149 protein-coding genes, 5 tRNA genes and 1 pseudogene (2 of these 155 only partly in view) are annotated in these 230,686 nt (G+C 31.1%); 106 read left to right on the forward strand and 49 right to left on the reverse strand.

From position 1 onward, the window contains the following. From L2Z92_RS08705 to L2Z92_RS08715, 3 genes and pseudogenes are all read left to right on the forward strand, one after another. A protein-coding gene (locus L2Z92_RS08705; RefSeq protein WP_236458437.1) for a hypothetical protein crosses the window boundary here: on the forward strand, positions 1–1,177 show its 3' portion. 287 nt of this gene lie to the left of the window's left edge; the window shows 1,177 of its 1,464 coding nt (coding positions 288–1,464); the start codon falls outside the window, past its left edge; it ends in the stop codon at positions 1,175–1,177. Between the two features lie 123 nt (positions 1,178–1,300). Further along, entirely contained in the window at positions 1,301–2,530 is a 1,230-nt protein-coding gene (locus tag L2Z92_RS08710; protein ID WP_236458836.1) for a metallophosphoesterase, read from the forward strand. A gap of 21 nt (positions 2,531–2,551) precedes the next feature. Next, positions 2,552–2,899, forward strand: a pseudogene (locus L2Z92_RS08715) (thioredoxin family protein); the annotation flags it as partial. Here the strand turns inward: L2Z92_RS08715 and L2Z92_RS08720 are convergent. Together L2Z92_RS08720 and L2Z92_RS08725 are read right to left on the reverse strand one after the other, a co-directional pair. Beyond that, positions 2,896–3,537, reverse strand: a complete 642-nt coding sequence (locus L2Z92_RS08720) for a polysaccharide deacetylase family protein (protein WP_236458438.1) — start codon at positions 3,535–3,537, stop codon at positions 2,896–2,898. The pseudogene L2Z92_RS08715 and the gene L2Z92_RS08720 sit on opposite strands and share 4 nt — an antisense overlap. 74 nt (positions 3,538–3,611) lie before the next feature. Beyond that, positions 3,612–6,821 (reverse strand): glycosyltransferase family 117 protein, encoded by a 3,210-nt coding sequence (locus L2Z92_RS08725; RefSeq protein WP_236458439.1) that lies wholly within the window; start codon positions 6,819–6,821, stop codon positions 3,612–3,614. A 148-nt stretch (positions 6,822–6,969) separates the two neighbouring features. Here L2Z92_RS08725 and L2Z92_RS08730 point away from each other — a divergent pair. Both L2Z92_RS08730 and L2Z92_RS08735 read left to right on the forward strand, forming a co-directional pair. Then, positions 6,970–7,040, forward strand: a tRNA-Gln gene (locus L2Z92_RS08730). Positions 7,041–7,214: 174 nt separating this feature from the next. After that, positions 7,215–7,285: transfer RNA gene (locus tag L2Z92_RS08735), tRNA-Gln, on the forward strand. Between the two features lie 56 nt (positions 7,286–7,341). On the opposite strand, the gene L2Z92_RS08740 is transcribed toward L2Z92_RS08735, so the two are convergent. Then, a complete protein-coding gene (locus tag L2Z92_RS08740; RefSeq protein WP_236458440.1) occupies positions 7,342–8,166 on the reverse strand; it encodes a universal stress protein in 825 nt (274 codons plus the stop codon). 163 nt (positions 8,167–8,329) lie between these two features. Here L2Z92_RS08740 and rimP point away from each other — a divergent pair, with 163 nt between their 5' ends. From rimP to infB, 3 genes are read left to right on the forward strand one after another with little or no spacing between them, the layout of a single operon-like run. After that, positions 8,330–8,797 carry a ribosome assembly cofactor RimP gene (gene rimP / locus L2Z92_RS08745; RefSeq protein WP_236458838.1) on the forward strand — a complete coding sequence of 156 codons (468 nt, stop codon included), beginning with the start codon at positions 8,330–8,332 and terminating at the stop codon, positions 8,795–8,797. A 13-nt stretch (positions 8,798–8,810) separates the two neighbouring features. Continuing rightward, positions 8,811–10,049, forward strand: a complete 1,239-nt coding sequence (nusA, locus tag L2Z92_RS08750) for a transcription termination factor NusA (protein WP_236458441.1) — start codon at positions 8,811–8,813, stop codon at positions 10,047–10,049. Positions 10,050–10,099: 50 nt separating this feature from the next. After that, positions 10,100–13,012, forward strand: coding sequence for a translation initiation factor IF-2 (gene infB / locus L2Z92_RS08755; protein WP_236458442.1), 2,913 nt, complete (start codon positions 10,100–10,102; stop codon positions 13,010–13,012). A 48-nt stretch (positions 13,013–13,060) separates the two neighbouring features. On the opposite strand, the gene L2Z92_RS08760 is transcribed toward infB, so the two are convergent. From L2Z92_RS08760 to L2Z92_RS08770, 3 genes are all read right to left on the reverse strand, one after another. Continuing rightward, positions 13,061–14,292 (reverse strand): IS3 family transposase gene (locus L2Z92_RS08760; protein ID WP_236454916.1). Its coding sequence is split into 2 segments (ribosomal slippage): positions 13,061–13,932 and positions 13,932–14,292, totalling 1,233 coding nucleotides; the frame shifts between segments, so codons are not numbered across the junction. A 96-nt stretch (positions 14,293–14,388) separates the two neighbouring features. After that, complete coding sequence (locus tag L2Z92_RS08765) at positions 14,389–16,590, reverse strand: TonB-dependent receptor plug domain-containing protein (RefSeq protein WP_236458443.1); 2,202 nt, start codon at positions 16,588–16,590, stop codon at positions 14,389–14,391. A gap of 234 nt (positions 16,591–16,824) precedes the next feature. Then, complete coding sequence (locus tag L2Z92_RS08770) at positions 16,825–17,211, reverse strand: SPOR domain-containing protein (protein WP_236458444.1); 387 nt, start codon at positions 17,209–17,211, stop codon at positions 16,825–16,827. Between the two features lie 218 nt (positions 17,212–17,429). On the opposite strand from L2Z92_RS08770, the gene L2Z92_RS08775 reads away from it, so the two are divergent. The 11 genes from L2Z92_RS08775 to L2Z92_RS08825 all read left to right on the forward strand — a co-directional run bounded on the left by L2Z92_RS08775 (position 17,430) and on the right by L2Z92_RS08825 (position 34,311). Further along, positions 17,430–18,734, forward strand: a complete 1,305-nt coding sequence (locus L2Z92_RS08775) for a c-type cytochrome (RefSeq protein ID WP_236458445.1) — start codon at positions 17,430–17,432, stop codon at positions 18,732–18,734. Positions 18,735–18,770: 36 nt separating this feature from the next. After that, positions 18,771–21,824: a TAT-variant-translocated molybdopterin oxidoreductase gene (locus L2Z92_RS08780; RefSeq protein WP_236458446.1), complete on the forward strand. Its 3,054-nt coding sequence runs from the start codon at positions 18,771–18,773 to the stop codon at positions 21,822–21,824. Positions 21,825–21,854: 30 nt separating this feature from the next. After that, entirely contained in the window at positions 21,855–23,264 is a 1,410-nt protein-coding gene (gene nrfD, locus L2Z92_RS08785) for an NrfD/PsrC family molybdoenzyme membrane anchor subunit (protein WP_236458447.1), read from the forward strand. Between the two features lie 4 nt (positions 23,265–23,268). Continuing rightward, on the forward strand, positions 23,269–23,793 hold the full coding sequence (locus L2Z92_RS08790; protein WP_236458448.1) for a DUF3341 domain-containing protein: 525 nt from the start codon (positions 23,269–23,271) through the stop codon (positions 23,791–23,793). A gap of 8 nt (positions 23,794–23,801) precedes the next feature. Beyond that, positions 23,802–24,347, forward strand: coding sequence for a cytochrome c (locus tag L2Z92_RS08795; protein WP_236458449.1), 546 nt, complete (start codon positions 23,802–23,804; stop codon positions 24,345–24,347). A gap of 30 nt (positions 24,348–24,377) precedes the next feature. After that, positions 24,378–25,733 carry a quinol:cytochrome C oxidoreductase gene (locus L2Z92_RS08800; protein WP_236458450.1) on the forward strand — a complete coding sequence of 452 codons (1,356 nt, stop codon included), beginning with the start codon at positions 24,378–24,380 and terminating at the stop codon, positions 25,731–25,733. Between the two features lie 19 nt (positions 25,734–25,752). Next, complete coding sequence (locus tag L2Z92_RS08805; protein ID WP_236458451.1) at positions 25,753–26,907, forward strand: cytochrome c oxidase subunit II; 1,155 nt, start codon at positions 25,753–25,755, stop codon at positions 26,905–26,907. 30 nt (positions 26,908–26,937) lie between these two features. Beyond that, on the forward strand, positions 26,938–28,707 hold the full coding sequence (locus L2Z92_RS08810) for a cytochrome c oxidase subunit I (RefSeq protein ID WP_236458452.1): 1,770 nt from the start codon (positions 26,938–26,940) through the stop codon (positions 28,705–28,707). Positions 28,708–28,785: 78 nt separating this feature from the next. Beyond that, the gene (gene ruvB, locus L2Z92_RS08815) at positions 28,786–29,808 is read left to right on the forward strand and encodes a Holliday junction branch migration DNA helicase RuvB (protein ID WP_236458453.1); all 1,023 of its coding nucleotides are present in this window, start codon (positions 28,786–28,788) and stop codon (positions 29,806–29,808) included. An 11-nt stretch (positions 29,809–29,819) separates the two neighbouring features. Continuing rightward, entirely contained in the window at positions 29,820–31,154 is a 1,335-nt protein-coding gene (locus tag L2Z92_RS08820; protein ID WP_236458454.1) for a cytochrome P450, read from the forward strand. Between the two features lie 160 nt (positions 31,155–31,314). Next, positions 31,315–34,311 (forward strand): T9SS type B sorting domain-containing protein, encoded by a 2,997-nt coding sequence (locus tag L2Z92_RS08825; protein ID WP_236458455.1) that lies wholly within the window; start codon positions 31,315–31,317, stop codon positions 34,309–34,311. A 113-nt stretch (positions 34,312–34,424) separates the two neighbouring features. On the opposite strand, the gene L2Z92_RS08830 is transcribed toward L2Z92_RS08825, so the two are convergent. From L2Z92_RS08830 to L2Z92_RS08855, 6 genes are all read right to left on the reverse strand, one after another. After that, entirely contained in the window at positions 34,425–34,820 is a 396-nt protein-coding gene (locus L2Z92_RS08830) for a hypothetical protein (protein WP_236458456.1), read from the reverse strand. A gap of 10 nt (positions 34,821–34,830) precedes the next feature. Continuing rightward, positions 34,831–35,229: a GreA/GreB family elongation factor gene (locus tag L2Z92_RS08835; protein WP_236458457.1), complete on the reverse strand. Its 399-nt coding sequence runs from the start codon at positions 35,227–35,229 to the stop codon at positions 34,831–34,833. Positions 35,230–35,265: 36 nt separating this feature from the next. Then, positions 35,266–36,555: a Glu/Leu/Phe/Val family dehydrogenase gene (locus L2Z92_RS08840; RefSeq protein WP_236458458.1), complete on the reverse strand. Its 1,290-nt coding sequence runs from the start codon at positions 36,553–36,555 to the stop codon at positions 35,266–35,268. After that, the gene (locus tag L2Z92_RS08845) at positions 36,548–36,697 is read right to left on the reverse strand and encodes a hypothetical protein (protein ID WP_236458459.1); all 150 of its coding nucleotides are present in this window, start codon (positions 36,695–36,697) and stop codon (positions 36,548–36,550) included. Before L2Z92_RS08845 ends, L2Z92_RS08840 begins: the two co-directional genes overlap by 8 nt. Before the next feature lie 211 nt (positions 36,698–36,908). Then, positions 36,909–38,234 (reverse strand): sigma-54-dependent transcriptional regulator, encoded by a 1,326-nt coding sequence (locus L2Z92_RS08850; protein ID WP_236458460.1) that lies wholly within the window; start codon positions 38,232–38,234, stop codon positions 36,909–36,911. Continuing rightward, on the reverse strand, positions 38,235–39,332 hold the full coding sequence (locus L2Z92_RS08855; protein WP_236458461.1) for a sensor histidine kinase: 1,098 nt from the start codon (positions 39,330–39,332) through the stop codon (positions 38,235–38,237). Positions 39,333–39,535: 203 nt separating this feature from the next. On the opposite strand from L2Z92_RS08855, the gene L2Z92_RS08860 reads away from it, so the two are divergent. From L2Z92_RS08860 to L2Z92_RS08940, 17 genes are all read left to right on the forward strand, one after another. After that, positions 39,536–41,830 (forward strand): NADP-dependent malic enzyme, encoded by a 2,295-nt coding sequence (locus L2Z92_RS08860; protein WP_236458462.1) that lies wholly within the window; start codon positions 39,536–39,538, stop codon positions 41,828–41,830. A 39-nt stretch (positions 41,831–41,869) separates the two neighbouring features. Further along, positions 41,870–42,451, forward strand: a complete 582-nt coding sequence (gene ruvA, locus L2Z92_RS08865; RefSeq protein ID WP_236458463.1) for a Holliday junction branch migration protein RuvA — start codon at positions 41,870–41,872, stop codon at positions 42,449–42,451. A 51-nt stretch (positions 42,452–42,502) separates the two neighbouring features. After that, positions 42,503–49,663 carry a T9SS outer membrane translocon Sov/SprA gene (sov, locus tag L2Z92_RS08870; RefSeq protein ID WP_446685077.1) on the forward strand — a complete coding sequence of 2,387 codons (7,161 nt, stop codon included), beginning with the start codon at positions 42,503–42,505 and terminating at the stop codon, positions 49,661–49,663. Positions 49,664–49,788: 125 nt separating this feature from the next. After that, positions 49,789–50,169 carry a glycine cleavage system protein GcvH gene (gene gcvH / locus L2Z92_RS08875; protein WP_236458464.1) on the forward strand — a complete coding sequence of 127 codons (381 nt, stop codon included), beginning with the start codon at positions 49,789–49,791 and terminating at the stop codon, positions 50,167–50,169. A 79-nt stretch (positions 50,170–50,248) separates the two neighbouring features. Next, positions 50,249–50,515, forward strand: a complete 267-nt coding sequence (locus tag L2Z92_RS08880) for a VanZ family protein (RefSeq protein WP_236458465.1) — start codon at positions 50,249–50,251, stop codon at positions 50,513–50,515. 57 nt (positions 50,516–50,572) lie between these two features. Next, complete coding sequence (locus L2Z92_RS08885) at positions 50,573–51,319, forward strand: energy transducer TonB (protein ID WP_236458466.1); 747 nt, start codon at positions 50,573–50,575, stop codon at positions 51,317–51,319. 117 nt (positions 51,320–51,436) lie between these two features. Next, positions 51,437–52,192 carry an energy transducer TonB gene (locus L2Z92_RS08890; RefSeq protein ID WP_236458467.1) on the forward strand — a complete coding sequence of 252 codons (756 nt, stop codon included), beginning with the start codon at positions 51,437–51,439 and terminating at the stop codon, positions 52,190–52,192. Positions 52,193–52,271: 79 nt separating this feature from the next. Then, positions 52,272–53,009: a deoxyribose-phosphate aldolase gene (gene deoC / locus L2Z92_RS08895; RefSeq protein ID WP_236458468.1), complete on the forward strand. Its 738-nt coding sequence runs from the start codon at positions 52,272–52,274 to the stop codon at positions 53,007–53,009. Between the two features lie 34 nt (positions 53,010–53,043). Then, a complete protein-coding gene (locus L2Z92_RS08900; RefSeq protein WP_236458469.1) occupies positions 53,044–55,158 on the forward strand; it encodes a gliding motility protein RemB in 2,115 nt (704 codons plus the stop codon). 106 nt (positions 55,159–55,264) lie between these two features. Next, complete coding sequence (gene cyoE, locus L2Z92_RS08905; RefSeq protein WP_236458470.1) at positions 55,265–56,167, forward strand: heme o synthase; 903 nt, start codon at positions 55,265–55,267, stop codon at positions 56,165–56,167. 1 nt (position 56,168) lies between these two features. Next, positions 56,169–56,756, forward strand: a complete 588-nt coding sequence (locus tag L2Z92_RS08910) for a cytochrome c oxidase subunit 3 (protein WP_236458471.1) — start codon at positions 56,169–56,171, stop codon at positions 56,754–56,756. A 43-nt stretch (positions 56,757–56,799) separates the two neighbouring features. After that, a complete protein-coding gene (locus L2Z92_RS08915) occupies positions 56,800–57,768 on the forward strand; it encodes a cytochrome c oxidase subunit 3 (protein ID WP_236458472.1) in 969 nt (322 codons plus the stop codon). A 21-nt stretch (positions 57,769–57,789) separates the two neighbouring features. Continuing rightward, on the forward strand, positions 57,790–58,140 hold the full coding sequence (locus L2Z92_RS08920) for a cytochrome C oxidase subunit IV family protein (RefSeq protein ID WP_236458473.1): 351 nt from the start codon (positions 57,790–57,792) through the stop codon (positions 58,138–58,140). A gap of 87 nt (positions 58,141–58,227) precedes the next feature. After that, positions 58,228–58,932, forward strand: coding sequence for a hypothetical protein (locus L2Z92_RS08925; RefSeq protein ID WP_236458474.1), 705 nt, complete (start codon positions 58,228–58,230; stop codon positions 58,930–58,932). Between the two features lie 12 nt (positions 58,933–58,944). After that, entirely contained in the window at positions 58,945–59,571 is a 627-nt protein-coding gene (locus L2Z92_RS08930; protein WP_236458475.1) for an SCO family protein, read from the forward strand. A 1-nt stretch (position 59,572) separates the two neighbouring features. Beyond that, on the forward strand, positions 59,573–60,106 hold the full coding sequence (locus L2Z92_RS08935; RefSeq protein ID WP_236458476.1) for a DUF420 domain-containing protein: 534 nt from the start codon (positions 59,573–59,575) through the stop codon (positions 60,104–60,106). Beyond that, on the forward strand, positions 60,096–60,395 hold the full coding sequence (locus L2Z92_RS08940) for a hypothetical protein (protein WP_236458477.1): 300 nt from the start codon (positions 60,096–60,098) through the stop codon (positions 60,393–60,395). The genes L2Z92_RS08935 and L2Z92_RS08940 overlap by 11 nt, the downstream gene beginning before the upstream one ends. Positions 60,396–60,471: 76 nt before the next feature. On the opposite strand, the gene L2Z92_RS08945 is transcribed toward L2Z92_RS08940, so the two are convergent. Beyond that, complete coding sequence (locus L2Z92_RS08945; RefSeq protein ID WP_236458478.1) at positions 60,472–61,863, reverse strand: DUF4403 family protein; 1,392 nt, start codon at positions 61,861–61,863, stop codon at positions 60,472–60,474. Between the two features lie 102 nt (positions 61,864–61,965). On the opposite strand from L2Z92_RS08945, the gene L2Z92_RS08950 reads away from it, so the two are divergent. From L2Z92_RS08950 to tsaB, 3 genes are all read left to right on the forward strand, one after another. Next, positions 61,966–63,333, forward strand: a complete 1,368-nt coding sequence (locus L2Z92_RS08950; RefSeq protein WP_236458479.1) for a TolC family protein — start codon at positions 61,966–61,968, stop codon at positions 63,331–63,333. Positions 63,334–63,336: 3 nt separating this feature from the next. Further along, complete coding sequence (locus tag L2Z92_RS08955) at positions 63,337–64,650, forward strand: efflux RND transporter periplasmic adaptor subunit (RefSeq protein ID WP_236458480.1); 1,314 nt, start codon at positions 63,337–63,339, stop codon at positions 64,648–64,650. Positions 64,651–64,762: 112 nt separating this feature from the next. After that, positions 64,763–65,422: a tRNA (adenosine(37)-N6)-threonylcarbamoyltransferase complex dimerization subunit type 1 TsaB gene (tsaB, locus tag L2Z92_RS08960; RefSeq protein WP_236458481.1), complete on the forward strand. Its 660-nt coding sequence runs from the start codon at positions 64,763–64,765 to the stop codon at positions 65,420–65,422. 79 nt (positions 65,423–65,501) lie between these two features. Here the strand turns inward: tsaB and L2Z92_RS08965 are convergent, their stop codons facing one another. Then, the gene (locus L2Z92_RS08965; RefSeq protein ID WP_236458482.1) at positions 65,502–66,320 is read right to left on the reverse strand and encodes a mechanosensitive ion channel family protein; all 819 of its coding nucleotides are present in this window, start codon (positions 66,318–66,320) and stop codon (positions 65,502–65,504) included. Between the two features lie 145 nt (positions 66,321–66,465). After that, positions 66,466–66,666 carry a dodecin family protein gene (locus L2Z92_RS08970; RefSeq protein WP_236458483.1) on the reverse strand — a complete coding sequence of 67 codons (201 nt, stop codon included), beginning with the start codon at positions 66,664–66,666 and terminating at the stop codon, positions 66,466–66,468. Positions 66,667–67,001: 335 nt separating this feature from the next. On the opposite strand from L2Z92_RS08970, the gene L2Z92_RS08975 reads away from it, so the two are divergent. From L2Z92_RS08975 to L2Z92_RS08985, 3 genes are all read left to right on the forward strand, one after another. Then, positions 67,002–68,210 carry a porin gene (locus tag L2Z92_RS08975; RefSeq protein ID WP_236458484.1) on the forward strand — a complete coding sequence of 403 codons (1,209 nt, stop codon included), beginning with the start codon at positions 67,002–67,004 and terminating at the stop codon, positions 68,208–68,210. 80 nt (positions 68,211–68,290) lie between these two features. Continuing rightward, positions 68,291–70,531: an inorganic phosphate transporter gene (locus L2Z92_RS08980; RefSeq protein ID WP_236458485.1), complete on the forward strand. Its 2,241-nt coding sequence runs from the start codon at positions 68,291–68,293 to the stop codon at positions 70,529–70,531. Positions 70,532–70,695: 164 nt separating this feature from the next. Then, positions 70,696–72,951: an inorganic phosphate transporter gene (locus L2Z92_RS08985; RefSeq protein ID WP_236458486.1), complete on the forward strand. Its 2,256-nt coding sequence runs from the start codon at positions 70,696–70,698 to the stop codon at positions 72,949–72,951. 58 nt (positions 72,952–73,009) lie between these two features. Here the strand turns inward: L2Z92_RS08985 and L2Z92_RS08990 are convergent, their stop codons facing one another. Then, entirely contained in the window at positions 73,010–73,909 is a 900-nt protein-coding gene (locus L2Z92_RS08990; RefSeq protein ID WP_236458487.1) for a NifU family protein, read from the reverse strand. A 101-nt stretch (positions 73,910–74,010) separates the two neighbouring features. Here L2Z92_RS08990 and L2Z92_RS08995 point away from each other — a divergent pair, with 101 nt between their 5' ends. The 3 genes from L2Z92_RS08995 to L2Z92_RS09005 all read left to right on the forward strand — a co-directional run bounded on the left by L2Z92_RS08995 (position 74,011) and on the right by L2Z92_RS09005 (position 82,379). Continuing rightward, entirely contained in the window at positions 74,011–80,787 is a 6,777-nt protein-coding gene (locus L2Z92_RS08995) for a choice-of-anchor L domain-containing protein (protein ID WP_236458488.1), read from the forward strand. A gap of 6 nt (positions 80,788–80,793) precedes the next feature. Next, a complete protein-coding gene (locus L2Z92_RS09000) occupies positions 80,794–81,798 on the forward strand; it encodes a PorP/SprF family type IX secretion system membrane protein (RefSeq protein WP_236458489.1) in 1,005 nt (334 codons plus the stop codon). 65 nt (positions 81,799–81,863) lie between these two features. Next, entirely contained in the window at positions 81,864–82,379 is a 516-nt protein-coding gene (locus L2Z92_RS09005; RefSeq protein WP_236458490.1) for a gamma carbonic anhydrase family protein, read from the forward strand. Between the two features lie 130 nt (positions 82,380–82,509). Here the strand turns inward: L2Z92_RS09005 and murI are convergent, their stop codons facing one another. From murI to L2Z92_RS09045, 8 genes are all read right to left on the reverse strand, one after another. After that, the gene (murI, locus tag L2Z92_RS09010; protein ID WP_236458491.1) at positions 82,510–83,289 is read right to left on the reverse strand and encodes a glutamate racemase; all 780 of its coding nucleotides are present in this window, start codon (positions 83,287–83,289) and stop codon (positions 82,510–82,512) included. 78 nt (positions 83,290–83,367) lie between these two features. Then, entirely contained in the window at positions 83,368–83,871 is a 504-nt protein-coding gene (locus L2Z92_RS09015; RefSeq protein WP_236458492.1) for an OmpH family outer membrane protein, read from the reverse strand. Positions 83,872–83,902: 31 nt separating this feature from the next. Next, complete coding sequence (locus L2Z92_RS09020; RefSeq protein ID WP_236458493.1) at positions 83,903–84,853, reverse strand: OmpH family outer membrane protein; 951 nt, start codon at positions 84,851–84,853, stop codon at positions 83,903–83,905. A gap of 121 nt (positions 84,854–84,974) precedes the next feature. Next, entirely contained in the window at positions 84,975–87,629 is a 2,655-nt protein-coding gene (gene bamA, locus L2Z92_RS09025) for an outer membrane protein assembly factor BamA (protein ID WP_236458494.1), read from the reverse strand. 7 nt (positions 87,630–87,636) lie between these two features. Continuing rightward, positions 87,637–88,383, reverse strand: a complete 747-nt coding sequence (locus tag L2Z92_RS09030) for an isoprenyl transferase (RefSeq protein WP_236458495.1) — start codon at positions 88,381–88,383, stop codon at positions 87,637–87,639. A gap of 3 nt (positions 88,384–88,386) precedes the next feature. Further along, positions 88,387–89,070, reverse strand: a complete 684-nt coding sequence (porG, locus tag L2Z92_RS09035; RefSeq protein ID WP_236458496.1) for a type IX secretion system protein PorG — start codon at positions 89,068–89,070, stop codon at positions 88,387–88,389. A 124-nt stretch (positions 89,071–89,194) separates the two neighbouring features. Then, positions 89,195–90,073 carry an NAD kinase gene (locus L2Z92_RS09040; RefSeq protein WP_236458497.1) on the reverse strand — a complete coding sequence of 293 codons (879 nt, stop codon included), beginning with the start codon at positions 90,071–90,073 and terminating at the stop codon, positions 89,195–89,197. A 32-nt stretch (positions 90,074–90,105) separates the two neighbouring features. Then, positions 90,106–90,765: a CBS domain-containing protein gene (locus tag L2Z92_RS09045; protein ID WP_236458498.1), complete on the reverse strand. Its 660-nt coding sequence runs from the start codon at positions 90,763–90,765 to the stop codon at positions 90,106–90,108. Positions 90,766–90,860: 95 nt separating this feature from the next. On the opposite strand from L2Z92_RS09045, the gene L2Z92_RS09050 reads away from it, so the two are divergent. The 8 genes from L2Z92_RS09050 (at position 90,861) to clpX (ending at position 99,218) form a co-directional block, all read left to right on the forward strand. Further along, on the forward strand, positions 90,861–91,574 hold the full coding sequence (locus L2Z92_RS09050) for a pyridoxine 5'-phosphate synthase (protein ID WP_236458499.1): 714 nt from the start codon (positions 90,861–90,863) through the stop codon (positions 91,572–91,574). Further along, positions 91,574–92,335: an alpha/beta fold hydrolase gene (locus tag L2Z92_RS09055; RefSeq protein ID WP_236458500.1), complete on the forward strand. Its 762-nt coding sequence runs from the start codon at positions 91,574–91,576 to the stop codon at positions 92,333–92,335. The genes L2Z92_RS09050 and L2Z92_RS09055 overlap by 1 nt, the downstream gene beginning before the upstream one ends. Before the next feature lie 117 nt (positions 92,336–92,452). Then, entirely contained in the window at positions 92,453–93,685 is a 1,233-nt protein-coding gene (locus L2Z92_RS09060) for an OmpP1/FadL family transporter (protein ID WP_236458501.1), read from the forward strand. Positions 93,686–93,702: 17 nt separating this feature from the next. Further along, positions 93,703–95,253 (forward strand): SGNH/GDSL hydrolase family protein, encoded by a 1,551-nt coding sequence (locus tag L2Z92_RS09065; protein WP_236458502.1) that lies wholly within the window; start codon positions 93,703–93,705, stop codon positions 95,251–95,253. A gap of 75 nt (positions 95,254–95,328) precedes the next feature. After that, positions 95,329–95,679 carry a phage holin family protein gene (locus tag L2Z92_RS09070; RefSeq protein ID WP_236458503.1) on the forward strand — a complete coding sequence of 117 codons (351 nt, stop codon included), beginning with the start codon at positions 95,329–95,331 and terminating at the stop codon, positions 95,677–95,679. A gap of 93 nt (positions 95,680–95,772) precedes the next feature. Then, a complete protein-coding gene (tig, locus tag L2Z92_RS09075; RefSeq protein WP_236458504.1) occupies positions 95,773–97,098 on the forward strand; it encodes a trigger factor in 1,326 nt (441 codons plus the stop codon). A 168-nt stretch (positions 97,099–97,266) separates the two neighbouring features. After that, positions 97,267–97,926 carry an ATP-dependent Clp endopeptidase proteolytic subunit ClpP gene (clpP, locus tag L2Z92_RS09080; protein ID WP_236458505.1) on the forward strand — a complete coding sequence of 220 codons (660 nt, stop codon included), beginning with the start codon at positions 97,267–97,269 and terminating at the stop codon, positions 97,924–97,926. Between the two features lie 59 nt (positions 97,927–97,985). Continuing rightward, on the forward strand, positions 97,986–99,218 hold the full coding sequence (gene clpX, locus L2Z92_RS09085; protein ID WP_236458506.1) for an ATP-dependent Clp protease ATP-binding subunit ClpX: 1,233 nt from the start codon (positions 97,986–97,988) through the stop codon (positions 99,216–99,218). Between the two features lie 108 nt (positions 99,219–99,326). Here clpX and L2Z92_RS09090 read toward each other — a convergent pair whose 3' ends face one another. From L2Z92_RS09090 to L2Z92_RS09100, 3 genes are all read right to left on the reverse strand, one after another. Then, positions 99,327–100,892, reverse strand: coding sequence for an OmpA family protein (locus tag L2Z92_RS09090; protein ID WP_236458507.1), 1,566 nt, complete (start codon positions 100,890–100,892; stop codon positions 99,327–99,329). A 184-nt stretch (positions 100,893–101,076) separates the two neighbouring features. Beyond that, complete coding sequence (locus tag L2Z92_RS09095) at positions 101,077–101,229, reverse strand: hypothetical protein (RefSeq protein ID WP_236458508.1); 153 nt, start codon at positions 101,227–101,229, stop codon at positions 101,077–101,079. 5 nt (positions 101,230–101,234) lie between these two features. Beyond that, a complete protein-coding gene (locus tag L2Z92_RS09100) occupies positions 101,235–102,755 on the reverse strand; it encodes a GH3 auxin-responsive promoter family protein (RefSeq protein ID WP_236458509.1) in 1,521 nt (506 codons plus the stop codon). Positions 102,756–102,855: 100 nt separating this feature from the next. Between L2Z92_RS09100 and L2Z92_RS09105 the strand changes: the two genes are divergently transcribed. The 3 genes from L2Z92_RS09105 to L2Z92_RS09115 all read left to right on the forward strand — a co-directional run bounded on the left by L2Z92_RS09105 (position 102,856) and on the right by L2Z92_RS09115 (position 104,726). Further along, on the forward strand, positions 102,856–103,653 hold the full coding sequence (locus L2Z92_RS09105; protein ID WP_236458510.1) for a DUF2797 domain-containing protein: 798 nt from the start codon (positions 102,856–102,858) through the stop codon (positions 103,651–103,653). A gap of 83 nt (positions 103,654–103,736) precedes the next feature. Then, a complete protein-coding gene (locus L2Z92_RS09110; RefSeq protein WP_236458511.1) occupies positions 103,737–104,093 on the forward strand; it encodes a hypothetical protein in 357 nt (118 codons plus the stop codon). Positions 104,094–104,198: 105 nt separating this feature from the next. Further along, positions 104,199–104,726 carry a ferritin gene (locus L2Z92_RS09115; protein ID WP_236458512.1) on the forward strand — a complete coding sequence of 176 codons (528 nt, stop codon included), beginning with the start codon at positions 104,199–104,201 and terminating at the stop codon, positions 104,724–104,726. Between the two features lie 41 nt (positions 104,727–104,767). Here L2Z92_RS09115 and L2Z92_RS09120 read toward each other — a convergent pair whose 3' ends face one another. The 5 genes from L2Z92_RS09120 to sppA all read right to left on the reverse strand — a co-directional run bounded on the left by L2Z92_RS09120 (position 104,768) and on the right by sppA (position 111,430). Continuing rightward, positions 104,768–105,037, reverse strand: a complete 270-nt coding sequence (locus L2Z92_RS09120; protein ID WP_236458513.1) for a (2Fe-2S) ferredoxin domain-containing protein — start codon at positions 105,035–105,037, stop codon at positions 104,768–104,770. Between the two features lie 111 nt (positions 105,038–105,148). Continuing rightward, complete coding sequence (locus tag L2Z92_RS09125) at positions 105,149–106,060, reverse strand: T9SS type A sorting domain-containing protein (RefSeq protein ID WP_236458514.1); 912 nt, start codon at positions 106,058–106,060, stop codon at positions 105,149–105,151. An 80-nt stretch (positions 106,061–106,140) separates the two neighbouring features. Then, entirely contained in the window at positions 106,141–108,759 is a 2,619-nt protein-coding gene (locus tag L2Z92_RS09130; protein WP_236458515.1) for an AsmA-like C-terminal region-containing protein, read from the reverse strand. 104 nt (positions 108,760–108,863) lie between these two features. Then, entirely contained in the window at positions 108,864–109,571 is a 708-nt protein-coding gene (locus L2Z92_RS09135) for a queuosine precursor transporter (protein WP_236458516.1), read from the reverse strand. A 92-nt stretch (positions 109,572–109,663) separates the two neighbouring features. Next, positions 109,664–111,430, reverse strand: coding sequence for a signal peptide peptidase SppA (gene sppA, locus L2Z92_RS09140; protein ID WP_236458517.1), 1,767 nt, complete (start codon positions 111,428–111,430; stop codon positions 109,664–109,666). 118 nt (positions 111,431–111,548) lie between these two features. Here sppA and folK point away from each other — a divergent pair, with 118 nt between their 5' ends. From folK to L2Z92_RS09155, 3 genes are all read left to right on the forward strand, one after another. Beyond that, positions 111,549–112,691: a 2-amino-4-hydroxy-6-hydroxymethyldihydropteridine diphosphokinase gene (gene folK, locus L2Z92_RS09145; protein WP_236458518.1), complete on the forward strand. Its 1,143-nt coding sequence runs from the start codon at positions 111,549–111,551 to the stop codon at positions 112,689–112,691. 75 nt (positions 112,692–112,766) lie between these two features. Then, positions 112,767–113,339, forward strand: a complete 573-nt coding sequence (locus L2Z92_RS09150) for a Crp/Fnr family transcriptional regulator (RefSeq protein WP_236458519.1) — start codon at positions 112,767–112,769, stop codon at positions 113,337–113,339. Between the two features lie 99 nt (positions 113,340–113,438). Beyond that, positions 113,439–114,191, forward strand: coding sequence for a DJ-1/PfpI family protein (locus L2Z92_RS09155; RefSeq protein ID WP_236458520.1), 753 nt, complete (start codon positions 113,439–113,441; stop codon positions 114,189–114,191). 84 nt (positions 114,192–114,275) lie between these two features. On the opposite strand, the gene L2Z92_RS09160 is transcribed toward L2Z92_RS09155, so the two are convergent. Continuing rightward, positions 114,276–114,806 carry a hypothetical protein gene (locus L2Z92_RS09160; protein WP_236458521.1) on the reverse strand — a complete coding sequence of 177 codons (531 nt, stop codon included), beginning with the start codon at positions 114,804–114,806 and terminating at the stop codon, positions 114,276–114,278. 304 nt (positions 114,807–115,110) lie between these two features. Here L2Z92_RS09160 and L2Z92_RS09165 point away from each other — a divergent pair, with 304 nt between their 5' ends. The 5 genes from L2Z92_RS09165 (at position 115,111) to L2Z92_RS09185 (ending at position 118,193) form a co-directional block, all read left to right on the forward strand. Next, the gene (locus L2Z92_RS09165; protein ID WP_236458522.1) at positions 115,111–116,208 is read left to right on the forward strand and encodes a WD40/YVTN/BNR-like repeat-containing protein; all 1,098 of its coding nucleotides are present in this window, start codon (positions 115,111–115,113) and stop codon (positions 116,206–116,208) included. Between the two features lie 130 nt (positions 116,209–116,338). Further along, entirely contained in the window at positions 116,339–116,752 is a 414-nt protein-coding gene (locus L2Z92_RS09170; RefSeq protein WP_236458523.1) for a hypothetical protein, read from the forward strand. A 35-nt stretch (positions 116,753–116,787) separates the two neighbouring features. Beyond that, positions 116,788–116,937, forward strand: a complete 150-nt coding sequence (locus L2Z92_RS09175; protein WP_236458524.1) for a hypothetical protein — start codon at positions 116,788–116,790, stop codon at positions 116,935–116,937. Positions 116,938–117,061: 124 nt separating this feature from the next. Further along, the gene (locus tag L2Z92_RS09180) at positions 117,062–117,622 is read left to right on the forward strand and encodes a hypothetical protein (protein WP_236458525.1); all 561 of its coding nucleotides are present in this window, start codon (positions 117,062–117,064) and stop codon (positions 117,620–117,622) included. 85 nt (positions 117,623–117,707) lie between these two features. Further along, entirely contained in the window at positions 117,708–118,193 is a 486-nt protein-coding gene (locus L2Z92_RS09185; RefSeq protein ID WP_262913012.1) for a GNAT family N-acetyltransferase, read from the forward strand. A gap of 192 nt (positions 118,194–118,385) precedes the next feature. On the opposite strand, the gene L2Z92_RS09190 is transcribed toward L2Z92_RS09185, so the two are convergent. Further along, positions 118,386–118,919, reverse strand: a complete 534-nt coding sequence (locus tag L2Z92_RS09190) for an RNA methyltransferase (protein ID WP_236458527.1) — start codon at positions 118,917–118,919, stop codon at positions 118,386–118,388. A gap of 111 nt (positions 118,920–119,030) precedes the next feature. Here L2Z92_RS09190 and L2Z92_RS09195 point away from each other — a divergent pair, with 111 nt between their 5' ends. The 16 genes from L2Z92_RS09195 (at position 119,031) to L2Z92_RS09270 (ending at position 140,071) form a co-directional block, all read left to right on the forward strand. Further along, positions 119,031–119,837 (forward strand): tetratricopeptide repeat protein, encoded by an 807-nt coding sequence (locus tag L2Z92_RS09195; RefSeq protein WP_236458528.1) that lies wholly within the window; start codon positions 119,031–119,033, stop codon positions 119,835–119,837. Positions 119,838–119,875: 38 nt separating this feature from the next. Next, positions 119,876–121,171 (forward strand): amidohydrolase family protein, encoded by a 1,296-nt coding sequence (locus L2Z92_RS09200; RefSeq protein ID WP_236458529.1) that lies wholly within the window; start codon positions 119,876–119,878, stop codon positions 121,169–121,171. Positions 121,172–121,297: 126 nt separating this feature from the next. Next, positions 121,298–123,868, forward strand: coding sequence for a DNA mismatch repair protein MutS (gene mutS / locus L2Z92_RS09205; RefSeq protein ID WP_236458840.1), 2,571 nt, complete (start codon positions 121,298–121,300; stop codon positions 123,866–123,868). Positions 123,869–124,013: 145 nt separating this feature from the next. Continuing rightward, positions 124,014–124,086, forward strand: a tRNA-Gly gene (locus L2Z92_RS09210). Between the two features lie 19 nt (positions 124,087–124,105). Continuing rightward, a tRNA-Leu gene (locus L2Z92_RS09215) sits at positions 124,106–124,191 on the forward strand. A gap of 135 nt (positions 124,192–124,326) precedes the next feature. Beyond that, the gene (gene trhO, locus L2Z92_RS09220; protein ID WP_236458530.1) at positions 124,327–125,685 is read left to right on the forward strand and encodes an oxygen-dependent tRNA uridine(34) hydroxylase TrhO; all 1,359 of its coding nucleotides are present in this window, start codon (positions 124,327–124,329) and stop codon (positions 125,683–125,685) included. Further along, positions 125,685–126,926: a peptidase U32 family protein gene (locus L2Z92_RS09225; RefSeq protein WP_236458531.1), complete on the forward strand. Its 1,242-nt coding sequence runs from the start codon at positions 125,685–125,687 to the stop codon at positions 126,924–126,926. The genes trhO and L2Z92_RS09225 overlap by 1 nt, the downstream gene beginning before the upstream one ends. After that, positions 126,926–127,156 carry a ferredoxin gene (locus L2Z92_RS09230; RefSeq protein ID WP_045969841.1) on the forward strand — a complete coding sequence of 77 codons (231 nt, stop codon included), beginning with the start codon at positions 126,926–126,928 and terminating at the stop codon, positions 127,154–127,156. Before L2Z92_RS09225 ends, L2Z92_RS09230 begins: the two co-directional genes overlap by 1 nt. Positions 127,157–127,331: 175 nt before the next feature. Beyond that, positions 127,332–128,663: a PSP1 domain-containing protein gene (locus L2Z92_RS09235; protein ID WP_236458532.1), complete on the forward strand. Its 1,332-nt coding sequence runs from the start codon at positions 127,332–127,334 to the stop codon at positions 128,661–128,663. Continuing rightward, positions 128,644–129,135 carry a gliding motility lipoprotein GldH gene (locus L2Z92_RS09240; protein ID WP_236458533.1) on the forward strand — a complete coding sequence of 164 codons (492 nt, stop codon included), beginning with the start codon at positions 128,644–128,646 and terminating at the stop codon, positions 129,133–129,135. The genes L2Z92_RS09235 and L2Z92_RS09240 overlap by 20 nt, the downstream gene beginning before the upstream one ends. Before the next feature lies 1 nt (position 129,136). Continuing rightward, positions 129,137–131,425 carry a penicillin-binding protein 1A gene (locus L2Z92_RS09245; RefSeq protein ID WP_236458534.1) on the forward strand — a complete coding sequence of 763 codons (2,289 nt, stop codon included), beginning with the start codon at positions 129,137–129,139 and terminating at the stop codon, positions 131,423–131,425. A 95-nt stretch (positions 131,426–131,520) separates the two neighbouring features. Continuing rightward, positions 131,521–132,222, forward strand: coding sequence for a CoA transferase subunit A (locus tag L2Z92_RS09250; RefSeq protein ID WP_236458535.1), 702 nt, complete (start codon positions 131,521–131,523; stop codon positions 132,220–132,222). 2 nt (positions 132,223–132,224) lie between these two features. After that, positions 132,225–132,881, forward strand: a complete 657-nt coding sequence (locus L2Z92_RS09255; protein WP_236458536.1) for a CoA transferase subunit B — start codon at positions 132,225–132,227, stop codon at positions 132,879–132,881. A 229-nt stretch (positions 132,882–133,110) separates the two neighbouring features. Continuing rightward, complete coding sequence (locus tag L2Z92_RS09260) at positions 133,111–135,762, forward strand: S8 family serine peptidase (protein ID WP_236458538.1); 2,652 nt, start codon at positions 133,111–133,113, stop codon at positions 135,760–135,762. Positions 135,763–135,848: 86 nt separating this feature from the next. After that, on the forward strand, positions 135,849–137,015 hold the full coding sequence (locus tag L2Z92_RS09265) for a class I SAM-dependent rRNA methyltransferase (protein ID WP_236458540.1): 1,167 nt from the start codon (positions 135,849–135,851) through the stop codon (positions 137,013–137,015). A gap of 143 nt (positions 137,016–137,158) precedes the next feature. Further along, complete coding sequence (locus L2Z92_RS09270; protein ID WP_236458541.1) at positions 137,159–140,071, forward strand: M4 family metallopeptidase; 2,913 nt, start codon at positions 137,159–137,161, stop codon at positions 140,069–140,071. Between the two features lie 89 nt (positions 140,072–140,160). On the opposite strand, the gene L2Z92_RS09275 is transcribed toward L2Z92_RS09270, so the two are convergent. Next, entirely contained in the window at positions 140,161–141,762 is a 1,602-nt protein-coding gene (locus L2Z92_RS09275; RefSeq protein WP_236458542.1) for a fumarate hydratase, read from the reverse strand. 112 nt (positions 141,763–141,874) lie between these two features. Beyond that, positions 141,875–142,087, reverse strand: a complete 213-nt coding sequence (locus tag L2Z92_RS09280) for a hypothetical protein (RefSeq protein WP_236458544.1) — start codon at positions 142,085–142,087, stop codon at positions 141,875–141,877. Positions 142,088–142,239: 152 nt separating this feature from the next. On the opposite strand from L2Z92_RS09280, the gene L2Z92_RS09285 reads away from it, so the two are divergent. The 8 genes from L2Z92_RS09285 (at position 142,240) to L2Z92_RS09320 (ending at position 153,280) form a co-directional block, all read left to right on the forward strand. Beyond that, positions 142,240–142,872, forward strand: a complete 633-nt coding sequence (locus L2Z92_RS09285; RefSeq protein ID WP_236458545.1) for a response regulator transcription factor — start codon at positions 142,240–142,242, stop codon at positions 142,870–142,872. Between the two features lie 139 nt (positions 142,873–143,011). Continuing rightward, positions 143,012–144,547 (forward strand): pyridoxal phosphate-dependent decarboxylase family protein, encoded by a 1,536-nt coding sequence (locus L2Z92_RS09290; RefSeq protein WP_236458546.1) that lies wholly within the window; start codon positions 143,012–143,014, stop codon positions 144,545–144,547. A 4-nt stretch (positions 144,548–144,551) separates the two neighbouring features. Beyond that, positions 144,552–145,883, forward strand: coding sequence for a lysine N(6)-hydroxylase/L-ornithine N(5)-oxygenase family protein (locus L2Z92_RS09295; RefSeq protein ID WP_236458548.1), 1,332 nt, complete (start codon positions 144,552–144,554; stop codon positions 145,881–145,883). 10 nt (positions 145,884–145,893) lie between these two features. After that, a complete protein-coding gene (locus L2Z92_RS09300) occupies positions 145,894–147,009 on the forward strand; it encodes a heparan-alpha-glucosaminide N-acetyltransferase domain-containing protein (protein ID WP_236458550.1) in 1,116 nt (371 codons plus the stop codon). A 1-nt stretch (position 147,010) separates the two neighbouring features. After that, positions 147,011–149,431 (forward strand): GNAT family N-acetyltransferase, encoded by a 2,421-nt coding sequence (locus L2Z92_RS09305; RefSeq protein ID WP_236458551.1) that lies wholly within the window; start codon positions 147,011–147,013, stop codon positions 149,429–149,431. Between the two features lie 10 nt (positions 149,432–149,441). Continuing rightward, positions 149,442–150,062 carry a GNAT family N-acetyltransferase gene (locus tag L2Z92_RS09310; protein ID WP_236458552.1) on the forward strand — a complete coding sequence of 207 codons (621 nt, stop codon included), beginning with the start codon at positions 149,442–149,444 and terminating at the stop codon, positions 150,060–150,062. 2 nt (positions 150,063–150,064) lie between these two features. Next, complete coding sequence (locus tag L2Z92_RS09315; RefSeq protein ID WP_236458553.1) at positions 150,065–151,852, forward strand: IucA/IucC family protein; 1,788 nt, start codon at positions 150,065–150,067, stop codon at positions 151,850–151,852. A gap of 30 nt (positions 151,853–151,882) precedes the next feature. Then, complete coding sequence (locus tag L2Z92_RS09320) at positions 151,883–153,280, forward strand: MATE family efflux transporter (protein ID WP_236458555.1); 1,398 nt, start codon at positions 151,883–151,885, stop codon at positions 153,278–153,280. Here L2Z92_RS09320 and L2Z92_RS09325 read toward each other — a convergent pair. The 3 genes from L2Z92_RS09325 to L2Z92_RS09335 are packed head-to-tail and all read right to left on the reverse strand — an operon-like array spanning position 153,264 to position 155,851. Beyond that, on the reverse strand, positions 153,264–154,124 hold the full coding sequence (locus L2Z92_RS09325; RefSeq protein ID WP_319800405.1) for a DUF6438 domain-containing protein: 861 nt from the start codon (positions 154,122–154,124) through the stop codon (positions 153,264–153,266). The genes L2Z92_RS09320 and L2Z92_RS09325 overlap by 17 nt on opposite strands. Next, positions 154,121–154,405, reverse strand: a complete 285-nt coding sequence (locus L2Z92_RS09330; RefSeq protein ID WP_236458556.1) for a hypothetical protein — start codon at positions 154,403–154,405, stop codon at positions 154,121–154,123. The genes L2Z92_RS09325 and L2Z92_RS09330 overlap by 4 nt, the downstream gene beginning before the upstream one ends. Before the next feature lie 6 nt (positions 154,406–154,411). Continuing rightward, entirely contained in the window at positions 154,412–155,851 is a 1,440-nt protein-coding gene (locus L2Z92_RS09335) for a nucleoside recognition domain-containing protein (RefSeq protein WP_236458558.1), read from the reverse strand. A 147-nt stretch (positions 155,852–155,998) separates the two neighbouring features. Between L2Z92_RS09335 and L2Z92_RS09340 the strand changes: the two genes are divergently transcribed. Beyond that, positions 155,999–158,947: a S8 family serine peptidase gene (locus tag L2Z92_RS09340; RefSeq protein WP_236458559.1), complete on the forward strand. Its 2,949-nt coding sequence runs from the start codon at positions 155,999–156,001 to the stop codon at positions 158,945–158,947. 105 nt (positions 158,948–159,052) lie between these two features. Here the strand turns inward: L2Z92_RS09340 and L2Z92_RS09345 are convergent, their stop codons facing one another. From L2Z92_RS09345 to L2Z92_RS09365, 5 genes are all read right to left on the reverse strand, one after another. Further along, a complete protein-coding gene (locus L2Z92_RS09345) occupies positions 159,053–159,766 on the reverse strand; it encodes a 3'-5' exonuclease (RefSeq protein WP_236458561.1) in 714 nt (237 codons plus the stop codon). A gap of 24 nt (positions 159,767–159,790) precedes the next feature. Further along, on the reverse strand, positions 159,791–160,072 hold the full coding sequence (locus L2Z92_RS09350; RefSeq protein WP_236458562.1) for a hypothetical protein: 282 nt from the start codon (positions 160,070–160,072) through the stop codon (positions 159,791–159,793). 9 nt (positions 160,073–160,081) lie between these two features. Continuing rightward, positions 160,082–161,239 carry a serine hydrolase domain-containing protein gene (locus L2Z92_RS09355; protein ID WP_236458564.1) on the reverse strand — a complete coding sequence of 386 codons (1,158 nt, stop codon included), beginning with the start codon at positions 161,237–161,239 and terminating at the stop codon, positions 160,082–160,084. 59 nt (positions 161,240–161,298) lie between these two features. Continuing rightward, positions 161,299–161,769 (reverse strand): methylated-DNA--[protein]-cysteine S-methyltransferase, encoded by a 471-nt coding sequence (locus tag L2Z92_RS09360; RefSeq protein WP_236458566.1) that lies wholly within the window; start codon positions 161,767–161,769, stop codon positions 161,299–161,301. Between the two features lie 76 nt (positions 161,770–161,845). After that, positions 161,846–162,286 (reverse strand): DUF1573 domain-containing protein, encoded by a 441-nt coding sequence (locus tag L2Z92_RS09365; protein WP_236458568.1) that lies wholly within the window; start codon positions 162,284–162,286, stop codon positions 161,846–161,848. Between the two features lie 176 nt (positions 162,287–162,462). Between L2Z92_RS09365 and L2Z92_RS09370 the strand changes: the two genes are divergently transcribed. Continuing rightward, positions 162,463–163,731, forward strand: coding sequence for a sensor histidine kinase (locus L2Z92_RS09370; RefSeq protein ID WP_236458569.1), 1,269 nt, complete (start codon positions 162,463–162,465; stop codon positions 163,729–163,731). Continuing rightward, on the forward strand, positions 163,724–164,407 hold the full coding sequence (locus L2Z92_RS09375; RefSeq protein WP_236458571.1) for a response regulator transcription factor: 684 nt from the start codon (positions 163,724–163,726) through the stop codon (positions 164,405–164,407). Before L2Z92_RS09370 ends, L2Z92_RS09375 begins: the two co-directional genes overlap by 8 nt. On the opposite strand, the gene L2Z92_RS09380 is transcribed toward L2Z92_RS09375, so the two are convergent. Then, entirely contained in the window at positions 164,404–164,817 is a 414-nt protein-coding gene (locus L2Z92_RS09380) for a c-type cytochrome (RefSeq protein ID WP_236458572.1), read from the reverse strand. The two genes, L2Z92_RS09375 and L2Z92_RS09380, sit on opposite strands and share 4 nt — an antisense overlap. A gap of 154 nt (positions 164,818–164,971) precedes the next feature. Between L2Z92_RS09380 and L2Z92_RS09385 the strand changes: the two genes are divergently transcribed. Continuing rightward, the gene (locus L2Z92_RS09385; RefSeq protein ID WP_236458574.1) at positions 164,972–165,904 is read left to right on the forward strand and encodes an HU domain-containing protein; all 933 of its coding nucleotides are present in this window, start codon (positions 164,972–164,974) and stop codon (positions 165,902–165,904) included. Between the two features lie 73 nt (positions 165,905–165,977). Then, a complete protein-coding gene (locus L2Z92_RS09390) occupies positions 165,978–166,487 on the forward strand; it encodes an acyl-CoA thioesterase (RefSeq protein WP_236458575.1) in 510 nt (169 codons plus the stop codon). Positions 166,488–166,531: 44 nt separating this feature from the next. Here L2Z92_RS09390 and L2Z92_RS09395 read toward each other — a convergent pair whose 3' ends face one another. Both L2Z92_RS09395 and L2Z92_RS09400 read right to left on the reverse strand, forming a co-directional pair. Then, complete coding sequence (locus L2Z92_RS09395; RefSeq protein ID WP_236458577.1) at positions 166,532–167,227, reverse strand: ABC transporter ATP-binding protein; 696 nt, start codon at positions 167,225–167,227, stop codon at positions 166,532–166,534. Between the two features lie 47 nt (positions 167,228–167,274). Next, positions 167,275–168,744 carry a DUF5687 family protein gene (locus L2Z92_RS09400; RefSeq protein ID WP_236458579.1) on the reverse strand — a complete coding sequence of 490 codons (1,470 nt, stop codon included), beginning with the start codon at positions 168,742–168,744 and terminating at the stop codon, positions 167,275–167,277. A gap of 259 nt (positions 168,745–169,003) precedes the next feature. Between L2Z92_RS09400 and L2Z92_RS09405 the strand changes: the two genes are divergently transcribed. The 10 genes from L2Z92_RS09405 to L2Z92_RS09450 all read left to right on the forward strand — a co-directional run bounded on the left by L2Z92_RS09405 (position 169,004) and on the right by L2Z92_RS09450 (position 222,612). After that, a tRNA-Leu gene (locus L2Z92_RS09405) sits at positions 169,004–169,089 on the forward strand. A gap of 1,128 nt (positions 169,090–170,217) precedes the next feature. Continuing rightward, a complete protein-coding gene (locus L2Z92_RS09410; RefSeq protein WP_236458581.1) occupies positions 170,218–177,585 on the forward strand; it encodes an SDR family NAD(P)-dependent oxidoreductase in 7,368 nt (2,455 codons plus the stop codon). 9 nt (positions 177,586–177,594) lie between these two features. Continuing rightward, positions 177,595–188,421, forward strand: a complete 10,827-nt coding sequence (locus L2Z92_RS09415) for an SDR family NAD(P)-dependent oxidoreductase (RefSeq protein WP_236458582.1) — start codon at positions 177,595–177,597, stop codon at positions 188,419–188,421. 22 nt (positions 188,422–188,443) lie between these two features. After that, positions 188,444–200,872, forward strand: a complete 12,429-nt coding sequence (locus tag L2Z92_RS09420; protein WP_236458583.1) for an SDR family NAD(P)-dependent oxidoreductase — start codon at positions 188,444–188,446, stop codon at positions 200,870–200,872. Between the two features lie 19 nt (positions 200,873–200,891). Next, entirely contained in the window at positions 200,892–216,827 is a 15,936-nt protein-coding gene (locus tag L2Z92_RS09425) for a non-ribosomal peptide synthetase (protein WP_236458585.1), read from the forward strand. Positions 216,828–216,857: 30 nt separating this feature from the next. Next, positions 216,858–218,306 carry a cytochrome P450 gene (locus tag L2Z92_RS09430; protein ID WP_236458586.1) on the forward strand — a complete coding sequence of 483 codons (1,449 nt, stop codon included), beginning with the start codon at positions 216,858–216,860 and terminating at the stop codon, positions 218,304–218,306. 97 nt (positions 218,307–218,403) lie between these two features. Beyond that, entirely contained in the window at positions 218,404–220,668 is a 2,265-nt protein-coding gene (fabD, locus tag L2Z92_RS09435) for an ACP S-malonyltransferase (RefSeq protein ID WP_236458588.1), read from the forward strand. After that, a complete protein-coding gene (locus L2Z92_RS09440) occupies positions 220,665–221,363 on the forward strand; it encodes a 4'-phosphopantetheinyl transferase family protein (protein ID WP_236458590.1) in 699 nt (232 codons plus the stop codon). The genes fabD and L2Z92_RS09440 overlap by 4 nt, the downstream gene beginning before the upstream one ends. Before the next feature lie 2 nt (positions 221,364–221,365). Then, the gene (locus L2Z92_RS09445) at positions 221,366–222,067 is read left to right on the forward strand and encodes an MBL fold metallo-hydrolase (RefSeq protein ID WP_236458592.1); all 702 of its coding nucleotides are present in this window, start codon (positions 221,366–221,368) and stop codon (positions 222,065–222,067) included. Positions 222,068–222,237: 170 nt separating this feature from the next. Beyond that, positions 222,238–222,612 (forward strand): YegP family protein, encoded by a 375-nt coding sequence (locus tag L2Z92_RS09450; RefSeq protein ID WP_236458593.1) that lies wholly within the window; start codon positions 222,238–222,240, stop codon positions 222,610–222,612. A 91-nt stretch (positions 222,613–222,703) separates the two neighbouring features. On the opposite strand, the gene L2Z92_RS09455 is transcribed toward L2Z92_RS09450, so the two are convergent. Together L2Z92_RS09455 and L2Z92_RS09460 are read right to left on the reverse strand one after the other, a co-directional pair. Further along, positions 222,704–222,904 (reverse strand): hypothetical protein, encoded by a 201-nt coding sequence (locus L2Z92_RS09455; RefSeq protein ID WP_236458594.1) that lies wholly within the window; start codon positions 222,902–222,904, stop codon positions 222,704–222,706. Between the two features lie 155 nt (positions 222,905–223,059). Continuing rightward, positions 223,060–225,216, reverse strand: a complete 2,157-nt coding sequence (locus L2Z92_RS09460; protein ID WP_236458596.1) for a S46 family peptidase — start codon at positions 225,214–225,216, stop codon at positions 223,060–223,062. A 207-nt stretch (positions 225,217–225,423) separates the two neighbouring features. Here L2Z92_RS09460 and L2Z92_RS09465 point away from each other — a divergent pair, with 207 nt between their 5' ends. The 3 genes from L2Z92_RS09465 to L2Z92_RS09475 all read left to right on the forward strand — a co-directional run. Beyond that, a complete protein-coding gene (locus tag L2Z92_RS09465) occupies positions 225,424–227,343 on the forward strand; it encodes a transglutaminase-like domain-containing protein (protein ID WP_236458598.1) in 1,920 nt (639 codons plus the stop codon). 35 nt (positions 227,344–227,378) lie between these two features. Then, a complete protein-coding gene (locus L2Z92_RS09470; protein WP_236458599.1) occupies positions 227,379–229,550 on the forward strand; it encodes a DUF3857 domain-containing protein in 2,172 nt (723 codons plus the stop codon). Positions 229,551–229,979: 429 nt separating this feature from the next. Beyond that, positions 229,980–230,686, forward strand: the start of a protein-coding gene (locus L2Z92_RS09475; protein ID WP_236458601.1) for a S9 family peptidase. It continues 1,561 nt past the right edge of the window; 707 of the gene's 2,268 nt are visible here — the first part of the coding sequence; it begins with the start codon at positions 229,980–229,982; its stop codon lies beyond the right edge, outside the window.

A 230,686-nucleotide genomic window follows, 5' to 3' on the forward strand; every position in this document is an offset into this window, starting at 1 on the left:
TGGGAGATCAAATTTTAAGAGAATTAAAGCTACAGATGTTTTGGCTTCAGCTTTAGCATCAGAATTAGCAGCAGGAGGAGGGTCTAAATATTTGTTGGACACAAATACTTTGTATGAGATTAATGGAACTGTAGTAGTTGATTTCCCTATAGAATTAAACAATGCTTATCTTGTTGGTTTAGATTCTGGAGAAGATAAATTAATAAAATCTACAGGAGACTTATTTACAGGTACAACAGGTGGTTATATTAAGGTGTTGACTTTGGTTGCTTCTGCAGGTAATGTTTTTAATATTAACGGTGGAGGAACTCAGAATTTAGTTTTTAGAGATTTAATCATTGCAAGTTCTGCAAACGTGGGTGTAGTTGATAATTTTGCTTTAGTTTTTTCAAGTATCGTTCAATTTGTTGCAAATACTAATGGTGTAATATATAGAGATGTTTCTAAATTGTTGCTTGATAATCAAGGATGGTTTGGAAATAATGCTGGGATTTATGAGAAGTTTGAAGGAACTTTTGGTTCTTTACAAAAGCAAGGGGGATTTATGGATGTTAATGGGGCGGTTATTGGGGTTGATGTATCTTCAAATCCAACAATTACGTCTGATGGAACAATGTTTGCTGTAAATTTTGCAGGAACTCTTACAACTGGTTTTTATGTGAAAAAATATACTGTTGGTTCGTACACTGGTTTTAATTTTAATAATAAGTGGAACGTTAATTGTTCGGGAATACCCGAGGAAGGTGATCAAGTTGCATTAGGAGATGTGAATTATGATTATCCTGTTGGTTCAGGTGCATTAACAACGTTATCAGGAACACCGACTAAACTATTAGGTACTACAACATCTAATAATTTATATAGAGCCTCTCGTAATGGAGTTGATAATAGAGTTCAGTATTTAGGAAACAAAAAAAGATTTTTTAGAGTAACTGGTGCTGCTTCTTTTCAAGCAACTGCAACAGGTACTATTTATGTCTTTTATATTGCTAAAAATGGAACAGTGGTTAATCAATCTAAAGTATATGTAAACTCCAATTCAACTACAGATATTTTAGCGGTTCCTTTTCAAACTATTGTTGAGTTGTCTCCAAATGATTATATAGAAGTTTTTGCGCAGAGATTTAGTGGTTCTGGTAATATATTGACAGTTTCTTTAAATCTTTTAATGAATTAATAGTTGGCTTAATTATAAATTTTGAAAAAAGATCAATGGTTATTCATTGGTCTTTTTTGTGAGTTAAAGTTTTAATAATTAATATTCAGGGTTAATTTAATAGTTGTTTATTTGCAAAAAAAGATTATGTTCCGTTGGATTATTTTAATACTTATCATAGTATTAATTGAGATTTACTCATTTCAAGTAATTAAAACTATTACTAAGAGTAGATGGATTATTGGTGCTTATTTAATAATTTCATTTGTTGTATTAGCGTATATTTTATTTTTTTTCTTAACCTATAATAGAGGTGAAGGACAAAATAAAGATTCATTATTTGCAATAGGATTGCTATTGATTACTGTTTTACCTAAAATAGTTCTTACAATAATACTCTTTGGAGAGGATATTTTTCGTTTTTTCGCTGGAATTATATCATCTTTTAGTAATAAAGAAGGTGATTTTTTACCAGAAAGACGAAAGTTTGTAAGCCATATAGCGTTAGGGTTGGCGGCAATACCTTTTTCATCTTTATTGTATGGAATGACGATAGGGAAGTATAACTTCAAGGTAATAAAAAGAACATTATTTTTCCCAGATTTACCTGAAGATTTTGATGGAACAACAATAACACATATCTCAGATATACATAGTGGAAGTTTTGATAACCATGAAAAAATAGAGTATGCAATTGATTTGATTAATGAACAAAAATCGGATTTGGTTTTGTTTACAGGCGATATTGTTAATACACACGCTAAAGAAATGGATCCATGGATAGATACTTTTAAACGTATTGAAAGTTCAGGATTAGGGAAATATTCAGTTTTAGGAAATCATGATTATGGAGAATATTTCAAATGGAACTCTGAAGAAGAAAAAGAGGAAAATTTTCAGGCAATTAAAGGAATTCATGAGAAAATAGGTTTCAAATTGTTGTTAAATGAAAACGTGAAAATCAAGAAAGGAACAAGCGAATTAAGTTTAATAGGAGTAGAAAATTGGGGTAAGCATTTTAAGAAAGTTGGAGATCTAAAAACAGCTTCTGAGGGTGTAATGAAAGAAGATTTTAAAATTTTAATGAGTCACGATCCTAGTCATTGGGATTCAGAAGTACAACATCATGAGAATCATTATCATTTAACACTTTCAGGACATACACATGGTTTCCAGTTTGGAATTGAAATTCCAGGATGGATAAAATGGAGTCCTGTGCAATATGTTTATAAGCAATGGGCAGGATTGTATGAAAATTTAGGAAGATATGTCTATGTAAATAGAGGTTTTGGATTCCATGCCTATCCAGGAAGAGTTGGAATTATGCCAGAAATAACCGTAATTGAACTAAAAAAAGGAGAAAATGTAGCATAATTCAGTAAAAATGCTAAATTTGTATATAATTTTCTTTTGAAAAATTGTTTTTTTATAAAAAAACTCGATAGTATGTCAAAATTTGGAGAACTTATTGATGCTCAAGTACCAGTATTGATAGATTTTTATACTGAATGGAACGAGCCTTCTGTAGCAATGAACGAAGTAATTCGCGATGTAGCTGCAGCTCTTGGTGATAAAGCCAGAGTTATTAAAATTGATGTTGATAAAAATCGTGAGTTAGCAGAAGCGCTTAGGGTTAAAGGTTTGCCTACTTTAATGATTTATAAAGCAGGACAGATGATTTGGAGACAAAGTGGAGAAATGGATGCAAACACATTAATTTCTTTGGTTAAAGAGCAAGCTTAGTTTTTAATAGAATTAAATGTGTATCCTTTTTCTTTTAAAATTTGGATTGTTTTTGGTAATACAAATTTAAGATTCTTTTCAGCTTTCAAGCTGTCATGAAAAACGATAACGCTACCTGTGTTACAATTGCTTATTATATTCTTTAAGCACTTTTCACTTTTTAATTTTTTGTCAAAATCATAACTAATAATGTCCCACATAATTATTTTGTAACCTTTTTTTCTTAAATAGTAAGATTGACTAGGTTTTATTTTGCCATATGGCGGTCTGAAAAGGCGTGTTGGTTTTTTAGAAATCTTTTCATATTCACTGTTGAATAATTCTATATTATTAAAGTATTTTTCGTTATTGTTTTTCCATCCGTTTAAATGGTTTAAAGTGTGGTTTCCAATTGAGTGTCCTTCATTGATGATGCGCTTTAAAATATGAGGATGTTTTCTAATATTATCTCCTATACAAAAGAATGTAGCTTTTATTGCTTCTTTAGCTAATATATCTAAAACCCATTCAGTAACTTCTGGAATTGGGCCATCGTCAAATGTTAAGAATATTTCATTTTTAGTGTTTGGAATGTTCCAAACATAATTTGAAAATAGTTTTTTGATTAAATACGGAGTTTTTGTCCAAAATAAATTCATTTAGTAAAAGTATAAAAATAAAAAATGTGACAATATTTATTGTCACATTTTTATGTATTGTACTATTTTGCTCTTTATTCAATCATGTCCCTTTCAAATTGAGAAAACATCTTGTTGTAATTGTTGAATTTTATTTTTTCTTTATTATAAAACGCAGTGTCATTAGCTCTTTCAGCTATTTCTACTAAACTTCTGTAGCGTTCAATACTTGATATTATATCAACGTAAATATCATTTTGTTCACTAGATTTTAATCCTTTATAATAGGTTAATTCCTCGTTGTATTTTGTAATCAATTGTTTAAGAATATCTCTAGCCTTGTCTTTTTTGCCGATCTCATAATATCCTTCTGCAAAAGGCTCTATTAGAGTGTAGTATTCAAATTTATCTATTGGCATTTTAGCCATAGCAAGATCTATAATTTTTTCAGCTTTATCTTTCTTTCCTTCATTGATTAATGCTTCCATTAATCTAGAAAGATTTGTTCTATAAGTAATGCTGTTTTTACGAGTTTCAGGATCATGGTAAATATCAGGACTTCCGCTATTTCCCCAATCCCATTTTGTAATAATACTATACATTTTTTCGGTATCGATTAATCCCATCTCTAATGGATTTGGACCACCTTTACCTCTTTTTGTTTTAATTGGAACTAGTTTGAAGCACATTCCGTCTAATTGTAGGTATTCTTTCATCCAAAGATAGTCGTCTTCACCAAAGCTTCCACCTGTAAAATAGATAGGTCTTTTCCAATTATTTGTGTTAATGATGTCTAGCATCATTAGTCGATTTTTGTAAAGAGCGCTTCCTTTTATCGTGAACTCAATTGATGGAACGATAGAGTCGTAGTATTTTGGAGAAACTACTTTGTTTTTAATAATATTATCCTTGTTTATTGGAATAAATATTTTGTTAGAAGGGAAGTAATTTACAGATTGCCCACTTCTTAGTGTTACTTTTGCTCTTTCATCTTCTAGAGATATGAAGTTAATTAATTCGTCTAGTCTAATAGAGTCTTTCGTTCTTTCTTCAAAAAAACTATAATCTCTATTACTACCTTTGTATAGATCTCTAGACATTGATAACGGAATAGGGTCAGAATCATAAGCTTTACGTCTCATTTGGTCAATATACCAATCTGTCATGAATAGACTTGTGTTAACAATTCGAATGTCTGTTCTGTATCCTTCAATTTCTTGTGCATACCATAAAGGGAAAGTATCATTATCTCCAATTGTGAATAGAATTGCATTTTTTTCGCAAGAATCAAGATATGCTTTTGCGTTTGCTAGTGCTGTATATTTGTTCGCTCTACTATGATCGTCCCAGTTTTGGTTTGCCATCAATATAGGAGCTGCTAATAATGTTAAACCAAGAACAACAGGTATGGATACTTTCGGTTGTAAGTATTTTTTAGCTCCTTCGTATAAAGAATATACACCGAACGCAATCCACATTGCAAAGGCATAGAATGAGCCAACAAGTGCATAATCTCTTTCCCTTGGTTCAAAAGGTCTTTCGTTTAGGTAGACTTTTAATGCTAATCCTGTAAATAAAAACAAAACAAGCAATACATAGAAGCTTTTAAGGTCTTTCTTAGCATGGAAAATCATTCCAATTACAGCTAAAATAAAAGGTAAAAAGAAATAAGTATTTCTTCCTTTGTTATTCAGCATGTCTGAAGTTAAATTGTCTTGACTACCAAGTCTAATTTCATCAATAGCTTTAACACCACTAATCCAGTTTCCGTCTAGGTTATCGTATTTTCCTTGATTGTCATTTTGACGGCCTGTAAAATTCCACATTAAATACCTCCAGTACATATACCCGAATTGATATTCAAACATGAACTTAATATTGCTTGCAAAAGTTGGTTTTTCAACAATTAAATAGTCACCATATGCTTTTAAGAACTTATTGTAGTCATCTAAATCCAAACGTCCAGAACTAAATGCTGTTCTAAAGTTAGAAACGATATCTATTAATTCAGGCTCATCTGCAAATTCGGGTTTTACTCTAAAGTCAAGAGGTTCTGTTAATAGCATATAGTTTTCACTATGGTCAGTGCTCCACATTCTTGGCAATAAAGCTTTATGATTGTCGTCTGTATTTTGGTTGGCGTTTTTGTAATTATTTGTAATTACATATTTACCGGTTTTATAATCTCTTTCGTAGTTTGGTTTTCCGTCTGTATAAGGATTGTCTTCATCTAATCCAGAATAAGCTTCAGAAAATTGAGATCCAAAAAACAATTGTTGTTCTCCATATTGTTCTCTGTTGTAGTAAGCAAGTACTTCAGCTGCATCAGATGGTTTGTTTTCATTGATAGGTGGGTTTGCATTGGCTCTAATAGGCAACATTAACCACGATGAAAATCCGATTAAAATAAATAAGACTGCAAGTATAATAGTGTTGTAAAAAACAAGACCTTTTTTTCTTGTGAATTGTAGTCCAAAATAAAAAGCTAAAATTAAACTTAAGAAAGCTAAAATTGTTCCTGAGTTAAATGGTAACCCAAAAGTGTTTACTAAAAAGATTTCTGTTTTACCAAAAAAAGCAAGAGAATAAGGTAATAGAAGTTTGAAAATAAACAATAAAATAGCTACAATCACAATGTTTGCTATGATGAAACTTTTAATTGTGATGTTCTTATATTTTTTAAAGAAATATAGAAAACCAATTGCAGGAAATGTAAGTAAAGCCATAAAGTGTACACCGAAAGACAATCCGATTACTAATGATATAATTAATAGCCATTTGTTTCCTTTTGGAGTCTCTAAGTCTTGTTCCCAACGTAATCCTAGCCAAAAAAGCAAGGCAATAAGGAACGATGCCATTGCATAAACCTCTGCTTCCACGGCATTAAACCAGAAACTGTCAGAGAATGTAAAGGCTAAAGAGGCAACTGCAGAACTACCTAGAATCATTATATAATTGCTGGTAGTGTCTTTTTCTGAATGACCAAAAATACGTTTCATTAGTAGGGTTAATGACCAAAACATGAAAAGCACAGTGAAAGCACTTGAGAAAACAGACATCATATTAACCATTAATGCTATTTTGTCTGGACTTAGTGCAAACATTGCAAAGAAAGCGCCTAGCATTTGGAATAATGGTGCGCCAGGTGGATGTCCAACTTCAAGATTGGCAGATGTAGCAATGTATTCTCCACAATCCCAAAAACTCATTGTTGGTTCAACAGTTAATGTATATGTTATTAAGGCTACTGAAAAAACGATCCAGCCTAAAATGGTATTCCACTTCTTGAAATTAAATGCTTTCATATTTACTATTTTGTCATTTTCTATTTGTTTTACAAAGAAACTACTTTTTTGGAATTACTAGCGGATAAAAAATAATTTTAATATTTTTTTTAGAAAAACTTGTAAACTAAAAAAAATGTTTTAGATTTGCACTCGCATTCAGGAAATATGTCCCATGGTGTAATGGTAACACACCGGTTTTTGGTACCGACATTCAAGGTTCGAGTCCTTGTGGGACAACAAGTGAAAGCTTCTCTATTTAGAGAAGCTTTTTTATTTTAAAAAGATCTGTTTTGAATATCAGTGCTTTAATAGTATTGTGTTCTTTTTTTCTACTTTTTTGTTTAAAAAAATGAGTATAAGGTTTTTTTTTATTGAAAAATGTTTTAGATTTGCACTCGCATTCAGGAAATATGTCCCATGGTGTAATGGTAACACACCGGTTTTTGGTACCGACATTCAAGGTTCGAGTCCTTGTGGGACAACAAAAAAAAACTCTTCAAATTGAAGAGTTTTTTTCATGACTATACCTGTTTAGGTATTATATTTTAAAAGTTATAACGGGTCTTTTTGCATGATTAACTAAATCTTCGCTAATGCTTCCGTTAAAGAAATGTGCAATTCCTTTTCTTCCGTGGGTACTCATTCCAATTAAATCAGCGTTAATGTCTTTTGCAAAGTGTAGAATTCCTTTTTCAACATTAATGTCGTTGTAGATGTGTGTTGAGAAACGATTTATTTTAAATTCAGCTGTAAATTTGTCCATTATTTTTTGAGCAACACTAGTTGATTTAAAGTTATTAGGAGTGTTTATGTTTACAAGATGAATATGTGAGTTGAATTTGTTTGCGAAATCGACAACTTTTTCAAAAGGTTTTTTTATTTCATCAGAAAAGTCAGATGCGAAAACAAAATTTTCAGCATTGAAATTTTCTTCTTCTTTTTTTATCACTAGAACGGGAACGTCAGAGTTTCTTACAACTTTTTCAGTGTTTGATCCTATAAACATTTCTTGAAATCCACTTGCGCCATGTGATCCCATGATAATTAGGTCTGCATTGTGGCTTTTTCCGTTGTTCATAATTCCATCAAAAGCTAATTCAAATTGAAGGACTTTAGAGATTTTTATACCATCAAGATATGGTGAATTCATTATGCTGTCAAGTTTTGAGATTGCAGCATTTTTAAAAAGCATTAATTCTGGAATTTCATGAGAAGTAGTTATAGCATCATTTCCCGTTGTCGGTAATTCAAGCATATGAATAAGAATAATTTCGCTATTGTCTTTTTTTGCTATTTGAGCAGCTACTTTTAATGCATATTCTGCGTGCTTTGAAAAATCGGTGGGAACTAAAATTTTCTTCATATTAAATGGTTTAGGGTTATAAATTGTTTACTATAAAGTTACTAAATTATATTAAGAAATACACATTTTTTTTTAATTTAAAAATATTATGTATATTTGCATCGATTATTTAGTTCGGATTTAGATAATGAGGCACGCAATGCGTGCCTCTTTTTATAAAAATATGACATTTAAAGAGAAAGTAGAAAGGTTGTTAGATGCAGCTATATTAGAGCGTAGCCATTTGTTTTTAATTGATTTAAAAATTGATGAAGCTAACAAAATCAATGTTGTTTTGGATGGTGATAATGGAGTTAATTTGCAAGACTGTATAGATATAAGTAGAGTGGTTGAGCAAGATCTTGATAGAGAAGAGAATGATTTTTCTCTAGAAGTGGCTTCTGCTGGAGTATCTTCACCATTAAAGTTAGTTCGTCAGTATAAAAAAAATATTGGAAGAAAGCTTAAGGTCAAGACAGCTGATGATCAAGAAATAGAAGCGGACCTTGTAGATGCTGATGAATCGGGGATTTCATTAGAATGGAAAGCAAGAGAACCAAAAAAAATAGGAAAAGGAAAGGAAACAGTGGAAAAATCTGTAAATTTGCCTTATTCTGAAATAAAAGAAGCGATAGTAGTAATATCATTTTAAATAAAGAGTTGACATGGAGAATATTGCATTAATTGAATCGTTTTCAGAATTTAAAGACGATAAGCTCATTGATAGAGTTACCTTAATGGCAATTTTAGAAGATGTGTTTAGAAATGCATTGAAGAAAAAATATGGTTCTGATGATAATTTTGACATAATCATTAATCCTGATAAAGGAGATATGGAAATTTGGAGAAATAGAACTGTTGTTGAGGATGGAGAAGTAGAAGATGAGAATTCTGAAATTTCATTGTCAGCAGCTAGAAAGATCGAGCCAGATTTCGAAGTTGGAGAAGATGTTTCTGAAGAAGTGAAATTATTTCAATTGGGTAGAAGAGCGATTTTGGCTTTACGTCAAAATTTAATTTCTAAAATTCATGAACATGATAACACAAATCTTTATAAACAATTTAAAGATTTAATAGGTGATATTTATACAGCTGAAGTGCATCATGTAAGACCTAGAATGGTTGTGTTGATGGATGATGAAGGAAACGAGATAGTATTGCCAAAAGAGAATCAAATTCCTAGCGATTATTTCAAAAAAGGAGATAATGTTAGAGGGATTATTGAAAACGTTGAATTAAAAGGGAATAAGCCTCAGATTATAATGTCAAGAACAGCTCCAGAATTTTTGGAGAAACTTTTTGAACAAGAGATACCTGAAGTCTTTGATGGTTTAATCAATGTTAAAAAAGTAGTTAGAATTCCTGGTGAAAAAGCAAAAGTAGCTGTAGATTCTTATGATGATAGAATTGATCCAGTCGGTGCTTGTGTGGGTATGAAAGGATCTAGGATTCATGGAATTGTTCGAGAATTAGGTAATGAAAATATAGATGTAATTAATTTTACAACTAATATTCAGCTATATATAACAAGAGCCTTAAGTCCAGCAAAAGTATCTTCTGTTAAAATTGACGAAGAGAATAAAAAAGCGGAAGTGTTTTTGAAAATTGAAGAAGTTTCAAAAGCAATTGGTAGAGGAGGTTATAACATTAAATTAGCAAGTTTGTTAACGGGTTATGAATTAGATGTTATAAGAGAAGGTGTTGTTGAAGTAGATGATGTAGAATTAAGAGAATTTTCAGATGAAATCGAAGAATGGATAATCGAAGAGTTTGAAAAAATTGGTTTAGATACCGCTAGAAGTGTACTTGGTCAGGATGTCGAAGATTTAGTAAGAAGGACTGATCTAGAAGAAGAAACAATATTAGACGTTGTTCGTATTTTGAAAGATGAGTTAGAAGACTAATTTTAAAATTAAACAACACGCAAAATAAAAAGAATTAGAAAAAAGATTATATGTCTGATAAAAGAGTTATAAGAATCAACAAAGTTTTAAGGGAGTTAAACATTTCTCTAGATAGAGCAGTGGACTTTTTGAAAGAAAAGCATCATGAAATTGAAGCGAGTCCAAATGCGAAAATATCTGAAGAAGAGTATGATGTCTTATGCAATCAATTTTCTGCTGATAAAGGAAAGAAAGAAGCTTCTCTAGAGGTAAGTGAGGAGAAAAAGAAGGAGAAAGAAGCACTTAAGAGAGAGCTAGAAAAAGAAGTTGAATTGAAACGTCAGCAGGAAGAAATTCAGAAACAAGAAGTAATCAAAGCAAAAGCTTCTTTAGCAGGACCAAAAGCAGTTGGTAAAATTGACTTAAATCCTAAAAAACAACAACCAAAACTAGAAACTCCTCCAGTTGTTGAAGAAAAAGCTAAAGTTGAAATTGAAGCGAAAGAAGAAAAACTTGAAGTAATTTCTACTCCTAAAGTAGAGCCTGCAAAAGTAGATGCTCCTAAGGTTGAAGTGCCTAAAGTGGAAGTTCCAAAAGTTGAGAAAGTTGAAGTAGCTAAAGTGCAACCAAAAGTAGGGATTCAGAAAAAATCTTCTGAGACTAAAACTTTTGTTAAGCAAGAGGCTAAAAAAGTAGATGTCGTTAAGGTTGATGAGAAAGCGGTTGAAGATAAAAAAGTAGAAGAAGCTCAGACTGAAGAGGAGATTCTTAAAACGAATTATCAAAAACTTTCTGGAACAACTTTTACTGGTCAAAAAATTGATTTGTCTCAGTTTGATAAAGCTAAGAAAAAACCAGACGATAAAAAAGAATTTAAGAAAGCGGGTCAAGGAAATCAAAATAAAAAAGAAGCCGGAGATCCAAATAAAAAACGTAAAAGAATTACGAAGCCAGCTGCAGGAGGTAATAACTCGGGTACTGCAGGAACTACTACTGGAGGAACTAAAAAAATCTTTACAAAAGATAATAGTCGATTCAATAAAGGTAAGAAGGTTGTAATTCAAAAAACGGAGCCTACAGAGGAGGATGTTAAAAACCAAATCAAAGAAACTCTTGAAAGATTACAAGGGAAAGGTAAAAAAGGAGCGAAATCTGCTAAACACCGTAAAGATAAAAGAGATAGTCACCGTCAACGTGTAGATGATGAACAACAACAACAAGAATTAGAAAGCAAAATCTTAAAAGTAACAGAATTTGTTACTGTAGGAGAAGTTGCTACAATGATGGACGTGCCAATTACAAAAGTTATTGGAACTTGTATGATGTTAGGAATCATGGTTACAATGAATCAACGTTTAGATGCTGAAACATTAACTATCGTTGCTGACGAGTTTGACTATAAAGTTGAATTTATTACAACAGATATCGAAGAGGCAGCTGAAGTTGTTGAAGATAGACCAGAAGATTTAAAATCGAGAGCGCCTATTGTTACTGTAATGGGACATGTCGATCACGGTAAGACATCTTTATTAGATTATATTCGTAGCGCAAATGTTATTGCAGGAGAATCTGGAGGAATTACGCAGCATATTGGAGCATACGGAGTGAGATTAGAAAATGGTGAGAAAATCGCATTTTTAGATACTCCTGGTCACGAGGCCTTTACTGCAATGCGTGCTCGTGGTGCTAAAGTGACGGATATTGCAATTATTGTTATTGCGGCTGATGATGACATCATGCCTCAAACAAAAGAAGCAATTAGTCATGCTCAAGCAGCAGGTGTGCCAATGATTTTTGCAATTAATAAAGTAGATAAGCCAACTGCAAACCCTGAAAAGATCAAAGAAAGATTAGCAGCAATGAACTTGTTAGTAGAAGATTGGGGTGGTAAATATCAATCTCATGATATATCAGCAAAAACAGGTTTAGGTGTTAAAGAGTTATTAGAGAAAGTATTATTAGAAGCAGAAGTTTTAGAGCTTACTGCAAATCCAAATAAAAATGCAGTTGGTACTGTAGTAGAAGCTCAGTTAGATAAAGGTAGAGGATATGTTTCAACTATCTTAGTTCAAGCGGGTACTTTAAAAATTGGTGATTATATGTTAGCGGGTAAGAATCATGGAAAAATTAAAGCCATGTTTGATGAAAGAGGACATAATATTACTAGTGCTGAGCCTTCAACTCCAGTTTCTATATTAGGTTTAGACGGTGCTCCAACAGCAGGTGATAAATTTAATGTATATGACGATGAGAGAGAAGCGAAACAAATTGCTGCTAAGCGTACACAGTTACAACGTGAGCAATCTGTTAGAACTCAAAAGCATATTACCCTTGCAGAGATTGGAAGACGTATTGCTTTAGGTCAGTTTAAAGAATTGAATATAATTCTTAAAGGAGATGTTGATGGTTCTGTAGAAGCATTATCAGATTCATTTTCTAAATTGTCAACAGAAGAAATCCAGATTAATATAATTCATAAAGGAGTTGGTGCTATTACTGAATCTGATGTGTTGTTAGCTTCTGCTTCTGATGCAATTATTATAGGATTTAATGTTCGTCCACAAGGGAATGCAAAACAATTAGCAGAAAAAGAAGAAATCGATATCCGTAATTATTCAATTATTTATGCAGCGATCGACGATTTAAAAGATGCAATGGAAGGAATGTTGTCTCCAGAGTTGAAAGAAGAAATCACAGGTACTGCTGAAGTTCGTGAATTATTCAAAATTTCTAAAGTGGGTACAATTGCTGGATGTATGGTTACTGATGGTAAAATTCTAAGAAATGGTCAAATCCGTTTAATTAGAGAGGGAGTCGTAATCTATACTGGTGAGCTTGTTGCATTGAAACGTTTTAAAGATGATGCGAAAGAAGTTTCTAAAGGATATGATTGTGGTATGCAGATAAAAGGATATAACGATCTTAAGGAATATGATGTTATTGAATGTTTCCATGAAATTGAAGTAAAAAAGAAATTGAAGTAAAATTTCAATTGAGTCGTCCTAAAATAAGTTGACGAGTTTTACAATAAATTAATTAAAACCAGTGAAGTTAACTTCACTGGTTTTTTCATATACAAAGTTAGGTGTTTTCATATTTAAACTCAAATGAGGTCTTTTACTATTATAGCATTCCACAGACTCTCTAACTAAAAGGTTAAGTTCATCACCTGATTTACATTTGTATATGAGGAATTCTTGTTTTAGAATACCATTTATTCTTTCCGCTAGAGCATTTTGATAACAATCATAGCCATCGGTCATAGAAGCAATAATATTATTTTTGGTTAATTCATTTTGATAAATTTTAGAACAATATTGTAAACCTCTGTCTGAGTGATGTATTAATTGAAGGTTTGTTTTTCTGTTTTTTACTGCCATTCTTAAGGCCTTAACCACACTTTCTGCACTCATGTCATCACTCAAATGATAACCAACTATTTTTCTGCTAAAAACATCTGTAACTAATGATAGATAATGAGTTCTTTTATTAGATTTTATATAAGTTATGTCACTAACAAAAACCTGTTCTATTCTGTTGATATCGATATCTTTAAATAAATTGGGGTACTTACGTAACCAGTGTTTAGAAAAGGTGGTTTTTGTGTAATTTTTCATTGGTTTAACTAGCATTTTTTCTCTTTTCAAATAAGCAAAAAATGCATCTCTCCCGATTTTAATTCTATTTTCAACAAAAGATTGTTCTAGTAAAAAATAAAGTTTTCTTGTGCCTAATCGAGGCATAATTCTTCTTTGTTTTTCAACGAGTTGCTTTACTATTAATAATTCTTTCTCTCGTTCTAAACAACGTGCTTCCTGCTGATAAATAGCTTGTCGGCTTACCCCAAACAATCTACAAGTTCTGGACATACTTATGCCTTCTTCTTGTTGGATGCGTCGGATGGTTTGGGTGAAAACTTTTTTCTAATTTGAGTACCGTATTGACTATCTGAGATATCAATCATGGTGTTTAGCACTGTGTTTTTAAGCTTCTCATCAGCTAATTCTTTCTCTAATCTTTTAATGCTTTGGGCTGGAGTTTCTTTAGATTTGACCATAAACAAAAGCTTGGGGTTACTCCAATCTAAATTACCAAATTTTCTTAACCAAACCAAAACTGTACTTCTACCTTGAATTCCATACTTCTTTTGAGCTTGCTTATAGGTAAGTTCGCCTTTTTCTACTTGAGAAATAACAGCTAATTTAAAGCCCAGATTATAATCGCGTTGACTACGCTTTGCTGGCCTGTTTTCTGATTTATTCATAATAAGTCGATTTTATGTCAACTTATTTCAGGACGGGACAGGTATAAAAAAACCGCAAACTAATATAGCTTGCGGCTTCTTTTTAATTTTAAAAGTTTAGAAGGTGTATTTTAAGCCTCCATAAATATTTCTTCCAGGAGAATTGATACCAGAAGCGAAGACTCTATATTGTGTGTCTAAGATGTTTTCTATTCCTGCAAATAATTTCGCATTTTTAAAAATAGAGTAACTTCCTTTTAAATTATAAGTTTCCCAAGCAGGCATTCCTCCTTTTGGAGCGTATTGTTCGTTATCTTCACCATTAGCAAAATAATCTTTAATGTCTTTTTTTCCATTGTATAACATATATACATCAATAGCATATTTGTTTTTAGCATAACTTAGTCCTAATTTCCCAAAGTAAGGAGAAATATGATCTAAAGGACTTTCATTTTGTTCTTCAACAATTCTTCCATATGTGTAATTGAAACTTGCGTTAAATTGTAATGCATCAATAATATAACCTCTAACATTAGTTGAAATTCCTGTAATGTAAGCTTTTCCTTTATTTTGATTGGCTAAAACTTGACTGTTTGATCCATTGTATAATATAGTAGATTGTCCTTCATATTCAAAAGCATCTGTTACAATCGCATCATACATACGTGTGTAAAAATAGGTGTTTTCAAATTTGAAGCGCTTTGAATCCGATTGTATAACAAAACCAATATCTCCAGTTAATGTTTTTTCTGGTGTTAAATCTTCATTTGGAACAATTACGAAACCATCTCCAGATTCGAAAACTTTACCAAAATCATCAATATTAGGTACTCTAAAACCTGTAGAAAGATTTGCTTTTAGTGCTATATTTTTTGAAGTGTTTTGTACTATTCCTAAGGAACCACTATAAGTAAAATTACCTTGATTTATCTTAGAAAAAGGTAACGGAAAATAAGTGTCATCTGTAATTGTGCTTTTTAAAGTAGTATATCCAGCTCTGAAACCTGCACTCCAAGCAGTTTTTTCATTTGATTTTTCATTATAGGAAACGTATAGATCATTTCTATGCATCATGTTTTCTCCATTAGGATAGCGTGTATCTAAGCCAGAAATCTCACCTGTTACTATATTCTCTTTGTTAGCAGTTGAGTTTAGTGTCTCATAATATGATTCAAGACCATAAAACAATTCTCCTTTATTGAATTTTTTATGTAAATCGGCACTAAAAGAATACATATTTACATTTTCTTCTCGGCTTTGTAAATTCATGTTTCCAAAACGTCTGTTATGACGACTTTCTTTAGCGTTCTGATATGCAATACTAATTTTCACGTCACTATTTAGGAATGCTTTTTCTTTGTCTAAAGTATAAGCAGCCAATATTCTTTGTTGCGGACCATAATACCATTCTGAATTCTTGAAACCAGTTGTGGAAGAAACATCTGTTAGTCTGTCGTATCTAGGAATGTTAGATGTCGTTGAGAATTGAAGATTAATATTGTGTTCAAAACCTGAATCCGTCTTGTACGCTAGTTTTTGTAAAGCATTATATTGTGTATATCCCGAGTTTTTTTGAATATATTTATTACTGTTTTCAACTACCTGATCTATCCCGTTTATAGTTGTTGTGTAAAATAATCGTTCTCCAAAATAATCGGAGCGTCTATTTTTCTTTTTACCCATTTTTAAGTCATCAAAATCATTGAAAGAAAAGACAGTTAACGAAGCAAATTTCGAAGTTGCATAGTTCAAATCAAAAGCAATAGATTTTTCATTATTAACACTTCCATATCGTGTATTTATACTTCCAGAAAACGCTTTGTGAGTTTGAGATAGAAATTTAGGATTCTTTGTTGTCATATTTACTGTTCCTCCTAATGCATCACTCCCAAATATAGTAGAAGTAGGTCCGTAAAATATATCAACACTTTCAAGTAAATTCTCATCAACAGTTATTGCGTTTTGAAGGTGTCCGGTTCTAAAAATTAAATTGTTCATTCGGAAACCATCAACTAATAGTAACACTCTACTTGCTTCGAAACCTCTAATGGCTGGGCTTCCTCCTCCTTGTTGAGATTTTTGCACAAACAAAGAACCTGAGTTTGAAAGCATTTCTGCTGTAGATTGATAGTTCTGAAACTCAATTTGTTTAGCACTTATTGACTCTACTTGATTGGGTAGAATCTTTTTGTTTTTTGGAATTTTATATGAAGTTACAATGACTTCTTCTAAACTGGTAGTTCTTGTTGAGTCTTTTTTTGTTTGGCTATAACTCAAAATACTAATTAAAGATAGTATAAGTATGATTTTTTTTTTCATTTTGATGATGTTGTTTTTTTTTACAAAAAATAGCTTGTTTTTATTTTAAAGAATAGCTAAAATAGGTGTTTTTGGGTACTTGTAGTTCTACTAATTAAATCAGAAAGGCTTAATTAATAAAAGTTCTCACCTTTTAAAAGATGAGAACTTTTTATGATAACAAAAAACTCTAAAACGTAAGATTTGTTGTCTTAGTATATTGTTATATCATCGTATCATATAATTTTTTTAGAACTAAGATGATTTTATAAGAAGTGCAGTTGGATATTTCTTCTTAATTTCAGCTAGATTTTTTTCAGCATGAATTCTTAACTTGTAATTTCCAACCCAAACTTTATAAGTAGGATTAGTGTATAAGATTGTTGCTTCGATTTCCTTAAATTCTCTTTTGAAAGAGATTAAATTTCTTTTCGCGCTTTCCTTTTCACCATAAAAAATCTGGATTTTATAATTTCCATCGATATTAATTTCACTATTAATTTGTCGCTTCTGTTTTAATAGTTTTTCAAATCTAGGATCTTGTTCTACTGTGGTTTTTGTTTCTTGTGAAAAAGATTTTGGAATAAAAAAAAGACTAAAAATAGTCAATGATAAAATGTTTTTAAGTGCTAAATTTCTCATAATGAATAAAATTTAAAGCAAAAATACATTTTTTTAAGTAAAACGATGTGACTGAAATTATTTAGAATAGATATAAATTACATTTTAAGATAATATTAAGGTTTTTAGAATAGTTCTAAAATCGTATTTTTGTCGGAGTTTAAAATAAAGTATGATTATATTTGTGCCAAAATACATTTAGAATCATACTAAATTTACTAGATAATCATTAACTAAATATGAAAAAGGTGGGTAACCATAAATCGTTTTCAAGGATTTTCTTCAGCTTAGCTTTATCGCTGACTTTTTCTTTATCTGTGTTTTCACAGGAAGCTGCGGCAGAAGCTCCAGCTCCAGCAGGTGCTGATCCTGCTAAAGGTAAAGAGTTGTTTAATGCAAATTGTGCCGCTTGTCACGCTTTAGATAAAGCAATGACGGGTCCAGCATTAAGAGGTGTTGCAGATAAGTATGACAAGGAATTCCTTTACAAGTGGATTAGAAATAACACGGAACTTATTAAAGCAGGAGATCCTACTGCGTTAAAAATTTACAATGACAATGGTCAAAAAGCAATGACCAATTTTCCAGCTTTATCAGATGGAGATATTGAAAATATTTTGGCGTATACTTCGCAAGTAGCACCGCCTAAAACGGAAGTAATTGTTGATGGTGGAGGGCGTGTAGATAATTCTTCTTCGGGTATTTCAAACAACATTATTCTTGGTGCTTTATCATTGGTTTTATTAATGTTAATTGTTATGTTGTTCTTGGTGAACAATGTGTTAACTAAGATTGCTAAGGCTAATAATATTGAGATTCCAGCAGATAAAAAATCATTGCCAATTTGGAAAGCATTTATTAAAAATCAATTTTTATTAGTGGTTTCTGCAATATTTTTCTTATTGTTTGCGGCTTATTTTGCATATGGATTTTTAATGCAAGTGGGTGTAGATCAGGGTTATGAGCCAATTCAGCCAATTCATTACTCACATAGAATTCATGCAGGAGATAATGCTATCGATTGTAAATATTGTCACTCTGCAGCTAGAGTAGGTAAGCACTCAAATATTCCATCATTGAATGTTTGTATGAACTGTCATAAGAATATTAGTTCTGTAGCAGATGAAACTTTAGCAGAAGGAAATGAATTTGGTGTTGATTATAATAATGAAATTCAAAAACTTTATGATGCTGTAGGTTGGGATAAAGAAAATCAGAAATATACTGGTAAAACCGCTCCAGTTAAATGGATTAGAATACATAATTTACCAGATTTCGTTTATTTCAATCACTCGCAACACGTATCAGTAGCTGGAGTAGAATGTCAAACATGTCATGGTCCTGTTGAAGAAATGGAAATCATGAGGCAACATTCTTCATTAACTATGGGATGGTGTATTAATTGTCACAGAGAGACAAACGTGAAAGTGGAAGACAATGAATACTACACGAAAATTCATGAAGAACTTTCTAAGAAGTATGGTGTTAAGCAATTGACAGCTGCTCAAATGGGAGGTCTAGAATGTGGTAAATGCCACTATTAATAAATAAAAATTAAGAAGCTAATATCAATATACAATATGGCATCAAACAAAAAATACTGGAAAAGTGTTGAAGAGCTAAACGAAAATAGCTCTATTGTTGAGACGCTAAGGAACAACGAGTTTGTGGAACAGATTCCTGTTGATGAGTTCTTAGGAAACGAAGAAAACTTATCTAACTCTGCTACTTCTCGTCGTGACTTTTTAAAATATGTAGGATTTAGTACTGCAGCTGCTTCGTTAGCTGCGTGTGAAGGTCCTGTTGTGAAATCTATTCCTTATGTGGTTCAGCCAGAAGAAATTATTCCTGGTGTAGCAGATTTTTATGCTACAACAATTGCAGATGGTTTTGATTTTGCTAATATTCTCATCAAAACACGTGAAGGTCGTCCGATTAAAGTTGAAAATAATAATTTAGAAGGTTCAAATACTGGTGCAAACGCAAGAGTACACGCATCTGTTCTTTCTTTATATGATAGTTTGCGTTTAAAACAACCTAAAATTGCTGGTAAAACTGCATCTTGGGGAGAAGTAAATGCAAAAGTGAAAGCTAGTTTAGAAGATGCAAATGTAAAAGGAGCATCTGTTGTGTTGTTAACAAATACAATGGCAAGTCCTTCTACAGATGCTTTAATAACTGAACTAAAAGCAAAATACCCAACTGTTAAACAAGTTGTTTATGATGCTGTTTCTGAATCAAATGCTTTAGATGCTTTTGAATCAGTTTACGGAGTTAGAGCTTTAGCTAACTATGATTTCTCAAAAGCAGATGTCATTGTTTCTATTGGTGCAGATATCTTGGGTGATTGGCAAGGTGGAGGATATGACGCAGGTTATGCGAAAGGTAGAATTCCAAAACAAGGAAAAATGTCTAAGCATATCCAAATTGAGGCAAACATGTCTTTAGCTGGAGCTAATGCTGATAAAAGACTACCAATGACTATTGCGCAACAAAAATTGACTTTAGTTAAGATATATAAAGCAATAACTGCAGCTGCTATTTCTGACGTTAAAGTTGAAAAAGAAGCAGAAGTAAATAAAGTTATTGAACAATTAAAATCTGCAAGAGGAAAAGGTGTTTTAGTGTCAGGTTTAGATGATGTTGATGCTCAAATGTTAGTATTAGCAATTAATAGTGCTATTGCTTCTGAAGCATTTGATCCAAATGGTGCTAAATTGATTAGAAAAGGTAATAATAAAGATGTCGCTCAATTGGTTGCCGATATGAAAGCAGGAAGCATTCATACGTTAATTATGAGTGGAGTAAATCCAGTATATACGTTACCAAATTCTAAAGATTTCTCTGAAGGACTTAAAAAAGTAAAGCTATCTGTTGCGTTTTCTATGAAAGAAGATGAAACAGCTAAGAATACCACGATTGCAGCAGCTGCTCCTCACTATTTAGAATCTTGGAGCGATGTAACAATTGTAAGAGGTCATTATAGTGTAATGCAACCAACAATACGTCCATTATTTGACACGAAGCAATTTCAAGAAGCTTTGATGACTTGGTCTGAAAATAGTGCAAAATATTATGATTATTTAAAAGCTTTTTCTGCTACTCAAATAGTTGATAAATCTTGGAATCAAATAGTTCATGACGGTTTTTCGAAATCTGAAGTTATGCCTTTAGTTGCTAATCCTGAATTTTCTGTTACTGCTAGTGCAAGTAAATTAGCACAAGCAAAAGCTGTAGGAATGGAATTAGTATTGTATACTAAAACAGGTTTAGGTGATGGTCAACAGGCGAATAACCCTTGGTTACAAGAATTTCCTGATCCAATTACAAGAGTATCTTGGGATAATTATGTTACCGTTTCTAAAGCTGATGCAGATAGATTAGGCTTAAAGAATTGGAATGTTGCAAATGGAGGAATGAATGGTAGTTATGCTACTTTGAAAGTGGGTGATGCTACTTTACTTAAAGTTCCTGTTATTGTACAGCCAGGTCAAGCAAAAGGTACTGCTGGTTTAGCTTTCGGATATGGTAAAGTTGAAGGAATGAAACAGGATATGCAAGTTGGAGTTAATGCGTATACTTTATATAGTAACTTGAATGCAAATCAGTTTGTAAGTATTACTAAAGAAGATGGAGAGCATGAATTTGCATGTGTTCAGTTGCAAAAAACATTAATGGGTCGTGGAGATATTATTAAGGAAACGACACTTGATATATTTAAAAAAGAAGATGCTAAAGTATGGAATCCAGTTCCTATGGTTTCTTTAGATCATAAAGCAACACCAGCTACTGAGGTTGATTTATGGACATCTTTTGATAGAACTACTGGTCATCATTTCAATTTATCTATTGATTTGAATGCTTGTACTGGATGTGGGGCATGCGTTATCGCTTGTCATGCTGAAAACAACGTTCCTGTCGTAGGTAAAGATGAAGTAAGAAGAAGTAGAGATATGCACTGGTTGCGTATTGATAGATACTATTCTCATGAAGAAACTTTCAGTGGAGATGTTAAGTTAAAAGAGGATACGACTGGTTTAATGGCTTCTATCAATACCTTAAGTGATATGGAAGATCCATCAGATAATCCACAAATTGCATTCCAACCGGTAATGTGTCAACACTGTAATCACGCTCCTTGTGAGACTGTGTGTCCAGTGGCTGCTACATCACATGGTAGAGAAGGGCAAAACCACATGGCATATAATCGTTGTGTTGGTACTCGTTATTGTGCAAATAACTGCCCATATAAAGTTAGACGTTTCAACTGGTTCTTATATAACAAAAATTCAGAATTCGATTATCATATGAACGATGACTTAGGTCGTATGGTATTGAATCCTGATGTGAATGTACGTTCTCGTGGAGTAATGGAGAAATGTTCAATGTGTATTCAAATGACACAAGCGACAAAACTTAATGCTAAGCGTGAAGGTAGATTAATTAAAGATGGTGAGTTCCAAACTGCATGTTCTGCTGCTTGTTCAAGTGGGGCAATGATTTTTGGTGATGTCAATGATAAAGAAAGTCAAGTAGCTAAATTAGCTGAAGATGACAGAATGTATCATTTACTAGAGCACATTGGTACAAAACCAAATGTATTCTATCACGTTAAAGTTAGAAATGATAAATAAGTATTAATTTAAGAAACAATATAAAGGATTATGTCGTCTCATTACGAAGCACCCATTAGAAAACCTTTAGTAGTAGGAAATAAATCTTACCACGATGTTACTGTAGATGTAGCTAAACCTGTTGAAGGAAGAGCTAATAAACAATGGTGGATTGTATTTTCAATTGCCTTAGCAGCGTTCCTTTATGGATTGGGCTGTATGATTTATACAATATCTACAGGTATTGGTACATGGGGATTAAATAAAACTGTAGGATGGGCCTGGGATATTACCAACTTCGTTTGGTGGGTAGGTATCGGGCACGCTGGAACTTTAATCTCTGCTGTATTATTATTATTCCGTCAAAAATGGAGAATGGCAATTAACCGTTCTGCAGAAGCAATGACAATTTTCTCTGTAATGCAAGCAGGTTTGTTTCCAATTATTCACATGGGTCGACCATGGTTAGGATACTGGGTACTACCTATTCCAAATCAATTTGGATCATTGTGGGTAAACTTTAACTCCCCATTGCTTTGGGATGTATTTGCAATTTCGACGTATTTATCAGTATCATTAGTTTTCTGGTGGACTGGATTACTACCTGATTTTGCTATGCTAAGAGATAGAGCAATTACACCATTTACAAAGAAAGTATATTCAACTTTGTCTTTTGGATGGAGTGGAAGAGCGAAAGATTGGCAACGTTTTGAAGAAGTTTCACTTGTATTAGCTGGTTTAGCTACTCCTCTTGTACTTTCTGTACACACTATTGTATCTTTTGACTTTGCTACTTCTGTAATTCCAGGATGGCATACAACTATTCTTCCTCCATATTTCGTTGCAGGTGCAATTTTCTCAGGATTTGCTATGGTAAATACTTTACTAATAATCATGAGAAAAGTATCTAACTTAGAAGATTATATTACAGTTCAACATATCGAATTGATGAATATTGTAATTATGATTACAGGTTCGATTGTTGGTTGTGCTTATATTACTGAGTTATTTATCGCTTGGTATTCAGGTGTGGAATATGAACAATATGCTTTCTTGAATAGAGCAACAGGTCCTTACTGGTGGGCGTATGCATTGATGATGACATGTAATGTGTTCTCACCTCAGTTCATGTGGTCTAAAAAGTTAAGAACTAGTATTGCTTTCTCATTCATTATTTCGATTGTTGTAAATATTGGTATGTGGTTCGAACGTTTTGTAATTATCGTAACTTCGTTACATAGAGATTACTTACCTTCATCATGGACAATGTTCCAGCCAACTTTTGTAGATGCAGGAATCTTTATTGGGACAATTGGATTTTTCTTTGTACTTTTCTTATTGTACTCTAGAAGTTTTCCAGTTATTGCTCAAGCAGAGGTTAAAACTATTTTGAAATCGTCAGGAGACAATTACAAGAGGGAGAGAGAATCAAAAGAGAGTAATCATTCAGACAATCATTAATATCATGAGTAATAAAGTTATACACGCTATATATAATGACGATGATGTTTTAATGGATGCTGTAAAGCAAACTAGAGCAGCACATCATCATATTGAAGAAGTTTATACACCTTTTCCAGTACATGGTTTAGATAAAGCAATGGGATTAGCTCCAACAAGAATTGCAATAGCTTCATTTTTATATGGTTTAGTCGGAATATCAGTTGCTACTGCAATGATGAGATATATCATGATTGTAGATTGGCCACAGGATATTGGAGGTAAACCAAGTTTTAGTTATTTAGAAAACATGCCTGCGTTTGTGCCAATTATGTTTGAGTTGACTGTGTTTTTTGCAGCCCATTTAATGGTTATTACTTTCTATATGAGAAGTAAATTATGGCCATTTAAGCAAGCTGAAAATCCAGATATTAGAACAACAGATGATCATTTTTTAATGGAAGTTGGAATTCACGGAGATGAAGAAGAAATGATTTCTTTTTTCAAATCTACAGGAGCTGTTGAAGTAAAAGTAATAGAAAAGCATTAATACAAGATATGAAAAGCTTATATAAAATAGTAGCAGTAGTAGGTTTATCAATAATGGCAACGTCATGTTTTGATAAATCGAAGCCGAACTACCAGTTTTTTCCAAATATGTATGAATCCGTTTCTTATGAAACATATTCAGAACATGAAGCATTTGAAGGTGGAAAAGAAGGTCAAATACCAGCAGAAGGTTCTATTAAAAGAGGTTTCGTGCCTTATGAGATACCGAACACTAATGAAGGTTATGCTTTAGCTAAAGAAACACTAAAAACTCCTTTAGATTCAATTTCGATTAATCCCGAAAAAGGAAAAGAATTGTTTAATATCTACTGTGCAATTTGCCATGGTGATAAAGGAGACGGAAAAGGAACACTTGTTAAAAGAGAAAAGTTTTTAGGAGTTCCTAGTTATAAAGATAGAGAGATAACTGAAGGTAGTATTTATCACGTAGTTACTTATGGATTAAACTCTATGGGTTCACATGCTAATCAATTGTCGCAAGAGGAAAGATGGCAAGTAACAGATTACGTTTTAAAACTTAAGTCAGAATTATAATTGTAAAACACTTTTTTGAAAATCATTAATATGTATACGTTTTCAAGTAAATTAAAAGCTTTTTCATTAGCCTTAATGGTTATAGGAATCATTGGGATTGGTATCGGTTTTATGACTGTACCAAGTAAAGAGAAAGTTGAAGAAATGTTAAAGCATGGTGATGGTCATCATGGTAGTGAAAAAGCACATGATGCTCATGGTTCACATGATGTTCATACTGAACAAGCGGTATCGCATGATAGTCATAAATCAGAAGATACTCACGCTAGTAAAGAACATGATGAGCATGTAGAACATGTATTGCATCAACAACAAAATAAACCATGGTCTGCATTTTATGTAGCATGTATTTTCTTTATGTTGTTAAGTGTTGGTGTTCTTGCATTTTACGCGATTCAACAAGCAGCACAAGCAGGATGGTCTCCAATATTATTTAGAGTTATGGAAGGGATAACAGGTTATTTATTGCCTGGATCAATTATTTTCTTTTTAGTATTAGTAGCTTCGGGTCTTCATTTAAATCACATATTTGTTTGGATGGATAAAGAGGTAGTTGCAAATGATCATTTGTTACAAGCAAAAGAAGGATATTTAAACGTACCATTTTTCTTAATTAGAGCAGCAATATTTTTAGCAGGTTGGAATATCTATAGATTTGTTTCTAGAAGAAATTCTATTGCTCAAGATAATGCAACTGATAATACTTTTTATAAGAAAAACTTTAAATGGGCAGCAGGTTTCTTAGTATTTTTTATTGTTTCTGAGTCAATTATGTCTTGGGATTGGATAATGTCTGTAGATCCTCATTGGTATAGTACTTTATTTGGATGGTATGTATTTGCAAGTTTCTTTGTTAGTGGAATCACTTCAATAGCTTTAATTACACTGTATTTAAAATCTAAAGGTTATTTGCCAGATGTTAATACAAGTCATATTCATGATTTAGCTAAATTTATGTTTGGAATTAGTATTTTCTGGACATACTTATGGTTCTCTCAGTTTATGTTAATTTGGTATTCTGATATTCCTGAAGAAGTAACTTATTTTATAACAAGAATCGAAAATTATAATTTACCATTTTTCGGAATGTTAGTTATGAACTTTATATTTCCTTTATTAATCTTAATAAACACAGATTTTAAACGTTTATCATGGATTATTGTTATGGCTGGTATTGTTATTTTATTCGGACATTATATTGATTTCTATAATATGATTATGCCTGCAACGGTAGGTGACCAATGGTATATTGGTTATGCAGAATTAGGATCAATAGCTTTTTTCCTTGGTTTGTTTATATTTGTAGTGTTTACTACTCTAACAAAGGCTCCGTTAGAAGCAAAAGGAAACCCTTTAATGGGAGAGAGCAAACATTTTCATTATTAATATTTAAAGTAATAAACAAATGACAAGTTTATTGATATTCTTAGTTTTAGTTTTAATTGGAATTGCTATATGGCAATTAACTAAAATTTTCGATTTAACTCAAGTAGGTGTAGATTCAGAAAATTCTGAAGTTGCAAACGATAAGGATAATGCAGTTAATGGCTATTTAATGTTTGCCTTTGTTGGGTTTATCTATATATTTACAATATATTCTGTTGTAAAATGGGGAGATTTAGTATTAGGTACTCCAGCTTCAGAACACGGTGCAGATGTAGATAATTTAATGAACATTTCACTTGTTTTAATATTCTTCGTTCAGACGATAACTCAATTTTTATTACACTTCTTTACTTTTAAATATAGAGGAAGAAAAGGGCAAAAAGCTTTATATTTTGCAGATAATAATAAATTAGAAGCTATTTGGACTATTATCCCAGTAATTGTTCTTGCGGGTTTAATCCTTTATGGATTGTATACTTGGAATGAAATTATGTACTATGAGGAAGAAGAAGATGTTATCTATGTAGAATTGTACGCAAAACAATTCGGTTGGGAAGCTAGATATGCAGGAGAAGATAATACTTTAGGTAAAGCTAATGTTAGATATATTGAAGGAATTAATACTTTAGGTGTTGATTTAGCAGATCCTGCTGCTCAAGACGATAAAGTTGTTACTGAATTGCATTTACCGAAAGGGAAGAAGGTTGTTTTTAAAATGCGTTCACAAGATGTATTACACTCAGCTTATATGCCTCATTTTAGAGCACAAATGAACTGTGTTCCAGGTATGGTAACTCAATTTGCTTTTATTCCAACGGTTACAACTGTTGAGATGAGAGAAGATGAAGCAATCAAATTTAAAGTAGATAAAATTAATAAGATTAGAGCTAAGAAGAGTATTGAATTAGCTGCTAATGGAGAAGAAGCTTTAGATCCATATACATTTGATTACTTACTATTATGTAATAAAATTTGTGGTGCATCTCACTATAACATGCAAATGAAAATTGTAGTTGATACACCAGAGGATTTCAAAAAATGGTTGAATGAAAAGCCAACATTGTCATCACAATGGAAGGAAGCTAATGCACCAGCTCCTGAACCAGTACCAGTTGTTGTTCCAGTTGAAACAGTTGTTGATACTACTAAGGTTTTAGCTCAAGTTATAAAATAGATTTTAAGATATATAAAATAGTATAAGATTATGTCAGCACACGAACACGGTCATCATAAAGAAACATTTATAACTAAATATATTTTTAGTTTAGATCATAAGATGATTGCTAAGCAATACCTTATTACAGGTTTATTAATGGGAATTATAGGAGTTTTATTATCTATTTTTTTCCGTATGCAAATTGCTTGGCCAGGAGAATCTTTTGGTTTATTTAAATTTTTCTTAGGAGAAAATTTTGCACCAGGAGGTGTAATGAAAAATGATATTTACCTTGCATTGGTAACAATACATGGTACAATCATGGTATTCTTTGTATTAACAGCTGGTTTAAGTGGAACTTTTAGTAACCTGCTTATTCCTTTACAGATTGGAGCAAGAGATATGGCTTCTGGATTCATGAATATGTTATCATATTGGATGTTCTTTTTGTCTTCTGTTATTATGGTAGGATCGTTATTTATTGAATCTGGACCAGCTTCCGCAGGTTGGACAATTTATCCACCTTTAAGTGCTTTGCCTCAAGCAATCCCTGGATCTGGTTTAGGAATGACTTTATGGTTAGTTTCTATGGCTATTTTCATTGCTTCTTCTTTAATGGGTTCATTGAATTATGTTGTTACAGTTATTAACTTGAGAACAAAAGGTATGACAATGACAAGATTACCATTAACAATTTGGGCATTTTTTGTAACAGCAATTATTGGTGTTGTATCTTTCCCTGTATTGTTCTCAGCTGCATTATTATTAATTTTCGATAGAAGTTTTGGAACATCATTCTTCTTATCTGATATATTTATTCAAGGTGAAGTTCTACATTATCAAGGTGGTTCTCCTGTTTTATTTGAGCACTTGTTTTGGTTCTTAGGTCATCCTGAGGTTTATATTGTATTATTACCAGCATTAGGTATTACATCTGAAATTATTGCAACTAACTCTAGAAAACCAATTTTTGGTTATAGAGCTATGATTATGTCAATTCTTGCTATTGCATTTTTATCAACAATTGTTTGGGGTCACCATATGTTTATTTCAGGAATGAATCCTTTCTTAGGTTCGGTATTTACATTTACAACATTATTAATTGCTATACCTTCTGCTGTTAAAGCGTTTAATTATATTACTACGTTGTGGAAAGGTAACTTGCAATTAAATCCTGCAATGTTATTCTCTATTGGATTAGTTTCTACTTTCATTACTGGAGGTTTAACAGGAATTATTCTTGGGGATAGTACATTAGATATTAACGTTCACGATACATATTTCGTTGTAGCTCACTTCCATTTAGTAATGGGTATTTCTGCACTTTATGGATTCTTTGCCGGTGTTTACCATTGGTTTCCAAAAATGTTCGGTAAAATGATGAATAAAACTTTAGGTTACGTTCACTTCTGGGTTACTGCAGTTTGTGCTTATGGAGTTTTCTTCCCAATGCACTTTATCGGTATGGCAGGTTTACCAAGACGTTATTATACAAATTCAGCTTTTCCATTATTTGATGAATTAGCAGATGTAAATGTATTAATTACAATATTTGCTATTGTTGGTGCTGCTTTTCAAGTTGTTTTCTTCTGGAACTTCTTCTATAGTATGTTCTATGGTAAGAAAGCACCTCAGAATCCTTGGAGATCAAATACTCTTGAATGGACTACACCTGTTGAGCATATTCATGGTAACTGGCCTGGAGAAATTCCAGAAGTACACCGTTGGCCTTACGATTATAGTAAACCAGGTCATGATGAAGATTTTGTTCTACAGACTGTACCAATGAAAGATGGTGAAGAAGAATTACATCACTAAGATGAAATAAAATATACATTAAAAACCTTTCCTTCTCGGAAGGGTTTTTTGTTTTTAACTTTGTTTATCTTTGTTCCTATGAATGAAAATTTAGACCCTAATAAAGAAAGATTTACTCCTCAAGACTTAGATATTGAAAAGGCATTGCGTCCATTAAGTTTTGATGATTTTGCTGGGCAAGATCATGTATTAGATAATTTGAAAGTTTTTGTTGAAGCAGCCAATCAAAGAGGTGAAGCTTTAGATCATTCGTTATTTCATGGGCCTCCTGGTTTAGGAAAAACTACTTTAGCAAATATCTTAGCTAATGAGTTAGGTGTTGGTATTAAAATCACTTCAGGACCTGTACTGGATAAACCTGGAGATTTAGCAGGTTTACTTACAAATTTAGAAGAAAGAGATGTCCTTTTTATTGATGAAATTCACCGTTTGAGTCCTATTGTTGAAGAGTACTTGTATTCAGCAATGGAAGATTATAAAATAGATATTATGATTGAAAGTGGTCCAAATGCAAGGACTGTTCAAATTCACTTAAATCCATTTACTCTTGTTGGTGCAACTACACGTTCTGGTCTGTTAACAGCTCCTATGCGTGCTCGTTTTGGTATTCAGAGTAGATTACAATATTATAATACTGAACTGCTTGCTACAATTATTGAGCGTAGTGCTACAATTTTAAAAGTAGAAATTGATATACAGGCTGCTATTGAAATTGCTGGTAGAAGTAGAGGTACTCCTCGTATTGCAAATGCTTTATTAAGACGTGTTCGTGATTTTGCGCAAATAAAAGGAAATGGGAGAATTGATATCGAAATTACACGTTATGCATTAAAAGCTTTAAATGTAGATGCAAATGGATTGGATGAAATGGATAACAAAATTCTTTTGACTATTATAGATAAATTTAAAGGAGGACCTGTTGGGTTAACTACTTTAGCTACTGCAGTTTCTGAAAATGGTGAAACAATTGAAGAAGTTTATGAACCTTTTTTAATTCAAGAAGGTTTCATAATGAGAACTCCAAGAGGAAGAGAAGTTACTGAAAAAGCATATAAACATTTAGGAAAAGTAAAAGCAAATATTCAAGGAGGTTTGTTTTAATACATTTAATTATGAGTCATAAAAAAAACATTCCTGAGGTATCTTTTCTTCGCTTTATAAAACATTCTGTAGCAATTCTTAAAAATCCGTTGCCATTTCACAATGCTAATTTTAACTTACTTGGCGACATTTTTAGATTAAAAATTGGTTTAGGGAAATCTGTTATTTTTTGTAGAGATGCAGGTTTGTTAAGCTATGTGTTACAGAAAAATCAAAAAAATTATACTAAATCAAAAATTCAAACACAAGATTTAGCTAAATATATTGGTAAAGGACTTTTAACTTCGGAAGGAGAAAAATGGAAAAAGCAGCGAAAGTTAATTCAACCTGCTTTTCATAAAAGTCAGTTAGCACTTTTGTTGGATACAATTCAATCTACAATTCTATTTGAATTAGATAAAATTACTACAGATAAGCCAATTGATATTTTTCCAATTTTTAATGATTTAGCATTTCAGACTGTAGTTAAGTCACTATTTAATTCGGGCGTTAATGATGCTGATGTTTCAAAGCTTCAGGATGTAACAGAGATTACGCAAGAAATGCTAGTTAAAGAATTAAGACAGCCTTATTTAGGCTGGTGGTTTAAAATTTCTGGGGAGATTGAAAAGCATATTAAGTTGACTAATGATTCTCGTGATATTCTTAGAAAATTAGTAAGAGAGCGTAAGAAAACAAATACTAAGTCTAATGATTTATTAGACATGCTTCTAGATGCTCGTTATGAAGATGGTGAAGTAATGGAAGAAGATCAGTTGTTAGATGAAATCCTGATTTTATTTGCTGCAGGACATGAAACCACATCGAATGCATTGACGTTTACTTGTGAGTTATTGGCTAGAAATCCAGTTGCCCAAGAAAAAATTTTAGAAGAAACTAAACGAATTAAGAATGAGTCTTCTGATTTAAAGCATTTGTTAAAGAATGCTGTTTATACAAAGCAAACCATAGAAGAAGCAATGCGATTATATCCTCCAGCTTACTTTATAGATAGAGTGAATATAGATAATGACGAATTTGAAGGTATAAGTTTGCCTAAAGATTCAAACCTCCTTTTTTCAGTTTATGAAATCCACCGTCATCCCGATTTTTGGGATAGGCCAAATGAGTTTATTCCTGAACGTTTTTCAGATGAAACTATAAAGTTCTCAAAAAATTATTTTCCTTTTGGTGCAGGACAGCGTATGTGTGTTGGTAATAATTTTGCCATGTATGAAATGATTTTAACGATTGCAAATCTTGTTGAACGTTATCAAATTCTTGAAAAGAAGACTCCAATAGAGATTAAACCGTTAATCACATTAAAACCTTTAAATGCTATATTAGAATTTAAGAGTCGTAATTAAACATTTGAATCAAGGTTGTTTAAAACTTGGGATTAATTTTTTACTAAGAGAGAACATCTAAATAGATAGTTTGATATAAAACATTCGCTTTTTGTTAGATTAAAAGCAAAATATAAATAGCGTGTTTTTTACTTATCTTTGTTGAAAATATTTTCTTATTGTGAAAAAATACATCTACTTATTAGCCATATTACATGTAGCCGTTTTTGGTTTCGCTCAAAATTTACCAAACGATTGTGTTAATTATATACAAGCTTGTGATAATCAGAATGTCTCTTTTAATGTTTCGGGTTCGGGTGTGCAAGAAATTGTTCCAGAATCTTGTGAGAGTAGTGAACATAATTCTCTTTGGATGCGTGTAACAATTGACCAGCCTGGGACATTAGGTTTTACAATTATTCCTCAAAGTACAGATATTAATGAAGATTATGATTTTTGGGTCTTTGGACCTGTGTCTGATTGTGCAAATTTAGGCGCTCCTATTCGCTGTTCAACTACTAATCCTGTTGCGTCAGGACAAACGAATAATCATACGGGATTAAATGCAATTTCTATCGATACAAGTGAAGGGCCTGGAGCTGCAGGTAATGGATTTGTGAAACAACTGATTGTTTTGCCTGGGCAAAGTTATTTTGTAGTTATTGATAGACCAATTGGAAACTCTCCGTTTTCATTAAATTGGTCAGGTTCTGCAACAATTTTAAATCCGTTTGAGAATATTAATTTTCCTAATTTTCCAGATGTAATACTTTGTGATGAGGGAGCAGATAATTCTGAACCTTATGATTTTTCTATTTTGGATACGGCTACTTTAACTGGGCTTTCAGGCTTTTTTATTACGTATCACGCTTCTATGCAAGATGCGTCTTTAAATGCAAATCCAATTACAGGTTTAGCTAATTTAAATCAAGGGACATATTATGCAAGAATTGCTTCTACCACTGCACAGTGTACAGAAATTAAAACAGTCAATCTAATTTTTGATAATATAACAACGAATGATGTTGTAAAAACGGTTTGTGAAGGTGAGATTACAAGTGCAATAGATTACGATTTGAGTAGTCATAATAATGAAATTTATACAGGAATTCAAATAGTAACTTATAAGTACTTTACAACATTAACCGATGCGAATAATAGTACAGCCGAAATATTGAATTGGCAAAATAGAAGTTTACCAATAGGAACAAATACTTTTTATGTTCGTACAGAAAAGGGAACATGTTTTGATATTTCTGAGTTAACAATAAATGTAGTTGAAAGACCTGTTATAAATAGCCTAATAGAGTTAAAACAGTGTGACGACGATACTGATGGATTTAGTGCTTTTAATTTAACAGAAGCAAATTCACTAATTGTAGGAAATACGGCGGGACTAACAATTGATTATTTTTTAAGTATAACAGACGCAGAAAATAATACTAACGCAATTTCAAACACTACTTCTTTTATTAATCAAACAGTAAGCACACAAACAATTTATTATAGAGTTATTAATGGAAACAATTGTTTTAGACCTGGGCAATTAAATCTAGTTGTTTCGGCGACTCAAATTCCTGCAACTTTTACTCCAATAGTTTTCACAAAGTGCGATGCGACTTTTGGAACCAATAATGATGGTATAGCTGAGTTTGATTTTAGTGGTGTAGAAGCTTCCATTGCATCTTTATTTACAGGTCAAATTGTAAGTGTTACTTTTTATGAGAATTTAGCCGATGCTTTAGCAGAAACCAATTCGATTTCTTTAGTAAGTGCATCTAATTATACTAATGTGAATTCGCCAAATATTCAAGATATTTATGTAAGAGTAGATAGCGATTTAAACAATGATTGCGTTGGATTGGGAAAGTATGTAAGTCTACAAGTAGAAAATCAGCCTATTGTTGATCCTGTTGTAATAAGAGCATGTGATGACAACAATGATGGAAGTTTTGATTTTGACACAACAAATATCGAAACTCAAATTTTAAACGGTTTAACCAATGTTACGGTTACTTATACAGATGCAGCTAGTGTGAATTATACAACATTGCCAAATCCGTATCCTTCAACAAATCAAATAGTAACAATTACTTTAACAAATAATACAACAGATGCATGTTCATATACAACTACTTTAGAATTTATTGTTGATGAAGTACCAACTGCAACTGCTGTTCCGTCAAATTTATTGATTGCTTGTGATAATGAAACAGATCCATTATTACAAGATGGATTGGTAGAATTTGATACCTCAAATTTTGAAAATTTAATTATCGGTTCGCAAACAAATGTTCTTGTAGAATATTACGATGCAAGTAATAATTTGTTGAATTCTTTTATAGGGAATTTCAGAACAAATACGCAAAATATAACAGCTAAGGTTATTAATGCCAATAATACAAATTGCTTCAATACAACTATATTGTCATTTGTTGTACATCCAAAACCAAATATTTATATTCAAGGAGAAGATGAAATTATTTGTAGAGATAATAGTTCGGATTTTGAGATTTTAAATGCTGGTTTGGTTGATGAAACCACGATTAATAATTATACCTATCAATGGTATTTGAATAATCAAGCGATTGCAGGGGCAAATCAATATACTCTTACTGTTACAGAAATTGGAGAATATAAAGTAGAAGTTATTAATGCTAATTCATGTATCAGTACAAGAAATATTTCGGTAAAGCCATCTAATATTGCGATAATTAATACTATTGAAGTTGTAGATTTAGTGGATTCTAATACGATTACGGTTTTAGTCACTGGAGATGGTGACTATTTATATAGTTTAGACGGTTTTAATTATCAAGAGAGTAATGTTTTTGAAAATGTTCAAGCAGGAATTCAAACGGTATATGTTTATGATAACAATGGTTGTGGTATAACATCAGATTTGATTACAGTACTTTCAATTCCTAAGTATTTCACACCAAATGGAGATGGAATCAATGATTCTTGGAATGTGAAAGGATTTGATGATAGGTTTTCCGAAAGTACATCTATTTCTATATTTGATAGATATGGGAAATTAATAAAAGAAATATCTTCTTCATCTGAAGGTTGGAATGGTACATTTAATGGAGAAAAAATGCCGTCATCCGATTATTGGTACACAATAAAACTGCATGATGGAAGAGTAAAAAAAGGACATTTTACTTTAAAACGATAGGCTATATTATAAAACACCAGCTTTTACGCTGGTGTTTTAATTGCAAACTACGAAAACGTTCTGCGTAATATTAACTAATTAATTTAAGAAAAGCAGCGTTTTTTATTTAGACTCTATAGTGTATCTCTTTTATTTAATTTTAAATAGGTAATCCTTTTTAATTTTTTATATTGATATAAAAATGACTCAATGTCTTTTTTAAAGTTTATGTGATCATTTAGATAATAAGTTTCACAATCAATATCTTCACATTCTTTTAAACCATCAATTTTTCTAATATAAACGATAAGGTTGTCAAACAAGTTTCTGTTTTGTCTTTCTTTCTCTTCTAGTTTTTTTATTAATTTAGCATAAACTTTATTGTCTTTTTTGCTTTTTAAAAGCTTTTTAAAAAAAATAATTTCTGCATTAATACAAGTTAATTCTTCTCTCCATAATAATATGTCATTATTAATGAATTGTCCTTCAATATCGTCTTTGAAGTGGTGTTTATTGACGAATTCATTCATCTTTTTTTGTTTATAATGTTTTTGAATTTTTAACTTTTATTATTTCTATAGTATTTATACCTGTTGGAAACTGCCAATCTATTGTGTCGTTTTGAGCATAACCAAAAAGGGCAAGTCCCATTGGTGCTAATACAGATATTTTATTATTAGCTAGGTCGCTTTTCTCTGGAGTAACAATTTGATATGTTCTTTGTTCATTAAACGCAGTTTTGATGGTTACAATAGAATTAAATCGAATAATATCTTCGGGTAATTCTGTGTTGTCCATTATTTTCGCATCTTTTAGTTCGTTAACTAATTTCTCAAAAGATAATCGATATGTTTTATCATATTTATTATGAGAGTTTGAAAAAAGTTGCTTTAAAGTTTCAAGTTCTCTTCGATCAATAATTATTGTTTCGTATTTCATGATTCATAAAATGAGTTTTATTAATAGAACTTTTCATTATGGAAAAATTCCTCTTTCAACATATGCAGTTTCAATGCGACTAATAGCAATTGTATATGCTGCAGTTCTCCAATCAACTTTATTTGTAGTAGCTAGCTTCTCTACTCTTCTGAAGTTTACTGTCATTTTTCTTTCAATTTTGAACATTACTTCATCTAATGGCCATAATTCTCCATTTCTATTTTGAAGCCATTCAAAATAACTACCAATCACGCCACCAGAATTACATAAAATATCAGGGATTATAGTAACATTGTTGTCTAGTAATATTCGTTCTGCTTCGTTGTTAATTGGTCCGTTTGCTCCTTCAGCAATAACTTTAGCCTTGATTTTATCAGCATTGGCTTCTGTAATTTGATTTCCTAAAGCGGCAGGAATAATGAAGTCACATTCTAATCCAAAAAAGGCATCAGGATTCATTTCTGTTGCACCTTCAAATCCTTTTGTTGAGCCTTTTCTAGGTTTACAATGCTCGTATAAATCTTCAACGGAGATTCCTTCATTATTAATTAGAGTAGCGTGAGCGTCTTGTGTTGCGATTAAAATAGCTCCATCATTATTTAGAAAATGGGAAGCCCAATATCCAACATTTCCAAAACCTTGTACAATGAATTTTTTACCTTTTAAAGTCTCATTTTTGTCTTCAAACAACAATCTAAGGGTTAAGTATACTCCAAAACCAGTAGCTCTGTCTCTACCTTCAAGTCCACCACTTCCAATAGGCTTTCCGGTTACAACGTGTTTATGGTTTGATCTTTCGTTGGGGGATTTTGTAGACATAAATGTGTCTGCCATCCAAGCCATTGTTTGCTCGTTCGTGTTTACATCTGGTGCAGGAATATCATATTCTGCTCCAATATTATCTCCTAATGCAAAAGTAAATCGTCTTGTGATTCTTTCAAGTTCAGATAGAGAGTAGTTTCTTGGGTCTATTTGAATACCACCTTTTGCACCACCATAGGGTAGTCCTGCTAAAGAAGTTTTCCATGTCATCCACATTGCTAAAGCTTTTGCATCATTTACATCTACAGTTGGGTGATATCTTAAGCCTCCTTTGTATGGCCCTAATGCATTATTATGTTGAACTCTATAACCTGTAAAAATTTCAACATTTCCGTTGTCCATTTTTACAGGGAAATGAATGATTATTTCATTATTTGTAATAGATAATATTTTTCTAATATTTGCATTAAGATTCATGGAATCTGCAGTTTTATTAAATTGTTCCAAAACATTATCGAGCATTGTTTTTTGCTTTTTTACTTCTAAAATTTTTATATTATTCATATTCTTCGCAATGATTTTTATTGTTTTCTACCCAAGTACAGAAAGTATTATTATCACAATTTGAGCAAATGCCAATTAGACTATTTGCAAGATGAACCTCTTCAAAAGGTTCAATAGATTCAGGATTAAGTAAAATTTCCATATTTTATATTTTATTCCTTAGGAGTAGACAATCTGTGTGCCATTTTTCAAAGTGTACATGTAACTATCTGTTTATTAGTTTTTTATTTGTTTTTTATTCCTTTTTGTTAGTTTTTTATTTGGGTATATATGCATCAAACGAGGCAAAATGCCCCGTTTTTTATTGGATTGGTTTTTTATTGGAAGTTTTATGAATTTTTACTTTTAATATGTTATTTTAAAAGTTTTTGTCTCAAAGTTTTTCGGTCTATTTGTAGAATTTCTGCTGCCTTTGTTTTGTTATTGTTAACATTGGCTAGCACTTTTAAAATATATGTTTTTTCAATTTCATGCAAAGGTTTTAATTTTTCATTTTCTATTGGTTCTTTGTATTTTAATGATTTTGGCAATGTATCAACATCAATAACCGTATCGCTTAAAATAATAAGACGTTGAATTATGTTTTCTAATTCTCGAATATTTCCTGGCCAATTGTTTCTTGTTAGAATGTCTATTGCTTTTTGTGTTATTGTAATGCTAGGTTTACCATATTCCCTTCCATATTTTTTTAAAAAAGTAGCTATCAATATAGGAATATCTTTTTTTCTATCCCTCAAAGGTGTGGTTTCTATATTTACAACATTAAGTCTGTAGTATAGGTCTTCTCTAAATGTTCCGTTTTCTATCGCATTTTGTAGGTTGTTATTTGTGGCAGAAATAATTCGAACATTTATTTTTTGAGGATTTTGAGAACCAATCATATAAATCTCTTTTTCCTGTAACACTCTTAAAAGTCGAGTTTGAATAGTATGTGTTGCAGTTCCTATTTCATCTAAAAATAGGGTTCCGTTTTCTGCTGCATGAAACAATCCTTTTTTAGTTTCGTTTGCTCCAGTAAAAGCTCCTTTTACATAGCCAAATAGCTCAGATTCAATTAAGTTTTCAGGAATGGCTCCACAGTTTACAGCTATAAAGGGTTTTGATGCAAAATTACCATTATAATGAATGGAACGTGCGATAAGTTCTTTTCCTGTGCCACTTTCCCCTTGAATTAAGACAGTTGCCTTATTGTTTTTTACTCTTTTGATAACGTCAATTAATTGCTCATGTTCTTTGGAAACTCCAACTAAGTTAGTAAAGAAATCATCTCTTTCTTCTTCTTCTCTTTTATTGGAAGTGTCTTTCTTCTTGTTTTTGAAACAATTATGAATTGATTTTTTTAATTCTTCGAAAGTGAATGGTTTTGTTAAGTAGTCGGATGCGCCAGATTTTACAGCATTTATAGCAGTGTCTACTGAAGGGAATCCAGTTATAACAAGTTTTGGGATGTTAGGAAAATGTTCGTCAGCATATTTTATAAGTTCAATTCCATTTATTTCGGGCATTTGTAAATCTGTAATTAAAAGATCAATGACAGATGATTTTAGTACATCAATCGCTTCAATAACAGAAGTAGCTTTGTAAGAATGAAAATTCAAGTCTTTTAAATTACGTTGCAATAATTCTAACATATCATAATTGTCATCTACAATTAAAATATTTTCTTTTTTTAAACACATCTACTTTTCTTTTAAGGGTAAAATAATCTGAAAATTAGTTCCTCTGGGTTTGTTGTTTATTACTTTTATTTCTCCTTTGTGGCTTTTAATTATTCCATGAACTACGCTTAGGCCAAGACCAGAACCCTCACCAATTGGTTTTGTGGTAAAAAAAGGTTCGAATATTTTAGATTTTATAGCTTCGTCTATACCAGAACCTTCATCTTTGACTTCAATGATAAAGTTCTCTTTTTTTGAATAAACTAATACATCAATCTTGCTTTCGAATGGTGCTACATAAATAGCGTTCATAATAATATTGAAAAGAACTTGTGTTAATTGAATTTCATCTATTTGTGCTTTGATTGTGCTGTCTTTAAAAGTAACATTACAAGTTATATTAGCTCTTTTGAAGTTTGGGCCTAATAGCGTAACGGCTTGCTTTATGATGGGTTTTATGAGAAGTATTTCTTTGTTTTGAGGCATTTCACAAGAGAAAAACATTAATTTTTTTACAATTTCTCGAGAGTAAATGGCAGCGTTAATAATCTTTGTAATGTCTTTATCGATTATTTTTACTTTGTTTTCTCTTTTAATAAGTTCTGCAAAACCAAGAATATTTCCCAATGGTGTGTTTAGTTCGTGAGCAATTCCAGCTGTTATTTCTCCTAAAATGGAAAGTCTATCATTTCTTTCTGCCGATTGCTTTAATTTTTCTTCTTTTTCTTTTCTTTCTTTTCTTTCTAAAAAGAGACTTGTTTCAGAACTAATTTTTTCAAGAAGTTTATTTTCTTCTTCTAAAAAATTAGTTATAGATAGTTTTGGAGAAGGATAATGAATTCTTATAATACCTACTTCATTATTCTCTATGTAGGTTTTACTTTCTATATGTATAGTTTTTTTAGGCAAAGTATCAGTAAATATTTCTAATTCGTTAAAAGTAATTTCTATTATAGCTTCGTCAGAATGTTTTAAAGCTTTTTTTAAACTTTCACCTATTTTTGTTAATGTATCCTCAACAGTTGTGTTTTTCTGATTAATGATATGAGTTGTCTCGTATAAGCACACTAATTCCTTAATTCGTTCGTTTAATTTTTCTTCGGTTGAAATTGATGACATAAGTTTTTATATAAAAAATCGGGGAATAATTACCCAATACAAAAATATGTAATTTGTGTGTGAAATTTTGTTTTTTTAAAATATAGGTTTAAGTATTTAGTCAATTAGATTTAAAAATACAGAAATGGTTCAAAAGAGTAGCTCTAAAATTTTTTTCTTTCAATCCTTATTCTAACTTTGTAAGTTAGTATAAAACATATTATATGCATAAGGATACAAAAAGAAGAGAAGCTTTATTATATCACGCGAAGCCAACACCTGGAAAGATTCAGGTTGTGCCAACAAAGAAATATGCTACCCAGAGAGATTTATCTCTAGCCTATTCGCCAGGAGTAGCAGAACCATGTTTAGAGATTGCAAAAGATATAGATAACGTATATAAGTATACAGCAAAAGGAAATTTAGTAGCAGTAATATCAAATGGAACAGCTGTTTTAGGTCTAGGAGATATAGGTCCTGAGGCATCTAAGCCAGTAATGGAAGGAAAAGGATTGCTTTTTAAGATTTTTGCAGATATAGACGTTTTTGATATAGAAGTAGGGACAAAAGATGTTGAAGCTTTTATTCAAACAGTAAAAAATATTGCACCTACATTTGGTGGAATTAACCTTGAAGATATAAAAGCACCAGAATCTTTCGAAATAGAAAGAAGACTGGTTGACGAATTGAATATTCCTGTGATGCATGATGATCAACATGGAACAGCAATTATATCTTCTGCTGCATTATTGAATGCACTAGAGTTAGCAAACAAAGAGATTGATAAAGTTAAAATTGTTGTTTCTGGAGCAGGATCAGCAGCATTGGCATGTTCAAACTTGTATGTTCTACTAGGTGTGAACGTAGAAAATATATTTATGTTCGATAAAGACGGAATGTTAACGACATGTCGAGAAGATTTATCTGATTTGCAAAAGAGATATGCAAAATCATGTGAGCCTCAATCACTGAAGCAAGTACTTGTAGGCGCAGATGTGTTTTTAGGGTTGTCTGTTGGAAACATATTAACACCAGATATGTTGTTGACGATGAAGAATGATCCAATTGTTTTTGCAATGGCAAATCCAACTCCAGAAGTTGATTACAATGTAGCAATAAATACAAGGAAAGATATCATCATGGCAACAGGTCGTTCAGATCATCCTAACCAAGTAAATAATGTATTAGGCTTTCCATATATTTTTAGAGGAGCGCTAGATGTTCGTGCTAAAAAAATTAATGAGGAAATGAAAATGGCAGCAGTTCGCGCATTAGCAGAATTGGCTAAAAGTCCTGTGCCAGAACAAGTAAATGTTGCATACGGAGAAACCAAGTTAAACTTTGGTAGAGATTATATTATTCCTAAACCATTCGATCCAAGATTAATTTCAGTAGTTGCGCCAGCTGTAGCTAAAGCAGCTATGGAATCTGGAGTAGCTCAAGTTGAGATTACGGATTGGGAAAAATATGAGTTGGATTTATTAGACAGATTAGGTTCTGATAATAAAATGATTCGAATGTTAATGAACCGAGCAAAAACGAATCCAAAGAGAGTTGTTTTTGCAGAAGCGGATCATTTAGATGTTCTAAAAGCAGCTCAGATTGTTCTTGAAGAAGGAATTGGAGTGCCTATTTTATTAGGAAATAAAGAAATTATTCAAGAGCTTAAAACTGAAATAGGTTTTGATGCCGATGTAGTGATTATCGATCCAAAAACAAAGGAAGAAGACGGAAGAAGAACAAAATATGCTACTTCATTTTGGGAAACTAGAAAAAGAAGAGGTATTACCATGTTAGATGCTGAAAAATGGATGCGTGAACGTAACTATTTTGGTTTAATGATGGTGAATGAAGGAGAAGCAGATACAATGGTTACGGGTTATTCTAGAAGCTACCCTTCGGTGGTTAAACCAGTTCTAGAAATGATTGATAAAGCACCTGGAGTTTCTAGAATTGCAACGACAAATATGATGATGACATCTAGAGGACCAATTTTCCTTTCAGATACAGCAATAAACCCTAACCCAACGGCAGAAGATTTAGCGAAAATTGCATTAATGACAGCTAAAACTGTAAGGATGTTTGGTATGGAGCCAGTTATGGCAATGGTTTCTTTTTCAAATTTTGGTTCTTCAGAGAGTGAAAACCCAAAGAAAATAAGAGAAGCAGTAGCTTATCTTCATAAATATTATCCAGATATAATCGTCGATGGGGAAATTCAAACTGATTTTGCTTTAAATCCTGAAATGTTGAAAAGTAAGTTCCCGTTTTCTAAATTGGTGAATAAAAAAGTGAATACTTTAATTTTTCCAAATTTAGATTCGGCAAATATTACTTATAAAATGATGAAAGAGCTTAATAAATCGGATTCAATTGGACCGATTATGCTTGGATTAGATAAACCAGTTCATATTTTTCAATTAGGAGCAAGTGTAGAAGAAATGGTAAATATGGCTGCGGTTTCTGTAGTTGATGCACAAGAAAAAGAACGAAAATTTAAAAAAGCTATTAATAAATAATATTTTTTATATTTTTGGCTATTAACCAATAAAAAAATCATGATTACTCACATTCAAGGAAAACTAGTTGAAAAAAATCCGACAGAAGTTGTAATAGACTGTAATGGTGTTGGGTATCATATTAATATATCACTACATACTTTCTCTCTTTTGCCAGAAAGTGATAATTTAAAACTTTTCACTTTCTTGCAAATAAAGGAAGACGCACACACTTTATACGGTTTCGTAGAAAAGCAAGAAAGAGAGTTGTTCAAATTGTTAATCTCTGTTTCTGGGATTGGAGCAAATATTGCAAGAACTATGTTGTCTTCTTTGGCGCCACAACAAATAATTCATGCAATTGGATCAAATGATGTCGGAACAGTTCAGAGCATTAAAGGTATTGGAGCAAAAACAGCTCAGAGAGTTATCTTAGATTTGAAAGATAAAGTGTTAAAAGTGTATGATTTAGACGAAGTTTCTTTGGTTTCTAACAATACAAACAAAGAAGAAGCGTTATCTGCTTTAGAGGTGCTTGGTTTTGTTAGAAAAACAGCAGAAAAAGTTATAGACAAAATTGTAAATGAAGCCCCAAATGCATCAGTTGAAACTTTAATTAAACAAGCACTAAAAAACTTATAAGACTTGGAAAATAAAATTAGCGGGAATATTTTTAATAAATTTCAGAAGGGGATAAAAATACTTTTTTTATGTGTTCCTTTTTTTCTTTATTCTCAAGAAGAGACTCAAGAGCAAGATTCAATTAAAAATGGAGTGGACTTAGGGAAAATAAAAGTACCTAATCCTCAAAGTATTGTTGAGGCTTATACTTATGATCCAGTAACAGATCGTTATATTTATACAAATACTTTCGATGGCTTTAATGTTAACTATCCTTTAGTGTTAACTCCAAAACAATATCAAGAACTTGTTTTGCGTGAAGAAATGAGAAAATATTATCGTGAAAAATCGGCAGCGATAGACGGTAAAAAAGAAGGAAGTGAAGAAAAAAAGAAAGATTTATTGCCAAGATACTATATTAACTCAAAGTTCTTTGAAGCTATATTTGGAAGTAATACCATAGATGTTAAGCCAACAGGTTCTGTAGAGATTGATTTAGGTGTTAGGTTCACAAAACAAGATAATCCTGCTTTTTCACCAAGGAATAGAAAAACAACAACTTTTGACTTTGATCAAAGGATTAGTGTAGGGCTTCAAGGTAAGGTTGGCACACGATTAAATGTGAATATTAATTATGATACACAATCTACCTTTGCTTTTCAAAACCTTATAAAACTAGAATATGGATCTACTGAAGATGATATTCTACAAAAATTAGAAGTTGGTAATGTAAGTTTTCCTTTGTCTAATTCTTTAATAAGAGGTTCGCAAAGTTTGTTTGGGGTTAAAGCTCAATTGCAATTTGGGAAAACAACTGTTACAGGTGTTTTTTCTGAACAAAAATCGCAAACTAAAACGGTAACTTCTCAAGGAGGTGGAACGCTACAAGATTATGAATTATTTGCTTTAGATTATGACGCAGATAGGCATTATTTCTTATCGCAATACTTTAGGAATAAATACGATAAGTCTTTAGAGACCTATCCGGTTATTAATAGCCGTGCTCAGATTACCAGAATAGAAGTTTGGGTAACCAACAAACAGAATAGAATTAATTCAACAGAAAATAATTTAAGAAACCTTATCGCAATTCAGGATATTGGTGAAGCCCCATTAACAAATTTGGCACCCCAAGAGGTTGTAGGATTGAATTTAGCTTCAAATCCTAGTTTTTTTAATGCATCACCAGATACCCCTTCCGATAACGGAAATAATAAATTTAACCCAAATCAAATAGGAAGTAATTTTTTAACGCAAGCAATTAGAGAAGTAGCAACAGCAAATAATGGATTTACAGTTAGCGTTGATGAAGGACTTGATTATGCGAAATTAGAAAATGCTAGAAAATTAACAACTTCTGAGTTTACATATCATCCGCAATTAGGATATATTTCCCTAAATCAGCGTTTAGCAAATGACGAGGTTTTGGCAGTGGCTTATCAATATACAATCGGTGATCAAGTTTATCAAGTAGGAGAATTTGGTACAGATGGAGTTGACGCAACACAAGTTAGTACTACTGGAATTCCAACTTCTCAAGCTTTATTAGTTAAGATGTTAAAGAGTAATTTAACAGCTGTAAAACAAAAAGCTCCAAATAATAATTTAACGATGCCAACATGGAACTTGATGATGAAGAATGTTTATCAAATTCCTGGAGGATATCAATTACAACAAGAAGACTTTAAATTTAATATTCTATATACAGATCCATCACCTTTAAATTATATTACACCATTTGAAGATGCAGCAGGAAATGTTCCTTTAGACTTGCCTGCTGATGTGAAAGAAACTACTTTGTTGAAGGTAATGGAGGTAGATAAATTAAATTATACTAATGACCCACAAAATGGAGGTGACGGTTTCTTTGATTTTGTACCAGGAATTACTATAGATCCACAATATGGTAGAATTATATTTACAACAAAAGAACCATTTGGAGAACATTTGTTTAAGAAATTAAATAATACAACTGCTACGGAAGATTATAATGATCCATTAACATATAATGTGAATCAAAATAAATATGTTTTTAGAAACTTATATAAATCAACACAAGCAGCTGCACTTCAGGAAAGTGAGAAAAATAAATTTCAATTAAGAGGACGTTTTAAGTCTTCTGGTGGAGATGGAATTTCGATTGGAGCATTTAATGTGCCTCAAGGTTCGGTAGTTGTGAAATCGGGTGGAAGAGTTCTTGTTGAAGGTGTAGATTATACGGTTAACTATCAGTTAGGAAAAGTTCAGCTGTTAGATCCTTCATTGCAAGCTTCAAATACGCCCTTAGAAATATCGGTAGAGAATAATTCAGTATTCGGTCAACAAACAAAACGTTTTTGGGGAGTTAACGTTGAACATCAATTTAATAAGAAATTCTTGATTGGTGGTACACTTTTAAATTTATCAGAAAGACCATTCACAAATAAATCAAATTATGGTCAAGAATCTGTAAACAATACAATTGTAGGTTTAAATGCTAATTACTCTACAGAAGTTCCTTTTTTAACGAGATTAGCGAATAAATTGCCAAATATTGATACCGATGTACCTTCTAACTTATCATTTAGAGGAGAGATTGCTTATTTGTTGCCAGGAGCTTCAAAAGCAGATAAATTTAATGGAGAAGCTACTACTTATGTGGATGATTTTGAAGGCTCTCAATCTTCAATACCCTTAAATTCGCCAGGACCTTGGACGTTGGCAAGTGTGCCTTTAGAAGGAAATTTTGATGGTAATCCAGATACAACAGAGCCTCCAACAGATGCTATTTCAGTTGGAAATAGAAGAGCAAAAATGTCATGGTATACAATTGATCCTGTTTTTTATACGCAACCACCTAGTGGAATAAGTGATGATGATTTGTCTTTGAATAAAACAAGAAGAATTTTTAGTAGAGAATTATTTCCTAATGTTGATATTGCTCAAGGTAGTTCTAATGTAATTACAACTTTAGATTTAACATATTTTCCAAAAGATAGAGGTCCTTATAATTACAATCCATCTCTTGCAACAACTAATCAGTTTCCAGATTCTGAAACTACTAATAACTGGGCAGGAATTATGCGTTCTATTAATTCTACAAACTTTGAACAATCAAATGTAGAATATATACAATTTTGGATATTGAGCCCTTATTTATCAGGTACGCCAGATCAAGCAGATCTTGGAAATGTAGGGAAATTAGTAATTAATCTTGGAGAAATCTCAGAAGATATACTGAAAGATGGAAGAAAACAATATGAAAACGGACTTCCAGAAGTTGGTGCAACAATACCAGGTTTTCAAACGAACTGGGGGCAAGTGCCTAGTTCGCAATCGTTAGTTTATGCTTTCGATTCAAATGAAGCAAATAGAAATTTACAAGATGTTGGTTTTGATGGTCTAGATGATGCTGGCGAGGCATTAAAATTTACTGATTTTGCTGGACAAAGTGATCCATCTGCGGATAATTATAATTTCTATTTAAATGCTACTGGAAGTGTAATTGAAAGGTATAAAAATTATAATGGTTTTGAAGGTAACTCACCTGTAAATGTTACCGACACAAATAGAGGTAATGATACAAAACCAGATGTCGAAGATGTGAATCGTGACCAAACTATGAATACAATTAATGCCTATTTTAAGTTTGAAGTGCCTATTAATGGAGCACCACAAGTGGGTCAAAATTATGTAGTCGATGTTCGTACAGTTTCAGAATCTATGCCTAACGGAGCAAACGTAAACGCAAGATGGGTACAGTATAAAATTCCTATTTTAGAATTTACTGCAGACAATGTTGTCGGTTCTATTGCAGATTTTAGGTCTATTCGCTTCATGAGAATGTATATGACAGGGTTTTCTAAAGAAATCACATTGCGTTTTGGTGCGCTTGATCTTGTAAGAGGAGAATGGAGACGTTATACAAATTCATTAGATTTTAATGATAATAATCCAGCAGATGACAATACAGGTTTTGATGTTGTTGCAGTAAATATTCAAGAAAATAGTAGTAGAATTCCAATTCCTTATGTTTCACCTCCAGGGGTAACTAGAGAGCAATTGTATAATAATAATACTGTTATTAATCAAAATGAACAATCGTTGTCTTTAAGGGTTTATGATAAAGATGGTGGTTATAATGATGGATTAGAAGGTGGAGACTCAAGAGCGGTTTTCAAAAATGTAAATGTAGATATGCGTCAGTTTAAAAAGATGCGTATGTTTTTGCATGCTGAATCATTGCCACAACCAGATGAGCCTCAGCCATTGCAAAATGATGAAATGGTGGCGTTTATTCGTTTTGGTAACGATTTTACAGAAAACTTTTATCAAGTTGAAGTTCCTTTAAAAGTTTCTTCTCAAAATGCATCTACTCCAGATGGAGTTTGGCCTTCTGATAATGAAATTGAATTGCCAATGAATTTGTTAACGAAGCTTAAGATTTTAGCACTTAATAACGATTCGAGTATAATTTATGATCCAAATGGAATTGGTTTTGTAGAAGAAGAAGAAATTGGTTCAGGTGGTAGTAAGTTAACATTAGGTATAAAAGGTAATCCAAACTTTGGTTTAGTACGTACTTTAATGGTTGGTGTTAAAAATAAAACAAATCATGTTGTAAGAGGGGAAGTTTGGTTTAATGAACTGCGACTTTCAGATTTAGATAATAAGGGTGGTTATGCTGCTGTAGCGAATTTAGATACCAATGTAGCCGATTTTGCAACGGTTTCTGCTACAACAAGAGTAAGTACTATTGGTTTTGGAGGTATTGAAGAAGGTCCAAATGAAAGAAGTAGAGAAGATGCTTTTCAATATGATGTAGTTACTAATTTGAATTTAGGGAAATTATTGCCTAAGAAATGGGGAATAACACTTCCTTTTAATTATGCAGTAGGTGAAGAAACTATCACGCCTAAATATGATCCTTTCTATCAAGATATTGAATTAGATCAATTGTTGGATGTAACTCCAGATGCAGAAAGGTCAAATGTTGAAAATAGAGCAATTGATTATACGAAAAGGACAAGTCTTAACTTTATTGGTGTTAGAAAAGAAAGAGGAGAAGAGCAAAAACAGCATTTCTATGATGTAGAAAATTTAACTTTGTCTTATTCGTTCAATGAAACTGAGCATCATGATTATGAAATAGAGAATTTAGTCGATCAACAAAATAGAACAAGTGTAGATTATGCTTATTCTTTTAAACCATTAACGATTCAGCCATTTAAAGAGTCTAAGACATTTGGGAAAAGTGGGTATTATAAATTATTGAAAGATTTTAATTTCAACTTCTTGCCTTCTAATATTTCTTTTAGCTCTAATATTATTAGACAGTTTAATAGACAACAATTTAGATTAGTTGAAGTACAAGGAATAGGTTTGGATCCATTATATAGAAGGAATTATTTCTTTAATTATCAATATGGATTTAATTATAACCTTACAAAATCATTACGTTTAAATTATACAGCTGCATCGAATAATATTGTTAGAAATTATTTAGATGAAGATAATATTCCAGTTGATGGATTAGATATTTGGGATGATTATTGGAATGTAGGGGATGCAAATCAACATAATCAACAGTTGGTTTTAAATTACGATTTACCAATTGATAAAATACCTGCTTTAGCTTTTGTAAAGTCAGTTTATACATATACTGGAGATTTTAACTGGCAGCGTTCGTCGGATGCATTTTCGTCTATTGAAGGTTATAATTTAGGAAATACAATTCAGAATGCAAATTCACATAAATTGAATACTACATTCAATATGGATTTGTTATATCGTTATATTGGTTTAACAGGTAATAAAAAGAAGAGAAACAAAAAAGATAGTAAAGACACTAAAGATGCTTTACCAAAACCAGGACAAAAAATAACTGCAAAAAAGAAAACGAATAAAAATGAAGGAAACTTCTTTGTGAATGGATTAATAGGTATTGCAACAAGTCTTAAGAATATTCAGGTAAATTATACAGAAACTAACGGTACTGTTTTACCAGGTTATACTCCTGGATTAGGTTTCTTTGGAACCACAAAACCATCTGTTGGATTCGTATTTGGTAGTCAATCAGATGTGCGTTATGAAGCAGCAAGACAAGGTTGGTTAACTGAATATCCAGAATTTAACCAAAGTTTTACTCAAATTACAAACAAACAGTTAAGTTTAACTGCTCAAGTAGAACCATTTCCAGATCTGAAAATTGATGTTAAAGCGGATAGAATGTATTCTGATAATTTCTCTGAACAGTATGATGTAACTAATGGTCAATATAACTCACGATCACCTTATAATTTTGGTAATTTTAGTATTTCTACTGTTTTAATAAAAACCGCTTTTAGTCAAAGTGATGAAAATATTTCTGCTGCTTTTAATGATTTTAGAGCTAACAGAAGAGAAGTTGCTAATCGATTAGCAAATGATTATTATGGAGGAGGTACATATCCTGTAGATTTAGAAGGATATCCAATTGGGTATGGAAAGAACAGTCAGCAGGTATTATTACCATCATTTTTAGCAGCCTATTCGGGTAAAGACGTATCAAAACAATCTACTGGAGTATTTAAGGATGTGCCTTTACCAAACTGGACAATAAAATATACTGGCTTAATGCGTTATAAATGGTTTAAAGACACCTTTAAACGTTTTTCTCTGCAACATGGTTATAGAGCAAGTTATAATGTGAATGCTTTCCGTTCTAATTTGAACGCAGCGCCTGTAGATGTAAATGGTAACTTCTATTCAAATACAATTGTATCAAATGTTAACTTAACAGAGCAATTTAATCCGTTGATGAGAATTGATTTTGAAATGAAAAACTCAATAAAAATATTGGCAGAAGTTAAAAAAGACAGAACGCTTAATATGAGTTTTGATAATAACTTATTAACAGAAGTAAGCGGAAACGAATATACTATAGGGTTAGGTTATAGAATTAAAAATGTAACTATAATTTCTAAATTAGCAGATAATCCAACTGGATTAATTAAAAGTGATGTTAATATAAAAGCAGATTTTTCTCTAAGAAAGAATAATACAATTGTTCGTTATTTGGATTATGATAATAATGAATTAGCTGGAGGACAGGATTTATGGTCAATTAAGTTTTCTGCAGATTATTCATTCAGTAGAAATTTAACAGCTATTTTCTTTTATGATCACCAGTTTTCTCAAGCAGTTATATCTACATCATTTCCAATAACTAATATTAGATCAGGATTCACAATTCGATATAATTTTGGAAATTAATAAAAGGAAATAGAGCATGAATAGCTAATTTATTTAACAAATACGCTAGAAAAATATTAAAAAAGCTGTTTTAGAATTAAATTAATAAAACTACATTTGTACAACAAATTAAATATAGAATTAAAATGAACATCCCAACTAACTTAAAGTACACAAAAGACCACGAGTGGGTTTCAATTGACGGAGATATCGCTACAGTAGGAATTACAGATTTCGCACAAAAAGAATTAGGTGATATTGTTTATGTTGAAGTTGAAACTTTAGATCAAACTTTAGATCGTGATGAAGTCTTTGGTACAGTTGAAGCAGTTAAAACAGTTTCAGACTTGTTTTTGCCATTAACAGGTGAAATAATCGAGTTTAATGAAGCTTTGGAAGAAACTCCAGAAACAGTAAATTCAGACCCTTATGGAGGCGGATGGATGGTTAAAATTAAAATTTCAGATAATTCACAAATAGAAGACCTTTTGTCAAGTGAAGATTACTCAGCGCTTATTGGAGCGTAAATATTTTTATATTGCAGTTTTCTGGACGTTATTAATTACTTATTTAAGTTTAATAACACTGGAAAAAAAAGATGCATTTATGATAACAATACCAAATAAAGATAAAATAGTCCATTTTGGTTTCTATTTTGTCTTTGTTTTTTGTTGGACTAATGCTATTAAACCCAAATTAACCAAGAGTAAAATTAAAATAGTTTTTGTAGCTGTATTGTATGGCATAATTATTGAAGCATTTCAGTCAATGTTCACAAAAACACGTGAAGCTGATTTTTTTGACGCTTTTGCGAATACTTGTGGAGCAGTGACGGCTTACTTTTTTTTAGAATTTATGAAAAATAAATCTTAAAAAAAATTTTTAAACTATTTTATTATTAATTATATTAGCGACCTCAAAAACAAAATTATGGAATTAAAGAAAAATCCTAATGTAGACCCTAAAAGAAATAGTAGATTGTTCTTTCAGATTGGTCTAGTGGCAGTTTTATTGCTTACTTATGTTGGTATTGAATTAAAATCCGAAGATCCAAGAATAGAAAAAGAAAGATTTACATTGACAGATAACCTTGTGTTGGATGAAGAAGATGTTATTTTAACAATGCCACCTGTTCAGGCATTACCACCACCACCACCACCAGCTCCTGAAGTTATTCAAGTAGTTGAAGATGAAATCGTGTTGGAAGAAAAGAAAATTGAAACGACTGAGGTTGAGGAAAGTAAACCAGTAGTGGTTGTTAAAGCTTCTGAAGTTGGTAGTACAGGTCCTTCTATTGATGATATTCCAGATGAGATGCCATTTGCTGTTATTGAGCAAATCCCAATGTTTCCTGGTTGTGAAGGAATTCCTAAGAACCAACAAATGGATTGTTTTAATGAAAAAATGCAAGCACACATTAAAAGATATTTCAGTTATCCTGAAAGAGCAGCAGAAAACGGATCTCAAGGTCAGGTTTCTGTTCAGTTCTTAATCGATAAAGATGGTGTTGTAAAAGATATTAAGGTTAGAGGAAGAGGAATTAAAAGTGATGCTGAATTGTTAGAAAAAGAAGCAGAAAGAATTATCTCTAAATTACCTAAGTTTACTCCTGGTAAACAAAGAGGAAAAGCGGTAAGGGTTAAATACGGTTTACCTATTACTTTTAAATTACAATAATAAAAATTTATCCCAATCGTAAGGTTGGGATTTTTTTTGGCACATAATTTGTAGTATTACTTGTTAATAATATGTTAACCTGTAAATTATATAATTATGAGAGAAAAAGATGTTTTTATGAAGAAAACAAAAAATAGTGTAATCTATTTTCAGTTTGGTTTAATTGCTACAATGTTGGTAGCTTTGTTTGTTTTGGAATATAGTTTTCAAGATGTGAAAAAGAAGGAGGTTTGTTCTTTTCCTGGTTCAATAGTAGAAAAAGATTTTGCATCTAATGAATATAAAATTATTTCTGACCCAGTAGTAAACCCCAAACCAACACCTAAGCCACAAATTAAAGTTGTAACACCTCAAAAAGTGGTTACTGATTTTGATGTTAAAGATGATGAAGAAGTGATTAAGAGTAATGTAGATGTTGCTTCTCAAGATAGTAAAGCAGTAAGTGATGCGCCTGTTTCAGATACTAGTGATGCAAATGATAATGGTGCAGATGTTGTGAAGTCAAAAGTTGTAGAGCCAACATTTATAACAGTTGAGCAGTTGCCAATGTTTAAAGCGTGTATAGGTTTGAGTAGAGCAGAACAAAAAGCATGTTTTGAAACAGAGTTGTCTAAAGTAGTATCAAGACACTTGGTTTATCCAGAAGATGATTTTGATGATAAAAAACAAGGAAGAGCTTTTGTAGAGTTTGTTATTGATGAAAAAGGAAATGTAACGAATGTGAATTCTTTAAGTAATGGAAACGCAACAGAAGACATGAAAAGAGCAGCTGAAAAAGCGGTTAAAAGAGTTCCTAAATTAATTCCAGCGCAACAAGGAAAGAAAAGTGTAAAAATAAAATATGTAATTCCAATTTCGTTTAAGATAAACTAATTTGAATTATTACTGAAAAAGAATCCCATTTCGATGGGATTTTTTTATTTTTACACACATTCTAAAAATAAATTACAAAATGAAACAATATCTAGATGCAACTTATTTAAAAACAGCTGAACAAGCTGGTATTTCTAGTGAAGAAAATTTAGAAATTGTTAAGAGCAATATTCTTGAAGCAATAGACGAAGGTTTTAAATTAATTATGATTCGTCCGGAATTTGTTTCTTTAGCGAAGGAATTGATAGTTAGAGCAAACTCGAAACTTACTATTGGAACAGTAATTGATTTTCCAAATGGAAATAACGATTTAGAGTATAAGATAAATGAAGCGAAACAAGCCATAAAAAATGGAGTTGATGATTTAGATTTTGTTGTAGATTATGAAGCTTTTAAGAATGGAGAAATCGATAAGGTAAAACATCAGATTTTAGAATGTACAAGGCTAGGACTAGAGCACGGTAAAATTGTGAAATGGATTATAGAAGTTGCGGCTTTAGATAGTCATCAAATTGTACAGCTTTCAGCTATAATAAAAAACTGTGTAATAGCTAATTTTAAAGAGAATAACTATGAAAATGTATTTGTTAAGTCTTCTACTGGTTTTTATAAAACAATAGATGGTTTGCCAAATGGTGCAACAATAGAAACTATAAAATTAATGATTGAAAATGCATTTCCTTTGCCTGTAAAGGCTGCAGGAGGAGTAAGAAATTATCAAGAAGCACTCGAAATGATAAATTTAGGTGTAAAGAGAATCGGAACTTCATCAGCTAAGGCAATTGCAAACGGTAAAGAAGCGAAAACAGGTTATTAATGCTGTTTTACAACTAAAGATAAATCACACACACATGAAAAAGTATAGTTTGATTATAGTGTTTTTTTTAAGTATCATTGGATATTCTCAAAAAAAATCAGAAACATTTCCTGTTTTTAATGAATGTAATGAGGTTGAGGCTAATGGCTTAGAAGGGTGCTTTTATATTGCTTTAGAGCAGTTTGTTTATGATAATTTTGTGATGCCACAAGAGATTGTAGATAAAGATTATAAAGGAGAAGTAATTGCGCTTTTTGAGGTTGATACTTTGGGTGTTTTTAAGGTTATCTATATAGACGCAATCTCGGAAAGTTTGAAGAAAGAAACGAAGAGTGTTTTTGATAAATTGCCAAAAGTAAAACCAGCAACACATTCAGGAAAGCCAACGTATTCAAAATATACATTAAGGATTGCTATTCCTTTAGAAGATCCGTCTTTAAAGAATAAAGAGGAATTGTTAGAAAGTAAAAGAGATAAGACAAATGCTAAATTAATTGATAACAGTAAAGAGTTAGATGAATTTGAGGCTGTGTCTAAGGCGTATACGGAATTCAAAAATCCGAATTTCTCAAGCGATTTGAATATAGCATTCTCACATCAGAATTATTATAATTTTGAAGCTCTAATGAATCAGGTTGGGAGTAATAATCATACAGCAACTAAGCCTTACTCTTATAATGAGGTCGCAAAATATTATGATTTTCAAGCAGCTCAAAATGAAGTTTTAAAAGAAAAAACCTCTTGGTGGGGAAGGAAATTTTGGAATGAAAATTTGGTTGCAATTCAAGGAGAAGGGTATTGGTTTAGTTTGAATCCTATTCTTGATTTAAGAGGAGGAAAGGATCTAGATAGTAAGTTGTCAAATACATTTGTAAATACTAGAGGTTTGCACGTGCAAGGTGGTTTGAGTAAAAACCTAACGTTTACTTCATCAATTTATGAAAGCCAAGGTCGTTTTGCAGACTATTATAATAATTATGCATCTAGTATACGGCCATCGGGCGGAAATCCAGCAATCATTCCAGGTATTGGAATAGCAAAGCAATTTAGAACAGATGCGTATGATTTTCCGTTAGCTGAAGCTAATTTAAAATATAAGCCAAGTAAAATGATTGATTTGCAATTGGGTTATGGAAGAAATTTTATTGGTGATGGATATCGATCTTTACTTCAAAGTGATGCGACAAGTCCGTATCCTTATTTTAAAATTAATACCACTTTTTGGAAAATAAAATACACAAACACTTATATGTGGTTGAAAGATGTACGTCCTGAAGTGACTTCTGAAGGGAGTTATGCGACTAAGTACATGGCGAGTCATTATTTGAGTTACAATGTTTCAAAAAGACTTAATATTGGTTTGTTTGAAAATGTAGTTTGGTCAAATACAAACGATAGGGGTTTCGATGTAAACTTCGTGAATCCAATTATTTTTTATAGAGCTGTAGAGTTTTCATCGTCATCGAAAAGTGGAAATGCAGTTTTAGGCGCAACAGCAAAATATAAATGGAACAATCAATTGAATTTTTATAGTCAATTTCTGTTAGATGAGTTTGCAATTGGAGATGTAAAAGCAGGAAAAAAGAGTTGGAGAAATAAGTTTGGCTATCAAATAGGATTGAAATATTACGATGCATTTAAAATTAAAAATTTAATGCTTCAAATGGAGTACAACCATGTAAGGCCATATGTGTACTCTCATAGTAATCCATTAACCAATTACGGTCACAATAATCAAAGTATGGGGCATGCTTGGGGAGGTAACTTTAAAGAGTTAGTTGGAATTGCTCGCTATTTCAAAGGGCGTTACTATGGCGAAGCTAAAGTGACTTTAGGGCAAAGAGGTTTGGATTTAAATACTGCGACAGATAACTTCAATTATGGAGGTAATATTTATTTGAATTATGATGATAATCGTCCTTTTGATACTGGTGTTTCAGTTGCTCAAGGAAATAAAGTGAACATTATGATTGCCCAGTTGCAGTTAGGATACGTTATAAACCCTTCTTCAAATATGAAACTTTTTGGGACAGCTTTGTTTCGTAATTTCGACCCTAAAATCCAAACAGCTAATACTATAAAATCAAATACAACTTGGCTTTCTGTAGGTTTAAGAGCAGATTTGTTTAATTGGTATTTCGATTATTAATAGTGGTTAATTAATAGTTGTTTGTTATTTCTCGATTGAATAGGCTATAAATCAAAAATCTTATTTGTATCTTTGCGCCCAATTAACCCAAGGATATCTGTTAATTTTGGATACTTTAAATCAAAATATTTCTAAACCTTCACTCTTTTCAAGTTTTGTAGCTATTACAAAAGCTAGATTGGCTATAAGTGTTGTTTTTTCTACAGTTGCTGGTTATCTGTTAGGAGTTGAGTCATGGAATAGTCAAAATTGGCTAACACTTTTGTTGTTGATAATTGGTGGGTATTGTATGGTTGGAGCTTCAAACGTTTTTAATCAAATTATAGAAAAAGATTTAGATGCGTTAATGGATAGAACTAAAAACCGTCCATTACCTTCTGGTACAATTACAAAACAAAATGCATTTATATTAGGAGTAGCTTTAACGGTACTCGGATTAGGGATATTGTATGCGGTAAACGCAAAAACAGCAATGTTTGGTGCAATTTCTATCTTTCTTTATGTAAGTTTGTACACTCCTTTAAAGACAATGACACCTTTGTCTGTATTTGTAGGAGCATTTCCAGGTGCTATACCTTATATGTTAGGGTGGGTAGCTGCAACAGGAAGTTTTGGAATCGAAGCGGGAACGCTTTTTATAATCCAATTCTTTTGGCAGTTTCCGCATTTTTGGGCTATAGGTTGGTTCTTGTATGACGATTATAAAAAAGCTGGTTTTTTTATGTTACCAACAGGTAAAAGAGATAAAAAAACAGCATTACAAATAATATTATATACAATTTGGATGATTATAGCATCTGTTATTCCTGCTTTTGGGTATACAGGTAAACTTTTTTTAACAAAAATTTCTGCTGTAATTGTTGTTGCTCTTGGACTGTGGATGTTGATTTATGCATTTAAACTGTATAAAGAAATGGATGCGAAAGCAGCAAGAAAACTAATGATAGTAAGTGTTTCTTATATATCATTATTACAAATTGTGTTTATTTTGGATAAATTTTTAAGATAAGATGGAAACAGATATTACATTTGAAGAACAATATATCAAAAAGTCGAAAACATATAAAATGTTATTGATTTTTGGAATGATAAGTATATTGATGATTTTTGCAGGATTAACAAGTGCCTACGTAGTTAGTAAATCAAGACCAGATTGGTTAACGGATTTTCAATTACCATTAGCCTTTTTGTTAAGTACACTTGTAATGATTGGAAGTAGTGTTACGTTTATAGTGGCATTAAAAGCAATGAAAAAGAATAATCGTCAATTGACAATGATTATGCTTGTTACAACCTTAGTTTTGGGATTTATTTTCGTTTTTCTACAATTCAAAGGATTCGAACAAGTAATAAATGATGGTTATTTCTTCACAGGAAGTGAAAGCAATGTTACAACTTCGTTTTTATATATTGTCGTATTAGTACATATGGCTCACCTCTTAGGAGGATTTATTTCATTACTTGTTGTAATTTATAATCATTATAAACAAAAATATAATGCCTCACAAACCCTTGGTATAGAGTTAAGTGGGATGTATTGGCATTTTATGGATTTTATTTGGGTATATTTGTTTTTATTTTTCTATTTTTTCAAATAGAAAAAAAGTAATAAATTTGGGAACTTTTTAACAATTAAATTATATGGGAGCGACAGTTACAAATGACGATCACGCTTTGCTAGATGGAGGACCAGGACCAATGGGTGTAACCTATGGTAAAATGATGATGTGGTTTTTTATACTATCAGATGCTTTAACATTCTCAGGATTCCTTGCAGCGTACGGGTTTTCTAGGTTTAAGTTTATAGAAACTTGGCCTATTGCAGATGAAGTGTTTAATCACTTTCCTTTTGCACATGGTAAAGATTGGCCAATGATTTACGTGGCATTAATGACTTTTATTTTGATATTTTCATCTGTTACTATGGTATTAGCTGTAGATGCAGGACATCAATTGAAAAAATCGAAAGTAGCCTTTTATATGTTTTTAACTATAATTGGTGGTTTTATTTTCTTAGGTTCACAAGCTTGGGAGTGGAAAAACTTTATCAAAGGAGAATTTGGTGCTGTTGAAACTACAGGTGGTTCAATTCTGCAATTCGTTGACAATAAGGGAGAAAGAGTTGCATTGCATTCATTTGCTAAAGTATTGCCAGAGGAAAGGGAACAATTACAAAGAGATAAAGGTTTTTGGTTTATGGATGAGGCTTCATTGCCATCATACTCAGTAAATGAAGTAATTGAAGGTTTCAAAGCAAATCCTAATTTACTTATTAGATCAGAAGTTATTGTAGATAAAAAGAAGCAAGTGCTTACAAGAGAAGCTTCTTTAGCAAGAATCCAAGATGCCAAATATGTTGTAGAAGGAGCTAATTTAATTAGAAACGAATACGGACATAAAACTTTTGCTAATTTCTTCTTCTTTATTACTGGTTTCCACGGATTCCACGTTTTTACAGGAGTTTTGATTAATATTATTATTTTCTTTAATGTTATCTTAGGTACATACGAGAAGAGAAGAAGTTATGAAATGGTTGAAAAAGTTGGATTATACTGGCACTTTGTAGATTTAGTTTGGGTATTCGTATTCACATTCTTCTACTTAGTATAATTTATATAAATAAAGAAAGATATGGCACACGCACACGAATCAAATACAAAGAGAATCTGGGTAGTTTTTGGATTACTTTCATTAATTACAATGGTCGAAGTTATATTGGGTATCTATAAGCCAGATGCGCTTTTTAAAACAAATGTTTTATCTAGTAGTATATTGAACTGGATATTTATTATTCTAACATTAGTAAAAGCATATTACATTATGTGGGCTTTTATGCACTTAGAAGGTGAAAAAGCTAGTTTAAGATGGTCAATTGTAGCACCATTAGTGTTTTTAATTATTTATTTATGTTTTATCGTTTTAATAGAAGCGGATTATGTATTTGAAGTATTTAAACACGGACATTTCAAATGGATATTTTAACACTATATTTAAATATACTTAATCCCGCTTTTAGCGGGATTTTTTTTACTTTTGTATGAAATAAAATGTAATTAAAAAACATAGTAGATGAAAAATAAAATTATTTTAATAATCCTGTTTATTCTACCTATAGTCACCTATTTAATTTTTGCATCTGCAAAACACAATTCAATGTTTCTTCCAGTGTTATCTGAAAATAATAGTGAAATTCCACAAGAGTGGAATTCGTTATCTGGAGAAAAAGTAAAATTGAAAGACAAAATAACGGTTCTTGGGTTTACAGGAAATGATATAGCAGAATTTAAGGCTAGAATGTTTAATCTGAATCAGAAGATTTATAATAAATACTTTGGATTTAAAGATTTTCAAATTGTAATGATTGCTCCACTTGGAACGGAAGAAGCAGTAAAAGAAAATGTGTATGAGTTGAATCGTATTACAGAAGACATGAAAGGCTGGAAGTTTATTTTCGCGACACCAGAACAAATACAAGAATACTATTTAACTTTTAAGTTGGTTAGTAACTTAGAAGATGATTTTGGAACGCCTTCGGTGATTATTTTGGATAAAAATATTAATCATAGAGGGAGAAAAGGTAAGAATAAAAAAGGTGAAGATGAGTATAGAGAAAGTTATAATACTATCTCTGCAGCAGATCTTCATAATGAAATGACGGATGATGTAAAGATTATTCTTAGAGAATATCGTTTAGCACTAAAAAAGAATAATAGAAAAGACGAATTTAGAGATAAAATTACTAAAGAAGTTGAAAAGACTTCAAAAAGTAAATAATAATAGTTTAAAATGAAAAATAAATCATATATAGGAATTTCATTTATAATTTTGATATTTGGAATTTGGTCAGTTCCAAAAATTATTACAAAATTTAAAAAATCAGATTTGCATTTAATTGGGAAAGTTCCTGCTTTTGAATTAACTGATCAAAATAATAAAAAAATTTCAGACAAAGACTATTTAGGTAAAGTGTATGTAGTAGAGTTTTTCTTTTCTACATGTCCAACAATTTGTCCAAAGATGAATGAAAACATGTTGTTGTTGCAAGATGAATTCTATGGAAATCCGAAGTTTGGAATTGCTTCTATAACAATAAATCCTGAGCATGATACTTCAGAAGTTTTAAAAAAGCATGCTGAAGAGTTGGGTGTGAAGCATTATAATTGGCATATGTTAACAGGAGATAAAACGTATATTTTTGACTTAGCCAAAAAAGGTTTTAACATGTATGCTGGAGAGAACAAGAATGTATCGGGTGGTTTTGAACATTCTGGAATGTTTGCTTTAGTAGATAAAGAGGGGAATATTAGATGTAGAAAAGATGCATTCGAAAATCCTATTTTGTATTATGATGGATTAGAAGAAGAAGGTGTTCAAGCAATAAAAGAAGATATCAAAAAATTATTAGAAGAGTAAGATGGAAAATAATATTGAAACAAAGTACAATAAGTTAATCACTATTTTGTCTATAGTAATTCCTTTGGCAGTAGCAGCACTTTTTGGTGTTAGTTTTAAACGCTTAGGATTAGATGTAGAACCTTTTGCTTTTTTACCGCCTATTTACGCTACAATTAACGGGATTACAGCTATTCTTTTAGTTGTTGGGGTTCTTGCTATTAAAAACGGAAAAAGAAAGCTGCATGAAAACTTAATGAAGAGTGCGATTGCATGTTCAATTGCTTTTTTGTTAATGTATGTTGCTTATCATATGTCGTCTGAGTCAACTTCATATTTAGGAGATTATAAACCTTTATATTATGTTATTTTAATCTCACATATCATTTTGTCAATTGCAATTATACCATTAGTCTTGATTACTTATGTGAAAGCATTAGCACAAAGATTTGATAAACATAAAAAAATAGCTAAAATTACGTTTCCAATTTGGTTATATGTTGCTATTACAGGAGTGATTGTTTATTTAATGATTTCGCCGTATTATGTTAAATAACGAAAATAAAATAGAACAGAGTCTTGAAAACAGAGTCTTGAGAATAGAGAATAGAATTTTTAAGAATAAAAGAGTGCTTTTCTTTTTGTGTTCTTTTTTCTATGTTCTTTTTTCTCATTCTCAATGTGCTATGTGTAGAGCTGCTTTAGAAAGTGAAGAAGGAGGAGTTCAAGCTCAAGCAATTAATGACGGAATTGTGTATTTAATGGTAATCCCTTATGTGTTAGTTGCTGCTGCAGCTTATGCTATTTATCGAATTAAGTTTGCGAAAAAGAAAGAAGAAAAGTAAATATTCCTTTACTATAAATAGAAGAAGCCCAATTTTTAATATTAAAATTGGGCTTCTTCTATTTATAACTATGATTCTATTCCATGCCGTCAATGTTAATTTTCATTTGTCCGCCAGTAGTAATAAATGCAATGATAGCTTTATCTGTTAATTCTACTTTTTCAAATTCAAAATCACTCATAGAGCCATTTATTGTAACTCCTTTCATTGGTGAGTAATTATGTAAATATTTTTCCATATTCACTTTTCCTTCATTTAAATTTTCCTGAATCGAATAGCGACAGTTTTTCTGAATCTTTCTTAAAATAGTTCCTTGTGCTAACCAGTTTGCAGATTTTAACAAAACGCTTTTGGTATTTAAAATATAATCTAATTGTTCAAAATATATTTCTTTGTTTTCGGGATTGAATTGTGGAATTCCAGAAAGATAGATTGTTCCATTTATGGTTCCTAATAGATCAAGAGCAATAATAAGTTTATTATCATTTTGCCAAATATCAACTTTTTGAACGGTTACTTTTTTACTACCAGAGCCAAATTCTTGTCCTTGAAAGTTTTTTGTGATTACTTTTGAAGCACTTTCATAGGTAGAAATTGCAGCAACAGCAACTGTGAATTGGTTTGGAATTTTGCCAACTGGTTTTAAGACAAGGTTGTTCTTATCAAAAGTGTTCTTAGGCTCTTTTCCAATCATGGTTTGCATGTTGCACTTTAAACCCATTTCCATTTTAATTTTGTTATTTTTTAATACAGCTTCAGTAACATATAATTCTATTGGGGTAAGTTTGAACCAAGCCTCATAGTCATCGTTAGTTAAAAAAGGAGTGCTTATCTTTTCCATAGTTTCAAGAACCATGGGTTTGAAATCGCAAGAAGTGTCGATAGCATCGTCTATCATTTTAGCAATTTTTTTCTTAAAAAGGGAAACTGTCGGATTAATAATATAAGTGATTGGAATTTTTTTACCAGCAACAATAATATTCGGACTCTCGCTCCATTCAAAATCTTTTATTGATGATTTGGTGGTTAATTTCCAATTGTATAAATGCGCTTTGCTATTTAGTGTGATTTTACCATTTAAATTAATCTCACGAGTATCATTTAAACCCATAAAATCGGTACCGTATTTTACTTTTGCCCATATTTTCAATGGAATTTCCGAAATAATTTCGCCATTTTTTTCAGACAATTGAATAGCGGATGTTTTCCAAATTTTCATTTCTGTTTTGTCATCTTCAATGTTGTCATCCTCATATATTAAACCTTTCATGTTTTTATTTAAAATGGTTTCAATATCTTTTAGGGAGATTTCAGTTGGTAAAGAGATAAATGAAGTTTTGTTTTTAAAAACAACAGGGTTGTCATCTAAAGATGTTGGTTTTAAGGCTTCTATTTTTTTTGTTGTACCACAAGAAAAGAATAATAATAAAAAAGAAATGGCAAAAAGTAAACAAAGAATATATTTCATTTTAAAAATATTTTTGATGTAAAAATAAAATATTAAATGATTACTGTAACAAAAACCTCTTTTTTTGGTCTTATAATAAAATTCATTTGTAAATCATCGATAATGATAACTAAAAGAATACTCGTATTTCTCTTATTTGTTGGAGTGAATATTTTTGCACAAGAAAAAAAATGGACTTTGCAAGAATGTGTAAACTATGCTATAGAGAATAACATTTCGGTTAAATCTTCAGAATTAGATTTAAAAAACAATCAGATTACTAAAAAAGATGCAATAGGTAATTTTTTACCAAGTATCAATGGTTCGGCTTCTCATTCATGGAATATTGGTTTGAATCAAAACATTACAACTGGTTTGTTAGAAAACCAGACAACGCAGTTTACTTCTGCAGGTGTTAATGTTGGAATTGATATCTTTAAGGGATTGCAAAATCAAAACCAATTGCGTAAAGCGAATTTAAGTTTGATTGCTTCTCAGTATCAATTAGTAAAAATGCAAGAAGATATTGCACTAAATGTTTCTAATGCTTATTTGCAAATTCTTTTTAATAAAGAAAATGTAAAAGTTCAAGAGCAACAACTAATCTATAATAAATCGCAATTAAAGCGATCTGAAGAGTTAGTTGAAGCAGGTGTAGTTCCACAAGGAGATTTGTTAGATATTAAAGCGACTGTTGCAGGAGATAATCAAAGATTAATAGCCGCTCAAAATGCATTGTTAATTTCGAGATTGAGTTTGGCTCAGTTGTTAAGGATTGAAGATTTTCAAACTTTCGATATTTCAGATGAAAATATAGACGTTTTTGAAAGTCAAGTTATGTCTGAAGATGTAAAAACAATAATTGCTAAAGCAAAAGAAAGTAGAACAGAGCTTAAAATTGCTCAAACTAATTTAGATATTTCAAAGAAAGACATCTCGATAGCTAGGGGGGCATATTTGCCAACATTGACTGGTTTCTATAGCTTTAGTACTAGAGCTTCTTATTCGGATAGAATAATAGGGTTACAAACGGATGGTACTCCTATTTTAGCAGGACCACTTCCAACATTTGATCAGTTTGATAATAACAAAGGTCAGAATTTTGGATTGCAATTGAATATTCCAATTTTTAATGGCTTTGCCGCTCGAAATAATGTACAGAGAGCAAAAGTTTCATATGAAAGGGCACAATTAAATTATGACCAAGAAGAATTAGATTTAGAGCGAAATGTTTTCACAGCCTATACCGATACTAAAGCAGCAAAAGAAAGTTATGATGCGGCAATAAGTACAGCAGAAGCAAGAACATTATCATTCAAATATGCAAAAGATAGATATGAAGTTGGTTTAATGAATGTTTTCGATTTCAATCAAGCGCAAACCTTACTTGTAAATGCACAATCGGAAGTGTTAAGAACCAAATATGATTACATTTTTAGAACAAAAATTTTAGAGTTTTATTTCGGAATACCATTAATTCAAAATCAATAGGCCATGTCAAAAAAGTCGATATATATATTATTAGCAGTTGTAATCGGAGTAATTATAACATTATTTGCTTTGAAAAAAGCAGGAGTAGTAGGGAATAATGATGATAGCAAAAAAGTTGAAGCAGAAAAGGTAAGTCAAATGACTATTGTGGAGACAGTTTCTGCAACAGGGAAAATTCAACCTGAAGTAGAAGTTAAGATTTCTTCGGAAGTGTCAGGAGAAATCATCCAATTGCCAATAAAGGAAGGACAACAAGTGAAAAAAGGAGATTTGTTAGTTAAAATAAATCCAGATATTTATGTTTCTGGAGTAAATAGAACTGCAGCATCTTTGTCAACTACAAAAGCAGGCTTAAGTCAAGCAGAAGCTCAAGTAAAAGAAGCAAAAGGGAATTATGATAGAAACAAAAAACTTTTTGATAAAGGAGTAATTTCAAAAGCAGAGTGGGACAAAGCGGTTTCTAGTTATGAAGTTGCAGTTGCAAGTAAAGAGTCGGCCTATTTTAATGTTCAAAGTGCTTCGGCTACTTTAACAGAAGCTAGAGATAATTTAGGTAGAACAACTATTTATGCACCAGCAGACGGAACAATTTCTTTACTTTCAGTAGAGCTTGGAGAAAGAGTTTTAGGAACACAACAAATGGCTGGAACAGAAATATTGAGAGTTGCCAACTTAAACAATATGGAAGTTGAAGTAGATGTGAATGAGAATGATATTGTAAAAGTTACTGTTGGGGATTCTGCAAAAATTGAAGTAGATGCTTATTTGAAAAAAGAATTTAAAGGAATTGTAACGAGTATTTCGAATTCGGCAAGTTCTGCATTAACAGCAGATCAAGTAACAAACTTTAAGGTGAAAGTAAGAATTTTAAAAGAATCTTATGAAGATTTATTAAAAGGAAAACCAGCTAATTATTCTCCATTTCGCCCAGGAATGACAGCGACTGTAGATATTATTACTACAAAGAAAGACAAAGTAATCGGTGTTCCAATTAGTGCTGTTGTAATAAAAGAAGATACAACTTCGGTTAAAAAAGATATAGTTGCAGAACTAGAGAAAGAAGATCAACAAAACAAAGGAACTTATAAGCCAGATCAAAAATTTGAATGTGTTTTTGTAAAAGTTGGAGACAAAGCAAAATTAAGAGTGGTTAAAACTGGAATTCAAGATGATTCTAATATTGAAATTATATCAGGTTTAAAGCCTGGAGAAGAAATTATTACGGGACCGTATTTGATGGTTTCAAAAGAATTAGTTTCAAACGATAAAGTTAAAATAGAATCGGAAGAAGATAAAAAAGACAAGAAGAAAAAATAAGAGAGTTATTTTATTGAGTTAATTTTTTTAAAAAGACACGAATTGTATTCGTGTCTTTTTTTTGTGATTAAGTTTTAAAACATTGTATTTTTGCATACTTATAAGAAATGAAATGTCAATACTACTAAATATAGAAACTGCAACAAAAAACTGTTCGGTTTCCATTGCTAAAGAGGGGAAAACAATTTTATGTAAAGAAATTGCCGAAGCTAATTTTTCACATGCAGAAAAACTACATGTTTTTATTGAAGAAATTCTAAACGAAACAAATCTAACTTTTAAAGATCTGAAAGCTGTAGCAGTAAGTCAAGGACCGGGTTCCTACACAGGTTTGCGAATAGGTGTTTCATCTGCAAAAGGTTTGTGTTATGCTTTAGGTTTGCCATTAATAGCGATTGATACTTTAGAGCTTTTAGCGAGAAGAATTTCTATTGAGGAAGGTGTGATTATTCCAATGATTGATGCAAGAAGAATGGAGGCTTATACTTCTCTTTTTGATAAAGACTATAATAAAATAAGAAAAACGGAAGCTGAAGTGATTAATGAAGCCTCTTATGAAGAGATAAAAACAGCTATTCATTTAGTAGGTGATGGAATTATGAAATTTAAAGAAGTATTAACAAATGATAAATTTGTGTATCATGACGAAGTGGTTTTTCCATCAGCTAATGAAATGAGCTTTTTGTCGTATGAAAAGTACAAAAAAAGCGACTTTGTTGATGTCGCTTATTTTGAACCTTATTATTTGAAAGATTTTGTATTAAATAGATAGCTTTTAAAATCATTAAGAAATTGAGTGAAATGTGTTGAGATTTTACATAATTCAATTTCTTAATGGTAAACAAAATAATTTATTTTTTTTGTATTTCAACTTGATGTGGGTAAGGAATTTCAATACCAACAGCATCAAATGCAGTTTTACAGTTTTCTAAGGTTTCACTATGAACTGCAAAATAATTTTCAGAATTTGTCCAAGGTCTAACAGCTAAGTTAATAGAACTATCCGCTAATTCCCAAACTAAGACACTAGGTGCGGGTTCTTTTAAGACTAAAGGATTGTTGTTTAAAACCTCTAAGATTACATCTTTAACCTGTTTTAAATCAGAATTATAGTCTACTCCAATCATTAAGTCTACTCTTCTAGTACCTTCTTGAGTATAATTCTTAATAACACCATTAGATAAAGCTCCATTTGGAATATAAATAGTTTGATTGTTTCCTGTTAGTAATTTAGTGTTGAAAATTTGAATTTCTTTAACCGATCCAATTTCACCTTGTGCTTCAATCACGTCGTCTAGTTTGAAAGGTTTAAAAAGGATTATTAATATTCCTCCTGCAAAATTAGATAGCGAACCTTGTAATGCTAAACCAACGGCTAAACCAGCTGCTCCAAGAATAGCAACAAAAGAAGATGTTGGAACACCTAAATTAGATATTACGGTTATAAAAACAAGGATTCTTAGTGTCCAGAAAATAAAATTCCCAATAAAATTTGAAAGGGTAATATCAACTTCTCGTTTAATTAAAATACGCTTTAATGTTTTGGTAGTAATGCTTGTAATCCATAATCCAACAAATAGAATAATTATTGCAGTAATTACTTTTGGAGAGTATTCAATAATAATGTTTTTTAAGATAATTGAATATTCTTGAATTTTTTCACTTGTCATTTTGTGTTTTTTTTAAGATAATTTGTGTTTGCAAAGATATGGCTTGAAATTTTTATGTCAAATAAATTCAAGTTATATATGGTGGTAAAACAAAAAAACGTTCTTTTTAGAACGCTTTAATATAGTTTGAGGTAAAACCGAATTGTTATTCAATTTCAAAAGTAATCTTTAAATTAACCCTAAATTCAGTTACTTCATTGTTTTTAACTGCTGCACTTTGATCTTGAACATAAACAGAACGGATATTTTTTAAGGATTTTGAAGCGTGGGTTACTGCCTTTCTAGTTGCATCTTCCCAACTTTTTTCAGAACTTGATAAAACTTCGATAACTTTTAATACTGCCATAATTGTTTGTTTTTGAGTGTTTAAAATAAAAATAATACATAAAGTTAATCAAAAAAAAGCAAAAAGCAATAAAATGAAACGAAAGAATCTACTGTTCTCGGGAGTTTTTATAACAATTTTATAACATGGCCTTTACTTTTACTTAATCATTTGTTAGGATATTTGCAATGCATTTAAAATGTAATTCATGTAATTTAGTTTTTGTCAACAGAAGTTCTTGAATTAAGCTGCCTTGGCCAGGCAGTTTTTTTTAATCTTATCTTGAAGGTTAGTTAACTTTAAATTAACATATAAGTAGTTTATTTGCAGCGACAAAAACTAAATACAACTACACAATGATTACTACAAAAAGAGCGATAGTGGCTTCACTATTGTTCTCTACTTTTTTATTTTCCCAAGAAGGGACAATAAAAGCTTCAAAATTTGGTAAAGGAATATTTAATATCGTTGGTGCTGACAGTACTTGGAGTATGAAATTTGCAGCTAGAATGCAATTTTTGTCTAATTCTAGTTGGGAAGCATCAAACAATAAACTAATTAATCCAACCCAAGATTTCTTAGTTAGAAGGGCTCGATTAAAATTTGACGGTTTTGCTTACTCTCCAAAATTAAAATATAAATTTGAATTAGGATTATCTAATAGAGATGTTTCTGGAGGTTCTCAATATACTGGGAATACACCAAGATATATATTTGATGCTGTTGTAATGTGGAACTTTTACGGGAATTTTGCTTTGTGGGTAGGTCAAACTAAATTGCCTGGAAATATTGAGCGTGTAATTTCATCTGGAAATTTGCAATTAGTAGATAGGTCTTTGTTGAATAGCTATTTTAATATAGATCGTGATATGGGGGTGCAATTAAGGCATCATTTTGTATTAGGGGATGAGTTTACAATTAGAGAAAAAATAGCAATTTCTCAAGGAGAAGGAAGAAATATTACAACAGGTAACCTTGGAGGTCATCAATATACTGCAAGAATCGAGTTGCTCCCTTTTGGAGAATTTGAAAAAGCGGGAGATTATTTAGGTGGAGATATATATAGAGAACCAAAACCAAAATTAATGCTTGCTAGTACATATGATTTTAATAATAATGCTGTAAGAACAAGAAGTAATTCGGGTACATATATGATTAATGATATTGGTTTTTATAAAACTAATATTAAAACCCTTTTTGCAGACGCAATGTTTAAATACAAAGGTTTTTCTTTTATGGGAGAATATGCGCTTAGAGATGCATCTAATCCTTTTGCTAAAAATAGCGATGGAACTTTAACTGGAGCAATTGTTGACGAGGGAAGAGCGTATAATTTACAGTCAGGTTACTTGTTTAAAAGTAATTATGAAGTAGCCGCAAGATATACAAATATAAAATTTGATAAAGATGTAACAGCCAAGGGCTTTGAAAAGCAAGTTACATTAGGTTTGTCCAAATATGTAGTTGGGCATAAATTAAAAATACAAACAGATGTTAGTTACCTGTCTTCGGAAATTGGAAATGATGAAGTAATGTGGAGGCTTCAATTTGATTTACACTTCTAAAATTATAATTCATAACATTAAATTAACGTTGGAACGGTTGTAAAATAGCAACTTTGTAGCGTTTTAAAATTAAAAAAAGAATGGAACAGATTTATGTGATTATGCTAATAGCATTAGGGATTCTGGCAGTTATTGATTTGGCTGTTGGAGTTAGTAATGATGCAGTAAATTTTTTAAATTCCGCAATAGGATCAAAAGCGGTTTCTCTCAAGACAATACTTATTGTTGCGAGTATTGGTATTGCAGTTGGTGCAGTGTTTTCTAGTGGAATGATGGAAGTGGCTAGGAAAGGTATTTTTATGCCTGGGGAGTTTTATTTTAATGAAATCATGATAATTTTCATGGCGGTAATGATAACAGATATCTTATTGCTCGATTTCTTTAATACATTAGGTATGCCAACTTCAACAACAGTTTCTGTAGTTTTCGAGTTGTTGGGTGCAGCTGTTGTTATTTCGGTAATAAAAATAATGAATAACAACGATTCATTATCTATTATTGGGAAATATATCAATACACAAAAGGCAACTGATATTATTGTTGGAATCTTATTGTCGGTTGTAATATCATTTACAGTTGGTGCGATAGTTCAGTATCTTTCTAGATTATTACTTACTTTCAATTATGAGAAAAAAGCGAAATGGGTAGGAGCTGTTTTTGGAGGAATTGCTCTAGCTTTTATTTCATATTTCATTATAATTAAAGGATTAAAAGGGACTGATTTTTATAGTAGTATTAAACCATTAATTAAAGATAGAACAGCAGTTGTTCTTTTAATTAGTATTGTTTTCTGGACTTTGTTTTCATATGTATATATTCAAGCATTAAAAAGAAATATATATAAGTTAATAATTATTGTAGGTACTTTTGCTTTAGCACTTGCTTTTGCAGGAAATGATTTGGTTAATTTTATTGGTGTGCCAATTGCAGCTTGGCAATCTTACGAAGCTTGGGTAGCTTCAGGAGCTCCTGCGAATGGATTTGCAATGAGTGTTTTAGCAGAAAAAGTAGATACACCAACTTTATTGTTAATAATTGCAGGTGGAGTAATGGTTATTACGCTTTGGCTTTCTAAAAAGTCGATGAATGTTTTAGAAACGGAACAAAACTTATCTCGTCAAGGAGATGGTTCTGAAAAATATTCTTCAAACATTATTTCAAGAGCAATCGTTAGAGGTTCTGTGTTTTTAAGTAATGGTTTTAGTCTTGTTATACCAAAAACAGTTCAAGCTTCAATTGATGGAAGGTTCTCTGCAATAGAATATAAAGGAAAAAGAAGTGAACAACCAATGTTCGATATGGTTAGAGCTTGTGTTAACTTGGTAGTTGCTGCTGTGTTGATATCAATTGCAACTTCTATGAAATTGCCTTTATCTACAACCTATGTTACTTTTATGGTTGCAATGGGAACTTCTTTTGCAGATAGAGCTTGGGATAGAGAAAGTGCTGTCTATAGAATTGCAGGAGTTTTAAATGTTATTGGTGGATGGTTTTTTACTGCAATTGCAGCATTTATAGCATCAGGAATTGTAGCATACCTATTATATATTGGTGAAGTTTATGCTTTTTTCGGTTTAATGATTTTAGTAGCTGTTTTATTCTATAGAAGTAATCAGGTGCATAAAGCTAAGATGAGTGAAAAAGAGGAAATTAAAAAATTAAATAGAGAAGATATTGTTAGTATTCATGAAGTAATCAATGAAAGTTCAGATCAAATTTCTAAGATTGTTGGAAGAACTAATAAAATTTATAGTAGTATTATAGCTGGATTGAGTATTCAAGATTTACCATCTTTAAAAGATAACAAGAAAGCAGTTAAGAAATTAGAAAAGCAAGTTGATGAATTGAAGAGTAATGTTTATTACTTTATCAAAAACTTAGATGAAACTTCTGTTGAAGCAAGTAAGTTCTATATTTTAGCATTAGGTTATCTTCAAGATATTGTTCAGTCAATAAGCTACATCTCTCAAAGTAGTCATTCACATATAAATAATAATCATAAGCAATTAAAATTCAATCAGATTAGAGATCTAAAAACAATTGAATTAGAAATATTAGAATTGTTTAAAGATATTGAGGATGTTTTTAATGATAAAAACTTCGATAATATAGATAGAGCATTATCAGAGAGAGGTAAGGTTTTAGATACTGCTTCAGATTTAATTCAGAAACAGATCACAAGAATAAGAACAAATGAAAATAGTCCGAAAAACAGCAAGTTATATTTTGGATTATTATTAGAGACAAATGATTTAGTTAAAGCTACAATGAATCTTTTAGAGTTGTTCAAGGAGTTTAACGAATATGTGAAAAATAAGTAATTTATTCTTATTTTAAATGTTTGATAATAAAAGAGTTGCGTTTTTAACGTGACTCTTTTCTTTTGTGAAAAGAAATCATATGTAATAATAAATAACTTAACACTAGCTTAACATATAAATGAAACTTTTGTTTAACATTTGCCGGATTTTAATTCAAAACAATTATGGAACAAGTTTATGTTATTATGCTAGTTGCATTAGCTATTTTAGCCATTATAGATTTAATGGTTGGAGTAAGTAATGATGCGGTTAACTTTTTGAATTCTGCAATAGGTTCAAAAGCGGTTTCTTTTAAAACTATCATGATAGTTGCAAGTGTTGGTGTTGCGGTGGGTGCATTATATTCTAATGGAATGATGGAAGTGGCTCGTAGTGGAATTTTTACTCCAAGGATGTTTAGTTTTAACGATGTTATAATGATTTTCCTTGCTGTAATGATTACTGATGTTTTGCTGTTGGATATTTTTAATACGCTTGGTTTGCCTACATCTACAACTGTTTCTATTATTTTCTCTTTGCTAGGAGCTTCAGTTTTTATAGCAATTATGAAAATTTATGCAATTGATGGAGATTTTAGTTCTTTGGGAGGGTATATAAATACGAAAAAGGCTTCAGAAATTATCTACAGTATATTACTTTCAGTTGCACTTTCTTTTGCATTAGGGGCTTTAGTTCAATATATCTCTCGTTTAATGTTTACTTTTCATATAGAGAAGAGATATCGTTTTTTTGGAGCAATTTTCGGAGGATTTGCATTAACAGCTATTTCATTTTTTATTCTAATTAAAGGATTGAAATCAGTAACTTTTATCTCAAGTGATGTAAAAGATTATATAAAAGGAAATCAATTATTAATTATTGGTTATTGTTTCATTTTTTGGACAATTGCTTCTCAAATAATAATGAGTGTAATAAAGTTTAATATATTTAAATTAATCATAATTGTAGGAACTTTTGGATTAGCATTAGCTTTTGCAGGAAACGATTTAGTGAACTTTATAGGTGTGCCAATTGCAGCTTTCCAATCTTATGAAATGTTTACAGAAGTTGGGCAAACTTTAGGAGCAAAAGAGTTTATGATGTCTGGCTTGGAAGGTGAAAATATTCCTGCTCCATTTATATTTTTAGCATTAGCCGGTGGTATTATGGTTTATACACTTTGGACATCTAAGAAAGCCAGAAATGTAATTGAAACAGAGCAAAATCTGTCTAGACAAGGAGAAGGTTCAGAAAAATATAATTCGAATACCTTGTCAAGGTATATTGTTAGAGGGGCTATGTATTTAGGTAAAGGAATTAATTTTATATTACCAAAAAGAATACAGTCGTCAATAGATAATCAATTTGTTCAGCCAGAATATAATGGAAAAAGAGGTGAACAACCCATGTTTGATATGGTTAGAGCTTCTGTTAACTTGATAGTAGCAGCTGTACTTATCTCTATTGGTACATCATTGAAATTGCCTTTATCTACAACCTATGTAACTTTCATGGTAGCAATGGGATCATCTTTTGCCGATAGAGCATGGGATAGAGAAAGTGCTGTGTATAGAATAGCTGGTGTTTTAAATGTAATTGGAGGATGGTTTTTTACAGCAATTGCTGCGTTTTTAGTCTCTGGTATAATCGCATATATTTTATACATTGGAGAAGTTTTTGCATTTTTTGCATTCATGATCATTGTAGCATTGTTCTTTTACAGAAGTAATTTAGCACATAAGAAAAAAATTAAAGAAGCTGAGGTTGTAAACGATTTAAATAGAGAAGATATCGTAACAATACATGAGGTAATTAATGAAAGTTCAGATCAAATTGCAAAGATTGTTGGAAAAACAAATACTATTTATAGTGAGATTATTTCAGGACTAAGTTTGCAAGACTTACCAACTCTGAAAGAGAATAAGAAAGTAGTTAAGAAACTAGAAAAACAAGTTGATGAACTTAAAAGTAATGTATATTATTTTATTAAAAATTTAGATGAAACTTCGGTTGAAGCAAGTAAATTTTATATACTAACATTAGGGTATTTACAAGATATTGTTCAGTCTATTAGCTATATTTCACAAAGTAGTTATTCTCATATTAATAATAATCACAAGCAATTAAAGTTTAATCAAATTAAAGATCTGAAAACAATTGAATTAGAGATAATAGGATTGTTTAAAGATATAGAGAATATTTTTAATGCTAAAGATTTCAGTAATTTGGACAAAGCATTGTCAGAAAGAAGTAAGGTTCTAGAAACAACTTCCGATTTAATTCAAAAACAAATAACAAGAATTAGAACGATAGAGAATAGCCCGAAAAACAGTAAATTGTATTTTGGATTATTATTAGAGACGAACGATTTAGTAACTGCAACGATGCAGTTATTAGAATTATTTAAAGAGTTTAGTCTTTATGTTGAAGAGAAAAAATAAATAATATTCATAAAAAAAAGGAGCATTCGCTCCTTTTTTTTATGAATATTATTCTGAATTATGCATTAATAGCTTCAACCATTAAATCATTGTCATTTAACATTTGTCTTAACATGTTTTCAATTCCGTTTTTTAAAGTAAAGGTAGAAGAAGGACAGCCGCTACAAGCTCCTTGTAATATAACTTTAACCTTTTTAGAATCGGCATCAAAAGATTCAAACATAATGTTTCCACCATCACTTTGAACTGCTGGTTTAATGTATTCCTCTAATATGTTTATTATTTGTTGAGAAGTAGTGTCTAATTTATCAAAATATTCATCTTGTTGCTTAGTGTGTACTACTGTTTTTGTAATTAATGATTCATCAATAACTACATTTCCATTTTCAATATACTCTTTAATGAAAGTGCGTAACTCTAAAGTAATCTCATTCCAGTCTGCAACTTCATATTTGGTAATTGAAATATAGTTTTCATCAAAAAATATTTCCTTTACAAATGAAAATTTAAAAAGTTCTTTTGCAAGAGGAGATGCAATTGTATCGTCAATGTTCTTACATTCTAATAAAGTATTTGTTAGTAGCTTATTACAAACAAATTTTTGAACTGACGGATTAGGAGTTGTTTCAGCATAAACTGTTATTGGAATCTTTTTTGTTGGATTTTCATCTTCAATCAAAATTACTCCACCATCTTCAATGAAGTTTTTAATTTGTTGAGCCACTTCATTTTGAACATCTTCCCATTCTACAATAGAGAATTTTTCAATTGCAATAAAATTAGCAGAGATGTATACAGTTTTAACAAAAGGTAGATAAAATAACTTGGATGCAAGAGGAGAATTTTTAGTCTCATCAATGTTTTTATATTCGAAATTTTTACCTTTTGTGATGTGATTTTCCAACTCAAACTTCAAAATCGAAGGACTATTTGTGCTTTTAATCGATATTTCTGACATTATAACGTGCTTTGTGCAAAGATACGAACAAATTGTTTTTGATTATTTATATTTGTTTTAAACAAGTGAATTATTAACAAAAATATAACTAACACGTTAAAATGAAAAAGCTTTACTATTTATTTTTAATGTTGTTTGCGGTTTTCGGATTTTCTCAATCAATTACTGTTAATACAACAACATATACTGTACCAGAGTTGGTTCAGGATGTACTAATAGATTCCCCCTGTGCATTAGTATCTAATTTTACATCTTCACCTGCTTGCGGTATTGGATATTTTGAGTATTCAGGTACGAATTTTGATTTTCCAGCAGGGATGATTCTGAGGAATGGAACTGTTACATCTACAGCAGGTCAATATACTAATACGGATTTGTCAACCGATTGTTCAGGTGTAGGTGATGCGGATCTATTAGCAATCAGTAATGCAAGTGGACAAACAGGAACAATTAATGATGCAACTTATGTGCAATTTGATTTTACGCCCTTAACTGATAATTTTAGTTTTAACTTTGTTTTCGCATCTAATGAGTATGGAACATATCAATGTAGCTTTGCTGATGTTTTTGCATTTATCTTAACAGATTTAACTACAAATACGTCAACTAATTTAGCTGTAATTCCTGGCACCACAACTCCAGTTTCAGTTGTTAATATTAGAGATACGGCCAATAATGCTGTTTGTGCATCAGCAAATGTTTCTTTTTTTGATACTTATTATGAGTTACCGATTGGTTCTACTGGGCCGTTAGCTAATAGTTTGATGAATATGAGAGGTTTTACAGTTCCAATGACTGCATCTGCAACGGTAGTGCCAAATAATAATTATAGAATAAAGCTTGCAATTGGAGATTATACCGATTCTTCTTTTGATTCGGTAGTGTTTATTGAAGCTGGAAGTTTTAATGTGGGTACAGCCGATTTATCTTATCCTGTAGGAACAGGTATTGAAACTGTAGACATGACAGTTGCTAATGGTTTAGCTTTGTGTCCTGGTGATACAAAACTTATAGATACGGGACTTAGTTCAACGGATTATAATTTTGTTTGGACTCTAGATAACGGTTCGGGACCAAATGTAATTGCGGGTGAAACTGGCCCAACATTATTAGTGACTCAAGGAGGTACATATTGTGTTGAAGCAAGTAATGTTTCAGGAGGGAGCTGTATTCAGACAGATTGTATTATAGTTGAATATCTTCCTGGTTTTTCTGTAAACAGTCCTGCTGCTGATTTAGAAAGTTGTGATGAGAATTTTAATCTTAATGATAATATACCTGAAATTTTAGGCTCTTTAGACCCTGCTAGTTACGATGTTTTTTTCTTTGCATCTGCTGCAGATGCAAATGCAGGTTTTCCACAAATTTCAAATATTTTTGTAGACTCTAGTCCATCAACGACTATATATGTAAGGGTAGAGAATTTTACAATTCCTTGTCCTGCTTTTTCTCAATTTAATTTAGTGACTGTGCCTTGTGGAAATCCTGATCAACCATCCGATATGGTTGTTTGTGACGATCCTAGTAATGATGGTTTTGAAATTTTTGATTTGACTTCTCAAGATGCCGTTATATTAGGAGTTAATAGTGCTGCGGATTATAGTGTTACTTATTACACTACACAAGCAGGAGCAGATGATTATACAGTCACTACTACAGATGCAGCTACACCGTACACAGGCTTTAATGGTACAAATCAAGTGATTTATGTAAGGATGCAAAGTATTGCCGACCCAACAGTTTATAATACGACGACCTTTAATTTAGTTGTAACGCCTACACCAGTTTTAACGAGTTTAAGTGGAACTGGACCAATTTGTGCAGGATCAGATGCTATTTTCACGCTAGTTGGTACTGCTAACGCTACGGTTACTTATACTTTAGATGGCGGAAGTACAACGGATACTGTTGTTTTGGATGCTTCTGGAAACGGAACAGTTACAGTAGTAGGTGCAATGATTAATCAAATGATTGAATTATCATCTATTTCCGTAGGAAGTTGTGTTACTCCATTAACAAATACAGCAACGATTACAGTTAATCCATTACCAGCAATAACGAGTTTAACGACTAATAGTCCGATTTGTGCAGGTGAAGATGCTATTTTTACTATAGTTGGAACGCCCGATGCAGTTGTAGATTATACTTTAAATACGGTTGCACAAAGTATCAATTTAGACGCTTTAGGAAATGGAACAATAACAGTTACAGCAGCTACAGTTGACCAAACAGTTGCGTTAACATTAATTACCAATCCAACAACTACTTGTTCATTAGTAGTAACAGATACAGCAACAATAACTGTTAACCCGTTGCCAACAGTAACAAGTTTAACGACAAACAGTCCAATTTGTGCAGGTGAAGATGCTATTTTTACGATAGTTGGAACGCCTGACGGAGTTGTTGATTATACCGATAATACAGGTGCTCAAAGTATTACTTTAGATGCTTCTGGAAACGGAGTTGTTACTATAATTGGAGCGCTAGTAGATCAAACGATTACTTTATCGTTAATTACAAACCCAGCAACTACTTGTTCATCAGTAGTAACAAATACAGCAATAATTACGGTAAATCCATTGCCTGTTTTAACAAGTTTAAGTGGAAACGGACCGATTTGTGCAGGCGAAGATGCTATTTTTACAGTAGTTGGAACGCCTGATGCAGTTGTTGATTATACTTTAAATACAGTTGCTCAAAGTATTACTTTAGATGCTTTAGGAAATGGAACAATAATAGTTACAGCAGCTGCAGTAGATCAAACAGTTGCGTTAACATTAATTACCAATCCAACAACTACTTGTTCATTAGTAGTAACAGATACAGCAACAATAACTGTTAACCCGTTGCCAACAGTAACAAGTTTAACGACAAATAGTCCAATTTGTGCAGGCGAAGATGCTGTTTTCACGATAGTTGGAACGCCCGATGCAGTTGTTGATTATACTGATAATATTGGTGCAAAAAGTATTACTTTAGATGGCTCTGGAAACGGAGTTGTTACTATAGTTGGAGCGCTAGTAGACCAAACAATTACTTTATCATTAATTACAAACCCAACGACTACATGTTCTTCAGTAGTAACTGATGCAACAACTATAACAGTAGTTCTGTTGCCAGTTTTAACGAGTTTAAGTGGGAACGGACCAATTTGTGCGGGCGAAGATGCTATTTTTACGCTAGATGGTACTGCTAACGCTACCGTTACTTATACTTTAGATGGAGGAACTACAACGGATACTGTTATTTTGGATGCTTCTGGAAACGGAACAGTTACAGTAGTAGGAGCAATGATTAATCAAATGATTGAATTATCATCTATTTCAGTAGGAAGTTGTGTTAGTTCATTAACAGATACAGAAACAATAATTGTAAATCCATTACCAACAATAACAAGTTTAACGACTAATGGTCCAATTTGTGCAGGCGAAGATGCTATTTTTACTATAGTTGGAACGCCCGATGCAGTTGTAGATTATACTTTAAATACGGTTGCTCAAAGTATCACTTTAGATGCTTTAGGAAATGGAACAATAACAGTTACAGTAGCTACAGTTGATCAAACAGTTGCGTTAACATTAATTACAAATCCAACAACTACTTGTTCCTCAGTAGTAACAGATACAGCAACAATAACTGTAAATCCATTACCAACAGTAACAAGTTTAACGACAAACAGTCCAATTTGCGAAGGCGAAGATGCTATTTTCACGCTAGTTGGAACACCTGATGCAGTTGTTGATTATACCGATAATACAGGTGCTCAAAGTATTACTTTAGATGCTTCTGGAAACGGAGTTGTTACTATAGTTGGAGCGCTAGTAGATCAAACGATTACTTTATCGTTAATTACAAACCCAACAACTACTTGTTCATCAGTAGTAACAAATACGGCTACAATTACGGTAAATCCACTGCCTGTTTTAACAAGTTTAAGTGGAAACGGACCTATTTGTGCAGGATCGGATGCTATTTTTACTATAGTTGGAACGCCAGATGCAGTTGTAGATTATACTTTAAATACGGTTGCTCAAAGTATCACTTTAGATGCTTTAGGAAATGGAACAATAACAGTTACAGCAGCTACAGTAGATCAGACGATTGGATTAACATTAATTACAAATCCAACAACTACTTGTTCATTAGTAGTAACAGATACAGCAACAATAACTGTAAATCCGTTGCCAACGGTAACAAGTTTAACGACTAACAGTCCAATTTGCGAAGGCGAAGATGCTATTTTTACGATAGTTGGAACGCCTGATGCTACAGTGAGTTATACCATTACAGGAGTTGTAGCTACACAAACAGTTCTTCTAGATGCTTCTGGGAATGGAATAATAACAGTAACAGCAGCAACAACAGATCAGACTGTTACATTATCATTTATCGAAAACACAACAACAAATTGTATTTCGCCATTAACCAATACAGCAACGATTGTAGTTAATGCGATTCCAGATGTTACAAGTGTAATAGGAAACGGACCAATTTGTGAGAATGAAGATGCTATTTTCACGATAGTTGGAACGCCAAATGCTACAGTTAGTTATGCAATAACAGGAGTTGCAACAACTCAGACGATTGTTTTAGATGCTTCTGGAAATGGCATAATAACAGTTGCAGGAGCAATGGCTACGCAGACGATTAATTTGATAGATATTTTTATAGGAAGCTGTTTAAGAAACTTAAGTAATTCAGCAACAGTAGTGGTTAATCCATTACCTAATGTTACAAGTATAACCAACAATGGTCCAATTTGTTCTGCTACAAATGCTGTGTTTACTATTACAGGAACACCAGGGTCGCAAGTTAGTTATACAGGAGTTTCAGGTTTACCTGCTAGTCCAGTTACGTTGAGTGCTTCAGGATCAGCAACGGTAATGGTGGCTAATGCTACTACAAACCAAACAATAAACTTAACGTTGGTAACTAATCCAACGACAAGTTGTAATAGTGCATTAACAATGACATCAACAGTTGTTATTTCAGCAGCAACGACATTAACATTGATTTCTGATGTAGCGACAGAGAACCAAACAATTTGTGAGAACTTTTCATTAAGTTCGATCAACTATCAAGTTTTAGGAACAGCAACGAATGTAGTTGTTACAGGTTTACCAACAGGAGTAACAAGTTCTTATAATGCAGTAACAGGAGTTGCAAGCATAAGCGGAACGCCAAGTGCTCCAGGAGTTTATCCTTATACAATAACAACAACAGGAGGTTGTGCACCACAAGCGACAGATAATGGAGTGATAACAGTTACTATTGCCCCAACAGTTACTATTGTGAATAACACGCCAACGATTTGCGATGGAGAGGCTATGGATGTAACAATAACATCAGATGTTCCAGGAGCAACAATTTATTGGACAGCTTCAGCACAAGGAATAAATGAAATTATTTCAGGAAATGGAGTAGGGCCAATTGTCTTAAATCAAAACCTTACATTACAAACAGGGCAGTTTTTACCAGTAGATTTAGTAGTTACAACTTATGGTGTTGCTGATTGTATTGGACAAACTCAAACTTTTACGGTTCGAATTAATCCAATTCCATCGGTTGATTATACTGTTATTGATGATTCGATATGTTCAGGAGAAACGACACAAATTAGTTTGTTTTCAGATGATTATCCAGGAGCAAGTTTTAGTTGGACTTCAGAAGTTGTTTCAGGAGGAACAGTTTCTGGAATGAGTAATGGTTCAGGATCAATGATTACAGATACTTTAACGACTGCAAATTTAACGGCTTCAACGGTTGTGTATCATGTAACTCCAACAATGGGTATTTGTGCAGGAACGGTTGTTGATATTACAATTACAGTAAATCCAGTACCGGTTGATGATTTAACATTCTCGGGTTCTATAAACGCAATTTGTAGTGGAGAGATGCCTAATGTTACGGTAGCATCAGGAAACAACAATGTAGTTTACGAGTGGAGTGTTCAGTTGAATGGAGTAGCGGTAACAGGAGGAGTTACAAGTGGTGTTTCTACAAGTAATATTCACTTGATAGATCATGTTTTAACCACTACAGGATTGGTAGCAGGAACGGCAGTTTATACCTTTACACCAAGATTAGGAGATTGTTTAGGAGTGCCAAGACAGTATACTCAAATTGTAAACCCATTACCGCAACCTGTATTGTTAGATGGTTCAATTTGTGTTGAATTATCAACAGGTTTAGTATTCCAAAGTCATCATTTAGATTCAGGAATACCAAATACTGCAAATTATGATTTCAATTGGTATTTCAATGGAGCACCAATTCCAACAGCAACACAAAGTACCTATGATGCTACAGAAGCTGGATCTTATTATGTAGAGGTTCAAAACATAACTACAGGGTGTTCGAATACATCAAATACAATAACAGTAAACGAGATCAATAACGCTACAGATTTCACCTATACAGTAACAAATGCATTTACAGATAATGCAACAATAACAATAACAGTAATAGACGGAAATGGAAGTCTTTTATATCAATTAGATGATCGAGATCTTCAAGATTCGAATGTATTTACAGGAGTAAGTGCAGGAGAACATATTGTTACAGTAGTAGATGAAAAAGGTTGTACTTATCTAGAAAAGAGTATTTTAGTAGTTGATTATCCTAAGTTCTTTACACCAAATGGAGATGGGTATAATGAAACTTGGAATATTTTTTCATTAAGAGGTCAATCTAACACAAAAATTTATATCTTTGACCGATACGGTAAATTGATCAAACAAATCAGCCCGGAAAGCCAAGGTTGGGATGGTACCTTTAACGGTAAACAATTACCTTCAGCAGATTACTGGTTCACAGTAGAGTATGAAGAAAACCAACAAAAGAAAGTATTTAAAGCACATTTTTCATTAAAACGATAACCTACAATGGATTTCAAAAAAAGTTATTTAATTTTAGTATTGTTTCTTACACAATTATCATTTTCGCAAGAAGGAATAGCAGTTTATTCAGATTATTTATCTGACAACTATTATTTAATCCACCCGTCAATGGCCGGAGCTGCCAATTGTGGGAAAATACGATTAACTGGACGTCAACAATGGTTTGGTCAACAAGACGCTCCATCTTTACAAACATTAAGTTTTAATACTTCAATAGATGAAGATGGAAAATCAGGTATAGGAGCAATTGTTTTTAATGATAAAAACGGATATCATTCACAAAGAGGAGCGAAATTAACGTATGCACATCACTTGCGTTTTTCAAGAGGGACATCAGATTTAAATCAATTATCATTTGGTTTAAGTGCTGCTTTTGTTCAAAGTCAATTAGACGAAACTGAATTTCAAAATCAAGCATTCGATCCATTTATAGTTGGAGGGATTTATCAAAAAGATGCCTATTTTAATGTAGATTTAGGAATGTCTTATCACTACCTTGACTTCTTTACACATTTCACGGTTAAAAATTTCTTAGCAAATAGAAGAGAGATATATTCAGAAGGTATTGAGTCAGATAACTTAAGAAAATTTTTATGGAGTGCAGGAGCTGTTTTTGGAGATGAAGATAGATTATTATGGGAGCCTTCGTTCTTATTTCAGTACACTCAAGAAACTACAGAGAAAGCAATCGATTTAAACTTGAAAGTTTATAAAGGAATGGACTTTGGTAGAGTTTGGGCAGGTTTGTCATACAGAAGAAGTTTTGATGGAGCAGAATATTTAAACGGAAACAAAGTAGACGAACAAAAATTACAATATGTAACGCCTATATTGGGTATTAATTATAAACAATTTATGTTTGCTTATACTTATTCACATATTATAGGGAATATTAAATTCGACAATGGAGGATTTCATCAATTAACATTAGGAATGGATATATTCTGTAAAGCTAAAGAGTGGAGCTGTAATTGTCCTGCTGTGAACTAAGAAATTAGAAAAAAATAATATATTTGTGTCCCGATTCATTCGGGACATTTTTATATATACAAGTTATGATAATAAAAGAAGTAAGAGGTAAATATCCTCAAATACCAGAAGATTGTTATGTTGCAGAAAACGCGACAATAGTTGGAGATGTTGTTTTTGGAGAAAAATGTAGCGTATGGTTTAATGCGGTAATAAGAGGCGATGTAAACGCTATTAAAATCGGAAACAAGGTAAATATTCAAGATGGAGCAGTAATTCATTGTACCTATGAAAAACACCCTACAATTATAGGAAATAACGTTTCGATTGGTCACAATGCAATTGTACATGGATGTGAGGTAAAGGATAATGTACTTATTGGAATGGGAGCAATTGTTATGGATAATTGCGTGATAGAAAGTAATTCAATAATTGGTGCAGGTTCTGTTGTTACTCAAAATACAGTAGTCGAATCTGGGACAATTTATGCAGGAATTCCAGCGAAAAAAGTTAAAGATATAAATGCAAGTGATTTTGCAGGAGAAATTGAACGTATTTCGAATAACTATGTAATGTATTCTAGCTGGTTTAAAGAAGAGTAGGAGCGAATTTTTCAGTCTTTTTTTAAACGAAGTTCCTGCTGTTCGTTAAAGTTTCTAAAAATGAATTTTTAGAAAGCTATCACTTCCATCAGGGCTAGCTTGTTATTTGTCTTCTTATCAGTTAGGAAACCTAAAAATCGTTGTAAAAAACATTTTCATTATCACCTAAAATAGATTTTAAAACTGTAGGGTTGGTATTTGTGTAAAAAATCGAATTGCTTATTTGATTGTTGCTGTTTAAGAAATCAAATTTATTTAAAATGTTGAAAGTTTGTTTAGCTACAGCTTCACCAGAATCTATAATTTTAATATGCTCTGGAAGAATTTTTTTAATTTGTGGAACCAGATAAGGATAATGACTACAGCCAAGAACTAAATAATCTATGTTCTGTACAATCATTGGTTTTAAATAACTTTCTAAAAGAACACTCATTTCAGTTGAGTTAATATCACCGCTTTCTATTAATTGAACTAAGCCATGTCCAATTTGTTCTACAAACTTGATATTAGGGTAATTTAAGAGCTTCTCATGAAATAATTCGCTATTAAGTGTACCTTTTGTAGCTAAAATTCCGATAGTCTCTGTTTTGGATAAATTTGCAGCAGGTTTAATTGCTGGTTCAATTCCAATAAAAGGAACTTTGTATTTAGCTCTTAATTCCTTTATTGCGTTCGTTGTAGCAGTATTGCAGGCAACAACAATAATTTTACAATTATTGTTTAATAGGAATTCTGTGTTTTTAAAAGAAAGCGCTATAATTTCCTCTTTAGATTTTAATCCATAAGGAGCATTGTAACTATCTGCTAAATAGATAGTGTCTTCACTAGGCAGTAGTAAATGTATTTCTTTCCAAATTGATGTTCCGCCTATTCCGGAATCAAAAAGTCCTATAGGATTGTTTTTTGTCATAGAGAACAAAAATAAAAAAAAACTGCTCAAATTTTAAGTCATTTGAGCAGTTAATTATAAACTATTTTTTGAGATAAATTAGAAACCTAATTGTTTCTTAACATCTGCTAATAAATCTGGACCTTTAGCAACGATTAAACCACTACCTTCAGTAGCATCTAAAACATAGTCATAACCTTTAGCAGTAGCTACTTTTTGAATAGCCGCTTGTGCTTTTTCCATGATTGGTTTTAGTAAGTCTAATTCTTTTTGTTGCAATTGACTACTAGCTTTTTGTTGAAATTCTTGAATACGTTGCCCCATAGTTTGCATTTCTTTAGAGCGAGTTTCGTTTACTGCTTCACCAGCTGTTGGAGCTTCTTGTTCGTATTTTTGTAATTTAGTTTGGTATTCTTGAACCATTCCTTTGTACTCTTTGTCATAAGTTTCTTGAAGAGTCTGTAATTGTGCTTGAGCTGTTTTCATCTCAGGCATAGTAGTCATTAATGCTTTCACATCAATATGAGCCGTTTTCGATTGTGCAGATACTTGTGTAGTGATTATAAGTACTAATGCAATAGCTAAAGTTTTAAATTGTTTCATTGTCTATTTTAAATTTAATTTTGGTTATTTTTTATTCTTTTTCTTTACTCTTTTGTTCTTCTAGTTTTGCTTTCTTGGCAGCTTCCCTTTCAGCTATAACTTTTTTTCTTCTTTCCTCAATAATTCTTTTTCTTTCTTCTGGAGTTGTTGGGGTATTAGAATCTTGTTTATTAGGTTCTTCAGTTTTGTTACCTGTACTATCCTTTTCAATTACTGTGCCATTTTTTGCAGCTTCTCTTTCATCTTTCAGTTTTTGTCTCTTTTCTTCTGCTGCTTTTCTTCTGTCTTCTAGCAATTTTTCTCTAGCAGCTTTACGTTCTTCTAGTAATTTTTCTCTGGCTGCTTTTTTATCATCTAATACTTTTTGTCTTTCAGCTAAAGCAGGATTCTCATCTTGTAGGTCTTCAATAGCTTCTTTTGCATCTTGTATTTTTTGTTCTTTTTTAGAAAGTTGTTGTCTCTTTTCAGAGCGCATTATAGCTCTTACTACTTGGTCGCTAATGTCGTGTCTTTGACTTGCAAATAGTATTGTTAAATCAGAAGATTTGTCAAAAATAAAATCATATCTTTTTTGTTCAGCAATATCTTGTATCGCAGTAAAAACTTGATCTTGAATTGGCTTTATTAGAGTAGTTTTCTGGATAATTAAGTCTCCTCTTGCCCCAAAACGTTTTTCTTGATAATCAAATAATTCTTTTTCTTGAAATGAAATCTCTTCTTCGCGTTCTTCAATCAATTCTTTTGTTAAAAGAACTTTTTCGGTTGCTAAGTTTTCTTTTAATTTCGTTATTTCATTTTTTCGTACTTCAATATCTTCTTTCCATTTTGATGCTTTTAAATCAAGTTGGTTTTTTGCCTCAGCATAATCAGGTACTTTTTCAAGAATGTATTCCATATCGATATAACCAATACGAACACTTGCTGTTTGTGCAAAATTGCTGAAGTATACAAAAAGTAATGTAACAAAAAATAATTTTTTCATCTGCTTGTTTAATTTTTAGTTTCTATTTTCAGATGTTACTCATAAAACATGCCCGAAAGATAAGAAATGTTTTTTTAAGTTTAATTTTCATCTGTATATTTTAAACTAAACGTCAAAAGTACTAGAATTGTTGTCCAATAATAAAATGTGTTTGCCAACCACTTTTAGAAGTTTCACCAGGAATCGCATCAAAACCATGTGCGAAGTCAATTCCTAGTAATCCAAAGGCAGGCATAAATACCCTAAGTCCGAATCCAGCTGAACGTTGTAAGTTGAACGGATTATATTGTTTAAAGTCATTAAATGCTGCTCCACCTTCAAGGAATGCTAAGCCGTAAATTGTAGCTGCTTGCTTTAATGTTATTGGGTATCTTAACTCTAATGAAAATTTATTATATATTGTTCCACCATCTACAGAAGATAATGAGTTGTTTGGATATCCTCTTAATTGTATTGTTTCTCTACCGTCTAATGCAAAGTTAGCTAAACCATCACCTCCTAGGTAGAATCTTTCAAAAGGTACAAGACCTCTATCTTGATTGTATGCTCCCATGAAACCAAATTCACCTAAAGAACGTAATACTAATTTGTCATAAATTCGAGTATACCAATCTGCTTTTACTTTTACTTTGTAATATTCTAACCAGTTGAATCTTTTTTGATCCACTTTAGATGGATCTGCTACTGCGTCTGCTATGCTTCCTGCTTTCTTAGGATTAGGATTACTTTGAGAAGGAATTGCTTCTAGATAATCTCCTTCGTTTACAATTGTAGTAACACCATTTTCGGTATATGTATAACTTGCTCCAGTGTGTTTGTATTTGTATTCTTCTAAGTTTCCTAAGTTTTTATAATCTACACCGTTGAATAATGAATAAGGAAGTGTAAATCTTCCTGAAACACTAAATTCAGACCCGTAAGTTGGGTAAATAGGGTTGATACCTTTACTGTTTCTGCTTAAACCAATTGTGTAAGCAAGGTTTCTAGATGAACCATCTCCAAATGTAAATAATCCTGTGTTATAATTATTTAGATCATAATATTGGAAAGATACACTTTGCGATAATACAAAATAATCATCTGGTACATTTAATTGCTTTGCAATTCCAACAGATAATGATGTAATATTGAAACTTTGGTTACGAGTTACATCTCTAGTTTGGTAATTGTATAAAAACTGTTTACTATGTGATAAAGATGTTGAAAAACTTACTGGTTTTCTCCCGCCAAACCATGGCTCAGAAAATGATAAACTATAAGTTTGGAAATATGAACTTCCTTGTAATCTTAATGACATTTTTTGACCATCACCCATTGGTAAAGGTTTGTATGAATCTTTTTTAAAGATGTTTCTTGCAGAGAAGTTATTGAAAGATAAACCTAGTGTTCCAATAAAACCACCACCACCATAACCTCCTTGAAGTTCTATTTGACTGGCACCTTTTTCAACTACGTTATATTCGATATCAACTGTTCCTGCTTGAGCATCAACATTTTTAAAATCGGGTCTAATTGCTTCTGGGTCAAAAAAGCCTAACTGTCCAATTTCACGAACAGATCTAATTAAGTCTTCTTTGCTGTATTTTTGACCTGGTTTTGTTTTTAATTCTCTATAAATTACGTGGTCATTTGTTTTGTCATTACCAACTACTGTTATTTTGTTAAAATAAGCTATTGGACCTTCTGTAATTCTAATTTCAAAATCAATAGTATCATTTACTGTTTTTACTTCTACAGGATTAATGCTTGAGAATAAATAACCGTTGTTTTGATATAAATTTGTAATATCCTCTGCATCAGGGGAGCTGTTGTCTGCAATTCTTTTTTGTAATTGAACACCATTATAAACGTCTCCTTTTTTAAGTCCTAAAACGCGGCTTAGTTGTTGGTCTGTATATATTGTGTTTCCTAAAAAACGGATATCTCCGAAATAGTATTTTTTACCTTCTTCTAAGTTTATTTTTATATTTAATAAGTTTTTTTCTTTATCGTAAGTAATGCTGTCAGAAACTATTCTGGCATCTCTAAAACCTGTTTCTTTATACTTGTCTATAAGACTTGCTAAGTCTTCATTGTACTTCTCTTTAATAAATTTAGAAAGTTTGAATATTCTTAAAGGATTTTTCTGTTTTGTGTTTTTAAGTGCTCTTCTAAGTTTTGCATCTGTTATTTGAGAGTTTCCAGAGAAATCAATGCTCTTAATTTTTACTTTACTTCCTTTATTTATGTTTACAATCATTTTTACTTCAGTTTCAGTAGAGTCTGGAGTAGTAGTGATAATTACTTTTGTGTTGTAGAACCCATCTTTCTTATATTTGTTTTCAATATAATTTTTGGTGGTTGTTATTAAATTTTCATTAACAACTTTTCCTTTTTTAAGATCTGTATCTTTAATTAAATCTTCTGCTTTTCCTTTTCTAATTCCTAGAATTTTAATATCGGAAAGCTTTGGTGATTCCATTAGGTTTAATTCTAAGAAAATACTATCTCCCTTAATCTCATTTACATAAAAATTAACATCACTGAACAGTCCAAGTTTCCAAAGTTTTTTAATTGCAGAACTGATGTCTTCACCAGGGACTTGAATTTTTTGCCCTTTTTCAAGGCCAGAAAATGTTACAACGGTTTGTTCGCTATATTTATTCTTACCCGTTACATTAATACTTCCTAAGATGTATTCTTTTCCGTTTTCTAATTTTGTTTCCTGAGCAACTAACTTTGTACTGTTACCAATAATTAATATGGTAAAAAGTAATTGTAAACCTTTTTTTAACATTGTTTTTTTATGAAATTTGTTCACTAGTTTTTCCAAATCGTCTTTCTCTACTTTGATAATTCCTTATGGCTTCAAATAAATCTTTTTCACTAAAATCAGGCCATAATACATCTGTAAAATAAAATTCTGCATATGCAATTTGCCAAAGTAAGAAATTACTTATTCTGTGTTCTCCACTTGTTCTTATCACTAAATCTACATCTGGCAGATTATGCGTGTAAAGATGCTCATTAATAATTGATTGGTCAATAGCGTCATTGGAAATTATATTATTTTTAACTTTATCAGAAATTTTTTTAACAGCTTGAATAAGCTCTTCTCTTGCTCCGTAACTAAGCGCTAAGGTTAACGTCATTCTAGTGTTTGCTGACGTTTTCTGAATAACTTCGTTTAATTCTTTTTGAACTTTCTCGGGGAGATTTGTTAAATTTCCTATTGCGTTCAAACGTATGTTGTTTTTCTCTAAAGTGTTTAATTCTTTCTTGAGCGATCCAACTAAAAGCCTCATTAAAGTATCAACTTCTAGTTTTGGTCTGTTCCAGTTTTCTGTTGAAAAAGCATAAAGTGTAAGGTTTTTTATTCCGATTTTTGCACACAATTCAACAGTTGTTCTAACCGATTTAGTGCCTTTTTCATGTCCAAAAGCTCTTAAGAATCCTTTTTGTTTTGCCCATCTACCATTTCCATCCATTATAATTGCTAAATGGTTGGGAAGATTATTTAGGTTTATGTCTTTAGCTGTTTCTATACTCATATATTAATTTGCACAAAAGCAAGGATTTTTTCCAAAAGTATAGGTCAATGTTATACCTGAGAAAACATACCAGTCTTTACTGTTTAAATTACCAAATTGAAATCCTTTTAGGTTATTGTTTCTTGGGTTACTTCCATCTAGATTGTCAGTGAATGTATATCTAGCTCCAATTTCTGCTCCTAATACGAAATGACTAAATAATCTTGTTTTTAAGCCTATAATCATTGGAATAGCGAATTGACTATGTCTATAGTCTAGTTTGTCTGTTTTGTTTACAATGTAATTTTCATTATAAATGAAGTAATTTAAACCAGTTGAAACATAAGGTGTCATTGCCCAGTCTGAATTATGTAAGTCAAAATCAAAAAAATTAAATTCTAAACCTGCTGAGAATTCATCAATATTATTTTGAAAATTAATACCTCTTAAATTTCTGCTAGGAACGTCACTGTCATAATCATTTGATCCTATTTGTCCATGAATATAAGAAAATCTCCATGAATGCCTAGGACTCCTGTTCCATTTGTATATAATACCAAATGCAGGTTTGTTAGGTGATATATAAGTAGTTGGACCTACATCTCCAATGTAGTTAGTACCTCCTAAAAATACGCCTAATTCGTTGATTTGAGCATTAATACTTAATGAACTAAAAAGTATAAATATGTAAAATAATAAATTTCTCATTTTTGAAAATAGTTTGCAAATATAACAATATAGATTTCTTTACCACGTTTTAATGGAAAAATTATTCCTAAATAAATGGGTTTAATACAAACGTAAAAAGGAGTTAAAAGTTATGTTTCATGTATTAATTTCTTCGATCTTCACCCCAAAGTAGTTTTTTTCTTATTGTTTTTAAGAAGCCTTCCTCTTTGAATTCGATCATATTTATCTGAAAAGAGGTTTTTTTTATCCTTAATAGGGTGTCGTTGGTAACAGATGTGATTCTTGAATCTAAAGAAACTAAATATTGCTCTTCTCTACCGGAGACTTTCAATTCTATTTCTGTGTCATCTGGAATAACCAAGGGTCTTGCGTTTAAATTATGTGGAGCAATTGGTGTTATTGCAAGGCTTTTTACTTCTGGTATTAAAACTGGGCCACCACAACTTAGTGAGTATCCCGTTGAACCAGTTGGTGTTGATATTATTAATCCGTCTGCCCAATAAGATGTTAGATATTCACCATTTAAATAGGTGTCTATTGTAATCATGGAAGTGGTATCTTTTCTAGAAACAGTTACTTCGTTTAATGCAAAATTTAAATCTACTAAATCCGGATTTCTTGGTGAACAAGTTAAACTTAATAAGCTTCTTTTGGAGATTGTATAATCTCTTGATAGGATTTTAAGTAGCATAACTTCAATGTTTTGTACCTGAACAGTTGCCAAAAAACCTAGTCTTCCTGTGTTTATTCCAATAATAGGTATCTTTTTGTCTCGAACATAAGTCACAGCTCTTAGTATTGTTCCATCTCCACCTATGCTAATTAGTGCTTCAATATCGTTGTTTAACTCTTCGTGATTTGAATAGGTATTGCATTTGTCTTTTAATGGACTTGAAATACTATTAAAGTAGCTTTCCTCTATGATTAATGTAGTGTTATTCTGAAGTAAAACTTCTAAGACTTTTTCAATTATTTCTTCGGTACTTGATTGATAATGTTGACCAAATATTGCAATTTTCATGTTGTTATCCTTTTGATGTTGCTTTAATTGATTTAGATATTTAAATATTTATCTAAATAATCAGAACGATCTTTTAAGTTTTTTAAATAGCTATCTTCTTGATGTTCAGAAACGATTTCATATTCATATCTTCGAAATGTTTGTATGATGTCGTTTAAAGCACTTTGACTAATTTTTAGTGTGAATTCGATATGGTTGGCTTCTGTTTTTGATATGAATAGACCCAACAGCTTAGCATTATTGCTTTCTACAATCTGAGCGACTTGACTCATAGAAAAACCATTTATTTCTTTCCTGATAACTAATAAAGCTCCTTCATCTCTTAAGAAAGGTGTTTCGTGGAAGAAACGAATTACGTCTTCTAGTTCATAATAACCGATATATTTGTTTTGGTTGTTTAAAACTGGAACTATATTGGTTTCGTTTTTCGCAAATTCTTCTAAAACTTCGAGCCAAATCATTTCAGAGCGAACATAAAATCGCTCGAAATCATAACGATTTTCTTCTATTTTTGAGTCAGAATCTAGTATTTCTGCATTTTCCTTAGTGATACATCCAATATAGATTCCATTTTCTGTAATTGGAAAATGAGAATACGCATAGTCTAAGAATAAGTCCTGAGCATCAGCTATTTTGCCTTCGCTATTAAGGGGCTTGATATCGTTGTTTAGAAAATCAATTAATGAGTTCATTGTGTATTTTGAGCTTATTTCGATGCAAAATAATTAAAAATAGCTTATTAAAGCTATTTATACTTTGTATTTTTGTAAAGTTAATAAAAAAGATCATGACAAAGTTATCAGTAAATATCAATAAAATAGCAACTTTAAGAAATTCTCGTGGAGGAAATGTTCCCGATTTATTAAAGGTTGCTAAAGACGTACAGAATTTTGGTGCAGAAGGAATAACAATTCACCCTAGACCAGATGAAAGGCATATTCGTTATCAAGATGCGAGAGACTTAAAACCTGTAGTTTTTACAGAATACAACATAGAAGGAAATCCTGTGAAAAAATTCATGGATTTGATTTTAGAGGTTAAGCCAACTCAGGTAACATTAGTTCCAGATGCTGATAATGCGATTACATCAAATGCAGGCTGGGATACTATTAAACATAAAGATTTTCTTGTAGAGATTATTGAGGAGTGTAAAAGAAATAGTATTAGGACTTCAATTTTTGTTGATCCAGATGTAAAAATGATTGAAGGAGCAAAGCTTACAGGAGCAGATAGGATTGAATTGTATACTGAAGCATTTGCGCATGAGTATTCTTTAGGGAATCGAAAAGGTATAGATGATTATGTTAAAGTTGCTTTAGTTGCAAACGATTTGGGTTTAGGTATTAATGCAGGTCACGATTTAAGTCTGGATAATATCAGGTTTTTCAAAGAAAATATTCCAAATTTATTAGAAGTGTCTATTGGTCACGCATTAATTTCAGAATCACTATATTTAGGAATAGAGAATGTGGTAAATATGTATCTTCAAAAATTAAAATAATGTTATTTTCAAAAATAGAAGGAAAAGGAAAACCTTTTGTAATAATACATGGTTTTCTAGGAATGTCAGACAATTGGAAAACTTTGGGAGCTCAATTTGCAGAGCAAGGTTTTGAAGTTCATATGTTGGATATGAGGAATCATGGAAGAAGTCTTCAGTCGGAAGAATTTAGTTATGATTTGATGGTTGAGGATGTTGTAACCTATTGTAAAGAGAAGGAGTTAAAGGAAATTATTTTGCTCGGTCATTCGATGGGTGGAAAAGTAGCAATGCAATTAGCGTGTTTGTATCCAGATTTATTGGAAAAACTCTTGATTGCAGATATCGGGCCTAAATATTATGCACCACATCATCAAAAAATTATAGAGGGTCTTCAAGCGGTTGATTTTAGTACTCAACCAAGTAGGAGTGATGTAGATGAAATTGTATCGAAATATATATCAGATTTTGGAACAAGGCAGTTTTTGTTAAAAAATTTATACTGGGAAACTCAAGGTCAGTTAGCTTTTCGATTTAATTTAGATGCTCTAGTCAAAAACATTGAAGAAATTGGTAGAGTTTTGCCTGATGATTTAAGTTTTGAAAAAGAAACTATGTTCTTAAGGGGAGCGAATTCTAATTATATTCTAGACGATGATATTTCAAGTATCGAGCATCAATTTCCTAAGATGAAATTAGTAACTGTTCCAAATTCAGGGCATTGGTTGCATGCAGAACAGCCTAAGATTTTCTATTCTGAGGTTATGAATTTTATTAAATAGCAGAAAAATATTATGAATGCATAATATTTTTTGATAAAAAATTGTTAATTCCATATTTTATTATAATTTTGAAAGATAGATGATAATAATTCAAGAAACTAAACACATTTTAACATTATGAGAAAATTACTTTCTTTAACATTAATGGCTTTGGCGAGCTCAACTGCTTTTGCGGGTGGTTATAGAGTAAGTATTCAAGGTCAGAAGCAATTAGCAATGGGGCATACTGGTGTTGCTGTAATTAATAGCGCAGAGGTTGCCTTTTTTAATCCAGCAGGAATGGCTTATTTAGATAAGAAATTCAATGTCTCTGTAGGTGCAAATGCGCTTTTTTCGAAAACGAGATTTCAAAACTCAGAATACAATTGGACAAACAAGAGTGATAACTTAGGAACACCATTTAGTGTTTATGCAACATATAAATTAAACGATTGGTTAACTGCTGGTTTAGCGGTTTATACACCTTACGGAAGTGCTGTGGCTTGGGAGAAGAACTGGGAAGGTGCTCATTTAGTAAATGATATCGACTTACAAGCAATTTTTGTTCAGCCATCTATTTCGATAAGAGTGGGTGAGCATTTTAGTGTAGGTGGAGGACCAATTTATGCAATGGGTTCTGTGAATTTTAATAGAAACTTAGCACCAGCAGGTGGATTAACTGAGAATGCAGATGTTACTATTGATGGTAAAAATATTTCTGCATGGGGATATAACTTAGGAATGATGATTAATCCAGTGGAAGGATTTAGATTAGGTTTAAATTATCGTTCAGAAATTATAATGGAAGCTCGTGATGGCGATGCTACTTTTAATAATTTACCTGCATTATTACAAAATGATCCAAGATTTAATCCTACAACATTTGACGCAGATTTACCATTGCCAGCAGAATTAACAGCAGGTCTTTCTGTAAATGTAACAGATAAATGGTTGGTAGCATTTGATTATAATTACGCTATGTGGAGTGCTTATAAAGCTTTAGATGTTAGGTTTGGTAACGGACAAGAGTCTATTAATCCTAGAAATTATAAAAATTCTAGTACTTATAGATTTGGTACGCAGTACTTAGCAAATGATAAATTTACTTTTAGAGCAGGATATTATATAGATGAAAGCCCAGTTCAAGATGGCTATTTTGCACCAGAAACTCCAAGAAACGAATCTATGGGATTTACGGGTGGTTTAACATATCAGTTTAGTGAAAAATTAGGGGTTGACTTATCATTCTTGTACTTACATTTTGATCAAGTTGATAATTCTTATGATCATTTTTCAGACGGAAGTAGCTTTGGAGGTACTTATAAATCTTCAGTATTTTCTCCTGGGCTTGGTATAACATATGGTTTTTAATCTAAAATAAAATTAAAATGAAAAATAAATTTATATACTTAGCTATTTTAGCGGCTGGTTTTATTTCATGTGAACCAGAATTTGAAAATGAAGTAGATGCAGATTATACTAATGGTAATGCGAATTTTTCTTCATACGTTGCCGTTGGTAATTCATTAACTGCAGGATATATGGATGGTACTGTTTATAAATCGGGTCAAATGAATTCGTTTCCTAATTTGTTAGCGCAAAAATTTTCTCTTGTTGGTGGTGGTGCTTTTACACAGCCATCATATGAAGAAGATGTTAATGATTTAGGAGGTATTTCAGGAATACCAGGTTTCGGTACAAGATTAGTTATTGATGCTTCTCAAGGGAGACCTGAAAATTTAGCAGGAACACCTACAATTACTTTAACTCCTCAAGCTACGGCTTATAATAATATGGGAGTTCCAGGTGCAAAATCATTTCATTTATTAGCTGCGGGCTATGGAAATGTAGCTAATTTACCAAATGCGAACCCTTTTTATATAAGACATGCAACATCTGCAACATCTACTGTTTTAGGAGATGCAATGTCAAAAAATCCAACATTTTTTACCAACTGGATTGGAGCAAATGATGTTTTATCATACGCTACTAATGGAGGTGCGCAAGCAGACGGAGTAACTCCAGCTGTAGATCATAACGTTACTGGGAATTTAGATCCAAGTACTTATGGTAGTAATGATATTACTAATTCAACTGCTTTTGGCGGGGTTTATACGCAAATAGTAAATACTTTAACTTCTAACGGAGCAAAGGGTGTTGTTGCGACTATTCCAAGTGTAACTTCTATTCCTTACTTTACAACAGTACCTTACAATGCATTGCCTGCTGAGGCTACTTCTTCAAACGCTACTGCTGTAGCATTATATCAGTTTTTAGCTTTGGCTACTGGTGGAAGAATAGCGCCCTTAAATACTGCTGCTGGGACTAAAAATCCAGTATTAATTAGAGATGAGGACTTGACAGATATTGGAGGTACAATTCAAGCATTTGCAGCAGGTTCTGGAAACCCATTATTAGTGTCAAATGCTGCTGCTTTAGGTGCTTTATACGGAAAAGCTAGACATACTACTGCTAATGACTTAATGATTTTGCCTTCTAGTTCAGTAATTGGTCAGCCAAGTGCAACAGGTACAGCTCCTTTTAATGTGAACGGTGTAACTTTGCCTTTAGCGAATAGATGGGTATTAACTTCAAATGAGAAAACAAAAGTGCAAAATGCCATAACAGCATATAATGCAGCTATAGTTTCAATAGCTAATTCAAAAGGATTAGCTATTGCAGATATGAATGCAATATTAGGACAGTTAGTAACAGGGCTTAGAGTAGATTCTGGACAATTTTATACTGCAAATTATTTTAGCGGTTCCGCTACTGAAAATAAAGTATTATTCTCTTTAGATGGAGTTCATCCTAATGCTCGTGGTTATGCAGTAATAACAAATGAGATTATAAAAGTAATAAATCAACATTATGGTTCTAAAATGCCATTATATTACCCTTCTTTTTTTCAAGGGATACATATAGTAGCAACGAATTAGAACTGACAAAATAGCATACTGATTAAAAAAGGCACCATTTTTGGTGCCTTTTTCTGTATATTTAAAATGGAAAAGATGAATTTAATAATACGCCTTTTAATAACAACTGTACTTATCTTTTTTCTTGGTAATTTTTTACCAGGAATTCATGTCCTCGATTATAAAGCAGCCGTTTTTGTTGCAATTGTCTTAGGTTTTCTTAATGTTTTTTTAAAACCGATCCTTGTGTTTTTAACGATACCTGCAACGATTGTTACTTTAGGTTTGTTTTTGTTGGTGATTAATGCTGCTATAATTTTGATAGCAGATTATTTTATAGAAGGATTTAGAGTAGACGGTTTTTGGTATGCGTTTTTGTTCAGTATTATCCTATCAATTGGGCAATCCTTCCTGAATGGGATATTTATAGATGAAAATAAAAATTAGGTAATTGAAATTCAATTAATTAAAAACTTGTTTGAGTTGTAAAAAATATATAATTTTGCAACCCAAATTTCATGACATTTAAAAAATAAGATAATGAATATTACAAAAGAGCAAATAGATGCTTTAAATGCAGTTGTTAAAGTTGCAGTTACTAAAGAAGATTACGCAGATAAAGTGAAGAATGTATTAGCAGATTATAGAAAAAATGCTAATATTCCAGGTTTTAGAAAAGGAGCTGTACCAATGAGTTTAATAGAAAAACAATATGGTAAAGCAGTTCTTTTAGATGAAGTTAATAAAATTTTACAATCTTCTTTAAATGATTATTTAGTAGAAGAAAAGTTAGATATATTAGGGAATCCACTTCCTAAAGTTACAGAAGATTTCGATTGGAATAAAGATGATTTTACTTTTGAATTCGAATTAGGATTAGCTCCAGAATTTACAGTTGATTTATCGGCTAAATCTAAAGTTGCTAAATTTGATATTGAAGCAGATGATAAAATGTTAGAAGAGCAAGTTGATCGTATTCAAAAACAATACGGAAAAATGATCTCTGAAGATAAAGTAACTGAAGATACTACATTAAGAGGAACTTTCTCTAATGAAGAAAAAGGAATTAATAACGCTACTAATATCACATTAGATATCTTCAAAGATAAAAAAGTAGTAAAACAATTTGTAGGTAAAAAAGTTGGAGACGTAGTTGAATTGTCTACTAAAGGACTTTTTGAAGATGATCATAAATTAATGGACTATTTAAAAGTTAATCATGATGATGTTCATGGTTTAGATATAATTGTTAAATTTACAATTGAAGAAATTAATTCAGTTGAAAAGGCAGAATTAAATCAAGAATTGTTCGATAAATTATTTGGTGAAGGTACTGTTAGTTCATTAGAAGAATTAAAAGGAAAGATCAAAGAAGATGCAGAAGTGCAATTTGCACAACAAGCAGATCAAAAATTCTTAAACGATGTAATAGAATCATTAATTGAGAATACATCTTTTGATTTACCATCAGAATTCTTAAAAAAATGGATACAAACTGTTGGGGAAACACCTTTAACAAAAGAACAAGCAGAAGAAGAATATGCTAAATCTGAAAAAGGTTTACGTTATCAGTTAATTGAAAATAAAATTATTGCGGATAATGATTTGCAAATTCAATTTGAAGATTTGAAAGCACATACTTCAGAATTAATTAAGAAGCAAATGGCACAATTTGGACAATCTAATCCTACAGATGAAGAAGTTGAAGGGATTGTTGCACGTGTTCTTTCTAATCAAGAAGAAACGAAACGTTTGTCTGAGCAAATCATGAGTGAGAAAATGCTTGCATTATTTAAAGAAAAAATAAATGTTAAAGCGAAGAAAGTAAACTATCAAGAGTTTGTGAAAGAAATGTATGGGGAATAATTTCTCATAAAAAATAATTATCTTTGAGCGTCAAACTTGTTTTGGCGCTTTTTTGTTCTAAATTAGATTTAGAAAGTTTAAAGTTTTATTAAAATGTTTATGTATATAAAAATAAATGTAGAACTTTAGAATTAAAAGAGAAAATAAATATTTAAACCATTCAAAGAAATGAACTACGGAAAAGAATTTAAAAAATATGCTACTAAGCATCATGGAGTAAATAGCTTGTATTATGATAAAATTGTAGCAAGTATGACTCCCTATATTATTGAAGAACGTCAATTAAATGTGGCATCAATGGATGTTTTTTCACGTTTAATGATGGATAGAATTATATTTTTAGGAACAGGAGTAGATGATTATGTAGCAAACATTATTCAAGCACAATTATTGTTCTTAGAAAGCGATAATCCTTCTAAAGATATCAGTATTTATATTAATTCACCAGGAGGAAGTGTTTATGCAGGTTTAGGTATCTACGATACTATGCAACTTGTAAAACCAGATGTAGCTACAATTTGCACAGGAATGGCTGCTTCTATGGGTGCTGTGCTTTTGTGTGCAGGAGCAGAAGGTAAGCGTTCTGCTTTACCTCATTCAAGAGTAATGATTCACCAGCCATCTGGAGGAGCTCAAGGAGTAGCGTCTGATATGGAAATTAATTTGAAAGAAATGTTGAAATTAAAAGAAGAGTTATATCAAATAATTTCTCAACATTCAAATCAACCTTACGATAAAGTATATAAAGACAGTGAAAGAGATTACTGGATGATTGCTGCAGAAGCAAAAGAGTACGGTATGATTGATGAGGTTTTAACTAGAAAATAATAAAAGGTTATAGGTAATGGAGTGTTTATCTATTATCTATTGCCAATTACTAAATAAAAATGGCAAAAGAAGTATTAGAATGTTCGTTTTGTGGAAGGAAAAAGCCAGAAACTAATTTGTTAATAGCAGGTATAGATGCACATATTTGTGATAAATGTATTGAACAAGCTCATGGAATTGTTTTAGAAGAATTAAAGCAGAATGGGAATAGTGATCTTTTATCAGAATTAGTGTTGCTAAAACCTAAAGAAATTAAATCGTTCTTGGATGAGTATATAATTGGTCAAGACAGAACGAAAAAAGTCATGAGTGTAGCGGTTTATAATCACTACAAAAGATTGATGCAAAAGCAACTGGAAGACGAAGTTGAGATTGAAAAGAGTAACATAATAATGGTTGGTCAAACAGGTACAGGAAAAACATTAGTTGCGAAAACAATTGCAAAGATGTTAAATGTGCCATTGGCAATTGTTGATGCTACTGTTTTAACAGAAGCAGGTTATGTTGGTGAAGATGTTGAGAGTATTTTAACACGTTTATTGCAAGCTGCAGATTATGATGTAGCAAAAGCAGAAAGAGGAATTGTTTTTATTGATGAAATTGATAAAATTGCTCGTAAGAGTGATAATCCATCAATAACAAGAGATGTTTCTGGGGAAGGTGTGCAACAAGCTTTGTTGAAATTACTTGAAGGAACGGTTGTTAATGTGCCACCAAAAGGAGGTAGAAAACATCCAGACCAGAAGTTTGTTGAGGTAAACACTCAGAATATATTGTTTATTGCAGGAGGTGCTTTTGATGGAATTGAGAGAATAATCTCTAAGCGTTTAAATAGACAAACGGTAGGTTATAGTTCGTCTAAAAATGTTAATACTATTGATAAAGAAAACGTATTACAATATGTTATTCCAAAGGATTTAAAAGATTTTGGTCTAATTCCTGAAATAATAGGAAGGTTGCCTGTTTTAACTCACATGGATCCATTGGATGCAGCAACATTACGATCGATACTTACAGAGCCTAAAAATGCATTAATTAAACAGTATAAAAAATTGTTTGAAATGGATGATGTGGATTTCTCTATTGAAGAAGGAGCGCTTCAGTTCATTGTTGAAAAAGCATTAGAATATAAATTAGGAGCTCGTGGTTTGCGTTCGCTTTGTGAAGCAATCTTAACAGATGTAATGTTTGAACTTCCTAGTTCTTCTGAAAAGATATTGAATGTTACTAAAGAGTTTGCAGAACAAAGTTTGAATAAAAATTTATTACAGCGTTTAAAAACGGCTTCTTAAGTTTAGACTTTAAATTCATATATAAAAAAATCTCGATTGTCAAATCGAGATTTTTTTATTCTGTAAACTAAAAAAAACAGCCTAATGGAATTAAGCTGTTTAGTTGAATTATTCGTTTATTTTAAACTCTATTCGTCTGTTTTCTAAGTCTTGTTGTTTAGTACACGTTTTACAATCATGTAATGGTTGGGATTCTCCTTTTCCAGAATGTGATAGTCTAGTTTTTTCTATACCTTCCTTGATTAAGAAATCATAAGCAGATTTAGCTCTTTTTTCAGATAAAACTTGATTGTATTTTTCAGATCCTTTATTGTCAGTATGAGCAATAATTGAGATTTTAGTATTTGGATGGTCATTTAATTGCTTAACAATCGTCATTAGAGAAGATTTAGACTCTTCTTTAATAGAAGCTTTGTTGAAGTCAAAATAGATGTTGTCAAATGTAAATACAATTTCTGTGTTTTCTACAATTGGTTTTTTAGCAACTAAATTAACGATTTTACTTATTGTTGGGCTGTTAGGAGAAGCAACAATATCTGTTGAGTTTGAATCGTAGCCTTCTTTGTTTGTTGTAATAGTGTATTTTGTTAATGGAATAGACTTTAAAACAATTTTACCTTCATTGTCTGTTACTGTTTTTTTAATTATATCACCAAATTCATCTTTAATTATAACATTAGCATTTGTTAGTTTAGTATTAGAATCAATATCAATAATTGTAATGTTTAATTCTTGCTCTTTTTCATTAATATCAAAACGATAAATATCAAAATCTTCTCTGTTACTTCTTTTGTTAATAGAAATATAACCTTGAGTATCACTTGTTAGCATGAAGGCAGTTTCATCTTTATCAGTGTTTAATCCAGATCCAATATTTACAGTATTTTCAAAGCTATTATTGTTTACGATTGAACTTCTGAAAATATCATATCCACCATTTCCTTTATGCCCGTTTGAAGAGAAATAAATGTATTTGTTACTTGGTGTAACGAAAATATATTTTTCATCCTTTTTAGAATTTACTTTATTACCAAGATTTTTTATGTTTGTAACTGTACCATTTTCTGCTACATCTGCTTCGTAAATATCATAGCCTCCAAATCCTCCAGGCATATTTGAAGAGAAATAAAGTTTATTGTTTGTTTTGTTTAAGAATGGTGTTTCAATTGAATATTCTTCACTTGTAATCTTAATTTCCGTAATGTTTTTCCAATATCCTTTTGCTTCTAGATCGAAACTAGCTTTGAATAACTTGAAAGGCTTATTGTCTCCACTATTTTTTGTAAAATAGATTGTTTTTTCATCTTCAGAAAAAGTCATTGCACCTTCATTAAATTCATTGTCTAATATTTTAGAAAAATGTAAAGGGAATGATAAATTTCCATGATCATCTACATCTGTGCAATAGGTATTGTTGTTGTATTTTTTAGACGATTCATTAAGTGTTGTTTGAGCATGCCTTCTTTTTTTATTTGAAACAATAATAAATTTGTTCTTAAAAAAAGTAGCTCCAACTTCAGATAATTCACTATTTATTCCAGTATCGGAAAAAGTATAATGTACTAAAGAATTAGTATTTAATTCACTAATTTCTTGCGTTGAGTTTGTAGTCACGTTATTTTGCGAGAACCCAATAAATGGGATGCTTAAAGCGCAAAAAAATAATTTTTTCATATTCATAGGTTAATTTAATCCTTAGCAGTTGCAAATATTAAGGTTTAAATTCAGAAAACAGATGAATTATCGGTTAATTGCTATAAATACTCGTTATATAGTTGAAAAAAGGGAATATAATATCAATTTTTGGTAATAAATAGATATTGTGTTGTTAATCAGTTTATTATGTATGTTTTTGTTTTTAGCAGAAAATATTGTTTTCTAAATCTATGTTTTGTTGCTTAAATTCAACATTACATCTTCTGTAAGGTCCACATTTATATCTTCTTGGCCCACAAGAAGCAAAGAATGAAAGTGTAAGAAGTATGAAAAGTAGTTTTTTTATCTTTTTCATTTTAATTATTTTAAGGTTTGTATTTTTAATAGCTCATCGAGGTATTTTCTTTCATTAGAAAGTCTAGGTATTTTGTGTTGTCCACCAAGTTTATCATTGTCTTTTAACCAATCATAAAAAAGATTATTTCTAGCAACATTAACCTTTATAGGGTTTAATGTCATGTTGTTGAATCTTTTTGCTTCGTAATCAGAATTTAAAAACTGTAAATTTTTGTCTAATTTATAAGAAAAAGTCTCAATGCTATCGGGCTTAGATTTGAATTCGATTATCCATTCATGAGCTCCTTTTTCTTTGTTTTCCATAAATATTGGAGCAACTGTATAATCGATAACTTCACAGTTTAATTCACAGCATGTTTTTGCAATCGCCTTGTCAGTATTTTCAACCATTAATTCTTCTCCAAATACATTAATATGGTGCTTTGTTCTTCCACTAACAATTATTCGATAGGGATTTATTGAAGTAAAACGAATAGTGTCTCCAATTAAATAACGCCATAATCCTGAATTAGTTGTAATAACTAAAGCATAATTTTTGTTTAACTCTACATCATTTAAAGGAATTACTCTTTGATTTAGTGTTCCAAAGGTATCCATGGGGATAAATTCATAGAAAATGCCATAATCAAGCATTAACAATAATTCATTAGAATCATTTTGGTCTTGTATAGCGAAAAAACCTTCGGAAGCATTATAGATTTCATAATATCTAAAATTATCCTTTGGAAAGAGTTTCTTATACTGTTCTCTGTAAGGATCAAAACTAACACCTCCATGGAAGTATACTTCCGCATTTGGCCAAATTTCTAAAATATTATTTTTCCCAGTTTCTTCAAGTGTCTTGTTTAATAAAACCATTAGCCAACTCGGAACACCTGCTAAACTAGTAACGTTTTCTATTTTTGTTTCATTAATAATTGCGGGTAATTTTGTTTCCCAATCTCCCATTAATGATGTTTTGTTACTTGGTGTAGAGCTAAATTCGGCCCATATCGGCATGTTATCTATTAAAATAGCCGATAAATCTCCGAAAAATGTATTGTTGTTTTCATATAGTTGCTTACTACCGCCAAGTCGTAAACTTTTTCCTGTAAACATTTGGGATTCTTCATTATTATTCAAATATAAGCAAAGTAAATCTTTACTTGCTTTATAATGACAAAGGTCTAGTGCTTCTTGACTAACAGGGATAAACTTACTTTTAGCATTTGTAGTTCCACTAGATTTTGCAAACCATTTTATAGGTGTGTTCCAAAAAACGTTTTGAGCTCCTTTTCTTGTTTGTTCTATTAGAGGTTCTAATTCTTCATAGGTTGAAACTGGAATTCTTTCTGAAAAGGTATTATAATTTTTAATTGTGGAGAATTCATATTTTTTCCCAATAACGGTGTTCTCGGCAGATTTTATTAAGCTGAAAAGTAATTCTTCTTGTACTTCATTAGGGTATTTTATAAACAATTCTATTTGATGGATTCGTTTTTTTAATAGCCATGAAGCAATTGAATTTATTATTGGAAGCGCCATTTTTTAGAATTACAAATTATGAATTATAAATTATGAATTATAACTTTACCAAAAATAACATTTTTTTTAATTTATCAATCATTAAATAACAAAAACCAACATGACATATCAAGGTGTGCTACAAAAAATGCAAACAGAATTAATGAATCCAATTCAATACTATTTAGTGTTTGAAGATAGTTTCTTGAATGTTAATCAATTGTTGAATAAAGAGATACAAATTAAATTTGAAGGGTTTCAATGCTTAAATTGTGGTCTTCAAAAGAAAATATTCAGACAAGGTTTTTGTTATGATTGTTTTATGAGTAGTCCAGCAGTTGGGGATTGGATTATGAGACCAGAGTTAAGTACAGCTCACTTAGATATTGAAGATAGAGATTTGTCTTATGAAAAAAGAGTGCAATTGCAACCTCATGTTGTGTATTTAGCTTTGTCTAGTGATGTGAAAGTAGGAGTTACTCGAAAAACACAAGTGCCAACACGTTGGATCGATCAAGGTGCGGTTCAAGCTGTGCCTATTGTTGAGGTTCCAAACAGATATTTAGCAGGAATAGCAGAGGTCGCTTTGAAAAATCATTATGCAGACAAAACAAGTTGGCAAAAAATGTTGAAGAACGATTTTCCAGAGGCTGATTTATTACTTGAAAGGAAAAAAGCTTTTGAATGGTTACCAGAAGAAGTAAAGCAGCATTTCTCTAATGATATTTCTGTTCTAGATTTAAATTTTCCTGTTTTAGAATATCCGAAAAAGGTTAAAAGTTTAAATTTAGACAAAACACCATTCTTCACAGGTAAGGTTTCTGGGATCAAAGGACAGTATTTATTGTTTGAAGATGGAACTGTATTTAATGTGAGAAGTAATGAAGGTTATGTAGTGAAAATTAATGTGTTAAATTAAAGCTTTTTTATTTAGATTAAATACAAATAGTTTTGTGGTTTAGATATTTGTTATTAAATTTGTGCCGCTATTAATAACACATTATGGTAGAGTATAATAATTTAGTAAAAGATAATTTGTTCGAAACAAAACATGGATTTAGTTATCAATGTGATCTTACAAATAGTATAATTATAAATTTTGGAGGGACTATTGCCACATATAAAGTACGTGACTTTTTAATTTTTCAAAGAAAAGTCAATAGTGTTGCAATTTTAGAGATGTTATATGATCTGTCTGATAAATGCGATACTAAACTTATTGAAGCGACTAAAAGAAACTTTTCTAGAAACCTTACCATTTGTGAAATTGTTCAACTTCGAGAATTGCTTAATGGAACTAAGTTTTCATTAACACTCTATTCGATGTTAAATGAAGTTTTAAGCGATGTTTTAGTCTAACTTTTTTATTTAGATTAAATTCAAATTTATAGTTAATTTTTCATTATCTCTTTCTGTTCCTTTATTTATGAGTAACTTTATGCTTGTAAATAAAAATTGGGAAAAATGAAAGATCTATTAAGAACAAATACTTCACTACACGAAGGTGTTGAAAAACTATTAAACTTACAATCAAAAATAGAAAGCGATGCTTCAACCAAATATTTAGCTATGGCTGCATGGTTAGATAGGAACGGTTATGAATGTACTGCTGAATATATGTATAAGCAATCTGAAGAAGAGCGCGAACATTTTCTAAAAGTTTTTAAATACATTACAGAAATGGGAGGAATTGCAATTACTCCTTCGGTTTCAGAAGTGCAACAAGAATTTGCTTCTTTTAGAGAAGTTTTTGAAATTGCTTTGCAAAATGAAATTACTGTTACTCATGCAGTAAACAAGGTAATTGCAAAATGCAGATTAGAAAACGATTATGCTACAGAAGAATTTATGATGTGGTATGTTAAAGAGCAAAGAGAAGAAGAAAGAAATGCAAGAAGAGCTTTAGAGCTTTTTGAATTGATTGATGAAGATTCTGCGACAGGGAAATTTCAATTGGATAAAGAAATTGCTAAAATTGGAGCAAACGAATAAGTTTGAGTATATAAAAATATCAAAAACTCTTAATAGAAATATTAGGAGTTTTTTTGTGGAATTATTGTACTGATCATTTTTTTAGCTTTATCTAAACTTACTTTCTCAAACCATTCATTTTCTGGTTGAAAAAATACAATTGGAGCACTTTTGCATCGATTGGAACATTCCATCTTGAAGATTTCAATATCTTGTTTTAGGTTGTTTTCTTTAATAGTATTTTTGAAATATTTGCGAACTTCTTTGTGTTTACCACACTTGCTACCATTACAGATAAATAATGCCTTTGCAGGGAATTCTATTTTACTCATAAAATGTGAATTTTGAATATTATATCTAGAAATAGACATATGAAATTAACTAAATTTTTGACATGAAAAAGCCTCAATTTATAATTTAAAATGAGGCTTTTTTAATTTTTATTATTCTTTTATAATTTTTCCTTCTTGTTTATAATTAGATCCATTAGTTATAATGTATGAATATATACCAGGGATATTTTTTTCTATGTTTAGAGGTTTGTCAATTGTCTGATTCTTTATAATTTGAACTCCGTTGTTATCGTAAATATTAATTATAAAATTACTTAGCTCTTCACCTTCGAAGTTAATTAATGATTTTGTTGGATTTGGAAAAATTTTTATTTTATCCTCATTGAAGGTATTTTTTTTATTAAGTTGTTTAGGACTTCCTTGGTCAAAAAAGTTTTCAAATATTTCTACTGGAGGACAATCATTTTTGTATGATATTTTGGCGTAAATTCCAACGCTACTTCCTCCAGTGCAATTAGGACCAGTAAAAGACAAGTGGAAAGGGTTATTAAATGGACCATTTAATGTTCCAAAATATTGCCCTGAAAGTGGGGCGGTGTTAAACGTTGCCCCGTTTAGCTCAATGTATATATTTGAAACGTTACTCCAGTCGATTTCGCAGGTAGATGATGTTTCGAACCTAACAGTACCTCCTCCATTTCCTGCCGGTCTACATTCATAAAAACCAGTCAAGATTGGAGCGCAACATGTTGTGTTAGGATTACATGTTCCTTTTAATACACAAGTATGACATCCATTCTCGTCAAAATAAGTTAATTGCAAGTCAAAACTTCCACTACCTAAAGCTAGAATTGAAACTGAACTATTCTGGTCAGATCCAACTATTTCTATGTTAGAAGTTATTGTATCCCAGTCATAGCAATTAGAGCATTGCGCATTTGCAGGAATAGAGTAGGTTTGGGTTTGACCAACAATTATTTCTGAGGGTCCATTAATTAAACATTGTGAATTAGCGTAATTAATGGTTAGACTAATTAAAACTAGATAAAAAAGATTTTTCATTTTAAAATATTGTTTATTTGTTAATCACAAATTTATCGTTTTTTTAATTAAATTTGAAAAAAATCTGTTTTTTATAAAATTTATTCTTTCTTTTTCTTTCCACCAAGAAGGCCACCAAGAACATTTTTAACCTCGTTTTTCACACTTTCTTTAGGTGTTGTAGTTGTCTTTGTAGAATCAGTAGTTGTTGCATTTGCGTTATTACTACTTCCTCCAAGTAAATTAGTTAAAGCACTAGTTCCTTGTCCTAGTAACTTGTCTTTTTGCATTTGAACAATTTGCGATGCAATATTTGTAGTTGCTTGCTTTAAATCTGTTTTAACAGTTGGTTTACTAAAGTTTCCACCTAAGTTTGCAGTAATAGGAACGTTTTGTAACTTTTGTTGATCAGCTGGTGATAATTTAGCTAATAATGAAGTTACTTCTGTACCTAAATATTTTGCAGGAACATCAAACTTAACATCATAATTCATCGATTGATCAAAACCATGTGTTCCTCCAACTACCATATTGATGTCTTGGTATTTTACATTCATTGGTTTTAAAGCAACTTTTCCATCTTTAAAAGAAAGAGACGCTTTAATATCGTTTAGGTTTAATTTGCTAGGGTCTAAAAATTTGACATTAGAACTCAAGGCTGTTAAAAGTGTTGAGCCATTCTCATTTACTGTTGCAGATAATAACTGACCTAATAAATCACCAGAAAGTGTTTTTAAATCAGGAGTCATATCATTTGTAAGGTTACCCGATAATTTGATAGTAGAATTTAATTTTCCACTAATTGCACCAGCTATAGGAGCAATGCTTTTTAACATGTCTAATTGTGTAAATGATTCAGCGATGTTTACCGCATTTAAACCTAAATCCATATTAAACTTTGGAGTATTTCCTTTTGTAGAAACAGTTCCTGTTAAGCCAATGTTTCCACCGAAAATATCCATTTTTAAGTTACTTAATGTAACTGCTTCATCTTTAATTCCTAAATTCCCAGAAACATTTTTTAAATTTAAATTATCATAAACAACAGTTCCAGCCTTAGCCGTTAAATTACAATCTAAGAAAGAAGGAATTTTTACTGCTTCTGTAGATTTTGTACCTTCCTCTGTAGTTGTTGTACTTGGAGCCATAAAATCTGAAACTACTAATTTTGTAGAGTTCATGTTGAAGTTTCCTTTTAAAACTTGATTCTTAAACAAGAAACCATAGAAATTATCTAAAGCACCAGACACTTGAATGTCAGATTCACCAGTTTTAGCATCAAACTCATTTAATTTAATTTGATTTGGATTAAATGTAATCGATGTGTTTTTAATTTCGAATGGTTTTGCCATTTCTGGTCCTTCATATTTAAATCCACTTAGCGAAACATTTCCAGCATTTTGTATGTTTTGATATTGACTAGTTTCTACCGATTTCATATCGAATTTAGTAGTTACATCTGCTTTAAGAATACCTGTTAAAGGTTTGTCTAACTGCACAGGGTAGGCCTTAGTAACATTCGCTAAATTAATTGTTCCTTTTAAAGCAGCATCTACTAGAATGTTTTCTGTTAAATTTCTAACATTTGCTTTAGCATTAAATACGTCTTGGTCAATAGTAAACGAAAGTTGGTCTAAATTCACATAGGTATCGTTCATAATACCTGTTTCGTTTACAATGTGAGTATCAATAATTATATTTTTAACCGATTTAGGTAAATCAGGATATTGGAATGACGCATTGTTAGATGCCAATTCTATGTTGAATTTAGGAATCGTAGTTTCGGTTAATTTTCCATCAACTTTTCCGCTAACTGTAAATTCTCCTGTAGTTTTTACTTGATTCACACTTCCTGCATAAGCTTCAGGTATTAAACCTAAGAAGTTTTTAAAGTCTGAAGTTGGAGTTTTAAAAGATAAATCATACAATTGTCCATCTTCTAGCATCTGAATGAAACCATTAAATTCTAAAGGTAATTGGTTAATTAATGCTTTGTTATTTTTGAATTCATATTTGCTTTTATCTAAATCGATACCTAAAACGGCGTCTAAAGACAAAGCAACATTTTTCATGAAATTCGTGTTGTCCATTTCGAAAGACACTTTTGTAGTGGTCTTGGTGTCTAAATCTAATTTTTGTGCAGCAAAGTTTCCTTTTCCTTGATGATTGATGCTGTCTAGTACCATTTTCATGTTAGAAGCTTGATCAACAAAAGAGAAACGCATATTGTTTACAGCATATTCTTGAATGTTTAACGCAAAAGGTTTGCTTTCTTCTTTCGATTTGTCTTCTTCTTGGTTTTTTAAAGCAATATCAAAGTTACCTAATCCATCTTTGTTAAAAATTACATTAACAACTGCATTAGTACTACTAAAGCCTTGAAGATTCATTGGTTCGTTTTCTCCTTTGAATAGTTCTTTAATACTCATCCTTAAATTAAGTTCGCCCGAATAAAATAAGGTGTCACCTTCAAAAGGAGCTTTGTTTATTATACTTAATTTGTCGATAGTAACATTTGCATTTGGAAAACTTTTAAACAAGCTTAAATCTACATCTTCAAAAGCAACTTTCGCATCTACGTTTTCATTTATAGATTTTAAAACTAAAGCTTTAATTTTATCTTTAAAAATAAATGGAGCAGCAGCGAGTGCAATAATAGCAACTAAAAGAAATATTCCCAATCCTTTTAGTAGTTTTTTGAAATTGAATTTTTTAGACATAATGTTTGTTTTTTTGCCGAATTAGACTTTAATGAGTACAAATGTAATACACAATTGAAAAAGAATATATTAAGATTCCGATAATTTTTTTATCGAAACTCAATTTAATCAATTTTGAGCTCTTCGTTAACTTTTAGATTGAATTTTTTTCTAAAAAAGTAAACGGCTAGATACATAAAAGGTGTATCTATAAAAGCAATTATAATTTTAAAAAGAAATCCACTGATGAATAAAGGTACAAATAATTCCCATTTTAAAATATCAAAAGCACATAATAAAAACAAAACTGAGAGTGTGTCAATAGCTTGTGAAGTCATTGTTGAAAAATTATTTCTAAGCCATAATTTTTTACCTTTTGTTTTGGTTTTCCAGAAATGATACACATGAATGTCTATATATTGTGCGAAAAGATAAGCTAACATTGAAGCAATTACTGCTTTAGATGATTGACCGAAAACTTTGGTGAAAAGTTCATTGTTAACAGGAGAATAGTCTAATGCAGGAACATAATTAGCTATAAAAACAATGACAAGTGAAAAAACAGAAGCAAAAATACCTGTTGTAACGACTTGATTTGCTTTTTTCTTTCCATAAATTTCTGAGATAATATCAGTTACTAAAAACGTAATTGGGTAAGGAATTATTCCAACAGAAATTTCAAATAATTTGGCTCCAAAAATTTCTAGGTCTCCAAAAGGATACCAATAGAAAAATTTTTGAAAAATGAGATTAGAAACAACAAGCGAACAAATAAAAAGCCCTGCTAGGATTAAGTAGATACGTTGTGCTAAAAGTTTGTCATTAATACTCATCTTATCAAAATTAATAAATGCAAGTATACTAAAAAAGCTATTTCAAATTATTAAAATGAAATAGCTTTTTGTAATGACTTTATAACGAAATGTTATTTTATTTTCAACTCGAAAGGCATCATAGCTTGTACACCTTTTAATTGATTTGCTCTTTTAATTTGTTGTAGTAACTCATAGCTTTCTACTCCAATTTGTTCTTTTAGCAAATCTTCTTTAGATTGAAACATTGAAATCCCTGTAAGACTTCCTAACAAATCTTCGAAATTCTTTTCATATTCAGGGAAATTTTCCGTTTTGTAGTCTTTAATTTTAGCCAATTTTGCAGCATGTTTCAAAGCATCGTCAAGTCCTCCTAATTCATCCACTAATCCATTTTTCAATGCATCAGTACCTGTCCAAACTCTTCCTTGCGCAATAGAATCAACTTGTGCAGTTGTCATTTTTCTTCCAGTAGCCACTCTGCTTAAGAAAGTAGCATAGATTGTTTCGATACTTTCTAATGTGAAAGCTTTGAATTTTTCATCAGCTGGTTCAAAAACACTATATCCAGAAGCATTATCATGCGTTCTAACTTGTTCTGCATTAACACCAATATTTTTAGCTAATTGATTCATGTTTGGTAACATTCCAAACACACCAATTGATCCTGTAATTGTACTTGGTTCTGCAAAAATTCTATCTGCATTACAAGCAATATAATAACCACCAGAAGCAGCTACATTACCCATAGAAACTACAACAGGTTTTACTTTTTTAGTAATTTCAATTTCTCTCCAAATCAATTCAGAAGTTAAAGCACTTCCACCTGGACTATCCACACGAAGCACAATCGCTTTTACATTTTCATCGTTTCTAGCATCTTCTAAAGAACGTTTAATTGATCCTTCACCAATAATATTAATATCACCTTCACCACCTCTAATTTCTCCTTGTGCGTAGACAACAGCGATAATATCTTTGGTTTTGTAGTCTTTAGATGAAGTTGCTACTTTTTTAGCATAATCTAAAATGCTCACTTTATTATAGTCTTCGTTTAATTCTACTTTTAATCTGTTTTTAATTGCATTATGATACTCATCTTCATAGCTTACTTTGTCTACTAAGTTTTTTGCTAATGCTAATTCGGGTGTTCTTGCTCCTAAAGTATTTGCAATCATATTTAAACTGTCGACAGAAATTTTTCTACTTACAGAAATATCTGTAACAATAGTGTTCCAAACTGAATTTAAAAGAACGGTAATTTGCTCTCTGTTTTCTGGACTCATTTCTTGTAATAAATAAGGCTCTACAGCACTTTTATATTTTCCATGACGAATAACTTCCATTTTAACACCTGTTTTTTCTTGTAATTCTTTCATGAATAACATTTCAGTTGCCAAACCTTTAAAGTCTAATTCACCAATTGGATTCAAGTAGATAGAATCGGCAACAGAGTTTAAATAGTAATCATTTTGAGAAATAACATCAGAGTAGGCCACAACGAATTTCCCCGATTTTTTAAAGTCTTCTAATTTATCACGTAGTGCTTTGCTTTGTGCTAACCCTAATTGCGACTGGTTTTTTAAAATAGAGATTCCTTTAATATTGTTGTCTTTTTTTGCTTCTTCAATGGCTTTTAAAATATCAATTAAACCATTATGATTGGTTTCAAAATAATTAAACTCTTTAAAGTTTACTTTTCCTGCATAATCAAGATTTACTTTAGATAAGTCTAATTCAATAACCGAATTCGTTTTTACTTTAACCTTGTCATTATCGCCACCCATTATTGCTCCAATAAATATGATTCCAAAGAAGAAAACCATACAGAATACAAATATTCCAATAACAGTAGATAATACGTTTCCTAAAAATTTCATTTTCTATTCATTTAATTTTATACACCATAAGTCTTATAAACTTATAAAATGTTACATGTTCATAAAAAAATAGAAAACCTAAATAAGAAACCTAAAATTGTTCGTTATTTTGCCACAGATGAAAAAACAACATCAAATTATCGTTTCAATAGGTAGTAATCAGGGTAATCGTTTAGAGCACCTAATTACGGCTATTTCTTTAATTCATAAGGAAGTAGCAACTGTTATTAAGGTCTCTAAAGTATACGAAACACCCTCTTGGGGGTTCGAAAGTGATGCTTTCTATAATGGTGCTTTAATGGTGCATTCTAATAAATCGGCTCAGAAAATTTTATCTCTTTTATTAAAAATAGAAAAAAAGATGGGTCGTAGTCGTACAAAAGAGAGCGGATATGAAGCTAGGATTATAGATTTAGATATTATTTCTTTTGATGAAGAAGTGATTGAAACCGAAAATTTACACATTCCGCACCGTCAAATGCAAAACCGAAAATTTGTTTTGTTACCAATGCTTGATTTAAGGGTAGATTGGATACATCCTGTACTTAAAAAGAGTATAGCCGAATTAATTTTAGAAACTACCGATGAAAGTAATTGCGAAATTGTTGAAAATATAAGTTCCCCAATTGAAGCAATGGGCCTGAATGCTTATAACTATATTGCAATTGAAGGAAATATTGGAGCTGGAAAAACAACATTGACAAACAAAATTGCAGAAGATTGTAATGCAAAAGTAGTTTTAGAGCGTTTTGCAGACAATCCTTTTTTACCAAAATTTTATAAAGATCAAAGTAGGTATGCTTTTCCTTTAGAAATGTCTTTTTTAGCAGATCGATACCAACAATTATCAGACGATTTAGCACAATTTGATTTGTTTAAGGATTTTATTGTAGCCGATTATCATATCTTTAAATCTTTGATTTTTGCTAAAGTAACCTTGCAAGAAGATGAATATCGATTGTATAAAACAATGTTCGATATTATTAATAAAGAAACGCCCAAGCCCGATTTATATATTTATTTGTATCAAAACACCGAACGATTATTAGATAATATTAAGAAAAGAGGGAGAAGTTATGAACAAGATATTCCAGCAGATTATTTAGAACGAATCAATAAGGGATATTTGGATTATATAAAAACACAATCTGACTTAAATATATTAATTATTGATGTTTCCGAATTGGACTTTGTAAAGAAGCAAGAAGACTATCTTTATATTTTAGAGATGATAAATGAAAAGATCAAACAAAGACAATAAAAAATAGGGTGAGTACTACTTTTTCTTTTTTGTCAATCTATTTTAATATGAGATTACTAATTGAAAAAAATAAAAATGCAAAAATTATTCGATCATATAAAAAAGTATATCAATATTAATGAAAATGAGTTTCAAGAGATCGCATCATTTTTTGAAACAAAACCAGTTCATAAAAAAGAAGTGTTTTATACACCAGGAAGCACATCGTTAAAACACTATTTTGTTTTAGAAGGTTGCGTTCATATGTATTTTGTAAATGATAGAGGTACAGAACAAACTCTTCAATTTGCAATTGAGAACTGGTGGATTACAGATTGTTTAGCATTTCAAAATAATAGAAGTTCAGAATTTTTTATTCAAGCAGTTGAGTCATCGGTTATATTGCAAATAGGGTATAAAGAACAAGAAGAATTACTATTGAAATTTCCTAAAATGGAAATCTATTTTAGGAATATTTATCAAACAGCCTATGGTGCAGCCATAATGAGAATGAAATACATGTTTAGTTATTCGAAAGAAGAAATTTATTGTAGATTCAAAGAGGCTTTTCCCGAATTTATAAATAATGTTCCTCAATATTTAGTAGCTACCTACTTAGGACTTTCTCCTGAATATGTTAGTAAAATAAGGCGAAAAAGCATTTCTTGAACCAGTTCAATTTTATTGTGATGGAATATAGGTAGTTTTGTTTCTAGATAATTCTTGTAAAAATACAAGATGAAGAAAATAGAATTAAAAACAAACCTTATGAAAAAGAACTTAGTTATAATATTAATTTTGACAGCTATTTGTATTAGTTGTAATTCGGACAAATCAAAGACAACAGTAGAAAAGATTGAAGCCAATAACACAGAAACTAATGCAGCTACTTTAACAAAGCACCTCAAGCCTTTTAAATCAGAACTCCCAACAATTGGACTTTTAATGTATAATGGAGTGCTTCAAAGTGAAGTTATAGCTACTTCCGATGTTTTTGCAAAGCCAACAGAAGACGGAAAGCAACTTTTCAATGTTATAACAATAGCACAAACTAAAAATCCAATTACTACAGAAGAAGGAATGCGATTTGTTCCTGATTACACTTTTGAAAACTGTCCAAGATTAACAGCCTTATTTGTTCCAAGTGCTTATGATATGTTTGCTCAAGTGCATAACGAACAAATTATTGATTTTATAAAGCTGAAAAGCAAAGAGACTAAATATATCGTGAGTAATTGTGCAGGAGCTCAATTAATAGGAGCATCAGGAATTGCAGACGGAAGAAAAATAGTTACATGGATTGGTGGTGGTGATCAATTACAAAAAGACTATCCAAATTTAAAAGTTCAGGATGATAGTGTAATAACTTTTGTAGAGGACGGAAAATTTAGTTCTTCTAATGGAAATTTAGCAAGCTATATTTCAGCATTAAATTTATTAGAAAAAATAACAGATGCCGAGCATAGAAAATTTGTAGAAAGTTACCTCTATCTTGATAGACTTCAAAATTGGAAAAAATAAATTAAACATAAAAAAAGAGGTCATTACAGTAGTTTTTTTAACTTTAAGACATAAAATAATCAGTATAGAGACAAAAATAAAATATTAAGCACTATCCGATTTCTTTAATCTTTTTTTTAAAAGTTTCTCCTCATATTGTAAGGTTTTAAGTTTAACTTCATAATCAAGTTGTACGTGTAAACCATGTCTCTCCATCGTGTTTTTAGCCTTGTTGCTCATATCTTGTAAAAGTGTTTGATGTTTTGTGCTTATTTCATTATCGTTTTGCAGAAGACATATAAAATGATGAGTACGCAAGGCTTCATGATATTTCCGTTGTATTGTTTCAAGCTTTCTTAAAGTGCTGAGCTGTTTGATGTAATTGTCGTTAATGTATTTGTTTAGCAATTCGTTTATTTTTCCTTCTTGTAAAATTTCCTGATCTGTTTTTTGTTGTCCTTCTTGTAAAGCAGTTGCAACAGCAAGTAGTTTTGCTAATTTTAGTTTCGCATCATTTGGTAAATCGCGTTCCCCGATTTCAAACATAGCCCATTGACTTTTGTTTACGTGTAGTAATAGCGCCATATCTTCTTGTGAAACAAGAAGTGTTTCTTTAAAAATATTTTTCTTTCTCATGGGTTTGTAATTTAATAGCATTCATTTTAAATGCCGTGATAATCTTTTTTAAATTTTATTTTCTATCACATTTCTGTGATTGTTTTCATAAAAATAAAAAAAGTATCACGTTTTTGTGATAAAAAAATCACAAAATAAAAAATAATCACTGCGTTATTTTAACTATAGTTTTAACCTTGTTTAGTAGATGCCATTGTAAAGATATTGTTAATACTTATTTATAGGTTTTTTTTTATTAAAGATAATACTTTAATTTTGTCAGAATATATAAACAATTTTATAATAAGCTAAAAAAAAGATTACGATGAACAAAAGGTCAATTCTGCAACTATTAGTGATAATCCTAACATTTAATGCATGCTCAACGGATGATGATAATACGGCAACAGATAACGGTACTACAGATGGAGATTCTCTAACACAGATTGTTGGAACAGAGGTAACAACAAATACAGATAAAACATTAAAATCTGTTTGTTTTGCTAATGAAACTGTTGGTTATATAGCAGGTGGTAAAGCGGAGTTAGTTACTGCAGATAATTCAGCAATTATATTAAAAACAACTGATGGTGGTACAACATGGAACTCGGTGTTTACAGACACTGGGTATTATGCTATTAGTATATATGCTACTTCGCCTACAGTTGCTTATGCTACTACGTCAAGTAATTTTATTTTAAAAACAACAGATGGTGGTGCAACTTGGGAACAAAAACAGATTGGTACCAATAATTTCTATATGTCACATGTCAATTTTGTAAGTAATGATGTAGGATACGTTGTGGGGTCTAATAGCGCAAATGGAGAATTGTATAAAACTACTGACGCTGGTGAAACTTGGATTGATTTAAAGGAGGATAATACAATTCTAACAAATCTTTTAATTGATAATCAGCTTACAAATATTGAATTTTCAGCTACAGAAACGATTTCAATTTCAGGTGGATTGTGGAACAATGGAACATTGCTTAGAAGTACAAATGCAGGAGTAGATTGGAATAAGATAAGTGTTTCTGGGAATATTAAAACTACCGATGTGAGTATAGCGGGTAATACAGGATTTTTAGTAGGAAATAACGGAATAACTAATGCAAGTTCAGAGCTGGGGGAGTTATTTAAAACAACAGATAGTGGTGTCACTTGGAGTTTAGTAAATACGGGATTTAATAATCGAATAGAAAAACTTAGTTATAAAAATGATGTTATTTGTGTTGTAGGAAAAAATAAATCGAATAATTTGAGTGATCCAGAATTTTTGATGCTTTCTAAAGATAACGGAAACACATGGAGTCGTGTAGGGCATAATTTTGCGGTTGTAGGATGGGAAGATGTAACTTTTATTTCTGCAACAAAAATTATCGCAGTAGGTTATAGTGGGCGTTCTATTTTAATTCAATTATAATTTCTTCTAAAGAAATTCTAGAATAATAAAAAAACCTTCTTTTAAAATTATTTTTAAGAAGGTTTTTTGTGATGTAAAAGATATGAATATACATTTGTAGTTATAAACAGGTTTCAAACATTTAAAAAGCGTGGATAGAAAATTAAAAATAGTTAGTAAAACCTTTTCTTTTGTAATAATAATTGGAGTGTTGTTGATTTTGTTTCTAGTTTTTCCAGTATTTGGGGGTAAATATTCTTTAATTGGATTTTCAATTGGAACAATGCTTGGGGAGGTATTAAATAAATTTTGGGCAGAACCATTATATATAGATACAATTACAGTTGAGAATGATACTGTAATTATCGGTCATACAAATCCATTTTTAAAAAAAGGAATAAAAATTTATGAGGTTGCTGAAATTTCAAATTTTAAAAATGTTAAGAAAAATATATTTAGGAAAAATAGTCGTCTTGAATTTGATTATAAAAAAGCAAAAATGGATTTTGCTTATTTAAAATCTGAAAAAGAGTTAATTAATAAATTTCTGAATAATTTTATATAGAAAAAGATTTTTAAATTGATAGTAAAATAAAACACATGAAAATTACAAAAAAAAGAGAAAATATTCTTTTCATTTTAGTAGGACTTATTTTTTTAGTTATAAGTGCCAATAAAAATTGGGACGATATAAAAAAAGGAGCTAAAGATGGTTATGAAGATGCAAAAAGAACCGAATCAATAAAGTAGAATTTAATAGTAAAATAACCTTTTTTCTTAAGAGGTCAAAGTAGTTTTGTACATGTAGATTTTCGTCTTAAATTTACATGTTATCACATAAGGCTAACATTACAAAAAATTTAAAAAATAACATATGAAAAAATATTTTATAATCCTGATTTTGATTGCATCAAGTATTCAAATCAATGCACAGAATGATACATCAGATTTAATTATTGTTGCAGATAAATTGTCTTCTGAACAACTATATAGTATTAAAAGTGAGGGATGGGTATTGCTACAAAATAAAGACAGTAAATATTTGTGTAATTTTTCAAATCCAGATTACGTACTTTTTTTACCTGTTACCTGCTTAAATAAATCTCAAAAACCAAATTACTTAATTGAATTCTCTAATAATTATAGAGATGGTGATTTTGGTGGAATTGATTTTGATAGTTCTCGTTCAGCTAAATACAAGAAGAAAATATTTTTAATTGATGATGTTGAATTTGGAAATCCTTATAAAGATTTTGATGTAAAAAAATTCGAAAATTTTAAAGATGCCCTTAAAAAAGGAAAAACCTTATCAATCAAATTTTTTGATAGTGCTTATAATCCTGAAACTGGAGATGAAGGATTGGATTTAAATCGCGAAATAAGTTTTGCATTAGCAAATAGTGAATTATTAGAAACGCCAATTGATTGTGAATAGTAATTAAATTACGAGATAATAAAACATAGATATAATTGGCATTGAACGTCATGATAATAATAAAAAGATAGAAACAGAAAGACTTATTTTAAAACCATTAACTTATGATCAGTTAGTGAAATATACAAAATGCGACAACTCTTTGGAAGAAGAACTCAATTTGAATAGAACTTCAAGAACAATTTCTCCTGAATTAAAAGAAGCATTTGAGCAAACAATTCTACCAAATGTAGCAGACAAAAGTAAAAACTATTTGTATTCAACACTTTGGACAGCAATTTCAAAAAATGAAAACAAAATGGTTGGTGATTTGTGTATTGTTGGCGAACCAAACTCTGACGGAGAAATTGAAATTGGTTATGGAACTTATGACGGATTTCAGAATAAAGGATTTATGACGGAAGTTGTAAGTGGAATTGTTGTTTGGACAAAAACGCAACCAACAGTAAAAGGAATAATTGCTTCAACAGACAAAACAAACGAAGCGTCTTTTAAAGTACTTGAAAAAAATAATTTCATTAAAATTGGAGAAACTGAAACATTGTTTAATTGGAAATTAGAAGTAAAATAAAAAAATCACTTTCTTTAACTCGTCGGGTGTAATTATTCGAACTGAAGAAAAAAGCTCATCAAAAACTAATTACACCCAACGAGTTTTCTTTGTATCTGCACAACATCTAAAAGTATGAACCAATAAAAAATCAACCTCTTTTAAATTGCTTTAGAAGGGGTTGATTTGTGTAATATGAAAAACAATTTTATTTTAATCGTGTTGTAATTTCTGAAACAAATCCCAAATTACAATACCAGCGCTAACAGAAATATTTAAGGAATGTTTGCTTCCTAATTGTGGAATTTCAATTACACCATCGCTTAAATTAATGGCTTTTTGCGAAACACCTTTCACTTCATTACCAAAAATCAAAGCATATTTTTCGTTAGTTGTAACAGCGAAATCATTTAACATTATTGCTTTTTCTGTTTGTTCTATAGCATAAACCTTTGTTTTTTCTTCTTTTAGTTTAGCAATAACGTCTAAAACATCCTCTGCATATTCCCAAGTTACTGTTTCAGTAGCTCCAAGGGCAGTTTTGTGAATCTCTTTGTTTGGAGGAATAGCGGTAATACCACACAAGTAGATTTTTTCAATTAAAAAAGCATCAGAAGTTCTAAAAACCGAACCGATATTGTGTAAACTTCTAATATCGTCTAAAACGATAATAATAGGTGTTTTTTCGGCTTCTTTAAATTCGGCAACATTCTTTCTTTCTAATTCTGCGTTAGCTAGTTTTCTCATAGTGCAAATATATTAAAGCAAAAGCGACTATGAAATTTTTTTTCAAAGCCATTAACAAATCAATAACAGAAATAGAAAAAAGAGTTTTCTATATTGCCACAAAATAAAAACATGAGAGTAGTTCTATCATTATTTTTTTTTCAATCTATATTGTTAACTTGTTTTTCGCAAACTAATACAATTCAAACGAAAAAAGAACAACAGCAAGTAATTATTGATGAGTACCATACTAATTGTGCTACTAAATTCAATTATTATTATCAAATGGCACAATGGCAAGAATGTTTAGATGCTGGCTTAAAGAAAGATGCTACGATAGCCTATTTATGGCAGCAAAAAGCAATGCCGCTGTTTAAAACAAGAAAATATGAAGCAGGTATGGTGTTTTTGGATAAGGCTGTTGCTTTAGATGAAGAAAAATGGTTAGATTACAGAGCATTCATTAAATGTATTTTTGCAAAAACATATAAAGAAGCAATAGTAGACTTCGAAAAATGTAAGTTAATGAGAGGGAATACCTATGTGATGGATCACACCTATGATTTTCATATTGCATTAAGTTATTTGCAATTAAATGAGTTCAAAAAAGCAGAGGCAATTTTTAAAGCCGATATTGAAGACCAGATTTCAAAATATAAAGAAGCGCATTATTTAGATTTGTTTTATTATGGCATAACACTCTATGAACAAAAAAGATGGGATAAAGCCATTTCAATTTTCGATAAAGCATTAGGGCAATATTCCGAATTCTCAGATGTTAAGTTTTATAAAGGAATTTGCTTAGTTCAATTGGGGAAAAAAGAGGAAGCTAAAATTATTTTTGAAGAGTCTCAAAATGATTTTAAAAACGGATATACAATAAATGAAGATCAAATTTTTTATGAAACCTATCCCTATCAAGTTAAAAGAAAAGAATAATTAAAAACACTAATACTATTAATCAATAAAATTAAAACATGAAAAACTTTTTAAGGCTTTCGTTATTGTTACTTTGTCAAATTGCTTTTTCTCAAAAAAATGAAGCAGATTATGTAATTAAAAACGTTTCCATTATTCCAATGAATAAAGAAACAGTACTAAAAGATAAAGATGTTTTTATTACCAAAGGAAAAATTATAAGTATTGAAAAGTCAGGAAAGTCAAAGATAAAAGCAAGGCAAGAGGTTAATGGAATGGGGAAATATATTATGCCTTCATTGTCTGATGCACATGTTCATTTACCAGAAGAAGAAAAAGATTTGAAACGTTTTTTCGATTTGAATTTAATGAACGGTGTAACCAAATTGCGTTCTATGCGAGGGACTTGGGGACACAAAGACTGGAGAGATAAATACAACTCTAAAGATGTAATGGCTCCAAGACTATATATATCATCACCACCTATAAGTAGAAATTACGATTTAACCAAAGAAGATATTGTTGCCTATGTTAAAGCCGCTAAGGATAATGATTATGATATTGTGAAAATGATGAGTATTAAAAGTCAAGATGTTTTTGTGCTTTTTGATGACGTTTGTAAGCAGTACGACATGAAAATAGCAGGGCATTTTATTAGTAATCCAAAAGGGATAGTAATAGAAGATGATATTATCTTTAAATCAAGTTTCAATTCGATTGAACATTTAGGGGGTTTAATTGGAGAACCTGAAAAATTGGAAAGTAGAATTAATGCATTAAAAAATAACGACATTTATGTTTGTCCAACATTGTTATGGTATAAAATAGCATATGGATTATTTGATTTGGATGAAATTATCAAAATTCCTGGAATGGAGTTCTATGATGAAAAAACAAAAAAAGAATGGGTAGAGAAAACTAAAATATACAGAGAAAAAACGGGAAAAGAAGCAATTGAAGAAGAATTGAGGCTTTATGGGAAAGAAATGGAAGAAAGATTAATAGTGCTGAAACAGTTAGAGGCGGCAGGAATTAAGCTTTTGTTAAGTCCAGATAGTAGCTCAAAATATACTGTTCCAGGCTTTAGTGCTTTAACAGAAATGCAATTGTATAAAAAAGCGGGACTTTCTAATTATGCAATTTTGCAAGCATCAACCGTGAATTTTGCAAATTATTTTAATGACACTACCTATGGAACAATTGAAGAAGGAAAATCAGCCGATTTCATATTGTTAAACGAAAACCCTTTAGAAGATTTAAATACGTTACAAAATATAGAAGGTGTTTTTTATAATTTTCAGTTTCTAAATAAAACAGATTTAGAAAAACTAAGAAAAGAGCATTCTTTATATTAAAAGAAAGCTTGTTTTTTTAGCTATTGAGATTGCGAATGAATTTCTTACCTTCGCAATCTTGACTAAAATAAAATAATTGTGGCTAAAAAGACCTCTGTAACTAAAGAAAAAAAAGAAACTCCATTAATGAAACAATACAACGGGATAAAAGTAAAATATCCTGATGCTTGTTTGTTGTTTCGAGTGGGAGACTTCTATGAAACTTTTGGAGAAGATGCCGTTAGGGCAGCAAGAATTCTTGGAATAACACTAACAAAAAGAGGAGCAGGTTCAGATAGTGAAACGGCTTTAGCTGGCTTTCCGCACCATTCATTAAATACCTATTTGCCTAAATTGGTAAAAGCCGGTCTTCGTGTGGCAATTTGCGATCAATTAGAAGATCCAAAAATGACAAAAACGATTGTGAAACGTGGAGTAACCGAGTTGGTAACGCCAGGAGTTTCAATGAATGATGAGGTTTTGCATTCTAAATCGAATAACTTTTTAGCCTCTGTTCACTTTGGCAAGAAAATGCTAGGTGTTTCATTTTTAGATGTTTCAACAGGAGAATTCTTAACAGCACAGGGTAATGAGGAATATATAGACAAATTATTGCAAAATTTTAGTCCAAGCGAAATTTTAGTTCCAAAACAAAATAAAGCACAATTTAAACAAGTCTTTGGAGAAGATTTTCATACTTTCTTTTTAGAAGATTGGATCTACAAGGAAGATTATGCAATAGAAACGCTAACAAAACATTTTCAAACGAATTCACTAAAAGGTTTTGGAATAGAAGAGTTGTTAGAAGGTGTTATTGCTTCAGGTGCAATTTTGTACTATTTGTCAGAAACACAACACAATAAAATACAGCATATAACCAATATTCAACGTATTGCAGAAGATGCATATGTTTGGATGGATCGTTTTACGATTCGTAATCTCGAATTGTATCATTCAAACAATGTAAACGCAGTTACACTTTTAGATGTAATTGATAAAACATTGTCACCAATGGGAGCGCGTTTATTGAAAAGATGGTTGGCGTTGCCATTGAAAGATGCAACTAAAATAAAAAGCCGTCATGAAGTGGTGGCATATCTAAAAGAGAATTCAGAGATATTACAAAAAATACAATATCAAATTAAACAAATATCAGATTTAGAACGTTTAATTTCTAAAGTAGCAACAGGAAAAGTTTCTCCAAGAGAGGTAAATTATTTAAACGATTCTTTAAACGCAATCATTCCAATTAAAGAATTAGCATTAAAAAGTGATAATGAAGCCTTAAAAGTAATTGGAGATAGTTTGCATGCTTGCGAGCTTTTGAGAGAAAAAATTAAAAACACCATTAATAATGAAGCACCCGTTCATGTCAATAAAGGAAATGCAATTGCAACAGGTGTAAATGAAGAGCTAGATGAATTGAGAGTTATTTCGTCTAAAGGAAAAGGGTATTTAGATGATTTAGAGAAACGAGAAAGTGAGAAAACAGGAATTCCATCTTTGAAAGTTTCGTTTAATAATGTTTTCGGATATTATATTGAAGTAAGAAACACGCATAAAGACAAAGTGCCTTCCGAATGGATACGAAAGCAAACTTTGGTTAATGCAGAAAGATATATTACAGAAGAATTAAAAGAATATGAAGCGAAAATATTAGGAGCTGAAGAAAAGATTCAACAATTAGAATCGCAATTGTTTGAGCAATTGGTCAATTGGATGGCAACTTATATTAGACCTGTGCAACACAATGCTAATTTAATTGCTCAAATAGATTGTTTGAATTCGTTTACGCAATTGGCAATAGAGAATAATTATTCGCAACCTTTTTTAGATGATAGTTTTGATTTAGAAATTAAAGAAGGTCGCCACCCAGTTATTGAAAAGCAATTGCCAGTAGGCGTTCCTTATATTTCGAATGATGTTTTTTTAGATAGAGTAACACAGCAAATTATCATGATTACTGGGCCTAATATGTCGGGTAAATCGGCAATATTAAGGCAAACAGCATTGATTGTATTGTTGGCTCAAATGGGAAGTTTTGTGCCTGCTGAAAGTGTAAAAATGGGTGTGGTAGATAAAATTTTTACTAGGGTAGGAGCTAGTGATAATATCTCAATGGGAGAGTCTACATTCATGGTAGAAATGAATGAAACCGCTTCTATTTTGAATAATATTTCAGATAGGAGTTTAGTGCTTTTAGATGAAATCGGAAGAGGAACATCTACCTATGATGGTATTTCGATTGCTTGGGCAATTTCAGAATATTTACACGAACACCCAAACAAGCCAAAAACACTATTTGCTACCCATTATCATGAGTTAAATGAAATGGAAGTGCTGTTTGATCGTATTCAAAATTATAATGTTTCTGTAAAAGAGCTAAAAGATACGGTTCTGTTTATTCGTAAACTAGTAAAAGGAGGAAGTGCGCACAGTTTCGGTATTCATGTTGCTAAAATGGCTGGAATGCCACAAACAGTAATTCAAAAGGCACAGAAAATATTAAAAAAACTAGAGAAAGATCATTCAGGAGAAGCCTTAAACGGAAGTAAAATGGCAACTGATGATGAATTACAATTGAGTTTCTTTAATTTAGACGATCCGCTTTTAGAAGAAATAAAAGAAGAAATCATTAATATTGATATTAATACATTAACTCCAGTAGAGGCATTAATGAAGTTGAATGAGATAAAAAGGATGTTGACTAAAAAATAATTTTTTAATAAAACATTCGTAATCAAAAGGTTGTGAAAAGGTTAATTTTTTTGTTTAAAAAGTTCTTGTAAGTTTAAAAATATGTTTTATATTTGCACTCGCAATACGGAACAAGTATAGCGAAGTTCTTTTAAAAATGAAAAATGCGAAAATAGCTCAGTTGGTAGAGCGCGACCTTGCCAAGGTCGAGGTCGCGGGTTCGAATCCCGTTTTTCGCTCAACTACCTAAAAATATTTGCTTGAGTGGTGGAATTGGTAGACACGCTGGACTTAAAATCCAGTGGGTAGTAATGCCCGTGCGGGTTCAAGTCCCGCCTTGAGTACAAAAGCTCCAAACATTGTTTGGAGCTTTTTTTGTTTAAAACATTTTCATTTTATCCCTTTTTTAAAATAAAATGTATCTTTGTCGCTAAATCCTTCCATTTAGGATATTAATTTCTCACTTAAAAGTTTATAGCATGCAACTGTATAACACCTTAAGCGCAGAGGAAAGAGCAGAGCTTATCGATCAAGCTGGCAAACAACGTTTAACGTTGTCTTTCTATGCGTATGCAAAAATTGAAGACCCACAAAAATTTCGTAACGATTTATTTATTGCTTGGAACGCATTAGACGCTCTTGGTAGAATCTATGTAGCACAAGAAGGAATAAATGCTCAAATGAGTGTTCCTGCGGATAATTTCGAAGCATTTCGCGATACATTAGAAGTGTATGAATTTATGAAAGGCATTCGTTTGAATGTTGCTGTGGAGCAAGATGATCACTCTTTTTTAAAATTGACAATAAAAGTGCGTCATAAAATTGTTGCAGATGGATTAAATGATGAAACCTTTGATGTAACAAATAAAGGAATTCATCTAAAAGCAGCCGAATTTAACCAAATTTTAGATGACCCAAATACTATTGTAGTAGATTTTAGGAATCATTACGAAAGTGAAATTGGGCACTTTAAAGGAGCAATTACTCCAGATGTAGAAACATTCAGAGAAAGTCTGCCAATAATAAACGATCAGTTAAAAGATCATAAAGAAGATAAAAATCTTGTAATGTATTGTACCGGAGGAATTCGCTGCGAAAAAGCAAGTGCTTATTTTAAACATCAAGGTTTTAAGAATGTGTTTCAGTTAGAAGGAGGAATCATTCAATATGCAAAACAAATAAAAGAAGAAGGTTTAGATAGTAAATTTATCGGTAAGAACTTTGTTTTTGATAATCGTTTAGGAGAACGTATTACAGATGATATTGTATCAAAATGCCATCAATGTGGAAATCCATGCGATAATCATACGAATTGCGCGAATGATGGTTGTCATTTATTATTTATTCAATGTGATAGTTGTCAGTCTATAATGGAGAATTGTTGTTCTACAGAATGTTTAGAAACAACGCATTTGCCATTGGCGGAACAAGTAAAAATAAGAAAAGGAAAGCAAGTTGGAAACAAGGTCTTTCGTAAAGGAAAGTCAGAATCTTTAAAGTTTAAACAATCAGGAGATTTAACAGATTTAGCCTTGGCGACTGCTCCAAAAGCGAAAGATATTCGTCAGAAAATAAAAATCAAAAAGGTTTTAGTTGGTAAAGCAGAACATTATTATGTGAAAGCGCAAATTGGACTTTTTATTGTAGAAAATCAAGAAATAAAAATAGGAGACAAGATTTTAATTTCAGGTCCAACAACAGGGAATCAAGAATTGATTTTAGATAAAATGTTGGTAAACGGAAAAGAGATTGATGTGGCTAAAAAAGGAGATAAAATAACTTTTGAAGTTCCTTTTAGAATTAGACTTTCAGATAAATTATTTAAAATTATTAAGTAATGACTACTTCTGGAAAAATTGAATTGATGGCTCCTGCTGGAAATTTCGAATCGATGCAGGCAGCTCTAGATAATGGTTGTGATTCAATCTATTTTGGTGTGGAGCAATTGAATATGCGGGCTCGAGCAACAGTGAATTTTGTTTTAGAAGATTTACCAGAAATTGCTCGAAGATGTAATGAAAAAAACGTTAGAACCTATTTAACGTTAAATACAATTATTTACGACCATGATTTGTCGGTTGTAAAAACGCTTTTGTCTAAGGCTAAAGAGGCGGGCATTACAGCAGTTATCGCTTCAGATCAGGCGGTAATAATGACGGCAAAAACAATGGGAATTGAAGTGCATATTTCCACGCAGTTGAATGTAACAAATATTGAAACAGTTAAGTTTTATGCTATGTTTGCTGATACAATTGTACTGTCGAGAGAATTAAGTTTACGTCAAGTAAAAAATATCACGGCCAATATAGAAAAGGAAGAAATAAAAGGACCAAGTGGAAATTTGGTAGAAATTGAAATTTTCGGACATGGTGCTTTGTGTATGGCAGTTTCTGGGAAATGTTACCTGAGCTTGCATTCGCATAATTCTTCTGCAAATAGAGGAGCGTGTAAGCAAAATTGTAGAAAAAAATACACAGTTATAGATCAGGAATCTGGTTTTGAAATTGAAGTAGATAATGAGTATTTAATGTCGCCAAAAGACCTATGTACTTTGGATTTCTTAGATCAAGTAATAGATTCGGGAATAAAAGTGTTAAAAATTGAAGGTAGAGGTAGAGCTGCTGATTATGTGGCGACAGTTATAAAAACCTATAGAGAAGCTATTGATGCGTATTATGAAGGTGTCTTTACAAAAGAAAAAGTTGATGTATGGATGCAAACTTTAGCAACTGTTTATAATCGTGGTTTTTGGAGTGGTTATTACTTAGGTCAAAAGCTAGGAGAATGGTCAGATAATCCTGGATCTAGTGCTACACAAAAGAAAGTGTATGTGGGGAAAGGAATGCATTATTTTCCGAAATCTAATATTGCTGAATTTAAAATTGAAGCTTACGATATTAAAAAAGGAGATAAAATTTTAATTACAGGACCAAGTACAGGTGCGCAAGAGCTGGTTCTAGAAGAAATGTACGTGAATGATGTAGATGCTGAAAAAGCAATAAAAGGAGATAGTTGTACTTTAAAAGTACCTTTTAGAATTCGTTTGTCGGATAAAATGTATAAAATTGTAGCAAGTTAATGGTTGTTGTAACATTGCAAAGAGATAAATGTATTGGGTGTAATTACTGTGTAGAAATGGCTCCCAATTTATTTCAGATGTCAAAAAAAGACGGTAAAACTGTTTTGTTGAACTCAAATGATGCAAAAGGATTTTTCACATTAAAATCGCCAGATCATACAATTTTTGAAGATGGAGAGTTGGCTGTTAAGGCATGTCCGGTTAAAATTATTTCAATTAAAGAAGTCTGAAAAATAATTAAAAATGTACTATATAAAACCTATTTACGTTACCATGTAAATAGGTTTTCTTTTTTGTGTAATTTTTAGCTTGAAACCATTAACAAAATTATATTATCTTTACACTCAAAATACATTTTCGACAAGTAGTCACCGTAAAACGTGGCAATCAATATATAAACAAATTATGGCATGTAATAACTGTTCCACAGGAACTAAAGACGGAGTTCCTAAAGGATGTAATAATAAAGGGTCATGTGGTACTGGAAGTTGTAATAAATTAACAGTTTTCGATTGGTTATCAAACATGACGCTTCCCCAAGGCCAAGAGCCTTTCGATTGCGTAGAAATTAGATTTAAAAACGGAAGAAAAGAGTTTTTTAGAAATACAGAAAAGTTGACACTTTCAATGGGTGATATTGTGGCTACGGAAGCATCACCAGGTCACGATGTTGGAATCGTATCTTTATCAGGAGAATTAGTAAAAATTCAAATGAAAAAGAAAAATGTGCCAATAGGAAGTGAATTGGCAAAAATATATAGAAAAGCATCACAAAAAGATATTGACATTTGGAGCGAAGCTAGAAAAAAAGAAGAGGTAATAAGAATGCGTGCTAGAGAATTAGCAATCGCTCTAAATTTGGAAATGAAAATTTCAGATGTTGAATTTCAGGGCGATAGCTCAAAGGCAACGTTTTATTACACTGCAAATGATAGGGTAGATTTCCGTCAGTTGATTAAGGATTTCGCAAGAGAGTTTAGTATTCGTATCGAGATGAAACAAGTAGGTTTTCGTCAAGAAGCATCTAGACTAGGGGGAATAGGTTCTTGTGGTAGAGAACTGTGTTGTTCTACGTGGTTAACCGATTTTAGAAGTGTGAACACTTCAGCAGCTCGTTACCAACAATTGTCTTTAAATCCTCAAAAATTAGCAGGACAATGTGGGAAGTTAAAATGTTGTTTAAATTATGAGTTAGATACTTATTTAGATGCATTGAAAGATTTTCCAGATTTAGATACAAAACTATACACGGAAAAAGGAAATGCAAATTGTCAAAAAGTTGATATTTTCAAGGAGTTGATGTGGTTTTCGTATGAAAATCAACCAGCACATTGGCATGTCTTATCTGTTTCTAGTGTAAGAGAGATTTTAGATTTAAATAAACAGAAAATTAGAGTTGAAGCAATTGAAGAATTCGTGGTTGAAACAACGAAAGAGATTGAGAATAATTTCCAAAACGTTGTAGGGCAAGATAGTTTAACACGTTTTGATAATAAGACAAAAAAGCGCAGTAATAAAAGCAGTAATAAAAACAAAAAGCGTAGTAAGGTTGTGGTTCAAGGAGATGCAACAAAAACAATAAGCCGACCAAAGAAAGTAGATCAAAAACAGACAGCACAGCCAAAACAAGCAGCACAGCCGAAAAAACAGTCTACTTCTCCAAAGCAATCAGCTGCTCCTAAAAAAGCAAACCAATCGAAACCAATAATTAAAAAAAATGATTCTAAGAAAAAATAAAATAATATTATTTTTTATAATGTCGGTATTTTTTATTTCTTGTGATGAAAAAAGGGTATTTGACGAGTATAAAGAAATGGGAGGAGTATGGAAAAAAGAAGATGTAAAGCGTTTTGTTTTTAAACAAGAAGATACAATCAATCCTTATAATCTATTTTTGAATATTAGAAATACAAATGAGTATCCATTTAGAAACTTGTTTGTAATTGTTAATTTGAAACAACCAGATAACCTAGTTAAGGTAGATACCTTAGAATATTTAATGACCAATCCGGACGGTTCTTTGTTGGGAGAAGGTTTTTCAGATGTTAAGGAAAGTAAGCTGTGGTATCAAGAAAAATTTGTTTTTAAGCAAAAAGGAGAATATGTTTTAGAAGTTCAACAGGCTTTAAGAGAAACAGGTAGTGTTTCAGGTGTTGAAGAATTAAAAGGAGTAACAGATATAGGTTTTAGAATAGAAAAAGTAAAGTAATATGGCTACTAAAAAAAAGGTAAAGAATAATTTTTCTAAATACATTAGAATTTTTTGGATAACCTTCATATCGGGTTTTTCATTGATAATTTTATTGTTTTTGTTTGCTTCATGGGGATTTTTTGGAGCAATGCCAACTTTTGAAAATTTGGAAAATCCAGATTCTAACGTGGCAACAGAAATAATTTCTTCAGACGGAGTTGTTTTGGGTAAGTTTTATGCGCAAAATAGAGTGCCAATAAAATATGAAGATCTTCCAAAGCATTTGGTTCAAGCATTAGTTGCTACAGAAGACGAGCGTTTTTACGACCACTCAGGTATAGATCCTCGCGGTACTATTAGAGCAGTTGTTATGCTTGGAAGAGATGGAGGAGCAAGTACAATCACACAACAATTAGCTAAATTGTTATTTCATGGAGAGAGATCTAAAAATATTTTTGAAGCGATTGCGCAGAAAATCAAGGAATGGATTATCGCAGTTCGTTTAGAGCGTCAATATACGAAACAAGAAATTGTAGCAATGTATTTAAATCAGGTTGACTTTGTTAATGGAGCCATTGGAATTCGTTCTGCATCTAAAATTTATTTTAATAAAGAGCCTAAAGATTTAAAAGTAGAAGAAGCAGCTCTTTTTGTTGGAATGTTGGTAAATCCTTCGCTTCATAATCCTCGTCGTGAGTCTAGAATTGTAATGATTAAAGATAGAAGAAATACTGTTCTTGGGCAAATGGAAAGAAGTGGTTTTTTAACTAAGGCAAAGAAAGAAGAATTGCAAAAAACACCAATAACATTAGATTATAAACCTGAAAGTCATAAAGAAGGAATTGCAACCTATTTTAGAGAGTACCTTAAGGTGTATATGAAAGATTGGACGAAAGAGCATTTAAAAGAAGATGGCTCAGAATATGATATTTATAGAGATGGATTAAGAATATATACTACAATCGATTCTCGTATGCAAAAACATGCTGAAGAAGCTGTAGCAGAACATTTAACTATTCTGCAAGCAAAGTTTTTTGCAGAAGCTAAAGGGAAGAAAAATGCACCTTTTTTAAAAATATCAACAGATGAAACAGAAGCAATTGTAAAAAGAGCAATGAAGAATTCTGAAAGATGGAGAATACTAAAAGAAGAAGGAAAATCAGAAGGTGAGATATTAAAATCATTCGATGTAAAAACAAAGATGAAAGTGTTTTCTTGGAAAGGAGAGAGAGATACTATTATGACGCCAAGAGATTCTATTATCTATTACAAGCATATACTTCAAGTAGGAATGATGGCTATGGAGCCACAAACGGGTCATATCAAAGCTTGGGTTGGAGGAAATAATTACAAACATTTTCAATATGATCATGTTGGTCAAGGAGCAAGACAAGTTGGTTCAACATTTAAACCATTTGTTTATTCTACAGCAATGGAACAATTAGGAATGTCTCCTTGTGATTCTATTATCGATGGACCTTTTACGATTCCGAAAGGAAAATGGGGAATTTCTAAAGATTGGTCGCCTACAAATTCAAGTGGGAAATACATGGGAATGGTAACATTGAAACAAGCTTTGGCAAATTCATTAAATCCTGTTTCTGCGAAGTTAATGGACAGAGTAGGTCCTCAGGCGGTTGTTGATATGGCACATGATTTGGGTGTTACTTCTGAAATTCCAGTTACGCCGGCTATTGCATTAGGAAGTGTCGAGATTACGGTGAAAGAAATGGTTGGAGCTTTTAGTACATTCGTTAATCAAGGAGTTTATATTAAGCCTTCTTTTATTACTAGAATAGAAGATAAGAACGGTGTTATATTGGATCAATTAATTCCAGAGTCTAAAGATGTAATGAATAAAGATGTGGCTTATGCTATCATAAAGTTAATGGAAGGTGTAACACAATCGGGTACAGGTGCTCGTTTGAGAGGAGGATATGTAAACGGATTAACGTCATATAAGTATAGGTTTAGTAATCCAATTGCTGGAAAAACAGGAACAACACAGAATAATTCCGACGGATGGTTTATTGGTATGGTACCAAATCTTGCTGCGGGTGTTTGGGTTGGAAATGAAGATCGATCGGCGCATTTTAGAAGAACGCTCTACGGACAAGGGGCTTGTATGTCTCTGCCGATTTGGGGATTGTTTATGGATAAGTGTTATAAAGATAAAGACTTGAGTGTGTCTAAAGGTGCTTTTGAAAAACCAGATAAGATTACAATAAGTGTAGACTGTAGTAAAGTTGTTCCTACTGTTGATTCGACAGATGTTGAAGATGTAGATATGAATCAATTTGATACTTAGAGGGTAATTTTTCTATGTTGAAGCAGTTATAAATTGAAAAAAACCAAGTTTTGTTGATTAGTAAAATAGTTGTATAAAACGAAATAAAAAAAAATATGATTAATCGTAAAGTAAATAATGTAACAGAGGCATTGCAAGGCATTGAAGACGGAATGACAATTATGTTAGGAGGGTTTGGATTATGTGGAATTCCTGAAAATAGTATTGCAGAATTAGTAAATAAAAAAACAACAAATCTAACTTGTATCTCTAATAATGCAGGTGTTGATGATTTTGGATTGGGATTATTATTGCATAATCGTCAAATAAAAAAAATGATTTCTTCTTATGTGGGAGAAAATGCTGAATTTGAAAGACAAATGCTTTCAGGAGAATTAGATGTAGAATTAACACCACAAGGAACATTGGCAGAAAAATGCCGTGCAGCTCAAGCTGGTATTCCTGCGTTTTTCACTCCTGCTGGTTTTGGTACTGAAGTTGCAGAAGGAAAAGAAACAAGAGCGTTTAATGGAAAAATGCATGTAATGGAACATGCTTTTAATGCCGATTTTGCGATTGTTAAAGCTTGGAAAGGTGATGAAGCAGGTAATTTGATTTTTAAAGGTACGGCAAGAAACTTCAATGCGGTTATGGCGGGTGCTGGTAAAATTACTATTGCTGAGGTAGAAGAATTGGTTCCTGCTGGAACATTAGACCCAAATCAAATTCATATTCCTGGAATTATGGTGAATCGTATTTTTCAAGGTGAAAAATTTGAAAAGAGAATTGAGCAAAGAACGGTAAGACAAAAAAGTTAATCATGGCATTAGATAAAAATCAAATAGCACAAAGAATAGCGAAAGAAGTAAAAGACGGATATTATGTTAATTTAGGTATCGGAATTCCGACTTTAGTAGCTAATTATGTACGTGAAGATATTTCAGTTGAATTTCAAAGTGAAAATGGAGTTTTAGGTATGGGACCATTTCCGTTTGAAGGGGAAGAGGATGCGGATATTATCAATGCTGGAAAGCAAACGATAACAACTTTAGCAGGAGCTAGTTTTTTTGATTCTGCTTTTAGTTTTGGAATGATTCGTAGTCAAAAAGTAGATTTAACTATTTTAGGAGCAATGGAAGTTGCGGAAAACGGAGATATTGCCAATTGGAAAATACCAGGTAAAATGGTGAAAGGTATGGGCGGTGCAATGGATTTAGTTGCTTCTGCTGAAAATATCATAGTCGCTATGATGCATGTTAATAAGGCGGGTGAGTCTAAATTATTAAAAAAATGCTCATTACCTTTAACAGGAGTTGGTTGTGTGAAAAAAATTGTAACAGAATTAGCTGTAATTGAAGTTACTCCAAAAGGATTTAAATTGTTAGAAAGAGCTCCAGGTGTTACTGTTGAAGATATAAAAAATGCGACAGAAGGAACGTTAATTATTGAAGGTGAAATACCAGAAATGGAGTTCTAAAAGAAATATAATATAAAAACAAAAAAAAGGCAATTTCTCTTTTGAAATTGCCTTTTTTTTGTTTTTATAGGATTGTGTAAATGTTAATTAAATTATGTTTTTTCTATATATTTAGTTATTTTAATGAGTTTAATGTAAAATTATTGTTATTTTATTATTGTTTTTTGTTAGTTTTGCGATGTATTTGCAAATGCGTATAAAACATAAACAAACAAAAAACAATTTAACTATGGTGACAAAAAACAATTTTAGAGGACTGCTCTTTGCGAGCTTATTGTGTTCCTTGCCTAATGTTTTTGGGCAAACTGAGACGGAAAGAATGCAAATTATAAATGAGTATGATACACAAGAAATCACAAAACTATCAAGTTCGTTTCTTGAAAAAGAAAAAGCAAATAAAAAAGCAGCTGTTGCATTTGCTAAAACAAATAATATACCAGTGTATGTTAATCTGGAAGATGGAGGAGTTGCTGAATTGCAAAAAATAGAAACAGACGGTAGTTTGATTTATTATAGAACTTTTAATGTAGCGGCGGCTAAATCTACAAGAGCAAATCATCTTAATTCAGGAGGGAGTTTAGGTTTAAATCTAGATGGTCAAAATATGATTGCTTATGTTTGGGATGGTGGTCATGCAAGAGTAACGCATCAAGAATATGACGGAGTAGGAGGTTCAAACAGAGTTAGTGTAGAGGATGCGTCAACTGAAGGTGGAACTCGGTTGAATTTTCATGCTGCACATGTAACAGGAACAATAACGGCTTCTGGAGCTGTTGCTAGTGCTAAAGGAATGGCTTCTCAGTCGCGTGTTAGAGGGTATATGTGGAATAATGATTTGTCTGAAGCGACTACGGCAGCTGGAAACGGAATGTTGATTTCGAATCATTCTTACGGTTATCGTTCCGACCTGGTTTCCGATTATTATTTTGGGGCTTATATAACTGATTCAAAAGATTGGGATAATTTAATGTATAATGCGCCAAATTATCTAATGGTCGTAGCAGCAGGAAATGATGGGAATACGAACTATAATTCACAACCATTAAATAGTAGTTATCCTCAGTATGATAAATTAACAGGGCATTCAACTTCTAAAAACAATTTAGTTGTAGCTAATGCTCAGGATGCAAACATCGATTCAAATGGAAATCTGGTTTCTGTATCTATCAATAGTTCAAGTAGTCAGGGACCAACAGATGATTTAAGAATTAAGCCAGATATTACGGGTAATGGTACTAGTGTTTATTCTTCATCACATAGTAGTGATACTGCTTATCAATCTTTAACAGGTACTTCAATGGCATCTCCAAATGTAGCGGGTACTTTATTGTTGTTGCAACAGCATTATAATAATTTAAATGGAAGCTTTATGCGTTCTGCAACATTGAAAGGAGTTGCATTGCATACGGCAGACGATGCAGGTTCAAACGGACCAGATGCAATTTTTGGATGGGGGCTTTTAAATGGAAAAAAAGCGGCACAGGCAATTTCTCAAAGAGGAAATCAGTCAATTGTAGATCAAAGAACATTGCAGCCAGGTCAGTCGTATACTGTTACAGTGAATAGTGATGGGGTTAATAGCTTGTTGGCATCTGTTTGTTGGACAGATCCTGCAGGAACTGCAACTACAACAGCTAATTCATCTATAGCTAGATTAGTGAATGATTTAGATATTAGAATTACAAAAGCAAGTACAACTTATCTTCCTTGGAGATTAACAGGTGTAAATACCAATGGATTAGGGGATAATTCTAAAGACAATTTTGAAAGGGTTGATCTAGCTAATGCTTCTGGTCAATATACAATAACTATAACTCATAAAGGATCAACTTTAGTAGGCGGAAGTCAGAATTATACTCTTGTTGTTACTGGTGTAACAAATACAACTACAGTATGTGATGCTACGGTTCCTGTGAGTTTAAATAGCTCTGGAACAACTTCGTCAAGTACTTCTTTAAGTTGGTCTTCAGTGGCAGGAGCAAGTTATGAAGTTAGGTATAAAACAATAACAGCTTCAACATGGACAACTGTAACTTCAGGTTCTAACAGTATAGTTATTTCTGGACTTTTATCGGAAACAAATTATGAAGCACAAGTGAGAAGTATTTGTTCAAATGGTGATGCATCAGCTTTTTCAAGTTCGAAACAGTTTACAACATTAGCAGATTCTGCTGTCACATATTGTGATTCTAAAGGTAATAGTGTAGCCGATGAATATATTGATTTTGTTGGATTGAATAATATGTCAAATGCTACTGGAGCAAATGGAGGTTACGCAGATTTTACAAATTTAACAGCAAATCTTCCTTATGGTACAAATACCGTATATGTTAGTGCAGGCTTTACAGGTTCTTCTTATAATGAATACTGGTCGGTTTGGATTGATTACGATAAGAATGGTACTTTTGAAAATTCAGAAAGAGTAGTAAACGGATCGTCATCAAGTAGTGCTACTTTGTCTGGATCGTTTACTGTGCCAACAACTGCTTTGTCAGGAAATACAAGAATGAGAGTTCAAATGAAGTATAATGCAAACTCGACACCATGTGAAGCTTTTACTTATGGAGAAGTAGAGGATTATACCGTTAATATTGGAGCAACTGCAGGTGTGAATTCGATAAGTTCTAATGAAGGATTTGGAAACGAAGAAGGTAATTATGACTTTATTGTATATCCAAATCCAGTTAAAGGGATGTTGAATATAAATGTATTAGATAATAGAGTTGTGACTTTTACGATCTATAATTTAATTGGTCAAAAAATAATTTCTGGTGATAATAATGAAGCAGGAATTGATGTGTCTAAAATGCCTTCAGGAATATACGTTGTTGAAGTGAATGACGGACAGAAAACAATTTCGAAGAAATTTGTTAAAGAATAAAAATTATATATTTCTTATTAAAACGCCTTGAACATCAAGGCGTTTTTTTATTTCAAAAAGTTAGATTAGTTTTGCTAAAAAAAAGAATGAGTTTTTCAAAAGTAATATTAAAGCAGGGAAAAGATAAATCAATAAAAAGACGTCACCCGTGGATTTTTAGTGGTGCAGTCTTTGGTGTAAGTCAAGAATTGGAAGATGGAGAAATGGTGGATGTTGTAGATGATAGAAATAATCACCTTGGAACTGGTTTTTTTAGTAATAGAGGAAGTATAGTAGTTCGTCTTTTGACTTTTGGAGAAGAAGTTTTTGATGAAAATTTCTGGAAAAATAGACTAGAATCTGCTTGGTTGTTGAGAAGGAAACTGTTAGATTTTGATGTTACTAATTCATTTCGATTAATTCATGGAGAAGGTGATGGAATTCCAGGTTTGATAATTGATTATTATGATAAAAACTGGGTGATACAAGCTCATTCTGCAGGTATATATTTACAAATTGAAGAAATTGCTAAGGCGATAAAAACGTATTATTCAGATTTTTGTGAAACTATCTATTGTAAAAGTAGTGGAACATTACCGCAAACAGGAAGAGATTTCTTTCTTTTTGGAGAGAAATCAGAAACAATTGCTTTGGAAAACAATGTGAAATTTGCAGTGAATTGGGTTGAAGGGCAGAAAACTGGTTTTTTTCTAGATCAAAGAGAAAATAGAAAGCTACTTATGGAATATGCAAAAGGGAAGAAAGTTTTGAATACTTTTTGTTATACTGGTGGTTTTTCAATATATGCAATGAGCGCAGGAGCAGAATTGGTTACATCGGTTGATATTTCTCAAAAAGCGGTTGATTTAGCCGATAGAAACATGGAGTTGAATTTTAAAGATGCAAATCATAAACCTGTCGCATCTGATGTTTTTGAGTATATGAAAGAGAATCATCAAGAATATGATGTGATAATTTTAGATCCGCCAGCATTTGCAAAAAATATAAAAAGTAAACATACAGCTACTCAGGCTTATAAAAGATTAAATATCGCAGGTTTAAAAGCATTAGGTCCTAAGGGAATTCTATTTACTTTTTCTTGTTCGCAAGTAATAGATGACGTGTTGTTTTATAATACAGTGGCTGCGGCTGCAATTGAAACAGGACGAAATATTCGTGTTTTACACAAGCTATCTCAAGGTCCAGATCATCCAACGAATATTTATCATCCAGAAGGTCATTATTTAAAAGGATTAGTGCTTTTTGTTGAATAAAATTCAATCATGACTATTTTTTAACTTAAAATATTTAATTAATTATGATAATTTAACAAATTATACATAAATACTGTATTTGGATAATTCTAATACTTCATATCTTTGTTTTTCTAACCTATACAATTAAAAACTAATTAATTATGAAAAACAAATTACAGAAAAATGTAGTAATGCTATTGCTTGCTACTTCTTCTTTTTTGTCAACAGCTCAGGTTGCTGATAAAAATGTTAAGGAGATGGTGTTGGATGACAAAGGACAACCTTCATTAATTATCTTTAATGAAAGTGCTAATGTTTCAAGTGCTAACTTCCAGAATGTATTAAAAGAAAATCTTAAATTGAGAAGCGATTTTAATTTCGTGAAGATTAAAGATGAAATGGACAATTTAGGTATTGTTCATGAAAAGTATCAGTTGTACTATAAAACTGTAAAAGTAGAATTCGCTACCTATACAATCCACTCTAAAAACGGTAGAATAGTTTCAATGAGTGGTGATATTTATAATGCAAATACAATTAATATTACGCCATCTATTAATGGTGAAAAAGCATTAGAGTTTGCCAAAAAAGCAGCAGGAAATAGTTCTTTTTTATGGGAAGACAAAAGAGAGGCTTCTTTAATAAACTATACAAAACCTCAAGGGGAATTAGTATTGTTGCCAGATATGGCAAGTATTGGTGTTGAAAGAGAAACAACAGATTTAATTTTAGCGTATAAATTTGATATTTATGCTACAAATCCGATTAGTAGAGGAGATGTTTATGTAGATGCAAAATCGGGAAAAGTTTTATTTTATAATGCAACAATTAAGCATGCAACAAATTTCGGACATGGATCTGCTCATTTGTTTGCTAAAAAACATAGCTGCGAATCAAATAATGTTGAAAACAATTATAATTTAACTAAAACTTTAGAAGCTTTAGTTACAGGTAATGCAGCAACAAGATATAGTGGTAGTCAGAGTATTGAAACTACTTTAAGTGGTGGTAGCTATATCTTAAAAGACAACACTAGAGGTAGTGGAGTTAATACCTATGATCTGAACACAGGGACTAATTATGGATCTGCTGTAAATTTTACTGATAATGATAATAATTGGACAACTGCTGAGCATAGTGCAAACAAAGATAACGGCGCTTTAGATGCGCATTGGGGAGCAGAGAAAACATATGATTACTGGACTACAAAGCACAGTAGAAATAGTTTTAATGGTTCTGGAGCTGCAATAAATAGTTATGTGCATTATAGTTCTAATTATGATAATGCATTTTGGGATGGTTCTAGAATGACTTACGGTGATGGTAGTGGTACTTATTTTGATATTTTAACTGCATTAGATGTAGCAGCTCATGAAATTGGTCATGCAGTATGTACTTATACAGCTAATTTGGCGTATCAAAGAGAGTCTGGGGCATTAAATGAAGGTTTTTCAGATATTTGGGGAGCAGCTGTTGAGTTTTATGCAGCACCAACTAAGAGCCCATGGTTAATTGGAGAAGATATTGAAAGACGTTCAGGGCATGCAGCACTTCGTTCAATGAGTAATCCAAAAAGTGAAGGACAACCAGATACTTATGGTGGTACAAATTGGAAAAACCCAAACTGTGGAACTCCAACTCAGTCAAATGATTATTGTGGTGTTCATACAAATAGCGGAGTATTAAACCATTGGTTCTATATTTTAGTTCAAGGAAAAACAGGAACTAATGATATTGGTAGCGCATATAATGTTACAGGAATAGGAATGGATAAAGCGGCAAATATTGCATATCGTTTAGAAAGTGTTTATTTATCTGCAAATTCAACTTTCGCTAATGCAAGGTCATTTGGTATTCAAGCAGCAACAGATTTGTATGGAGCTGCTTCTCCAGAAGTAATCGCAACAACAAATGCTTTTTATGCTGTTGGAGTTGGCGCTGCTTATTCTGATGGTGGTGGAGATCCAACAACATGTACAACAACAGTAACTTCTTACCCATATGCTGAAGGTTTTGAAAATACTTTAGGAGCTTGGGCTCAAGGTTCAGGTGATGATTTTGATTGGGCAGTAAACTCAAACGGAACACCTTCAAGTAATACAGGACCGTCTAGTGCTTCTCAAGGATCATATTATGTATATGTAGAAGCTTCTAGCCCTAATTATCCAAGTAAATCTACAATTTTAAATTCACCTTGTTTCAATTTAACTGGAGCATCTGCGGCTACTTTTACATTCAAATACCACATGTATGGAGCTGCTGGAATGGGAGGTTTAAAATTACAAGCAAGTACGAATGGTACTACTTGGGCAGATGTTTGGTCTAAAACAGGTGATCAAGGTAATTCATGGTTAAGTGCTTCTGTTGATTTAGCTTCTTATGCAGGAAATACAGTAAGATTAAGATTTGTAGGAACTACAGGTTCAACTTGGCAAGGTGATATAGCTGTTGATGATGTTGCATTATCTACAGGAACAGTAACTGATCCAACATGTACTAACGTGAATATTAATTTAACATTCGATAATTATCCAGAAGAAACTAGCTGGCAAATATTGAATGCTAGTAATCAAGTAGTAGAATCAGGTGGAACATATGGAAGTCAAGCAGACGGTTCTTCTTTAACAATTACAAAATGTTTAACTGCAGGTTGTTATACTTTTAAAATTAATGATAGCTATGGAGATGGTATTTGTTGTTCATATGGTAACGGAAGTTATTCTGTTAAAGCAGGTGCAACTACTCTAGCAAGTGGAGCTAGTTTTGGAGCAAGTGAGTCTACAAACTTCTGCGTTGGAACAACAGGAATAGTTTCTAACCTAAGTACAATAACAGAAGTACAAGAAACAATTTCATTCTCAATGTATCCAAATCCAGTAAAAGGAGATTATCTAAACGTTATCTCTAATGATGGAATGAAAGATTATAAAGTATATAATTTAGTAGGACAATTAGTTTTACAAGGTCAAATTAAAAATGACCAAGTTAATGTGAGCTCTCTAAATAGTGGAGTTTATGTTATCGAGTTAAATACTTATAAAGAGAAAATAACTAAGAAATTCATAAAAGAATAAAACGATATTTTTTGTTAAGTTAATAAGTGAAAAGGCTGCTCTAATTTTTTAGGCAGCCTTTTCTAATTATAGTAATAGAGTTAATCTATTTATAGATTTGCAAAGAAATCATTTCCTTTATCATCTGTAATAATAAATGCAGGGAAATCTTTAACTGTAATTTTTCTTACCGCTTCCATTCCTAATTCAGGAAAATCGACAACTTCAACTTTTAAAATGTTGTCTTTTGCTAGAATTGCAGCAGGACCACCAATAGAACCAAGGTAAAAACCGCCATATTTACCACAAGCCTCAGTAACTTGTTGCGAACGATTTCCTTTAGCTAACATAATCATACTTCCACCAGCAGCTTGGAACTCTCCAACATAAGGATCCATTCTTCCAGCTGTAGTTGGTCCAAAACTTCCAGAAGGCATTCCCTCTGGTGTCTTTGCAGGACCAGCATAATAAATAGGATGATTTTTAAAATACTCAGGCATTGGTTTCCCAGTATCTAAGAGTTCTTTAATTTTTGCATGTGCAATATCTCTAGCAACGATAACTGTTCCGTTTAATTTTAAACGTGTCTTAATTGGATATTTAGTTAATTCTGCTAAAATATCAGCCATCGGACGATTTAAATCGATTTCAACGGCTGGTTGTAAATGAGGTGCAACTTCAGGAAGAAATTGACCAGGATTTGTTTCTAATTGCTCAACAAAAATTCCTTCTTTAGTAATTTTTCCTTTAATGTTTCTATCTGCTGAACACGATACTCCTAATCCAACTGGACAAGAAGCAGCATGACGTGGTAAGCGGATAACACGAACATCATGTGTGAAATATTTTCCACCAAATTGTGCTCCAATAGCACTTTCTTGGCAAATTTGTTGTACTTTTTTCTCCCATTCTAAATCTCTAAAAGCCTGACCAGCCATATTTCCAGAAGTAGGGAGGTTGTCGAAATAGCCTGCAGATGCTTTTTTTACAGCAGCTAGGTTGGCTTCTGCAGATGTACCACCAATTACTAATGCTAAATGATAAGGTGGGCAAGCAGAAGTTCCTAAATCTTTAATTTTTTCTTTAATAAACTCCTCCATTGACTTTTCATTTAATAATGATTTCGTCTTTTGGTATAAGAAAGTTTTGTTTGCAGAACCACCACCTTTGGCAAGAAATAAAAACTCATAAGAAGCTCCTTTTTTTGCATAAATATCAATTTGTGCGGGCAAATTAGAGCCTGAATTTTTTTCTTCAAACATACTGATAGGTACAATTTGAGAATAACGAAGGTTCTTTTTTTCGTAAGTATTAAAAATACCTCTTGATAACCATTCAGCATCATCTACTCCTGTGTAAACATTTTCCCCTTTTTTTCCCATTACAATGGCTGTTCCAGTATCTTGACAAGAAGGAAGCTCTCCTTCTATAGCAACAGAAGCATTTTGTAATAAATTGTAAGCAACAAAACGATCGTTATCAGTTGCTTCTGGGTCTTCTAGTATGTTAGCCAAACTTTTTAAGTGTTTTGTTCTAAGCATAAAAGAAACATCATTCATTGCTACTTCAGAAAGCAGTTCTAAACCTTTTGGGGCAATTGTTAAAATTTCTCTGTCGCCTAGTTTTTCAACTTTTACGTAATCAGAACTTATTTTTTTGTATTGCGTATCGTCTTTTTCAATTGGATACGGATCTTGATATATAAAATCCATTGTGTTAGTTTTTAGAAGTGTAAAGTTACGTAATGTTTAAAAATTAGATAAATATTCCTAGAAGCTTTTCCTGTTTTAGTTGGTATTTTGAATAATTCTAAAGTAATAGTAATTAATTTGTATTAGAATGATGGTTTGTAATAACTATAACTCCAATCATAATTAGTAGTACAAAAACACCAAGTAGTGTGTTTCCGCTTTCTTTTTTAATTTTATCCATAGGTTTCTTTCCACCATAACAAAGCCACTTTATCCATTTACCGACTATTCTAGGAGTATAAAAAAATAAAATTTCTGCAAGTAGTTCAATTAAGAATTCAAACATATGCTTTCTATATTAAAAATGATAGTACTTTAAATTGCTAAAATAGATAGTATTTAAAGTCGTTAATATAAATAAGTGTTAAAAAAGTAATAATTATAATTAGAAAATCTGTTTCAAATGTATTATTTTTATCGAGTCTAAATAAATAAAACATGAAACCGATTACAATTGTTATTGCAGATAGTCAAAATCTATATAGAATTGGACTTAGATCAGTAATAAAAAAACACTTTAAGAATGTACAAATTAGGGAAACATGCATAAAAAATGAGGTGTTAAAATGGTTAAAAAAAGAGGAGATAAATTACTTGTTTTTAGATCCTTATAATATAAAAAGCTTTGAAATAGATGAAATTAAAACACTTAATATAGCTTACCCAAATTGTAAAATCATTATAACTACTTGCTCACATAATGAACTTTCTGAGGAACTTTTAATTAGAAAAATAATAAAAGGCTATATCTGTAAAACAAATAAAGAGTTAATTTTTCATGAAGCAATAAGTAAGATCGAAGAAAACGAAGAATATGTTTGCAATGAAATATTAAGTAAGTTTTTCAAAAATAAAGTTGAAAATAAATTTAAGGCACAATATCAATTAACAGAAAGGGAAACTGAAATTTTAAAATTAATTGGTCAAGGAAAGAGTGGCGAACAAATAGCAAACGACTTGTTTATAAGCATACATACATTTAGAACGCATAGAAAAAATATAATGAAAAAGACAAATATAAATTCTACTTCAAAATTAGTTGTTCACGCAATAAGTAATCATTTAAGCTAAAGATTGCTACTCTAATTGCGGTATAATATCTACTGCTTTTAATTAATTAATTTACTATTAAGGTTGTATTGACACTTTTTTATTTTGGGCATACTTTTGTTTTTTTATTCTTTAGAATTAATCTAAATAAAAATAACAAATGAATATACTTGAACAAACAAAGCAAGATTCAAAAAATAAATTAGTAGTTGTAAATCATCCTAGAGAGCATATTTTTTCAAATGAAAAGATTGGGATTTCAAATTACAAAAAGAGTATGAAAAAAGCAATTCACGCTATTAGTAATACGCTAAAAGATAGGAAAACTCCTTTTACAGGGAAGTCAATTGCTGTATTAAGAGAAAAATTTAACAAGATTCAGTTGGAACATTTTAAAGAAACACATTCTTTAGAATATGTTATTGAAGAGTTGAAGGAATTGTATTTAGATGATTGTGTGCATTTTCATCATCCAAAATATATTGCGCATTTAAATTGTCCGATTCTTACTCCAACTTTGGTAGCAGAAACTTTTATTTCTTCTCTAAATTCATCTATGGATACTTGGGATCAAAGTACAGGAGGAACTTTTATAGAGTTAAAATTGATCGAATGGACCTTAGATATCTTAGGTTTTCCTACAGAAGGTGATGGGATTTTTACCAGTGGAGGAACACAGTCTAACATGATGGGATTATTGTTAGCAAGGGATTTTTACATTAAAAACAATTATGATATTGATCCAAAAATGGAGGGTTTACCAGCAGATGCTTCTAAATTTAGGGTATTTTGTTCAGATGTAAGTCATTTTAGTTTAAAGAAAAACCTGAGCTTGTTAGGACTAGGACAAAACGCTGTTATTCCGATTACAGTTGATGCTGATTTTAAAATGGACGTTAAAAAATTAGAATTAGCCATTGAAGAGCAGAAGCAATTAGGAAATATTCCTATAGCTATTGTAGGAACAGCAGGGACAACCGATTTTGGCTCAATTGATCCATTACCAATAATTTCAGCCATAGCAAAACAAAATAAATTATGGTTTCATGTTGATGCGGCTTATGGCGGTGGTTTGCTAATAAGTGAGAAACATAAAAGCAAACTAAGAGGTATAGAATTAGCCGATTCGGCAACGATAGATTATCATAAAACATTTTATCAACCAGTAAGTTCTAGTGGGTTTTTCATGAGAGATAAATCTTTTATAGACTATATAAAATACCATGCAGATTACCTTAATTCGAAAGAACAAGAAGAAGAAGGTATTCCCAATATGGTTAAAAAATCAATACAAACCACAAGACGATTTGATGCTTTGAAACTTTGGTTTACATTAAGAATGATTGGTGTTGAAGGATTGAGTTCCTATTTAGAAAAAGCAATAGAGAGCGCTCAATTTACAGCTCAGTATTTAAGCGAGAGGAAAGATTTTGAAATCATTCATCAACCGGAAATTAGTGCAGTTGTTTTTAGATATACTCCTTATTCTGGTTTAGATGCTACCTATTGTAACTTGAATAGTCACATTCGAAAGGCAATGTTTAATGAAGGAAAAGCGATCATTACAAGTACAAAAGTGAAGGAAGAAGTGTTTTTAAAATTCACCTTATTAAATCCGTTAACAACAACAAAAGATATTGAAGAAGTGATTGACCTAATTGTTTTTCATGGGCAACAATATTCATTAAAAAATTAGAAAAATGCAAAATACAACATACGATTTTATAGCAGTAGGAGTAGGTCCATTCAATTTAGGTTTGGCTTGTTTAACACAACCAATAAAAGATATAAACGGTTTGTTTTTTGATAAAAATGAATCATTCAATTGGCATCCAGGCATGCTTTTAGAAGATACAACCTTACAAATTCCATTTCTTGCTGATTTGGTCACTCTTGCTGATCCAACGAGCCCTTTTAGTTTTCTAAATTACATCAAGGAACAAGGAAAAATGTATTCGTTCTATATTAGAGAAAACTTTTTGTTGTTAAGAAACGAATACAATCAATATTGTCAATGGGCAATAGAGAAAATGTCGAATATTTATTTTAATACTGAAGTAATTCAAATTGATTATAGCGAATCGGAAGCTTATTATATGGTGACAACCAAATGTACAAAAACGGAAACGATAACGATTTATACGACTAAGAAAATTGTTTTAGGAACAGGAACGTCTCCACATATTCCAAAATCGTGCCAAAACCTGAAAGAAAATGCAATTCATTCTGCAAATTATCTTCAAAACAAAAGCGAACTTCAAAAAAAGAAATCCATCACTGTTTTAGGAAGCGGGCAAAGTGCTGCTGAAGTGTTTAATGATTTACTACAAGAAATAGATACGTATAATTATCAACTGAACTGGATAACACGTTCGCCTCGCTTTTTCCCAATGGATTATAGTAAGCTAACCTTAGAAATGACTTCTCCTGAATATGTTGACTATTTCTATAATTTACCAGAAGAGAAAAGAGATGAACTATTAAGTAGTCAGAAATTGCTATATAAAGGAATCAATAAAGATTTGATTGGAAGTATATTCGATACTATTTATCATAAAAAAGTAATAGGAGCTATCGATGTGAATTTGAGAACCAATTCAGCATGCATTCAATCCAATTATGATGAGGAATCTGAGAAATTCAATTTAGAATTACATCAGGTAGAACAAGATCAAAAATACCGTCATACCACAGAAGCTTTAGTTTTAGCAACAGGTTATAGTTATAAGTTACCGGGATTTTTAGAAGGCATTTCAGAACGCATCCTTTGGGATAAAAAAGGAAGATTTGCAACCAATAGAAATTATAGTATTGATGCAAATGCTGCTGAAATTTTTGTGCAAAATGCAGAATCGCATACGCATGGTTTTGTAACACCCGATTTAGGTATGGCTTGTTATAGAAATTCCTATATTATTAAAGAAATTACTGGGATAGAATACTATCCAATTGAAAAAAGAATTGCTTTCCAACAATTTGAAGTAACAAAAGAAGAAGCGATTCACTCGGAAGCTTTTGAATTAATCTCATAAACAAGAATACATGAAAACCCTTGAGAAAAGAATTACTGCTATTGATGTGGCTCGTGGAATAAGCGTTTTGTTTATGATTATTATTCATACGATGTTAATTTATGGTGATTTGGAGACGCAAAACCATACTATTCTTGGAGAAATTGTGCTTTGGTTAGGTAGAGGAACAGCGATGTTTCTTATTACCATGGGAATTTCTTTCGTACTCTCTAGAAGACAATCATTTACAGCCGTTTCTAAACGAGCCTTGTATATTTTAGGAATAGGATATGGAATGAATTTATTAAAGTTTATTGTTCCAGAATTTGTGTTTGGAGGTTTGCCCACAGCTTTTGTAGAAGCTTACGGATTAACTTCTCAAACACTTGAAGCAACACTGTTTTTCTTATTGTTAGGTGATATTTTACAATTAGCAGGAATCACATTATTCCTTATGGCAATAATCAATCATTTTAGTAGTAGTAAATACGTGCCCTTACTTATTGCAACCATCATTCTTTTTGTTTCAAAAGAGGTAAGTGGTTTCCGTATAGATGTTTTAGGAATAAATTATATATGCGATTTGTTTTTTAGCGATCAATTCAACGTTTATTTCCCTGTTTTCCCTTGGAGCGCTTTTATATTAATAGGAATGTTTTTAGGGAGATGGTATAAAGAGACTAATGAAAATAAAGCACAATTCTTTAAAAACACACTTAAAGTAGGTTTGTTTTCTGTGGTAGTTGGTGGTCTATTAAATTTTACAAATCCATCCTATCATTTTGCAGATTATTATCATTTGGGACCAGGTGGAACAATTCTTCTATTAGGGATAAACCTTCTTCTTCTTTGGAGCATAAATAAACTAGTAGTTTTCTTTGGAGAACGAAAAACAATCTTTAAAAGAATAAGTTTCTATAGTAAAAATGTAACAAGTCTCTATGTAATTCAATGGGTAATCATCAACTGGGGAATGTATGTTTTTGGGTTTTGGAAACACCAACAAGGAATGGTTTTACTACTTATTCCATTAATGATTGTACTCACAACGCTGGTGCAAATCGCCTATTCCTATGTTAGAAAACAAATACAATTATCAATAAAAGAAATAAAAATAGCTCCTAAAAGAATTTTTAAATCAACATAAGATGAAAATAGGAAATGCATTCAAAAAAAGAAACGGAATTGTTTTTACCAATTTCATTTCAGACTTAGGGTCAATTTCATTTAGACCATTAAATACAGAAAAAGATATACCAATCATTCACAATTGGGTCAATCAAGAATATGCTCAATATTGGGGAATGTTAGGCAAAAGCTTAGAAGAAGTAACACAAGAGTATGAAAAAATAACCCAACATTCCGATGTCTTTATCGGATTAGTTAACGGAATGGTTTCGTTTCTTTTAGAGCGCTACAATCCAAGAAAAGACGCAATCGGAGATTATTATAAAGTACAAGAGTATGATTGTGGAATGCATGTTATTGTGGCTCCAGTAGCAAAACCCATACATCAATTTACATGGCATGTGTTTACGAGTATCATGAAATTTATTTTTAACGATTTAACCATACAAAGAGTAGTGGTGGAACCCGATGTTAGAAATGAAAAGATGTTTGCTATTTGTCAGAAAGTCGGTTTTGTAAACGATGAAATAGTAAAATTGCCTCATAAAACAGCTCAATTAGCCTTTTGTACCAGAGAACAATTTGTTAAGAAAATAGATTCACAATATTTAAAAGAAACAGCCATGCATTATAAAAATCAAATTGAATATCCAGAACAAGCGATTCAACATATCAAGCCAGAAACATGGAAAAAAGCCAATAGATTATTAGTAAGAAAGGCAATTTGCGAATTCTCTCATGAACAATTATTACAACCTATTTTAGTAAAAAAAGAAAAAGATTGGAGTGAATATAATTTGTTTTCCAACAACAATCAAATTGAATATTCCTTTAGAGGAAAAGCATTAGCCTTGAATCATCTTGGCATCGATAGTCAGTCCATAACAAAAAAAGAAGATGGAAAACCAAAAGAAATAGATGCTATTCATTTTCTATCCGAATTTAAAGAAAATATAGGCATAAGTGAAGAGCAATTCCCATCTTATATTGAAGAAATTATCAGTACATTATATGGAAGTGCGTACAAATTAGAAAAGAAAGCGCCCTCTGCAAAAGATTTAGCTACTTCTGATTTTCAAACCATTGAACAGTCAATGAATGAAGGGCATCCAGGTTTTGTTGCGAATAATGGTAGAATTGGCTTTAACAGTATGGATTACAAAGCCTATACACCAGAAACAGGAAATCCATTTCAAATTCTGTGGTTAGCAGGTCATAAAGACAGAACGGTTTATGCAGGAACAGAAGAGTTAGCCTATCAAAAACTCATTCATCAAGAGTTAGAAGAACAAACTATTGCAACTTTCAATCAAGTGATAAAAAGCAAAGGAGAAAATCCAGAAGACTATTTCTTTATTCCAGTGCATCCTTGGCAATGGTATAATAAATTAGCGAATATTTTTTCACCAGAAATAGCCAAAAATAAGTTGATTTGTGTGGGTTATGGACCAGATTTGTATCAAGCACAACAATCTATTCGTACATTATTTAATGTAAGTAACCCAAAAAAATGCTATACCAAAACGTCGCTTTCTATATTGAATATGGGTTTCATGCGCGGTTTGCCTGTTTACTATTTAGGATCAGCTCCAGAAATGGCAAAATGGCTTGAAAATTTGTTAGGTAGTGATGCTTATTTGCAAAGCGTAAACTTCGGAATGTTAGGTGAGATTGCTTCCATTAGCTACATTAACCCTTATTTTGATCATTACGGAAAACACAATCCTTATAATAAAATGATAGCTTCTTTATGGAGAGAAAGTCCTGTGGCTTATCTTAAGGAAGGCGAACAATTAATGACAATGGCTGCTTTGTTACATATTGATAAAGAAGGAAATGCCTTATTGCCAGAAATTATAAAAGCGTCCAATTTAACGGTAGATAATTGGTTAAAAGAATATTTTAAAGTCTATTTAAGTCCGTTGTTGCATTGTTTCTACGAATACGATTTGGTTTTTATGCCGCATGGCGAAAATCTAATTTTAGGATTTAAAAACAACATTCCTGTGCGTTCTTTTATGAAAGATATTACAGAAGAAGCGGTGATACTAAATCCAGAAGTTGAAATTCCAGAAAACATCAGTAGAATCTATGCTGAGGTTCCAGAAAACGTAAAACTATTATCCATTTTTATTGATGTTTTTGATGGTTTCTTCCGCTTCATGTCGAGTATATTAGTCGAACAAATTAATTATAATGAAAATCGTTTTTGGGAGCTCGTTGCAGAATGTGTTACAGCATATCAAGAAACACAACCACAGCTTGCAGAGAAGTTTGAACGTTATGATATGTTCGAAACGCAATTCGAATTGTCCTGTTTAAATCGTTTGCAAATTAATAATAATAAAACAATGATCGATTTGGATGATCCTGTTGCTTTGCTTCAATTTCAAGGAAAATTAGAAAATCCAATTGCTCAATTTAAAAAAATAACGGCTTAAATACTATCGTATGACCAATACAAATAATATTGAAACCGGCATTAAACCGACATCTTTTAGAAAAGAAAGTGTTGTTTTTAGCAAGAAGATTCCAACAGTTGGCTTGTTTGAATTGCGACCTATAAATATAGAGGAAGACAGTATAATGATTCATCAATGGGTACAAAAAGAATACGCAATCTATTGGGAAATGACAAATTTCACCTTAAATGAAGTGAAATTGGCCTATCAAAATATCATTGAAAAAGCGCAAGTATATATAGGATTATATAATGGAGAAATGACTTTTTTGTTAGAATGTTACCATCCTAAAGAAGATATAATTAGCAAGTATTATAACGTGGAAGAAGGTGATAAAGGAATGCATATTTTGGTAGCACCTACAGAAAAACCAATCAAAGGTTTCACTTGGGCAGTTTTTACTACTATTTTAGACTTCATTTTTAAAGATAAAAACACCAAAAGAATTGTGGTAGAACCAGATGCTCGCAATCATAAAATACATCAGTTGAATAAGAAAGCAGGTTTTGTTTTTCAAAATGTACTCGAATTGCCACATAAAAAAGCACATTTAGAATTTTGTACACGAGAAGACTATTATAATGCTTTAAAAACACACGAAAAGAATTAATTATGAGTCAAAAAACACAAATTGCGCCAACTGAAAGCATTCAACATATAACAAAAGAGAATTGGAACAAAGCCAATGTCATTTTAGTAAAAAAAGCATTGAGTGAATTTGCCCATGAATTGCTAGTTAATCCAATATTGATTAATGAAAATACTTATGTGGTTTCAACTTCAGATGAAAAAGTAAAATATACTTTTAAAGCCAATATACTTTCTCTAAATCATTGGTCAATAGAAAATAATTCAATCCGAAAATTCATTCTAGAAGAAGAAGTCGCCCTTTCATTGACGAAATTTATTATCGAGTTTAAAGAAGTTTTAGCTATTTCAGAAGTACTTTTACCTACTTATTTAGAAGAAATAACAAGCACTATTTATAGCGTTGCTTTTAAGATTAGCAATCAGAAATTCACTTCGAAAGAATTAGTAGCTCATGAGTATCAAGAAATAGAGCACGCAATGACAGAAGGGCATCCATGTTTTATTGCGAATAGCGGAAAAAACGGATTCAATTGTCTCGATTTTATGAACTATTCACCAGAAGCGAATGCACCTGTTAAATTAATTTGGTTAGCGGGACATAAAAGTAGGGCTACTTTTTCATGTATTGAATCTTTAAGCTATGGTGCGTTAATTCGTCAAGAGTTAGCAATAGATGATTATGTTGCTTTTCAAAATAAGATACAAGAAAAAGGTCTCAATATAGAGGACTATTATTTTTTTCCTGTGCATCCTTGGCAATGGTATAATAAATTAACGCTAATTTTTTCCCATGATATTGCTTTAGATTATCTAGTGTGTTTAGGTTACGGAAAAGATGATTATTCGGCACAACAATCCATTCGTACGTTTTTCAACACAAGCAATCCTGAAAAGTTTTATGCAAAAACCGCTTTATCAGTGGTGAATATGGGTTTCATGCGTGGACTTTCTCCTTACTATATGGAAAGTACACCAGCGATTACACAATGGGTTGATGATTTGGTGAAAAATGATACTTATCTGCAAGAAAAAGGATTTACTTTATTAGGGGAAGTGGCAACATTAGGTTACAGAAATTTTTTATATGAACCATTAGGCAGAGCTATTCCACATAATAAAATGTTAGCTACACTTTGGAGAGAAAGTCCAATTCCGAAACTAAAAGAAGGGCAAAAATGCATGACGATGGCTGCTTTGTTACATGTGGATAATGATGGAGAAGCTTTTATTAAAGCATTAATCGATTCTTCTGGAATTTCAGCAGAAGAATGGATAAGTCGTTATTTAGAGTGCTATTTGTCGCCATTATTACATTGTTTTTATAAACATGAAATGGTTTTTATGCCTCATGGCGAAAATTTAATCTTAATTTTTGAAAACAATATTCCTGTAAAAGCAATTATGAAAGACATTACAGAAGAAGTAATGATTTTTAATCCAAATACTCCTTTGCCAGAAAAAGCAAAACGTATTAATATCGACATGGATGAACCGCTTAAAATATTATGTCTGCAAAATGATATTTTTGAGTTTTTCTTTAGGTTTTTAGTTGCAATTCTTCATGAAAATAAGGTGTTGCATCAAGATGACTTTTGGAATTTGGTTTCCCATTGCATTTCAGACTATCAAAAAGTTCATCCAGAATTGGAAGAGCAATTTATGAAGTATGATTTATTTGTTTCAGAATTTGATGCTTGTTGCTTGAATCGTTTACAATTAAAAAACAACAAACAAATGTTAGATTTAACAACACCAACCGATAGTTTACAGTTTGTGGGAAAATTGAAAAACCCAATACATAGAATATAAAAAGAAGAGGAATTCTTCTGTATAGCAACAATGAAAAAGAAAATTAGCTTTTTAAAAGAAGTAATAAGCGGTAAAGAGGAGTACGACTTCACAACCATCGATTTAAACAAGGCCATTCTATTGTTAGCCATTCCAATGATTTTGGAATTAGTCTTGGAATCGGTTTTTGCTTTAGTCGATTTGTATTTTGTAGGGCATTTAGAAAATAGTAACCTAGCGATACAAATTATTGGTCTAACAGAATCGGTCAATACTATAATTTATTCCATCTCTATAGGATTGAGTGTTGCTGCAACTGCAATAGTTTCTCGAAGAGTAGGAGAAAAGAAGCCTAAAAAAGCCGGAAAAGTGGCGATGCAATCTATTTTTATTGCTTTAGTCATTTCTATATTCGTGAGTGTTCTTGGAGTTTTGTTTGCAGAAGAATTATTTACCTTTCTAGGAGCATCAGCAGAAAGTAGAGCGTATGGAATTTTGTATCCTAAAATTATTTTTGCAAGCAGTTGTTTTATTATTCTACTTTTCCTTATCAACGGAATTTTTAGAGGCATTGGTAATCCAGCTTTGGCAATGAAAAGCCTTTGGTTTGCTAATATTTGTAATATCATTTTATGTCCCATTTTAATTAATGGTTGGGGAATAATTCCAGCCATGGGAATCGTAGGTGCTGCTTTAGCAACAGCAATCGGAAGAGTATTAGGTGTGTTTTATCAATTGTATTTTTTGTTTTTCAGAGTGCATTTAGTAACTATAAAAATAAGATATATATTACCCAAATTCGAACTCATAGCAGCATTGATAAAAGTGGCTACACCAGGAATAATGCAATATGTGATTGCTTCTTGTAGTTGGATTTTTTTATCGCAGATTGTTGCCAAAACAGGAGGGGAAAACGGATCATCAGGTTTTCAAACGGCTATTCGAATTATGATGTTTTTTATGTTACCCGCTTGGGGATTGAGTAACGCAACAGCTACATTGGTCGGATTAAATTTAGGAGCAAAAAACAAAGAAAGAGTGAGAGAAGCAGTGGTTTTAACTGCAAAATACACTATGATTTTCTTAGGTTGCGCAATGACGCTGTGTTTGGTTTTTGGAGAAGCTATGATTCGTTTCTTTACCAATGATGAATATATTATTGAAATCGCCTATTCTGCATTAAAAATTGTGAGTTATGGTTATTTATTTTATGGTGTTGGTATGGTACTTAATAATGTGTTTAATGGAGCAGGAGATACTATGACACCAACATGGATAAACCTTATCGGATTTTGGGTAATACAAATTCCTTTGGCATACCTACTTTCCTACACCTTCAAACTAGATGCATTAGGAGTTTTTATTGCCATTCCAATAGCAGAAGCATTAATCACCATTATGAGTGTAATAATGTATCGAAGAGGGAAATGGATCAACGTGAAGGTTTAGTCTTATTCTTTGTTAATAAAATTGGATTGGCCCCAATGAAGTTGTAGCCCATGTCTATTGTTTTTGTAGTATTGTCATTATAGTAAAATTTATAATAACGACAATCGGTTTCTATTTTGCTAAAAAGAAAACCTTGATTCCCATAAGAAAAGTTTAAAGTGTATGTTGGATTGAAAGATGTCTCACTTTCTTTACCTTTTCTTAATTCTAAATCAAGCAAAAAGAGTTCAGAATTATATAATGTATGTTTAATTAGTTTATTTTCAAAGGAAGGAAAATGAAGACGGTTGTCAAAGATGAAATTGTAATTATTCTTTTGTTTTATTTTTTGATATAAATAACTCAACTCATTATAAGCTACATAAAAATCGATAGGAGCTTTTCTACTGCAATCTTGTATTGTTTTAATGATTTTTCCGTTTTTTAAAAACGTAATTGAATTGTTTTGAGAATCGGGTGTTTCACAGGGATAATAATTGTTCATCTTTAAGATATCAATTTGATCAAATTTTTTAAATATTTGAGTAGTAATGTTTAAATCTAACTGAGCTACAAAATCTTCTTCATTAGTATTGTAACCTAACCCTTTAAAATACATTTCTCCTTTTCTATTGATATAAGTTGTATTTATTCCACAACATCCAAATCCTTTTTCTCTATCTACAATAATAGCGTCGTATAGTTTAGAATTATGGTGAATGTTTCTCTTTTTTACTAGGTTATATTTTTCTTTGTTTTCCTTTTCAAGAATCAGATTATCATGATTTAGAGTTTTTATTTTATGTTTTATCCAAATTGAATCTGCTAAATCCCAAAAAAATAATGTAGAGTCTTTTACCTTTATTTTGTCTTTGTACCAAGAAAGTGTAAGGTGTTAAACTTCATGGCTGTTGTGTCTCGGTTAAAAGATAGTACGCTCATTTTTGTTGGGACATATTCATAAAATCCAAATTTGTATTCTAGAATACTATCGTTTATTATATTTAAACTAAAGTTTTCTTTTTCAGAAGTATCATCAGTAATTAAATGTTCATCAAAATACCAATTACCAATTAATGGATTCTCCATTTTCTTTTCACAAGAAAACAATAGGGAGATTGAAAGTATGAAGAAATATTTTTTCATTTTATTTTAAAAAAACCAACTAGCCACTAAAATACCTGTAATTACACAAATTAAATCCACTAGAAGCATCATTCCTAAAGTGTAACGTGTGTTTTTAATACTTACAGAACCAAAATAAACAGCAATAACATAGAAAGTGGTTTCGGCACTACATTGAAAAATACAGCTTAGTCTTCCAGCAAAAGAATCTGGTCCAAAAGTACGCATAGCATCAATCATAAAACCACGTGAACCACCAGAACTAAAAGGTCTTAAAATAGCAACAGGTAAAGAATCGGTAACTTGTTTCGAAACACCCATATGTGCAAACACAAATGAAATTCCATGGCTTATAATTTCAAATAAACCACTGTTTCTTAATAATGAAATAGCGACTAACATTCCCATAACGTAAGGAAAAATCATGACACCTGTTTTTAAACCATTGTTAGCACCTACAACGAAAGTATCAAACATTGTCGTTTTTTGAGCTGTGAATTTTTTCTCATTGATAAATGAAAAGACTAAAGTGAAACCAATAATTGTTAATAATAAAACACCAGATAAGTTAGCAGTAAAATAATTTTTACCAATTAAGTCTAACGTATTTACATAGAATAATAGACCAACAATAGCACCAATAAGTCCCATTAAAGCAGCTAAAAGTGAGGCGCTCTTAAAATTGATTTTTTGTTTCATTCCAACAAGTAAGAATGCAGCAATTGTACCAACAAATGAAGTAATAATACAAGGTAACATCACATCAGCTGGATTGGCAGCATTTTCAGCAGCACGATAACCAATAATAGATGTTGGAATTAATGTTAAACCAGCAGCATGCAAGCACATGAACATGATTTGGGCATCACTTGCTTTGTCTTTGTCTTCGTTTAATTCTTGTAAACTTTGCATGGCTTTTAATCCGAAAGGTGTTGCCGCAGAATCTAAACCTAAGAAGTTTGCTGCAAAATTAAGCGTCATATATGAAATGGATTCATGATCTTTAGGAAGCGAAGGAAAAACTTTAGCAAACATTGGACTCAATTTTTTAGCCAATTTTTCAGATGCTCCAGAAATAATAAGCAATTCCATAATTCCGCAGAAAAAAGCTAAATAAGCAATCAAAGGAAGTATTAAGTCCAACAAACTGCTTTTACACATTGGTAACAATCCATCCGATTGTTGCACACCGCTATAAATTTTTACTGATTGTTTGTTATAAATATAAGTAGTGTCTGAATCTTTAGTGTTTCTGTTTAAAATAAAAGCTTTATCAGAAGATTTTTGAATACTATCTTGAATAAATTGAGGTATATCTTTTAAATATTTTTCAGAAATTAGAATAGGTTCTCCTTGTTTTCCATTCAAAACATAATCAATAGAATAATATTTTGAAGTAAACAAACCAATAATAATAAAGGCAATTGAAGAAACAAAAATTGCTAACCAAAATCTACTTAATACCATTTCATTTTTTTTGTAAAGATACAATTTAAGCTTAAAAAACATAAAACATAATTTAGTTAAGGATATTATTGTTTTTTGTGTAAAAAAAAGTGTTTTTACTTATTAAAGTGTTAATTTTGCAAAACTTACTATTAAAAAATGTTTTTTATGAAAAAAAATATACTTAAAGTTTCATTGTTGAGTTTCTTTTGCTTTTCATCTTTAGCACAAACGAAAGACGATGTAGCAAAAATTATTAAAAATTACGATGTTGAAACGATAAAGGAAAAGACTATATATTTCGAAAGCTTAGAAAAAAGAGAAAAAGAATTAGCTGTTGCTGAAGCATTGAAAAAGGGTTGGCCAATTATAGTTCAAAAAGAAGATGGAACTTATGAAGAATTAATGCGACTAACACCAGATGGTGTACCCGTTTATTTTGCTTCACAAAATGCTAATGCTGCAAAATCAACAAGAGCAGTGCATTTAAACTCAGGAGGTACTTTGGGGTTGAATTTAAATGGAGAAAACATGGTTGCTCGTGTTTGGGACGGTGGTACAGTAAGAAGAACACATAATTTATTTGAAAATAGAGTAACAACTGTTGATGATGTATCTGGAACAACTTATAGTTCACATGCAACGCACGTTACAGGAACAATTTTAGCATCAGATGCTTCTGCTTCAACAAAGGGTATGGCTTATAATGCTACAGGTAGGACTTTCAACTGGACAAATGATGAAAGCGAAGCGACTAATGAAGTTTTAGGAGGAATGTTAATTTCTAATCACTCCTATGGTGTGCCTATAACAAGTAGTTCAGGTGCAATTCAACCTGCTTGGTATATTGGTGCATATACAAGTGCAGCAAGAAACTGGGATGAGATATCGTATTTAGCACCCTATTATTTACCAGTAATGTCTGCTGGAAATGATGGTAATAATAACGATAATTCGAACCCTATTGCTAATGGTTTTGATAAATTAACAAGTGATAAAACTGCAAAGAATAGTTTAATCGTTGCAAATGCTCAAGATGCAAATGTATCACCAGACGGTACGTTAAATAGTGTTTCTATTAGTTCGTCTAGTAGTCAAGGGCCAACAGATGATAGAAGAATAAAACCAGATATTACAGGAAACGGAGTATCACTAACATCTACTGATAGTGGAAGTGATACAGCTACAGGTACTAAAAGTGGAACGTCTATGGCTAGCCCAAATGTTGCAGGTACTTTGTTGTTGGTGCAACAACATTATAAAAATGTTACCAATAACTTTATGAAAGCGGCTACTCTAAAAGGTCTTGCTTGTCATACAGCTGATGATGCTGGAGCGATTGGTCCAGATGCGAAATTTGGTTGGGGATTATTAAATGCTAAAGCAGCGGTAGAAGCAATTACAAATAATGGATTAACATCATGGGTTTCTGAAGAAGAATTGATGCAAAGTCAGACTTTTACAATGACAGTGAAATCGAATGGAGGAACAAACAATCCTTTGATAGCATCAATTACTTGGACAGATGTTCCTGGTGTTGCAAAAACCAATACTGTAGAAAACGATCCGTTACCTATTTTAGTTAATAATTTGGATATTAAAGTGACTAGAAATGGGACAATATACTATCCTTGGAGATTAGAAAGTAATCCAAATGTGCCTGCAACTAGACTTACTGATAATAATGTGGATAATGTTGAGGTTGTTAGAATTGATGCGCCTGATGCAGGAGATTATGTGATAACAGTAACTCATAAGGGTAATCTAGTTAATAATAAGCAAGATTATTCATTAGTGGTTACAGGGATATCTTCTGGTTTTTCGCTAACCTCTAAATCTGACAACTTAATAGTTTGTGATACGCAAGATGCAATTTATACTTTTGATTATAAACAAACAGGAGTAGGTACAACTAATTTTTCGGCAACAGGATTACCAGCTGGAGCAAACGTGGTATTTAGTCCTACAAGTTTAAATACAAACGGTACTGTGACCATGACATTGTTTAATCTTACAAATGTTGCTCCAGGAGAATATAATGTAGGGATTCAAGGAGATAATGGAATTGAAACTGAGATTAGAACAAAAAACTTAAAAATATATTCAGCTAATTTTCAGCCAGTTGTTTTAGATTCTCCAGTAAATTCTCAAAATACAGTTGCAACAACAGTAACTTTAAAATGGGTAGAGCATGTTAATGTTGAATCCTATAATTTACAAGTATCAACTTCTTCAAGTTTAGCAGCACCATTAGTAAATGAAATTGTTACGGGTGATAGTTTTCTTGTTACAGGATTAAATGAAGAAACGAATTATTATTGGAGAGTTGTACCTTCTAATAGATGCGGTACCGATTTAGTAACAAATGTAACAATTTATAATTTTGAAACGGGTAAATTAACATGTGGTTCTTCTTTTTCTGCTACAGATTTTTCAAATAATATTATTGAGATAACCGCAAATAGTATTGCTACTGTGCCTATTGAAGTTTCTGGAGGTATTGTGATAGGAGATCTAAATGTTACTCTAGATTTGACACATACTTATATTCAAGATATGACTTACTATTTAGAAGGACCAGCTTCTATTGGAAGTCCAGTCGTAACTTTATTTAAGCAACCATGTGGAAGTGAGGATGATATTAATTGTACTATTGATGATTCAGGAGTTAATTTCACTTGTAGTGGTACTGCACCTGCTATTTCTGGAACAGTAAAGCCTTTTGAAACGTTGAGTGCATTTAATGGTTTGGTAGCAGATGGAACTTGGGTTTTAAGAGTTGAAGATCCTTTTAATGGAGATGGAGGAACAATAAACGCTGTTGCACTTTCATTCTGTAATATTGAGCAAGCATTGAGCATTGAGAGTAATGTGTTTTCAGATGTTAGAATATATCCAAATCCTGCAAAGAGTAGTATTAGTATCGATTTAAATAATTCTATTACTGGTGAAGTTGGTTATGCTTTATATGATATTCAAGGAAGGTTAATTCTGAATAAAAAATCGTCAACAGCGATAACAAATTTAAATGTAGAAAACCTTACAGAAGGCGTTTATTTATTGGTTATTGAAACTGAGAACGTAAAAACAACAAAGAAGATTGTTGTGAAGAGATAAAATTTTTTACAATATTATAGGATAACAAAAAAGAGCTAGGAATAGCTCTTTTTTTTGTGTTTGTTAAAAATAAGCCTCTTAAAAAAAGAGCTAGTAAATGAATGTTTATACATGAATAATCTCATCGTCAATTAATAAATCTTCTCTTCTAAATCTAAGAAAGATTTGTGCCACAGCAATAACATCTTTTTCACAATAGGTAATAATTCTATCAATATCGTTTTCTATATAAAAAACATGTGCAACTTCACTACCGTCGATGTCATCTTTTGGAGAAGGAACTCCTAAAACTTTTGTAAGTAGTTTTAAAGAAGTAAAATGTTTAAAATCTCCAAATTTCCATAACTCAAGAGTGTCAAGGTGAGGTACTTCCCAAGGCTTTTTACCAAATAAATTTAATTTATCAGGCAAGGGAACAGAATTGATAATCATGCGACGAGCCATAAAAGGAATATCAAACTCTTTTGCATTATGGCCGCATAAAACATGTTGTGGTTGGTTGAAATGATTGTTCAGTAAGTTGGAAAAATCTTGAAGTATTTTCTTTTCTTCTCCCCAAAAACTAGTCACTCTAAAGTTTCGGATGTCTGCTTTATTAGTAAAATATCCAACAGAAATTGTAATAATCTTACCAAATTCAGCCCAAATTCCCGCTCTCTCATAAAAATCTTCAGCAGTTACTTCGTCTTTTCTTTGGTATTGTGTTTTGTGTTCCCATAGTTTTTTTGTTTCTTCATCCATACCTAAATAACTATTATATTCTGGTACAGTTTCAATATCTAAAAATAGTATATTGTTGAGGTTTATTTTTTCAATCATTTAGTATTGTTTTGAAAATAGAATTTAAAAAATATTATATTTTATCATCATTGCTAAAGTTACTACAATAACAAAAAGAGAAGTATACAGTCGAGTAACTTTCCTATTGTTTTTTTGCATTCGTTCTTTTATTTCGTTCTTGACTTTGTTTAGTTTTTCTTCAGAAACAGGAGGAATAGGATTTTCTTCATTAAGAGACGCTTCACTCAAACTGTTTTTTCTTGTGTCTAATTTTTCTCGACGATTATTTTTCTTGTAATCATTGATTTTTTGTCGGTTATTTAAACCAGAAAAATGACTATTCATAACTGGACGTTATTTTCTTTGAGCTAACATTTTATAAGCTTCGTTAACATAGATATAAAGATCGTTACTATGAGGGTCAGTTTCAGTTTGAAGTCCTTTAATATGTCCTAAACGAACTATAATTAAATTGTCTTCTGGGATTACAATAACAAATTGTCCTAAATGACCTCTCATGTAGAAAAGTTTTTTATTGTTTATTGTTTGCATCCAAAAACCATATCCATATTCTGGACTTTCTAGGAAACGTGGAGTAATACATTTTTGAACAAAACTAGAATCTAATAGTTGTTTCCCGTTCCAGCTACCGTTATTTAAGTAAAGCTTTCCGAAACGAGCAAAATCTCTTGCATTACTAGCAATGCAGCAATAGGCTTTTTCAATTCCATCTGGTGCATGATCTAATTGCCATAGCGCTTCATTTTCAGCTCCCATAGGTTGCCAAAAATGTTTAGAAACATAATCAGAAACATATTCTCCTGTTGCTTTTTCAATACACATGGCAAGTAATTGTGTAGCCCCACTTAAATATTTGAAAGATTGTCCGGGCTTCTTATTAATTTCTAATCCAAGAATAACCTTTTTTAAATCATTATCAAAATAAGCTCTTGTAACAATAGAAAATGGACTATAATATTTTTCATCCCAACTTAACCCTGAAGCCATAGAAGATAAATCACCAACAGTAACATCTTTAGCAAATTCTCCTTTAAGTTCTGGAAAAAAATCGGTTACTTTCTGGTTTAAGTCTTTTATTTTACCTTCCATTATTGCTTTTCCAAGTGCCATTGTAATGATACTTTTTGCCATAGAAAAAGAATTCGATTTAGAATCTTTGGTGTAACCATCGAAATAGCTTTCATGAAAAAGACTATCATTTTGAATGATTAAATAGGAAGCGGTTTTTAGTTCTTTGTGTGTTTTTTCTAATGCTTCGGTTGCGGGGATTGTATTATAGTCTTTTGAAAGATTCCAAGGTTGTGCTGTTCCTTTTTTAATTTCTCTATTTGGAAAATGAGTATAATCTTCTAAAAAAGCCGTTGTGTATCTTCTAAAATAGATGGTTCTAACTGCTCTAAGGAGATAATCTACATCAAAAATATACATTAGTATAATTACGGAAACCAAAAATAAGGCAAGCCATTTAAAAAACTTTTTTATTAATTTCATGTTATGTTTGTGAATTTATAAGCATAAAAGTAATGAAAAAGTATACGTTTTTAAAATTTTCAGAAAAGACTTTGTTGCTTAACTGGGTTTTCATGATCAATTAACCATTTCTTTCTCCATAAACCACCAGCATATCCAGTAAGAGAGCCGTCTGTACCAATAACACGATGGCAAGGAACAACAATCCAGAGAGGATTTTTTCCATTAGCAGAAGCTACTGCTCTAATGGCTTTAACATCTCCAAGTTGTTTTGAGAGATCTAAATAGGAAATTGTTTTTCCATATGGAATTTCTAATAAGGCTTTCCAGACTTTCTTTTGAAAATCGGTGCCCTTTGGATTTATTTCAAAAGTAAATTGAGTTCTATTGCCTTCAAAATAATCATTTAATTGACTAACTGCTTCTTTAAGTTCTAGCGGTATTTCTTTCGAGATTTCTCCTTCTTGTAAAATAGAAATCACTGAGACTCCATTTTCGTCTCCTTTAATCTTAGCAGTCCCTAAAGGTGTGTTTATAAAAGCAGTTTCCATTTTATAAAGATAAAAAAAACCATCTTAATAAAAAGATGGTTTTTCGTAAGTAAGATATAAAAAAATTGTTGTTTTATTATTTAAACATTACTGATTTTTCATTTTCAGTAATTACTTTTCCTTTGATAACCAAAACTTTTGGAGCAGCACCTTCTTCACTAGTTGTTACTGTTACAGTTTTGTGGAAATTTCCTGGAGCAGCAGCATTATAAGTAGCTGTTACCATTCCTTTTTCTCCTGGTTTAATAGGAGTCTTTGTGTAATTAGTAGCAGTACAACCACAAGATGGTTTTACGTTAGTTACTAGAATTGTTTCGCTTGTGGTATTTGTGAAAGAGAATTCATATGAAACTGGCTTCCCCTTTTCAATATCACCAAATTCATGAGTTTCGTTAGCCCATTTAATTGCAGAAGTTTTAGTTTGTGCAACTGTAGAAGGAGCTTTTGTAACTGCACTTTGTGCAAATGATATAGTCGAAATGAATAATGCTACTATAGATAATTTTATCGCTTTCATATTTTTCAATTTTATATTTAATAATTTTGTTCTACAAATGTAAAAACTAATAATAACTTTGTTGTTAATCAACTTATAATGATTGTTAATGACTTGTTAACAGAGATGGAGTTGAATTAAAATCATGTAATATTATAGAATAATTATGAATTATAACACTCAATATATTATTGTAGATGAAATTAACCAAGTTTAATGTAGTAATACTTATAGGTTTTCTTGCGATTTTAGGAGTCGTAATAATGCAAGTCTTTTTGCTTAATCAAGCGTATTCATTCGAAAAGAAAGAGGTAGAGAGTAAGATTCATTATGCTTTACTTGATGTTGTTGAAAGGATATATGTAGATAATAACACGGAATTGATTGTTAATAATCAAATTAAAAAAGTAGCTCATAATTATTATGTGGTTAATGTTAATGATGTTTTTGAGAATAATATTCTAGAATTCTATTTGAAGAAAGAATTTAATAAAGTAAACCTAGGTCTGGATTTTGAGTATGCGATATATGATTGTGGCTCTAATAATATGGTCTATGGAAATTATATTGCAGCAAATGGACAGGCGAATAAAAAATGTGAAGATTGTTTTACTGGAAATCAAGATTTGACTTATTACTTTGCGGTACGTTTTCCTACCTTAAACCAAAATTATTTTAATAGTTTAAAACAATATTGGTTGTATACTCTTGTTTTGTTTTTTGTGTTAATAATATATGTATACTCGGTATTGTTAATGTTGAAACAAAAAAGATACACTGTTTTACAGAATGATTTCATTAATAATATGACACATGAGTTTAAAACACCATTGGCTTCAATATTAATTGCATCTAATTATGCTAACTCGCAACAGGAAATTAAAGATAGTCCTAAGTTATCTAAATATATCGCGATAATTATAGCGCAAAGTCAAAAGTTAAATGAACATATAGAACAGATACTTTCGTTAGCTAAAACGGATAGTCATAATATAGAGTTGAATAAAACTAAAGTAGATTTAAATAATATATTTAGATTAATAAAAGAAAATATAAGTTTAAAATATCCGAAAGAGATTTCATGTTTATTGCTTTTTCCTAAAAATTATTATGTTATGGCTGATGAGTTTCATTTTTATAATATACTTTATAATATTGTAGATAATGCAATTAAGTATACGCCTGAGAACCCAGAAGTGACAATTATGGTGAATGAAAATCAAAAATATATAGATTTATCAATTACAGATAATGGTGCAGGAGTTCCAGAAAAAGATTTGCCCTTTATTTTTGATAAATTTTATAGAGTAGAAAGAAAAGATAGTAAAGAGATTGAAGGGTTCGGAATTGGACTTGCTTATGTGAAAAAGATTTGTGAATTACATAATTGGAAAATAAAAGCAGATTCAACATTGTCGGGTTTAACGATTTTAATTCAAATTCCAAAAACAGATATTTATGAGTAAAAAGCGAATTTTATATGTAGAAGATGATGAAACATTGGCTTTTTTAACGGCTGATAATTTAGAACAGCATTTTGAAGTAATTCATTGTGGTAATGGGGCAGATGCGTTTCAGAAATTTTGTAATGAAGAGTTTGATCTGTGTGTGTTAGATATAATGCTGCCAGATATGGATGGTTTTGAAATTGCAACAGAAATTAGAAAAAGAAATGAAGAAATTCCAATCATTTTTCTTTCTGCAAAGACAATGAAAGAAGACCGAATAAAAGGGTTAAGGCTTGGAGCAGATGATTATCTAGTAAAACCCTACTCAATAGAAGAATTGATACTTAAAATTGAAATTTTTCTTAATAGAAGTCAAAAAGTAATAGAGAAATCAAATAAAGTGTATGTAATTGGTTCTTTTGAGTTTGTGTATGAAAATTATTTTCTAAAAAGCGATAAAAAAGAAATCACACTTACAGAAAGAGAAGCGGGATTATTAAAGCTGTTTTTAGATAATACAAATACAGTTCTTAAAAGAGAAAAAATACTTACGTCTTTATGGGAAAATGATGATTATTTCTCAGGAAGAAGTTTAGATGTTTTTATTTCTAGATTACGAAAAATTCTTAAAGAAGAACCAAATGTTAAAATTGAAAATATTCCAAGAGTAGGATTTAAAATGGTTATTGATTAGTCTGCATAGCTTAGTATATAGCTCTCTAAAGCTTGAAGTTCTTTGTCTGACATTTTTTTAGTAATTGAAAAATTCGTTTTCATAATTTCATACTGAGAAGGATCTACAATCGGATCGCTCTCTTCTTTAAGAAAAGCTACAATGTTTGAATTTGTTGTTTTGTATAAATTAGCAATTTCTTTGATACTTGGTCCTATTATTTTTTTGTCTGGATTGTGGCAAGCGACACAAGTACCTTTTCCTTCAAAGAGTTCTTTTCCTTCGTTAATTAGTGGATTGGGTGTCGCTTCTGTTATTGAAACAGTTTGCTCTTCAGTTGATTTTCCGAAGTTTTCTTGTTCTTTGTTTTGACCACAACTAATAAGTAATAAAGTTGCTGTTACGGTAAGGCTCATAACTGTTTTTTTCATGTTCTTTAGAATTTGTTACTTTGAATATAGTCAAAGGTAAAACCAATTTGTAATATAGAAGATGATTTTTATCAGTTTCCTGAAAAAATAAAATTGTTAATAACATTTGTTGATAACATTTTGAGAATAGTATTGTTTACTTAACTTTGTAATTATGAAGTTAGATAAATACATATCCGATTTATTATATCGTTATCAATGTGTTACTGTTCCAGGTTTTGGTGCATTTGTAACAGAAAATCAGTCTGCACAGATAAGTGGTAGTGCTTGTACGTTCATTCCTCCAAGAAAAGTGATCTTTTTTAATATGAATATTAAGAATAATGATGGCTTGTTGGCGAATCATATTTCTTTACAAGAAAAAGTAACCTATGATGAAGCACTTGAAAAAATAAACGCTCAAGTAAGTGTTTGGATGGATTCAATTTATAAAAAAGATAGAATTGTCTTAAACAATATAGGAGATATATTTATAAACAGTGATCAAAAATGGATATTTGAGCCATCAACTTCTGTAAACTATTTAGTTTCATCTTTTGGATTAAATAGTTTTGTTATTCCAGAAATGAAGCGAGAAGCTTTAAAAGAGCAAGTTGAAGTTTTAGAAGCAAAAGTTCCTATAATTTTTACTGCTGAAAGAAAAAAGAGTTATTCTTTCTTGAAATACGCAGCAGCAATAACCTTGTTTTTTGGAGCAGGAACAGCAGCATATAAAATTCAACATGATCAACAAGTAGAAATTGATACATTTCTTGTAAAAAAAGAAGTGCAAAGAAAAGTGCAAAGTACAATCCAAGAAGCAACTTTCTTTATAGACTCTCCAATTAATCCTGTTGAACTTATTGTTAAAGAAGAAAAAGCATCTCCTTTTCATTTAATTGCAGGGGCATTTAGAAGTGAAGCAAATGCTAAAAAAGCATTGAAAATTTTAAAAGAAGAAGGGTATCCTGCTCATATTTTGAAACAGAATAGTAATGGATTAATTCCGGTTGCTTATTCGAGTTTTAAAACGGAAGAAGAGGCAGAAGTAGAAAAAAACAGATTATTAAAAGTAGATAAAGCAGATTGCTGGATTCTAATAGAGTAAAAAAAATCCCTTTTTGGGATTTTTTTATGTCTTGAATTCTAATTTGCTTGTTATCTTTGTAAAAAAAACAACAATGCATACAAAATATCCTTCGGAATCAGTTACTACATTAACAGACTTAGTGTTGCCAGGAGAAACAAACCCATTAAATAACCTTTTTGGTGGAGAGCTTTTGGCGAGAATGGATAGAGCAGCAAGTATTACTGCAAGAAGACATTCTAGAAGAATTTGCGTAACAGCTTCGGTAAATCACGTAGCGTTTAACAGAGCAATTCCATTAGGAAGTGTGGTAACGGTTGAATCTAAAGTGTCTAGAACGTTTAATACTTCAATGGAGATTTTTATTGATGTTTGGATTGAAGATAGAGAATCGGGTGTGAAGCATAAAGCGAATGAAGCGATTTATACATTTGTAGCTGTAGATGAGACAGGAAGACCAATTCAGGTTCCTCCTGTAGAGCCAGAAACGGAACTTGAAAAAGAAAGATATGAAGCGGCTTTAAGAAGAAAGCAATTAAGTTTGGTTTTGGCTGGAAAAATGAAGCCAAGCGAGGCAACAGAATTGAAAGCATTATTTAGCTAGATAAAAGCAACTGTCAGGATTAAAAAACCCTGACAGTTTTTATTTTATGCCGAAAAGAATGCTTCTAGTTCTTTTAATGTTTCTGTAGATGGAATAAGATCTTTAACGATGTTGCCTTTTTCCAAAACAACGATTCTATCAGAAACTTCAACAGTGTGTTGTAGATCATGACTGGATACTAAAACAGTTGTGTTTTTGTCTTCTGCTAAAGATTTAATAATTTTCTTTAATCTTATTTGTGTTGTTGGGTCAAGATTAGCAAATGGCTCATCTAAAATAACAACTTCAGGATTACCAATTAAAGCACCAACTATGCCTGCTTTTTTAGCATTACCTTTAGATAGATCTCTAAGGTGTTTTTTGTTGTTTAAAATTTCACCGTTGAAAAAATCCACATAATCTTTCAGGAAATTATCTACATCTGCTTTGTTCCATCCTCTTAGTTCTCCTATAAAGTAAAAATACTCTTCGGGTGTTAAATAGCCAATTAGAAACGTTTCGTCTATAAAAGAACTTGTAAAAACCTTCCAAGCTTCACTTGTGTTTATTTGTATTGAGTTTGATGTTATTTTACCGCTTGAAGGTTGAATTAGATCTAAAAGTAAGCTGAAAAATGTAGTTTTTCCAGCTCCATTATTTCCAACAAGACCAAAGCTTTGACCTTTAGGGATTTCTAAATTTTCTATATTTAATACGGTTACTCCGTTATAAGATTTCTGAATGTTTGAAACGTGTATCATTTTTATGTAATTCTAAAGTTAGAGAAAGTGTGATTAATAAGTGTATACTATTTTTTTTGTTTGTAAGCTTCAAGAGTGGCATATTTTTCTTTTTTGTAAATAGCTTCAATAGCTTTGAAAACTCTATTTTTAAAGGCAAAACCTAATATTCCAGTAAGTGCAACAAAAAGATAGCCATATTGCCAGCCTAATGTATAATGACCTATAGCATATACAATCATTGGTAATACAAGTTTCGGTAATGAAATTAAAAGTGTTTTTAAATTGAATGCTTTTTTATCTCCGAATGCATTTTTGTTTGATGTTAGGTCTATAGGTGTTTTGATGTATGCACCACCAAGAAGAACTAAATGGGAACTTACACCTATGTTAAAAATGGCTCCAACAATTATTGCAAAATAGACTTCCCAGCCAAAATATAAATAGAATGAAGCAAGTAGTGTAGAAATGATTGTTCCAATGACCATTAACCACCATTTTGAAGATAAATAATCTCTATAGGTAATGTTTTGTGTCATCATTAATGGGTAATAGGAACTGTCCCAGCTAGGAACAAATTGTCCAAAGTTTAAAAGAAAACCACCTGAAACAAATATACCCGCAAATATTTTCCAAACGGGAGCGTTGTAAGCTTCAATCGAATTGGTAAAAAACAATAATCCATAGAATAAAAACATCGAACTCATTATGAGAGTAGACTTTGCTCTTTTGTTTCTTTTTAAAAGACGAATGTCGTTTTTTAAGAATGTGCCTAAGCTTCCTAACTGATCTAGCCATGTAAGGTTTTCTGTAGTGGCATTGTCTTGTTTGATAGATAATCCTGCATCTAAGTATAAATTAGATTTAAAAAATGTGAAATTAAAATAATACAATACAGAAAGTAGTATTAAAGGAATGATTGTTAAAAAAGGTTGATTGTATATGTTTTCAAATGCAATATAAGTGTATTGTGTGATGTCGAAAATGTTGTAATACTGAAGTATTCCTAAAATAGCAAAAAGACCAACAACTGAGTAAAAAAGACTATCTTTTTTATCGATTAGAATAGCTATGAAATTATTGCAATAAATGATTAATAACATGCTTAAGCCCCAAATAAGACTACTAAATGGAGTGAAATCTTTTGTTATTAAAATAATAGTGAAAGGAATGAAGAAAAACCAATGGATAAAATTAAAGAATGAAAGGATGGTTTTATTCAGTGTATAATGAACAATACTATTTTTCTTTATATTCTGATTTAAAAATGGGCGAATAGTTAAAGAAGGCATTTTTTGAAAAAAGAAGCGAATTAGTAAATCCATAACTAAATAATAGATGATGAATTTGTTTATGGTTGGAAAAGGATCAAGTCCTGCTTTTTCTAGTAGGAAGTATGATCCAATACCTAAGCCGATAAAGGTTGCAATGAAATATATTGCGACAAAAGCCATTAGGATTTTTATAGCTATGTTAGAAGAGAAAGACGATGACCTAAAGAAGGCTTTCCATTCTAAAGTTATGAATTGTTTAATCATGTTTTAGGTTTTTGGTTTATTATAAGTAGTTATTAGTTGTAAATTGTTACGAATAATTTACAAAACATAATTTACAGAACATTGTAACTTGCTTAGTTATGCTCTTGTTTAAGAAAAAACAATGTTTTTTTGAAAAAACATTGTGAAAACAAAAAGAAGTGTTATATTTGCACTCGCAATAAGGAAGTAATCTTATTGAATATTTATTGAGAATAAAAGAATTGTAAATTAATTTATAATTCGCTACCAAAATTAATTTGCTTGAGTGGTGGAATTGGTAGACACGCTGGACTTAAAATCCAGTGGGTAGTAATGCCCGTGCGGGTTCAAGTCCCGCCTTGAGTACAAAAGCTTCAAACTTAGTTTGAAGCTTTTTTTTTTGTTTCAAAAAGTTTTTTTCGTCTCTTTTTTTGTGATTTCCATGTAGTAATGATAAATTTAATTGATTCATGTAAGATTCAATTGTTAATTGGATTTTATTTTACTTAGACAGTATCTTAATTCATTCTGACATTTTCATTCTTGTTACGTTTTTAAATTTAATGAATTTATTCTTCTTAAAATATATTGATGATTTTTTTCGGTTGATTTTTGTATAATAGAAGAATAAGCTTTTCTAGATATAAAAAAAGGAAAGTTATATTTTGCTTATTGATAATAATGATTAAGTAAATAAAATAAATTTATCTTAGATTAAAGATGTTATTCTAAATTTTAAGGCTATTTTAAAAATTACTCCTTATAAGTTTTTTGTTTTTGTTGCTAAATGAAAATACTTAGTGTGTTTTGCTAATCAGAATTGATTTTAGTGACTTAACTTGTATTTGGAGAGAATGATTTTTGTGAATCGATAAAAGAAACTGAAATTAAGTAATTTTAATTATAATTTCTTTTTATCGTGTTGTTGATTTATTTTCTAGTGAGTTTTCTTGTTGAATTTTGAGAGGTCTATTTTTAAAATTATCTGTGAAAACAATTTTGTATTTTATTATAAAAGAGAGCTGGTTTTTTGTTCCTAATTTAGAGATGATTAGGAGTGTAAAATCGAATATTTTTTCAGGTTATTTAACTTTTTTTTAACATGGTTTTCGTTTAATTATGCTTTTTTGTTTCTTAAATTAGCAATTACAAACAAACAAATAAACTAAAACATTAATCTCATGCATTCACATTTCCCCCCTTAAAAACTTTTTTTATACAATATTTTTTAATTTAATAAGATTGGCTAAAGTCAGTTTTATTACGTGTTATTGTCTTATTTTTTAAGACTATAATGTATTGTTTTTAAGTATGTTTCATAATTTTTTGAAACATGCTCTAAATTCCTATTGCTTAAAAATAAAGTAAAATTTCCACTGGATAGCACATTGTTTTTATTAAATGGTCTGAAAAGAAAACAAGACTAGAATAATTGTATATGTCTTTATATTAAAGAATTGTTATAAAGTAAAAATTGAGTAACACCGAACAACTATGAGTAATAATAAGAACATGACATGTACTAGAGATTATCTATTAAACATACCTCAAATGCTTTCTGGAGGAATGTCTGAAAATTGGTTATTAAAGGAGTTAGGTGATGTTCATTGGAATATGATTGCAGATGCGCTAGATTCTAAATCTGATGAGATTATAGATAGTAATGGAGAACGCTTATATGCTAGTTTCGTTAGATTACAATGGTGTATGAAGTCAAGTTGTTTATATGATTTTAATGAAAACGAAAAAGTTCGATTAAAAGGCGATTTAGCATTATATGGTAATAAGATGTTTTTTAGTGAAGATGTATTATTGGGAGACGATAAGGAAATTAAAGCTAGCTTAATGTCTGTTTTTTCAAGTAGAAAATCAGGAAACAATCAGCAATTATCAAAGGGGAAACCGCTTAATGTAAAAAAAATAAAAACGATTGTTTATCAAAATCTACCTGATTTTGCTAGTGCTTTTTTTAATCTAAAAGGAACTCTTTTTTCGAGTATAAACAATAATGATGGGAATAATAAAAAACAGTTTGAAACAGTAGGACATTGTTTTGATTTAGAAGAAAAGTGTGGTTTTACTAAGAGCTATGATATAGATCCATATGATGATATTAATGGAGTAGGTTTATTATATTTTGCATCCTATCCAAAAATAAGTGATAAATGTGAGCGATATTATTTTCAAGAAAATTATGAAAGAATAGATAAAGAAGATTTCAACTGGGCTGAAATAGGATATTCCTTAGCTAGAGATATTCATTATTATGGAAACGCAAATGTTAACGATGAACTTTTGTATGTTTTAGAAAATTACATTATTGAAGAATCTAATACAATAAAATTAGTATCGTCTTTATATAGAAAGAAAGATAATAAACTAATTGCAAAAATTTTTACGTTAAAAAAAATAGTATTCCCAATAACTAAAAAAGAGGTTTACCTTGAAAAGGAGCCTAAAGACATCTCTAAAATTATTGATAATAGTACAATGGAGATTGATAATGTTACGATCGATAAAAAAACATTAGATAGTTTATTGATATCTTTTTTTTCAAAAATGTTTCCCAGTCAATTTTTTACTACAAAATCTGATCTTAGGTCTTTAGGAATAGAATCCATTGTATTTCTTGAGCTATCAGAGTTTTTAAATGTCAACCATAATTTATCTGTAAACCCTAGTGACTTCTATGGTTTGTACACTATTGATCAAATTTCAAACAAATTTGTTAAAGGAGTAAATTTATTAGATTCTCAGTCTACTATTTTAAAAGAAGATGAATTTAAAAAGAACCAAAGTGAAGAGGATATAGCAATTATTGGTGTAGCCTTTAAACTTCCAGGTGGTATCGAAACTAAAGAGGCATTTTGGAATATTCTTAAAGAAGGGAAAAATGTTATTCAAGAGTTGCCATTTAATAGGTGGAAATGGAGTGAAGACATTGATGTAAATAGTGAACATAAAGGAATCAATTTAGGAGGTTTCATGAAAGATGTTACATTATTTGATGCAGACTTTTTTAATATAAGTCCTCTAGAAGCAGAAACAATGGATCCTCAACAGAGAAAGTTATTAGAAATTTGCTGGCATTGTTTAGAAGATGCTGGTATTACTAATGATCAATTTAAAGGTAGCAATACAGGTGTATTTGTTGGAGCAAGTGGTTCAGATTATTCTAAATATATTGATAATGAAAATAGTGTTGCTCATTCTGGAGTAGGAATTTCTACTTCAGTTTTAGCCAATAGAATTTCTCATTTTTATGATTTAAAAGGGCCTAGTATACAGTTGGATACCGCTTGTTCTAGTTCTTTAGTAGCTCTACATCAGGCTGTTAATTCGATAAGAAATAATGAATGTGAACAGGCTATCGTTTCAGGAGTAAATATAATGTTACACCCTTTTAATTCACAGGTGTATTATAAAGCAGGAATGTTAAACAAAGAAGGGCTTTGTAGAACATTTGATAAAGATGCTGCTGGATATGTTCGAGGAGAAGGAATTATATCTTTACTTATAAAGCCACTATCAAAAGCCGTGCAAGATCAAGACATTCCTTATGCTTTAATTAAAGGTTCTGCTATTAATCATGGAGGATATGCAGGAGGAATTACAGTGCCAAATCCAAATCAACAATCTGCTTTAATTGAAAAAGCATTGGCAAATGCAAAAATAAAAGCCAAAGATGTAACTTTCGTTGAGGCACATGGAACAGGAACCAAATTAGGAGATCCTATAGAAATAAACGCTTTAAATAAGGTGTTTAAAAATACAAATAATCTACATAGTTGTTTAATTGGTTCAGTGAAAACGAATATAGGACACCTTGAAGCAGCGGCAGGGCTTGCAGGATTAGTAAAAGTACTGTTGTCGTTTGAAAAAGAATCTATTCCTCCAATAGCTAATTTTAAAGAATTGAACCCACATATTAATTTATCAAATTCACCACTGATAATTAATCAAGAGATTAGAAAATGGGAAGTGCCAAATGATGGTAAACGAATCGCTGGAATTAGTAGTTTTGGATCTGGAGGAACTAATGCTCATGTAATTCTCGAACAAACACCTATTATAGTACAGTCTGAAATAAGTTCAAGTAACAACTATCTTATATGTGTATCTGGTAATACTAACAAGGCTTTGAATACCAATATAGATAAACTATTGGAATGGTTAAATAATAATGAAACGGTTGATTTACTATCTATAAGTCATAATTTATTAGTGAGAAGAACTCATCTCTCACATAGAGCTGCTTTTATAGTAAGCAATCTAGATGAATTGAAAAATTTTTTAGTTAAAAAGCCTAGAACTTCTGCATCTGAAAAAGAATATTATTCAACTGATTATAATCAAACCAATTCACAACCATTATTTATTGAATGGTTTGAAAACTATTTAGAAGGAATAAATAAATATACAGATCTAGAAAAAAATCAGTTGGAAGGTTTAGCAGAACTCTTTGTAAGGGGATCAAATTTAAGCTGGAAAAAATTGTTTAAAAATTTAAAACCTAAAAGAGAATCTCTTCCTTTTTATGAATTCGAAAAGAATCTTTTTTGGATTACACCAAACAATAATCAAACCAAAAGAGAGAGAAATAAAAACACTTTCATACATGATAATCAATCTCAATATAATTTACAAGCATTTGTAAGTAACTTTTCTGGAGAGGAGTTTTTTTTTAAAGAGCATAAGATAGAGGAGAAGTCAATTCTTCCAGGAGTTGCCTATTTAGAAATGATTAGGTATTGTATTGATCAATCTTTTCCAGAGGTGACAAAATCTATCAGAATAGATGAGTTAATTTGGAAAAACCCGATTACAAACAATGAGCCATATGAAATTTATACAGAAATAAAAGTTGAGGAAGAAGATAAGGTAGTTTGTAATATAATAAATAGGTTAAATAATCAAGAGTATTGTTCGGCAGAGATTCGTTTCAACCAAAAGTCAAAAAATGATAAACGAGATATAGAAATCTTACAATCCCAATATGAAGAACACGTAACATCAGATGTAATTTATAGTAGAATGGATGAAAAGGGCTATCATTATGGAAACAGCTTTAGAACTATAAAAAAACTTTCACTTAGGGAAAATGAGGCTATAGGTATTCTTAAATCGAGTAAATCTGGACAAACTAAATCAGAAGAGCTTGATATTCAAATTCTTGATGGAGCTTTGCAAATAGCCATGTATGCCTTTTTTATTTCAAAAGAAAACTCTAAAACAGTTTATCCATTTTATATCGAATCATTTAGAATTAATGAGTCATTATTAGACTCGGAGGAAGATTTATATGTATATACATACAAGCAAGACGATAAGATACAAATTGAAATAATAAACCAACAAGGAGATATTTGTTATGAGTTTCATAATATGATTTTTAAATCTCAAGAGCACACAGGTAGTAAAGAAGTAAAATTATATGCTCCAGAAAAAAGGGTTCTTCTTGAATTAAATACAAAGGGAACTATAAAGAATAGAGTTATCATAGGATATGGAGAACACGAATTTTTGAAAGAGTTAAATTCTTTAGTAATTAATGATGAGATTGAAACATCAATTTTTACTCTTAAACCAGAAACTGATATAAAAAACGTCTATAAAGTAGTTAAATCTTTAGTTGCATTACTTAGAGAAATAATAAGAAGTAAAGCAGAAAAAACAATCTTTTTCCTTTATAAAAACGAAGTAGGAATTAATTATTCCAATGTGTTTAGTGGTGTATTTAGTTGCTTGTGTCAAGAATATGAAAACATATCCTTTCAAATTGTAGTCATTGAAAATTGTAGAGAAACGTATTCAGAGATAATAGAAAACCTTACTAAAAGCTTCCATAGATCTAATAAGAAAATTGTATTGGATAATGGGAAAATGTATGGTTTTAAATGGAAGGAAATTACTAATCAATTACTGATGCCTTGGAAAGATAGAGGGGTTTATTTGATTACTGGGGGAGCAGGTAAGATTGGCAAACATTTTGGAGAAATAATAGCATCTAAAGTCATCTCTCCAACAATTATATTTATAGGTAGATCAAGATATGATGAAATAAGGGAAGAACAAATAAAAGGTTTAATAGAATTAGGAGCGCAAGCAGAGTATAAATCATTAGATATAGGTGATGCAAAACAATTGCTTGAAACGAAAAACTACATTCTTTCAAAATTTGGTCAGATTAACGGCATTATACATGCAGCAGGAGTAAATCAAGATGAATTATTTTACAATATAAAAGAAGAATCCATCGAAAGAGTTCTACATCCAAAAGTAGCGGGTACTATTAATCTAGATACTGTTTTTAAAGAAGAAAAAATAGATTTTATGATGTTGTTTTCTTCAATTATTTCAGTAATTGGGAATACAGGTCAAACATCTTATGCTGCTGCTAATGGATTTATTGATGATTTTGCAATATACCGAAATCAATTAGTTGAAAAAAAACAGCGATTTGGAAAAACAGTAGTCATTAACTGGCCTTATTGGATGGATGGAGGAATGAAAATGCCACTAGAAATTCAAAATGAAATTCAGAATAGATATGGTTTAATCCCTCTTAAAACTGATAAAGCTACAGGAATTATAGATGAAGTTTTATCAGGAAATGAAAGTCAAGTAATGGTTGCAGTAGGAAATCATGATAAATTTTTAGCTATAATTAATGAAGCTGAAAAAGGGGTATTAATGCAACCTAAAGAAGGAATAGAAGCGATTAATGTTTCAGCGATTATCAAAAAAGTAATTGGTAAAATAATTAAAAAAGAATCAGAAGAACTTAATGAGTTAACCCCATTTGATCAGATGGGAATTGATTCTATAATACAAATGAATATTTTAAAAGAGCTTAGTAAAACTTTTGGAGAACTATCAAAAACTTTGCTTTTTGAACATGTAAATATAAAAGAGTTGTCGGAATACATGATGAATTCCAATAAACCGATAAATCTAGAGACTTTAAAAAAAGAACCAATAAGTAAAGGAGAGATTCTCTCATCAGTTGAATATCCGACAGAAAAAGTAGTTTCTTTTAAAGCAAAACAAGAATATTTTTTTTCAAAAGTTGAATCTGAGGATATTGCTATTATTGGTTTTAGTGGTAGATTTCCAAAATCAGATTCAGTAGAAGCTTTTTGGGATAATTTACAAAAAGGGAGAGATTGTATATCATTAATGCCAGATTTTAGAAAAGTTGCAAAAACTAAACAATACTATGGTGGTTTTATAGATGACATTGATAAATTCGATGCATCTTTATTTAGAATTGAAAATAAAGATGTTGTTCAATTAACTCCAGAAGAGCGATTGTTTTTAGAGATTGCTTGGGAAACCCTTCAAGATGCAGGTTATAATGAAGAAAGATTAAAAGATATTCAAGACAAAACAAATCAAGGAATTGGAGTTTTTGTTGGATCTATGTATGATCAATACGGAAGCTATTCTCAATCTGAGACAGGTAGATTAGCTACTAACTGGAGTAATTGGCAAATAGCAAACAGAACATCTCATTTTTTTAATTTCATAGGGCCAAGTCTATTAATTAACACAGCCTGTTCTAGTGCTTTTTCGGCAATACATACAGCTTGTGAAAGTATTTTGTCGGGCAACAGTAGTATGGCATTAGTTGGAGCGGTTAATTTAACATTAGATCACACTAAGTTTTCTGCTTTAGAAAATGCCTCTTACTTAGAAAAAGGAACTAAAAGCAAAAGTTTTGGTGAGGGAACGGGGTATTTACCCGGAGAAGGAGTAGGGGCAGTACTTCTCAAACCTTTATTAAAAGCGATAGAGGATCATGATCGTATTGATGGAATCATCAAAAGTACAACAATAAATCACTCAGGAGGTAGACTTAAATATACAACACCCGACCCGAGCTTGCAAGCAAAGTTGATTGAAAAAAGTTTACAAAAAGCGCAAGTTAAAAAATCAGATATAGGGTATATAGAATGTGCTGCAAATGGATCAGAATTAGGCGACCCAATAGAGATTGCCGCTTTGAAATCAGTTTTTAATAAAGAGCAGTCAATAAGTAAAATTGTTTTAGGAGCAGTTAAAGCTAATATTGGTCATTTAGAAGCAGTTTCTGGAATTTCCCAAATAATAAAAGTATTGCTACAATTTAGACATAATACTTTGGTTCCCTCAATTAATTCTTATCCTTTAAATAAAGCAATATCTCTAAAACAAACACCATTTAAAATCCAAAATAGTACAGAGGTTTGGCCAAAAAGTCTTCCGAAAATGAGTATGATAAATTCTTTTGGTGCGGGAGGATCTTATGCCAATATAATTCTAGATAGAGCAGAACCGTATAGTGAGCATGGGAATCAAAACATAAATTTAAATTATTTTATTTTCTCTGCACATAGTAAAAACAGTTTGCAGAATTATCTAAAAAAGATAAAAACCTACCTGTTGAATGAAGATGTTGATTTACCGTCTTTATCAGCAACACTCATTAAAATTAGTAGAGATTTATCTTTTAAAGTGGGTATTCAAGCAGAAAGTAAATCGATTTTAATAAAAAAAATAACGTGGTTCTTAGAAAATTTTAGCGATTCTAATCAAGATGAAATTTATTATTCTAAATCCATGAAAATAAAAGAAAACAATTGTCAAGATTCTTTATTAGTTAGATGGATTGAGGATGGTGTTGTGTCAGAAGAACTGAAGAAAGCAGCTGTTTTAATTCCTCCTGTTTCTTTACCTACATATGCATTTGAACATGAAGATTCTTATCCTATTCAGGTTAAAGATGAGAAAGAACAAAAAGAGGATTGGGATAGTATTTATCAAACGATCCTATCTAGTGAATTGAAAGAAGAAAAATTCAAACTTTTATTGAACCATTAAATGAAAATCATGATCCCAGAAACCCAATTATATTACCAAATTCAGAATAAGGAAATATCTAAACAAGAAGCTATTGCTAATATGAAATTCTGGAAAGATCGTGGAAATGATTTTTCTTATGATTATAGCGAGTCGTATCTTAAAGATCATAAGGTTTTTGAAAAACATGTCTTACTAGGAGTAACTCATCCTAGCATTATGATTGATTATTTGTTTTCCATTTATCCAATGAATGATGTTTGTAGTCTTACAAATATTTCATTTATAGAACCAGTGGTTATAGAACCAAATGAATCAGTAAAAGTAAAGATTTTATCAACTCCTTTAGATAATAAATTAGAGGCAATATATACATCAGAATCAGACCAAGATTGGAAATTGACAGCTAGAGGAACATGGAAAGAGATTAATGATTTTACTGAGGAAAAAATCACAATTCCTAAAACTGAAGTATATGAAGATATGCATAAATATTATTTCAATAACCCTTCCTCTTTTGTACAATTAGGGAAAGCATACCATACTTTTGATAAAATATTTCTTCATGAAGGAGACATTTATGCTAAAATTAGAATTGATGCAGAGATAGAAAATCGAGAATATATACATCATCCTTTAATTTCTAATAGCATTTTCCTAACCATCCTACCACAATTAAAATTAAATGAAGACCATGAAGGTTTTTTACCTTTTGGGATTGGCAGTTTAACTGTGAAAAAGGGAATTGTAGATAAAGAATGTTGGATAAAAGTTCGATTACTAAAAAATAATGAAGAATTAATACTCTTTGATGCTGAGGTTTTTTCAGAATCTGGAGAGGTTGCTGCGATCTATAAAAAGTGTGCATTGAAGCGGTTACGTAATAAAGATTTATTCGAAAATAAAACATACCTTCCTAGTATAGTAGATAGCATCCAAGTTTATGTAAGTAGTAAAATAGGAAGACGTGATTTGGAAGTGAAAGATCAGGAATCATTAAAGAAAATTAATGTATTCGATTTTCTTTCACAATTAGAGCTAGATAGTTTAATAAAAAGTATTTCTGACGAGATTAATATCGAGCTGTCTTCACAATTATTTCTTGAATATAATACACTTGGCAAATTTAGTAACTATCTATATGAAGTACACGGGAATGAATTCAGTAAATTTTTAAAAGAAGAAAAAGAAGAAATTCCAAAAATAGTAAAATTTGAGACAATAGAGTCTCAATCTCTTTCTACCGATTATATAGAAGAATACCTACAAATAAAGTTACAACAGGTAACCAAAAAAGACAAAAAATTTAATAAGAAGAATAACCTTATGGACATTGGGTTGTCTTCTGCTCAGCTTATTAATTTAACAAATATTATTGAAAATGAAGTAGGGATAAAATTAGAAGCCACTTTATTATTTGAATATCCCAATATCTTAGAATTGTCAAAATATTTTTTTCAGGAAAACTTCAATGCATTTTCAAAGTTAATAGGTGTAAAACATGAAAGATTAGAACAGAAAGCGATACCAAAAAAACAATTTTCACATCAATTCAAAGAGTCTTATAAGGAAAATACCATTGATGATGTTAATGAAGATGATATAGCAATTATTGGGATGCATGGACGTTTTGCCAATTCTGAAAACCTAGAGGAATTTTGGAATCATTTGGTAAATCAGACAGATCTGATGAGTGAAATACCAATTGATCATTGGGATTATAGACCTTGGTTTACAGCGTCACAAGAGAAAGATAAAATTTATAGTAAATGGGGTAGTTTTATTAATAATGTAGCAGAATTTGATGCAGAATTTTTTAATATATCTCCGAGAGAAGCAGAATGGATAGATCCACAATTAAGACTTCTTTTGCAAAGTATATATCATACTGCAGAAAATGCGGGTTACGCTAATAAATTTAAAGGTACAAATACAGGTGTTTTTGTAGGTGCTTGTTTTCATGATTATTTAGACAAAATTGCAGAATTGAATTTGCCAGTAGATCCCTATGTTGGAACTGGAAATGTACAAACGGTTCTAGCGAATAGAGTTTCCTTTACATATAACCTTAATGGCCCAAGTATATCAGTGGATACAGCTTGCTCTTCTTCATTAGTAGCCTTACATCAAGCTTGTCAAGCAATAAAAAATAATGAATGCAAAATGGCTTTTGTAGGAGGGGTCAATCTCTTACTTTCTTCATGGCACTATCGTTATTTTTGTAGTATTGGAGCATTATCTCCCTCAGGTAGATGTCATACTTTTGATGCTAAAGCAGATGGTTATACACCAGGAGAATGTGTTGCTAGTATATTAATTAAACCTCTTAAAGAAGCTCTTAAAGATGGAGATACCATTCATGCAATTGTAAAGGGGACTGCGTCTTTACATGGGGGATATACACCTTCACTTACGGCTCCAAGTGTTTCAGGAGAAGAAAATGTAATTGTAAAAGCATGGGAGGCATCAGGAATTTCTCCTCAAACAATATCTTATATAGAAGCACATGGAACAGGAACAAAATTAGGAGACCCTATCGAAGTAAAAGCATTAAAAAAAGCATTTTATAAATACACAGATGAGGAAGAATTTTGCACGATTGGGTCTGCTAAAGGGAATATAGGACACGCAGAAGGAGCAGCAGGAATTGCAGGGCTTATCAAAGTTGTTCTACAGATGAAAAATAAAACAATACCAGCCTTGCCAGCATTAGAGAATATTAATCCAATGCTTGAGTTAAAAAATTCCGCATTGCGTATTAATAAAAAAAATGAATTTTGGAAAGTTCCAAATGGCACACCTCGTAGAGCTGGTATTAGCTCATTTGGTTTTTCAGGTGCTTATGCACATACTATCATAGAAGAGTATAATTTAGGAGAAAATGAATTACTAGAGAGTTATAATCCGGTGTGTATTATTCTTTCGGCAAGAGGAAAAGATCAGTTGGTAAAAAAGATTGAAAACCTATACCAATATTTAAAGACTCATAAAGAAATTTCTCTTTATGATATAGCTTATACATTGCAAGAAGGACGTGAACAAATGGAGTTTCGTACTGGGTTTGTCTCTAGTTCAATTCCAGAAACAATACAATATTTAGACGAATTGTTAAAAGAGTTTAATGAGGATAGCTATGCCTTAATTACCGATGAAATTTTCAATATTGAAACACCAATAAATTACCCATTAGATCAATTACTCAAAAAATGGTCGGATGGAGCTACAATAGAGTGGAAAAGTTTATACAAGTCAAATCCAAGAATTATTGACCTTCCAGGATATCCTTTTCAGAGAAAAAAATACTGGATAAAAGAGGCAATAACTATAAATGATGAAAGTGTTTCAATGAGAGACACAAATCTTTTGAAACCTATTGGGGATAATGAGTTTAAACTGATATTTCAAAAAGAAGATTTTTTTATATCAGATCATAAGGTAAATGGTAAAGCATGTGTGCCTGCAGTTATGTTTGTTGATTTGATATTGAGGTTATTAGATGGTTTGGGAGATGTGGAATTAGAAGAAATTATATGGATTAAACCTATTACAGAGGATTTAATAGGAACCGATTTAAGGATAAAAATAGAAGATACTACTGTAAGAGGAAGCCAAAAATTTGTTTTTAAAGACATAGAAAATACGATTTTTTGTAAAGGGAGTATTTTTATAGGTTCTTCTAAGCTGGAACTTCCTCTTGATATGAGTACTAGTACCGAAGAAGCCTTCAAAGGTGTACCAAAATGGGACAAGAATAGTATTTATAATTTTTTTAATACATCGGGACTTAATTACGGGAGTAATCATCAAGGTCTTCATGAAGTTTTTATTGATGATGAAAAAATAAAGGCAATTATTAAACTACCTAAAGAACTAAAAAACACAAAAAATAATTTTAAACTACATCCAGGCATAGCTGACCCGATTTTGCAAGCTACTGTAATTTTATTAAATCAGCATCGAATTTTTGACCCGAAAAAGCATAAAACTCCTATGCCTTATTCTGTTTTGAAAATCAGTGGGAATACTGATTTACCTGAGGTTGTAGAAGTAGAGCTATCTATTCATTCTAAAATACAAAATGCTTCAGGGCTTTCTCCAGAAATAAATATTTATGTATTTGATGAGAATAAAAAGTTATTGATGATATGGCTAGGATTAAGAGTTTATATATTAGAAAAATCAGAAGAAAAAATAAATTGGAAAACAATATCTTTTGAAGAGAAAAAAGAGGATGTAAAAGAACCTGTTTTAGACTTTCAATCTAGGGTTATAGTAGGAATTGACTGTCCGTCAATATTGAACAATGTAAAGAAAAAAAATCCCGAGATAGATATCTTTAAGATTACTACTAACGAATGTCTTTCTGCCAATTTTTCTCAAGTAGCTTTAGAGCTTTTTCAAATTTTAAAGGAAAAATATGAAGTTAATGTTGAAGGAGAGACCATTTTTCAAATTGTAACTTTAACTTCTGAGGAAGCACATTTAATTTTAAGTCTAAGCGGATTACTGAAAACAGTACATCAGGAAAATCCAGATTACTATTTTCAAATTTTAATTTTAGAAGAATCTTCTCAATTAGAACAAATAAATTACTCTGATGTTCGTTCGCATGGAGTCGAAATAATTGAATATAGAAATGGAAAACAATTCCAAGAAAAGATAATCAATTTACCAGAATTAGCTTTGGATAACCAAAAAGTATGGAAAAAAAATGGTGGCTATCTAATTACAGGAGGCTCTGGAGAAATAGCCAAACTACTAGTGGAAAATATTTTGATTCAAGAACCTCAAGCGTCAATTTTTTTAGTAGGAAGGCGTCCTAAGGATAGGGTTAGTTGGTTAAATAATTGGATTCAAAAAGGCTATAATGTAGTTTATTTTAGTGATGATTTAGCAAATCTTGATTCACTTTCAGGAATTCTAAATAACATCCTAAATACCTGTGGAAAAATAAATGGAGTAATACATGCTGCAGGAATTACCAAAGATAATTTTTTAATAAACAAAACTGAAAAAGAATTTATAGATGTTCTAAAACCAAAAGTTTCAGGAATCAATATGTTAGATAAAGCTTTAGAACATGTACAAATTGATTTTTTATGTTTGTTTTCTTCAATTTCTGGGGCATTTGGTAATATAGGACAAGCTGATTATGCTGTAGCTAACTCATACCTGAATAGATTTGCTCAACACCGAAATCAAAAAGTTTTGGAAGGACTAAAATTCGGTAATACAATTTCGATTAATTGGCCTCTTTGGAAAGAAGGAGGAATTAATGTTTCAGAAAAAATAGAGGCTTTAATAGAAAGTAGGTTTGGTATACCAGCGTTACAAACAAATATAGCTATGACCATATTGGAGAAGGCTATACAAAGTAAAGAATCTATATTAATACCTGTATTTAATGGAGATGAGAAGAAAATTAAAAGAATAGAAGCAGACATCAATAATGAACAAATAGTTAGCAAACAACCGTTTATGCAGAATGAAAATAATGATATCAAACAAGAGACTATTTTATATTTTAAAGAGTTAATGGCAGATATTTTGAAATTAGAAGCACTAGAAATAGATGAAAAGTCTTCAATGGAAAAATATGGTATAGATTCTATTATGATTATGGAGCTAAATAGAAAACTAGAAAGTGTATATGGAAAGCTTCCAAAAACTCTGTTTTTTGAATATAAAAGAATTTGGGAACTAGTTGATTACTTTATTGAAAAGCATCCAGACAAGACAAGGTCTCTGATTGGAATTGAAAATAAAAAAATCGAAAACAAGAGCATCGATTTAGGAAGCGATATTGGAATTCAATCAGAAAAAAATAGTGCTTTTGAATCTTTAGAAAGAGAAAAGAGTTTATCATCAGATATTGCAATTATCGGAATATCTGGAAAGTACCCTAAGGCTGAAAATTTAGAACAATTTTGGGAAAATTTATTGCAGGGACGTGATTGTATTTCTGAGATACCTGAGGATAGATGGAATCATTCTAAATATTATGATTCTCAAAAAGGTATAAAAGGAAAAACGTATAGTAAATGGGGTGGATTTATGGATGATGTAGATTGTTTTGATCCCTTGTTTTTTGGAATCACTCCGTTAGAAGCAGAGTATATGGATCCGCAAGAACGTCTTTTTTTAGAATGTGCTTATTCCACTTTAGAAGACGCAGGGTATACAAGAGAGCGATTAAAATCGGATTTAGATTTTGAAGCGGGTCCTAATATTGGAGTTTTTGCAGGTGTAATGTATGAAGAATATCAGTTGTATGGAGCGCAATTGTCCCAAGAGGGAGAAGTAAGAGCGCTAGGAGGAAGTCCTGCATCAATTGCTAATCGTGTGTCTCATTATTTTGATTTCCATGGTCCTAGTATGGCAGTTGACACCATGTGTTCCTCTGCTTTGACGGCTATTGATTTGGCTTGTAAAAGTTTGTTGAATGAAGATTGTGAGGCAGCATTAGCAGGAGCGGTAAATACATCTCTGCATCCTAATAAGTATATAATGTTAGCTCAAGGTAATTTTGTTTCATCAAAAGGGAAGTGCGAGAGTTTTGGAATTGGTGGAGAAGGATATGTTCCTGGAGAAGGAGTAGGTATAGTGATGCTTAAAAAATTAGATAAAGCAATAGATGCTGGAGATCAGATTTATGGTGTTATTAAATCTTCTGTTATAAATCATGGTGGCAGAACTAATGGCTATACAGTTCCTAATCCACAAGCTCAAGCATCCGTAATAAAAAGAGCCATTAAAAAAGCAGGAGTTACACCAAACGACATTAGCTATGTTGAAGCTCATGGAACAGGTACAGCATTAGGAGACCCTATAGAAATAGCAGGACTTAATCGTGCATTTCAAGATAGAACAATGCCTTGCCCTATTGGTTCAGTAAAATCAAATATAGGTCATTGCGAAAGCGCAGCAGGAATTAGTGGTTTGACTAAAATAATTTTACAGCTTAAACATAAAAAGTTAGTACCATCACTACACTCAGCAATATTGAATCCAAATATTGATTTTTCGGATACATTTTTTTATGTACAGCAAGATGAACAGGACTGGCTGAATCCAACAAAAGAAATCAATGGAGAAATAATTGAGATTCCAAGAATTGCTGCTATATCATCTTTTGGAGCAGGAGGGGCTAATGCTCATATGATTATACAAGAATACATAAAACCTTCATCGGTACTAACTAAATTAGATGATTATCCAATTTTAATTTCTGCCAAAACTAAAGAACAACTAACAAAAAAAGCATCTGAACTTTTAGCATTTGTTCAAAAAGAAAAAGAAAAAATCAGATTGACTGATATTGCATTTACTCTTCAAATAGGTAAAGAAGCAATGAAGTATAAAGTTGGATTTATCGCTAATTCATTAACCGTTTTAATCACTAAACTAATTGATATTGTAGAAGGAAATGTTGTGGAGGATTTATGGTATAATAAAACGAATGTAAAAAGAGAAGTAATGCATAGTCAAGAAGAGATAAATGATACTTTTCAAAAAGCACATACACCCAAGCAAATAATGTCTTATTGGTTAGAGGGTAGGACGGTAAATTGGGCTTCCTTGCGCTTTAATCAATCGGCTGCAATAATAAGTTTACCTACCTATCCTTTTGCAAAGGAAAAATACTGGCCTAATTTAGATATCTTAAATAAAGAAGGGGCAGGTTCTTTTAATGATAATATAATGGAAACGGTATGGGTACAAAAAAAATGGGAAGAAGAGACCATAACAATTCCGTATAATTCAGAAAATGCGCTCTCTAATGTTTTAATTATAACCACTCAGGAAACGTATAAAATTGCTGCAACGATAAATAAAAAGGTTGAAAATGGTGAGATTATACAAATAGAAAAACTTAAAGATATTAGCGAAGGTAAGCTTCATAATATTAAAGTAATTATTGATTTAACGCCACTTTCAAATAAGGAAAATATTGAAATTGAGATTATTCCATTTTTACAACGAATCATTTCATTGAATAATTCACTATTAAGTGTTTTAGGAGTGTTTAGTGAATCGATTACCAATGGAGGTAATTTGATGGCTCTTTATAAATCATTAGGATTAGAATATAGTAAAGTAGAATCTAGATATTTATTATTTGTAGATAAGGATATGCAAATAGAGACACAAGTAAAATGGATTTTAAAAGAACTAAATTCTACTTTTAAAACAACAGAAATCAAGATAGATAGCGAAAAAAAACACCTTCCAGTTATTAAAGAAGTGACTCCTTTTTTTAGTTCGGCTACTCCTTTTTTTGATCCTAATAAGGTAGTGTGGATTACTGGGGGAACAAGAGGAATTGGTTTTACTTGTGCTAAGTATTTGGTTGAAAAATATAATGTAAAAAAAGTTGTGTTAACAGGGAAAACACAATTTCCACCTAGAAAAGAATGGGATGAAATAGAAGATCCAAATTGGATTGAGAAAATTAGTAAAATAAAAAAACTAGAGCAAAAAGGAATTACCGTTCACGTTAATGCGACAAATCTTTCTGATCCTGAAGCGATGAGAAAAGAGGTGAAATATATTAATTCTTCACTGGGAGCTATTGGTATAGTAATACACGCAGCTGGTATTGCAGATTTAGAAACTCCTGCTTTTATTAAAAAGGAAAGTAATACAGTTAAAAAAGTTTTACAACCTAAGGTAGAAGGAGCAAGAATACTTTTAGAAGCCATATCAGATCAACCGATTGAGAAAGTAATCATGTTCTCATCAGTTTCTGCTTTAATTCCTTCTTTAGCTGTTGGTCAGATTGATTATGCTATGGCAAATAGTAATTTGGATCTAATAGCAGAGCAGTATGATTATCCCTTTGATATCATAAGTGTTCAATGGCCAAACTGGAAAGATTCAGGAATGGGGGAAGTAAAATCAGTTGCATATCAGAGTACAGGATTGAAGAGTCTTTCAGATCAGGAAGGGTTATTTTTATTAGACAATATATTGAGGTTGTCAGGAAGTCAGGTAATAATGCCAGCTATCATTGAAAAAGAGAATTGGAAGCCTGAATTGCTCTTAAATATTCCAAAAGAAAGGCAAGCAACAATTATTTCTGTCTCAGAAAAAAAACAAAATTTATTGTTTTCAGAAGATAAAAACACCAAGAATAGTAGTATTGAAGAATGGTTGGTGAATTTGTTTAGTTCAGAATTAAGGATTCCTAAAGATCGGTTAGAGAAAGATATGGATTTTAGTGACTTTGGAGTAGACTCTATTATTCTTACCCAACTTATGCGATCCGTAAATAAATATTTAGAAATTGAGATAGATCCATCTATATTCTATGAATATACTAATATAAATAAATTAGTACTATGGGTTTATGAAAATCACAAAGACAAATTTGATAAAAACAAAGAAAAAGAAAATCAAAAACCTACCAATACAGATAATGTAAATATAGTTGAGGAAAAAGAGGAGTTTATTTCTTCTAAGAGTAATGCTAATTCTGAATATGCAATTATTGGGATGTCTTGTAGATTTCCTGATTCTAAGAATATTCAAGAATTTTGGAACTTACTATCTGAAGGTAAATCGGCGATAAAAAAAATTCCTTATGATAGATGGGGAATAAAAAATGCGGGTTATGCGGCATTGTTGGGCTCTATAGAAGAGTTTGATATATTACATTTTTTAATTACTCAAGAAGATGCTGTATCAATGGATCCTCAGGCGTTGCTAATTTTGGAAGAAACACTTCATTTAATTTATCAATCTGGTTATAGTGAAGAAGAAATAAAAAAAACAAATACTGGAGTTTATATTGGTGCCCGAAGCCGACATATTCCAAAAGAAGATGAATTATTAAAGTCAAAAAATCCTATTCTATCACTTGGACAAAATTATCTAGCAGCTAATGTGTCTCAATACTTTGATTTCCAAGGCCCATCATTGGTTGTCGATACTGCATGTTCATCTGCTCTTACTGCGATAGACATTGCTTGTAAAGATCTTAATAGCGGAGATGTTAATAAAGCTATTGTGGGAGGAGTTACTATTTTACAAACTCCAGAAGCACATAAAGTTTTTAAACAGCGTGGACTTTTAAACGAAACTGGAGAGTTTCATGTTTTTGATAAAAGAGCTAATGGAGTAATATTAGGAGAAGGAATAGGAATGATTATGATAAAAAGACTCGAAGATGCTCTTAAGGATGGTGATAAAATTGAAGCAGTTATTTCTGGAATAGCCATCAATAACGACGGGCGTACTTCAGGACATGCTTCTCCCAACTTTGAAGCGCAAAGAGCTGTAATGCAAAAAGCGCTGAGTAAAGGAGGAATAAAAAAAGAAGAAATTTCTCATATAGAAACAAATGGCTCAGGAACAGAATTAACAGATTTATTAGAACTTAAAGCTATTAAGTCTATTTACCCCACAAGTACATCTGTTACCCGTTCATTAGGATCTATTAAACCTAATATTGGACATCCTTTATGTGCAGAGGGAATTGCTGGTTTAATTAAGTTAACATTAATGCTAAAGAATAAATCAAAAGTTCCTTTTATATCTGGATATGAGAGTATGAAACATTTTGATATTAAAAAGGAAGGGTATCAATTAGACAGAAAACTACAGCCTTGGGAAGGAGAAAATCTAAAAGGAGCATTAAATTGTTTTGCAGATGGAGGAACAAATGCACATTTAATACTTAGGTCAGTAGAAAGAGATGAACTTAAATTCCAAAGGAGAAAAGAAGAAATACCTCCAAAACTTATCTCTAATAATATCAAAAAAAATAAAACGATTTCTGAAAAATCAATAATTGAAAGCTTAAACAAAAGTGAATTAAAAGTTCGAAACTTTTGGAAAGAAAAAGCTTATTTGTAAATCAATTAAAATTAAAACTCTCATGGAAACAGTAACTATAAATTCTGCTAATCGATTATTAACAAATCACTCTGTTAATGGTATTCCCACTTTACCAGGCTTAGCATATATTGATTTGATTTACCAAGTGATTTATGAAAAAGTGGATACTATTTTTTTGTATTCAATTAGAGATCTAATAATTTATCAACCATTGCAAATTAAAGATAAAGAAGAATGGACTTTAACAATAGAAGTTAGTTCAATTAGTAATGGGTATGAAATTCAGATTAAAGGGAATAATACAAATGAGGATTCAAATGTGGTAATAACTTTAGTGAAGGCAAAAGTTCTTAAAAACATAAAGAACTCTTTTGAATCTAAAATGGTTGGTGAACAAAGTATATTAAAGGAAATAGATGTTTCGGAGATATACAATCACTACAAAGAAAAAGCTCTTGAGCATAGTGGTATTATGAAAGCCCAGGGGAAATTAATAAAAACAATTTCAATATATAAAGCAGATTTATCCTTACATCCTAAGGAAAAAACTTCTGCTGAAAATTTTCTGTTTCATCCAACATTATTGGATAGTGCAGCAGTAAGTTTAGGACATGGAATCAAAGAGTATGTAAATGCTTCTGGAATTTTATATCTTCCTTTGTATATTGAACAAGTAGATATATGGGGATTGGTTCAGGATACTTGTTTTGCCATAACAGATATAAAAGATGTTCATTTTACTGGAGATTTATTAAAATTTTCAATTCAATTTCTAAATAATGAAGGTAAACCTCTTGTTGAATTTAAAAATTTTAGCGCTAAGCAATTTAGAATTGATAATTCAGAGGCTTCTTATTCTAATAATCTAGCAGAAAATAGTTATGATAATGCTAATGAAAAAAGAGAAGGTGCTAAAAAATATTTGTTGAACCTTTTTAAAGCAAAAAGTCAGGTTTTCAATCTACAAATTCAAGCAGATTCTGGATTTTATGAATTGGGACTAGAATCAGTAGAGTTATTAAATATTGTAAATGAATTGCAAGAAAAAGTTGGAGAAGAGTTATCCCCAACTTTACTTTTCGAATACACCACAATACAGACATTAGCCGATTATTTAGAAAACACATATCCTTCTATTTTTAATAGTTCTTTTGGTACTACTAAACCAATAACTAAATTATTTAAAGAAGAGATATCGAATACCTCTCAGGTGAATACTTCTAATGAGAATTTACAGGACAACGACATTGCAATTATAGGTTTGTCAGGAAGATATCCTATGGCAGATAATCTAGAAGCTTTTTGGGAGAATCTAGTAAAAGGGAATGATGCAATAACCACAGTACCTGAATCAAGATGGGATTGGAAAAAGTTTAATGAAAAAGTAACACCTTCAGGAAAGCCAATTTCTAAATGGGGTGGTTTTATAAACAATGTAGCAGCATTTGATGCTCCTTTTTTCAAGGTTTCTCCTAAAGAAGCAGAAGAATTAGATCCTCAAGAAAGATGGTTTTTGCAAACTTGTTGGGAAGCTATAGAAGACGCAGGGTATACCCCAGAAAACATTGTTAAATCAGAGGGTAAAAACAAAATCAGGAAAGTAGGAGTCTTTGCAGGAGTAATGCATAAAGATTATAGCCTAATTGGACTAGAAGGACTAAAAAATGACGTTACAACTCTTTCGCTTAATAATGCACCAATACCTAATAGAGTATCTTACTTTTGTAATTTCCATGGACCTAGTATGGCTGTTGATACAGTTTGTTCATCTTCTTTAACAGCAATTCATCTTGCAGTCCAAAGTATTCAAAATAAAGAATGTAAAGTTGCTATCGCTGGAGGTGTCAATTTATCACTGCATCCTGCAAAATACCTTTCATATGGTATGAGTAATTTTCATTCAACTGACGGTCGATGCAAAGCTTTCGGAGAGAATGGAGATGGTTATGTTTCCTCAGAAGGAGTAGGTGCAGCTATACTAAAACCTTTAAAACAAGCTATAAAAGATAATGATAATATTTATGCAATCATTAAAGGATCAGCAATAAATCATGTTGGTAAAGTAAGTGGAATTACCGTTCCTGGACAAATTGCTCAACAAGAACTCATAAAAGAGTGTTATGAAAAAGCAAATATTAATCCAGAACATATAACATATATAGAAGCACATGGTACAGGAACATCACTTGGAGATCCTATTGAAATAGAAGGACTAACAAAAGCCTTTCGTGAATATACTAATAAAACTCAATATTGTTCTATAGGTTCTTTAAAATCTAGTATAGGGCATACGGAAGCTGCAGCTGGAATTGGTGCTTTAACTAAGGTTGCTTTACAATTAAAGAAGAAAAAATTAGTTCCTAGTTTACACGCTGAAGAAGAAAATAAATTTTTAAAATTTTCAAAAACACCTTTTTATGTGCAAAAAACACTTGAAAATTGGGAAAAAGGGATTACTCCTAGAACTGCAGGAATAAGTTCCTTTGGTGCCACAGGTACCAATGTTCATCTAGTTATTCAAGAATATGATGTGGAAAATAGAATAATGGATGAAAGCAAATTCAATGACGATTTTAGCGCTTTCATAATTCCAATTTCAGCGAAAAACAAAGATCGTGTTAAAGAATATATTTCTAGATTATTAGTACAACTAGAAAAAAATAAATTTACAGAAACAAAACAATATAGTAATGAAGATTCATTTCTTGAATTTGAAAAACAAAAAGAAATTGTTTGCATAGAAATACAAAAGAAAATAAGCTCTATTCTTAAAATACAAGAAGAAGATATAGAAAGTAATATTGAGTGGGAAGAATTTGGTTTAGATGTTTTTCAATATTCGCAAATTTCAGAGTGGTTAGAGAAGGAATTTAAATGGACAAATGAAAAAAATGATATTGAGAATTTAACCATAAACAAACTAGCTGAGGAGATAATACAAAATAAATCAAAAGGCTCTAAAATAGTTCCAGAATTTTATGTGCAAGAAAAAAAACACCTAAGGGATTTAGCTTATTCCTTTCAAATCGGTAGGATAGAGTTAGAAGAGAGAGTGGTTTTTATAGTTAAATCTATTTCTGAATTACAAGAAAAGTTAAGTAACCATCTAGAAAATGAAAATGGGGCAGATTTTTATGGAAACAAAAGCGACTACGAGAATGAATTTGCTTCTTTTACAAATGACGAAGATTTTGATCATTTAGTTTATAGTTGGTTAGTAAAGAATAAATTTTTTCAGATAGGCGAATTATGGGTTAAAGGCTATCCGATAAATTGGAAAATTATCTATCAGAATTCAAGTACTCCTCAAAGAATAAAAATACCAACTTACCCATTTTCTAATAAAGAATATTGGTTGCCTAAAATGAATACCTCTTTTGTTCAATCTTCAGTTGATCAGAAAAAAGAAGCTATTTTATCTCCATTTGTACATAAAAACAATTCAAGGTTTAATAATGTAAATTTCACATCTGTTTTTACAGGAGAAGAATTCTTTTTGTCCGATCATAAAGTTCATAATTATAGTGTTTTACCAGGAGCTGGACATGTTGAAGCGGCTTATCAAGCTTTTGTATTTGCAAATGAAGCACAACAAAAGGCAGTTGAATTGGTAAATATCAATTTCATTAGACCAATTGTAAAAAATAGCGATACTGTAGATATAGCAATAAAATTGAAGCAGGAAAACAATGCAATTCAATTTAAATTAACAAATTTAGATAAAGAAGAGTTAATATATAGCCAAGGTGAAGTGCGTATTTTGCAAAAAAGCAATAAAGAACATATCGATGTTTCTTCATTTTATGATATAAAAGAATACGGTGTATTGACGGGTATAGAATTGTATGAACAGTTTGATAAGATTGGAATCAATTATAAAGGAGCTCACAAGTCCATTACTAGATTATTTTATAAAAATGACGAGGTAGCTGTACAATTAAAACTAGAAGATAATTGGATTGACACTTTACCTTTTTATAAAATGCATCCAGGAATGCTTGATTCTGCTTTTCAAGCTACTTTACTATTAGAAAAAAACAAGAACGGAGAAGCAGGTTGGAAATCATTATCTCAACCCAAAATGCCTTTCGGAATAGAATCTATTAAAGTATATGATTCTTGTACTTCTCAAATGTGGGCTGTTGCCAAACTAAGCAACTATACTGCTTCTGGAGATACAATTAGTGATATTAAATTATATAATGAAAAATTAGAACTAATCATTGATATAAAAGGTTTTATAACTAAAGGAATAAAAGAAAACGATAAAAACTTATCAACTGAATTCTTGCCAAGTCAAAAATCAGAAAGCAAAATGACGTATCTCGTTCCAAAATGGGAACATGTAAATATTGATACTATAAAAGTAACCAAACCTGAAACCTATAAAACTTCTGTATTACTTTGTATTAATTGTCCAGAAATAGAGAAAAGAGAGTTAGCAGCAATATTTGAAGAGGTTACTTTTATAAGTGATCAAGAATTGATTGACAGTGTTTTTGGAATATTAGCAGATGGAAAAGTAAGATTTGATCATGTCTTTTGGTGGGTTAAAGAGCAAGATGGTACATTAGAACAGGCTCAAGAGTTAGGAGTTTATTTTGGTTTTAGGCTAATTAGGTCTTGCATTGCTCACCATTATAAAGATGTACCATTAGCTTGGACAATAATTACGACCAATACTTTTAAAATAAATGGCTTCTCAGACTCTAATTCTTGCCATTCAGGTATAGACGGATTGTTTGGATCAGTTATTAAAGAGATGCATAAATGGCAAATGAGAATTATTGACCGATCTGATGCAATTTCTAAAAATAACAAACAAATATTAACCATTCCATTTGATAAAGAAGGTAGAAGTTGGGTTTTACGTGAGAATGAATGGTATCGTCAAAAAATAGTACAACTCAAAATCACACCAAATCAGCAAACGAAAACAGCTGCATACCGTGAGAATGGAGTATATATGATAATTGGAGGTTCTGGGAATATAGGTAAAGCAATGAGTAAATATCTTATTCAAAATTTTAATGCTCAAATTATATGGATAGGAAGAAGGCCAATTGATAATCGCATAGAAGAACAATTACTAGCAGTAGGCAATAAAAAGAACATTCCTACTTACTATACTGCAGATGTAACACAAAAATCAGAAATGCAAGCTGTATTGGAAAAAGTAAAGCAGCGTTATGGAGCTCTTCATGGAGTAATAAACTCTGCAATGATATTACAAGAACATACTATTGATGCAGTTACCGAAGAAGATTTTAGAGCTGGATATGAAACTAAACAGAAGAGTATTTTGACGTTGTTAGAAACACTAAAAAGTACTCCGTTAGATTTCTTACTCTTATTTTCTTCAATGGTAAGTTTTATTAAAACACCAAGATTATCTTATTACGCTGCGGGAAGTGTCTTTATGGATTCTTATGCTATTGCTAAACAGAAAGAATTACCATTTCCTATCAAAACTGTTAATTGGGGGTATTGGAATAGCCAAAAGTTAGAAGAGGCAAAAGATTTTGAGAAGTTGCAAGCAATAGGTGTGCATCCTATTAATGAAATAGAAGGAATGAACGCATTAAATGTTTTAATGCAATCAAATCTTAATCAGATTGGGATTATGAAATTAAGTAAGCCCCTAGCATTTTCTGGATATGAAAAAGAGTTTATCAACACATTCACTAATGAAGTAATCCCTTTTGATATTTCTCTAAGTTCAATAACGAAACATTATATAAAAGAAGCAGAGCTGAAGGACTTGTATAATAGTTCAGTTTTTGAAGATGAAATATTTACAAATCTTATAGCAAAGATAGCTTGTTATCAATTACAATCAGTAGGTCTTTTTAATAATCAAATTCCGCAAGAGAAAATTCTTGATTGGGGAGCACCAAATTATTTTAAGGATTGGTTAGAACAGTGTTTGTGTTTTTTTAAAGAGCAAAAATTATGTTTAGAACTAACTGAAAATAGATGGAAGCTTAATGAAGATTTATTGACAGATGGATTTAATGCAGAAAATTTATGGAATCAATGGAACACATTTAAAAATAGTAATCAAGAAAATACAGAAAAAATATTTCATATAGAATTAGTAGAAGCAACTTTGAAAGGACTTCCTTCCATTATAAAAAATGAGATTCGTCCCACTAATATTATGTTTCCAAATTCATCAATGGATAAAGTTATAAATATTTATAAAAACAATAAAGTAGCAGACTATTACAATGAAACTTTAGGAGCTTGTGTGATTTTGTATATTAAAAAAATAGTTTCTGATAATCCAGATGTAAAGATAAGAATACTAGAAGTAGGTGCAGGAACAGGAGGAACTAGCGAGTTGTTATTCCAAAAAATAGCTCCGTTTCAAAACTATATTGAAGAATATTGTTATACAGATATATCTCAAGCTTTTTTAAATTTTGCCAAAGATACTTATGCTTCGGGTAAATCATATATTACGTTTAAGAGATTTAACGCTGAAGAGACTCTTGAAAATCAAGATTTTAATTATGGGGTTTATGATATTGTAATAGCAACCAATGTATTGCATGCAACATCTAATATTAGAACATCATTAAAGAATTGCCAAGCATTATTGAAACCAGAAGGAGTGTTACTTCTAAATGAAATGAGCAAAAATGTAATATTTACACATCTTACATTTGGTTTATTAGAAGGATGGTGGCGTGCTAAAGATAAAGAAACAAGAATATCAGGATGTCCGGGGCTTTCATCACAACAATGGAAAAAAGTACTTCATCAATCAGGCTATAAAAACGTAGAATTTCCAGTAAATGAAGTACATCATTTAGGGCAACAAATAATTTGGGCTCAGGCAACTTCTTTAAGAGTAGAAAATAGCACGTTTACAAAAGAAGAATCTAATCCACAAGGGGAAATAATTCCTAAAATTCAAGAAATAAATACAAAAGAACTTTCATCAAAAGGACTTGAATTTGAGTTTACCGAATATCTCAGAAAACTAGTCAGTAAGGTTTTAAAACTTCCTTTGGAAGAAGTAAGAACTAAAGAAACTTTTGAGAATTATGGAATAGATTCTATTCTGATTGTTCAACTCACAAATGAGCTTCGTAAAGATTTTGATAAAATTTCGGGAACATTGTTTTTCGAACATCAAAACTTGGATTCTATGGTGCTTTATTTTATGAAAGAGAGAAAATTAGATATAGCTAACTTTTTTGCCAAAAAAGAAGAAGATAAAATCATTTCATCTCCAGATAGATTACTAAACTCTAGTTTACTGAATTTTTCTGATACTTGGGAAGTAGAGAAATTAGAAGATGACAAGGGAATAGATGCTTCACAACCTTTTAAAGAAGAAATAGCAATAATAGGATTGGCAGGACAGTATCCTAAAGCTGAAAATATTCGTGAATTTTGGGATAATTTAAAGAATGGGGTCAATTGTACCTCAGAAATCCCTAAAGATAGATGGGATTGGCAGGTATATTTTGAAGAAAAGAATAATTTGAATAAAGGGAGTTATTCTAAATGGGGAGGTTTCTTAAAAGATATCGATACATTTGACCCTTTATTTTTTAGAATATCTCCATTAGAAGCGGAGAAAATGGATCCTCAAGAACGTCTTTTTTTACAATGTGCATATGCGTCTATAGAAGATGCAGGATATCTTCCAGAGAATTTATCTAAAGATAAAAAAGTGGGTGTGTTTGCAGGCGTAATGAATAGTACTTATAATAGACAATCTAATTATTGGTCTATTAGTAATAGGGTTTCATATGTCTTGGATTTTCAAGGCCCTAGCTTAACAGTCGATACGGCTTGTTCTTCGTCTTTAATGGCCATTCATTTGGCTTTTGAAAGTCTTCAAAATGGAAACTGTGATTGTGCGATTGCAGGAGGAGTTAATTTAATTGTAACACCAGGGCATTATAACCGATTAGCAAGTGCTAATATGCTTTCAGAAGGAATACATAATAAAACTTTTGCAGCAGGAGCAGATGGTTTTGTAGATGCGGAAGGAGTAGGAGCGATAATATTGAAGCCAAAATCAAAAGCTATTGCGGATGGGGATCATATTTATGGATTGATTAAAGGAGGTAGCGCGAACTCAGGTGGCAAAACATCTGGTTACACAGTACCTAATCCTATTGCACAAGCAGATTTGATTAAAACAACTATAGAAAGATCAGGAGTGTCTCCAGAAACCATTAGCTATATAGAAGCACATGGTACAGGAACTTCATTAGGTGATCCTATAGAAGTATCAGGACTAACTAAAGCATTCAACCAATTCACTAAAGAAAAGCAATTTTGTGCTATAGGCTCTTCAAAATCAAATATAGGACATTGTGAAAGTGCTGCAGGGATTGGAGGATTAACGAAAATACTTCTTCAATTTAAACATAAACAAATCGTACCCACATTACATAGTGAAATTTTGAATCCAGAAATTGACTTTAAATCCACTCCGTTTTATGTACAAAATAATCTTAAAGAATGGGATAAACCTGTTCTACAAGAGAATGGAATAGCCGTAACCTATCCTAGAAGAGCTGGTATTTCATCTTTTGGAGCAGGTGGTACAAATGTGCATCTTATACTTGAAGAATTTGAGCAACAAATCCCTTCAAGTATTGAAGAAGAATTGATTCTCTTGTCTGCGGCTACCAAGGAACAACTAACGTTTTTAGCAATAGAATTGTTGGATTATTTAAGATATAATAAAGAGAATACTCAACTTAAAAATATAGCATATACACTTCAAACGGGAAGAAGAAATCTTGAGTACAGATTAGCAATTGAAGCAAAAAGCATTGATGATTTAGAGAAAAAACTATTTGACTATACAAATAATCAAATTAATTCTTCAATCTATCAAGGGATAGTCTCTAAAATAGTAGATTCAATATCAGAGGAATTCTATGAAATAGTTGAAAAAATGAGTGTCGGTAAATGGAAATCATTGGCTCAACAATGGGTAGAGGGAAAACAAGTAAACTGGAACAAATTATACCTCGATAAACCTATAAAAGTAAGTTTACCTACTTATCCTTTTGCAAAAGAGTCTTATTGGAATCCAGAACCAGATGTAACTCTAGATACTATTAGTTTTAAAAAAGAAAAAAATATTTCTAACGAACAATATCATAAAAGCCAACTAGTTAAATTATCAAGTCCTGTAGAATATTATAAAGAAATATACCAAGCATTTGAACAACAAACGGTGCCTCTTGTAGTAAATGAAAATGATATCATTATAAAAAGTAAGTATGATACCAACTATTCCCATTTACAAGGAACAGTATATTATTTTGAGAATATTCGAAACATCGAGAGTTGGGATCAAATTTTTAGAAAATTTAGAGGTAAGAAAATACTTTGTATTTACCCAGAAACAACTATGAATCCTCTTACAGAAGGATATAAGTCTTTCGTATATGAAAATATCCTTTCTATTTACAGAATGGCAAAATCCTGTTTTCAGTTTGACTTTGATAAACTAGAAAAGGAATTCATTCTAATTACTAGAAATGCATTTATACTACCTAATCAAACTGAGCATGTAGATTTAATTCACGCAGCAATTACTGGATTTGTCGGTGTCATGGCAAAAGAAATGAAGAACTGGAATACAATAATTCTAGATACTGATGAACCAGTTCATCAAATCCCTGTTTCACTAAATCGGGTTGAAGATTGGTTAGTAAGAAAACAAAAAATATATCAAAAAAGGTTAATTCGCACTAAAACCAATTCAGAATTTAATAGCTCTTATGTAGTTGGTGGTACTTATATAATAATTGGAGGAGCTGGAGGAGTTGGTACAGAATGGAGCCGTTATCTTATAGGAAATTATCAGGCTAAAATTATTTGGATAGGTAGAAGAAAAAAAGACGATGCAATAACTGCCAAAATAGAAAGTCTAGATGTAAATGGAACATACATAAAATATTATGAAACAGACGTGTCCGATTATGAAACTTTTTCTTTATTGTATAGAAAGATTAAAAAAGAACAAGGAGCAATCAATGGTGTCATTCATTCAGCAATGGCATCAACAGATCAAGAAATTACCTTGCTCACAGAGTCTCGTTTTGTAGAAGGGTTAAAAGCCAAAATAGATATAAGTATCACTTTGGGCAGGGTTTTTCAAAATGAAAATTTGGATTTTATGTTGTTTTTCTCTTCTGTTGGAGCTTTAGCTAGTATGGAAGGACAAAGCTGTTATGTGACTAGTAGTGTTTTTAAAGATAGCTTTTCTAAGTTTTTTAATGAAAAAGTGTCCTATCCTGTTAAAGTTGTTAATTGGGGATATTGGGGAGAAGTCGGCTTTGGTGAATTCATTCCAAATAGACTGAAATCAGTATTGAAAGAACAAGTAGGTGTATTGGGAACAAGTGAAGCGAATTACATTTTAGAGAGTTTCCTTAATACTAAAGACCAGCAAGCAGTAATTACAGCAAAAGCTAACTTTGATATAATACCATTAGATAATACTATAGAAATACAATGTGCTGAACAAGAGTATGAAGGTAGTATTGAAAGACTTCATTCTCATATTCCAGATAGACAATTTACCGTCCAAAAACTTAGAGAAAATGCACGTTTTGGAGTTGAGGATATGGAGACTTTATTAGCACAATGGATGTTTGTTCAACTTCAATCTATAGGATTATTGGTAAATGAAGTAAATGACTTAGAAAAACAAAAAACAGATAATGATTTTAATAGATTTTATGACAAATGGCTTTTAGAGAGTTTAAGAATTCTTCAAAAAAATAACCTGATAGAAATACAAAGCAAGGATTTAGTTCACTGTATTAAGAAAAACACGAAGGAACTTACATTAGATCGGATACAGAATAATTGGTATTCTCAAAAATCAAATTGGGGAGACGATACCTATAAAAAAGCTCAGGTTAAATTATTAGAATCCTCTATGAAAAATTTGCCTTATGTGTTGACGGGTAAAATGAAAGGAGCAGAAGTAGTCTTTCCAGATTCTTCTATGGAATTAGTAGAAGGAATTTATAAAAACGAATTAGGCGACTATTTTAATGATGTTTTAACAGATAATATTATAGCATTTATCGAAGAGCGAATACAACAAAACCCTAATGCCAAAATTAGATTACTCGAAGTAGGAGCTGGAATTGGTGGTACTAGTAGTGTTATTTTCCAAAGAATTAAACCGTATCACCAGTACATTGAGGAATACTGTTATACAGATATTTCCAAAGCATTTTTATTATATGCCGAAAAAGAATATAAAGAAGAGAATCCTTTTCTAACCTATGAGATTTTTGATGTGGGAGTAAAAGCACCACAAGATCAAATATCAAAAAGTTATGATGTAGTGTTAGCTACAAACGTATTACATGCTACAAACGATATTACAAATACTATAATAAATGTGAAATCGGTATTAAAAAAGAATGGAATCATCTTAATTAATGAGATTAGTACTAAGTCTTTATTCTTTCATATGGGGTTTGCTCTTTTAGATGGTTGGTGGTTATACAATGATCCAGAATTGCGAATAGAAGGTTGTCCTGGCTTAGCTCCAGAAACATGGAAAAAAATCCTTATAAATGAAGGTTTTGAGACCATTACTTTTCCCGCTAATAAGGCACACGATCTTGGTCAGCAAATAATTTTGGCACAAAGTGATGGAGTAATTCTTAGAAAAACACAGAAATCTGATGTGATAAATACAGAAGTAGTTAAAGTTTCAGAAAGTAGAAAAAGTATAATCGAAACTACTATAGATCCTGATAGAATAATCGAAGAAATAAAATATAAGATAAAAACAGTGTTTAGCGAATTACTAAAGATTCCTTTTGAAAAGATAAAAAATTCTATCTCATTATTGGATTACGGTTTAGATTCAATACTTGCAGTTAAAATGGTTAAATCGTTAAACCAATCTTTAGGAATAAAATTAGAAAGTAGTAAAATATTTGAAAATGAAACAATCGATAAACTATCGGTTTGTATTTTCAAAGAATACGCTTCACTTATTAATATTGATCATGATAGTTTAAAAAAACAAAATAAGATAGCTAACAATCTTAGTAAAGAAACGGTATCAGGAACTATTAATAATGTTATACATGAAACGCTTAAGATTCCTAAAGTTAAAATTAAAAGTGATCTTACTTTTTATGATTTTGGTTTAGATTCAATATTAGCTGTTGAGGTTTCAAAAAAAATCAATTCGGCACTAAATATAAAATTAGAAACTACAGATTTGGTGAAATACAACACGATTGATTTACTTACTACTTATATAATTAACAAAGAGAATTCAGGTAATGGTGTTGAATTAGAAGGTGTTAAGGAAGAAAGAAGTTTGGACTTAAAACATAAAGATCTAATAAAAGGAGAAAGTTATAAGGAAGAAACGGTTCTTAAGTTATTAGAAAAAGAGGGAACCGATAATTTCAGTATAGAAGAAATATTGCAACATATTGATTAATTTAGAAGAGAACTATATCATGATTACATTAAAACAAATAATTTCAGAATATAAAGAGGGAAAAATATCTACTTCTACTTTAAAGGAAAAATTAATCAAGTATAAAAAAATAGAAGAAGGAAAAGAATATCCTCTTTCTACTAGTCAAAAGGGATTGTGGTTATTACACAAACAGTCATTGTTAGTTGCTAAGTATAATGTGCCTCTAGTACTTCGTTTTGATAAGGCAGTTACTGAAACGGCTTTAAAAAATGCATGCAAGCTACTAGTAAAAGTTCACCCATTATTGGGAGCTTCTTTTAGTTTAGACTTACCACAGTATAAAATACCAGCAAACCCATACATAGACTTCCAATATCTAGATCAACAAGGTAAGACAGAAAAGGAAATTATAAAATTGATGCAGGAGATTACAGATTATCCATTAGATATTACTAAGGCTCCTGTTCGATTTAGATATATACATAACGAAAATTCAAAGACATATTTTCTTATGACAATACATCATTTGGTTTGCGATGGGACATCGTTAGTGGTGTTATTCCAAACTTTGATGAACATTTTGTCTTCTAATGATGATTTTGAAAAACCATTACTAGTACCTTATAATGAATTTGTAGGTTGGGAAAAAAACTACTTAAATTCAGTAGAAGCAAAACAACATCAAAAGTACTGGAAAGAAAAGTTACAGAATCTTCCAGATGTAATTTCTCTTCATAAAGATTTCTATAAAAACCCAGATCAGATTAAGTACAAAGGAGGAATATTACAGAGAGAATTACCCGATCAGATATCTCAAAAAATAAAAATATTTTGTACTAAAAATCAATTAAGTATAGCTAGTTTTTTGCTGGGAGGGTATCAATTGCTATTACGTAAATATACGGCTCAAAATGATATTATTATTGGAGTTCCTTCACTAGGAAGATCAGAAGAAGAATACAATAATATTGTAGGATATTTTATTAATATGATTCCTGTTCGATTATTGATACAGTCAAATTCTGACATAAAAGAACATCTAAAAGAATTACAATATACTGTGATGGAAGGAATTGATAATGCAATGTATCCATTTCCTTTAATGGTAAAAGATCAAGAGGGAACTATAGGTCAAAGTGAGTTGCCTATTTTCCAGTTTACATTTGCCTATCAAAATTTTATAAGAGGAGGTTCTGCAAATAGTTTGACAAAACAATACAAAGATGATTTTGATGTGAGTATCCTAAAAGAAGTTCATCAGTATAGTAATTATGAATTAGCTTTTGAATTAGGAGAAACGGATAATAGTTTTGATATTACTGCAAAATATAACAGTATTAATTTCTCTCCTGAGACAATAGACCAAATTGTTAACCATTATATTAAAATATTAGCCGAGATAGTTAACGATGAAGTAAAAATGATAGCTGATATATCATTAGTTTCAGAAAAGGAGAGGGAAATAATCGAAGGTGCAAATAACACAAAAGTATCATATAATTCCCAAAAATGTATTCAACAATATATTGGCTCAAAAGCAATTAATAGTCCAAATGAAATTACATTATTAGAACAACAAGGGAAACAAAAAACTAACTATCAAATACAACAAGAAGTAAATAAAATAGCTTCTTGTCTAATCCAAAATGGAGTTTTGTCAGGCGATTCTGTGGGTATATATATGAATCGCTCTGCAAATTTAATTACTACTGTTTTAGGAGTTTTGGCCGCAGGAGGAGTTTTCGTGCCTTTATCTCCAGATTTTCCAGAAGAGAGAATCAACTTTATAATAAAAGATGCTAATATTAAAGTACTTATTTTTGATTCTGACACTAAGTCAAAAACAGAAGTTTTTTCTTCAAATGTACAATTGGTAATAAACAGTTCAAAGATTCAACAAGATCAGGAACTTTACACGCTTCCATTTTGTTCTGAAAAAGATAGAGCATATATTATATATACCTCGGGAAGTACAGGAAATCCAAAAGGAGTTCCTGTAACACATCAAAGTATTTTAAATACCTTACATTATTTAGAAGAGAATTTTCCTCTAAGAAAAAATGATAATTATATCCTAAAAACTAATTATGTTTTTGATGTCTCGTTAAGCGAAATTTTTGGTTGGTTAATAGGCGAAGGGACATTAATTATTCCAAATAAAGGAGTTGAGAAATCACCTGCTCAACTTTTGGATTTCATTCATAAATTTAAAATTACCCACATAAATTTTGTCCCTTCTTTATTAAAAGTTTTTGTAAATCATGTAAAAAAGAAAGACGGAATATTATTATGTAATTCTTTAAAGTATATTTTGGTAGCAGGCGAAGCATTTCCTGTTGACCTAGTAAAGGAATCTATTGGTTTGTTTAAGGATCATTGTCAGGTAATAAATGTTTATGGCCCAACAGAAGCATCTATTTACGCTTCCTCATTTAATTGCTCTATAGAGTCAGTAAAAACTTTAAATACGCCTATCGGGTTACCAATAAGCAATACAGAATTATACGTTTTAGATATCGACAATAAGGAAGCTGGATTAGGAATACCAGGAGAATTGTGTCTTGCAGGAACAGGTGTTGTGTCTTCATATTTGAATAGAGAAGAACTAAGTGCAAGTAAATTTTGTAAAAATACCTTTTCTAAAAAATATAATGACTTTTATAAAACGGGTGATTGGGTAAAAAGATTATCTAATGGACAGATAGAATACTTAGGTAGAATAGATGAACAAGTAAAAATAAGGGGATACAGAATCGAACTTGGAGAAATAGAAGTAATTATTAGGGAGGTTTCAACAGTTGAAGATGTGGTTTGTTTGGTAAAAGAAGTACATGGAGTTAAGCAGATATGGGCCTATGTTCAGTCCTTAAATACAAACCTTCCGACTGTATTATACAAATTTCTATCAGATAAATTACCATTATATATGATTCCTTCTCAATTTGTGATAGTATCAGCGATACCAATAACAGTTAATGGAAAAATTGACAGAAAAAAGTTGATTGATATTCGACCAAATATTAATCAAACAATAAATAGTAAAGAGGACAAGCAGGATCATTTGATTCAAAATGAGTTAATTCAAATTTGGGAAGAAATATTAGAAGTTTCTGGAATAGGAATAGAAGATCGTTTTTTAGAAATAGGAGGAGACTCTATTTTGGCAACAGTACTAATAGATAAAGTAAACCTAAAGTTTGAAACGGAATTTGATGCATCTGATTTATTCCAATACTCAACCATTTCTCTTTTATCTGAAAAAATACATAAGACGGGACTATTGAATAATCTTCCTAGCAAAAAAGAACATAAAAAAACATCAGAGGCTAATGAAGATAGTAGTCTGTACGAAGATTCGTTAGCTATTATAGGGATGTCTTGTACATTTCCAGAAGTACAAAATATAAGAGATTTTTGGAATTTATTAATTGATGAAAAAGAGACATTTCGTTTTTTAGAGACCGAAGAACTTAAAAAAATGGAAGTTTCGGAATCTGTAATTAAAAACCTAAATTTTGTTCCTTTTCAATCATCTATTGCTAGCAAAGAATATTTTGATGCTCCATTCTTTAAAATTTCTAAGCGTGATGCGGGATTTATGGATCCACAGTTAAGAATGCTTTTAGAACATGCTTGGCATACTATTGAAGATTCAGGATATAAGACCGAAGATATTAAGGATACAGCGGTTTATATTTCATCAGGAAATAATTTCTATCGCTCTACTTTACCTGAATTTTCTGATGAGCAAACAGGCGTTTTAGAGCATTCAGATCAGTATGTATCTTGGATATACGGACAAGGAGGTACTATTCCTACTATGATATCTTATAAATTAGGGTTAGAAGGACCAAGTCTCTATTTGCATTCTAATTGTTCTTCTTCTTTGTCAGGATTATATACAGCTTATCAAAGTATTATGAGAGGTGAGTGTAAACAAGCACTAGTTGGAGCAGCAAATGTTGGGGTAGTTAACAGTCCAGGATATATTCATCAAAATGGTTTAAATTTTTCAAGTGATGGTCATTTAAAAGCTTTTGATGCTGACGCTGACGGAATGGTTGGTGGAGAAGGAGTGACAATGATTTTGGTAAAGAAAGCATCTGAAGCAATAAAGGATAAGGATCCTATTTATTGTTTGTTAAAAGGAATAGCACTTAATAATGATGGTAACGACAAAGCAGGATTTTATGCTCCTAGTTTTAATGGACAGAAGAAGGTAATACAAAAAGTATTGGATGAAACTGGAATTAACCCAGAATCTATATCCTATGTCGAAGCTCATGGAACAGGAACTAAACTAGGAGATCCGATAGAATTCAATGCGTTAAGTGAAGTGTATAAGAATTATACAAATAAGACTAATTATTGTGCAATAGGATCTGTAAAAACCAATTTAGGACATGTAGATACAGCAGCTGGACTAGCAGGAGTTATTAAAATTGCACTCAGTATGTCTAATCAGCAATTGCCTGCAACTCTAAACTTTAAAAACCCAAATCCTCAATTAAAAATAGAGAATTCTCCATTTTATATTTCTAATGAAACGAAATCTTGGATGAGAAATGGAACACCATTAAGAGCTGCAATTAGTTCTTTCGGAATAGGAGGTACTAATGGACATGCTATTTTTGAACAGGCTAATATTGAGACGATAAGTTCGGAAAATGAGCAGAAAGCTTACCCAAATCAACTCATTTTACCAGTTTCCGCGCTTAATAAGGAAAGTTTAAGGGTTTATGTGCAACACTTAAAGACTTTTATTTGTCAAAATCAATTAGTTGAAAATCAGAATGCAGATAAAAAAAATGATAAAATAGCGAAACAAATAAAACAGTATTTAGCTCCATTATTAAATGTAGAGGAACAAGAAATTGATTTGTTACAATTATTTGAAGATTATATAAGTGACCTTTATTATTTGGAAAGTTTAAGTGTTTGGATATTTGATGTTTATGGCTTAAAGATTGGAAGCAAAGAGCTATATAGTCTAAATACATTAGAAAAAGTAATAGAAAAAATCGGTGATAAAATTAAACCAACAGCTGTTATTTCAATTACAAAAGAAAAATTAGCTTCTTTAGCATATACATTTCAAAAAGGAAGAAATGAGATGTCTTGTAGAGTTGCATTTGTTTTTAAAGAAGTAGAAGAATTATTAAAACAGTTTAATGACTTTCTAAAAGAAGAGAATCTATTAGGAGTTTATTCTGATAAAGTTGTAGGATTAATAGGTAAGGAAAATCACGAAATTTTTTCTTTAGAAGAAAAAACCGCATTAGAATGGGTTAATGGCGAGTCTGTAAATTGGGAAAATTGCTGGAAATCTACTGATAGAGTTATTAGGATATCAGCTCCTGGATATCCTTTTGCAAAAGTAAAATTTGAACTCCCATCTTTTAAAGAGAAGAAGAAAATTGTAAGAGATCAAATGGTAACGCATCCGTTACTCCATGAGAACAACTCTGGTTTTGACAACATCTCTTTTAGTTCCAATTTTTCAGGAGAGGAACATTTTCTTAGTGATCATGTGATAAATGGTCAAAAGATTTTACCAGGAGTTGCTCATTTGGAGATGGCTTTACAGGCCTATTTTAAAGCGACAACCTTACCAGTACAACCTTGTTTGTTAACGAATATTTTTTGGGTTAAACCTATTGTTCAAAAATCAGAAAAACAGAAAATAACCATTTCATTGTCAAAAGAAAATGAGGGGAATTGCGAGTTTTTTATAAACACTATTTCTGAAGATAATAACATTCAAAATAGTAAAGGATATATAAAAAAAATAGAGGATTCTTTGCAAAGTATTCCACCTGTCAATATTGAAGGTTTTAAAGAAAAAGGTACAGATGTAATAGAAGGAACAAAGATTTATGATGCTTTTTTAAAAAATGGGGTAACTTATGGTACTTCTCATCAAGTAATTCAAAAGTTATGGATTAAAGGCACTGAAGCCTTAGTACTTTTGAATGTTAAAAAAGAATATTCAAATTCGTTATATCAGTTACATCCTTCTATTATGGACGGAGCTTTTCAGGCAGTTATTGGTTTTAAGTTGCAATCTAATGATCAATCGATAGCATTACCTTTTGGAATTCGTAATTTGAAAGTGTTTAAAAAAACTAAAGATGTTACATGGGCTTATATCAAAGAGTTTAGTGCAAATAACGGTAACATATATGATATTTGTTTGTTAAATCAACAGGGAGAAGTGTGTGTTGATATTAAAGGATATCAAACTAGAATAATCGGAAAAGGTATAAAGAACAAGAATGAACAAGAAATTTTAGTCGATAAAATAAAACAGAATAATGACTATTGTTTGATACCTACTTGGGAATTGGCTTCATCTATTTCAGGACAGGAATTTCTACCAGACATCTGTCTTATATTTGGAGAGAATACGATTTTAGAAAACTCTTTAAAAAATCGTGGTTTTAGAGTGTTTTTGGTTAAGAAAACATTAAATCTAAATGATTTTAGAGAAATTATAGGTACTGAAAGGATACAAAATATTTCCTGCATTATTCCTTATACGAATAATATAGAATCTGAAACAGATAATAGTCACTTTTTAGTAGATAATACATATTACCTTATTAAGGCATTCCTAAAAGAAGGATATGCTGGAAAAAAACTTAGATGGAGTGTCTTTACAGAGCGAGCTTTTATGACTACCAAAGAAGATAAAATAAATGCTATACCATCTGCTTTACATGGTCTTTTTGGAGTTATACAAAAAGAATATCAAAACTGGGATATTAATTTATGTGATATGGAGTTTTTAGATGAGAATCTAAAAAACATTAAGGAGCTTCCTTTAAATAAGCAAGGAATTACTTGGGCATATAGAAATAATAGTTGGTACAAGCAAAAATTATCAAAAGCATCACAAGATTTTATTAAAAATAACGACACAACTATACTAAACGATAATAAGGTGCTTGTTATTATTGGAGGAGCAGGTAATATTGGACGTAAATATTCGAAATATTTATACGATACTTATCAGGCTAAAATTGTATGGATTGGTCGACAAATAACAGAAAAGGTGTCTTTTGAAGGTTTGGACTTTACTCCTTTTTATGTGCAAGCAGATATTACAAAGTATCAAGAATTAGAATGTGCAATAACTACTATTCAGTCAGAAATAGGATCTGTATATGCGATAATACATTCCACTATGGCATTGGCTGATTCTAGTTTTGAAAAAATGACCGAAAGTCAATTTCATACGGCTTTAGATAATAAAGTTATTGGACTTATTAATATAGGTAAAATTATTAAGGAAATATTGCCAGAATGGTTGCTCTGTTTTTCGTCGATAGCTTCTTATGTTAGGGTACCAGGTCAGGCTAATTATACAGCTGGATGTGTTTTTACAGATCAGTATGCCTTACAAATAGAACAACAATATGGTGTGAAAACTAAAATAATTAATTGGGGATATTGGGGACATTCAGAAGAGTATGATAGTAATAAGGTTCGTGAAAAGATAGAAAAAAATGGTGTAGCGATTTTGGCCCCAGCTATGGCATTGCAGTTTCTAGATGGATTTATGAAGGTAGATCATAAGCAAGTTGCTTATATAAAAATGTCTGAGGATCTTATAAACTCTAAGTTAGGGAAAGAATTAATGGAATCTCCTTCTCATATTGAAGTATTCGAAAGAAAATCTAAAAGTAGTAATGAACAAAAAATGAAGTTACAAAAAAACGTTTTAGAACCTGAACTATTAATGATTCAAACGAAAAATTATTTGCTAGAATCTATTGCCACAGTCCTGCGAATGGAAAAAGAAGAAATTGATACTTCAGAAGCCTTGGAGGCATATGGGTTAGATTCGATTTTGGTTGTTCAGATAGCAAATGAGTTAGGCACAATATTTCCAAATATTAACACAACAATATTTTTTGAATACCAAACAATTGAAGAAATAACTACTTACTTAATTACCAATTATGAAGAAGAAGTTAGTGAATTATTTAGTCAGAATAACAATGATATAACTATAGAAAAAGAAACTGAAGGTATAGAGATAAAAGCTGAGTCAATACCAGTGATTAATGATGATAGAATTATAGAGGAAGAAAATAAAACAGTTCTATTAAATAAAGTAGTTGATTGGTTAAAAGAACAAATTTCGGATATAGGAGGAATAGCCTTTTTAGAAATAGATATAAACGATCCATTAGATTCATTTTCTTTAGATTCAGTTCAAGTAGTTTCATTAATTGAAAACTTAAATAAAATTGTAGACGAGGTTTCTACCACAATATTTTTTGAAAGCGAAAACTTAAAAGAATTAGCAGAATCACTACTAGTAAATAGAAAAGACCAACTAAAATCTTTTTTTGGGAATTCAACTAGTCAGGAAGTACTGAGAATAGAGAAGAAAGAGATACAGAAAATTATACCTACGAATCAGAAATCAGAGATTAATGCTCTTAAAATTGAAAAAAGCAATGTGTTAGAAACAGATGTTGCTATAATAGGAGTAACGGGTAAATACCCTTTAGCAAATGATTTGGAAACATTTTGGTCAAATTTAAAAGAAGGAAGAGATTGTATAACTGAGGTTCCTTTAGACCGTTGGGATGCTGATTTGTATTATGATAAAGACAAGAACAATCATAAAAAAAGTTATGGTAAATGGGGAGGATTCTTATCAGATATAGACCAATTTGATCCTTTATTTTTCAATATTTCTCCTTCCGAAGCAGAAATTATGGATCCTAAAGAGCGTATCTTTCTTGAAACTATTTGGGAGTTATTTGAAAAAAATGGAATTACTCAACAAAAGTTAAAACAACAATATAACTCTATGGTAGGAGTATATGTTGGATCAATGTATCAACATTATCATTGTTTCTCTTCCGATGTGTTAAGAGAAGCGGTTGTTTCAATGTCTTGCCATAGCTCAATTGCTAATAGAGTTTCTTATTTTTTTAATCTTCAAGGGCCTAGTATAGCTATAAACACAATGTGTTCTTCTTCACTTATCGCTATAGATATGGCATATAAAGCTTTGTTACTAGGAGATTGTGAATTAGCTATTGCAGGAGGAGTAAATTTATCCTTACACCCAAAAAAATACATTGGATTAAGTGCTACTAGAACTATGGGTAGCCATGTTGATAGTAGAAGTTTTAGTGAAGGAGATGGGTATCTACCAGCCGAAGGAGTAGGTGCGGTATTGTTAAAACCTCTTTCAAAAGCAATTGCAGATGGAGACACAATCCTAGGGGTAATTAAATCTTCTTCATCTAATCATGGCGGTAGATCCAATGGGTTTGCTGTGCCAAATCCTAAGGCACAAGTAAAATTAATTGAGACTAATTTTAAGAAATCAGGAATAGATCCTAGAACTATCAGCTATGTTGAATCTGCTGTGAATGGATCAAATCTAGGTGACCCTATAGAAATAGCAGCTCTAAATAAAGCTTTTGAGATTTTCACACCGGATAAACAGTTCTGCGCTATAGGTACTGTAAAATCTAACATTGGTCATGCTGAAGCGGCTTCTGGAATATCGCAGTTAACGAAGGTATTATTGCAATTAAAACATAAAACTTTAGTCCCTACAATTAAAACAGAACCGCTAAACAAGCAAATTCGTTTAGAAGAAACTCCATTTGTACTACAAAAAGAATTAAAAAAATGGAATAGACCTATTGTAAGTTCTGTTAATGATAAAGGAGAAATAATAGAAAAAGAATACCCTAGAAGAGCAACAATAAGTTCTTTTGGAGCAGGTGGATCAAATGCTCACTTAATTATTGAAGAGTTTAACACTAATATAGATGCGGAAAATGATTTTGAAAAAAACGAATCTCTTCACGAAGAAAAACTTCCTAACATCTTTGTGCTTTCTTCTCGTTCAAATATAGAGTTAAGAAGATGGCTGGAAATGCATTATGAATTCATGTCAGAATATCCAGAAATTCTTGTTACTGATATCGCATTTACCTTGAAAACAGGAAGAGAACTAATGGATTATAGAATAGCGATTACTTTTGATTCCAAAGAACATTTAAAAGAAACTATCTCTAAGGTTCTTAAAGAATCAAATTGGAATGATATGAAAGAATTTTCAAATGTGTTTTTAACAAATAAAAAAGCGACTAACAATATTGTAAACCGGTTATTTAAAGATGATACTGGAAATGAAATTCTTAACCTCTTATTAGAAAAAGGAGATTTGAATAAAATAGCTGTTTTTTGGGCAAGTGGTAGTTTCATTCCTTGGTTATCAATTTACGATAAAGATAAATTACCAAATATTGTTTCATTACCGTCCTATCCTTTTCAAAAAAAGCGCTGTTGGATAAAAAGTGAAGAAGATTTAGCTGTTAATAATGTAAAAGAAGAGCATTCTAAATTACTTAGTCAAAATGCAGAAAAGAATATAGTTATCCCAAATTCAGATGTTAGTCTTTCAAGTTCTGAAAAAAAAATAGTTGTTACTGGTCATGTAAAAGATCTTTTGAAAGAAGTATGGCAAGAGGTTTTAGGAGTAGAAAATATTGAATGGGATGATAATTTTCAAGCATTAGGAGGAGATTCAATAATGTTAACTCATATCATTTCTAGAATAAAAAAGGAAGTTCCATTTGATGTCAATGTTACAGAGTTATATCAAAGATCAACACTAGAAGAGATGGCTGTCTTTTTAGAAGAAATATTTGAAAAGCACGAATTAGAAACAGAACTTTTAAGTTTTTCCACAGTAAGAAACCAAGGGCAAATTATTCCCGTTTTAGATAATAAAATAAAACCTTCTTTATCATTTGCACAACAACGTTTGTGGTTTTTAGATCAGATGGTAAAAAATTCTCCAGCATATAATGTTGTAATGGCATTGCATACCGAAGGGAATATTGATAAAGAACTATTACAAAAAAGTTTTGAAAATATTATTTATAGACATGAAACATTGCGCACTTCTTTTAAAAGCGAAAAAGGAGAGCCTTATCAGCATGTTGCCACTAGTGTACCTAATGAGATTATTTGGAAAGACCTTACATCAATCCCAAAAAGCGAGCGTGAACAGGCTTTTGAGGAATATACAAAAGAGGAAGCACGCCATATCTTTAATTTAGAACAAGGAGATTTATTAAGACTAACTATTTTTAAAATAGAGAAAGACGAACATGTTTTAGTGTTAAATGCGCATCACATAATAATTGATGGATGGTCTGTGAATATCTTTTTTAGTGAGTTGTTTAAAAATTATTCTCAATACATCAAAGGAGAAATACCATCATTAGAAAAACTACCTATACAATATACAGATTTCTCTATTTGGCAACGAATGTGGTTACAAGGAGAAGAATTGGAAACACAATTGAGCTATTGGAGAGGAAAATTAGGGAGTATCAATACAATGATTGAATTACCATTAGATAACCCTCGCCCTCCTGTTCAAACTTTTCAAGGAGGAAGTACACAACTAGAATTGCCAGTAGAGTTATTAAATAAATTAAGAGCAACTGCTAAAGCATATCAAGTTACTTTGTTTGAATTACTTCTAGGCGCTTTCAAAATTATTTTGCATCGATTTAGTGGCCAAAAAGAAATCATTATAGGAACTCCTGTAAATAATCGAAATAGACTAGAAATAGAAGGTCTTATAGGTTTTTTCGTAAATACCTTGGTTATTAAAACTAATCTTGAAGGAAACCCTTCATTTAAAGAGTTCTTAAAGAGACTCCAAAATGAATTAAATGGGGCTAAAATGCATCAGGATTTACCGTTTGAGCAACTTGTTCAAGAGTTACAACCAGACCGTAATATGAGTCAAAATCCATTGTTTCAAGTTTGCTTTAACATGTTGATAACTCCTGAGATTAATAATACAAATATTCATTTTAAGAAAATACACGGAGTTAGAAATGATACGTCTAAGTTTGATTTATGGGTAAATGTTATTGATCAAAAGGAAAAAATGACTCTTGAAGTAGAGTATAATTCTGTTATCTTATTTAAAGATACTGTTATTCGTTTTATGAATAGTTACCAAAATCTATTGGAAGAAATTGTTAAAGATGGAGACAAAAACATTGGGGAGCTATTAATATTAGATAATAAAGAACAAAAAAAAATAATCAAAAAAAGTAGTGGAGACAAAGTTGATTATCAAAAAGATATTTGTTTGCATCAGATAATAGAAGCACAAGGCTTAAAAACACCAAATGCCATAGCAGTATCTTTTGAAAACAAACAATTAGATTATCAGGAATTATCCCAGTTAACGAATCAGTTATCACATTATTTGATAGCGGAAGGAGTTCAGTTAGAATCATTTGTTGGAGTATGCTTAGAACGATCTCTAGAAATGATTGTAAGTTTGCTAAGTGTTTTAAAAGCAGGAGGAGCTTATGTTCCAATAGATCCTAACTATCCTAAAGATCGACTAAATTATATATTAGACGATAGTAATCCTCAAGTGGTTATATCACATAGTAAGTTTAAAGAATTATTTGTGGGAACTACAAAAAAAATAATATATCTAGATGAAATAAATGATATTTTAAATAAACAAGATAGGCTCAATTCCCCATCAATTAATATTTCTGAGCAAAATCTCGCTTATATGATTTATACTTCAGGGTCAACAGGAAAACCTAAAGGAGCTATGATTGAACATAGAAGTATTGTAAATCGATTATTTTGGATGCAAGATGAATATAGGATAGATAGTACTGATAAAATTTTACAAAAAACACCTTATAGTTTTGATGTATCAGTTTGGGAGTTCTTTTTACCACTAATGCAAGGAGCTCAATTAGTTTTTGCAAAACCAGAAGGGCATAAAGATCCAGGTTATCTTATAGATTTAATCGAATCGGAAAAGATTACAATATTGCATTTTGTTCCTTCTATGTTGCAAGTATTTCTGGAAGTAAAAACAAAATTACAATGTAAATCTATCAAAAAAGTATTCTGTAGTGGTGAAGCGTTACCATTTGAACTGGTTCAACGATTTTTCAAAAGTTTTGATAGTGCAGAATTACATAATTTATATGGACCTACCGAGGCTGCTGTAGATGTAACATATTGGCATTGTAAAAGAGAGGATAGTTCTGGAATTATTCCTATAGGATTTCCAGTAGCAAATACGCAGATTTATGTGTTAGATAACTATGGAAATATTGTTCCAGATGGAGTAATAGGAGAAATTCATATAGGAGGAATTCAGGTAGCAAGAGGATATCATAACAAAGAATCATTAACAAACGAAAAGTTTGTAAAAGATCCATTTTCTGAACATGGAAAATTATATAAAACAGGCGATTTAGGAAGACGATTAAAAGATGGAAGTGTAGAATATAAAGGACGAATCGATTTCCAGGTGAAAATTAGAGGAATGCGAATTGAACTAGGAGAAATAGAAGCTGCTTTAGGAAAAATATCATTTGTTAAAGAATCGGTAATTCTAGCCCAAAATATTTCAGATAATGAACAAGATAAACAATTAATTGGGTATGTTGTACCAGATGTTTCTATGGTTAAAAAAATATTGCCAGATAATAACAAGTCAGAATCCATAGTGCAGACAAAGGAATGGGAACAAGTATTTAATAACACATATGAGGTAGGTAATACAGTTCAAGGAAAAGAAGATTTCAATATAATAGGTTGGAATAGCAGTTATTCTGGAGAAGAAATAGCAGAATCAGAAATGAAAGTTTGGGTAGATACTACTGTTCATAGAATTTTAGAACTTAAACCGCAAAAAGTACTAGAGATAGGTTGTGGAACAGGTTTGTTAGTCTCAAAAATAGCTTCACATGTAAAAGATTATACTGGAACTGATATTTCTAAGACAGGATTAGATTATATCGAGAAATATATTCAACCTAATTTACCAAAATCTAATAAACTCAAATTGTTCAAACAAGAAGCTAATGATTTTCATAATCTGGATCAGCAATCTTACGATATGATTATTATTAATTCTGTAGCGCAATATTTTGGTAACTATATGTATTTTATAGAGGTTATAAAAAAAGCAGTTTCACTATTAGATGATGAAGGTAAATTATTTATTGGAGATATTAGAAACAAAAAATTGCACAGAACTTTTCTTTTGGATGTTGAACTATATAAATCATCACAGGATCAAAACGCTGAAGCAATTCTAAAGACTGTAAAAAGGAAAGAATTTAAAGAACCTGAATTAGTAATCGATCCTAATTTCTTTAGAGTAATTCAAAAGGAAATTCCTGAAATATCACATGTTACAATGGATTTTAAAAGAGGGGATTTTCTTAACGAACTTACCAAATATAGATATGATGTTTTATTACATGTTAATAAAAAAAGTAAAAAACCAGAAAAAACCATAACAATAGATTTTCTAACAGACTTAAATGCGCTAGAATATTTTGAAAAATTGGTTAATAAAAATGAGACGGATCAAATTAAATTACAAAATGTACCTAATAAAAGATTGTATGACATAGGTCAATTAGAACAATGTATTAAAGATAATTCATTAGAAACCAAAAAGTCAGAACTGAAACAGCTAGTGGCTAAGATGGCTGAATATCAAGCAGTAGATCCAGAATATTTTTATAGCAAAGAACAAGATACAGGCTATAAAATAAATGTTTCTCCAAGTGCTGATAACTCATTTTATATGGATGTAGTGTTTTTGAAAAAAGAGTTATGGAATCAAGGTTATTTATATGATGGGAATACCAATGTAACGGAATTATTGCCAATCGAAAGGTATCTTAATAATCCTTCATTACAAACCATTCAGAAAGAAGTATCCGATGAAATAAAAAAAGTATTACTGGACCAATTACCTGATTATATGATTCCAAAACATATAGTTTTACTAGATGCAATGCCAGTAAATTTTAATGGAAAATTGGATAGAAAAGAATTTCCTGATATTCAAGATTTAATAACTACAGAAGCTACATATATAGCTCCAGTAAATAAAATTCAAGAAAAATTAGTAGAACTCTGGAAAAGAATTCTAAAAATAGATTCTATAGGAATTGAAGATAGTTTTTTTAATCTAGGAGGGCATTCTCTCAATGTTATATCTATGTTGGTAAAAGCTAATGAAGAAATAGGAGGGCAAAAAATATCTCTAGTAGATTTCTATAAATCTCCAACTATAAAAGGTTTAGAAGAACTGTTAAAAGTAGAAAATTCTAAACCAACAGGAATCATTAGAGAATTAGTAACAACAAAAAAAACACAACTTTCTATATTATTTGTTCCTTATGCAGGAGGAACCGCTACGGCTTTTCATCCTGTGGCACAGGAAATTAATAGAAGAGATTCTTCTGTTTCATCGTGGGCTGTTTCTTTACCAGGAAATGAATATGGGGAAGAAAAAAAGGAATTATCAATTAAGGAATTATCAAAAAAAGTTGTAGAAGAAATTACACAAAAGATTAAAGGGCCGATAGGAATATATGGACATTGTGTTGGGTCATATTTAGCAATAGAAATTGCCCGTAGATTAGAAAATAGAGGTTTGAAAATAGAGTTTGTAATGTTAGGTGGTTTATTACCCATACCTAAATGGTATAGAATGCTTCCATCTAAGGATCCTTGGAAACATAAAACAGATGAACAATTAGTAAAAATGCTACATGATTGGGGAATGCGTAATGAAGAAATAGAACCATATCTACTTCAGTTTATGGTTAGAAACTTTAGAGTAGATGCTATGCAATCCTATTTGTACACTAAGGAAAACAAAAACTGGAAACTAGAAACACCAATTATTAATGTGGTTGGAACTAAAGATCCAATAACCAAACAATACAATAGAAAATTTAAGAGATGGAAAGAATATGGCAATAGTGTTCATTTGGCAAAAATAGAAACCGATAATCATTATTTTATTAGTGATATGGTAGAAGATGTAGCGGAAATTATTCATAAAGTAAGATGCAATTCAGAAAAATGGAAAGATAAAGATCTTACTGTTTTTAAATAAAGATTTATAAACATTTAAAAAGAAAGAGAAATGAAATTGCAAGAAACAGAAAGTGTTCAAGAAAAAATAAGAACATTAGAAGATTTGCCGAGTCCAAAGGCTATTCCTCTATTCGGAAATGCTCACAAAACACCGCCTAAAGACTTTAATAATGTGTTAGAAGATTGGAGTCGGAAATTTGGAGAACCCTATTTTTGGAAATTTTTTTCTAGACCAGTAGTAGTTTTTAATGAGGCCGAATCTGTAAAGGAGATTATGCGTAATAGACCAGGTGCTTTTAGGAGGTTCAGTAAAGTAAGAGAGATATTTAATGAAATGGGAATTCATGGAATTGTAACAGCAGAAGGAGCTGAATGGAGACTCTTAAGGACTGCATTGGCTCCAGCATTTAATAATCGTTCTTTAGAATTGTTTTTTCCTGAATTTAGCGACATAACTGAACGGTTGATGCATTATTGGAAAGATAAATGCCAAAAGGAAAAAACTTTTGACATAACTGCTGATCTAAAGAGATATTCTGTAGATATTACCAGTATTCATCTCTTCAATGAGGATTTGAATACTATAGAAAAAAAAGACGATACCTTTCATGCCAGTATCGATATCGTTTTTTCTGCTATTTATAGACGTCTTAATACTCCAGTACCATATTGGAAGCTCATAAAATTTCCTCAAGACCATAAATTAGATATGGCTATGAAAAAGATTGAGGGTGAGATTAATGATCTAATAGCAAAAGCAAGAAAAAAGCTCGAAAATATAACTGATTTTTCTCAAGTTAAAGGGTTAATGGAAACTATGATTATTGCTAGAGACGAGGAAGGATCAAAACGTAAATTATCAGATAAAGAGATAACCAATAATTTATTATTGTTAATGTTAGGAGGGGAAGATACCTCTGCAAATGCTCTTACATGGATGTTTTATTATTTGTCGCGTCATCAAGAGATTCAGGAGAAAGTACATCAGGAAGCAGTTTCAGTTTTAAAGAATGAAAATTTACCTAGAGATAAAAATCATATTTTGAATGCATTTCCATATCTAAGAGCAGTAATACAAGAAACTTTGGTGCTTAAATCTCCTACTCCCTTTGTAATACTTGAGGCAAATGAAGATACAATTGTAAGTGATATTATGATTCCAGAAAAAACTATTGTGGTCGTAATGAATAGGATATCTGACATGAAACGTTATGAAATAGAACATCATAATGATTTTGATCCAGAAAGATGGTTGGATGTTGTAAATGGAGAATACACTCTTAAACCTAATTCTAATTTAAATCTTGCTTTTGGTTATGGTCCAAGACTTTGTATAGGGAAATCTTTAGCATTAATTGAGATGGTTTTGATTGCCTCCATGATGGTAAAGAATTTTAAAATACTTCCACCTAAAGACGAAGATTATGAAATAAAAGAATATTTTGATTTTTTGCTTAGACCAAAAGGTTTGGAAATTGAAATAGTGCCTCGAGAATAAATTAGAATTACTACTAGTATTTTGAATATTTAGACTTAGTATGTATTGTAATGAATGTGTTAATTAACCGATGTTATAATTAATAAAACTTAAATAAATGAAAAAAGCATTTTTATTTCCTGGTCAAGGATCACAATATAAAGGAATGGGAAAGGATCTTTTTGATCTTTTTCCCGAAAAAGTAGCTCTAGCCGATGATATTTTAGGATATTCAATTCAAGACCTATGTATAAATGATCCATTAGAACTGTTACAGGAAACTCAATATACACAACCTGCTATATATGTGGTTAGTGCGTTAGAATATTTAAATGAAAAAAAAATAGGAAATATTCCAAATTTTGTCGCAGGTCATAGTTTAGGAGAATATACTGCCTTGTTTGCAGCTGAGGTATTTGATTTTGAAACGGGGCTAAAATTAGTTCAAGAGAGAGGTAGACTTATGAGTCAGGCTAAAAATGGAGGTATGGCAGCCATTTTAGGGCTTCAAAAAAAAGAAATAGAACAAATTCTTATAGATAATGGTTTAGAAAAGCAGATTACTATAGCTAATTATAATACTCCTTCTCAAATAGTTGTTTCAGGAGTAAAAAAAGAAATTATCCGAGCACAATCCATTTTTGAAGAAATCTCAAGTTGCAGAGCATACATTATTTTAAACGTAAGTGGTGCTTTTCATTCATTTTTAATGCAAGATGCAGCGAATAGTTTTGAGAAGTATTTGAAACAATTTTCTTTTGAAAACTCAAAAATACCAGTTGTAGCAAATACAACAGCAAGAATATATGAAGAAAACGTACAGGATTTTTTAAGAGATCAAATAACGAAACCTGTATTATGGAACGATACAATTCAATACATGATGGGAATGGGAGTCACAGATTTTTATGAGTCAGGACCAGGGAATGTATTGACAGGTTTAGTTGCTAAAATTAAATTAGAAGCACCTCCTTTAGTTATTGTAGAAGATAAAGAAGAAACGTATTATGAGACCAATCAACTTAGTGAAAACTCAACAAAAGCACAACAGTTAGGGAATGAGTCTTTTAAGAAAGATTATAATGTAAAATATGCATATATAACTGGTGGTATGGCATATGGAATAGCATCGAAAGAGCTGGTTGTTGCTATGGGGAAATCTGGGTTCTTATCATTTTTTGGAACAGGAGGATTACCACTTTCAACAGTAGAAAAAACGATTTTATTCTTGAAAAGTGAATTAGGAGAAAAATATCCTTATGGTATGAATTTAGTACACAATCCATTAGAGTACCAAACAATTCAAATGTATCTCGATTATGGAATTCGTGTAATTGAGGTGTCAGCCTATATTCAGGCATCAAAAGCGTTAGTATTATTTCGTTTAAAAGGACTAAAAGAAAAGGAGAACGGAGATGTTATTTGTGAAAATAAGATTATTGCAAAAATAAGCAGACCAGAAATAGCAAAACAGTTTTTACTTCCACCTCCAAAAAATTTAGTAAATCAATTATTAGATGAAGAATTAATAACTAGTCAGCAGGCATATCTTAGTCAGTTTGTCTCTCTGGCAGATGATATTTGTGTTGAAGCAGATTCTGGTGGTCATACAGATCAAAGATCTGTCTTTACTGTTTTTCCTGCTATTAAAGAATTAAGAAATGAACTAGAAAGTGAAGTTAAGTATCCAGAGTATATAAGGATAGGTTTAGGTGGAGGAATAGGAACTCCCGAATCAGCTGCTGCTGCTTTTATGCTCGGGGCAGATTTCATATTAACGGGATCCATAAATCAATGCACAGTTGAAGCAGGAACTAGTGAGGCAGTAAAAGAATTATTAGCAACAATGAATGTTCAGGATACAGGATATTCTCCAGCAGGTGATATGTTTGAATTAGGTTCAAAGGTGCAAGTGTTAAAAAAAGGAGTCTTTTTTCCTGCAAGAGCAAATAAGCTATATGAACTATATAGAAGGTATAATTCTATAGATGAATTAGATGAAAAAACTAAAAATCTGTTGGAAGAAAAATATTTTAAAAAAAGTTTACAAGATGTATATGAGGAAGTCAAGATCTATCATACTAAGTATAAACTTGATTTTGAAGTAAAGAGCGAAAAACAAAAGATGGCTTCTATTTTTAAATGGTATTTTTCTAGATCTAGCAAATTAGCATTAGAAGGAGATAAAGAGAGTATTGTTGATTTCCAAGTTTGGTGTGGTCCTGCATTAGGGGCTTTTAATCAGTGGGTAAAAGGAACTCGTTTCGAGGACTGGAAACAGCGTTATGTTGCTGAAATAGCTATTTTTCTAATGGATGAAACTACTCAGTTGTTAGAGGAACGGATAAAACAAATCACAGAAAAATTAAAAACCGTAATTTGAAAGAAATAATATTAGTTCCTCTTCCAAATTCCTATGAATGGGATTTGGAAAAGGAAAAACTTATTTTAGAAAGTATTTCAGAAGATAAAAAGAATCGTTTGTTACGTTTCCGAGATGTGAAAGACAGAATGAGAGGTTTATTGGCAGAAATTATTATTAGAGAAACTATTTTGAATGAATACTTAGCAAGAAATGAAGAATTGGTATTTGATATAAATGAATTTGGGAAACCATTTTTAAAAAGTCATGATCTAAATCTTCAATACAGCGTATCTCATTCATCTGAATGGATTGTAGTGGCATTCTCAAATCATTCAATAGGAGTAGATGTTGAAAGAATTCGAAATTTTGATTTGGAAATTGCAGAAAGCTTTTTTGCAACTGAGGAAGTACATTTATTATACAGTGAAGCTGATAAGGATTTTAGTTTTTGTAAACTATGGACATTGAAAGAAAGTTATATGAAGTTTTTAGGGAAGGGATTCTACGAGAAATTAGATTCTTTTGCAATTGATTATACAAATGAGCCTCCTTCTTTAATTCGTTCCGAAAATAATGATTCTCCTCGGTTTGATTTTCTAGAAGGAATTTCTGGCTATTGCTTGTCTATTTGTTCAGAATCATTGGAAAAGCCCAGATACTGTGTGTTAAATCATAAAAAACTCATTCATAATTTTTTAAATCGAATAAATTAAATATGTACATTCAGGAGGTTTATATAGCTGAACAAGTAAAAATTATTACAATTAGGGTAACTAATAATTCAGGTATGATTAATTATTGCTATTTGATTGTAGATATAGTTACTAAATATTGTTGTTTGGTAGATCCAGCTTGGGATTTAAAGAAAATAAAAGACCTAATATTACTGAACAATTTAATTCCAAAAGGAGTTTTGCTGACTCATGCACACCATGACCATGTTGATTTGGCATTTGACTTCGGCACTCTGTATAATATTCCTATATGGATTAGTAAGGATGAGGCATACTACTATAATTTTTATCGTGATAATTTGCAAACTTTTAAAGACAATCAAAAAATTTATTTAGGAAACTTATTAGTGGAAACTTGGGTTACACCAGGACATACGAAAGGAAGTAGTTGTTTTTATATCAATGGGCATTTAATAACAGGTGATACATTATTTGTTGAAGGATGTGGAGAGTGCAAGTCAGATGGGGCAAATGTAAATGAATTATATGAAAGTCTAAAGAGAATCAGAGAATCTTGTTCAGATGAAACTTTGATTTATCCGGGTCATTCTTTTGGTGAAAAGCCAGGTGTTACTTTTAAATATGTAAAAGAGAATAACATCTATCTTCAGTTCAAAGATGTTATAAGTTTTTCCAAATTTAGAATGAGAAAGCAACAGGTTGGTTTGCTTAATTTCAAATAAATGTAAAACTGTTCTTTTGTTTAATAAAAAATATTTTTCAAGAATTATATGATTAGCTTTCAAAAGCATATGCGAAATTCTAGCAATTATTAATAACTTCTAGCATTTTTTTATTGAAATGTGTAGACAATACTCTTATTTTGCAAAACTGCAATTAATGAATATTGAATATGGCAACATTTGTAATAACTAAAAGACTAAATGGTCTTTATAAGTATGAATTAACATCTAGGAAAGGGAAGACTATTTTTACTAGTAATAGTTTTGAACTACGATTTGAGTGTGAAGAAGAAATCGTGAGATTGAAAGCAAATCTTGAAAACTTAGTTTACATGAGATTTCGTTCTGGAAATGGTAAATTTTTCTTTAGAATTATTTTTGAAGATAGACAAGTTGCTATTAGTCGTAAATATTCTACACAACTAATGCTGCAAAAAGGAATCAATGAGATTGAGAAATATGGATCTATGGCTGAAATTTTAGACTTTTCTACTAGTGATGATATTTTTGCAGATGTTTTTGGTGAAGAAGAAAAGGCTAATTAGTTTTTTTATTCTATTTTTTTAATTATAAAGTATAAAAAAAGCTCCAACTTAGTTGGAGCTCAATTTTCTTTGAGTTTGCGTTAGCTAGAAATTATTTCTTAACTTCTTCAACAACTTCTTCTACTTTTGCAGCAGTAGTGTCAACAACTTCAGCAGTAACTTCTTCAACTACTTCTGGAGTAGCTTCAACAGTTTCAACAGTTTCTTCAACAACTTCTGGAGTAGCTTCAGTTTCTTTACAAGAAACGAACATCATTGCAACTAATGCAAAACTTAAAACAACTTTTTTCATCTTACTAAATTATAAAAAGGTTAATTATTAATTCGAAGCAAAGATATAAAAAAAACGATTCGACAAAACTTTTTTGTACTTTTTTTTTATTTTTTTTTTACCTTGCTTCTTTCTTAGTAATCAGCAAATTGCGTGCCAATTTATTAGCTAATTATCTATTTTCTTTTTTTAGATTTCTTGTTCCCTTTCTTAGGGTGAACTAATTTCATTTCTTCAATAAGATTTTGCGCATTTGCATACTTGTCTACAATGAATAAAACATAGCGAATGTCTACCATTATGTTTCTACAAATTTCTGGATCATAATGAATATCACTCATAGTTCCTTCCCAAACTCTATCAAAATTTAAACCGATTAAATTTCCATTTGCATCAATTGCTGGACTTCCAGAATTTCCACCTGTAGTATGATTTGTTCCTATAAAACATACAGGCATTTTTCCATTGTCCGCATATTGTCCATAATCTTTAGCTTTGTATAGTTCAATTAATTTTGAAGGAACATCAAATTCATAATCATTTGGAATATATTTTTCCATGATTCCTTCTAAATGCGTTACAGGTTCATAATAAACAGCATCATTCGGATTGTATCCTTTAACTTTTCCATAGGTAATTCTTAATGTGCTATTTGCATCTGGAAAATAACGAGATTCAGGAAATAACTCTAATTGTGCTTTCATATAATCTCTTTGCAACGCAGCAATTTGAAGATTTAATTCTTCATAGCGAGGAGAAATATTTGTAAAATAATTATCAGATAATATTTTAACTAATGCGTAACCACTGTCTTTGTTTAAGTTTTTGATAACTGTTTTTACATCACCTTTTAAAAGATCTTTCAGACTATTATAAGAAGTAAGTTTAGATTTTTTGTAAACCTCACTAGTTAATTTACTGTAGCTTTCTTTCTTTAAAGCTTCAGGAGCAAAAGGCGATTTGTCTCCATAAAGAGCAATTAATTGTTCAAAAACCTTTTCATCTACTTCTGCATTAAAGTTCTTGTATGACTCTTCAAGATCTTTAATTAAATTCTCTTTTCTATCATTGAATGCTTGCTCACCTTTGCTTAGTGATTGTTCTAATTGGTATAATTTAAAACCAAAACTTAAAAGCTCAGTGTTTCTAAGTACAACTTCTTGAAAATAATCTCTAGCTAAGGCATATTCTGCAATTTCATCATAGTTGTTTTTGAAGCCTTTTAATAAATTGTCATATGGTGCAGTTCTTCCTTGGCTAATAACTTTGTTTTGAAATTCTTTCTCAAAGTTTTGTTTAATCTGAATGGCATTAGACTTTTCTAAACCTTGCTTTTCACCAATCCATTTTTTCCAATAATTTGCAATTCGTGCATATTTAGAGGCATATTGAATCTTTATAGCTTTATCTTTTCTCATAAAACCATCTTGCACTTTCAAAGCAGCATCTCTAATCTCAATTTTTGCAGGGTTTAAGGTGTTAACTATTTGTTCAACTGCAAATGATGGTAAATATTCTTGTGTTCTTCCTGGAAATCCAAAAACAAGGGTAAAATCGTCTTCACTTACTCCGTCTAAGGAAATAGGAAGGAAATGTTTTGGAGTATAGGGAACGTTGTCTTTAGAATATTCTGCCGGCTTATTGTCTTTACTTGCATAAATTCTAAAAAGCGAAAAATCACCAGTATGTCTTGGCCAAATCCAGTTGTCTGTATCAGATCCGAATTTTCCAATAGAACTTGGAGGTGTTCCAACAAGCCTAATATCTTTGAATGTTTCGGTAACAAAAAGAATAAATTGATTCCCTTCGTAGAAAGTTTTTATTTTGTTTTCTTGCCATTCTTCTTTTGGGAAACTTTTTTGAATAGCATTTATGTTCTCTTGAATTTTCTTTTGTTTTTCAACTTCAGAAGTAAGTTCGACTGTGCCTTCTAGTACTTTATCAGTAACATCGTTAATACTAACAATTAAAGAAGCAACCATTCCTGGGTTAGCTAACTCTTGACTTAAATCTTTAGCCCAAAAACCATCCTGTAGATAGTCGCTTTCAACAGTTGAGTGACTTTGAATTGCATCATAACCACAATGATGATTCGTTAATAACAAGCCTTTTTCTGATATTATCTCAGAAGTACAGCCTCCGTCGAAATGAACAATAGCATCTTTTAAGCTCGATTTGTTTACGTTGTAAATATCTTCTGCTTTCATTTTCATGCCTAAATTTTTCATTTCGCTTTCATTCATTCCTTTAAGCAAAGAAGGAATCCACATTCCTCCTTGTTGTGCGAAAATAGGAGTAACGATGAATAGTAATAATAATCTTAAAAATTTCATAGTAGTAAAGTTTATAAAGTTTGCAATTTACGTTTTTTTTTAATTTCAAATAACTAAAGAAATGCTAATTAATTACGGATTGTATTAGTCTTTATTTTTTTTAAAACGATACGTTTCGTTGCTTTCACGCATTAAGAACAGGAATAAAATTATGTTACTGTCGTAAGAAAAAACAATTTATCTTTGTGACCTTAAAAAAAATATACAATGCTTAAATTAATTTTCCCTTTTTTATTTATTTCTTTTTTAGGGCTTTCCCAGAAAAAAATCGACCCAACTCCAGAACATATAAATCAAGCAAAAGAATTAAAAGCACAATTTGAAAAAGAAGATGTAGTTGTGTTAAACGGAAAAGAATTGATAGAATTTAAAATGGATTCTAAAAAGGAAGAAATTACTGTTCTACATACTATTGAAGAATCTTTAATGAATATAAGTTCTCGTGCAGATATACAAAAATATGAAATGTATGACGGGCAATCATCGGTGTTAAAGTTTAATTTAAATTATAGAGATAATAAGAGTGTTTATCTGCCTGTAAAAGATCAAGCATATAAAGATCAAGACTTGTTTCATCATGATGCAAGGGTAAAGTTTTTTAATATTTCATTCCCAGTACAAGGTTATATTTATAATTTTGAATCACAAAAGATAACGAATGATATTAAATATTTTACGAGTATTTATTTTGCAGATGAATATCAGGTTTTAAATAAAGAGATTAAAATTGTTGTTCCTAATTGGTTAAACTTAGAGTTTAAGGAAATGAATTTCGAAGGTTATGATATTTCAAAAGAAGAAATAGATAATCCGAAATCAGAAGAAAAAACAATTGTCTATAAAATTAAAAATATAAATGCAAGATTTAAAGAACAGCAATCTCCTGGACCAAGTTACTTATATCCACACCTTTTAATTTTAGCAAAATCATATAAAGTTAAAAACGTAAGTCACGCTCTTTTTAATGAAACTAAAGATCTGTATAAATGGTATAAATCATTAGTTGACCAGATGAAGGATGAGCCAACTAAACTACAAAGTAAAGTTAGCGAGTTGACTAAGGATGTTACGTCCGATGAGGAAAAAATTAAGAACATCTATTATTGGGTTCAGGATAATATTAGATACATAGCTTTCGAGGATGGAATTGCTGGATTTAAACCTGAAGAATCTCAAAAAGTATTTGATAATCGTTACGGTGATTGTAAGGGGATGGCGAATTTAATTAAACAGATGCTAAAATTAGCAGGATATGACGCTAGATTGACTTGGATTGGAACGAAACGAATCGCATATAATTATTCAACACCTTCTCTTTCTGTAGACAATCATATGATTTGTACTTTAATTAAAGACGGAAAATTTATTTATTTAGATGGAACTGAAAAATATAACCCTTTTGGAGATTATGCTGATAGAATTCAAGGTAAGGAAGTTTTAATTGAAGATGGTGATAAATTTATTTTGAATAAAGTACCTGTTGGAAGTTATTCAGAGAATAAAGAAACATATGTTTTTAATGCAAAAATAGCCAATAACGCACTAGTTGGAGAAGCAAAACGCGGTTATGTTGGAGAAAGTAAAGTCTCTTTTTTAAATCGATATAATAATGTTAAAACAGACAAGAAAGAGAACGTGTTAAATTACTTCTTAAATAATGAAGACAAGAATGTATTGGTAAATGAAATTAAGACATCCAATATAGAATCACGTGAAGGAGAATTAATCATCGATTATAAATTAGCACAAGACAATAGAGTTTCTTCTTTTAATGATGAGATTTATATTGATTTAGATTATGATAGAGAATTTGATTACCTAGATTTTAAAGATAGAAAAACCGATTTTTTGTTTTCTTGTAAAAAATATTTGTCAACTGAAATTGTTTTAGAAATTCCAACGGGATACAAAGTAAATAATATTCCAAAGGATTTACATGTTGAAACATCAAATTATAAAATAGATGTGAGTTTTAGTTTAAAAGAAAATAAGTTGCATTATAAAAAATCATTCATTTTTCAAAATGCTGTTATTGAAGCAAAAGACTTCGAAGAATGGAATACACTTTTAAAAGATATAAGAGCTGTTTATGATGAACAATTGATATTATCTAAAAAAACAACTTAAGTAGAACACCTTTATAAAATAATAAATACAGAATAATGAAAAGAAAGAATTTTTTACTTATCCTATGTATCGGACTAAGTACAATTATTTATAGCCAATCGAAAAAGGATAATGAAATTTTAAATGATTTGATTTGGGGAGCATCAAATAATACAGTAGAGATTCCTGAAAAATGGAAAAACGAATCGGCCGTCTTTTTATTAAAATCGATAGATTATACTTATAATAGACCACACAATAGTATTGAATATACAAGAATTATTCATGAAAAAATAAAACTATTGGATCAGGCAGCTGTTAGTGATTATTCTGAGTTTAAATATAAAAAAAATAATAGCTATAGAAGCTATGGTACAAGTATTGTAAAAAGTAAGTTTACATTAGGTGTAAAAATTATAAAACCAGATGGTACTGAGATAATTGTAGATTCTGAAAAAGTTATAGAAGAAGACGATCAAAATAAATTAGCAATACCAAATTTAGAAAAAGGAGATATTATAGATTATTACTTTCACACGAATGTAATAATGGGTGAAAATGATTTGTATCATTATGAACCGGTAGAAGATATAGTAAATGAGATATATCCAATAATGGATTATCAATTTGTATTGAATACTGAAAAAGATTTTTTCATTCTTTTTAATACATTTAATGGAGCACCGAAACTAAAAGAGGAAGATTTAAATTTAAAGAAAAATAGAGATAGAGTAAGAAAGTATAGTTTTAATATGAAAGATGTTGATAAAAAAGAAAGTCAACGTTGGTTTTATCCCTTTGTAGAATTGCCTTCCTATAAGTTTCAAGTAAACTTTGCGAGGACAGGTAAATATGAGAAAAGAGCATATGCTTTTATTCCTAAAGAAGCCGATTCAATAAAATCGATTATTAAGAAAGAAGATATTTTTGAGTTCTATACAGATAAGTTTAGACCTTATGGAGATCTAGGTTTTGTAAGTCAATTCTTGAAAGGAAAAACGTTTGCAAGCGATGAAGAGAAAGTAAAAGCGGTGTATTATTTCATTCGACATAAATTTTTCACCAATTATATTGAAGCTTATGTTTTTTCAGAGGCTAAAATTATGAATGCTTTTAATTATTATGGATATAATCCTATACTTTTTAATAAAGAAGAAGAGTTTGTAAGATACTTTGCAGCCTTTTTAAAAAATGAAAAAATAGATTACGAAATACTAATTGGCTCCAATAGATATAATGGAGACATAAGTAAATTGCTACTAGAAAGTAATGCGGAATTCGTACTGAAAGTAAAAACTGAAAACCCAATTTATATTGAATCATTCAATCATTATTCAACTGTAAACATAATAAGTTCTCAGTTAGAAGGTATAAACGCATATGCCTTAAAAGTAACCGATCAAAAACATATAGATGATATAGAAACAACACAATTGCCAAAGTCAAACTATAAAGAGAATAACACTTCCGATGTTATAGATTTAACAATTTCTGATGATTTTTCAACTATTAATGTTTTAAAGAAGTCAAAAAACTTAGGTCAAAACAAATTAGATGAACAAGGAGAAAGATTAATGTTTTATGATTATGTATATCAAGATTATGAAAAGTACGGGTCACTTTCTGTTTTAGATTATGTAAAAAAGAAAAAGGACAAGGATAGATATGAAAAAGAATTAGATGCTTTAATTCTAAACTTAAAAGAAAAACAAAAGGAAAGTTTTAAAAAACTAAGTGCTAATGAATTCTCATTAGAATTAGAAGATTATGACTTTAAAATAGTTAATAATGGAAGGTTTGGTAAAGGAGATGCCTTCGAAATGGACGAGTCTTTCAAAATTAATAAAGATTTAATAAAAAAAGCGGGACCAAATTATATTCTTCAAATTGGAAAAATGATTGGTGGTCAAATAGCACTTGAAGAAAAAGAGAAAATAAGAGAAAATAGTGTTTTTATGAGCTATCCAAGATCTTTTTCAGATGCTATTACATTAAAAATACCAGAAGGATATAGTGTAGAAGGTATTGAATCTCTTAATTTTGATGTTGTTAATGAAACAGGAGGTTTTACATCTAAGGCAACTTTAGAAGGCAACTTATTAAAGATTAAGACAATGAAATTCTATGCAAATAATTTCGAACCGAAAGAAAATTGGTCAAAAATGATTTCTTTTTTAGATGTAGCTTATCAGTTTAGTCAAGGAAAAATCCTACTTAAGAAGAATTAATCATATATAATAGAGTACGGTTTTAAAAAAGCCTCCAATTAAGTTAAATGCTTGTTGGAGGCTTTTTTTATACTTAAAATTTAAAAGAAGAAAGTAGCGAAGAACAACAAACCACTTATCATTAATAATTACCACTTATCATTTTTTAGAAAAATTAGCTTTAATTCTGAATTACTTTTGAAATATCAAAACAGAATAAAACAAAATAAATATGAAAAACATAAAACAATTCGATATTAAAAAAAAGCTGATAATTGCAGCAGTAATAGGTTTCACAGTTGGCTTTTCAACTTTTAAAATAGTAAAATTCTATTTCTTCTAAAAAAATAGAACGAACAATAAAAAAATATAAAATATGGTACTCTTTATCGTTAAAGCTTTAAGATTTACAGTTGAATTAATACTAGGTTTAATTAATTAAAAAATAAGATGAAAAAATACATAACAACAATACTATTAATCACTCTAGGAGCAATAAATAGTTATGCGCAAATTGAAGGTTCTTGGAAAGGGACTTTAGATGTTCAAGGAACAAAATTGGATTTAATATTCAATGTTGAGAATAAAGACGGAAAGATTACTTCAACAATGGATAGTCCTTCTCAAGGAGCAATGGGGATTGCAATGGACAAGACTTCTTTTGAAAATAATGTTTTAGAAATAGCTTTCACTCAAGCCGGAATAAAATACAAAGGAAAATTAGAAAATAAAGTTGTTAATGGTACTTTTTATCAAGGAGGCATGGAGTTTCCGTTACATCTTAAAAAGACAATCGTAGAAAAACCAGGAAATGTAAGTCTACCTTCATCTGATAGTGCTTTAGCCAAGCTTGCTGGTTTTGATAAAGCAAATTATAAATATAAAGTAGAAGATTATTTTCAAAAACCAAAAGCATCTGGATTTCAAATGTCTCCAGAAGGAAAATACTTGTCCTATCAGGAAAAAGATAAGGATGGAAAGAATCATTTGTATGTTAAAAACACAACGAATGGTGAAATTAACCGTGCTATAGAAGAAAAAGAGGAATTAATAAAAGGATATGGGTGGATTAATGACTCAAGGTTGATATATGTTATGGATAAAGGAGGAGATGAGAATTATCATATATATGCGGTAAATATAGACGGAACAAATAG

The sequence above is a fragment of the Flavobacterium jumunjinense genome, assembly GCF_021650975.2.
GTDB lineage: Bacteria > Bacteroidota > Bacteroidia > Flavobacteriales > Flavobacteriaceae > Flavobacterium > Flavobacterium jumunjinense.

Coding starts and splice junctions, on each gene's coding strand:
- L2Z92_RS08720 (WP_236458438.1), bottom strand. CDS start 3,537: ATGAATTTATTTTGGACAAAAACTCCGTATTTAATCAAAAAACTATTT.
- L2Z92_RS08725 (WP_236458439.1), bottom strand. CDS start 6,821: ATGAAAGCATTTAATTTCAAGAAGTGGAATACCATTTTAGGCTGGATC.
- L2Z92_RS08740 (WP_236458440.1), bottom strand. CDS start 8,166: ATGAAGAAAATTTTAGTTCCCACCGATTTTTCAAAGCACGCAGAATAT.
- rimP (WP_236458838.1), top strand. CDS start 8,330: ATGACATTTAAAGAGAAAGTAGAAAGGTTGTTAGATGCAGCTATATTA.
- nusA (WP_236458441.1), top strand. CDS start 8,811: ATGGAGAATATTGCATTAATTGAATCGTTTTCAGAATTTAAAGACGAT.
- infB (WP_236458442.1), top strand. CDS start 10,100: ATGTCTGATAAAAGAGTTATAAGAATCAACAAAGTTTTAAGGGAGTTA.
- L2Z92_RS08765 (WP_236458443.1), bottom strand. CDS start 16,590: ATGAAAAAAAAAATCATACTTATACTATCTTTAATTAGTATTTTGAGT.
- L2Z92_RS08770 (WP_236458444.1), bottom strand. CDS start 17,211: ATGAGAAATTTAGCACTTAAAAACATTTTATCATTGACTATTTTTAGT.
- L2Z92_RS08775 (WP_236458445.1), top strand. CDS start 17,430: ATGAAAAAGGTGGGTAACCATAAATCGTTTTCAAGGATTTTCTTCAGC.
- L2Z92_RS08780 (WP_236458446.1), top strand. CDS start 18,771: ATGGCATCAAACAAAAAATACTGGAAAAGTGTTGAAGAGCTAAACGAA.
- nrfD (WP_236458447.1), top strand. CDS start 21,855: ATGTCGTCTCATTACGAAGCACCCATTAGAAAACCTTTAGTAGTAGGA.
- L2Z92_RS08790 (WP_236458448.1), top strand. CDS start 23,269: ATGAGTAATAAAGTTATACACGCTATATATAATGACGATGATGTTTTA.
- L2Z92_RS08795 (WP_236458449.1), top strand. CDS start 23,802: ATGAAAAGCTTATATAAAATAGTAGCAGTAGTAGGTTTATCAATAATG.
- L2Z92_RS08800 (WP_236458450.1), top strand. CDS start 24,378: ATGTATACGTTTTCAAGTAAATTAAAAGCTTTTTCATTAGCCTTAATG.
- L2Z92_RS08805 (WP_236458451.1), top strand. CDS start 25,753: ATGACAAGTTTATTGATATTCTTAGTTTTAGTTTTAATTGGAATTGCT.
- L2Z92_RS08810 (WP_236458452.1), top strand. CDS start 26,938: ATGTCAGCACACGAACACGGTCATCATAAAGAAACATTTATAACTAAA.
- ruvB (WP_236458453.1), top strand. CDS start 28,786: ATGAATGAAAATTTAGACCCTAATAAAGAAAGATTTACTCCTCAAGAC.
- L2Z92_RS08820 (WP_236458454.1), top strand. CDS start 29,820: ATGAGTCATAAAAAAAACATTCCTGAGGTATCTTTTCTTCGCTTTATA.
- L2Z92_RS08830 (WP_236458456.1), bottom strand. CDS start 34,820: ATGAATGAATTCGTCAATAAACACCACTTCAAAGACGATATTGAAGGA.
- L2Z92_RS08835 (WP_236458457.1), bottom strand. CDS start 35,229: ATGAAATACGAAACAATAATTATTGATCGAAGAGAACTTGAAACTTTA.
- L2Z92_RS08840 (WP_236458458.1), bottom strand. CDS start 36,555: ATGAATAATATAAAAATTTTAGAAGTAAAAAAGCAAAAAACAATGCTC.
- L2Z92_RS08845 (WP_236458459.1), bottom strand. CDS start 36,697: ATGGAAATTTTACTTAATCCTGAATCTATTGAACCTTTTGAAGAGGTT.
- L2Z92_RS08850 (WP_236458460.1), bottom strand. CDS start 38,234: ATGTGTTTAAAAAAAGAAAATATTTTAATTGTAGATGACAATTATGAT.
- L2Z92_RS08855 (WP_236458461.1), bottom strand. CDS start 39,332: ATGTCATCAATTTCAACCGAAGAAAAATTAAACGAACGAATTAAGGAA.
- L2Z92_RS08860 (WP_236458462.1), top strand. CDS start 39,536: ATGCATAAGGATACAAAAAGAAGAGAAGCTTTATTATATCACGCGAAG.
- ruvA (WP_236458463.1), top strand. CDS start 41,870: ATGATTACTCACATTCAAGGAAAACTAGTTGAAAAAAATCCGACAGAA.
- gcvH (WP_236458464.1), top strand. CDS start 49,789: ATGAACATCCCAACTAACTTAAAGTACACAAAAGACCACGAGTGGGTT.
- L2Z92_RS08880 (WP_236458465.1), top strand. CDS start 50,249: ATGATAACAATACCAAATAAAGATAAAATAGTCCATTTTGGTTTCTAT.
- L2Z92_RS08885 (WP_236458466.1), top strand. CDS start 50,573: ATGGAATTAAAGAAAAATCCTAATGTAGACCCTAAAAGAAATAGTAGA.
- L2Z92_RS08890 (WP_236458467.1), top strand. CDS start 51,437: ATGAAGAAAACAAAAAATAGTGTAATCTATTTTCAGTTTGGTTTAATT.
- deoC (WP_236458468.1), top strand. CDS start 52,272: ATGAAACAATATCTAGATGCAACTTATTTAAAAACAGCTGAACAAGCT.
- L2Z92_RS08900 (WP_236458469.1), top strand. CDS start 53,044: ATGAAAAAGTATAGTTTGATTATAGTGTTTTTTTTAAGTATCATTGGA.
- L2Z92_RS08910 (WP_236458471.1), top strand. CDS start 56,169: ATGGAAACAGATATTACATTTGAAGAACAATATATCAAAAAGTCGAAA.
- L2Z92_RS08915 (WP_236458472.1), top strand. CDS start 56,800: ATGGGAGCGACAGTTACAAATGACGATCACGCTTTGCTAGATGGAGGA.
- L2Z92_RS08920 (WP_236458473.1), top strand. CDS start 57,790: ATGGCACACGCACACGAATCAAATACAAAGAGAATCTGGGTAGTTTTT.
- L2Z92_RS08925 (WP_236458474.1), top strand. CDS start 58,228: ATGAAAAATAAAATTATTTTAATAATCCTGTTTATTCTACCTATAGTC.
- L2Z92_RS08930 (WP_236458475.1), top strand. CDS start 58,945: ATGAAAAATAAATCATATATAGGAATTTCATTTATAATTTTGATATTT.
- L2Z92_RS08935 (WP_236458476.1), top strand. CDS start 59,573: ATGGAAAATAATATTGAAACAAAGTACAATAAGTTAATCACTATTTTG.
- L2Z92_RS08940 (WP_236458477.1), top strand. CDS start 60,096: ATGTTAAATAACGAAAATAAAATAGAACAGAGTCTTGAAAACAGAGTC.
- L2Z92_RS08945 (WP_236458478.1), bottom strand. CDS start 61,863: ATGAAATATATTCTTTGTTTACTTTTTGCCATTTCTTTTTTATTATTA.
- L2Z92_RS08950 (WP_236458479.1), top strand. CDS start 61,966: ATGATAACTAAAAGAATACTCGTATTTCTCTTATTTGTTGGAGTGAAT.
- L2Z92_RS08955 (WP_236458480.1), top strand. CDS start 63,337: ATGTCAAAAAAGTCGATATATATATTATTAGCAGTTGTAATCGGAGTA.
- tsaB (WP_236458481.1), top strand. CDS start 64,763: ATGTCAATACTACTAAATATAGAAACTGCAACAAAAAACTGTTCGGTT.
- L2Z92_RS08965 (WP_236458482.1), bottom strand. CDS start 66,320: ATGACAAGTGAAAAAATTCAAGAATATTCAATTATCTTAAAAAACATT.
- L2Z92_RS08970 (WP_236458483.1), bottom strand. CDS start 66,666: ATGGCAGTATTAAAAGTTATCGAAGTTTTATCAAGTTCTGAAAAAAGT.
- L2Z92_RS08975 (WP_236458484.1), top strand. CDS start 67,002: ATGATTACTACAAAAAGAGCGATAGTGGCTTCACTATTGTTCTCTACT.
- L2Z92_RS08980 (WP_236458485.1), top strand. CDS start 68,291: ATGGAACAGATTTATGTGATTATGCTAATAGCATTAGGGATTCTGGCA.
- L2Z92_RS08985 (WP_236458486.1), top strand. CDS start 70,696: ATGGAACAAGTTTATGTTATTATGCTAGTTGCATTAGCTATTTTAGCC.
- L2Z92_RS08990 (WP_236458487.1), bottom strand. CDS start 73,909: ATGTCAGAAATATCGATTAAAAGCACAAATAGTCCTTCGATTTTGAAG.
- L2Z92_RS08995 (WP_236458488.1), top strand. CDS start 74,011: ATGAAAAAGCTTTACTATTTATTTTTAATGTTGTTTGCGGTTTTCGGA.
- L2Z92_RS09000 (WP_236458489.1), top strand. CDS start 80,794: ATGGATTTCAAAAAAAGTTATTTAATTTTAGTATTGTTTCTTACACAA.
- L2Z92_RS09005 (WP_236458490.1), top strand. CDS start 81,864: ATGATAATAAAAGAAGTAAGAGGTAAATATCCTCAAATACCAGAAGAT.
- murI (WP_236458491.1), bottom strand. CDS start 83,289: ATGACAAAAAACAATCCTATAGGACTTTTTGATTCCGGAATAGGCGGA.
- L2Z92_RS09015 (WP_236458492.1), bottom strand. CDS start 83,871: ATGAAACAATTTAAAACTTTAGCTATTGCATTAGTACTTATAATCACT.
- L2Z92_RS09020 (WP_236458493.1), bottom strand. CDS start 84,853: ATGAAAAAATTATTTTTTGTTACATTACTTTTTGTATACTTCAGCAAT.
- bamA (WP_236458494.1), bottom strand. CDS start 87,629: ATGTTAAAAAAAGGTTTACAATTACTTTTTACCATATTAATTATTGGT.
- L2Z92_RS09030 (WP_236458495.1), bottom strand. CDS start 88,383: ATGAGTATAGAAACAGCTAAAGACATAAACCTAAATAATCTTCCCAAC.
- porG (WP_236458496.1), bottom strand. CDS start 89,070: ATGAGAAATTTATTATTTTACATATTTATACTTTTTAGTTCATTAAGT.
- L2Z92_RS09040 (WP_236458497.1), bottom strand. CDS start 90,073: ATGAAAATTGCAATATTTGGTCAACATTATCAATCAAGTACCGAAGAA.
- L2Z92_RS09045 (WP_236458498.1), bottom strand. CDS start 90,765: ATGAACTCATTAATTGATTTTCTAAACAACGATATCAAGCCCCTTAAT.
- L2Z92_RS09050 (WP_236458499.1), top strand. CDS start 90,861: ATGACAAAGTTATCAGTAAATATCAATAAAATAGCAACTTTAAGAAAT.
- L2Z92_RS09055 (WP_236458500.1), top strand. CDS start 91,574: ATGTTATTTTCAAAAATAGAAGGAAAAGGAAAACCTTTTGTAATAATA.
- L2Z92_RS09060 (WP_236458501.1), top strand. CDS start 92,453: ATGAGAAAATTACTTTCTTTAACATTAATGGCTTTGGCGAGCTCAACT.
- L2Z92_RS09065 (WP_236458502.1), top strand. CDS start 93,703: ATGAAAAATAAATTTATATACTTAGCTATTTTAGCGGCTGGTTTTATT.
- L2Z92_RS09070 (WP_236458503.1), top strand. CDS start 95,329: ATGAATTTAATAATACGCCTTTTAATAACAACTGTACTTATCTTTTTT.
- tig (WP_236458504.1), top strand. CDS start 95,773: ATGAATATTACAAAAGAGCAAATAGATGCTTTAAATGCAGTTGTTAAA.
- clpP (WP_236458505.1), top strand. CDS start 97,267: ATGAACTACGGAAAAGAATTTAAAAAATATGCTACTAAGCATCATGGA.
- clpX (WP_236458506.1), top strand. CDS start 97,986: ATGGCAAAAGAAGTATTAGAATGTTCGTTTTGTGGAAGGAAAAAGCCA.
- L2Z92_RS09090 (WP_236458507.1), bottom strand. CDS start 100,892: ATGAAAAAATTATTTTTTTGCGCTTTAAGCATCCCATTTATTGGGTTC.
- L2Z92_RS09095 (WP_236458508.1), bottom strand. CDS start 101,229: ATGAAAAAGATAAAAAAACTACTTTTCATACTTCTTACACTTTCATTC.
- L2Z92_RS09100 (WP_236458509.1), bottom strand. CDS start 102,755: ATGGCGCTTCCAATAATAAATTCAATTGCTTCATGGCTATTAAAAAAA.
- L2Z92_RS09105 (WP_236458510.1), top strand. CDS start 102,856: ATGACATATCAAGGTGTGCTACAAAAAATGCAAACAGAATTAATGAAT.
- L2Z92_RS09110 (WP_236458511.1), top strand. CDS start 103,737: ATGGTAGAGTATAATAATTTAGTAAAAGATAATTTGTTCGAAACAAAA.
- L2Z92_RS09115 (WP_236458512.1), top strand. CDS start 104,199: ATGAAAGATCTATTAAGAACAAATACTTCACTACACGAAGGTGTTGAA.
- L2Z92_RS09120 (WP_236458513.1), bottom strand. CDS start 105,037: ATGAGTAAAATAGAATTCCCTGCAAAGGCATTATTTATCTGTAATGGT.
- L2Z92_RS09125 (WP_236458514.1), bottom strand. CDS start 106,060: ATGAAAAATCTTTTTTATCTAGTTTTAATTAGTCTAACCATTAATTAC.
- L2Z92_RS09130 (WP_236458515.1), bottom strand. CDS start 108,759: ATGTCTAAAAAATTCAATTTCAAAAAACTACTAAAAGGATTGGGAATA.
- L2Z92_RS09135 (WP_236458516.1), bottom strand. CDS start 109,571: ATGAGTATTAATGACAAACTTTTAGCACAACGTATCTACTTAATCCTA.
- sppA (WP_236458517.1), bottom strand. CDS start 111,430: ATGAAATTTTTAGGAAACGTATTATCTACTGTTATTGGAATATTTGTA.
- folK (WP_236458518.1), top strand. CDS start 111,549: ATGAAAAAACAACATCAAATTATCGTTTCAATAGGTAGTAATCAGGGT.
- L2Z92_RS09150 (WP_236458519.1), top strand. CDS start 112,767: ATGCAAAAATTATTCGATCATATAAAAAAGTATATCAATATTAATGAA.
- L2Z92_RS09155 (WP_236458520.1), top strand. CDS start 113,439: ATGAAAAAGAACTTAGTTATAATATTAATTTTGACAGCTATTTGTATT.
- L2Z92_RS09160 (WP_236458521.1), bottom strand. CDS start 114,806: ATGAGAAAGAAAAATATTTTTAAAGAAACACTTCTTGTTTCACAAGAA.
- L2Z92_RS09165 (WP_236458522.1), top strand. CDS start 115,111: ATGAACAAAAGGTCAATTCTGCAACTATTAGTGATAATCCTAACATTT.
- L2Z92_RS09175 (WP_236458524.1), top strand. CDS start 116,788: ATGAAAATTACAAAAAAAAGAGAAAATATTCTTTTCATTTTAGTAGGA.
- L2Z92_RS09180 (WP_236458525.1), top strand. CDS start 117,062: ATGAAAAAATATTTTATAATCCTGATTTTGATTGCATCAAGTATTCAA.
- L2Z92_RS09190 (WP_236458527.1), bottom strand. CDS start 118,919: ATGAGAAAACTAGCTAACGCAGAATTAGAAAGAAAGAATGTTGCCGAA.
- L2Z92_RS09195 (WP_236458528.1), top strand. CDS start 119,031: ATGAGAGTAGTTCTATCATTATTTTTTTTTCAATCTATATTGTTAACT.
- L2Z92_RS09200 (WP_236458529.1), top strand. CDS start 119,876: ATGAAAAACTTTTTAAGGCTTTCGTTATTGTTACTTTGTCAAATTGCT.
- mutS (WP_236458840.1), top strand. CDS start 121,298: ATGAAACAATACAACGGGATAAAAGTAAAATATCCTGATGCTTGTTTG.
- trhO (WP_236458530.1), top strand. CDS start 124,327: ATGCAACTGTATAACACCTTAAGCGCAGAGGAAAGAGCAGAGCTTATC.
- L2Z92_RS09225 (WP_236458531.1), top strand. CDS start 125,685: ATGACTACTTCTGGAAAAATTGAATTGATGGCTCCTGCTGGAAATTTC.
- L2Z92_RS09230 (WP_045969841.1), top strand. CDS start 126,926: ATGGTTGTTGTAACATTGCAAAGAGATAAATGTATTGGGTGTAATTAC.
- L2Z92_RS09235 (WP_236458532.1), top strand. CDS start 127,332: ATGGCATGTAATAACTGTTCCACAGGAACTAAAGACGGAGTTCCTAAA.
- L2Z92_RS09240 (WP_236458533.1), top strand. CDS start 128,644: ATGATTCTAAGAAAAAATAAAATAATATTATTTTTTATAATGTCGGTA.
- L2Z92_RS09245 (WP_236458534.1), top strand. CDS start 129,137: ATGGCTACTAAAAAAAAGGTAAAGAATAATTTTTCTAAATACATTAGA.
- L2Z92_RS09250 (WP_236458535.1), top strand. CDS start 131,521: ATGATTAATCGTAAAGTAAATAATGTAACAGAGGCATTGCAAGGCATT.
- L2Z92_RS09255 (WP_236458536.1), top strand. CDS start 132,225: ATGGCATTAGATAAAAATCAAATAGCACAAAGAATAGCGAAAGAAGTA.
- L2Z92_RS09260 (WP_236458538.1), top strand. CDS start 133,111: ATGGTGACAAAAAACAATTTTAGAGGACTGCTCTTTGCGAGCTTATTG.
- L2Z92_RS09265 (WP_236458540.1), top strand. CDS start 135,849: ATGAGTTTTTCAAAAGTAATATTAAAGCAGGGAAAAGATAAATCAATA.
- L2Z92_RS09270 (WP_236458541.1), top strand. CDS start 137,159: ATGAAAAACAAATTACAGAAAAATGTAGTAATGCTATTGCTTGCTACT.
- L2Z92_RS09275 (WP_236458542.1), bottom strand. CDS start 141,762: ATGGATTTTATATATCAAGATCCGTATCCAATTGAAAAAGACGATACG.
- L2Z92_RS09280 (WP_236458544.1), bottom strand. CDS start 142,087: ATGTTTGAATTCTTAATTGAACTACTTGCAGAAATTTTATTTTTTTAT.
- L2Z92_RS09285 (WP_236458545.1), top strand. CDS start 142,240: ATGAAACCGATTACAATTGTTATTGCAGATAGTCAAAATCTATATAGA.
- L2Z92_RS09290 (WP_236458546.1), top strand. CDS start 143,012: ATGAATATACTTGAACAAACAAAGCAAGATTCAAAAAATAAATTAGTA.
- L2Z92_RS09295 (WP_236458548.1), top strand. CDS start 144,552: ATGCAAAATACAACATACGATTTTATAGCAGTAGGAGTAGGTCCATTC.
- L2Z92_RS09300 (WP_236458550.1), top strand. CDS start 145,894: ATGAAAACCCTTGAGAAAAGAATTACTGCTATTGATGTGGCTCGTGGA.
- L2Z92_RS09305 (WP_236458551.1), top strand. CDS start 147,011: ATGAAAATAGGAAATGCATTCAAAAAAAGAAACGGAATTGTTTTTACC.
- L2Z92_RS09310 (WP_236458552.1), top strand. CDS start 149,442: ATGACCAATACAAATAATATTGAAACCGGCATTAAACCGACATCTTTT.
- L2Z92_RS09315 (WP_236458553.1), top strand. CDS start 150,065: ATGAGTCAAAAAACACAAATTGCGCCAACTGAAAGCATTCAACATATA.
- L2Z92_RS09320 (WP_236458555.1), top strand. CDS start 151,883: ATGAAAAAGAAAATTAGCTTTTTAAAAGAAGTAATAAGCGGTAAAGAG.
- L2Z92_RS09330 (WP_236458556.1), bottom strand. CDS start 154,405: ATGAAAAAATATTTCTTCATACTTTCAATCTCCCTATTGTTTTCTTGT.
- L2Z92_RS09335 (WP_236458558.1), bottom strand. CDS start 155,851: ATGGTATTAAGTAGATTTTGGTTAGCAATTTTTGTTTCTTCAATTGCC.
- L2Z92_RS09340 (WP_236458559.1), top strand. CDS start 155,999: ATGAAAAAAAATATACTTAAAGTTTCATTGTTGAGTTTCTTTTGCTTT.
- L2Z92_RS09345 (WP_236458561.1), bottom strand. CDS start 159,766: ATGATTGAAAAAATAAACCTCAACAATATACTATTTTTAGATATTGAA.
- L2Z92_RS09350 (WP_236458562.1), bottom strand. CDS start 160,072: ATGAATAGTCATTTTTCTGGTTTAAATAACCGACAAAAAATCAATGAT.
- L2Z92_RS09355 (WP_236458564.1), bottom strand. CDS start 161,239: ATGAAATTAATAAAAAAGTTTTTTAAATGGCTTGCCTTATTTTTGGTT.
- L2Z92_RS09360 (WP_236458566.1), bottom strand. CDS start 161,769: ATGGAAACTGCTTTTATAAACACACCTTTAGGGACTGCTAAGATTAAA.
- L2Z92_RS09365 (WP_236458568.1), bottom strand. CDS start 162,286: ATGAAAGCGATAAAATTATCTATAGTAGCATTATTCATTTCGACTATA.
- L2Z92_RS09370 (WP_236458569.1), top strand. CDS start 162,463: ATGAAATTAACCAAGTTTAATGTAGTAATACTTATAGGTTTTCTTGCG.
- L2Z92_RS09375 (WP_236458571.1), top strand. CDS start 163,724: ATGAGTAAAAAGCGAATTTTATATGTAGAAGATGATGAAACATTGGCT.
- L2Z92_RS09380 (WP_236458572.1), bottom strand. CDS start 164,817: ATGAAAAAAACAGTTATGAGCCTTACCGTAACAGCAACTTTATTACTT.
- L2Z92_RS09385 (WP_236458574.1), top strand. CDS start 164,972: ATGAAGTTAGATAAATACATATCCGATTTATTATATCGTTATCAATGT.
- L2Z92_RS09390 (WP_236458575.1), top strand. CDS start 165,978: ATGCATACAAAATATCCTTCGGAATCAGTTACTACATTAACAGACTTA.
- L2Z92_RS09395 (WP_236458577.1), bottom strand. CDS start 167,227: ATGATACACGTTTCAAACATTCAGAAATCTTATAACGGAGTAACCGTA.
- L2Z92_RS09400 (WP_236458579.1), bottom strand. CDS start 168,744: ATGATTAAACAATTCATAACTTTAGAATGGAAAGCCTTCTTTAGGTCA.
- L2Z92_RS09410 (WP_236458581.1), top strand. CDS start 170,218: ATGAGTAATAATAAGAACATGACATGTACTAGAGATTATCTATTAAAC.
- L2Z92_RS09415 (WP_236458582.1), top strand. CDS start 177,595: ATGATCCCAGAAACCCAATTATATTACCAAATTCAGAATAAGGAAATA.
- L2Z92_RS09420 (WP_236458583.1), top strand. CDS start 188,444: ATGGAAACAGTAACTATAAATTCTGCTAATCGATTATTAACAAATCAC.
- L2Z92_RS09425 (WP_236458585.1), top strand. CDS start 200,892: ATGATTACATTAAAACAAATAATTTCAGAATATAAAGAGGGAAAAATA.
- L2Z92_RS09430 (WP_236458586.1), top strand. CDS start 216,858: ATGAAATTGCAAGAAACAGAAAGTGTTCAAGAAAAAATAAGAACATTA.
- fabD (WP_236458588.1), top strand. CDS start 218,404: ATGAAAAAAGCATTTTTATTTCCTGGTCAAGGATCACAATATAAAGGA.
- L2Z92_RS09445 (WP_236458592.1), top strand. CDS start 221,366: ATGTACATTCAGGAGGTTTATATAGCTGAACAAGTAAAAATTATTACA.
- L2Z92_RS09450 (WP_236458593.1), top strand. CDS start 222,238: ATGGCAACATTTGTAATAACTAAAAGACTAAATGGTCTTTATAAGTAT.
- L2Z92_RS09455 (WP_236458594.1), bottom strand. CDS start 222,904: ATGAAAAAAGTTGTTTTAAGTTTTGCATTAGTTGCAATGATGTTCGTT.
- L2Z92_RS09460 (WP_236458596.1), bottom strand. CDS start 225,216: ATGAAATTTTTAAGATTATTATTACTATTCATCGTTACTCCTATTTTC.
- L2Z92_RS09465 (WP_236458598.1), top strand. CDS start 225,424: ATGCTTAAATTAATTTTCCCTTTTTTATTTATTTCTTTTTTAGGGCTT.
- L2Z92_RS09470 (WP_236458599.1), top strand. CDS start 227,379: ATGAAAAGAAAGAATTTTTTACTTATCCTATGTATCGGACTAAGTACA.